Consider the following 202,375-nt stretch of genomic DNA (forward strand, 5'->3'; position numbering starts at 1 on the left):
CGGTCACGTCGGTCGTCATCGTGGCCACCTCCGCTCGAGCGTACGTCGGGACATCAGTATCAGTACGCATCTCAGTCCACGGGCGGCTAAAAGTCCTGCTTTCCGTGCCTGTCTCTGCGAGAGATTCGATACCACCGTTCCGGTCTCACGAGGACGGAACCGATAGCGGCGTCACTCGATCGACCGGTCGGGGTCACGGTCGCGAGTAGCGTCGATCTCATCCTCCCGGGCAGTGTCACCATCGCGTTCGGCCGCAGAATCGAACGGGGGGTTGCCGCGATCGCTTTGTCGGGACTGATCAGCGAGGTACCGAGCGGCATCGGTCTCGGTCTCCGTCTCGACGAGAGTCTCGAGTTTCCGCTCGAACTCGGCGTCCGAGAGGTCGCCGCTTGCGTACCGCGCTCGCAGCGCTTCAAGGGGATCAGCAGCCGTGTCGTTCGGTTTTGCCCCGTCGGCTGAACTCGTCACTTCGTCGGCCAGCGCCGTCGTGATGTGTCCGAGGAGATCGCCGCCGAAAATGAACGCAAAGATGATGACGACGATCGCGAGGCTGACGTCGATCACGGCCAATGCGAGCAGACCCAGGACGAGCACCAGCGCGGCGAGGGTAATCGCGAGCGTGGAAACGCGGATCACCGGCCGATCCGAGGTCATACAGTTGTCTTTTCCTCCAAATAAAAAAGATAGTCGATTCAACATGAGGGCGATTTCTCGTTCCTGTCTCGAAACCGGACGTACTATGACTGCACGTCGCCCTCGCTGCAACATCTATCCACAAACGTGGATTACGTAGCGAAGCCGAAAGCGTTTTTGAGCACGGTTACGGGGTTTCAGGTGATGACCGCCTACACCGCCACGGTGACGGTTCGACTCAAACACGGCGTCCTCGATCCCGAGGCCGAAACCACCAAACAGGCCCTCGAACGCCTCGGTTTCGAACTCGAAGCGCTGCGCTCGGCCGACCGCTTCGAAGTCGACCTCGAAGCCGACTCGATCGCGGCCGCCCGCGAGCGCGCGGAGGACATGGCGGAACGACTGCTCGCGAACCCGACCATCCACGACTACGACGTGGAGGTCGACGACCGGTAGATGTCCGCCCCAATCACGCTGATCGAACCCGTCGGTCGCACCACCGCGGGGTGGCGACTGTGACGGTTTCGATCATCCGATTCGGCGGTTCGAACTGCGACCGCGACGCCGAACGCGCGCTCGCACACCTCGGTATCGACGCCGAGATCGTCTGGCACGAGGACGGTCTCCCTGCGGATACGTCGGGTATCGTCCTCCCCGGCGGCTTCTCCTACGGCGACTACCTCCGCGCCGGTGCGATGGCCGCCCGCTCCCCGATCGTGTCCGCGGTCCGCGAGGCCGCCGCCGACGGCACGCCCGTCCTCGGCGTCTGCAACGGCGCACAGATCGGCTGCGAAACCGGTCTCACCGACGGCGCGTTCACGACCAACGAGAGCGCCCGCTTCCAGTGCGAACACGTCCACCTCCGCGTCGAACGCAACGACACCCCCTGGACCGCCGCCTACGACGAGGGCGAAGTCATCGAGATCCCCATCGCCCACGGCGAGGGCCGCTACGAACTCAGCGAGCGGCGACTCACTGAACTCGAGGTCGACGACCGGATCCTCTTTCGGTACTGTGACGAGGATGGCGAGCCGAGCGCGGCGGCGAATCCGAACGGATCGAAGCACAATGTCGCGGGTATCCTCGGCGACCGCAAGACGGTCGCAGTATTGATGCCACACCCGGAGCGTGCGACGCTGCCGGCTGTCGGTCCGACGGACGGACAGGGTATATTGCGCGGATTCGAGACCGCATAGAAAACGGACGATCGGACGCAGTTCCAGTACCTAGCGCGTCAGCGGCTGGTTGAAACTCCGCTCGCGCTCCATCACGACCTCCCACGTCCGCTCGCACTCGCAGGAGACCTGCTCGAAGACGGCGGGGTCCTGTCGCAGGTCGAAGTCCTTAATCGCCTTCTGTACGAGGTCGTCACACTCCTGGCAGTTATGCGGTCCGCGATCGGAGCCGTGGCCGACGGGGTCCGAGACGACGATGGCGTCTACATCGGCGGTCTCCTCGAGTACGTGTGCGACCGACCAGAGCCACGGCGGGCGGTAGCCGTCGTTGAAGTAGAGTTCATCGACCATCGTGTAGCGCTGGACGTTACAGGGGTTCATCGAAACGGTGTGACAGCCCTCGACGGCGGCGCAGCGTTCGATGGAGGAGATCATATCCGCGGCGGCTTCGGATTCGGTGAGAAACGGCGGCTTCATCAGGAGATAGGCTTTGATGCCGGCGTCTGCCTCGCCGTCTGCGTCCTCGTCGGCGAGAGCGGCTTCCGCGCAGGCGTCCTCGAAGTCCGCGAAGTCGAAGTACTTGTTCACGCAGTCGTGGCGCACGCGATCGGTCGCCGTCTCGAGTCCGATCGCAACGTCGGTGTCGAGTCCGTGCTGGGTGAACTCGCCGATCTTCTCGCGGTCGACGAAATCCGGGAGCGATTCGACGACGATCCGTTCGCGGTCGGCGAAGGTGTCGGCGATGGCGCGGCGCGTCTTTGCACCGACTTCGCGTTCATCGAGGAAGGAGCCGGAGGTGTAGATCTTGATGAGTTGGGCCGGCTCGTCCCCGTTTTCCCGTTCGTGCTCGAGACAGACGTCGATCTGGTTCATCAGGGCCTCGTGGCTGACGCTACCGCCGTCGACGCTCTCGGCGACGTAGCCGCACATGGTACAGCCGCCGGCGCGCGCCCAGCGACAGCCGCCGGTGTTGAGGATGATGGTCAGGCTCTGTTTGACGCCGTCGGGCGTGTTGTCTTCGTCGAGCCAGACGCGGGTCGGCTCGTGGGGATCGTAGCTCGCCTCCTTGCGCGAGCGGATCTCCCGCATTACCTGGTTGTGGGCGTCCATGCCCTTGCCCTGCTCGTAGACTTCGGGCGTGGGTTGACTCATTAGGCGGACAAAGCGGATGGGTGCCTAAAGCGCCTTCGTCTGGGCTGACCGACGTCCCTAATTTCACTCGATCGCAAACCGGCTGGTATCGCATCACCTCAACTGAGCCGCATTTCCCGCGTTTCGACGGCGCTACAGGACGGACAGACGAACTGGTACTGAACACGATCTCCCGATGAACTGACGCGCCACCCGCCGCTCTCGTCGTGATACCCACACTGCCGACACGTAAGTTCAGTTTCGTCGAACTTCGCCCGGAGCCGATCGAACGGGGAGTGGTAGGTAGACATGTGTTAGCATCTATCGTGATCCTTATTAACAGTTTGGCACCCAGTTATTCGGAGTCGAACAACAACCGGAGTTTTCGAATAGATCTCGATTGGTGTTACCATGGGTACCAACGAATCACGACCGTTCGTTCCGATTCTGGCGGAGTAGGGAGTACCCATGAAACGAGAAGGTACCCTTACTGTGCCGTAGCCTGTCGTTAGCGAGACAAACAGTGAGAGACGGTCAACGGCGTTTATGTGGGATGCTGTGGTGACTCGGGCCATGTTCGAGTTCACACCGCCGCTCCAGCTCGCCGGTGACGGCTTTCTGTACTGGGCGATCGTCTTTTTCGTCCTCGCGATCGTCGCGGCTGCAGTCGGTGCTCGGGGTGTCGCCGGCATCTCGATGGAGATCGCACGGATTTTCGTGCTGGTCTTCATCGTGCTCGCGATCGTTGCACTCCTGTTGTGACCGGACGCGACTCTCGAAGATCCATTGAATCGCTCTCACTCGATACTCGATCGTGCAGGCGGGCAGTTTGAGAGGCTGATACCAATGGCCGTAACCGGAACCCGTTACCCAAGGGTGTGAACAACTAACACTCTGGCGGCCCAAATAAACGGTGAGGGATTACCATGACTGAACTCGGTGGTTTCCAGGACCGGCTCGCTCGCATCGATCTGTCGGAGGGAACAGTCGACTACGAGTCGATCGACGAGGAAGATGCGCGGAAGTATATCGGCGCACGCGGGCTGGGTGTAAAGCACGTTTTCGAACAGGGACCGGACGTCGACCCGCTCGGGCCGGACAACCTGCTCGCGTTTATGAACGGGCCGCTATCGGGCACGCAGGTGACGATGAGCGGACGGATCGCCGTCTGCACGAAATCGCCGCTGACCGGTACGGTTACCGACAGCCACCACGGCGGCTGGTCCGGCGCTCGCCTGAAGTGGGCCGGCTTCGACGGACTGCTCGTCGAGGGACAATCCGACGACCCGGTCTACGCCTACGTCGACGACGGCGAGGTCGAACTCCGCGACGCCTCCCACCTCTGGGGGAACGGCGTTCACGAGACCCGCGACCGACTCGAGGAGGAAGTCGACGGCTCCTACGGGAAGAACCTCTCGCTGATGGCGATCGGTCCCGGCGGCGAAAACGAGGTCAAGTACGCGAGCATCGTGAACGAGGACGATCGGGCCTCGGGCCGCGGCGGAACGGGCTGTGTGATGGGGTCGAAGAACCTCAAAGCGATCGTCATCAAGTCGAACACGAAGATGCCCCAGCCGGCGGACCAGGAGACGTTCCGCGAGGGCCACCAGCAGGCCATGCAGGCGATCACGGAATCCGAGGTCACCGCGCCGAACGAGGGCGGCCTCTCGCAGTACGGGACGAACGTCCTGATGAACATCGGCGAGGAGATGGACGGCCTCCCGACGAAGAACGGGCGCTATACGTCGACCGAAAGCATGCGCGAGACCGAGGGCGTCGACATCGATGCCGAGCGTGTCTCCGGCGAGAACGTCCGCGAAAACATTCTCGTCGACGAACCGACCTGTCACTCCTGCCCGGTTGCCTGCAAGAAGGAGGTCGAAGTCCAGGCGATGCACAAGGGCGAGGAGATGAACGTCCGGATGGAATCCTACGAGTACGAGTCCGCCTACTCGCTCGGACCGAACTCGGGACACACCGACCGCGACGCCATCGCGCTCATGATCGACCGCTGTAACGACATGGGCGTCGACACCATCGACACGGGGAACATGATGGCGATGGCCATGGAGATGACCGAGGAAGGCAAACTCGAGGACGAGGGCGGACTCGACTGGGGCGACCACGAGACCATGGTCGACATGATCGAGCGCATCGCCCGCCGCGAGGACGACCTCGCGGACCTGCTGGCCGAAGGCCCGCGCCGCGTCGCGGACCGCAAGGAGGCCCACGACAACTCGCTTGCGGTGAAGGGCCAGACGATCGCCGCCTACGACCCGCGCTGCCTGAAAGGCATGGGGATCGGCTACGCCACCTCGAACCGCGGGGCGTGCCACCTGCGCGGCTACACGCCGGCCGCCGAAATCCTGGGCATCCCCGAGAAGGTCGACCCCTACGAATACGAAGGCAAGGGCGAACTCACCGCCCAGTTCCAAGATCTCCACGCCATCAGCGACTCCTTCGACATCTGCAAGTTCAACGCCTTCGCGGAGGGCATCGAGGAGTACGTCCTCCAGTACAACGGCATGACCGGCCGCGACGTCACCGAGGACGAACTACTGCAAGCCGGCGAACGCGTCTACAACCTGGAGCGCTACTACAACAACCTCCTCGGCTTCGACGGCGACGACGACTCGCTCCCCGAGCGCTTCCTCGAAGACGGCATCCGCGGTCAGGGCGCAAGCGAGGGCGAGTTCTGCGAACTCGACGAAATGAAAGACGAGTACTACGACTACCGCGGCTGGGTCGACGGCGTCGTCCCCGAGGAAAAACTCGCCGAACTCGAAATCGATATCGGGCCGGGAACGGGCGTCTCGACCGACGATTCGGCGGCTCCGGCCGACGACTGAACCGCGGTTCCGACTCTCGCTGTCCGCTTTCGATCCGTTTTGCCTCGTCTTCAGTAGTTCCCGGCTAGAAAATCTCCGTGACCGTCGCTGGAGCCTGAGAGAACGATCCGAAATCCGCCCCACCCCACTCACTCTGGATCCGACTCGCACTCGGACTTCACTCCGATACACACCGCCTCCCGAATCTCGAACGCCGTCTCGAACTCGCCCTCGCGATCCATCCGTCGACCGGCACGGAGTACCTGCTCTTCGTGTGCCCGGCGAACCGCTGCGATCTCTCGCTCGCTCATCCCGAGTTCAGCGCCGAGGTCCGCCCAGTGACCCCACTCGACGAGAAACGCCTCGATGAACTCGTCGGCGTAGAGGCGTTCGAACTCGTGTCGGTAGCGCTCGAGTCGGTTGGCGAGATGCGTCTGTGCGTCGTCGACGAGTTCAGGGAGGCGCGTGGGTGGGACGCTCGCTTTCGCTGCGGTGAGCAGGAGGACCTGCCCGTCGATGGGGTCGGCGCTCACGCTCGTTCAGCCTCCGGCACGCATGGCCTTTTGAGCGAAGGTGTCGACGAGTTCGTCGAGCGGTGTGCTCCCGTCGGCGTCGTCGCTCGCATCACGTTCGAAAACGATCGTCACCTCGGTGAGTGTCAGCGTCGGTCCGACGTCGACCGATTCCGAGGTGATCGTCGCCGTCCAGTCGTCGGCTTCGACCACCGTTTCGTCGCCGTCCTCGACTCGTTCGCCGCCGAGGTGTGAGAGGTACCGAACCGCGAGCCGCTCGGAAATACCGCGAAAGGACCGCTCGATACGCCGTTCCATGGAGACGGTTCGTCGTCCGAACGGATAAATTCGCGTGCCGGGGGGTCCATCGGACTGCACTGTTCGCCCCGATCGCGGTCGACAGCGAGAATGTCACACCACAATCACCTTTTTGTCTTTCCAATGTGGTCATGTTAGTAATGTGTCTTCGTCTGGAGTCTGTCAGCAAACGTTACGGAGAGAAGCTTTGGGGGGTTCGTGATGTCACCCTCGAATTAGAGACGGGGGTCCACGGCTTGCTCGGCCCGAACGGGGCGGGGAAGTCGACGCTGATGCGCATCATCACGACGGTCGCGGAACCGACGACGGGAACTGTCTTCTGGAACGGCACCGACGTCACCGAAGCGCCGGGTGAGGTTCGGGCGGTGCTGGGATATCTCCCGCAGGATTTCGGCGTCTATCCCGATCTGACCGCCGCGGAGTTTCTCGAGTATGTGGCCGCGTTGCGCGGGCTGGATCGAGAGACGGCCGACGCTCGTATCGACGAGTTGCTTACGCTGACTGGCATCGAGTACGCGCGGGATCGGAAACTCCGCGCCTTCTCCGGTGGGATGCGCCAGAGCGTCGGCATCGCACAGGCGCTGCTCAACGATCCCGACCTGCTGGTCGTCGACGAACCCACCGTTGGCCTCGATCCCGAAAAGCGGGTCCAGGTTCGCAACCTGCTCTCGTCGGTCGCAAGCGATCGGGTCGTTCTCCTTTCCACGCACATCGTCCCCGACATCGAGGCGACGGCCAAGCGGGTCGCCCTCCTGAACGACGGCGAACTACTGGCCCACGACGATCCCGAATCGTTCGTCGCGACCACCGACGGGACGGTCTACGAGTTCGTCGCCCCGCGCGAGGACCTCGCGAAACTGCGCGAGCGGTACCGGATTTCGAGCACCGTCCAACAGGCCGACGGCGTCCGGGTGCGGCTCATCGCCGACGAACGTCCGTCACCTGACGCCGAATCGGTGACGCCAACGCTCGAGGACGCCTATCTCGACCATATCGGGTCGCGAGAGGGAGCGTAGATGGTCGCCGGGACAGTGTCGACCGCGGTCGGCGTCGCTCGCGCCGATTTTCTTCAGCGAACCCGCTCGCGCCGGTTTCTGGTCGTGTTAGCGATTATCGCGTACATCGGCTACCAGTTGAACGTCGGAACGTTCGAGTTGCTGTATCAGGATACCGTGGACGGGACCACCGTCGATTATCGAGGGGAGCCGACCGCGCCGTACATCGGGCTGACAACCGGGCTCACTGGAGGGTTATTCCTGCTGTTTTTCGGCTACTACGTGCTCGCGAGTTCGCTCAGACGCGATCGGGAAACGGGATTCGACGAACTCCTCGCGAGTACGCCCGTGAGCGACCGCGCGTACCTCCTGGGCAAGTGGCTCAGCCACGTCGGCGTCGTTGCGGTGATGCTGACCACGCTGGCCGTGGCGGCGCTCGTCAATCACGCCGTCCACGGCGTCGGTCCGACCGATCCGGTCTGGATCGTCGGCGCGGTATTCCTGATCGGCGTTCCGATGGGGTGTTTCGTCGCCGGCGTGACGCTCGTCTTCCAGTCGACCGATCGGCTTCGCGGTACGCTCGGGAACGTGACGTACTTCTTCGGCGCGGTCACGCTATTGTCCCTCGTAGCAGCCGCCTTCGCGGGGGACGATGGGGGAGCGGGATCGATTTCGCTCTGGATTCGGGCCGTCGACTCGATCGGTCTGGTCGCAGCCGGAGAGATGACGTTCGACGCGCTGCTTGAAGTCGCTCCCGGATACGACGGCCCGCCGGTAGCAAATTACGGGACCGGCACGATCGGCGGCGCGATGGCCACGTTCGAGTGGAACGGCGGCTCCTGGCCCGCGTGGTTCTACGCGAATCGCCTCGGGTTCGCGCTGGCGGGCGTTGGACTGGCACTCGTCGCGACCCTGCCGTACGATCGATACGCGCCTCGCGACGAATCGGCGGACATTGGTGTCGCCGGCCGACTCGGTCGGTTCGTCACGTCCGTATTCTCCCGCGATGATACCACTGCCGCCGGATCCGAGACGGGCGAACCCGTGAACATCTCATTGACGCCGGTCACGGACCGTTCGGCCGGCGGGTTCGGCCGACTGTTTATTCAGGAACTCAAGCTCCTGGTCCGAGGGCACGCTCGGTGGTGGTACGCTGGGGTGGCACTCATCGCCGTCGTCGGACTCGTCGGTTCCGCGCCGTCGAACGCGATCGTCTCGATTGCGGCGATCTGGCCGCTGTTCGTCTGGTCGGGGATGGGTTACCGGACGGACCACTACCGGATCACGCCCGTTGTCATCTCCTCGAATCAGCCGTACCGGCAACTACTCGCGGAGTGGGCCGCCGGCGCGGTCGTGACGGCAGCCTTTCTCGGCGTCGCGCTTTGGCCGACCGTCCTCGATGCCGGGCCCGAGGGAGCAGTCGTGTTCGTCGGAGCGGTGCTGTTCGTTCCCTCGGTCGCCCAGGCGCTCGGACTGTGGAGCCGAACACGACGAGCGTTCGAACTCGGCTATCTCGTCCTCTGGTACGCGGGTCCCCTGAACGGTATCGTCCCCCTGGACTTCGCCGGGGCAACGACCAAAACTGTCGGCACCGCGACGCCGATGCTGTTCGGCGCTGTCGGGCTGATCGCCCTCGGTGCTGCGCTGGCACGTCGGACGCTCCAGGCGTAGCCGTCCTCTCGCGTCGAATCTCAGAAGGTCGTCCGAAACGCCACGACGGCGATGACGCCGGTACACAGCGCGAGGAGGATACTCTCGGTCCGCCACATGACGAGCAAGACAGCACCCGCAGCAGCCCACTCCGCCGGGCCGCCGGCTGCGAGTTCGGGCCCGACCACGGCGACGACGATCGCGCCGGGGAGCACGGTGAGGCCCGCTTCGAGGCGGTCGCTCAGTTCGAATCGGCGGACGAGCCAGATGCCGCCGACCTTCGTGAGGAACGTGATGAGCGCCATCGCGAGGACGACGGCGACGACGAGCGGGTCGAGGGAGAGGGTGAGAGCGTTACTCGCCACGGCGAATCACCTCGACGGTGGCGGCGGCGAGACCGCCGAGGAGGATGTACCAGCGGCCGGGAACGAGTTCGGCGGTGACGAGAGCGGTGGCGAGCGAGACGGACCAGGGGAGGAGCGAGGACCGGCCCTCCCAGAGTTCGGCGGCGAGGGCGAGGAAGACGGCGGCGAGGATGAAGTCGAAGCCGTACGCGGTCGGGTCGCCGACGACGCCGCCGGCGACGGTGCCGACGATTGTCGCGCCGACCCAGGCGAGCCAGACGGCGATGCCGCTGCCGAGGAGGAACGCGCCGTGGCCGGCGCCGGATTTCAGCGAGCGCATGGTCAGCGCCCAGTTCTCGTCGGCCATGACGAAGAGGCTGCCGTAGACCTTGGTGGCGGAGAGGCGCTTGAACCACGGCTGAAGGGCGGCACCCATCAGGGAGTACCGAAGGTTGATGGCGAACGTGGTGACGAGCACGGCGGCGATCGGGAGCGGGTCGGCCCAGAGTTCGACGGCGACGATCTGGGAGGCACCGGCGACGACGGTTGCGCTCATGAGTGCAGCCTCGATAACGCTCAGACCGGCCTGATCGGCCAGGATGCCGAACGCGATGCCGTAGCCGCCAACGCCGAGCGCGACCGGGATCGTTTTGAGAAAGCCGGCTCGAAGACCGTCTCGGTCGAACGTGACGGCGGCGTCCGGTTCGGTTGCGCCGGCCGCGGCCTCAGTGGCGGTCGCCTCGTTCTCGGCGGTGGGTGTGGCCGTGGTCGATGCCGTGTTCGGCCCCGCTGTAGCCGGCGTCACGTCGGCCGCCGCATCTTCGCGACCGTCCGTCCGCTTACTCGCGCGTTCGGACCGTCGTGCATCGGTCTCGCTGTCGGCGTACTCGTCAGTTTCCGGGTCGAGTTCCATTCGATCACTCCTTGCAGTAATTCGGTGGGTCGACGCGTAAAGCGTTCTCGAAACGCACGGTCAAAGAGAACTCGATTCTCGAGCGTCGTCCGCTACTGGAGGCCCGTCCCGCGGTTCGGTTCACCGACGGTGGTCGACGCAGCCGCCGGCGACCGGCGGAAAGATGGAGACGACATCGCCGTCTTCGAGTTCAGTATCCGGGCCGGACATGTGGGTGATATCACGGCCGTTCTTGAGGACGCTCAGTTGCTGGCGAACCGCGGTACCGTCCTCGGCGAGGAGGTGGCCATCGAGGCCGTCGTAGGTCGTTTCGAGGTCGGCGAGGACGTCGCCGACGGTGGCGTCGGCATCGACGGTGTGCGTTCGTTCCTTCTCGCCGACGGCGTCCCGGAACGTCGCGAAGAAGCGTAGCGTGAGTTCCATACGAAATAGTTGACCGGCGGCGGTATAAATGTCGACGCCGGAGCCGGTACGGTGCCGTTCCCCGCAGATGTCGGCTCAGTGTTTATTCGTTTCGCCGCCAGAGAGCGAATATGGCGCGTTCGAACGGTCGATCTCGGCGGCGATTGCTCGGAGTAACAGGAACGGCGGTTGCAACGGCGCTCGTTGCCGGCTGTGGCAGTCCCGGGGGCGGTAACGGAGGTGGCACCCCCGAATCGGAGGAGGGCACCGGTAACGGGCAGGACATCGAGGAGGGAGGCGGAAACGGCGGAGACGAAGAAGCCGGCACTGACGTGACGAACGATACCGATTCCGAGAACGGGAACAACACGAGTACCGACACCGAGGGCGGAACCGATACCGAGAACGATACCGGCACCGACAACGAATCGGAATCCGACACGGACTCCGGATAACAGCACCCATACGTCGAATAGCGCGGGTTTCGATTCGACCGGCGGCGACGCTGGGAGTCGAACCAGCGGTCCCGTTTGCAGTCCGAGACCGACCGGATCGACGAATCAGCGAATCCACTAATCGACGAATCAACGGAATCGACTCAACGGACGATACCGCGAGAAAAACACCTGAGACGGTTCGAGCAGTCGCTCGCCAGCAGTGATCAGACGTCGACGTACTGATTAACCCACTCCTGACGACGCTGTAACACTCGTCGTCCCTTCGGTGTCAGTGCGTAGTAGTTCGTCCGGCGGTCGAGTTGCCCTTTCTCGATGAGTTCTTTCTCGACGAGGGTGTCGAGATTCGGATACAGCCGTCCGTGGGTGACCGGCTGGTCGATATAGTGGTTGATATCATCGAGAATCGTCTGGCCGGATGGTCGATCCTTGCCTGCGATCACGTACAGCAAATCACGCTGGAATCCAGTTAGCTGATCCATGGATCATCCTCTGAATCCCAACCTTCATCGATTCGTGGTTTTGTTATAGAGCGAGTACACGCCCACCATCGCGAAGAACGGACTCCATAGCGTCGATACAGGCCACCACTGCCCACGTCGATTCACCGCTCCGATCACCGGCCCGGATGACGTGGCTCTTTTGAGACACAGCGTCGTATCGAGCGATATGCCAGCAGATCCCCTCGCCTGGGAGACCGTCGACCGGCAGGTAGCCTACACCTGTCCCGGCTTCGATATCGTTAACGAGTCCGTTCGCCTCCCCGACGGCACCGACACCGAGTTCGACTACCTCTCCGAACCCGCAAGCGTCTGTCTCCTCCCGTTCACGCCGGACGGCGACGTCGTCTGCATCACCGAGTGGCGACAGGCCGTCTCCCGCGTCAACTACGGCCTCCCCGTCGGCGGCACCGAACCCGAAGACGACGACCTCGAAACCGCCGCTCGCCGCGAACTCGCCGAAGAAACCGGCTACGAAGCCGACCGTCTCGAACCGCTCGTCACCGTCGAACCGGCAAACGGCATCGCCGACTCCGTCCTGCACTTCTTCGTCGCCCGCGACTGTCGCCCGACCGCCGAGCAGGAACTCGACTACAACGAAAGCATCCGCGTCGACCCGACGCCGCTCGACGAACTCGTGGATGCGATCGCTGCGGGTGAGGTCCGGGACGGACGAGCGGTGCTGGCCGTATCGTACTACGAGTTGTTCGGGGCGGGCGAGTCGGCGTAATTGGGCTGCTGGGCGTATCAGCCGAGAGACGACCACCGGTTGGGTCGAAAAAGAAGATTGGTGTGTCTGAACTACCGATTAGTGACGGGCGGAATCGTGTTCTGAGATTCGGTTTCGTCGGAAGTGGTCCCGTTGCCGTTGTCAGTCATCCCGTCATCGGTCGTCTCGTTCCCGTTCCCAGCCGTCTCGTTCCCGTTTCCGGTCATCCCGTCGCCTGTCGCGTCGGCAGTGCCTGACTCGAGGGCTGACGAATCATCGAGTGTAACGGTATCCGCCGCGGCATCGCCGATACTGATCGATGTCGCACTCGCTTCCGAGATAGTTTCACTGCTACCGGTCATGTCGGTTTCAGCGCCAATATCGTTACCCGCGCCCGTTGCGTTATCTTCCCCAGCCGTATTGCCGGCTTCGGTGCCCTCGTCGCTTTCGTTCGTCGCACCCCTATCACCATCGTCTGCTTCCTCCAGGGTCTGGACGGTCATCGAGTCGATAGCGATCTCACCGACGTCGAACTGTTCGATCGTCAGTTCGTCGAGTTCAGCCGTCGAGTCATTGGTTTCGGTCCCGTCGGCGGGAGTACCGTTCTCGTCGGCGGTTGCGTCTCCGCTTTCCTCAGCCATTGTCTCAGTTGTGTCGGTCGTATCGTTGGTAGCTGCACCGTCACTTTCGTTGGCGGTGCCGTTCTCGGCGTCGTCACCGGCAAAGAGTCCGCCGAAGAGGGTCCCGATCCGGTCGAGAACGCCCTCGTTCTCCTCGATCTGGAGATCCGAAATGGACAGCTGATCGACGTTCATGGATACGATCGTGAGGTTCTGAACGGAGAGTTCGTCCGCGTTCTCGCCGATCAGTTGGGCTGCGGCGTCGGTATCCGTTCCAGTGTCGGTTTCGGCGTCAGTGTCCGGACTGTCCGTCTCCTCGGTTGCGTTGTCAGCAGTCTCCCTCTCGCCGTCGCTCGTAGCGTCGTCACCGCCAGTTTCGGTATCGATCGCTCCGACCGCGTTACCGTCGAATTCGAGTTCTGCAGCCGAAACGTTCGCGAGTTCGAGCCGTTCGATTTCGATATTCGAGAGCGTTACGGACTCGGGCTGCGATGTCGTCTCTGATTCGGCCGCGGTCCCAGTCTCGGTCACGTCGTTGCCGCCGGCGTCCGTCTCATTCGTCTCGTTGCTGTCGCCGGTCTCGGTGGTGCCACCGAGTTCATCCTCGAGTTCTTCCGCGTCCGCATCGAGTTGCTCGACGGACAACGCTTCGATGGTCGCGTTCTCGACCGTGACGTTCTCGAGTTCGAGCGTGCCGACCTGGACGTTCGTAAGCGTGGCGCTCATGTCTCCGTCGTCGGCGTCGTCTGGGGGCGTTGCTGCCGCTCCGGCGAGGACAGGACCCCCCGCGAGGACGGCGAGGACGACGAGGACGGCGACGAAGACGACGCCGATGCGGGCCGATCGTAGTCGTGAATCCATGCGGATGGTCCGACGGCGTACCGCTGGCTAAAACGAGCCGACTGTTACGGACTTCGCTCGGCGGAACGTCTCATTAGAACGGGCGAACGGGATACTAATCGGTCGTTCACTCGGTCGGTACCGATGAACGTCGGCAGTGGCATGATACGTCACCTCGGCCGGCAGCGACTCTCGTTTGGGCCTGCGATCCCCACCGGCGTGTCGGAAGCAGCCGGTTACCCCACCGTGAACGGTGCGACGAACACGCCCGTCCAGGACATCCATCGGAACGGTCCGCCGAACGGAACGCCGCGGAACGGAACGTTTACCGGTCCCCTCGCCAACACACGCTCGATGCGCGAGTGCTTCGAAATTCGATCGACCGACGCCGGCGGCCGCCTCGGCGAACTGACCGTTCCACGGGCCGACGTCACCGTCGAAACGCCCGCCCTCCTGCCCGTAATCAACCCGAACCTGGACACGATCAGCCCCCGACGGCTCGCCGACGAGTTCGGTGCCGAGATCCTCATCACGAACTCCTACATCATCCACGGCACCGAGGACGTCCGCGAGGAAGCGCTCGCGAACGGCCTCCACGACGTGCTCGACTTCCCGGGTGCGATCATGACCGACTCCGGCTCGTTCCAACTCGCCGAGTACGGCGAGATCGACGTGACGACCGAGGAAATCCTCGAGTTCCAGCACGCGATCGGCTCGGACATCGGCACGCCCGTCGACATTCCGACCCCGCCGGACGTCTCCCGCGAGCGCGCCGAAGCCGAACTCGAAACGACCCAGGAGCGACTCGAAGCCGCCGAAGCCGTCGACACGGGCGAGATGCTCGTCACCGCGCCCGTCCAGGGCTCGACCTACCCCGACCTGCGCGAGCGGGCCGGCCGCCACGCCGACGCGACCGATCTCGACGTCTTCCCCGTCGGCGCGGTCGTCCCGCTGATGAACGACTACCGCTACGACGACGTGGTCGACGCCGTCACCGCCGCGAAACGCGGGCTGGGAGCCGACGCGCCGGTCCACCTCTTCGGTGCCGGCCACCCCATGATGTTCGCCCTCGCCGCCGCGATGGGCTGTGACCTCTTCGACTCCGCCGCCTACGCCCTCTACGCCCGCGACGACCGCTACCTCACCGTTCGCGGCACTCGCAACCTGGACGATCTCGCGTACTTCCCCTGTTCGTGTCCCGTCTGTGCTTCCTACTCGCCGACCGAAATCCGCGAGCTGCCGGACCGAAAGCGAGAGGAAGCACTCGCCGCCCACAACCTCCACGTCACCTTCGCCGAAATCCGCCGGATCAAACAGGCCATCCGCGCCGGCACCCTGCTCGAACTCGTCGAACAGCGCGCTCGCTCCCACCCCACGATGCTCGACGGCTACCGGACGCTGCTCGATCACGCCGCCGAACTCGAGCGGACGGACCCCGTCTCGAAAGGCGCGTTCTTCTATACGTCCCACGAGAGCGCGCGCCGACCCGAAGTGCTCCGCCACCACCGGCGACTCGACCGGCTCTCGGTCCCCGACTCGCTGCTCCTGACGGAGGGCGACGCCCCCCGCGGCGACGAGTTCGACGCCTCCTGGCGGGTCGAGCCGCCGTTCGGCCCCTTCCCGCGGGCGCTCTCGAAGAGCTATCCGCTCACCGCGGAGGTGCCGGATCGAACCGACCGCGCGGCCATCGCGGCCGCCGCGGACGGCGTGACCCGACTCGTCGAATCCAACCCGGACACCGAGTTCACCCTGGCGCACCGGGGCTGGCCCGCGACGATTCGAGACCGGCTGCCGGCCCGCGTTGAACTCGTGGATCTGACCGGCGAGTGAAACAGTCGAATCAGAACAGCAAAGGTGCGAGCACGATCCAGTATCCGATATGCTCGGTGTAGCGTCGCTGGTGCTCGGACTGCTCGTACTAGTCCTGTTCGCGTCGTGGGTCGTTCGGCGGGTTCGTGGCCCGGGCGGCTCGGCCGCTCAACGGGAATCGTGGGAAAGCCACAGGGAAGCCCAACAGCGCGAGCCGCCGGTCGAGATCGGCGACGAACGCGAGGTCGCGATTCAGGAGTTCTCCGAACACCACACGGGCGAGCGCCAGGCGGTCTGCAAGATCGAGGGCTTCGTCGTCTTCGTCGAGGACGTGCCCGACCGGTGCGAGCCGACGGACGTGATTCGGATTTCGATCCTCTCGTTCAACCGGGGACACACGTCGGCGACGGCGCGGTACGTTGGGAATTCGTAGCACGAGGGGAAGACGCACGGTAGCCGGCGACCGACACCGACAGCCTCTTTCGCGCTCCCCCGCCCAGTTCTGGTATGACCGAGTACTTCGAAATCCACGAGCGCGACGGGGCCGCGCGCGTGGGTGAACTCCGCCTCGATTTCGAGGCTGCGGCTGCCGATTCGGACCCCGATCGCAAGCCACCCCGAACGACCCCCGCGCTCGTCGACGACGTGCTCGAGGACGCGGGGTCGCTCTGGTCAGCCGACCGCGAACTCCCCGCGGGCGACGGCTCGAAACTCACCGTCCTCCCCCACCGAGCGTTTCCCGGCGGCACCGCCGAGGAGGTTCAGGAGTCGTTCGCCGTCGAGTATCCGGATGTCGACTACCCGAGCGTCGCCGTCGTCTCGAGCGAGAGTTCCGCGGACCACGGCACCGACGCCTACGCGGTCTCGGACGTGCAATCGTTCACCGGCCACGGTGCCGGACTCGTCGAGGCCGTCGTCGACGTTCGAAGCGCGATTCCGACCGACACCGCACTGTTCTTCTCCGGCGTGGCCACGCCGCGAAACGTCGCCTTGCTCGCCTACGCCGGCGTCGATCTCCTCGACCGCACCGCCGCCGTCGTGAAGGGCACCGAAGGCCGGTACCTGACGACCGACGACGCCTACTTCCTCGAAGATCTCTATGAACTGCCCTGTTCCTGTCCCGCCTGCCAGCAGCCCCGCGACGAGTTCACTCGCGAGGACTGCGTCGAGCACAACGTCAACGCGCTCGAAGCGGAGATGGGAATCGTCCGCCGGCGCATTCGCGACGGCCGCCTGCGCGACTACGTCGAGGGACAGGCCCGCCAGGACCAGTGGCTCACCGCCGCGATGCGCGAACTCGATTCGCAGTGGGGCTACCTAGAGGAGCGCACGCCGATCCTCCGGGATGCGCGGATCGACGCGGCGACCGAGGACACCCTCCGCCGGGTCGAGATCCAGCGCTACGCCGACCGCGTCACGACGCGGTACCGAAACCGCTTCGACAACCCGCTCGTGTTGGTGCCCTGTTCCGCGGCGAAGCCCTACAGCGAGTCCCAGAGTCACCGCCAGTTCCACGACGCCATCCAGTGGCGCGCCCACCTCGTCTCGATGACCAGCCCCATCGGCGTCGTTCCACAAGAACTCGAGACGACCTATCCGGCCCAGCACTACGACACCGTCGTCACCGGGCGCTGGTCCGAGGATGAAAAGCAGTTCGTCAGCGCGGTGCTCCGGCGCTATCTCGAGCGCAACGAGTACCCGCGGATCATCGCTCACGTTCCCGACGAGGGGTATCGAGACATCGTCGGCCGCGTCGAGGACGAACTCGACCTCGACGTGACCTACACCGTCGCGGAACACCCGACGGACGACGAGTCACTCGCGAATCTCAGCGAGGCGCTCGCGGGCGAACTCAAGTACTCGAAGCGCGAGCGCGAGCACAACACCGTCCGCGCCATCGCGGACTACCTGCTCGGCGACGGAGCCGGCGACGAACTCTTCGACGACATCCAGACTACGAGCCGGTACCCGAAGATCCAGGTCCGCGACCGCGAGGATACCCAGCTCGCGACGATGGTGCCCCAGTACGGTACCCTCTCCTTTACCCTCGCGGGTGCCCGCCGGTGGGTCGACAGCAATGCGCCGGTCAAGCGCGTCGAAATCGACGGCTTCGTTCCCCACGGCAGCGTGCTCGCGCCGGGCGTGGTCGACGCCGACGAAGATATTCGCGTCGGCGACGAGGTTGTCGTCGAAGGTCCCAATGCATTCGCCGTCGGCCGCGCCGAGATGTTTGGCCGCGAGATGGCGGAGAGTTCACGCGGCGTTGCCTGCGAGATTCGCCACGTCGAAGAGAAGTGAGTAGGGTCCTTCATCTGTTGGCCTTTGAGGGCTCAGCCACGAAGTCTGTCCGAGGGAATTAGGGAATTAGAGAGCCGTTTGGAGTTCCTTCACAGTTTAACTGAGCAGGGAGATTCGTGGCTCAGTAGCGAAAACTACGTCTACACGTGACCGAGATGGGAGAAATAGAAGATCGTAAGTGGTCGGTTCATCCGAGAGACCGCCTGATGGCTGTCACAATTGGCGCTGGTCACCCGCTTCTCCGTGGCGTTATCCGCCGACCGAGGCGGATCACTCGCGTAAGGCGACGATGTGATTGTCGGCCGTCGACGCGTACAGCGTCGAGTCCGCAGCGACGAATCGGGCGGTTCCGATCGCGTCTCGCTCCCAGAGACGTTCGCCGGATTCGGCGTCCATCGCGGTCAGCGGATACCCGGCGTACACCGTTCCGTCGGCGACGATCGCGCCGGCAGCCCCGCTCACGCCGGCGGTCCATCGTCGACTCCCGTCGGGCCGCATCGCGAGGAGTTCCCTGTTACTCGTCGCGATCGGCGCGACGATCGGTCCGTTCTCGGCAACGGTGATCGCGAACGACCCGTAATCGAGTTCAATTCTGTGTTGTGTCTCTCCGTCGGCGTCGTAGACAACCACGTCTCCGCCGTCGGCGGGAGGCTGGTACTGTGAAACGTAGATCAGTTCCTCCGCGATCGTTGGATGACGCGATTCGGTGGGGTCCTGACTCTGGACGCGCCAGCGTTCCGCGAGCGTTCGGCCCTCTCCCTCGTAGCTGGCGAGGATCCCGGAAAAGGCTGCGTACAGCATGCCGTTGGCAGCCGCCATGTTTCGGACCCACGTCTCGCGCTCGCGGACGATTTGACCTGTGTCTGCGTGGAGCGTCCAGTACCGATCCCGATCCGCGACGAACACGTAGCCGTTCTGCTCGTGAATACCCGTGATTTGGCTCGGTACGGTGGCTCGCCACTGCTCGTCTCCTGTGGGTGAACGCGCGACCAGCTCCGATTCTTGGAGCCCCCAGTTCAGGTGGTACAGGCGTCCATCGACGTACTTCAGCCCGGAAGCGCCGTCGATATCGTGCTCCCACTGGTGCGTTCCGTCGGCGGCGTCGAGCGCCACCAGCCGGTACCGTGTCGAGACGTACACTGTCCCGTTGGCGACGACGAGCGACCCGTCACCGAGCCGGTCGTCGAGGTCGTACCGCCAGTCGATCTCGGGTTCGGTTCGTGGTGGTGTTGCGTGCGGATTGTACCGGCGCTTCGCAGGGCCGTAGTCGTCTTCGGCCCACGTTCCCGGCCCGGGACGCCAGTCGGGGTCAACGCGGCGCTCCGGGGTACTGCGGCGCACATCTCCGAGGCGTTCCCGAGCCGTAGTACAGCCAGCGAGACCGACGGTCGCGGAGGATGCGGCCACGAGGACCTGGCGACGACGCATGGAAGGCACGGCAGATGCTCACTCCGCCACACTAAATATTTGGTGACTGTGTTGCTAATCGCACCCACCACCCAATCCCATTCCTCCTTTGTGTCCGCGACTGACCGCGACGACTGACGAACCGACCCCGTCTCCGCACGATAACGAGGGCACCCATCCGCCCACTTTCTTCACAGAAATTCCAGTAGTTATATTACTCTCCTTGCGGAACTGTCAGAACGGAAGTCACCTCCAAACGAATACGCGGGGGCATGCGTACGAAATGCCCCGGGTGCTAGAACACCCGAGACGTGGCTTCCACTGCGGCTCGCAATGGTTGCCATGTTTCCATTACTGCTACCGAGACAAAAAGGTCTCGCACGACAGACAGGGATAGCTATCGTTCACAACCAGCGCACGGAGCCGGATGGTTCCACGCACGGGCCTGTTTCGAATTGTCTCCTTGCTGCCCACCACGGGTGGTGTCGGTGACCGCGGAGTCCGACGGGTCGCCACCCCTGGATGCACCCGCCCACGACCCAGCCGATCTCGACGCACAGAACGAGACGGTCTGCTACCGCTGTGACCGCCCCATCGACGCCGACCGTTGGATCCGCCTCACCGCGCGTCCGGGACCCGGCGTGACAGGGACCTACGAAGCCACCGCCCGGCCCTGCTGTCCCGACTGCGTGGCGGCCCTCGGACTGCTCGAGTTCACCGTCGACCCGCGGTCGACCGGCTCGAACTGAACCGATTCGACGGGTCCTTTCACCGTCGGCCGCGCCGAGGTGTTCGTGCGGCGTCGCCTTCGAAAGCCATCACGTCGAAGAAAAGTGACTGTCAGCGACGACCGCGAGCGATCACCGACCGGGGCATTCTTTGAGCAAGTGCTCGCGATAGATCGCCACCTGAACTCGGTCCCCACAGAGATCGCAGTGACAGTAGGAATCGCGTTCGTCCGTGTCCGTATCCTGTTCGACCATCACGAGTTGGTTTGCGGGCCACGGATGTAATCGACCGGGTTCTCGACAAGTTTTAAAGCCGACACGAAGTATCGATACCGCGGACTAACGCGTGTCTCTCGGTCCCGATCCGTCGGTGTATCCAGTTTTCGGACCGGTCCATTCTTTGGAGTTACTATCAAAATATAGAATTGTTTTATCCCCCTACACGCCCTACTCCCTATCGGAGACAGTAATGTCCTCGAACACAGTATCTACAGACGACTCGTACAGCTACTCGCTCAAGCGCGGCTGGCGAACGCTCGCCATCGCCGGGGCCGTCGTCGGCCTCCTCGGTCTCTTCGCCATTGCGTTCCCGCTCGCGACGGGGATCTCGGCGACGCTTGCGCTCGGCGCACTGCTCGCACTTAGTGGCATCGTCCACGGCGCACACGCCGTTACCGCACGCGGGTGGAGCGGCTCGCTCTGGCAACTCGCACTCGGAATCGTCGCCGTCGTTGCCGGGGTCCTCCTACTCGCAAACCCAGTTATCGGCCTCCTGACGCTCACGATCTTGGCCATCGCGTACCTCCTGGCCGACGGCATCGCCGAACTCTGGATGTCGATGCGGATGGCGGACCAGCCCGGACGCATGTCCGTCGCCGCAAGCGGCGTGCTCTCGCTCGCACTGGCGGTCCTGCTCTGGGCCGGCTTCCCGGCGGATGCGGCCTGGGCGATCGGCCTACTTGTCGGCGTGAGCCTCTTCATGACCGGCCTCTCGATGGGCATCGTCGCCATCAGCGGCCGAAACATGGACGACACGAACGCCACCGCGGGTGAGCCGCGGAGCGCATGAGACGCCAGCCGGACGATCGACCCGATCCCGGTTCATTTTGACCTGCTTTTGCTGCTCGCCACTTCGCTCACCAGCGTCACGCTCTGTGTCCCCCCTCACGGTTGGAGAGAAGCGAGCAATTATTCGGCTTCCGCCTCAAATCATCGGTGTGAACCTCTCGATTGTCGATCTTGCACCCGTCCCTGACGGGGCGAGTGCAACTGAGGCCTACGAGAACACCGTCGAACTCGCTCAACTGGCCGAGGAACTCGGGTACTCGCGGTTCTGGGTCGCCGAACACCACAGCATGGCCGACTCGATCGCGAGCACGACGCCCGAGGTGCTGATCGCCCATCTCGCGGCCAAGACCGACACGATCCGCGTCGGCTCCGGAACGGTGTTACTCAACCACTACAGCCCGTTCAAGGTCGCCGAAACGTTCAGTTCACTCGATGCGCTCGCCCCCGGCCGCATCGATCTCGGACTCGGACGCGCCACCGGCAAACCCGCCGCCGACCGCGCGCTCCGAACCGAGCGACGCAAGCAAAACCCCGACGAGGACCACGCCCGGAAGATCGAAGAAACCGCCACCCACCTCTACGACGAGTTCGGTGCGGACCATCCGTACGCCGATCTCCAACTGGCTCGCTCGGCCGAGGACGTCCCGGAAATCTGGGTGCTCGGCTCCAGTCCCTCCAGTGCGAAGATCGCGGGCGAACTCGGGCTCCGCTACTGCTTTGCAGCGTTTATCAGGCCGACCCTCGCCGTGCGCGCCTTCGAGACCTACCGGGAGCACTTCGATCCCGCCGCGTCGGACGCCGGGGTCGACGAACCGAAGGGGATGCTCGCGGTGAACGTCGCCTGTGCCGACACGGACGAGGAGGCCGCACGGCTTCGGGCGAGCGCCGAGGCGTCCTACAAGCGCATGCAACGCGGTGTTACCGGATCGACGCCGACGGTCGACGAAGCGATCGACGAACTCGGTGGCGTCCCCGATCCGACACCGCAGTCGCTGCCGCCCGGCGAGTGGCCTCGCGCGATGTCCGGCAGTCCGGAGACGGTGGGAACGCTGCTCGACGAACTGACCGACCAGGTCGGCGTCGACGACGTGATCGTCCAGAACCTCATCGCGGATCACGACGACGTGCTCCGCTCGCACGAACTGCTCGCCGAGGCTGTCGGATTGGACGCTCACTAAGTGATTACACGCGATTCACGACATCACAACAGCAAGCCGCGGACTACTCCCCGAGGGCCGAATCGAAAAACTTCCGCTCTGCGGTCCGAAGGTGCTGATTAAACGTCGCCGGCGCGATGCCGAGGCGGTCTGCGATCTCCTCGCCAGTACTCTCGCGCGGCCAGTCGAAGTACCCCGCGAAGTACGCCGTCTCGAGGGCCGCTCGCTGTTTCTCCGTGAGATCGTCCTCGAGCACGCCCATCATTCTCCGCCCGGCTCCCGATCCACCCGACCCCGAATCGTCCCGCTCGCTCCGCTCCGTCGTTCGCTGTGCGAGATAGGTCGCATCGGCCCGGTGTTCTTTGATCAGTTCGATCATCTGGCGCGTATCGCGGCCGCGCGGGAGTTCGACGACGAATCTGAACTCGGAATCTGCGATCGTCGCCGACTCGACCCGGCCACCGTGGGTCGCAATCGCCTCGAACAGCGACGCCGCAGCCGGTATCACGAGTTCGAACTCGAACTCATCGCGCTTTACGGAAAGGAATCTGACAGCGGTGACGCCCTCGCTTTGCTCGACGGCCTCTTCGAAGGCTTCCCGTGAGATGTCTTGAGCCGTCCCGTATGCGAGCAGCGCCTCGTCACCCCGGATCAGTTGCTTGATCGAAATCGTCCGCGACTCGGTATCCGTCAGCGCGACCAGTTCCGGAACCATCTCTTCGAGTCTGAACTCGAGTTCGATGACGGCGTCGCTGACCAGCGCGTCGCGGCGTTCGATCGCGGTGATCGCGTGGGCGATCGTGTCGCCGATGCGGGCGAGAATCTGCGTCTCCGGAGCGGTAAACGCGCGTGGAGACGAGGCATACACGTTGAGGACGCCGTAAATGAGGTCCTCGTGGATGATCGGGATCGATGCCGATGACTGGTAGCCGCGTGATTCGGCTTCCTCGCGCCAGGGCTCGAACTCGGGGTCGCTGTCGACGTTGTTTGCGACNGATGACTGGTAGCCGCGTGATTCGGCTTCCTCGCGCCAGGGCTCGAACTCGGGGTCGCTGTCGACGTTGTTTGCGACCTGAACCGTCCCGGTTCGAATTGCGGTTCCCGCCGGCCCCTGACCGGTCGGTTCCCCCTCGTCGGCGCTGATTTCGACCGCTTCGAGATAGCCGTTCTCGACGCCGGCCGCCGCCTTGGGGACGATGTCGTCGCTCCCGGGATTGACCTCGCCGATCCAGGCGAAGCGGTAGCCGTCCGATGCCGTAAGCCGGTCACAGACCCGTTGTTCGAGTTCAGCGCGCGTCTCGGTGGTGATCACCGCGTGGATGATGTCGTGACCGATGTCGTTGAGGCGGTTGATCGCCTCGAGTTGTTCGCGCTGGCGGCGGCGTTCGTGCTCCTGGCGGGCGCGTTCGATCGCGTGGTGAATCGTTCGAACCAGCAACTCGCTCGTCACTTCGTCTTTGACGAGGAAGTCCTGTGCTCCCTGCTGGATCGCCTGAATACCGACTTGCTGGTCCCGCAGACCAGTCAACACGACGATTGGTGTCGTGTCGCTCGCTTCGGAGACGGTTTCGAGCGTCTCGAGTCCCTGGCTGTCGGGCAAATTCAGATCGAGCAGGACGACATCGACGGCACTCTGCTCGAACGTCTCGAGGCCGTCTGCCAGCCGACTTTCACGGATTATCTCCGGTGTTTGCTCGGCGGACTCGGACGAACTGACCCGCTGTGCGAGTTCTTCCGTATCCCGGAGCATTTCCTCGATCAACCGCGCATCGCCGGGATTGTCCTCGATGAGTAACGCTCGAAGCGTCTCGGATTGCTCCGGTGTCGCGGTCGTGGTATCGAGTTTGTCCCGTCCGCCCGATCCGGTCGTCGTTTCGCTTTCGGACTGGTTCCGGCGCTCGTTCTCAGGGTTACTCTCTGTCATTACTGATCACGCTCTGACGGCAACCGAACCACCGAAAACCAGAACTTTTCGAAGGTTCGTACCGTCTCGATAAACTCGTCAGGATCAACCGGCTTCGTCAAGTACGCATTCGCATGCAACTCGTAGGAGGTTGCAATATCCTCCTCCGCTCGTGAACTCGTCAAAACAATCACCGGAATCGAATGCAGTTCTGCGTCGTTCTTGAGTTCTTCGAGCACTTCCGTTCCGTCCGTCCGCGGCAGATTGAGATCGAGTAAAATCAGATCCGGACGCGGTGCGTCCGCATACTCACTGCGCTGATAGAGGTACTCGAGCGCTTCGGCCCCGTCGGAAACGACGTGCAGTTCGTTCTCGATTCGTCCCTGTTTGAACGCTTCCTTGGTGAGCCGAACATCTCCCGGATTATCCTCCACTAACAGGATCTGTACCGGCATCGATTTGGCCGCTCGACTGTCAGTCATCGACCCATCCGTGTCGTCGCCGCTTCTGATACTGGCGGATAGCAGTCAATACGAAGTTGGTCGCGAATTCGCGGCTGTCTCCACCGGCGACGGCCGCAGCGAAGCGACCACTCTTCACGCCGTTCTGTCCGACAGTATGAACTCGCAGTGAACGAGTCGCAGGCGGGCTGGTTGTCCCTGTCGCCTCTGTCGCGGCGTTTGTTGATTCGATACCCAGTCTGGCACCTAACTCATATTTCCGGTATCCACCCATGTAAGCCTCCTGAACGCGTTTCTCAGCCGGTTTGTACTGCAGCTTCTAGTATTGCAAAATCGGCTGGCAGGGATAAATGTAGTGTTCACTCTCCACAGGATGGGACGTTCCGTCGACGCGGACAGTCAGAACGGATCGAGATAGTGGTACGTTCTGGCACTGTCTGCGCTCACGTCCTCCGCCGTCACCGCTTCGTTCCACTGTCCCTCTCGCTTTCGTCGTCTCACTCCTCGGTCGGTGGCTCCGACTCCTCGCCTTCGTCCCCGTCTGCGACGGGCCGATACCGCCTCCCGCGGTGCTCGCCAACCGACTCGATCAGGTCGTAATGTACCATCTTCGTCAGGTAGTTTCGTAGCGTCCGCGCCGTCTTTGGCTCCGCGACCCGTCGTTCGTACGCCTCGTAGAGTTCACCCGGCTCGATCTCACCTGCGTCGGTGATGATTTCATAGAGCACGCGCTGGTGGTCTGGAAGACCCTCGACAGTCTTGCGCCGAATCGCCGTTCGAGCGTCGGGGATCGCCGCCTCGATCGTGGTCTCGGTGACGTACTCGCGCCCGTTTCGTTCCGCTCGGCGCGCTGCTGACCGGAGGATTCCGATCCCGACGCGCGCATCGCCGGAGGCCGCGTCGGCAATCATCCGTAACTGGTCCGTCGTCACCGCATCCGGTTCGAGCCCTTGCGTTGCTCGTTCGCGAAGGATCGAGCAGAGTTCAGCCGTTCTGTATCGGTCGAACTGCACTCGGGTACCGGCGTGCAGTCGTGACCGGACGCGGTCGTCGAAGCTGGCGAAGAGTTCTTCCTCGCGGTTGGCGATCAGTACCAGCGAGACGTGGGGTAGCCGGTGTAGATCGTAGAGCGCGGCGGTTTCTTCGAGTTGATCGACTTCGTCCAGAATGGCGACGATCGGACGGGTATCCCCCTCGGCGAGTCGGTCGAAGAGTTCGTCTTTCGCCGTCGATCGATGGATGTCCGTCGTTCGGCCGGTTGCTTCAAGGAGGCTGTACAGCACGCGAAATCGCGTGTATTCCTGCCAACAGTTGACGTAGGCGACCCGGACATCCGGGTCCTGCTCGTGTAACTGGGCGAGCGTGTAGCGGGCGATGCAGGTTTTGCCAACGCCCGTCGGACCGAACAGGAACGCGGGATCAGGCCGGCGATCGGAGAGCAGTGGCTCCAGGGTCTCCGAAAGGAGATTCACCTCGTCGTGGCGATGGACGACCTCGCTCGGAACGAAGTCCTCGCGGAGCACTCGACCGTCGACGATCACACCGTCACTGTTGCTGACCGATCACAATAAGTGATGGCCCCCACGGAGGCAGAGGCAAAGGCAGAGACGGAGACCGTCGGTGTCGGATCGCACGGTGAACTCGGAGCGTCCACCGGAACGACGAGAGCCGTGTCCTCCCGGCGGGTTCCACGTTCGTTTTGTCTCCCCGGTGCCCTCTGCTAACGTCAGCGTCAGTTGCGCGTGCTAGTGGTGTAGCCCCACGCTGCGATACTGAACAGCACGCCGCCTCCGATCCACCAGGGGTCCCAGAACAGGAGATGCCCCCAGACTGCCGTCGTCGAACCGATTGCGCCGGGAACGCTGTACATTCCGGCCGCCATAAGCGCGTGCTGGAGTAGATTCCCGCCCCCGTACAGAACCAACCCGATACCCCCTGCCCAGGCACAACCGAGTAAGAGCGGACGCGGAACGCGGTGACCCCAGGGCCGAACGAGTGCAAGTGCAACGAGGCCACCGCCGGCCTTCATGATCCCAGTTACCCACAGCATCGCGACAAACGTCGCATCCCGTGACTGCGCAAACGTGCCGATCGTCTTTAGTCCGAGAGTTCCCCCGAGCGCCCAGTAGAAACTCATCGCGGCGAACACCGCCGCCCACAGACAGGCCGCGTAGCCGGCCCAGATCGGCACCCGCGTCCGACCGACTGGGCGCGTCCGCCGAGATTCGCCCATGCTCTCCGTTCACGTTCTTCGACGAAAAAGATGAGGGTCCGGCTACTATACTGGTACCGAAACGGACCTGCTATTCTCGGGGGCAAACGGAACTCGGTTCTCGGAACTCCGTCCGATACGACACATCGAAATCGATGCTGCCGGTGTTCCCCGACGAACAGTGGTTATCAGCCGTTGTACGGCGTGTGAAACCGAGATTCGGCAGCCGACCACCGAGTAGTCTGCACGTTCCCGCCGAGTTTCTTATCCTTCGTTTTCAGTCACGGTCGGTCCCCTCCTCAGTCTTCCTCGAGCGCCATCAAGAGAGGTAGTCGATACCCGGCGAGCGTTCGTGGTCCCCAGACGAGGATGACGGTGATGGCTACGACGGCGATGAGCACGTGTCGATAAGCCCCGTGTCGAACGAACCCCCCGGGAACAGGGTCTTTGTCGTGACGTTGAGGATGGCGTGACACAGAACGATTGCGAAGACGCTCTTTCCCGTGTTGTTGTAGAGCCAGACGAACAGAACTCGTACCCCCACCATGTTGAGACATCCCAAAGCGATCAGTGCCGACGATTGGCCGAGCTGCACCATCACTGGGAGGTGCCACATGGCCCAGACTACCCCCAAGAGAACGCTGGCGTGGAGCGCGCCCCACCGCTCCTGCATCGAGTCGATAACGTATCCCGACCAGCCCAGTTCTTCGCCCAGAGCGAAGACGACGAACGCACCGAACATGACCAGCACCGTCACCACCGAGAATTGCGGGGGTGGATGCGGCAACTCCAATAAGCGCATCAATCCATACCGCACGATCACCACGCCAGGCAGTAGCACAACGATGGGGATGTACCAGATCTTCGCCCTAATGTGCTTGTAATCAACGGATCGCCGCAGTAGCTGGGTCACAGCCGCGATGCCGTTCTCTCTGTACAGAAGAATTGCAGCCGCTATCGCTGGGCAAAAGCCCCCGAGTGCAGTCACCGGGATACCCGGAAACAACTGTATTCCGGTCACTATGCCGACTACCCCGAATGGGATCGAGAGCGCGAAAACCAGCGCGAAGAACGTCAGTGGTGACCGACGCCCTGCCGCGTTGGAGTTCGAGGCATCCTCATCACCTGACCGCGAGAGTGGCGGCAGCTGTGACTCCTGCTGTGCGTCACCACTCATGCCCGTCCCTCGTAGAGATGATATGTCCATTGCTCGGTCGAAGCGGGAGAACGAGTACCTTGGTCAGCGTCGATTTGTCCGGCCTGTTTGCCGAGTAGACCGAACGGCTCGCTCTGCGTGACTGTGAATGAGGGGCCATCGACCGTAGTGGTCTTTCCGAGTCGCTTCGTCATTCCGTCGGTTGCTAGTGCGTTCATCGGTACGTTCTCCTCTGGTACCGGCTGAGAACTGGGGAAACACGATGTATCCCCCTCAGCGCCGTTGGCTGTGTGGGAGTCATTGTACCGGTTCCTGATTCCGTGGTATGTTCGTTCATCGGCAATGAATTTAGAGAGCCAAAGTAGTCCTACTGTGTGCGATTATCCGGACTTCACGCCGTAGACGGCCGTCGCCCCAACTGCGCCAAGGAAGGAGCTCCCAATCGCCGATACCCCTCCCAACGGCACGAAGCTCGCAAAGACAGCGATGACGCTGAGGACGACCACTCGGACGAGTGCGTTTGCAGCGACAGCGACGAGCACTGTCAGGAGACGATATTGTACGAGGTCGATCTCCACCGGTGCGCGTCGGCCGCGTGTCGACCGGAGTTGTCATCCGAGACATACCTGTACTGGGAGGAGAGATTCGAAGGCGTTACTGGCAGATAATGATGAATCTTTAAATCACGCCGATCCACGCACCGCCTCGCCCTCGGATCGAGATAGCAGGGAGGCGTCAGGAGACGATGGCTCACTCCGCCTGTGACGAAGCCGATACTGCAGTCATGAGCCGCGCTTCGCTGTTGCGCAGATGCTCGGAGGCGGTACTGCGGGCGCATCCAACTCGCTCTGCAACGTCGATCGCGGTCGCGGTACGGGGCGTCGCATAGTAGCCAACCGCCACGGCGGCCTCAATTACTTCGCGTTGGCGAGGAGTGAGTAGCGTCTGCATCTCGGGGGCGTCTGGGATGTACGTGCCGACTTGCTCGATCGTCGTCTGAGCGCGGATCTCTTCCGGAAAGGCCTGATATGCGTCGGACAGTCCCCGTTCGTAGCCGACAATGCGGACCGTCACGTCAGACCCGCCGCCGAATCGAATCGGGAGATCGATCAGCAGGGAGTGCGTCCCGAGCAGCTCGTAAAGGCGACAAAGGTGTTCATCCGGGCGGCCGCGAATATACACATAGCCCTGTCGTCCGTCACGCTCACAGACTTCGTACTGTACGTAGTCGGGACCGTCTTCGAGTTCAGCGACGAGTTCGTCAATATCACCGTCGACATAATCGAGTTCGAGGCTTGTTCCATCACGGAAGACTCGCATGTTGAGGACTGCTCCCCGAGTGATGGCTGGACTCGGCGAGAAGACATCTTCATCAAATGTCAGACGGAGATAACGCATGCGTTTGAAGCCATACGTTCCCGGTCTTAATAGAAGATTGGCTACCGAGGTGATTACTGCAGAAACATCGAAATCGGCCGAAACGTGACGGTTGTCGGTCGTTTTACAGTATGGATTTCGAATGAGTCTCTGTATGGCGAATCGGCCTAGCCGACCTCAGACTTCATGGATCTTCTTCGGTCTGAAACGAGAACTGAACTCGACTATGTGGATTAGTTATGTATAATAGCATATAGAATTCATTCTGCCAAGTCGATTTCGACGTTCGTCGCGCATGAAAAATCCGCCTGCTTGACTTCATCACCCAGACGTCGCCCCGGCGAACTCCCAATCAGGCTGAAACGGCCAATTTCAAGCGATTATCCGACCGTCTCGTTGTCTCTTGTCACAGACCGCTAATGGGAGTTCATTACCGAGGCCGTCGAACGCGGCTACTACGAGACACCTCGAAACTGCACGCTCGATGACCTGGCTGAGACGTTCGACAGCCACAACTGGGCAGCGAGCAGGTTGCGTCACCGGGCTGAAAGCCGAATTTCGGGGTAATTCGTCGCTGAGGCGGCACCGTAGCCAGACTACAAGTGAATCGACCGGTACCGACCCCCACCATGGTCGTCCGGCCGTTGAAGACACCGAATTCAAGCGATTATATTTGACCTCGTTGCCTTCAGATCACTCACTTCCATATCGCTGTATATAGTTTATCGGAAGATATCATCAACTGGTGGCCAACACACTGCTTTGAGGGAGAACTCGCCTCTCTACGCGTTTAATCGGTGTTAAATGTAGTGTCTGCGTTCAGTTCGTGAGTGGTGAGCAAACGACCACAAGTCACTGACTGGAAGAGTTCACCGATGGGTACTCTCTCTGCAGTCAAAACGAAACTCGATCGTCGAACACGAGTGGGAACCGACGAACGCACCCGTGAGACGACCACCGACTACGAGGTGACTGTCCACGAGACGATCGACAGCATCGATCGTTCACGGTGGAATCACGTCGTTGCCCACGCGAACCAAGCGAGCGTTTTCCATCGCTACGAGTGGCTCGAGGCGATCGAAACCGGGCTCGGCTACACGCCGAACCACGTCGTCGTGACCAAAGACGGCAATCCGATCGGAATCCTCCCGAACTTCGTCGTCGATCTCCCGAAAGTTCCGTTCCAACGGCTCTGGTCGACGTATCCCGGGTTTGGCGGTCCCGCGATTACGACCGACACCGCCGAGACTCTCGATGCGATCCTCGAGATAGTCCCAACACTCTGTACCGGTCGGACCATCGTTCACGAAATCCGGGCTCACGATACGGAGTATCTCCAGTACAGCGACGTGCTCCGCTCGCACGGGTATCGACCAGCACGGTCGAAGGGGCGATTCGTCCTCTCCCTTACGGACGGGTACGACCGGGTCCGGTCAGGGATGAGCGACTCGAGACGCAAGGGAATCGAGCAGGGCAAAGCCCACCCCTACGAAATCGTTGAAGAAGAACTCACGCGAGCAACGCTCGAACGATTTCACCGCGCGTACGAACGGCACATGGAACAGATCGGCGGCGACGCCTACCCGCTTGCGTTCTTCGAGAACCTCTTGGCGATGGACTCGCGGCTGCTCCTCCTGACCCTCCGGCTCGACGGCGAGTACGCGGGCGGCTTTCTCGAACTGCTCGACGACGAACAGTCCGCCGTTCACGGCTTCTTCGCCGCCGTCCCGGAGGAATACTACGACGACCACGCCTCGGAACTGCTCTACGACGCCGTGATCCGGTGGGCGATCGACAACGGGTACGACGCCTACGACTTCGGCGGGGCGACCGGTGACTTTCGAAGCGGCCTGTTCCGGTTCAAAGCGGGGTTCGGCGGCGAACTCGTCCCGAATCTCTACTGGGAGCGCGGCGACGGACTCCGCTGGAAATTTGTGACCGCTGGCCGTGAACTCTACCTTCGGATGCGACAGTGACCGCTTCACCGAAGAACGAGTTCGGTGCAGATTGCGGACTGGTACTACGAGTCTGATCGTCCCAACTGATGCGAACGTCGTTTCAGCTGATGCAAACGAGAGATGGGCTGAAGTGGGTAGCACGCGTGTGATATACTGTCGGAAACGTGTCCGAGGTGGTCTAACGGTAAGATTCGCTCCGTGTGAGCGAGATACGCGGTTCGAGTCCCGTCCTCGGACTTCCCCAGGTGTGCTGTTCTTGGCGGCGAGTGCGACTCTGGTGTTGGTCTCGGTGGGCGGTCATCGAGAGCAGTGACTGTCGCCTGGTCGATACAGCTCACCCGCTGGCGGGTATCAATACAACTCATATATTGTATATCGCGATATAGAATTGGGTCGAGTACAGTCCACCGCAGATTCTGCGTTTGGATTTCTACAAACCATTCATCTCCACACATGTAGGCGGAGGATAGACTCTATTCATTCAGATGATACTAGGGCGTATTCGCGAGAGGTCACGAAGGTGTGTTCGATGAGCGTGTCCGAGCAGCCTGCACAATCGCATCGCTGCATTCCTGTACGGCATCGCGCAGTTCATCGCTGAAGCGGTGGTGCCACGCCCGCCAGAATGTCGATTGGTTCGGGAGGGTTTCGAAGCCGAGGTCGCGACCGAGCGATGGATTCGCTCGCAGGTGACCGTGGAGCGCGATCTCGTCCCAGCCGTTGACCATCTCGATAATGAACGCTCGCACTAGTCTCACCACCGGATACGGCCTCGAGTACGGCGCTAACGAATCACACGTATCGAACGTGCACTGGTCAATCGGAAGGCGACAGGCCAGCGTTTCGATGTCGCCACAGTCGGTAGCACGCTCGCACCACGATTGCGCGATGGTCGTGACAGCTGAGAAGTCGTCCAGCTCGTTGGCTGACCCTTTGGATTCGAGGGCGAAACAGCGGAAGGCAGTCTGCAGGGCGCCATCTAGTGAATCAGCTAACTCGTGAACTCGCCACGCGTCGCAGCAAGAAGACGGCGATACCACCGAATACGAGATTAAACACACCGAGCACTATCACCGCAGGCACGACGGTATTCCAGATGCCGGAGAACGCCGTTACGTCGATTACAGTAAGGACATCCTGGCCGAGCATCAGCGCACGGACGGCATCGACACCGTACGTGATTGGATTGATCGTTGCCACTAGCTGCATCCACTTCGGGAGAACGCTGATCGGCACGAAGGCACTTGAGGCGAAAAACAGGGGATACTGCACGAGATACGCCCAAATAGCGGCCGATGTGGCGTCCTGCGTCACGAGTGCAGCGATGTTTGAGAAGGCCGTAAACCACAGCGCAAACACGACGACGATGGCGAAGACTCCGAGCACGCCTCCCAGTCCCGTTTGGATGTAAGTCCCGACCGAGCCGCCGGAATCGATCCACAAGAGTACGTATCCGAGCACGAGAATCATCCCCGTTTCAATGATGATCCGGATCATATCTGCGAGGGCTTTCCCGAGGAACATCGCCCCACGGTGGGTCGGTGAGACGAGTATTTTGTCGAACATGCCGCTGTTCATGTCGTCGATCAACCCCATTCCCGAGTGGGTGGCTACCACCATGGCTGAGAGGATGACGATGGATGGCGTGAGGAAGGTAACATAGGTGACGTCCGCTCCGAACAGTTCTTGGATTGGCCCTCCGGCGAGCTGCCCGAACACCTGCGTGAATAATATCAAAAAGACAAAGGGCGTTATCAGTGCCTCAAACACCACAGACGAGTTACGAACGGCTTTCCGGAGCCAGCGTTTGAGCGTGATCCACACATCGACGAGGAAGCTGTTGCCAGCCGCTTGCTGTTCGACTGCCCGCGCAGTTTCGGTCGTACTCATCGACTCACCGCCGTCTGGACGGTGTCGTCCGGCTGGTCTTCGTCGGCCGTCTCTTCGCTCGCTGTTTCGCCGGTGATCGCGAGAAAGACGTCGTCGAGCGTCGGCGATCGAACGTCGAATCCCGTCACCGTGAAGCCCGCTTCCCGTAGAGCGACAAGGAGGTCGGTACCCTCCCGGCGCGCGTGCTCGGACGCGATAGCGACGCCCTCGTCGGTGGGTTCGATCGTGTCCTCCTCGAATAAGCCCGACTCGCGGACGACCCGTTGGGCGTGCGCTCGCTGCTCGGCTGTCGGATCTTCGAGCGTAATACCGAGGATGTCGCCGCCGACCTGCGATTTGAGTGCGTTCGGTGAATCGGTGGCGATAAGTTGCCCGTTTTGAATCACCGAGAGACGGTCACAGAGCTCGTCGGCCTCTTCCAGATATTGGGTCGTGAGAAACATCGTCGTCCCTTGCTCGTTGATTTCACGGAAGTGCTCCCACAGGCAAAGTCTGGCCCTCGGGTCTAACCCAGTCGTGGGTTCGTCGAGGAACACGAGCGGTGGCTCATGAACCAGTGCAGTCGCGACATCGAGGCGCTTTTTCATCCCACCCGAGAATCCACTGGGCTGCTTGTCGGCCACGTCCGCGAGGTCGACGAGGGCTAACAGGTCGTCGATCCGCTCGACGCGCCCGCTTCGGGGGACGCCGTATATCTCACACGCATACTGGATGTTTTCGCGTGCGGTGAGTTCTTCGTCCACGCTCGTCTCTTGGGCCATATAGCCGATGGACGAGCGGACGGCGCGGGGGTCCTCACCGACATCGAAGCCGTTGACGGTCACCGACCCCGCCGTGGGCTGTAGCAACGTCACGAACGTCTTGATCGCGGTCGTCTTGCCCGCCCCGTTCGGTCCTAAAAATCCGAAGAACTCACCCTGAGGGATGTCGAGGTCGATATCGCGCACCGCTCGGGTGCCGTCCGAGTACGTGAGTTCGACGTTCCTCGCCGTGATCGCAGTTGAGGAAGCCTTCCGTCTTTCGGTCGTTTCGGCGGACATGATCACAGTCCCTCCTTCGTTTCTTCCGGAACCGCGTCTTGGATCTCGTTCCCACCGATCGTGAGGAAGTCAGCCGGAGGTGTCTTCCACGACAGGGGAACGGTAGCTCGGTGCGCTTCGCCCTCGCTCACTTCGGCGGGGTCGCCCCCGAACACAACCATATCATCTATATCATCTGTTGGTCGTGGAGTGGTTCCATTCGGAGCATCGGTGCGTTCTGTGTTGATCTCTCGCGTCTGTATCCTCCGTATCACGGAGGAAGAGAGACGCTGTTTCCCCTCGGAGATTACTCCGCCCATGGGCGGGATGTTTATAATTACTCCACCCTCACTCACGTGCATGATACGGTTGGTAGCACCTCATCCAGAGAGAGGCGATTCGAGAGAGAACGAATAGTGCGACCGAGTACGTGAACCTCGACAGTAATGAGATACATAACCGTCGTCTTAGCCCTGACGGAAGACTACATTCGGTCGCAGAGCCACCAACAGATGCAGGAAAGTACCAACGATCCAAGAGAGGTATGGATCGATGGGACGCTCGTCGCGACCCAGGAAGCGATACACTACGTGAATCTTCTCGATGATGGGACCGCCGTTGGAATCGTGCAGTTCCGAGGTGATGCTGATCGTCTCGCAACGATAGAAGACGAAAACCCAGAGATCATCTCGTGTACCGTAACGGGTGGTGAGACGTGGCTGGCGTATCTCAGGTACAAGCCCGAAGCGTTTCAAACAACGCTTTTCGAACTCTTCGATACCGAAGCGATCAGTATCGACTGGCCAATGAGGGAGACTGCTGACGGACTGCAAGTCACCCTCTTCGGTGAGGATGCAGCCCTCCAGCAGATGATCGCTAGCGTCCCTGACGAAATGGACCTCCGTCTCGAACGAGCAGGAGAGTATCAACCGCAGATGGATGACCCAGCAGCGCAACTCACTGACCGACAGAAAGAGATCGTGCGAGCAGCGATCGCAGCGGGATACTACGACATCCCACGGCGTACAACACATCGTGACTTGGCGACCGAACTCGGATTGTCACAACGGACGATCGGAGAACATCTTCAGCGGGCGGAAGCAAAGATCATTCAGTCTGTAATCGTCTAAAATAACATAGATATGGGTTTTAGTATACAGCCTTCTGGGAATGGTGGGCTTTTAAGCTATATTCCGACACTGATCGTGCATTAGAAATCCACCTAGCCGACATCAGAAAACGTAGGATAAAGGACTCGTACAAGTTGATCGGTACGTTCATCAGTACAAGCAAGGAGTGTTTGTTCGGTAAGATTGCCCCGTCGTTCTCTTTGTGATAACGCAGAGAAGATCGCAGTAGACGTGGAACTCCGACACCGCTCCGATTAAGACGAAGCAAGCGCCGAAGAGATCGAAAGAGTCGATTTTAAATTAGATGATCAGGTACAATAGGATATGATTGTATAGAAGTCGGCACCGGTCTAGAGGATTAAGTCTGGGTAGCGTCTTCTACATCCTATGACAGTTACTGCGGAACTCCTCGTTAGTTCACCCTCGCTTCCGTTCGTTAGTTTCGCAGAATCGTTACCGTCCAATCAACTCGAGTGTGTACACGGCCTGTGTCTCGGAGGGGACTCTCAGGTGTTCGTCGTCCATCTCGACCCAGCCGATGGCGTTACCGAAGATGATCTCATTGCTCTTGATGAAGTAGTGGAGACAACCTCCCTTGGACGCGAGAGCGGCAGGGACGTCTATCAGCTCGGCGTCAAACTGGATGATATCGTTTCGGAAGCGTTCGTTCCCGGACAGTTCGCTAAGGCTCAAATAGAACCGACGATTATCGTTCCAGAGGGATGGTACGAAAAGAAGGTTGTTCGGGATTATGATTCGTTCAATAATATGCGGAATCATTGCGATGAGCACGGCATTCGGGTCGATCTTATCTCGATCACGCAGGATTCTCCGTCCCCAGATGAACACTCACAGTACGGGCTAACTGACCGGCAATACGAGGCACTGGCGCTCGCTATCTCTCGCGGATATTACGACAATCCCCGACAGGCCACGGCCGGCGACTTGGCTGAGGAGATGGGTATTTCTCAACCCTCGATGTCGAACCTTCTCCGTCGAGGGGAGCGCCAGTTACTCACGTCGACGATCGGGACACAGCCATCGCTGACTAACCCTTCGACGTGACAGTATCTTTCCGAACTACTGGGTCGGAAATTCACCAGGATCAATTTCTATCTGACTATCGCTGTTTCCCCGCAAGTGTTGTATGTCGATATGTAGTCCCGTGCCTGAACCACTCACTGAGCCTCTGATCAGATGCTGCTATCCAGGACGCTCTATGGAGGGGTGTTCGGGCTAGGCGAAGGGACTTAAATGGGTTTTTAGAATAGCATCGAATCCAAATGTCGTGCGATCTACACTCGAATGTGGAAATGGAAACCGTCAAGCTAAACAACGATGTGGAAATGCCGATCCTCGGATTCGGTACGTATCAGATCGAGGATCTCGAAGTATGTGAACGGAGCGTCTCCGAAGCTCTCCGTACCGGGTATCGTCTCATCGATACTGCGGCCGGGTATGAGAACGAAGAGGCCGTCGGCAGAGCGATCGAGACGAGCGATGTGGCGAGAGAGGACGTGTTCGTCACCACGAAGCTCTGGATACAGGATGCTGGCTACGAAAGCACGAAGCGGGCGTTTGAACGGTCACTCGATCGACTGGGATTGGACTATCTGGATCTGTATCTGATCCATCAGCCCTTCGGTGACGTTCATGGCTCATGGCAGGCAATGGAGGACCTTTACAACGAAGACAAGATTCGAGCTATCGGTGTTAGCAACTTCCACCCGGATCGCTTGATCGACCTGATCGTCCAGAACGAGGTCGTCCCCGCAGTCAATCAGATCGAGACACACCCCTTCTACCAGCGGACCGAAGACGCTGAGTTCCTGAGCAGGCATGAGATTCAGCATGAGTCCTGGGGGCCGTTCGCTGAAGGACGGAACAACCTCTTCGAGAACGACGTGCTGGTTTCGATCGGCGAGCAGTACAGCAAATCGGCTGCACAGGTCGTTCTTCGATGGCTGATACAGCGAGGCATTGTTGCGATCCCCAAGTCAGTCCACAAGGAGCGGATCGTCGAGAACTTCGATATCTTTGATTTCGACCTGACTATCAAAGACATGAATGCAATCTCGGAACTGAATGAATCTGAACCTCTGTTCCCTGACCACCGGGACCCGGAATTCGTCAAACGACTGAGTGAAGTTGAGGCCAATACCTAAGCGCTCACGAGCGCCGACTTCCCTCAGTTCCACCCAGTCCTCGGACGCTTTCCGATCGGATCGACACTGACGCAGCGGCTGAACCGGATGCTGACAGCCGCGACTGACCCGTCGGCTGTCGCTGACTCAATCACTGTCCACGCAGAGACACTCTGTGAGCGTGAAGACCACCTCTGGGGCGTCATTCGCCAGTTATCGATTCACGTCGACAACCTCGAGGATGCCCGCGATCAGAACCGCGTGACCTTTGGAACGAGGATTTTGAGGACGATGATTCGATGACCCGAGATCGATCGGATTCGGGACGCGATTATGACGGCATTCAACGCCGCCACGGAGAACATTATCAATTCGATCCGTGGCGATGGTCCCTTCGACTCGCGAGCGTCACGAACGGGTCGGTCGTCACAACTTGGACGGTCGGGACGCTGATCGACGGAGATCGACGGAGCGGCAGATGGCCAGGTTTCGTCTGCAACCCGCACACTCATACCCCTCCCCGATGGCGCACCCACTATGACCATGCACACCGATGACGACCCGACGAGTTCGTTCGACGACGTTCAGCGGGCGGTCTACGAGTTCGTCGACCGACACGGAACGGCAACGCGGTCGGAGTTGCTCCGGTCGGTGCGGGTTGATGCGGGCCCGGCGCACTCGAAGCCGGCACGATCGGGCAACTACACACAACAGACGGCCCTCGAGCCGTCGACGCTGGAGTCGTGTCTCGAGACGCTGCTTACCGATGGGTACCTGGCCGAATCCGAGGGGACGCTCCGAGTTTCGGTTCCCGGATCGCCAACTGAACTCGAGACCGGATCGGGGGCGGTGACGATTCGGACCGCCCGAGAGTCGGATCGGGAGGGAATTCTCGAGGCCATGCGGACGGTAGCACAGGATGGGAGTTACGTCGTCGCGGCTGATCTGGCGACGCGGCTCGAACGAGCACCGGCGCTGGTTCGGGTTAACGGTACCGAGGACGGCTCACAGTCGCGGATTTGCTTTGCTGCGGTACTCGATTCTAGCAGCGAGTCTGAGACGGCTACTGACGCCGGGTCCGGTGTTGACCCCGATTCTGATTCTGATTCTGACTCTGACTCTAACTCTACCCCAGAGGCCGGTTCCACTTCCGCCGACGAACCCGACGACACTCGGATCGTCGGCTGGCTCCACCTCGACGTTCCGGCGCTCGACTCGCGGTCGCATACGGCCGAGTTGACGGTCGGCGTCGTCCCGGCACATCGTCGTGCGGGAATCGGACGAACGCTCCTTGAGCACGGCCTCGAGTGGGCGAAGGAGGCCGGCTACCGGAAGGTCGTCCAAGGCGTCCCGAGTTCGAGCGAGACGGCGATTTCCTTCCTGGAGTCCAACGGATGGGAGCGCGAGGGCGTCCGAACGGATCACTATCGCCTTGACGACGAGTTCGTCGACGAGGTGCTGTTTGCGACCTGGCCTACAGATTCTTGAGGGTCGCCGACGGACACCATCGTATGGACTCGATTTCACTCGGCGTTCCGGAACCGTTGCTCGAGCGATTGCCGGCGGATGACGACGTCGCCGAGGCCGATATGAAAGAGGCCGTGGCCGGTTGGGAACGGCGACTCAACCAGGTTCTCGAGACCGCTGATGACGACCGCGAGGCAGCGGGCCAGGTGCTCGACGTGCTCGACCGGTTCGAGCAGCGATACGAGACCTACGACGACCTCGTGCCGGAACTGCGGGCGTGGGGGCAGTCGCCGATTTACGCGATCGCGTGGCGGACGCTCTATGCGGACGTAATCGCTCAGATCCACGACCACGATGAACTCGCCGAGTATATCGACCGCGAGCGAAACGCTCGGCTGGTCGAAGACGGGATTCGACTTCGAGATCTGTAGCGTCGCGTCGCTCTATCAGCGGCTGAACTCGTTTTCCCTGGTGGTAGCCGTGGCTACCGACGGGGCGTCTCGCGAACGACCTGCCGGGTGTCAGCACGCTACTCGATAACGACTCGGTGATGTCCCTCGAGATACCGGAGAGTAGTCACTGTCCTGGAATATGGCCAGAACGTTGAAAGTCTCAACAGCAGACGGATAACTATGTGCCGTGACATGAGGCAGAGCGACTGCAATCAGGGGGACGTGACGAACGGGTGTGAGAAACCGTGAGGCGACGGGAGTATCTCGGGGGTATCGCCGGCAGTGCGGTTACAGCGATCGCTGGCTGCCTCGGCGACGGATTGCTCGGGGGGAACACCGCTGACGACCAACTGGCACTGGCCGACCGGACGCTTCAGTACGGCGGTGTGCTCCCGCTTTCGGGCGGGCTCGAGGCGTTCGGTGATCCGCTCCGAAACGGGGCGATGCTGCCGATCGTCGAACTCGAGGGATCCGACCTGGACGTCTCGGTCGATTTCGAAGTCGTCGATTCGGAGACGGCGCCAACGGCTGCGGTCAACAACGTGGCGGAACTGATCGATGCAGGATACCCGGCCATCGTCGGAGCAGCGGCGTCGGACGTGACGCTACAGATGACCCAACAGGCGACGATTCCAGCCGAAGTAGTCACCTGTTCACCGGCAAGCACGTCGCCGACGATGGGCATTCTCAACGATCGCGGATTCTCGTTTCGGACGGCACCGGACGACTCGATACAGGCGGTCATCGCCGCACAGATCGCGGTATCCGAACACGATGCCGAGACGGCGGCGACGCTGTATACGGCCGGTGACTACGGCCGGCAGCTCTCCGGCGCGTTCTCGGCGTCGTTCGACGGAACGATTCAACACCAGGTGTCGTTCACGGAGGGGAGTAATTCCTATACCGAGCCACTGCGCGAGGCGCTGTCCGACGATCCGGACATCCTCTTTCTCGTCAGTTACGCCGAGAGCGGCGTCGACCTGCTGACCGAGTACTACGAGAACCACCAGGGAACGGAAACCGTCCTCGTTAGTGACGGGCTCCAAGACGAGGCGATTCCACGGGGCGTCGACGCATCGCTCTCGAATGTCTACGGAACCGCACCGGTGTCGTCCGGGCCCGGTCGAGACGGATTCACCTCGCTGTATCAAGACGAACACGGCGGCGAGCCGCCGCTGTTCACGGCAAACGCCTACGATGCGGCGGCGACGCTTTTGCTCTCGAACGCCGCGGCGGGCGCGAACGACGGGACGGCTATCCGATCGAATATGATCGACGTAACGACCGACGGGGGAACGGAAATCTTGCCGGGTGAACTCGCCACCGGACTCGAACTCGCCGCGGACGGCGAGCCGGTTCAGTACCGCGGCGCTTCCGGTGAAGTTGCGTTCGACGAGAACGGTGATGGGGGGTCGGTTACGTACGAATACTTCACCTTCGAGGGCGAGGCGATCGTCTCGATCGAGGAGCGAACGCCCGAGGGGGTAGCACAATGACGGAAGACGACTCAGAGCAACCGGCAGAGACGGCTGGTGGCGAGGATCCTGAAACGGGAGAGACGGCTGGAAACGAGGGTTCCGAGAGGCACGACGGGCGCGCGGCGGAGACGATCGGGGATGAGTCGGGACTCGGTTCCACGATGCGGTCGCTGGTCCCATCGGTGATTCGCGGGAGTTATCGGTGGAAGTTCGTGATTTCGGTGCTAGCGATCCTCGTCGTTCTCTCCGGTGTCGGCGCGATCGGCTACGTCAACGCCCAGAACACCGTCGAAACCGACGCCGAACAGCAACTGACGGCGACGGTTGACATGCACGCAGACTCCATCAACGAGTGGACGATTTCGATGGAATCACACACTCGGTCGCTTTCGTCCGCTCCCGCGCTGTCGGGAACCGATACAGAAACGGCCGAGTCACACATCATCGAGGAGCAGGCGAAGTTGCCGGTCGACGTTCGAGCGATCCACGTCGTCGACACGAACTACGATCGGGTGCTGACGAGCACGAACGGGGAGGTCAGCGGCCGGTCACTGTCCAGTATCGACGAACCTTGGACGGGGATCGAGCCCGGCGTCGACCTGACGGCGGCGAACGACGTCTGGTACTCGCCGGCGGCATACCAGTCCGGCACGCTCGACGACCGGGTGATCGCGTTCGCGAGTCCGGTCGAAGGTGACGAGGCCCGAATCGCCGTCGTCGTCGGAACGATCGACTACCGCGTTGACGGGCTTCGACAACTCCACGAAGACCAGGAGACGATGATCCTCAATACCGAGGGTGACACCGTCCTCGCGAGCAACGACCTCAGTGGTGACCCCGACGAGGAAATCGTCGAATCGCTCGGCACCGTTCGCGAGGGCACGGCGTTCGAACGCGACGGCAACCTCGTGATCGGCTACAGCGCGATGGCGGACAACGACTGGGTTGCGATCACGACCGTCCCGACGGACCAGGCGTTCGCCGCGAGTTCAGCCGTCGGGCAGAGCCTCCTCTCGGTCATCGGAGCGGGGCTGCTCACGCTGCTGGTCGGCGGGGTCTTCCTCGCGCGCCAGACCGTGACGCCGCTTGAAACGCTCCGAGACCGTGCCAAGCGGATGGAACAGGGCGATCTCGATATCGACCTCTCGACGAACCGGATCGACGAGGTCGGCCGGCTCTACGAGTCCTTCGACGAGATGAGCACGGCACTCGAGACGCGGATCACCGAAGCGAAGGCGGCTCAAGCCGAGGCCGAGGCGGCCCAGGCCGAGGCGGAGGAAGCCAAAACCGAAGCGGAGGCTGCACAGGCCGAAGCCGAGGCCGAACGCGAACGCATGGCAGAGGTGACCGCGGAACTGCAACGCGCTGCGGACCAGTACAGTCGGACGATGCGCGAGGCTGCAAACGGCGACCTCACCGTCCGCGCCGACGTCGACACCGATAACGAGCAGATGCAGGAGATCGGCACCGAGTTCAACGCGATGCTCGACGAACTCGAGGCGACGGTCGACGAGGTCAAACAGTTCGCGACCGACGTGGCGGCCGCGAGCCAGCAGGTCAGCGCCTCGAGTAAGGAGGTCCAAAGCGCGAGCGAACAGGTCGCCGAATCGGTGCAGGAGATTTCGGATGCCTCCGAGCGCCAGAGCGAACAGCTCCAGACCGTCGACGCGGAGCTGTCGGACCTCTCGGCGTCGACCGAGGAGATCGCGTCGACGGCGAGCGAGGTCGAGACGGTCGCCGAACGGACCGTCGACTCCAGTCGCGAGGGCCGCGAGGCCGCGACCGTCGCGATCGAGGAGATGACCGAAGTCGAAACCGAGGCCGAACGCGCCGTCGAGACCATCCAGTCGCTCGAAACCGAGGTCGAACAGATCACCGAACTCGTCGACGCCATCTCCGACGTGGCGGACCAGACCAACCTGCTCGCGCTGAACGCGAGCATCGAAGCGACGCGCGCCGGCGAAGGCGGCGAGGCCGGCGGTTTCGACATGGTCGCCCAGGAGATCAAAGAACTCTCCGCGGACGCGAAAGACGCCGCTGCGGAGATCGAAGACCGGATCGACGACATCCGGGAAAAGACGGACGAATCCGTCGACGTCGTCGAGCACACGAGCGAGAAGGTCGAGCAGGGCACCGAAGCCGTCCAGCCGGCCGTCGACGCACTCGCGGAGATCGCCGAACTCGCCGAGGATACGAACAACGGCGTCACTGAAATCTCCGCCGCGACCGACGCACAGGCGGCCTCGACTGAGGAAGTCGTCACCGCCGTCGACGAGGTCGCAAGCAGCAGCGAGGAATCCGCCGCCGAGGCAAGCAACGTTTCCGCCGCCGCCGAGGAACAGACGGCCTCGCTCTCGGAAGTCACCCGCAGCGTCGATACCCTCGCGGACCAGGCGGCCGAACTCTCACAGACGCTCGATCGGTTCGAGACTGCCGTCTCGCAGGAGGGTAGTGACGGGTCAGCCGAGGCCGATCAGTCGCCCGTCTCGCCCGTGTAACGTTCAGCGTTGAACTCGTCCGGTTCGCGTTTCGGCACACCTCCCTTATATTCGTCGCCGTCGTAAACTGTCTATGAGTCGCGAGAACGATACACTCGATACAGAGCACGAGGAGGTCGCAGCGGAGGCAGCGACGGATTCCGAGAATTTCCTCTCGCTCGTCCCGCACTATTACCGGGGCGAGGTTTCCCAGGCGACGAGCGCGCAGGATCGGCTCGATCGAACGACCGACTGGGCGATCACGCTGATCGCGGCGCTGCTCTCGCTCGTCTTCTCGAGCGAGGAGATACCGGCGTACCTCCTGCTCGTCGGCCTGTTACTGTTGGTGATGTTTCTATTCTTCGAGGTGCGTCGCTATCGTTTCTATGACGTCTGGCGCGCCCGCGTTCGACTGATGGAGGAGAACGTCTTCGCCAACGCGTTCGACCCGACCGGCGCTGAACACCCCCGTTGGCGGGAGGAAGTCGGGGAAGACCTCAGACAGCCGACGTTCAAAGTGTCGTTCTTCGAGGCACTGTCTCGACGGGTGAGACGGGTCTACGCGCTCCTCTTCGCCGTCGTCGGCGTCGCCTGGGCAAGTAAAATAACGCTCTTTACTCCCGAAGCGCAGTGGACCGAAGCCGCCGAACTCCCGGGCATCCCGGGAATCGTCGTGGTTGCAGGACTGGCCGTCTTCTACGCCGTCATTATCGCGATCGCAGTCTGGCCCGCCGAACGCCGTGCAAAGGGAGAAATCCACGGTGTCGAAACCGGTGACTGGAAAGACACCGACGGCGGTCCCGAGGATTGAAACGGTCCGCTGTACCGATTTCCCAGCGCACCCGCGTCTGTCGCGGGTGTGCCGGAACTGACTTCCAACAGTCCGTCCGCCCGACGCCGCGATGGGTTCTCACTGCTCCCGTTCTGGAACCGCGCTAACAGTTTCGCAAATAGAAACGCTCATTCCATCGATATCGACATTATACTATCGGGGATGGCAAACAGAGACGACGTTTCGAGAGAACTCGCCAAATGCACCGAGTGCGATTCCGTTTACGCGGCCCGACAGTGGCCGAATGGAGACATACAGCTGATCGGGAACGACGGGTGTCCCTGTGGCTCGGCCGAGTTCGTTCTCGTCGATGACGACGACAAACCGGCATCGGATGGAACGACTGCGGAGTAATCATTCCGCTTCGTATCGACGACGCCTTCACTCGATTTTCCGCTCGAATCGGCATCGATCTACGCGCCGTTGATCGGTTTTGCCACTGTTCGAATCACACGAGACTCGTCTCACTTGCTCTCGTTCGCTTCGCTCACGAGAACGCGGTTACAGCACCCGAAGGCACCGCTAGAGGAACGAAAGTGGGGAAAAGTGGGCCGGCGCGAATTCGAATCGCGGTTACGGCCACCCGAAGGCCGAAGGATACCAAGCTACCCCACCGGCCCGCAGATTATACGTGGATGTCCGTTCGTTTAACGCTTCCGAAACCCCGCAAGCGGGACTGTGTCTTCCGTTCGCATCGCCGTCGTAACGCCCAGTGTCCTCAAAACCGGTCGTACCCCGCCGTGTCCAGATAGTGATGCGCAACGGTGATCGCCTGATCCGCATGCAAGCGTTCCGGACCGAGTCGAAGACGCTGCTCAACGTGCGCTTCGAGCAGTTCTACCTCCGCGTCGGTGAAATCTCGGTGGTCCGAGAGGACGAACACCCCCGACTCGAGTTCAGCCGCATCGATGTCGACGACCGGCGCGCCGCCCTCGTGGAGTTGCACGACCGGCCCGTCGTCGGCGAGTTCAGCGAGCGTGTCTGCGAGGCCGCGGCGGTAGAGTTCGATGCCGGGACCGGGCTCGGCCGGCAAGGCACCGATGGCTTCCTCCCGATGCTCCAGCGCGTTGCGGACGAGGGCGGCGGTGCTTCGTTCGTCCGGATTGAGTCGCCGGAGGTCGCTCCCGGTGAAGGTGATCGTGAACTCGTCCTGGACGACGAGATGGGTGCGGACGTCCTCGCGGATGCCGTGGGAAGTGACGAACGAGGCGGTAATCGATCGACAGAGCGCGTCGAGTCGGCCGGCGCCGCCGGCGAGATCGTCGAGCGAAAAGTCGGGTTCGAGCGGCACGTCGTGGGCGATGAGAACGAACTGGCGCATACGCGATGAACGGCGGGTGGTGGGATAGCCGCCACGGTTTCGACCGGCCGGAGCGGGGGGAGGACGGCGCGAGGAGTGGGGAAAGGGGGGTGTGGTGGGGCGGAGAAGAGAAGAACGAGCGGGGGCGGACGAAATGGGTTCCCAGTCAGGATCGAGTCGGCAGATACCGCCGAACCGACGCCCGAACGGTCGCCAGCCCCGGCGCGCCATCGCGATACCAGACGAGAACCGCACCGGCGAACAGGCCGAGCTGGAGCCACTCGTAGGGTCCCATCGTGTAGTAGTTGAGAAACGCATCCAGAATTCCGCCGATCGGGTCCTCGGACGGCTGCTCGACCACCGGCCAGAGCAAGTACGCGGCACCCGTCGGCTCACCGGTGAGCACCGACGGCGGAATATCTGCGAGCAGGTGCGAGAGGTAGCCGATCGAAAAGGCGATGCTCGCCGACCTGAACTCGAGTCGATCCGCAACTGCGTATACCGCCGGAAGGAACAGCGCGACGAACAGCAGCGAGTGGCTGAGCGTCCGTCCGCCGGGAAGGACGTCGAACGTCCAGGCGAACGGCTTATCGATCAGATCGGGAAACTGCGAGCCGATCGCGAGTGCAACCAGTGGCACGAACCGCGGCGAGCGGTCGAATCGACGCGCAGTGTAGCCGGTATAGAGCAGGTACGCGACGGCAAGGTGTCCCCAGGGCCACATCCCGTGGCCCTTCTCGGGATCGACGAATAGATGCTTCGACTCGTCCCGCGCGGTGAGACGGGGCAGCCGAACATTGCATAGACAGGGCCAATCGTTTCCGGTATCTCGGGCTGAAGTACCTATATGGCGAAATCACAATCACAGCAGAACGCGGCGCGGGGACAGTTGCTGTCACTCCTCGAGGGACGGCCCTGTCCGGCCTGTGATGACGGTGAACTCGAACGCGACCGTTACAAGGGAAACAGGGCCGTCGTCTGCGACAGTTGTGGAACGCCACAGGCACAGGTATGGTCCTCGTGACTCGCTCCCGGTCGAAATGCGATCGCTATCGTGAGCGGGACCCGTCGATTTGACGCTCGTCGTACGATCGAGAGCCAGGATAGTCGTGGCCGATAACGAGGGCAATGATGTTGATCACGAGCACACAGAGAAAGATCGAAAATCTGGTTACCGACCCGATGCCCGCCACGAACAGCGGGAGATAGACGACAGGGAGCAGTGTCCCAACCCAGAACCCGATTGTCGTAACTGTACTCCCGAGGTGCATTGGACTAGCGTATCGATTCGAGATCGACGAACGATCCTTGGGTCGCCGCGATCCAGTTCGACATGAGTTCTTCTTCGGGAGCCTCCGCCGGGAAGATCGCACACTCGTCGGGCGAGTCCCCATTGTCGATTCTGACGTGATCGAGTTCGGGTCCGGTGTCGTGTGTCTGTCGCTGTGAGCGTCGCGCGTCTGTAGACTCGAGTTCACCGTCGGGTGCGTTCGCGTCGTCCATCGTGCTCGACGTCGACTGTTCGTCACCGACCGTAGTATCCGACGACCAGCTGTCAGCATCGTGATTCATTGAATGGCAGGCGTCGAGTGTTCGCGCCATCTTCGGGTTCAGCGGTTGAACCTATTGTTATCGGGAGGCTAAACGCCGCAAACGATACCCTGATCCCCATTTCGAGCCGGTTCGAACAGTTCATTCCGCCGAAAAAGAACTCGACAGCGGCTGACCTGTACGAAACTGTTATCGGGATCGGAACGGCTGTAGCGGTAGCGTAACGACGGAAACGGACCGATTCAATCAGTGATTTGCCGCCGGTATTGTGCGGATGACTACCGCTCGCCGAGGACCATTTCCGCGGTCGTCTCCCGACCATCTCGCCAGAGCGTGAGCGAGAGCGTGTCGCCGGGACTGGTTTCGAGGGCGAGATACGTCGAGAACGCGTGTCGATCGGGAACCGGTTCGCCGTTCAGTTCGAGAATGACGTCTCCGCCGACGGGTATCGGTGCGCCGCCGCGCGTGGTCGTCCGCGTCGATTCCTGGAGCGTCCCCGCTGCTGGCTGGCCCGACCGGACGCTATCGACGATGACGCCCGTCGCCTCGGAGAGACCGTTCGCCTCGGCGACGAGGCGGTCGACGGTCATGAACGTAATTCCCATCAGGGAGTGGTTGTACTCCCCGTCAGCGATCAGCGACGGGACGACACGCTGCATCAGTGCTGCAGAGATCGCAAAGCCGATATTTTCGCCGCCGGCAGCGTTGACGATGCCGACGACGTTTCCGTTGCGGTCGACCAGTGGTCCACCGCTGTTGCCGGGATTGACGCCGGCATCGGTCTGGACGACGTTCGGGAACGAGAACTCGCGTCCCGGTGCGTCGAGCGTTCGATCGACGCCGCTGACGATTCCTTCGGACATCGAGCCTTCGAGCCCGTAGGGATTGCCGATCGCGAGGACCTGCTGGCCGACAACCGGTCGCTGGTCGGCAAGCGTCAGCGGCGTTGCGCTATCCGGGACGTGATCCGTCTCGAGGACCGCCAGATCGCTGTGCGTGTCCGTTCCGACGAGTTCAGTCGTCGTCCAGTCGCCGTTGATGTACTGGAGATCGGTTTCTTCGCCGCCGGCGACGACGTGTGCGTTCGTGACGACGTGGCTTTCGTCGACGAGGAACCCGGATCCCCGTCCGCGACCAACGGAGTCGCTGTTCGGGTCCTTCACGCCGAAGACGCGAACCTGCGTGACCGAATCGATAACCGCCTCGTAGATATCGGTAAACGTCGAACCGTCTGCGAGGTTTCCGCGATCTATTTCGTGCGAGGAACCGCCCTCGATAGGCCCCGAGGCCCGGGGTTCCAAACAGCCGGCGGCAACGCCGGCGAGGCCGGCGCTCGTCGCCGCCAGAAACCGTCGTCGCCCCGATCGAAAATCGTCCATAGCCGATGGATGAGAGTCCACCTATTTTGCAGTACCGAGGACCGCTGCGGACACGGCCGAGAGGAAGCCACGAGCGAAACCGGGTGCGAGCGATGATGCCGACGATCTGTCGACGAGACGAGGGCAGCGGAGCGTGACCGAAGAGAGGGTGAGAAAGCCACGCAGAAGCGAATCGGGAAGGGAAAACGTGTTACCCGCGGCTGCCCGACGCATAGGATATGACGACGCTCGAGGACGACGCCCGCGCGCTGCTCGCGACGGGACCACTCTGTGATTCCTGTCTCGGTCGCCCCTTTGCCGACCGGAGTTTCGGCCTGACGAACGCCGAGCGCGGCCGGGCACTTCGGACGACCATCGCACTGGCCGACGACGCGGACTACGATCCCGACGCCCCCGACGCGTGCTGGGTCTGTGAAGGGTACTGCGGCACCTTCGATGCCATCGCCGCCACCATCGTCGCTGAACTCGACGGTATCGACTTCGAGACCTACCAGGTCGGGACGAAGGTCCCGCCGCTAGTCGAAGAGAACGAGCGCCTCCTCCGGGAGGACGCGGCTCTCGAACCCGACAGCGGCGAATCGCTCAAACGCGAGATGAACCGCGAAGTGGGTCGCCGCGTCGGCGCGAAGACGGGTACCGACGTCGACTTCGACCGACCGGACGTACTGGCGGTCATCGATCTCGAGGGGTTCGGTCCCCTCGACGTGCTCGAATCGGGCGCGGCAGCCGAAGTCACGAGCCACGCGGTCGACGTACAGATCAATCCGGCCTTCGTCTACGGGCGCTACCGCAAACTCGAGCGCGACATTCCTCAGACGGAGTGGCCCTGTCGGGAGTGTGGCGGCAGCGGCATCCAGCTCGGCGACGGCGGCGAGGAACCCTGTGACTACTGCGGCGGCTCGGGCTACCTGTACGAGACGAGCGTCGAGCAGACGGTTCGACCCCACGTCGTCGACGCGATGGACGGCGACGAGGGTACCTTCCACGGCGCGGGCCGCGAGGACGTCGACGCCCGCATGCTCGAGGAGGGCCGCCCGTTCGTCCTCGAAGTGAAACGACCCCGGAACCGCGACCCCGATCCGGCGGCGCTCGAACGCGAGATCAACGAGGCCGCTGCGGGTTCCGTCGAAGTCGCGGGACTCCGGCTGGCGACCTACGAGATGGTCGAACGCGTCAAGGAACACGACGCGAGCAAACGCTACCGCGCGGACGTCGAGTTCAGCGAGCCGATCGACGAGACGGCGTTCGAGGATGCGCTCGCCGAACTCCGGGGCACGACGGTCGAACAGGACACGCCACAACGCGTCGACCACCGACGGGCGGCGCTGACCCGCGAGCGGACGGTCTACGACACCGACGGCGACCTGTCCGACCCGACCCGGGCCGAGGTTCGAATCCACGGCGAGGGCGGCCTCTACGTGAAAGAACTCGTCAGCAGCGACGACGGGCGGACGGAGCCGAGTCTGGCTGGCCTGCTCGGTACCGACGCCGAGGTGACGGCGCTCGACGTGATCGGCGTCGAGGGAGAGACCGAGCCGTTCGAACTCGAGGAGTACTTTCGGGACGAACCGGGTGTCGACGAGGAGTAGCGCGTTCGCCCCTGCGAGATAGCAGAGTTACGAATCGTCACGCTCGGTTTCATCGGCGAGTGCTTCGAGCCGACCGCGTTACCTTCTGCGTCCGATGATCGTCGATGCTGCGGAGACATGATCGGCTCCCCGGAGCCCTCGATGCGTTCGTCGGCATCCTCGACGGCGATCCGTTCGCGCAGCCACGCGAGAGCGCCCCGAATCGTGGTTGTTCGAGTACCGTTCACGGCGACGACCAAACGTGTACGCCACGTTCGGGTTCGATTCCCACCGACTCGCTCGTCGTTCTCGACGCGAGCCGGCCGCTGTCACCCGTCGGTCACTCGGTGTAACGGACCGAGAGAACGCAACGGTTTAGCAGTCCGCGACCGACCCTCGGCATATGCCATTCGGCGTCGACGAAGCCGGCAAGGGTCCGGCCCTGGGATCGATGTTCGCCGCCGCCGTCCACGTCGAGACGGACGCGGCGCTCCCCGAGGGCATCGCGGACTCGAAACGACTTACCCCCGCCCGCCGCGACGAACTCGCGGACACGCTGCGAGCCGACGACCGGATCGGTATCGGTCTCGCCGAAATAACGCCCGCGCAGATCGACGACCCCGAGACGGACATGAACTCGCTCACCGTGCGAGCGCACGCGCAGGCGATCGAATCCCTTTCGACGGCGAACGAAACCAAGGACGAGAACAAGAACAAAAACGAAAATGAAAACGAAAACGGAAACGAGTTCGACGCCGATCCGCTGACGGGACTCTGCGACGCCTGCGACACCGACGCCGAACGCTTCGCGCGGCGAGTAACAGACGCCTGCACGCTCGAACTCGAACTCGACGCACGCCACGGCGCGGACGAGGACTCGCCGATCGTCGGAGCGGCGAGTATCGTCGCCAAGGTCGCACGCGACGCCCACGTCGAGACGATCGCCGACGAGTTCGGCTCGGTCGGTAGCGGGTATCCGAGCGATCCGACGACCCGGGAGTTCCTCGAACGCTACGTCGACGAGCACGGCGAGTTACCGCCGGTGGCGCGAACGTCGTGGGCGACGTGCGAAGACGTGCTTGCGGCGGCCGAACAGACGGGGCTCGGCCAGTTCTGAGACGGCTCGTTGCGAGCGGTCGATGACAGTCGTGTTGTTTTATGTGAGTTCTCTTCGCGAGTACACGTAACACGTGCTCGATATTCTGCTCCTGCTCGCGCTCGCGACGGTTGCCACCGGCGTCGTCTGGAAGGGCAGTTCCTGGCTGGAATCCGCTTCGAACAGCCTCGCGGCCGGCTACGGCGTGCCGCCGGTCGTCCAGGGCGCGCTCATCGCCGCCGCCGGTTCGAGTATGCCCGAACTGATGAGCGTGCTCCTGGCGACGCTCGTACACGAGGAGTCCGGACTCGGCGTCGGCGCGATCGTCGGCTCGGCCGTCTTTAACCTGCTCGTTATCCCCGGCCTCGCCGCGCTCGCCGGCCCCGGAGAGATGCAGACGAACCGCAAACTCGTCTACAAGGAGTCGCTCTTTTACATGCTCTCGGTCGCCGTGTTGCTGCTGACGTTCTCGCTCGCGGTGATCTACTATCCGATCGGCGAGAACGGCGTCCGGGGCACCGTTACGGGCCCGCTTGCGCTGTTCCCGATCGCGCTGTACGGGCTGTACGTCTTCACGCAGTACCTCGACACCGCCGAGGACGAACTCGAGGTCGATACGAGCATCGATCTCGCCAAGAACTGGCTCTGGTTCGGGCTGGGGCTGGTCGTCATCATCGTCGGCGTCGAAGGGCTCGTCCGTGCGGCGGTCGGGCTCGGTGACGCCTTTGGAACGCCGTCATTTCTGTGGGGGATGACCGTGGTCGCGGCGGGATCGAGCGTTCCGGACGCGTTCGTCAGCGTCGTCGCGGCGCGGTCCGGCCGCTCGTCGGTCAGTCTCGGCAACGTGCTCGGCAGCAACATCTTCGACCTGCTCGTCGCGGTGCCGATCGGCGTTCTCGCCGCGAGAGGAATGGATATCCAGTTCGCCCACGTCGTTCCGATGATGGCCTTTCTCGTCCTCGCGACGGCGATCTTTTTCACGATCGCGCGGACCGATATGCTCCTCTCCGAACGGGAGGCCTGGTTCCTGATCGGCGTGTACGGCCTGTTCGTGCTCTGGCTCCTCCTTGAGAGCATCGGGCTGCTCTCTATCATACAGACGTCATAGGCGCGTTGCAACGGCAGGCGCGCGATTCTTCTCTCTCGCAGCGATCACTCGACGTGGCGATCGAGCGAAATCGGAGACAACGGAGGTAGTTAACTGATGCCGATCTGTACACGGTGTGAAAACCACGTTTCAATCGACTTCGTCCGCGCACACGGTGACGAAGAGGCTGGTACCGTCGACTGGTGTCCGCGTTGCCGTGAGAACTGATCGGGCGACCCCAGTCGCCGTATTCTGTAGTGAACGGCTCGTAGCGGCCGCGACAGCGCGGTCGTGGTCGGAACGGAACGATCGCGGATCAGGAGGAGGATTAGAACCAGAATCAGAATCAGAGCCAAAATCAAACCGGCGCAGCGTAAAGACGAGTTCGGCTGAACGGTCTCGCTCGTTACTTATCCGTGAGCAGTCGTTCGAGGATCCCCCCGTAGGCGGGCCGCGTGATGAGGACCCCGATCAGCACGCCGAGGATCGTGATGATGGCGAACCCGCGGAGGTCGCCGAGGCTCAACACCGCGAGCGGCGACAGCGCGATAACCGTCGTTGCCGCGGCGGCTCCGATGACCCAGAAGGCCTTGCTAAAGCGAGACTCGAAGACCCGCTGTGAACTCACGTTGCCGTCGCTCATCACCTCGTCGGCGATGATGATGAGGTCGTCCACCCCTGTCCCGACGACGGCGATGAACCCGGCCACGTGCGAGAGGTCGATCGGCATTCGTATCAGCGCGGCGAAGCCGAGCAGGATGACGACTTCCGAAAGCGCCGTCACGACCATCGGTGCCGCGACGCGCGGGTCGCGATACCGGAGGAAGACGACCCCGCTGACGGTGATCACCGAGAGGATCCCGATCATGAGCGAGAACGTCTTGAACTGGTCGGCCAGCGCCGGTTCGGTGGAGTAGGTCTGCTCCTGGCTGAAATCGAGCGGTGCGGTCAGCGCCCCTGACTGCAGGTTCACGGAGAGGTACTGGGCGTCCTGCTGGGTCGGGACGATCATCTGGAATCCGGGATCGTTCGCCCAGGTTCCGGATTCCATATCACCGCCGAGTCCGCTGCTCATACTGTGGGCGTCGATTACCTCGTCGTCGACTACCGTGAGCAGACACCACTGTTGCTGATCCTGATCGAAGTTGAACTCGCCGGCGTCGCGGTCGTGGACCGAACACTGGCCGATTCCCTCCGAGGTAAAGCCGTACTCGTTCATCGAACTTTGGAACTCGGAGGCCGCGCTATTGCCGTCGGAGCCTTCCGTATTATCGACCGTCACCGGCACGTAGTGAGTGCCCTCTCGATCGTTGAATGCAGGCGGGCTGATATCACTGAAGTCGTCGTCGTTGAGAACGGTGTCGTTGGTCTGATTCCCGTTCCCGTCGGGATGGTACGCGACGATCTGGACGTCGCCGCGGTCGCTGAGCAGGCCCCGGAGTTCGTTCGGGCTCATCCCGGGAACCTCGGTGACGATGTAGTAGCCGCCGTCGACGGTCGCCTCCTGGTAGACGTTCCCGCCGGAGAGGCCCGCTTCGTTAACCCGCAACTCGATCGTATTGATCATCTCGTCGCGCGTCTCCTGCGTGACGCCGTTTTCGACGTCGTCTTCGGTCGCGTCGAGGCCGGCGCTCTGGAGTGCGCTTGCGAACTCCGCCGCGGTGACGTTCTCGGTGAAGACCTCGGCGGTGTATCGGTCGTCGTTCTCGTGGTAGCGCACGGTCGCATCCGACCTCTCGATGTCGAGTTCAGCGTAGAGCGTCGTCTCGATATCGCGTTGGTCGTTGTCGTCGATGTCGAGTTCGTCGACCATCATGCCGGTTGCGGGTGCGCTCACTCGCGTGCCGCCGTCGAGACCGATCCCGTACTCGAGGTTCGTAAAGCCCTCGTCGCCGGACTGGTTGGCAGCGGTTTCGTTGTCGCCGAGGTTGTCGGCGAGGGAGTCGTCCGCCATGATGCCGCCCGGGATGAACAGGGCGACCATGGCGAACGCGAGGAAGGCGACGAGCAGGATAACCCGCCAGTATTCCTTGACGAAGGCGATCGGATTCGTCATGATCGCACCCCTTCGAACTTGTACCAACGAAGCAGACTCAGGTTCAACAGGTAGGTGTTCATCAGGTCGGCGGCGAGGCCGACGAAGAGGATGGTCCCGATCGACGCCAGGAGTTCAATGCCGAAGAGCGAGGCGACGATTCCCATGACGAGCATCGCTGCCATGGAAGTGATGGTCATCGTCACGCCGGTCGTCATGGCTCGCGAGGTGCTCTCGTAGAAGTCGCCGCTCCGGCGGAGCACGTGATTGTTCAACAGGATGTCCGAGTCGACGGAGTAGCCGATCAACATCAGGAGTGCGGCGACGGTCCCGAGCGAGAGCGAGATGCCCGCGATCGACATGAACGCGAGCGGGATCACGAGGTCCGAAAACGCCGAGAGGACGATCGCGATGGAGGGGACGAACGTCCGAAAGAGCAAGAACGTGAGCGCGCTCATGCCGACGAACGCGACGGCGAGACCGAGCAGCGCGGTCTGTTGGGTCTGGGCCGCGAAACTCGGTGACGCCGTCGATTCCTGCTGAACGATTTCGGCGTTCCCGTCTTGCTCGAGTTCAGCGGTGGCTTGCTCACTTAACGTTTGAATCGCCTCGTCGTCTTCGACGCCAGCGAACTGGACGGTATACTGATTGTCGACGCCGGGAGCCTGGATGCGCTGGATGGAATCCGGTTCGACGCTGAACGCCGTCTGGATCTGGGCTTCCGAGGACGTCGTCTGAATCGTCAACTCTGCACCGCCCGTAAAGTCCATGCCGAGTGGCACTGGCGCGCCGGTGAGCAGAAACGAGCCGCTCAACACGAGCAGTGCAACGGCGAGGAGTCCGAGCGGTACCGCCGCGAGCTGGCGGTTAGTGTACCGGGGATACTGTATGTCCGGTACGTCGAAATACCCCATATATCGGACCACTGGGTGTCGCCCGAGGTAAGCCTTCTCAATTTTAGTCGTCTGTTCCAGAACGAATTGGCGTGAAACGACACCACGCTCAAGCCGGCCGAGACCCTATCGGGGAGTATGACAACCAGCTCGCGCACCCGATCCGATCGGCAGCACCGTGGCGATTCTCGAGGCGAGGCGGCAGGTCGAGTCGTCGTTTCGTATCCGGCCGACCTTTCGGAGTGGGGTCGGTTTCAGATCGAAAAGCCATCGTTCCGCGCCTTCCTTCGCAAGACGCGCGAAAACGCGCGCGAAGGCGATCAGTGGGACGAGTTCGTCGGCGTCGGGTGCTGCGGGAACTCGCTCGACGTCCCGCTTCGCGTCGAGGCGGTTGAAGGCGGCGCACTGATCGACGCGGATACGGAGATCAGCTACGAGATCCGCGAGGCCTGCGGTATCGAGGGCAGTTGGCGCGTGCAGAGCGAGGACGGGCCGAGTCGGGCCTAGCGGGGGGTTCTCGTTTCGTCGTGGTGGCGCACTGCCGGATAGTGTACTGCCCTGATGGGACGTGTGACTAGTCAGGAAGGTAGCGAACGCTCAGCACGCCGGTGTCGTCCTGGGAATCGGCCGACGCCTCGGTCGTGGCCCGACGAACCTCCACCCGAACCGCATCGAGGCGGGCCGCACGCGCGATCGTCTCCTCGTCCTCGAGTACGTCCCGAGCCGCCGCCTCGAGTTCAGCCGCCGGCACGCAGAAGACGTGAATCTCGCCGGTGCCGGCGCGTTCCTCCTGGATGAACTCGCCGGGATCGGCGTCGGCGGCGAGCGCTTTGGCGTGCTGGGTGGGGTCGAGATCGCTGTCGACGAGGTCGACGGAGCGCCGCTCGGCCACGTCGATCACTTGCCAGGTGACCTCGAGCGGGGGATCGGGGGCGACGGTGGCTTCGAGCACGTCGTTCGTTTCGAGGCCGGGATTCGACGCGAGCGTGTGGACCTGCGTCGTCTCGACGTCGCGGACGACGGCGGAGTCGTCCTCGGCGTGGGTGACGACGAAGGTGCCGGTTTTCTCGGTCATGTGCCGGCGTAGGCATCCGGGCGGTTTCGGGGTTTCGGGTCGCTCCGAGGGAACGACCGCCGGATGACGGAACGTCTTTACCGCAGGCGGTTGCCCTCTCGCACATGAACGTCGACATCGGAAACGCGCTTTCGGCGGTTGCCGCTCCGGGTATCTCGCGGGCGGCGCTCGAGCGCCTCGACGAGCAGGTCGCCGACGCACACGAGCGAATCGACGCCGGAATGGAGGCCGGCGAGCACGGCTACGCCGCGTTGAACCTGCCGAACCGGACGGACACCGACGAGATACGGGTTGCCGTCGATCGGGTAACCGGTCCCGACACGAGCGCCATCCTTACCGTCGGTATCGGTGGCAGCGCACTCGGTGCGGCGACGATCACCGACGCGCTGAACGACGCGGACGATCCCGAGGCGATCTACCTCGACAACGTCGACCCCGACTGGCTCTCGGCGACGCTCGATCGGCTCGACCTCGAGACCACCGTGCTCAACGTCGTCTCGCGCTCGGGCACGACCGCAGAAACCCTCGCGAATTTCCTCGTCGTCCGCGAGACCTTCGAGGAAGCCGGCGTCGACTGGACCGAACGAACCATCGTCACGACCGGCGACGACGGGCCACTCCGTGAACTCGCGGAGCGCCACAATCTGCCCTCGCTCGCAGTTCCCGACGGCGTTCCGGGTCGCTTCTCCGCGCTCTCCGCGGTCGGGCTGGTCGCCGCCGCCGTCTGCGGGCACGATCTCGATGCCCTGCTCCGCGGGGCGGCCGCCGAGGCCGAGACGCTCACCGGCTCGCTGTTCGAGTGTCCCGCCTACGCCTACGGCGCGACCACCTACGCGCTCGACGCACGCGGCGCACGCACGAACGCGATGATGCCCTACGCGGAATCGCTGGAAACCTACGCCGAATGGTTCGCCCAGCTCTGGGCCGAAAGCCTCGGCAAAGACGACCTCGGCCAGACGCCGGTCCGCGCGCTCGGCGTGACCGACCAACACTCTCAGTTGCAACTCTATCGGGCCGGCCCGCGGGATAAACTCGTCACCTTCGTTACGGTGCAGGAAACCGCGGCTCGGCCGATCCCTGACACCGACGTCGACGACCTCGCCTATCTCGGTGACGCCTCGCTCGGCGACCTGCTCGACGCCGAGTTCGAAGCGACCGAAGCGAGCCTCGCCGCCGCCGGCCGTCCCAACGTCCGCATCGAAATCGACCGCGTCGACGAGTTCGAACTCGGCGGACTGCTCTACGGTATGGAAGCCGCCTGCGTGCTCGCCGGTGAACTCTACGGCGTGAATACGTTCGAGCAGCCGGCCGTGGAGTGGGCGAAGAAGGCGACTCGCGGTCTGTTGGGCGGCGGCGAGTTCGCGGAGGCCGAGGCGGTCGCAGAGAAGACGGAGTTGCGGGTCGAGCGGTAACGGGACGGGGCGCTCCAGGAGTCGAGCAGATCGGCTTGCGGGGGTGTCGTTTCCGGAGGAGTACCCGGTGTTTGGGCCGGTTGCGGAGCCCATATGTGGACGCGTACGAAACGTGACGTATGAACCAAGCCACAGGGGCCGATGAGGCCGCTGCCGTGACGTCTGCTGCCGTTCCCGGTCTCGGGGCGGTCTTTGCTGCCGTGATGCTCGCGGCGACGCTGCTTCCCGTTACGCGCGGGATCGAGAGCCCTGCGATCTGGGCGGCGGCCGCGTTCGCGGTCGTGACTGTCGTCGCCTTTCTCGCCAGTCGCCACGGGAGCCTCGACCGGCGACTGGCCGCGGCTGTCGCGGGCGCGTCGAGTATCGCCGTCGTCGTGCTCTCCGGCTACACGCTGAATCAGGGAATCCCCGTCTCGGTCGAGGTTCCCGTCGTCCAATCGTCGTTTTCGCTGGTCTTTGCAGCCTTCGTGACGAGCGGACTTGCCGTGGGTGTGGCCGTTGCGGATTACTTCGGGATCGGGCTGGTCGGACTCAAGGAGCGAACGCAACGAACGACGATACTGTCTGCGCTCGGCTTTGGTGGATTGCTCGCCCCACAGGTGGGCGCGCTCGTGATCGCACTGCCCGTGATGGCGGCGATCGGCGAACTGTCGCGGATCCAGTCGGTCGTCGTGAGCCAACTCGGGATGGCGCTTGGAACGGCGATCCTGGTCTGGTGGTACCTCTCGGTGACCGGACGTGACCTGTCGTACATCGATCTGCGACGGCCGACGGGGCGAGATCTCCTGCTGATCGCGGGGGGCGTCTTCGTCATCTTCGGGACGCTCGGAGCGATCTCACTGCTCTTTCAGGCGACCGGCGTCGAGAGTTCGGATCACGGGACGACCCAGCAGGCGGCGGAGAACCCCGAAATCCTGCTGGTGCTGGTACCGGCCTCGATTCTCGTCATCGGTCCCTTCGAAGAGTTGCTTTATCGAAATATCGTCCAGAAATCGCTGTACGAGTCGTTCTCCCGAGTCGGTGCCATCCTGATCGGCGGCATCATCTTCGCGATTATTCACACCCAGGCGTACTGGACTGCCGGCCCGGGACAGGTCGTCGCGAGCCTCGCCGTTATCTTCGGTCTGGCGCTCGTTCTGGGAACGCTGTACGAACGAACGGAGAATCTACTCGTGCCGGCGCTCGTTCACGGCGTCTACAACGCCGTCCTCTTCGCGAACCTCTACTTCACGTACAGCGCGTAACCCGGCACACGCTGTCGGAAGCCCGCTGACGTTATGACGGGTTCTTCCGCGCGAGTTCAGAGCCGCAGATCGGACACCGTTCTTTTTCCTCGTCGAACTCGCGGCCACAGCCCTGACACTGGTAGTGCCAGTGGCGCTGTTCCTCGATGCCGTCGCGGGCGATCACGTCGACGGCGACGTTTAATTTCTCGGAGACGTTTTGCATCGCGTAGTCGTCGGTCACGAGCGTGGCGTCGAGTTCGAAGCTCGCGGCGACGAGGCGGATGTCGGTATCGGAGAGGACGCTCAGGTCGCCGGACTCTTTGGCGGCGCGGCGGACCTTCTCGGTGGTGTCTTCGTTCGGGATGTGGATGTGCATGCCCGAACCCTCCATCGCGTCGAAGCGATAGGCGCTCTCGTCTTCGAGTTCCTCGCGGACGAGGGGGATGGTTGCGGTCTGTTCTGTTGTGTGAAAGTCGTGGATAAAAGCCGAGGAGTCGAGAACGTACATACCCTTAGCGCTGGACGACGATGTAGTCTTTGACCGCCTGAACGCGGCTAACGGAGACGAGGAATCGACCGGCGTCGTCGACGCTGAAGTCGACGGCCCGCTCCGGAAGTTCCTCGTCCGGTTCGATAACGAGGTTGTGAAGTTGACCCGATTTGAGGTCCATGGTGATGTTGTACAGCAGCCCCAGTTCGGTGCCGTCCGACCCCATGACGGACTTGCCCGAGAGGTTCTCGGCGAGTATCTCACTCATGCATACTCGTATTTACTAATCGGTATTAAAAACCTCGGGCTCAACGCTGGTTGCGACGGCGGGCGAAGTCGTCACACAGCGCCAGTGGGAATCTCCGCTCCTGCTCGCGGGTGCCCGACAAAAGCGTTCGGAAACCCTGCTGTGCCGTCGTGAGGACCACACTTCTGCACTCGGCTGCGGGGCGTGACGATGGGTTTAACTACCGCCCTCCGGATTCTCTAGGCAAGAGCTTCTCTGGTGGTTCATCATGTCGGATACCGATACGGACACGGACACAGACGCAGACGCGGGCGCACGCAACTCCACATCTCTCAGAACGCCGATCGTCGCCGTCCTCGGACACGTCGATCACGGGAAGACGAGTCTCCTCGATAAGATCCGCGGCTCGGCGGTCATCGAGGGTGAAGCAGGGGCGATCACCCAGCACATCGGCGCGACGGCCGTTCCGCTCGACGTGATCTCCTCGATCGCGGGCGACCTCGTCGACCCCGATGACTTCGATCTCCCCGGCCTCCTGTTCATCGACACGCCGGGACATCACTCCTTTACGACGCTTCGTTCTCGCGGCGGCGCGCTGGCTGACATCGCCATCCTCGTCGTCGACGTCAACGACGGCTTCCAGCCCCAGACGCTCGAGGCGCTCGACATCCTCAAGCGTTCGGAGACGCCGTTTATCGTCGCGGCGAACAAGATCGACACCGTTCCCGGCTGGAACGCAACCGAGGACTCGCCGATCAACGCGACCTACGAGGCCCAGACCGACCGCGTCAGTTCGCGCCTCGACGAAAGCCTCTACGAGATCATCGGCAACCTCTCGGACGAGGGCTTCTCCGCCGACCTCTACTGGCGGGTGCAGAACTTCCAGCGCAACGTCGGCGTCGTCCCCGTCTCGGCGATGACCGGTGAGGGCGTTCCCGACCTCCTCACCGTTATGATGGGGCTCTCGCAGCGCTATATGAAAGAGGAGATGGAGATCGACGTCACCGGCCCCGGCGTCGGTACCGTTCTCGAAGTCAAAGAAGAGAAAGGCTTCGGGACGACCATCGACACCGTCCTCTACGACGGCACGATCAGGGCCGACGATCAGCTCGTCGTCGGTGGCATGAACGAACCCATCGTCACCGACGTACGCGCCCTGCTCCAGCCGCGCCCGCTCGCCGAAATCCGCACCGAAAGCCGGTTCGAAAAAGTCGACGAAATCTCGGCCGCCTCGGGGATCAAGATCGCGGCCCCCGAACTCGAAGACGCGATGGCCGGCGCACCCGTCCGCGTCGTCCGCGACCGCGAACTCGACGAGGTTATCCAAGAGGTTGAAGCCGAACTCGCAGACATCGCCGTCGACACCGCCGAAGAGGGCGTCGTCGTCAAAGCCGACACCCTCGGCAGTCTCGAGGCGATGGCCGACGCGCTTGACGAGGCCGAAGTACCGATCGTTCGCGCCGAAGTCGGCGACGTTGCCCCCCGAGACGTGTCAGTCGCTTCGACCGCCGACGACCCGAAACAGCAGGCCATCCTCGGATTCAACGTCGAGACGCTCTCCGACGCCGATCAGCGCGCCGAAACCGAAGACGTGACGATCTTTACGGACGAAGTCATCTATCAACTCATCGACGAGTACGAGGAGCACGTCGACGAACTCGAACGCGCCCAGCAAGACACCATCCTCGACAACATCGTCCGCCCCGCCCGCTTTCGCATCCTTCCCGACCACACCTTCCGCCAGAACGATCCCGCCGTCGTCGGCGTCGAGGTGAACTCCGGAACCGTCCAAAACAACACTAATATCGTGAAATTCGACGGCTCCGAACCCGAGCGCGTCGGGCAAGTCAAGGGGATTCAAGAGCAAGGCGAAGACGTCGACGAAGCCCGCGCCGGCAACCGCGTCTCCGTCGCCATCGACGGCCCTACCGTCGGCCGCCAGATCGAGGAAGACGACGAACTCTGGGCAGAAATCCCCGAAAAACACGCCAAAATCTTAGAACAGGAACTTGCGAGCGAAATCCCCGGCGACGAACTCGAGGCGCTGAACATGTACCTCGACAAACAGCGCAGCCGAGATCCGTTCTGGGGCAAGTAAGCGACGGCTAGCGCGATAGTTCTTCGCACCGAACGCCGGCGGTGTGGCGTCGCTGACGGCGATCCGATCCTCCTAAAATAACACTTGAGTAGCGGTCACTCGGGCGTCTCGAGTTCAGCTGCCGCGTCGGGATCTGCCGTCGTCTCGGTCGCGGTCGAACGCTCGGGAACCGACGCGCCGCCATCGGCGGCTCGCCCGTCGCGCAGCTGGTTCGTTTCGGGCCGTCGAACGCGATCGAGTGCATCCCGAAGCGATTCGGCATCGGGCTCGATCGCCTCCCGATCGCAGCGAACGTCGAGCCACCGGGAGGTGAATCGGCCGAACCACCGTCGTTCGAGGACGAGTTCGTCGTCGGTCAGCCGAACGTCGGTGATGGCGTTCCAGGGGATGAACTTCCGCGCGAACGGGCGTTTGTGGACGAGGCCGGCCTCGTGGGCGCGCAGTTCGGGCGGGTTCCACCGGTCGCCGGGATCGAGTTCGTTCCAACTTCCCGGGCCGCGGTGGGAGGTGAGGAAGATCAGGATGCCGTAGAACGCCCAGATCAGCCCCTGTCCGTTGCCCGCCGCCGCGCTGATCAGTCCGAAGACGACCACCAGACCCATGATTGCGACGAAGATGCACTCGCCGGGGCTGATGCCGGCCGGATGATACTCCCAGTTCGCGGCCGACTCCTCGGGCGTGAGCGCCGCGACGTAGCGATTGCGGCTCATCCGATCGAGGCCGTACGCCGAGACGGCGGTCAGCAGCGCGAAAACGCCCACGACGAGCTGGAATCGAGCGGAGAGATCGACTGCGACGACGGCCGGAGCGGCGACGAGCGCTGTGAGCGCGACTGCCGGAAGATAGCAGGCAAGTCGTCGCCACCGGCTGCGGCCGATCCGCTCGGGAAGGCCGTAGGCTCGTTTCGCGAGGATGTGCCCGAGAATCGCCACGCAGGTGACCACGCTGGGCAGGATACCGAGCAGCGTCGCCGTCGCTGCCCCGGCCGCGGTTCCCACGGCCGCCGCGATTCCCGTGACGGCGACCCCGAGGTAGAACCCGAAGCCGGCCTGAAAGCTGATATCTGGGTCGCTAATCTCGAGGGTCGCCCGTCGTTCGTGAGCTGTCACTAATAGGTACTCCACGCATCCCTATCGTAAAATACGCTTTGGATGCTCTCGCTGCGACGTTTCTCTGATCCCGTCGATCCCCGCAAGTGCTATAGTAACACGGTCGGGTTGCGAGTTCCACTAGAATCATTATATGGATACTGCGGGTAGTGTTATCCATGCTCGTCCACTGTCGCCAGTACAAACACGAGGAGGTTCAGTTCGATGATAATCGGACGACAGGCGAGTCCCAGACCGAGGACACGGTCAATCCGGATTCGGAGGACTACTTCGGGGCGGATATCGACGATTTCGAGCTTGAAACCTGGGATACCATCGAGTTCAGGGGCGACCCGATCCAGCGCCGCTCCGTTACGATCGACGGCGTTACCGCCGTCTCCGTGCCGGACGATCCGACTGAGGAGGACGATAGTACCCTTCCCGGGGGAACGGTTCAACTTCGTCTGGACAGCGGCATCGAAACGCTCGAACACGCTGCGATCGTCGAAGTGCAAGACGAAAACCCCTAGTCGGGCCGCAAGCAGACGGGCGTGCAGGCAGTCGATCAATCGCGGGAAGGTAAACGGGCGGTCATCGTCGAATCCGATCGGGGACGCTATCGGCGTATGGTAGCTACTGTCGTTTCCGATCCCCTCCGAAATCGTTTTCAACCGCTCACGCGGACACTCGGTATGCCGACGGAACCGGACACTCATTATGACCCCTCCCTGGGGAACAAGTTCATCTTCGTCACCGGCGGTGTGATGTCGGGACTCGGAAAGGGAATTACGGCCGCGAGCACCGGCCGACTTCTCAAAAACGCCGGGTTCGACGTTACCGCCGTCAAGATCGACCCGTACCTGAACGTCGATGCGGGGACGATGAACCCCTACCAGCACGGAGAGGTGTACGTCTTGGAGGATGGCGGCGAGGTCGACCTCGACCTGGGGAACTACGAGCGATTCCTCGATGTCGACATGACCTCGGACCACAACATCACCACCGGGAAGACCTACAAACACGTCATCGAAAAGGAACGCGCCGGCGACTACCTCGGGAAGACGGTCCAGATCATCCCGCACATCACCGACGACATCAAACGCCGCATTCGCGAGGCCGCCGCGGGACACGACGTCTGTATCGTCGAGGTCGGCGGGACGGTCGGAGACATCGAGGGCATGCCCTATCTCGAGGCCCTGCGCCAGTTCGCCCACGAGGAAGACGAGGAAGACATCCTCTTTACACACGTTACCCTCGTCCCCTACTCGAAAAACGGCGAACAGAAGACCAAGCCGACCCAGCACTCGGTCAAAGAGGTCCGCTCGATCGGCCTCCAGCCCGACGTGATCGTCGGCCGCTGCGAGGACAAGCTCGATCCCGAGACCAAGGAGAAAATCGCGCTGTTCTGCGACATTCCGACCGACGCCGTGTTCTCGAATCCCGACGTCGAGGACGTCTACCACGTCCCGCTGATGGTCGAAGACGAGGGACTCGACCAGTACGTCCTCGAGCGATTCGGCCTCGCCGACGAGGCGCTGCCGGAGGGCGAACGAGCCAACGAGTGGCGCGATATCGTCACGACCGAGAAATCGGGCACCGTCGACATCGCGCTGGTCGGCAAGTACGACCTTGAAGACGCCTACATGTCGATCCACGAATCGCTGAAACACGCCGGCTTCGAACTCGGCGTCGACGTGAACGTCCACTGGGTCCACGCCGACGGAATGGCCGACGGCTACGACGACCAACTCGAGGACGTCGACGGCGTCATCGTCCCCGGCGGCTTCGGGATGCGCGGGACGGAAGGCAAGATCGAGGCGGTTCGATACGCCCGCGAGAACGACGTCCCCTTCCTCGGACTCTGTCTCGGCTTCCAGATGGCCGTCGTCGAGTACGCCCGCAACGTCTTGGGACTCGAGGACGCTCACTCCGCCGAGATGGACGAGGACACGCCCAACCCCGTCATCGACATCCTCCCCGAGCAGTACGAAGTCGAGGACATGGGCGGAACGATGCGACTCGGCGAACACACGACCGTCATCGAACCCGAAACGCTCGCCTACGACCTCTACGGTGACACGTCCTGTTCCGAGCGCCACCGCCACCGCTACGAGGTCAACCCCGAATACTTCGAGCAGTTTGCGGCCGAACCGCTGACCTTCTCCGGGACCGCGGGCAACCGGATGGAGATCCTCGAACTCGAGGGCCATCCGTACTTCCTCGGAACGCAGTTCCATCCCGAGTACACGTCCCGTCCGGGCCAGCCGAGTCCACCGTTCCTCGGATTGGTCGAGGCGGTCACCGACGGCAGTACAACCAGCGCCACGGACGCCGCCACCGAAACGGACGGCGAAACCGACACCGAAACAGAGGTAACCCACTGATGGTAGACACTGAAACGTTCGTTCCAGACGCGATCGACGAAATCCGGGCCGAAATCGGCAACGCAAATGCCGTCATCGCCCTCTCCGGCGGCGTCGACTCCTCCGTCGCTGCGGCCCTGGCTTACGAGGCTATCGGCGACCAACTCACACCCGTCTACGTCGACACCGGCCTGATGCGCAAGGGCGAAACCGCCGGCATCCGCGACACGTTCGACTACATGGACTCCCTGCGGATCGTCGACGCGAAAGACCGCTTTCTCGACGCGCTCGCCGGCGTGACGGATCCCGAAGCAAAGCGCGAAATCATCGGCGAGCAGTTCATCCGCGAGTTCGAACGCGAGGCAACGGAGTCCGATGCCGACTACCTCGTCCAGGGGACGATCTACCCCGACCGCATCGAAAGCGAGGGCGGCATCAAATCCCACCACAACGTCGGCGGGCTCCCCGACGTCGTCGACTTCGACGGCATCGTCGAACCCGTTCGGGACCTCTACAAAGACGAGGTTCGCGACGTTGCCCGCCACCTCGACCTGGAGGAGGTCGTCGCCGAACGGATGCCGTTCCCCGGCCCCGGCCTCGCAGTGCGGGTCATCGGCGAAGTCACCGACGAAAAACTCGAGGTCGCACGCCACGCCTGTCACGTCGTCGAAGACGAACTCGAGGAATACGATCCGTGGCAAGCGCTGGCCGCCGTGATCGGCAAAGCCACGGGTGTCAAGGGCGACAACCGCGTTCACGGCTGGGTCGTCTCCGTCCGTTCGGTCGAATCACGTGACGGAATGACCGCCCGCGCACAGGAGATCGACTGGGAGACCCTCCAGCGCATCCAGTCCCGGATCACCGGCCAGAACGACAACGTGGCGCGCGTCGTCTACGACGTAACCCACAAGCCACCGGCAACGATCGAGTACGAATGAGCGACACAAACACAGACAGCGATACAGAGACAGAGACAGACCTGCACGCAATCGTCGCCGGTCCCGATGAGGACGGTCTCGCCGACGCGCTCGAAGCCGAAGGCGTCACCGTCACCCGACTCGGCGGCGTCATCTCGCGCCCGCAATTGGAGGACGCCGGTATCGTCGAAACCGATCTCTACGTCCTGACCGACATCGATCAGGCGACGACGATTCCGATCGTCTACGATCTTACCGACGACCTGCGGACCGTTACTTACGCCCGTCGGACCGTCCCCGAGTTCGTCAAGGGACAACTCGACCTCGCGATCGACCCCCGCCTCATGTCGCCCGACGTCGTCGCGGATGAACTCGCCGAATAGGTGGGGCACCCTGCGGCCCTGCAGCGGTTATTCCGGCAATTTCTGCCACCCACGAGTACGCTGCCGCCAAACTGACCACCGAGAACGGATACACTCCCTCTAAACGGTTCTACTGGTCGTATTAGTCGATTAAATCCGGGTTAAACTCGGGAAATCCGGGACAAGAGCAGTGGACCATCACCCCGGTTCAAGTAGATCCCTCCAATAGGCACAGGTGGAGGTCGACGGGTACACCTCACCCGAGGCACCCACGACTCCCGTGACTTCCAGCAATCCCACCACAGCACCCTTCCCCCACCATTGCCACACCGCAATCGCTGTCCCGTGGGAACTGCACCAGCCCGCGGGCAACTGCGGCTCTGGCACCTGTACTCGGGGCGTCTTTCGTCCCGAGTCCTTCAGGATTCGTTCTCGGCTAAACTGTCGACCAGTCCCAATAGACCGCGAGTGAACGCCGAGTACCGCCCTTAGCGCTGTTCTGACAGTCGATCGAGGACCGGCATCGCTTCGCGCCGCTCGGCGGAGAGCAAACTCCAATCGATACCGTACGGCCTTTCAGCACGAGTTCCGTTTTCGGCTTCGTTCTCGCCTTCCTGCCCTGCTGGTCGTCTCACTCGCTCCGGCGTAACGACCAGATCCATCGGCACGTCGTGTTCGTCGAAGCTGATCGCTGCAGCGTCGTCACCGGCGAGGAGTTGGCGTTCGTGAACCGTCGTCGCGACGGGCGTCTCCTCGTCGACGAGTTCGAGTTCGGCGAGAATTGCGAACTCGAGATCGCTGTAGCCTTCACCCTTTCCGATTCGACCGCCGTCTACGCTGCCGGAATCCTCGTTGGAGACGGGCGCGGGGTCGATGCAGACGGCGACGCTTCCGGAGACGATCAGGTCGATTTCGTCGACGGCCGCTGGACCGACCTGTTCACCGTGGTCGGCAGAGCCGGAGACGGTGGTGGCCGCGTCGTAGTCCTCGAGTTCGTCGGGATCGAGTTTCAGGAAGCACTGTTCGTCGCGAAGTCGGGGGACGGCCATGTAGACCGTTTTACCGTCCCGGAGGGCTCGGCGACGGACCGGCAACTGCGGCGCGTCGGGGTTTGCCTTGATCGTCGTCGCTGCCTGCCACTCGGGCTGGGCGGCCAGGCGCGTGGCAGCGTCCGTCGCGTTTTCGAAGTTGGGAATGCGACCGTGCGGCGGAAACGGGAACCGGGCGACGCCGCTGTCTTCCAGGTCGTCCCAGACGCGCTCGCGGACGGCTTCTTTCGAGAGCGTGTCCCGGTCCGTCATTGAATATCACCGTCGATCTCCTCGGCGCTTTCGTCCTCGCCCGTTCTCTCTCCGTCTCCCGTGCTTTCGTCCGTGCCCCCGTCCACGTCTTCGTTCTCGTTCTCGACTTCGTTTCCGTTTCCGTTTCCGACCTCGGCGTCGGTCGACTCGCCCGCCGACTCCTCCGAGCGAGCGAGTTCGACGAGATGGCGACACTCGGGAACGATGAGTTCCGTGGCTGCAAGCCGCGCCGCGTTGGCGTTTCCAGGCAGGCAGAAAACCGGTCGGCCGTCGGTTACGCCGGCGGTGGTTCGGGCTGCGAGCGCGCGAGTACCGTTTGCCTCGTAGAGGATCGTCGTCAGCAGTTCGGGAAACGTCTCCAGTCGCTTCTCGAGAAGCGGCGTCACCGCCTCGATCGTCCGATCGCTGGGCTCGACACTCGTTCCGCCCGCGGTCACCACGACATCGACGTCGTCGCGGTCGATCACGCGCGAGACGATCGATTGGACGCTGTCGTGATCATGGGTCACGTGCTCACGCATCGAAATCTCGTGACCCGCCTGGGTGAACTCGTCGCTGAGAACCTCACCGGCGGGATCGGATTCGAGCGTTCGATCGTCGGCAATCGTGACCATCCCCACGCCGAGTGGTTCGGCGTGTTCTCGAGAACTCGGTTCAGCGGCTGTTTCAGCGCCGCCGGCTGCTGTGTCCGGGTCCGGTTCGGTCGACTCGTTCATACGCCGACTTGACCGCCGGTGGGTAAAACGCTAGTCGCTCGGCTATCGGGGCGATCCAGACAGTCGTCGGTAGTGGCTATCGCTTGCGTCACCGACTGGTTCGACAGTCCGCTGGCACAACTCGAAGCAGTCGACGAGTTCTGTGTCCTCGCCGTGATACCGGCGCTACTGAACGTAGTCACAACTGTTATGCTGGTGTTTGGGCCAACCTGTGTGTATGCAGGCAGTCAAAATCACGGCACACGGCGGGACGGACGTCATCGAGTACGGCGAGTATCCCGACCCCGAAATCGGCCGCGACGAGGTGCTCGTCGACGTGAAAGCCGGGGCGCTCAACCACCTCGACGTGTGGGTTCGCCGCGGGCTGCCGACGCTCGACCTCGAACTGCCACACGTCCCCGGTAGTGACGCCGCAGGCGTCGTCGAAGCCACCGGGAAAGACGTTACGCGATTCGACCCGGGCGACCGCGTCGCGGTCACGGCGGGCGTCAACTGCGGCGACTGTGAATTCTGTCGCAGCGGCGACCCGACGCTGTGTGTCAACTTCCACCTGCTGGGCGAACACGTCACCGGCGTCCACTCGGAGTACGCCGCGGTTCCCGCGGACAACCTGATCCCGGTTCCGGAACACGTCGACTGGATCACCGCCGGCGCGTCGTCGCTCGTCTTCCAGACCGCCTGGCGGCTGCTGATCGACCGCGCGGATATCGAGGCCGGCGAGAAAGTGCTCGTCCTCGGAGCCAGCGGCGGCGTCGGTCACGCCGCCCTTCAGATTGCGGACTACGCGGGCGCGGAGGTGTACGCCACCGGCAGCACCGAGGACAAACTCGACTACGCCCGCGAACACGGCGCTGATCACGTGGTCAACTACGAGCAACAGAACTTCGCGGAGTGGGTCCGCAGCGAGACCGGCAACCGCGGCGTCGACGTCGTCGTCGACTACATCGGGGCCGGCACCTGGCGCGATTCGATCAAGAGCCTCGCGAAGAACGGCCGCCTCGTCACCTGCGGAGGCACCGCCGGCGGCAATCCCGAAACCGACATTCCGCGCATCTTCTGGAATCAACTCCAGATCATCGGCTCGACGATGGGAACCCCCGGCCAGGTCGACGACGTGATGGAACTCGTCTGGGACGGCACCTTCACCCCCGCGGTTCGAGAAGTGCTGCCGATGAGCGAAACCGCCCGCGCACACGAGATCATCGAAGGCCGCGAAGGGTTCGGCAAGGTCGTCGTCCGGCCGGATAGTGAACTCTGAGGCCGTCTCCGGTACCGATTTCGCGGTGCAACTCCAGGTAAGGGCGCGGTTGCGCCAAAAACGACTGACAGCAATCCGCATGAGCCGGTACCCAACACAGCGACACGAACAGCACCGAGCAGAACAATTCGGTGTGAACTCGAGGCTGCGAAATCACGAACCGGGAGTGCTTTCATCACGGAGTCGAAACCGACACTCGTGACCTCGAGCGACGACGACGGCTACGTTCACGACCCTACGGCGTTCAACGGGCCGGACGACCGTGGGGCAGAGACTGAAACCGCCGAGGCTGACTCCGACGGGGAGTGGACCGACGCGCCGCGTCATCCGGCGACGGCCGAGCGCGAGTTCGACTGGCGCGGGTGGATTCTCGTGGGGGCGATCGTGCTCGCGTTCGTCGTCGCGCCGCTGTCGATTTTGCTGTGGCCGCCGCATCTGAACTACTTCGTGGCGCTGTTGATCCTGCCGCTACTACCGGCGGCGTTGCTCGCGCTGACGGCAGTGTGGGCGACGACGCGCCCCTGACGTGGCCGCTTGGACTGGTTTCAGATGCGTCGATGAAAAACGGCGATCAGCACCGGCGACCGGCGCTACTCCTGTGTCTCGAGTACCCCGTCGAGTTCATCGATCACCGAGCGGCCGAACTCGACATCCCGGGACGGCGTTTCCTCACGGTCGAGATAGTCGGTCAGGAGTGTACTGAGTCGTTGGAGCTGTGACTGGGTGAACCGACCGGTGTTGTCGTTGGATTCGACCAGTTCGACCAGCGTGAGGATCTGCGATGGTGGTGACGCGTCCTCATCGAGGGCCTCATCGACGCGTGCCACCAGTGAATGGTGGACGACCCATTCTTCCTCTCTGGAGAGCGTGACCTCGTGGCGTTCGGTTTCCGATGGTGGGGTACTCATTGCGATACTGGATCGATTTCGTCGATCCTCACCCGACACTACGATAGATGCGCTCATAAAGTTTGTCACATGATATCATATATCAGTTAGTGTAGCCGGTGGCACTGACGGTGACAGAGCGAACGGATACCGAAACCACCCCAGTGAAACGGCACGACGAGCTCCGAGCGCAGCGTGCGTGCAAAACGACCGGTCCAGTGAGAGTTCTTGAAGGTTAATGGATCCTGACACCGGAGTCCGGATCGAACAACTGCGTCGCCGATTCATCGAGGACCAGCCCGTAGTCGGTCTCGGCGTCGCCGTCGAAGTCCGCGTGCGTGACGACGGTCACGTCGCCGAACTCGGTCTCGAAGATGCTGTGCGTTTCGTCTCCCAGCGGTTCGTCGAGAACGTGCTCGGCCTCGATTCCCTCGGCTGGATCTCCGATACCGATCTGCTGGGGCCGAACGCCGACGCGAACCGGACCGTCGACGTACCCCTCGAGTTCGGCGGCGGTCGCGGGGAGCGAGACGGTGTGTTCGCCGAGGGAGACGGCTGCGGTGCCGTTTGCCGATTCGACGCGGGCGTCGAAGAACTCCATCGCCGGCTGGCCGATGAACTCGCCGACGAAGTCGTTAGTGGGTTCGGAGTAGACGTTCTTCGGCGAGCCGGCTTGCTGGAGCTCACCGTCGTCCATAATGGCGATCCGGTCGGACATCGTCATCGCCTCCTCCTGGTCGTGGGTGACGTAGAGAACGGGACAGCCGATTTCGTCGGTGATCCGCTGGACGACCGGTCGGAGTTCGCGCTTGAGTTTGGCGTCCAGATCGCTCATCGGTTCGTCGAAGAGGAACACGGAAGGGTCCCGAACGAGTGACCGGCCGAGTGCAACACGCTGTTGCTGGCCGCCCGAGAGCGAGGCGGGCATCTTGTCGAGTTGGTCGCCGATCTGGAGGAGGGCCGCGGCCTCCGCGACGTGTTCGCGGCGTTCGTCTTCGGGAACGCCGGCGATTTTGAGGCCGTATTCCATGTTCTTACGGACGCTCATGTGCGGGTAGAGCGCGATGTCTTGAAAGAGTAAGGCGACATCGCGTTGCTGCGGTGGGAGTTCGGTTACGTCGCGGTCGTCGACGCGGATGGTGCCGGCGGTCGGCGTGTCGAGGCCGGCGACGCAGCGAAGCGTCGTGGTCTTGCCACAGCCGGAGGGGCCGACGAGCGTGAGGAACTCGCCGTCTTCGATGGTCAGCGAGAGTTCGTCGACGGCGACGATGCGATCGGCGTTCGGAGAGTCGAACACCCGGGTCATGTTGTCGATGTGGACGGTCATTGTATCGGTGGTGGATGGTGTGTTGCGTGTTGCGCGTGGCGGTGTGATCTGTTGTGTGTGCGTTTTGCGTCGTGTATCGTGTGAATTCGATCTCGAACGGGCGACGGTCGTTACCGCGTGCGAACTTCGAAGCCCTTCAGCAGGTACTCCTGCAGGAAGTACGCGAACAGTAGCGGCGGGACGGTCATCAGGAGCGACACGGCCATGATGTCACCCCAGGAGGTGTAGCCGCCCTGATCGATGAGTCGCATGATGCCCGGCGCGAACGTGGTCGATTCCTGGCTCGGCAGCAGGATCTGGGCGAACGTGAAGTCGTTCCACGCGATCGCGAACGCGAACAGCGCACAGGCGACGATCGCGGGTTTCGTCTGCGGGACGACCACGTCCCAGAACGTTCGCCAGCGCGAGGCCCCGGCGATCCAGGCGCTTTCCTCCATCGACTCCGGAATGGTCTGGATGTACTTCCACATGAGCCAGACCGCGAAGGGCATCGAGATGGACGAGAGCGCGATAACGAGGCCGATCTGGGCGTTCAACAGTCCGATCTCGGACCAGATGAGATACAGTGGCAGGCCGAGCACGATCGGACTGAACATGTAGCCGAGCAACAGGAACTGCGCGAACGACTCCTTGTACCGGAATCGGAACCGCGCCATGCCGTACCCTGCGACGAGCGAAATCCCGACGACCACGGCGATCGTCCCGGCGGTGACGACGATCGTATTGATGACGTACCTCGGCACTGCACCGGCGGCCAGCACGCCGAAGTTATCGAGCGTTACCGTCTCGGGCGAGGGCAGCCAGCTGAACTCGGTAATGACGGTCTGACTGTCGGTGAAGGCGTTCTGGATCATCCAGTAGATCGGGAACAGGATGACGGCCGAGAACAACGCGGCGCTGCCGTACAGCGCGAGGTGGTAGAGGCGGTCGCGCGTCTCGTAGGAGAGTTGCGTCCCGCCCTCTGTCTCTGTTTCTGACGGTGTCTCCGTCTCCGTCGGTGTGCTCATGTGTTCACCTCCGCGGTCGGGTCGAACGCCCGGAAGTAGCAGTAGGCCCCGATCGCGAGGAAGACGAACATGACCACCGCCATCGCGTTCGCGACGCCGTAGTCGTTGTGCAGGAAGGCGGTTCGGTAGGCGAGGATCGGCAACGTCGTCGTCGCGCCGGCCGGGCCGCCCTCCGTTAGCATCCAGATGATGTCGAACTTGTTGAACATGAAGACCGCGCGCAAGAGCACGGCGATCAGGAGGACGCCGGTGATCCGCGGAAGCGTGATGTCGCGGAACATCTCCCAGCGGGACGCGCCACAGATCTTGGCGGCCTCGTAGAATCGATCGGGAATCGCACGCAACTGCGCGAGCGTGAAGATCGTGACGAAGATCGAAAACTTCCACGAACCGACGAGGACGACCAGCGGCATCGCCCACGTCTGGTCGCCAAGCGCGAAGGTGCGTTCACCCCACAGCCCGAGAGTCGAGCCGGCGATGTGGAGCACGCCGACCTCGACGTCGAACATGAACAGCGCGACGAGGACGACGATCACAGTTGGGACGAGATACGCGGTGAACGCGACGGCGGTCAGAAACCGCTGGCCGCGATCGAGCTGGTTCAGGACGAGCGCAATCCAGAGTCCGACGAGCAACTGGACGACGGTACTGCCGATCATAAACAGCGCGCCGAGCCACAGTGACGACCAGAACGAGTTCATCGTCAGCACCTCGACGTAGTTCGAGAGCCCCGTAAACGTCCAGTTCGGGTTCAAGAGCGGAACCTCGAACAGCGACGCGTAGATCGCGAACGCGACCGGCGTGACGGCCACGAACAGGTACAACAGAATCACCGGAGCGACCGTTGCCCAGCCCCGGAGCGCTTCCCCATCGAGGCCAAGCCGCCCCCGCACGGATCGGCGGTCGGTAGTGGCTGTCGACTCGACCGTTTCACTTGCCATGTGTTACCACCCATCTCCCCATCTGCTATTAAACGCTTCGACGGGTTGCTCACAGTTTCCTAATTCGTCCCAATTTGTGGTAGTGAATTAAAGTAGAAAGGGAACCACTGGTAACAATCTTATAGTCAACGGAAAGACTGGTAAGTAGCGATTCGCACACCGATTTCGTGGTACTGCCTATCGGTTCCGATTCGAACTCTACCACCGGTTCCTAGAACCACGTTCATTCTAACCGTCGTTTTAGCAATTCTCTCTAAATAACTTGCTCGTTAGCGGTACGGCCCGTTATTCATTACTCTGCTAACCCAAAGAGTAATGTATTGTAACTTGGTATCACACCACGTGAGTAGAGAACACCGTTACTCGCGGCGACGACTACTGGGAGCAACAGGAGCGAGCACCGCAGCAGCACTCGCGGGCTGTCTCGGGGGGAGCGGCAACGACGACGGGATTCACTTCTACACCGACTACAGCACGGAAACTTGGCAGAATCGGTGGGAAGACGATCTCATTCCGGCGTTCGAGGACGAAACGGACCACACCGTCAACCCGGAGTACGCAGGATTTCAGGGCGACAGCGAAGAGCGCCTGATGAACCTGATCCAGGCCAACGACCCGCCCGATATCCACGTCGAAACGTTCTACACCGCCGCCGACATCTGGGCCCAGGGAATGCTCCAGCCCATGACTGACACCCTCGAAGCCGTCGAGGACGTAAACGGCGACATCAACGTCGAGACCTTCGAGGACGAGGAAGGCGTCGTCAGCCAGGGCGACACCTTCCACGTCTCCCACGGCGGCTACACCAACGTCCTCGTCTACCGCGAGGACATCTACGACGCCCTCGGACTCGACGTCCCCGAAACCTGGGACGAACTCGTCGACAACGCCGAAACCATCGACGATTCCGACGAGTTCGATACCGCCCGCGGCTTCGCGACCCCGGCGGGCGTCGTCGGCCAGAGTCGCGAACTGTTCTGGATGTTCCTCTACCAGAACGGCGTCGACACCCACCGGACGGCGGACGGCGACGTCGAGGTCTGGGTACCCGAAGACGAAGCCATCGAAGCGCTCGACTATCTCACTGAACTCGCGCAGTACTCGCCGGATCCGTCGGGCCTGAACTGGGGGACATCCCTCGAACAGTGGGTGCAGGGTCGAGTCGGTCAGATGTACCACGTCAACGGCTGGGCGGCGGGTGTCGCCGCGGCCGAGGGCATCGATCACATCGCGGAGAATACGGCGGTTGCGCCGCTGCCGCGAAACGACATTCCGCTGGAGGAGTCGTACATGACGCTGCCGACGGGCAACGGCTACATGGTGTTCGAGGGCGGCAACAATCCCGCGGGCGCGGTCGAGTTCATCGAGTGGCTGTACGCGGACTCGATCGAGCGGACGGCGTCGCTGTTCGAGCAGGAGCCGATGCGGCTGTTGCCGGCCTACGACGACGTGGTCGCGTCGGATGCCTACGCGAACCTCGAGTACTTCCAGGCGTGGCCGGAGCATCTCGAACTCAATCGGCAGATCCAGGAGGAGATCGTCCCGATGTACGGCCAGAACACGGAGGAGAGTCCGACGACGGGGGCGGAGCAGTACGGGCTGAGTGGCTACCACTACGCGGACATGATGAATCAGATTATCGTCGGGGATGCAGCCATCGAGGACGCCCTCGCGACGGCGAAGGGGCAGGCCGAGGAGCGACTCGCGGAGGGCAAGGAGCTGACCGGCGGCTGGTGATTCCCGTGATCGGCAAGTGTCAGTCCCGGGTAGGGTAAGCGATGCGGGTTCCCGATCTCTGGCCGAGTACCCAGCCGCCACGGGCGAACCCGGAGACCGCAGGGCGACAGCTCCTGGTGGATCGAGCGCTGGCGGCGGGAATCGATCTCGGGCTCTGTTACGTGCTGCTCGTCGCGCCGATCAGCTACGTCGTCCTCTCCGTGTTGCCGGTGTTGGAGGCGCAAGGACCAGTCGCGGTCGCGATTTCGCTCGGAATACTCGTCCCGGTCAACCTCACCTACGCGTTCGTCTTCGAGTGGCGGTACAGTCGTACGCCCGGCAAGGTCGCCCGCTCGCTGATGGTCACCACGGCCGAGGGGGAGCCGTGTACGCTCAGAGCCAGCGCCGTTCGGAACCTGCTGCGGTACGTCGACGGTCTCGGGGTGCCACCCCTACTATACGCCGTGGGCGTCCTTGCGTCGGCCGTCTCTCCGTCCGGCCAGCGCGTCGGTGATCGGCTGGCCGACACCGTCGTCGTCCGTTCGGGACGGCTCCGCCGGCCCGCGGGTGACAGAACAGGTGAGGCGGCTCGCGACGATACCCCTCGTCGTACCGCTGAGACTGGTGAGACTGCTGAGGGGAACCACGAACGCGAGAACGAGACATCCCAGGCGTGCCAGGCTACGTGTCGCGAACTGCACTCGGATCTCAGCGCACGTCCCGACGCATCGCGATTTCGAACCACGGACAGAGGCGGAGCTGGCGGTACCACTCTGGGTTCGAGTGAAGCCGCTCGTAGGGGACCCACAGCAGGCCGGCGACCTCGTCCTCGTTCGGCTCGAGTTCGCGATCGGAAAGGGTGAGTTTGAGGACGGCACAGACCTCGTGCTCGACGCCGGCGTTTTCGAAGTAGCGTTTGTACTCGAAGCGGTCGGTCAGGCGCAGGTTGTCGTACTGGTCGGGGGTAATGCCGAGTTCTTCTTCGAGTCGCTGGCGCGTGGCGTCGGTCTGGCTCTGGCCGTCGACGGGATGGGAGGCGACGGTGCCGTCCCAGTAGGTGCCCCAGAGGCGTTTGTCGGGGGCGCGCTGGGCCAGCAGGACGTTGTCTTCGTCGTCGAAGACGAGGGCGGTAAACGCCCGGTGGCGAATGCCGTCACCGGTGTGGGCCTCGAGTCGGTTGACGAGTTCGAGTTCGGTATCGTCGGCGTCGACGGCGATGACGTCCTGGCCGGCGTTTTCGTGCTGCAAGTCGTCGTCCCGCGGCGTAGTCATGTCTGCATCATTGCAGAGGGTCGTGAAACCAGTATCGGCTTTTGGTCGTTCGGTAGCGGCATCGATGAACTCGAGTCGGAATTACACCGTCGGGATACGATCGGTGGCTCGTAGCGCGGAAAATTCACGACTGAGTCTTCGAGAGACGCTAGTGATAGCGAACGATAGAGCGGGCCGAGTGAGGAGCGAGCGATTCAGGAGAACGGCGTGTGTACGCACAAAAGAGCAGCGTCTGCTCGGGACGAGCGCCGGTAATTCACTCGACGAGTTCAGCCAGGTTCCGTAAGGACGATCGGTTCCCGGCTTCGTTGTCTTCGGGGCGGATACCTTGCGGGATGTTCTCACAGCGATACGTGACTGTCGTTTTCCCGTCCGTCTCTTCTAGAGAGACGATGATTCGCATCTCGCCTGCAAATCGCTGGTCCGTCGTTTCGAACTCGATGGTCTCCACGATTTTCTCGTGGGGCACCAGCGCGACGAACCGCCCGCGGTGCGTATCCGCATCGTCGGCGGTCTTCCCACCCTCTCCCCCCGGCGAATCGTTCCGGGGATCCCGGTACGTGAGCGAAATCCTGAACTCGCCGCCCTCCCGCGGATCGAAGGAATGGACGTGACCGTCCATACCGTCTGGTGGCAGCCACATAGCCACCGCGTCGGGGTCAAGGAACGCTCGGTAAACCTCCTCTCGCGGGGCGTCGATAACTACTGTCACCTGCGTACTTGGTCCCTCATCACCCGGAGTCGTCATGCCCACTGACCTCGTCCAGAAACCGGCGGGATTTCGGCAGCGTTGTCAACGCGAAGAGCGCCGTCAGTTTGGTTTCGTCGGCCGATTCTTCTTGCGTTCCCGTCCCTCACCGGTCGGCCGTAGTGACGACCAATCGCTCCGTACTGCCGGTTGTCGGTCGGCATGGAATCGTTCACGACCCGTACTACGGGGGCCAACCGCATAGAGATAGCCCGTGAGAATCGTTACGGTCCGAGAATCTGTACGGTCTGACCGGGCGTGCGACGAGTTCACCGTTGGAGTCGGTGTCGCGGGTACGGGCCGAGTTGGATGGTGGTGTGGTTTCGATGGTGGTGGTGGTGGTAGACGGATCGCGGTGATCCGCTCGCACACCCCCGCCAACTCGGCTGGCCGCCGCGACCCGAGTGCAGGTGAACTGAACTCGGCGTGCGGTGGCCGCGGCTTACTCGGCTTTACTCGACTTTACTCGGCGTTCGAGTCCGATTGTGAGCGCGTGCCGACGCGGGGGGCGACGCGACAGCCGCAGGGACCGGCGATGGCTTCGCCCGGCCCGATCATGGTCCGCTGGACGATGGGCGTGTTACAGCGGGGACAGCGCGGGAGGGACAGGGTTTCCGGACTGTCCGTCGTGTCGCCGGGATTCGCATCGTCGGGGTCCGTATTGTCGGGTTCCGTCGTGGAGGCTTCCGTCCCGACGGATTCCGCGTCGTCACCATCCGTCTCGCCGGTATCGGTGCCGGCGGTGTCCGTCTCGCCCGTTTCGCCGGTGCCGTCGCTAGCCGCGTTGCGTGCGGCGTCGTCGTCGGTCACGCAGTCGAACACCTCGGCGCGTTCCCGAGACCGCCTGTAAGAGCCGCTGCTCGCTTGATATACCGATCCGTCAGTCGTGCGGGATGTTTATATCCCGTGAGAATGTACGCAATCATGGCTTTGACCCTTGCGGGGTGGAAGCCACGTCTCGGATGCTGGTACATCCGGGACACTTTCGTGTCCGATGTGGCTTCCGTCCTAATTGTTGACTGGTAGCGACTTATATCTACCGCTGAACGACGGGAAGGAGCGCCTGCTGCTGGCCTCGTGGGACCCGAACCACGGTGAACTCGACCGGTAGTGGTGAACTCGGATCGCGCCTACTGAGTAGGTTCGAGCGGCCACCTTTGCTCCGCGTCGGGGTTCTCCTGATAACTCTTCCCGACGGCCACTTCGAGGGGGTGGGGGTGTAGTTCGAGGTGTAGCGTCTCCGTTTCGAGCATTTCGCCATCGAGGCTGTATTCGATGGAGTCTTCGAGGCTTTCGACGGTGAGCGACGGCGTTCGTCGGCGGATGATGTGTGCGCTCTCGCGGTCGAACAGTCCTTCGAGGGCGGCGTCGCCGACCAGTCGACCCGGCGAGGCGTCTTCGACGATCGTGACCTCGAAGAGGCCGTCTTCGACGTGTGCCTGTGCGGTGCGCGTGCCGGTGAATCGGCGGCAGTTGCCGATGAGAACGAACATCGCGTCGCCGGTCCAGGACTGGGCGGCCTCGCCGTTCGGTCCCTCGGCCGTCTCGACTCGCAGCGAGAGCGAGTCGAAGTCCGCGACGGTCGCGACGGTGTTTTTCACGTATGCGAGGACGCCGAGCGCTCGTTTGCTGTCCGGCGTCGTCTCGCTGCTGGCTTCGGCGGTCACGCCGCCGACGCAGGAGTTGACGAACGAGCGGTCGTTCGCGACGCCGAGGTCGATCCGTCGCCGTCGGCCGGTTTCGAGCACCTCGAAACTGTGCTCGAGGCCGGTGATGCCGATGTTCGTCGCGAAGTTGTTGCCGGTGCCGGCGGGAACGACGGCGAGCGTCGTCGTCTCGAGTTCGTCCGCGGCCGCGATCCCGTTGATGACTTCGTTGACGGTTCCGTCGCCGCCGGCGGCGGCGATCAGGTCCGCCTCGGGTGCGGCGTCGCGGGCGAACCGCATCGCGTCCCCTGCTCCTTCGGTCTGTCGGACCGTCAACCCGTAGTCGGCCGCCAGTTCGACGGTGTCATCGACGTGGTCCTGGCTGCCGCTGACGGGATTGAGAACGAGAACGCGGCGGGGATCGGCGTCGCTGTCTCTACCCTCCGAGTGCATACCCCACCGTATGCCGGCCGAGCGCAAAAGGGTCTGGCTGGCGTTTGCCTCGGTGTGTATCTCGTCGATCTTCACGCGCACACGCGATTCTTTCACGGCCACCGGTCTCTCGGTGACCGATTCGATCCGCTTGGTGCACGAGTGCTCACCGAGATGGCAGCGAGGCGCGGCCTCGACGGCGTCGCGACGACGAACCACGACTACTACACCCACCTGAACACTGCCGCAGACGCGGTCACCCTGCCCGGAATCGAGATTACGACCGATCGGGGTCACGTCCTCGTCATCGGACCCGATCCGCCGGCGGAGACGAAACCGGGGGCGTTGTCTCCGGCGGAGGCGGTCGCGCTGGCTCACGATCGCGACTGTGCCGCTATCGTCGCACACCCGTTTCGAAACAGCACCGTTCGCGAGCTCACGGCCGTTCCCTTCGACGCCATCGAGGTTAACGGCAAACATCCGCGGTCGCGTCCGCTGGTCGAGAAGTTGGCGTCGGAACGAAACCTGCCGCTCGTCGGCGGCAGCGACGCGCACTATCCGTTCGAGGTCGGGCGAGCGTACACGATCGTCGAGTGCGATCGGCTCACGCCCGAGGCGGTCGTCGAAGCGATTCGAGACGGTCGCGTCGAGGCCCAGGTCTCCCGGTCGACATTGGACGAGGTGGTGCGACGCGGGTACCGGGCCGTCCACCGCCGCAAGCGCGTCATCGACGCGATCGAGCGGCCGACGCCGGGGGTCGGAACGCCACCGGGTGAGGAGTCGACGGAGTAAGCCGCCTCCACGCGCCGCTCGAACGCCGCTCGAATTCTGCTCGAACGCCGACCGACCGCCGACCGAACGCCGACCGAACGCCGATCAGCCGAGCTGTTCGTCGAGAATCAACCGCGTCTTCGTGCTGACGACCTCCTCCTGGTTGCGCGCTTTCGTAATGAGATCGTTCACGCCGCGCGTGTCCGCGGCGTCGACGCCGAGGACGACGTCCTGCTCGCCCGAAACCATCCAGACGAAATCGACCTCCTCCCACTCCGCCATGCGCTCCGAGATGCCTTCCGTATCCACGTCGACCGCGACGCTGATTTCGATCATCGCCTTGACGTTGCCCGTCCGGGTCGCGATCGTAAACCGTTCGATCACCTCGTCGTCCATCATCCGCTCGACGCGATTGCGAACCGTCCCCTCGCTCGTCCCGACTTCGTCCGCGATTTCCGTGTACGGCGTTCGGGAGTCTCGTCGCAGCACGTCGAGGATCGCTCGATCGAGTTCGTCCATTGAGATCCGTGACTACGGACGAGTGGCACTTACCGATTACGAAATTCGTAACTGAGTTTCGAAGACAACACTTATGATGGTGTGTCCAATACGTAGTTCGTAATGACAGCAGCCTACGTTGCGCTGGAGGGCGGACACGTACTCGAGGGACGTGGTCGCGCTTCGGGCACGGCTCGCGGCGAGCTGGTTTTCACGACAGCCTACACCGGCTACGAAGAGAGCCTGACCGATCCGTCCTACGAGGAACAGATTCTTACCTTCTCCTACCCGCTGATCGGCAACTACGGCGTCCGAACGGAACGGTTCGAAGACGACCGCGTCCACCCTCGCGCCGTGCTCGCAAAGGAACTCACCGACGACGTCGCCGACTGGCTCGAGGGCGAAGGCGTTCCCGCGGTCGATCACCTCGACACGCGAGACGTCGTCACCGACATCCGCGACGGCGGCGCGATGAAATGCGGCATCGCCGTCGGCGAGGACGCCACCGAGGAAGACGCCCTGGCCGAACTCGAGGCCTGCAAGGCCATGAGCGAACACACCGACATCGGCGCGCAGGTCAGCGTCGACGATCACACCGTCCACGGCGCGGACAACGACGGCGAGACCGTCGCCCTCGTCGACTGCGGCGCGAAGGGCTCGATCGTCGATTCGCTGCTCGACCGCAACGCGACGGTTCACGTCCTCCCCTACGACGCAAGCACAGCCGATGTCGAGGCCGTCGATCCCGATATCCTGTTCATCTCGAACGGCCCCGGCGACCCCGCGAACTACGAACAGGCGATTGAACTCGTCGAGGCGTTCGTCGAGGACACGCCCGTTGCCGGTATCTGCCTCGGCCAGCAGATCGTCGCCGAGGCGCTGGGTGGCACGACGGCGAAGATGGACTTCGGCCACCGCGGGGTCAACCAGCCCGTCCTCGACCTCGAGTCGGGACAGGTCGTCATGACGACCCAGAACCACGGTTACACCGTGGACGAGCCCGGCGATTATCTCGAAGTCACGCAGATCAACGTCAACGACGACACCCCGGAGGGGCTCGACGGCGTCGAACACGATATCATCACCCGCCAGTACCACCCCGAAGCCAATCCCGGGCCGGAAGACACCCTCGAGTTCTTCGACAGCGTCGTCGGTATGGCCGGGAAATCGGAGCAGCGAGCGGTTCCGGCGGACGACTGAGTCGAATTCGTTTTGCGTGGTCTCCGGAAGCGATCGTGACTCCAACGGGAACGGACAACCGACGCCGATCGAGGGCCGTTCACTCCGTCGTCTCCTCGTAGGTGCCCTCGTACGCGGTGAGCAGATTCTCGGTGCGGAGGGTGACCATGAACCACTCCGTATCGATTGGATCGCCCGCATCGGGGTCCGCGTCGACACCCGCCCGTAGTCGGCCGTCCCGGACGGAGAGGGACAGCGTCTCCCCGGGTTCGAACGCCTCGTCCAGGCTCGCCCCGCGATAGTTCTCGCCGATCGCAGACAGCGAGACCGTCGACCCTTCGGGTATCGGATCGCCGGCTTCCATCGCGAGTTCGATGACTTCTCCGCCGTCAGTCGAAATCGACACCTCGGGGGCTTTCTCGAATCCCTCGTCGACCCACTCCGGTCTCTCGAGTTCGGTCTCACCGACGCTCGAGAACGATGTTTCCACCGCAATCGTTTCGGTAGCGCCGGCCGATGTCCCCTCCAACTCGTACGCGTAGCGCTCGATGCCGTCGTCGGAGACGGAGACCGTTGCGACGAACTCGTCGTACTCGTCCGCCGGATTCATCCGCTCGAGAGCGTCGCTCATCTCCGTCCCTTCGTAAGTGACGACCGTCGTCCCGTCGGACTCCTCGACGTCGATCAAGTCGTACTCCGAAACGCGCAGTACGGCTTCCAATTCCCGGCGAATGCTCCGTTCGTTCGTCGAGGGAGCCGCCGGTCCGTTCTCGATCCGGTACCGGTCGCCTCCGTCGAAGGTCTGGCGGACGAGCGTTTCGTTCGCCGATTCCGTGAAGAGCCAGGTTTCCTCCGTCGACGATTCGTGTCGGAGCCTCGTTTTCTGTACCTTTCGCTCGCCGTCGACGGCGAGCGCGATCGACTCTTCGAACGTTCTGGCGTCGATGCTGATCGTCTCGGACGTGTCGACCGTGTACGAACCGTCTTCGAGAATCGCCGCCTGTCGAGACGCGAGTTCGTCGGCATCGAATCCGGTTTCGCCGGTTCCGTCAGGGTAGTCGATGGTCCCGTCCGTTTCGTTTGCGGCCGTCTCTCCCTCTGCTGCCGCTCCGTCGGCGCCGTCGCCGGTGTCGGTGCTGCCGCCGTCGAGGACGCCCGCACACCCCGCGGTCGTTGCCAGTATCGCAACGGCGAGTACGATAACTAGTGACTTTTTCACGGCGTAATTATTCGATCCCCCGGTTATGACACTACCGGATAGGGGGCGACACGAGGACGATCACGCCGTACTCGGAACGGCACTCCGTATCAGAACTCGTCGGTCTCGATCTCCACGGCCCGCTCGCGGATCACTTCGCCGTCGAGTGCGGCGGCGAGGCGTCGATATCGAACGCGGGGTCGCCCATTAGAACTCCCCGCGGATGATCGCCGCGACGCGCTCGCGGTCGAACAGCCGCTCGTCCTCGGGAATATCCGGGTACGGTGTCCCAGGCTCGTAGCCGGGCCAGGTACCGAACTCGTCGGGATAGAGCTGCTTGGCCGTCATCTCGAGTTGGAAGAGGTTCATGAGCGGCCCCTGGTATCGCATGCCGCCGGCGACGACGCGGTCGTTTTGAACTGCCGTCAGCTTGCTTCCGACGGGATGGCTCTCGAGTTCGTCGCGGATGTCGTCGATGCTGTACTGGGAGGTGATTCCCCAGAGGTGCAAGATAACGTCGGGATCGACATCGAGCATCGTCTCGTAGTCGACGGTGCCCCAGTCGCCCGACCAGGAGCGGTCGGCGAGCGCGTCGGCGGCGGCGAGTGGACGCGTATCCGCCTGCCAGTAGCCGGGCGCGTTGAGGTGGTACGTGAAGAACTGGCCGTCGCCGAGCGTGACGCGGGCGGCGGTCGGGCGCTCGTCTTCGGGCGGTAAATTCGACGCGATCCGCCCGTGCAGGTCGTCGTACACCGCTTCGAGTGCCGCGTAGCGCTCGCGCTCCTGAAACACGTCCGTAACGCGGTCGAACAGTTCCCAGAGCGTGTAGAACTCGTACTGGTCGGCGTAGGCGTCCGCGGGGTCGCTGTGGACGCCGCTGTGGAAGTTGCCGACCCACGGCCCGACGGTCGAGGCGATGTCGTCGATGTCGTCCTCGGTCCAGTCGTCGTGTTTCAGGACGTAGGACGGGTCCAGAAAGTGAACGTCGCTGTCGAGTTCGTAGAGTTGCTCCTTGCGGAGGCCGCCCTCGAGCGGGTTCGGGAGGCCGTCCCAGTCGAAGGAGACGCCGGGGAGACGGTCGTAGAACTTGTTCATCGTCGTCCCCGACATCTCGGTGGAAAACAGCGTGGTGACGGCATCGCCGTGGCCGAGCGCGACGGCCATGTCGGCGTACTGCGGAAAGGCGACGAAAACGCGTTCGGGGACGGCATCGAACGAAACGTCGCCCATCGGCTGCAGCGTTGCGGTGTGGCCGTCGCCGTTCGAGTGGCCGTTCCCGGTCGGATCGTCTCTTCCGGAAATGCAACCGGCGAGCATCGCACTGCCGAGCGCCGTACTCGCGGCGACGAACCGGCGGCGGCTCCGGTCGATCCCTCCCTGTCCGATAGCGCTTCGAGCGTCCATACGTTTTAGGCTCGCCTAATCATCTAAAAGGGATTCGATTTAGGCCAGCCGAAACCGTTCGGTTGACGACAGCGTTCAGTCCGCGAAGGAGTACACGACGGTCGCGTTCGCCGTCACGGTCACGGGATCGGCGTCGATCTCGGTCGGCGGCGCACTCCCGTCGTCCGCCGACGTTGCGAACTCGACGTCGTGTCGCACCGAGTTCACCCGAACGTCGTTCGTCGTCACCGCCGTCGTTCCGGTAAGTTCGACCTCCCGATTCGATGCGATGTGGGCCGCCTCCTCGTCTGCGGTCGCCAGCGCATCGTCGATCGCATCCTTGCGAAGCGCCGCCCGCGTCTCCTCCTGTAGCGTGAAGTTCACCCGGCCGATGTCGTCGGCCCCGGCGGAGACGGCGGCGTCGATGACCTCGCCGACCCGGTCGACGTCGTCGATCGTCACCTGGTACGAGTGCGTTCCGGCGAACTCGTCGACGCCCTCCTCCCGTCTCGCCGCCGCCGACGGTCGGATTCGATACCGGCCCTCTTCGACGTTTTCGTCCGGGATTCCGAGCTCGTCGATGGCGTCACGGAGCCGTTCGGACTGCGTGGCCAACTCGTCGCTGACCGCCTCGGCGGACTCGTCGGTCGCCTCGACGCCGAGACTCACCGTCGCCGTATCCGGCTCGGCTTCGACCTCGCCCTCGGCGCTGACGGTAATCTCGTTGTCCGTCGCGCTCGACTCCGTTTCGTCGCCCGACTGGGCCGGATCGCCGGTCGAGAGCGCACTGCCAACACAGCCTGCCATCGCCGCTGCAACACCGACGCTCGATACCGCGAGGAACTGTCGTCGATCCATACGCTCTCGACACGTGCACACCAAATAATGATTCGCCAGGGTCAAACCGCTCTTTCACCCTTCCGGGGCGTCGAGTTCAAGAACTCGAACGCGTAGTCCGGCCGGTTCGTGACGAACACGTCGGGTTCGGTGGTCAGCGCGTCGCGGACGCTGCCCTTGGTGTCGACGAGTTTCCAGACGCCGGCGGTGAGTCCCGCCTCGCGCGCCGTCTCGAGGAATCTCGGGATGGCGCGTGGAACGTAGTGACTGAAGACGCTCCCGGCGCCGCAGTCGGTCGCCTCATCCGCCAGCCCCGATGTCGGCACCGAGCCGACCAGACCGGTTGGAACGTCGGATACCTGCGCCTGCTCGAGGGGCGCAGTCTCGAATGAGAGTACCGAGACCCGGTCGAGAACGTCGTAGTCGCGCGCCATCTCGAGGATGGCATCGGTGTAGCCCGCCTCTTTCAGCTCGAGGTAGATCGACACGTCGGTGTCGGCGAGGAGTTCGAGCGCGCGAGCGAGCGTAATGAGCGGTTCGCCGTCGATACGAGCGCCGCTGATCTCCGCCCAGGTGGTGTTTCGAATCCACCCGTGGCCCGTCGAATCCCAGTCCAGAACGGGGTCGTGAAACAACATCAGCGTTCCATCGCGAGTTCGTCGTACGTCGAGTTCGACGCCGTCGACACCGAGCTCGATGGCGCGTCGAATCGCGGCTGCCGTGTTCGGCGGTTCCAGTCCGGATGCGCCGCGGTGGCCGACGATACGCGGGCGCGTCGATGGCACTGACCCGCTCGTAATAAGCGGCGACAGCCCCCAGACGGCAAGTGCGGAGACTCCCGTCCCCACCCCCGCCAGGAGTCGGCGTCGGGAGGGACGACAACGTGACCAATCAGGCATACCTGACACGTTCTTCTCAAAGATAGTAACGTTTTCTTAGTTGAGACGTTCTCGCGAGTTCTCCGCTGTCGTTCCAAAATGACTATACTGTCAACCGACCAATTCGACCACGTGTCCCGCCTCGAACCCCTCCTAGAGCGGGCGGCTGACCGGCCCGTCACGACCGTCTTCGTCCTCCTCATTACCGGGCCGCTCATCGTCGCCGGCCTCTCCTTTCGCCAACCGATCGCGCTTCCGGACGCCCTGCTCACCGAACTCGAATGGGTGTTCTGGCTGCTCGTCTACATGCCGGTCAGCGCGATCAGGAGGCTGTTGTTCGACCCGCTCGGCCTCGAACGACTGTTTGGGGTTCCCGTTCTCGGACAGGGGCTCATCGTTCTCACGCTGGGTGGGCTCTACTACCTCGTGAGCTACTTCCTGGTCTACGCCGGTAGCGCCCTGCTCGGAACGGCCGAGACCGACGCCGGTGGAGACGGCCGGTAGTCCTGTCCTATTCTGTCGTTAGTCGTGGCGGAAACTACGGCTGCCCGTAAACGCCATGGCCATCCCGTGCTCGTCTGCGGCTTCGATCACGTCGTCGTCGTTGACGGAGCCGCCGGGCTGGATAACGGCCTCGATACCCGCCTCGGCGGCCTCCCGGATACCGTCCGGGAACGGGAAGAACGCGTCCGACGCCATCACGGCTCCCTCGGCGTCCTTGCCCTCGGCGTGTTCGTCCGCCTTCATCGCGGCGAGTCGAACCGCGTCGACGCGGGAAACCTGTCCCATCCCGACGCCGACGGTCTCGGTCCCGTCCGCGAAGAGGATACCGTTGGATTTGACGTGTTTGAGCGTCTGCCAGGCGAAGACCATCGACTCGAGTTCAGCGTCGGTCGGCTCACGGTCAGTAACGATTTCGAGATCGTCGGCGGAGATTTCCTGTAGATCGCGTTCCTGGACGAGTCGGCCGCCGACGAGGGGTTTTTCGGTGAACCGCTCCGTCCGCTCGCCGAGGTCGTCAACGTCGAGCACCCGCAAGTTGTCCTTCTCGAAGAGGATTTCGAGCGCGTCGTCGGTGTAACCGGGCGCGACGACGACCTCCTTGAACGAGTCGATAATCTGCTCGGCGGTGTCGGCGTCGCACTCGCGGTTCAGGGCGACGATGCCGCCGAAGGCGCTCATGGGATCCGTCGAGAGCGCCCTCTCGTACGCGTCAGCGACGGAGTCAGCGGTTGCACAGCCGGCCGGGTTCGTGTGCTTGATGACCGCAGCCGCGGGCTCGTCGAACTCCTTGATGAGGTTGAGCGCGCCGTCAGCGTCGTTGTAATTGTTGTACGAGAGCCCCTTCGCACCCTCGTTTAGCTGTTCGGCGTGGACGACGCTCGCCTCGTCGCAGGTGGCGTCCGCGTACACGGCGGCGTCCTGGTGTGGATTCTCCCCGTACCGGAGCGTATCGACTCGGTCGTTCGAGACGAGTCGGCGTGCGGGGAGGCCGCTGTGATCATCGGCATCGGTACTCGCCACGTCGGCGGCAACGGATGCCGTCCCCGCTTCGCGGTCGACGGTCACGACGCCCTCGGCGACCCACTTCACCGCACGCGGGTAGGCGCGGAACTCGCCCTCGTAGAGGACGCGCTCTTTCAGGCTCTCGGCGTCGTCGCCCTCGTAGATCGGAACCGGCTCCTGCGTGACGATCGGTCCGCCGTCAACCTCGCTCTCGACCACGTCGCCCTCGTCGTCGGTCGCGTCGGTGACGACGTGGACCGTACAGCCCGCGACCGAGACGCCGGCCTCGAGCGCGTCTCCCCAGGCGTCCGTGCCGGGGAACGACGGCAGCAGCGAGGGATGGACGTTCAGCGTCATCGGTGCCTCATCGAGGAACGCGTCCGAAAGGATGCGCATGTAGCCGTCCAGACAGACCAGCTCGAACTCGTAGTCCGCGAGCGCTTCGAGCACTGCCTCCTCGTGCTCCCGGCGGGTCATATCGTCCGCGAGCGGGACGACTTCGGTCGGAATCCCGCGCTCGGCGGCGGCTTCGAGCACCGGCGCGTCCTCGCCGGTCGTAAGTACGACCCCGAGTTCAGCGCCGCCCGGTCGTCGGTCGGCGATGTTCAACAGGTTACGCCCTCGGTTGCCGGCCATCCCGGCGATTCGCGTCATAGGTGTAGGCCCGCCCGCGAGAGCCAAAGTGGTTGCGGTCTCTCCACGCAGAATATCCACATATATGTATACATTCTACAGTATATTCACCAGTATCCGGAGAGGTATGCACACCCGTGGGCGAACCCGACGACCGTTTCGATACGCTTTTGGACAGGGATAGAAACTCTCGCACGATGAGCGACACCGACGCACTGTATGCGGTCTCGCCGCTCGACGGGCGCTACGGCAACCGAACGGAGCGGCTCTCGCCGTACGCCAGCGAGGCCGCCCTCATGCGCGCCCGCGTCCGCGTCGAAGTCGAGTATCTGGTTACGCTCGCCGAACTCGAGGCGACGCCGCTCGAACTCGACCTCGACGAGCGCGAGGAGCTTCGGGGACTGTACAAACACTTCGCCGAGGAGGATGCCCGCCTGATCAAGAAACTCGAGACCGAGGGCCACGACGAGTTCGAGGCGACGAATCACGACGTCAAGGCCGTCGAGTACTTCATCCGCTACCGTCTGGGCGACGACAGCGACGCGTCGGCGTGGATCCACTTCGGGCTGACCAGCGAGGACGTGAACAACCTCGCCCACCGGCTGCTCGTCCGCGGGGCCGTCGACGAAGTCCTGCTACCGGCGCTGTACGACGTGCAGGACACGCTCGCCGACATGGCTCGCGAGCACCGGGACGTGCCGATGCTCGCCCGCACTCACGGCCAGCCCGCGACCCCGACGACCTTCGGCAAGGAACTGGCCGTCTACGCGGCCCGTCTCGGTCGCGCGACGGGGCAGATCCGCGAGACGACTGACGGATTGTGCGGGAAACTCGCCGGTGCGTCGGGGACCTACGCGGCCCACGTCGCCGCCTACCCCGACGTCGACTGGCGGGCCGTCGCCGCCGAGTTCATCGAGCGACTCGGCCTCGACGTTGCCCGACTGACGACGCAGGTCAATCCCTGCGACGACCTCGCGGCGCTATTCGACGCGATCAAGCGTGCGAACACCGTGCTCCTCGATCTCGATCTGGACGTGTGGCTGTACGTCTCCGACCGCTATCTCGGCCAGGAGACCGTCGACGGCGAAACCGGCTCTTCGACGATGCCCCACAAGGTCAATCCGATCGACTTCGAGAACAGCGAGGGGAACCTCTCGAAGGCGAATTCCGACCTCTCGTTCCTCGGCGACTACATCACGACCTCGCGGCTCCAGCGAGACCTCTCGGACTCGACCGTCAAGCGAAACATCGGGGCTGCGTTTGCCCACTGCCTGATCGGTTACTCGAAAACGGCCGCCGGCCTCTCGAAAATCGTCCCGAACGAACAGGTCATGCGCGAGGAGCTCGAATCGACGCCCGAAATCATCGGTGAAGCCGTTCAGACGATCCTCCGCCGCGAGGGCCAAGCGGATGCCTACGAGCAGGTCAAAGCCCTGACCCGCGGAAAAACCGTCACGCTCGAGGACTTCCAGGAACTGTTCGACGACCTCGACGTCGACGCGGACGTGCGCGCTGAACTCGGGGCGCTAACGCCGACCGGATACACCGGTATCGCGAGCGACCTGGTCGACGACATCGACGCCGACGCGGAGTCGCCGTCGCCAAACTAACCGTTTCGGTGTACCGTTTACGGGTTTCCTGCCGACTGAAAATCAACGGGAGAACGACCAGCGAGGACGGCGTCGCAGGTGGCGTCCGAGTTCCGTTTCACGACCGTTCACCGCCTACCATCGGTAATGAACGGTTCGAACGAAAGATCGTCTTTTTAGGACGGTCCGAGTGAGCCAACGTGAATACGATGAGTGCCACCCGGATCGTCGGTCTCGCCCTCCTGGCGGTCGTCGGACTCGCGATCGCACCGGTCGCAGGGAGTGCCCTCACAACGCCGGTCGCCCACCAGTCGGCTGCCGGCGCGAACGGACCGAGTGGGGGGCTACAGCCACAAACGCAAGCACAGACGAACACGGCCACAAACGCGAACACGGACGCTGCGAATACGACCACAAACACGACCGTCGCAACCTTCCTCCAGGCCACGAGCGCAGACGCCCAATCGAGCGTCGATTCCGGCCTCTTCGACGCCACGTACCACGCCACAGACACCGAGCGTCGCGCCGCACTCGTCACCGACCGCGCCGACGAGTTCGAACAGCGCCTCGCCGAACTCGAGGCCGAACGAGAGGAACTCCGTGAACGGGAGGACTCGCTCTCATCGGCCGCATACGAGGCCCGCCTGACGAGACTCACAGTCACCATCGCGTCGCTGAACCGCTCGATCGAACGGACGAAGTCGCGGGGCGTCGCCGCCGGTCTCGACGAGGAGCGCTTCGAAACGCTCCAGCAAACCGCGAGCGATCTCGCCGGGCCAGACATCGCGGCGACGGCACAGAAGGTAGTCGGCGTCGACCGGCATCCGGGCGGCGGCATCGGCGTCACCAACGGCCCGCCCGCAGACCGCGGCCCGCCGAACTCGTCGACTTCGGCAGGAGCGGCGGAGTCGCCCGGACGGCAGCCTCCGGCGGCTGTCCCGGGTAGCAGTCCAGAGAGCGACGGACGTGGAGATAGTCAGGATCGCAGCCAGGGTCACGGGCGAAATCAGAGCCAAACTCACGGGCAAAATCCGACTCCGACTCCGACTTCGACTCCGACACCCGCACAGAACGCAGACCCCGACAACAGAACCGGACAGGGGAGCCAGTCTAATCGGGGCTCGGCCCACGAACAGAACTCGCGAAATTCGGGTGAAAACTCCGACCGATCGGGCAATGGCTCGCCGGCACGGACCGGCCCACCGACCGACGCCGCGGAACCATCGACACCGGAGACAGACGCAGACTCATCTGACGGCTCGGTCACCGACGGCACGAGTTCATCGAACGCTGATACCGACGCCGATAGCGGGACGGACACAACAACCACCGAGACGCCGACGGACGACTGATACTGCCGAATACTACGGCAGACGCCGCGAGCGAACTGCCATCGCTGTCGGCGATCGGCCTCGAGATGCGATCGAGCGTTGACGGACCGGCGTCTGACCGGACGACCGCGCGCGGTCGGGACTTTCCCGAGCAGACACGCTTTTCAGCGGCGACGCCATACGGCCCCACGATGGATTCCGCCGCCTTGTTGGATCTGCTGGGAAACGAGAACCGAAGGCGGATTCTCCGCCTTCTCGCTCGCAAACCCTGTTACGTAACCGAAATCTCCGAATACCTCGGCGTGAGCCCCAAGGCGGTCATCGAACACCTCCGAAAACTCGAGTCGGCCGGACTGGTCGAAAGCCGTGTCGACGACCAACGTCGCAAGTACTTTCACATCGCTCGCAACGTTCGCCTCGAAGTCACCGTCTCTCCCTACGGCTTCGCGAGCAAGAGCGCCTATCCGACCAACAACGGCTTCGACATCACCACCTGCCGACACCTCTCGCTCGACATCGCCTGTGATGAACTCGACGAACTCGGTGACCTCCTGCAGGCGCTCGAAGAACTCGAGCAGCTCGAAAACGAACTCTCGCTCGCCCAGCGATGGGTCCAGAGCCAACTCTACGACGTCCTCGATCAGATCTCCGAAACCGTCGGCGACGGCCCGGAAAGCCGCATCTACGCCGATCTGCTGGCGACCATCCGGTCGGAGCCGAAATCCGTCGGCGAACTGCGTTCCGAACTGGATGTTCCCCGCGAGATCATCGCCGAACTGCTGGAGTCGATGGCCGACGACGGGCTGGTTCGCCGAACCGAACGCGGCTGGGAGCTAACGACCACCTGACGGCCGGTCCGAACGGACATCGTTTCTGCCTCGGAGAACCGAGTGCCACGGGCACGGGAACAGGCACGGAAAATGAGGGTATTGCGGCCTAACGGTCGGTTGAACGGCCGCTATGTCACGTCTCGCGAGAGGCCGTCGCGGAGGTCTCGACCGAAATAGTAGCCGGCGACCGACGCGACCAGGCCGATCGCGAGGCCGATCGCGATGAGCGTCCGGCCGGCCCCGAGCGCCACGTAGACCGGGTCGGCCAACGGCGTGATCGCGCCGGCCAAGGCCCCCGCGGCGGTCAGCTCCAGATACCGCCGCTTCGACGTGATGAGTCCGACCAGGAAGGCCGTCGCGAAGATGCCGATCATCTGGCCGGCGATCGGGAGCACCGCGTCGCCGACGAACAGACCCGCACCGATCGTCAACGCCAGGGCGAGAAACGCCTTCGGCGAGAAGTACTTGCGAGGCGACAGTCGATCCGTGAGTCCGGCGAGGCGAGAGCCGTCCGATCGGCCAGCTGCCGGCTCGGCCGACTTGGCCGGCTGGGAGAACTCGTCGGCCGGCTCGGACCCGACAGCGGATCCCGCATCGATCGCACCCTGCTCGCGTCCCTGTCGGTCTCCTGAACTCGTGTCCGGTCCGGTGCCAGAACCGGTGTCTGAGAGCAACTGCTCCGTCTCTGAGAGGAGGTCGTCCGTCGAGGGGGACTCTCGACGCTCGGTCACCTCGTCCGAGCGATCGTTCATATTCGAAGACTGGGTGGCCGGCACCATGGTCTTTTCGCCACGCTGTCAGCTATCCCGCCGAGCGGAACGAGAGGAATCCCAGTTGCTCCTCCGATCCGGTTTCGGGGCGAGACCGTCCGCTTTGGCACGAACGACGTTTATCATGACTCGGCTGCTAGAGAACGGTGTGAACGTCGATCTGGTTGCTTTCGGGATCGTTGCGATCGCGATCGGGTTGGGAGTGCTCTCCGCAGCCCGTCACTTCTATCCCCGGCTCGATCTCACCGACGATGCGCTTGCGACGGTGCGGCTACTGACGGCGCTGATCGCCGCCGTACTCTTACTGACCGGCATCGGCCTCGTCGTCGTCGGAATCGCCTGACTCGCTAGCCTACCCGGTTTCGGGCCAAATGCCGGAATCGAAAGCGTGCCTTCAAGTCCGCCGACGCGCAACGCTTTCGCATGAATCCAGGCGATCGCGTTCGCGTCGACCGCGCGGATCGCACGTACGAAGGCGTGTTGCTCCCCTCCAGCACGGACGACAATCTCGTCGTGAAACTCGACGGCGGCTACAACGTCGGCGTCGATCGGGACGACGCCGACATCGAGATCCTCGACGAAGACGTCTACGAAATCGACGGGGCCGATACCGAAGACGAGAACGCCGGTACGGACTCCGAAATCGAGTTCAACGACGACCTGCCGACCATCTCGCTGATCTCGACCGGCGGGACCATCGCCTCGACGGTCGACTACCGTACCGGGGCGGTGACCGCCCAGTTCGACGCCGAAGACGTGTTGCGTGCCGTTCCCGACCTCGCCGGCCGCGCGAACTACCGCGGGCGCGTCGTCGCGAATATCCTCTCGGAGAACATGGAGCCGCCGATCTGGCAAGAACTCGCTCAGGCGGTGTTCGAGGAAATCGAGGCCGGCGCGGACGGCGTCGTCGTCATGCACGGCACCGACACGATGCAGTACTCTGCCGCAGCGCTCGCGTTCATGCTCGAGACGCCCGTCCCCGTCGTCTTCACGGGCAGCCAGCGCTCCGCCGACCGACCGTCCTCGGACAACGTGATGAACGCCGTCTCTGCCGTCGAAGCCGCAAAGAGCGACTGCGCGGAGGTCCTCGTCTGTATGCACGGCTCCGAATCCGACGACGCCTGCGCGCTCCACCGCGGCACCCGCGTCCGGAAAAACCACACCTCTCGCCGCGATGCCTTCGAGACGGTCGGCGCGAACCCGCTCGGCACCGTCGACTACGACGGCGAGGAAGTGACCTTCCGCCGAGACCGCCGTGAACGCGGCGATGTGGAACTCGAACTCACAGCTGAACTCGAGAGCAATGTGGACCTGCTCAAGTTCACGCCGGGGATGGACCCCGCCTTCCTCGATGCCGCCGAGGGCGCAGCGGGATTGGTCATCGAGGGAACCGGCCTCGGGCACGTTCACACCGATCTCATCCCGCGGATCGCGGAACTCATCGACGACGGGACGACGGTCGTCATGACCAGTCAGTGTCTCGAGGGACGGGTTTGCGATCGGGTCTACGATACCGGCCGCGACCTCCTCGACGCCGGCGTGATCGAAGCCGGCGATACCCTCCCCGGCACGGCGACGGTCAAACTGATGTGGGCGCTTGCGAACGAAGAATCCGCCGAAGAGGCGATGCAGACCTCGCTGGCCGGTGAACTACAGGAGCGGTCGGTTCCCTGGGAGTGATCTCGATGGCCGTCGGAATCGAGATACGGCGAGCGACGCACGACGACTACGAGGGCGTCGCGGCCTTCACCGAGACGCTCTGGGAGGATCGCGGCGGCGACTACATTCCGGAGATCTACCACGACTGGCTCGAGGACGAGGACGAGAGCCACAAGAAGACGTTCGTCGCCGACGCCGGCGACGCCATCGCCGGAATCGTCCAGGCCGTCCTGGTGTCGCCCGACGAAGCCTGGTTTCAGGGCATGCGCGTCAACCCCGACTACCAGCGGCAGGGGCTGAGCGGCCGGCTCAACGACGCCTGCTTCGAGTGGGCCCGCGAGCAGGGCGCGACCGTCGGCCGGATCATGATCTTCTCGTGGAACGCCGCCTCGCTCGGCGCGGCGCGAACGAGCGGGTTCGAGCCGACGACCGAGTTCAGGATGGCACATCCGGAACCAGACCCGGACGCGTCGGGACCGAACCCAGTCTCGAACGATCCCGCCGCAGCGTGGCGCTACTGGACGCACAGCGACGCCCGCGAGCACTTGCAGGGACTGGGACTTGCGCCGGAGGAGACGTGGGCCGTGCGCGAACTCACGCGCGAGGATTTCCTGGCGTTCGGGGACGATCGTGACGATGACACTGCCGTCTTCTCGGTCGAACGCGACGGAAACGGGGTGGGAGCGGCCTATCGGGTCCGAAGCTACGAACGGGAAAACGACGACGGCGAGACCGAAACGTGGGCCGAATACGGCGTCAGTGCCTGGGACGACATCGACGCGGCCCGCTCACTGCTCGCCGCACTCTCCCGCGACGCCGCCGCCCTCGACGCGGATCGAACCCGAGTGCTGATCCCCGAGACGACGGCCGTGGTTAGCGACGCCTCGTACGCCGGTGTCAGCATCGCCGAGGAACCGGACTTCGTCCTCGCTGCTGCACTCGGCGGCGGCGAATAGGTATCGCAGGGTAGAGGACTACCCGCCGCTGACCGGCGGAAACAGCGCCAACTCGTCGTCGGCTTCGAGTTCGGTTGCGAGTCCGTTTTCTTCGACGAGGACGTTGGTGCCGTTTCGCAAGACGTTGATCTGGGATCGGAGATCGCCGTCGTCGGTGAGGACGCGCTCGCCGACGGCGGGACGGTCGGCGACGAGTTCGTCGAGGGCGTCACCGACGGTGTCGCCGGCGGCGGTTTCGACGGTGACGTGTTTGTCGCCGGCGCGTTCGGCGAGGTCCGCGAACAGTTTCCACTCCGTTGGCATAGGTGGCGGTATCGGTGCCGGAGGCAAGTAGCTACCGCTCCGACGGTGGCGGGTGCCGGCGTCCGGGATATCGTGGCGCTTGCGATACGAGTCTGGATCGACGGAGACGCTTAACTACGCCCGGACTGGAGACGGTACGTATGGTCGGCGAGCGTGTAACGGAACGGGTACCGGAGAACTGGCGCTGGTCTGTGACGACGCGCGCAGTCGTCGGCCTCGCGCTGGTTGTTGCGCTGCTCTCGGTCGCCACCGGCATTCTCAGAATCGACCAGGAGGCGGCCGATTTCGGTCCTATCGCGCCGCACGTACCGCTCGCCGTCCAGGAAGCCGTCGGATTCACCGGCGCACTCACCGGGTTTCTCATGGTCGCCAGCGCGCTCGCGCTCAGGCGCGGCTTGCGCGTCGGCTGGTGGGCGACGCTGCTGTTGTTGCCGCTGACGGCAATCCAGGGGCTGCTCCAGGGGAGTCAGTACTCGCTTCCGCTCGTCGTGCTGTCGCTGGTCTCGATGCCGACGCTCCTCCTCACCCACAAGCGCTTCGACCGATCGCTCTCGCTGACGACGACGCAACTCGCCGCGGCCGGCGCGCTCGTCGGCGTCCAGGCCTACGGTACCTTCGGCGCGTACGCGCTCCGGGATGACTTCGACGGCATCGAGCACCTGCTCGACGCGTTCTACTTCACGCTGATCACCTCGAGCACCGTCGGCTACGGCGATATCGGTCCCGAGACCGAGGAGGCACAGCTGTTTACCATGTCCGTCGTGGTCCTCGGCGTCGCCAGTTTCGGTATCGCCATCGGGGCGCTCGTCGGTCCCGCGATTCAGGACCGCATCTCGAAGACACTCGGAATGATGACCGATTCAGAACTCGAACTCCTAGACGACCACGTCCTCGTCCTCGGCTACGGGGATCTGACCGAACCGATCGTGAGCGAACTCGACGCGACGGGCGAACAGTTTCTCGTCGTCACCGAGAACGAATCGGCGACGAGTTCGCTCACGGACCGCGACATTCGCGTTCTCGATGCGAACCCGAGCGACGAAGAACCGCTCGGGCGGGCGAAAATAGAAGATGCGCGCGCGGTTGTCGTCGCGACGAACGACGACGCCAGGGACGCTCTTGCGGTTCTCACCGCACGCGAACTCCGACCGGACATTCGTATCGTCGCCGCCGCTACCGACCGCGAGAACACGCCGAAACTCGAACGCGCCGGCGCTGACGATGTCATCAGCCTGGCTGAACTCGGCGGGCACTTGCTGGTCCGCTCGGCGCTCGGGTCGGACGAGTCGCCGGTGGTGTCGCGGCTGCTCGAGACGGACTAGCAGTCTCGAACTCGCCCGTCTCCCGGTCACGCCGTATCTCGTGATGTTCGGGCTAACGATCCTCTACGCCGTCGTCTACGTCGCGATCGCCATCGGCATCTCCGCCTCGGTGACCAGTAAAGCGCACGCGGCGGCATCCGGGTTCGGGATCCATACGGGTCGCTTCGTTCGGCAGTCGAATCGTGAACAGGTGAACTCTCCAACGGGTCTCACGTTCAAGTTATAAGTCGGCAATTATGTCACAGGGACGGCCAATATGAAACGAAGTGGTTCGAACGTGTACGAGGAAAATCGACAGGCATCGGGAACGTTATGGACGTTATCGAACCGCTTACCCACCACGAACTGTTGCTCGTCATCGTCCAGCTTACCGTATTGCTCTTCGTCGCACGCCTGCTCGGCGAACTGTGCAGTTCCGTCGGGCAACCGGCGGTCGTCGGTGAACTCCTCGCTGGAGTTCTTCTCGGTCCCTCGTTGCTCGGCTTCGTTGCGCCGGGCGTGTACGGGTCTCTCTTCGCGGTGTCTGCGAGCCAGTTTCACCTGCTCGAGATCATCTCGTGGCTCGGGCTGATCATGCTGCTGGTCGTTACCGGTCTCGAGACGGATATCGATCTCATTATCGCGAACGGGCGAACGGCGGTCATCCTCTCGGCTGGCGGGATCATCGTCCCGTTTACGACCGGATTTGCGTTAGGGTGGGTCCTGCCGGCCGAGTTCATCGCCGCGCCTGGGCAGCGACTCGTGTTCAGTCTGTTTATCGCCACTGCGATGAGCATCTCGGCGATTCCGGTTATCGCGAAGGTACTCATCGAACTGGACGTCGTTCGGCGCGATGTGGGCCAGTTGATCCTCGCGGCAGGGATGGTCGACGACACCATCGGCTGGATTTTGCTGGCGACCGTCGCGGGGCTCGCCCGGACGGGCGTCGTCGACTTCGGGTCGGCCGCGACGACCGTCCTCTCGGTGCTCGCGTTCCTCGGGGTCGCGTTTACGATCGGCCGTCGAATCGTCGCGGAGACGGTCAGGTGGGTGGACAATGCCGTCGGCAGTGACGCCGCGTTGCTGTCTACGGTGATGCTCTTCGCGCTCGCCGCGGGGGCGATCACGCAGTACATGGGTCTGGAAGCGATTCTCGGCGCGTTCGTCGTCGGCGTGCTGGTCGGGCAGGTGAACCGATTCGACTACCGGGTTCGACACAGTTTCGAGACGGTGACGCTGTCCATCTTCGCGCCGCTGTTCTTCGCGATCGCCGGGTTGCGGATGGACGTCGCAGCGCTGGCCGATCCGACCGTGTTCACCGTCGGCCTCGTCGTCTTCGCTGTCGCCTGCATCGGGAAGTTCGGCGGAATCGTCGGCGTTTCCGGCCTGGCCGGGCTCTCGAAGTGGGAGGGGATTACGATCGGCGGCGGAATGAACGCTCGCGGGGCGATGGAGATCATCGTGGCCACGATCGGGCTCGGGTTGGGGATCCTGACGACGAGCACGTACAGCATCATCGTCGCGGTCGCCATCGGAACGTCGCTGATGGCCCCCGCGATCATGCGCTGGTCGATTCCGAAGATCGAAATGAGCGAACGGGAGCGAACTCGTATCGAGCGCGAGCAGTACCTGCGGGGGAGCTTTCTCAACGACCTCACTCGAGTACTGCTGCCGACGCGGGGCTCCGTCGACACCCAGTACGCCGCCCGACTGGTCGGTTCCCTGTTCCGGGATCGCCAGACCGATCTGGATCTCCTCCGTATCGACGAGTCTCCTCGATCGAGCCGACGCCCGAGCAAGTTCCGCAGCCGACTCGAACGATTCCGTCTCGTCCGAGACGGAACCGGTTCGAGGGAGACGAGTGCGACTCGGCGAGCCGAATCCGAGCGAACCGACCGCCTCTTTACCCAGGTCGAACAGCGATTGGGGGACCGGGCGGGCTCGACGCGACGACTCGTCCGAGAACTCGACGGGAGCGCGTCGGAAACGATTCTCGAGAGCGCGAGTTCGGGATACAATCTGGTCGTGCTCGGGGAGCGAACTCTCGGCGGCGATCCCGGTGCGCCGCTGTTCAGCAGGACGATCGACCGCGTTATTCAACGGACGCCGTGTCCGGCCATGATCGTCAGCACGTCCGAATCCGTGAAACGGACGCCGGCGCTGATGGACGATCCGATCCGGCGCATCCTCCTGCCGACCGTCGGGACGCAGTCCAGTCGACACGCCGCCGAGGTTGCGTTCGCCATCGCGACCGCCGAGAACGCCCTGGTCGAAATCGCACACGTGGTCACGAGACCCCAGTCGAGCGACCGATTCGCCGGCGGACCCGATCTCTCGGACGAGTTGGACATCGGCAGTCAGATCGTCGACCGGGAGGCGGAACTGGGGAGACAACTCGGTGCGCAGGTCGTAACCACGGTTACGGCGGCGGACAATCCCGGTGCAGCGCTCGTCTCGCTCGCCGATCGGAACGACGCCGATCTGATCGTGATGGGGTCGAACACGCGGCCGATCTCCCGACGGGCGTTCTTCGGTCCGAACGTCGAGTTCGTCGTTACTAACGCCCCCTGTCCCGTCGCAGTGCTGAACTCGGTGTGAACGGTCCACCCGGCCGTATTCGGACGACAGGGGCGCGTTTTCGGACGATCACTGCTCACGCGGCGAGACCACGTCACGGAGGAGATTACCGGCGGGTCGACGGTCGGGTATCAGACAGCAGCGGCTTCCCCGAACGGGATGCGGATGACGTTGACGGCAAAACACATACGGGCGGTATCGGTGTACCGAGGATATGACCGAACGAGGGGTCCGGCCGCTCTTTCCCGTTTTCGTTGCGCTATCGCTCACGGCTCCGTGGCTCGCCGTCTCAGCAACCGGACTGACACCGGGTCCGGTAGCATCGGTTGCCCTCTCGGGAACCTCGATCCTCGGTGCGGCGTTCTTGCTCGCCTGGGCCGCGGAAACCGCCGAAAAAGACGTTTCTCGCTCGTTCGCTATCGCGGTGCTGGCGGTGTTGGCGGTCGCCCCGGAGTACGCGGTCGATGCGCTTTACGCGTGGGAAGCGGGTATCGCGCCGGCGACGACCGCCTCGCGGGAAGCGGCCGACCTCGCGGTCGCGAACATGACCGGAGCCAACCGCATCCTCATCGGCATCGGCTGGTCGGGGATCGTGCTGTTTACCATCGCCCGGACCAGGCGGGTCCGCGATAGAAACGTCGAACACGTCGACGGCTTTCTCGCCGACCGCGTTCACCTCGATCGCGAACTCTCGCTCGAGATCGTCTTCCTGTTCGTCGCGACGGTCTACGCGTTCTTCATTCCGGCTACGGGTTCGATCGCGCTGCACGACATGGTCGTTCTCGTCGGCCTCTACGCGCTGTACATCCTCGCCGCGATCCGGACGCCGCCCACCGAGGAGGCGTCCGTCGGCGTTCCGGCCTACCTGCAGTCGTTTCGAAAACCGTACCGGATTTCAACCGTCATCGCGCTGTTCGTCTTTTCCGGCGCAACGATCCTCCTGGCAGTCGAGCCGTTCGCCCACGGACTGGAAGAACTCGGGCTCCAGTACGGCATCCAGCCGTTTCTGATGATCCAGTGGGTCGCCCCGCTCGCGAGCGAAACCCCCGAGTTCATCATCGTCGTCTTGCTCGTGACGAAGGCTCGCTCGAACGCCGCGTTCAACGCGTTGATCTCCTCGAAGCTCAACCAGTGGACGCTGCTAATCGGGACGCTCGTGCTCGTCTACAGCGTCTCGCTCGGAAACTACGGTGCATTGCCGCTAGGGACGCGACAGGCCGGCGAGATCTGGCTCACCGCTGCCCAAAGTTACTTCGCGATTTCGCTGCTCATCGATCTGCGAATCAGCGCCCGCGAAGCGCTCGTCTTGCTCTCGCTCTTTCTCGTGCAACTGCACCCGACGTTTCACCGGCACGAGTGGCTCCTCGCGTTCACCGCGCTGTATCTCGTGCTCGGGACGGCGCTGCTCGTCCGTCGGTTCGAAGACGTTCGCAGGGTGATGGAACTCGCCCGCAAGCGGGTACACGGAGCGTCCGTAAAGCGGGAGCGGGACTAGCACCGCGGTGAGCACGATTCGAGCCACCGACCGCGATACGGACGACGCTGACGAACCGCCGACGCTCGAACGGTGGGCCGCTACTCCGACTCGGGTGCTCCCTCTAAAATAGCCACCCCGCTCGACGCTCCGATCCGTTCCGCGCCGGCCTCGATCATCGCCGTCGCCTCGTCGTAGCTGCCGATGCCGCCGCTGGCCTTGACGGGGAGGTACTCGCTCATCAACTCGACGTCCTCGACGGTCGCGCCGCCGTCCGCGAAGCCGGTGGAGGTCTTGACCATCTCCGCGTCCGCCGCGACGGCGGCCTCGCAGGCTCGCCGCTTCTCTTCGTCGGTGAGCAGCGCCGTCTCGATGATCACCTTGACCGGTATCGGCACCGCGGCGACGAGTTCAGCCAGTTCGGCGCGAACGGCGTCGTCCTCGCCGGCCTTCAGGCGGCCGACGTTGATGACGACGTCGAGTTCGTCCGCGCCGGCCTGCCAGGCCGTCACGCCCTCGCGGCGTTTGACCTCGTGGTCGTGCTGGCCGTGGGGAAAGCCGACGACCGTTGCGACGGTCACGTCGGGGGCGTACTCGAACTCGACGGCGTCGGCGACCGCGTAGGGCGGGATACAGGCGTTCATACCGTGGTCGCCGGCCGCCGCGAGGACGGTTTCGACGTCGGCGGGCGTCGTTTCGGGGCCGAGCACCGTGTGATCGATCAGCGGCGCGAGTTCGCTGCGAGTGAGTTCCGTGGCCATAGCGAACCGACTCGGCGGACGGGCAAAAATCCGCCCGATTACTTTTGGCCTGTGACGTGTAACCGGCTGGCATGGATTCGGACCAGTCCGTCGTCGATCCAGCCGTCACGGCGACCGCCGACGACATCGCAGCCATGCGGATTCGGGGGGCGGCGACGATCGCGGACGCGGCCGCAGCGGCGCTTGCGACGCAGGCGGAACGCTCCGACGCGGCGACCCCGGCGGCGTTCGAACGCGATCTGCGGGCCGGTGCACGCGAACTCTACGAGACGCGCCCGACGGCGGTCAGTCTGCCGAACGCACTCCGCTATGTGCTCCGCGGAATGGAGGGCGAAACCGTCTCGGCACTGCGATCGTCGACCATCGACGCCGCCGAGACGTTCCGCGCCGAACTCGAGCAGGCCCAGTCCAAACTGGGGGAGATCGGTGCGAATCGGTTGCGCGATGGCGATGTCGTGATGACTCACTGCCATTCGACCGACGCGCTCGCGTGCATTGAGGCGGCGCTCGAGTCGGGGACGGCCGTCGAGGCGATCATCAAGGAAACGCGTCCCAGAAAGCAAGGTCACATCACGGCCCAACGGTTGCGGGAGTTGGGCGTGCCGGTAACGCTGATCGTCGACAACGCTGCACGACGGTATCTGGACGAGACGGACCACGTTCTCGTCGGAGCGGACAGCATCGCTGCGGACGGGAGCGTTATCAACAAGATCGGCACCAGCGGACTGGCGGTCAACGCGCGCGAACGAGGCGTTCCCGTGATGGTTGCGGCCCAGACGATCAAACTGCACCCGGATACGATGACGGGACAGACGGTCGCAATCGAGATGCGGGCGGAGACGGAAGTGCTCTCGGCGGACGAGCGGACGGCGATCGGTGGGGACGCCGACGAGATGCCGCCCTTGCGCGTTGAAAATCCCGCATTCGACGTTACCCCGCCGCGCTACGTCGATGCGATCGTCACTGAACGCGGCCAGTTCCCGCCCGAGAGCATCGTCACGCTCATGCGCGAACTATTCGGTGAAACGACCGCCGAACCCTGGGACGGCTAACACAGCGACACGGTGTTCCGCCCGCTGTCTGCTCCGCGCGCTTTCATTTCTGCTCTCGAATCTCGCTTCGTGTTTTTCGCGTTGCAGATCTCGCGTCTCGCGTGCCCCGTGTCCGCGTTCGAGACCATCTTCCGCCCCGAAGTATCACCGCTGATCGGAAAGTGTTAGTTACTGGTGTCGACAGTAGGGGGTATGGTATTGCCTGAGGGATTCGTGCTGCCACCGTGGTACCTGTTGGTACCGCTGCTTGCCGTGCTGGGGGGTGTCGTCGCACTGCTGTGGGCGCTCGATCCGCCGGTCACCGACCGGACCGTCCTCGCGTTGACTCCGTGGATGATGTTCGGGGCGACGCTACACGTCCTCCATCGGTTCGGGGCCTATCCGGATTCGATCGAGGTCCTGTTTGCCACGCCGACGGTCTACCTCATCACGGCGACCGGGGCCGGACTCGTCTGGGTTCTCTCGATTTTCATCTATACGGGCGGGCTCCAGCCCACGATCGAACGCGTTCTCGGGACCGTCGGCACCGGCTTCTTCGTCGTCTTTACGATGTTCGCAATCCTCCAGAGCCTCGAGTCCGGAACGTTCGAACCGTTCTGGTCCGTCATCGCCGTCGTCGCCGCGGGTATCGCGACTGCCATCGCCTGGCTCGTCCTCGGACTCTGGTTTACCGATGTCGCCGCAGTCACGGCCACGACCGGCGTTCTCGTCATTTTCGGCCACGCACTCGACGCCGTCTCGACGGCCATCGGCTACGACGTTCTCAACGCCGGCGAGGAAGTTCCCCTCTCGGCGCTCATCCTCAACGCCGGCTCCGCGCTGCCGACCGCCGAGTTCATCGGCGCGGGCTGGCTGTTCGTCGTCGTCAAGGTTGCCCTCGTGATGGGCATCCTCGGCCTGTTCCGCGAGTTCGTCGAGGATGCGCCGCGGCAGGCTCGGCTACTGCTTGCGTTCATCGCTGCCGTCGGTTTCGGACCGGGAATTCACAACGTCATCCTATTCGCAGTTGCCTAGACTTTTCTCGTCGGCGGTCGTCGGTTCGGTGCATGGTCAGGGTGCTCACTGCCGGTCACGTCAACTGGGACGTGACGCTACGCGTCGACAGGCTCCCCGAGGCCGACTGCGAGGCTGCGATCCGCTCCCAGCACCAGTCCGGCGGCGGGAGCGCCGGAAACGTCGCGGCCGCACTCGCAACGCTCGCCGTCGACACCGGCCTTATCGGCAGCGTCGGTGACGACGACAACGGACTGCTCGCCAGCCGCGAACTCGAGGCTGCCGGGGTCTCCCTCGATGGGCTCCGCGTTGTCGACGGTGCCGAAACGGCCGTCAAGTACCTGCTCGTCGACGACGACGGCGAGGTTGCCGTCCTCGGCAACGACGGCATCAACGAGGCGGTGACGCCGGCCGATCTCGATCGGGAACGGATTCGAACCGCCGATCACGTCCACCTGACGAGTCAGCGCCCGGATACCGCCGCGGCTATCGCCCGCACGGCGACCGAGGCCGGCCTCTCCGTCAGTTTCGACCCTGGCCGCCGACTCGGTGACCGCGACTACACCGACGCGCTCGGTGCTGCCGATATCGTCTTCGCAAACGACCGCGAAATCGCAGCCCTCCTCGAAGACGAGTACGTCGGCTCCGATTTCGACGACCGCATCGTCGCCGTCAAATACGGCGGCGACGGCGCGGAAGTTCACACCCCCGCCGGCTCGTACGTCCACTCGGGATTCGACGTCGAAACCGTCGATACGGCCGGTGCCGGTGATGCCTTCGCTGCCGGCTTCATCGCGACACTCCTCGACCGAGTCGACACGCTGGCAACACTCACAGCCGATCCGGTGGCTGAACTCGAGGCCGAGACGGATATCANGGATATCGAACCGGCTCTCGAGTTCGCAAACGCTTGCGGGGCCCTGACGGCGAGCCAGGAGGGGGCTCGAAGCGCGCCGACGAGACCGGCAGTCGAAGGGTTTCTCAGCACGCGATTTTAACCGAAAAATACGTCATACGCTCGAGTGGGTCGATGTCGACGCCGTCCGGCGTTCTCACCCCATGTTGTCTGACGGTAGCTATATGGGCGATCCCGTTGGCAATTAGCATAGAAAGTCACGGAGACGTGACGGAGAGACATGACAGATCAAAGGCCACGCAAGTCCTACGGATGCGAACTCAGTCGGCGCGTCCGGTACGATCGAACAGCATCGGAACCGCCGAGTATCGCCGCCGCGACAGCACTGGCACGCTTCCGGGACGAAGACGTGACAGCAGCTAGCACCCGTCTGTACGATTACGTCGACCCCGAGGCCCTCGATGCCCTCTTCGAGGAAACGAACACGGGGATGCCACGGTCGGTCGAAGAGGTGACGTTCCGCGTCGACGACGCCGCAGTCACCGTCTATCCGGAGGAGGTCGTCGTCTCGGCTGACTGACGGCCGACTCCGTCGCTCTCGAATCTTTTTTCTCGCCACCCGCGGAAGGCGACGGTATGGGTACACAACCACATCTACTGGTTGAGGAGGGTGACCTGACCGATATCGCACTCGTCCCCGGGGACCCCGGTCGCGTCGACCGGATCGCAGACCACTGCGACGAGTCCGAGACGGTCGCTCAGAACCGCGAATACAAGGTCGTCAACGCCACCTACGAGGGTCGCGAGCTGACGATCTGTTCGACCGGGATCGGCTGCCCCTCGGCCGCCATCGCCGTCGAAGAACTCGCGAACGTCGGGGTCGAGACCTTCGTTCGCGTCGGAACGACCGGCGCGCTCCAGTCGGGCATCGAGATCGGCGACATGATCGTCGCCAACGGGGCGGCGAAGAACGAGGGCACATCGAAGCGTTACGAGGACGTATCCTACCCGGCCGTTCCGTCCTACGACGTGCTCTCGTCGCTCGTCGACTCGGCGGAAGCGAACGACGAAGAGGTCCACGTCGGCCCGATCGCCTCGGACGACGCGTACTACGCCGAGACCGACGCGTACATCACCGACTGGGAGGACGCGGGGCTGCTCGCCGTCGAGATGGAAGCCGCATCGATCTTCACGCTCGCTCGCCGGAAGGGGCTGCGCGCCGGCGCGATCTGTACCGTCGACGGCAACCTCGTCGAGGGAACCCAGAAGGGAACCGATACCGAGGACGACGAACTCCCCGAAAAGGCAAAGAACAACGTCGGCCGTGCGATCGATATCACACTCGAAGCGGCGACCGGCCTGTAGACACGCGACGCCGACCGACGACGACCGACCGTTTTCGCGCTATTTTTCGACGAGTTCAGTTGCGAGTGCCGTCGTTCGCTCGGTGAGCGTTTCGGTCGTGGCCGCGGCGTCGCGGAGGGTCTCGTTCGTCGCCGAAAAGAGGCGTTCGAAGTCGACGGCGTTCGAGTCGGCGTGGTGCCACGCCTCGGTATCGCGGGGGGACTGGGCGCAGGTCGGGCAGGGCCGTGACGGAGCCGGTCCGTCGGGAGTAGCAGCGACGGCCAGCGGCTCGAAGCAGTTGTGGCACCGACCGATCGATGCGGCCACGAGTTCAGCCAGCGAGACGAGGTCGTGGAGTTCCGACTGCAGTTTCGTTGCCGTGTCGACGAAGTCGAGTAGCAGCGGCGCTGCTGCCGACTCGGTTGCGTCGCTCTCGAACTGGTCGAGTCGGGCGAGTCGGCGGTCGACGACAGAGAGCGCGAGCAAGAGTGTCCGCCGAGCGGTGACGAACTCGCGCGAGAGTTCGTCGACGCTCGCTTCGGATCCTGTGTCTCCGGTTTCGTCTCCAGTTGCAGGAGCAGTGCTCTGGGGACTCTCGGGGCTCTCGGCGCGATCACCGCTACCAGTACTCTCGTCGCCGTCACCGTCGGGGCCCGCAAGCGCGGACGGGAGTGTCGTCGCGAACGAGGCGAACGCGGCGGCATCGGAGACCGCCGTTCCCTGCTTGCGGGTCGTCTCGTGGACGAGCGCGAACAGTTCGTCGGGTGCGATAGCCGCCAGCGTCGCCGAACCGTCCGCGTCGTTCGAAGCGGCCGAGTCGGCGGCGCTAGCAGGTCGGGCGTCGTCCCGGAGGACGGCCGCACACGTCGAACAGACCGTCACGAGTGAACTCTCGTGGACCGGGCCGCCGGTCGGGACGGTACCGACTGGATACAGCCGAAGCGTCTCCTCGTCACCCGCACTCTCGCAGTGCTGGCAGGTGTACTCGTCTCGGTCGAATACGACGCGCCGGTCGATGTCCCACTCGCGGGAAGTCACGAGCGAGCGAAGACAGCGCGCCGACAAAAACACTCCGGCCTTGCCGTTCGCCGGCGCTCACGCGATTGAATCTGTGGACCGCCGCACGAGCGGGGCACACGACAACACCGCCGTGCCGCTGTGCGTCGTTGCCGTTGAACCCAGCAACACCTGCGATTCATCAGCAACCATTACGCGTCCACGACTCGTACGCCCGCTATGGACGACTCCCCCACGGATGCGGCGTTCGAACACGAACACGAGACCACCGTCGACCGAGGCGAACTCGGAGCGCTGTTTCGAGACCTCGCCGTCGCTATCGAGGACGAACGACCGATCCACCTGCTCGGTGACGACCGAACCGTCTCCGTGACGATTCCATCACAGGTCGACCTCGAACTCGAAGCCGAACGCGAGCCGACTGACGCGGACGAGGGCGACGAAGACGACGAGGACGAAGCCACGGACACAGCAGACGTCGACCGCCCCGCCACCGTCGAGTTCGAAATCGAACTCGAGTGGGACGAGGAAGACGAAACCGCTCGGATCGTCGACGACACCGATGTCGACGCGTCGGGATCCGATCCCGTGATGCTTTCACCGGGAGTCGACGCCGGAACTGACGCGGTGGACGATGCGGCGGAAATGGACGGTTCCGCCGGAGAGAGCGCGGAGGGAGCGGGCGAAACGGACGCCCAATTCGGCCGCACCAGCCGCTTCGAAGTCTACCAGGACCGTGCCGACGAGTGGCGCTGGCGGCTGGTCCACTGGAACGGCAACATCCTCGCCGACAGCGGCGAGGGCTACACCAGTCGGGCCAACGCCAAGCGCGCCGTCCACGGCGTCCGGCAGGCCGTCCCCGCTGCAACGGTCGCCGACCAGGACGGCGGTCCGGATTAGCGGCGAGGTGAACTCGACGAAGCGATCTCCGGTAGCCCGACGGACCGGTATCTACAGGCGAGATACGCAACGGAGACGACCCAGAGCGCAACGATGAATCCGTAGGCGGCCTCGGCGGCGGGGTTCGTCGACCCTCGATCGACGGCCGTGGCGTACGCGAGGTCGGCCGCTCCAAGGGAGACGGCGACGTGTATCCGCCAGTCGGCCGCTCTTTCCGCAGGTGAGGGGGCGGACGGCCGGTTGAACGGCGTAGATTGATTGATGCCGGTAGCAATTTTATCCCGGCGAGCGTGGTCGGTTCACTCGTGAACATCAGCAAGGGGTATCTCCTCACGCTCGTCGCGATCTTCGGGTACCTCTCCTGGCAGCTCGTCGTGCCGTTTCTCCAGTACATTCTGATGGCGGTTTTGCTCGCCTTCGTCCTGTATCCGCTCCAGCGCCGTCTCGAGCGGCGGTTTTCGCCGACGGTTTCGGCGTTTGCCCTCCTGGCGTTTGCGATCACCGTGTTTATCGTTCCGTTCGTTATCGTCCTCGCGGCGGTCGCCGACGACGCGGCGCGGATGCTCCAGAATCTCGATTCGGAAACGCTCCAGATCGCAGAGATCGAGCGCTACATCGCGGCCCAAACCGGGTACGAGGTCGACCTGGCGGCCACGCTTTCGGATTCAGCACAGCAGATCGGCTCCGTTCTCGTCGAACAGACGACGGCCTGGATCGGCGTTCTCACGCACGCCCTGGTCGGGTTCGGCGTCGCCCTGTTTCTGCTCTACTACCTCCTCCGGGACGGGGACAAGCTCATGGCCTGGATTCGAGACGTGACGCCGCTTCCGTCGGATGTGCAGGACGAGTTCTACACCGAACTCGACGAGGTCATGTGGGCCGTCCTCGCGGGTCACGTCCTGATCGCGCTCATCCAGGGGATTATCGCCGGACTCGGCCTCTTCGCGACCGGCATCCCGAACGCCGGCTTCTGGACGGTCATCATGATCGTGCTCGCGCTCATCCCGCTGGTCGGGGCGTTTCTGGTCTGGGGGCCCGCGGTCGTCTATCTCCTGGTGATGAACCAGCCGATCTTGGCCGTCGCATTGTTCGTCTACAGCGCAGTCATCGTGGGCATCTCCGACGATTACCTGCGGCCGATCGTCGTCGATCGGTACGCCCAGCTCAATCCCGCCGTCATCATCCTCGGCGTCCTCGGCGGCGTGTACGCGTTCGGCGTGATGGGGTTGTTCTTCGGTCCGGTCGTCCTCGGCGCGCTGATCGCGACGATCAACGTCCTCGATGACAACTACGAGCGACTCGCGGAGGAGTACGGCATGACGTGAGCGGACGAGTTCGAGAGTCCCGATCCGTCGGGCTTTTGCCTCCCCGACCCTGAACCGAATAGCAACGGATGGCCCGCTATCACATCGAAACGTACGGTTGCACGTCGAATCGCGGCGAGAGCCGCGAGATCGAGCGACGGCTCCGCGATGCCGGCCACCACCAAGTCGACGGCCCCGACGAGGCCGACGTCGCCATCCTCAACACCTGTACCGTCGTCGAGAAGACCGAGCGCAACATGCTCCGGCGGGCCGAAGAACTCTCCGAGGAGACGGCCGACCTCTTTATCACCGGTTGTATGGCCCTCGCACAGGGCGAAGAGTTCGCTCAGGCCGATGTCGACGGTCAGGTGCTTCACTGGGATGCGGTCCCCGAAGCCGTAACGAACGGCGAGTGTCCGACGACGACGCCCGACGCCGAACCGATTCTGGACGGCGTCGTCGGCATCCTCCCGATCGCTCGGGGGTGTATGTCGAACTGCTCGTACTGCATCACCAAGCACGCGACGGGCAAGATCGACTCCCCGTCGATCGAGGAGAACGTCGAGAAGGCTCGCGCCCTGATCCACGCCGGCGCGAAGGAACTCCGGATCACCGGGCAGGACACCGGCGTCTACGGCTGGGACGAGGGCGAGCGCAAACTCCACCGCCTGCTCGCCGAAATCTGCGAACTCGAGGGCGACTTCCGGGTTCGCGTCGGGATGGCCAACCCGAAGGGGGTCCACGGCATCCGCGAGGAACTGGCCGACGCGTTCGCCGAGTACGACGAACTCTACGATTTCCTGCACGCGCCCGTCCAGTCGGGCAGCGACGACGTACTCGGCGATATGCGCCGCCAGCACCAGGTCGAGGAGTACGTCGAGGTCGTCGAGACGTTCGGCGAGGCGCTCGAGTACTGGACGCTCTCGACGGACTTCATCGTGGGTTTCCCGACGGAAACGGACCACGATCACGAGCAGTCGATGGCGCTGCTCCGCGAAACTCGCCCCGAAAAGATCAACGTTACCCGCTTCTCCAAACGGCCGGGAACCGACGCCGCCGACATGAAAGGACTGGGCGGCACCATCAAGAAGGAGCGCTCGAAGGAGATGAGCGCCGCCAAGCGCGAGATCGTCGCCGACGCCTACGCGGACATGGTCGGCGAGCGTCGCGAGGACGTGCTCGTCGTCGAGGAGGGGACCGCCGACTCCGTGAAGTGCCGGGACTCCGCGTACAGACAGATCATCGTTCAGAACGCGAGCGAGCACGGGATCGAACCCGGCGACTTCATCGACGTCGACGTGACGGCCCACGAGACGATGTACGCGTTCGGCGAGCCGGTGTAACGCCTCGCGTCGATCGAGCGAACGCGACTGCTCCGTCGCTGCTCCGCCGAACTCGCCAGCGGTCGTAACGGACTCGGTACGAGCGTACGGAACAGACGGGAAGGGGGACGATCGGCGACTGGCAACTGACGACCGGTGTTTGATGACTGATAACTGACTAGTTCGGGGCACCGACTGACTTATGCTATCACGCCCCCTAACCGGTGGTGAACCTGGCGGCAGCACGGCGGTGTGAGGCCCCGGGAGACAAATGAGTACGCCAACTACGTTCGAACAACTGTACCGTGAAACGATTCCGTCGGTCGTCTCGGTGTACGTCGATCCGGAGCACCGTCGACCGGGCGGAACGGGATCCGGGTTCGTCTACGACGCCGAACACGTGATCACGAACCGGCACGTCGTCGGCGACGTCGAGGCGGTCGATCTCCGGTTCAGCGACGCGTCCTGGGAGACCGGGCACGTGATCGGAACCGACGCCCACACGGACCTCGCGGTGATCCGTACCGACGCGCTGCCGCCGAACGCGGACCCCTTGCCGATCGGAGACCGGCCGCCGACGCCCGGCGAACCGGTCGCGGCGCTCGGCAACCCGATGGGTCTGGACGGAACGATCACGACGGGGATCGTCAGCGGCGTGAACCGCTCGTCGCCGACGGGAAGCGGATTCACCATCCCGGACACCGTCCAGACGGACGCGCCGATCAATCCGGGCAACAGCGGCGGCCCGCTCGTCACGCTCGACGGAACCGTCGTCGGCGTCAACCGGGCGAAGACCGGCGAGAACATCGGGTTCGCCATCTCCGCGGCCGTCGTCGCCCGGATCGTTCCGGACCTCGTCGAACGCGGCCGATTCCGCCATCCGTACCTGCGAGTTCGGACGGTGGACGTCTCGCCCACCGTCGCCGAGGCCAACGACCTGGCGACTCCGGAAGGTGTGCTCGTCGTGGACGCGCCGCTCGGCCCCGCGAGTGCCGCACTGCGCGGCTGTCGAAGCGTCCGCCGGGTACGCGGTCGCGACGTTCCCGTCGGCGGCGACGTGATCGTCGGCATCGACGGACACGAGATCGACTCCCACGAGGAACTCCAGCGCTACCTGTTGACCGAAACGCGGCCGGGACAGACCATCGAGATCGAGGTGCGACGGCAGGGACAGCGGACGACCGAGGAGGTCGTACTCGCCGAACGTCCCGGTCGCGCCACCGACCCGGCCGAGACCCGAGCCCACGTCCCGATCGAGTGAGCCTCGAGTTCACCGCGTCCCGACCGCCGTCGATTTCGCTCCGCGTCGACCGTCACGTACGCTTTTACCGCCGCAGCGCGAACGCCCGCCATGGGTACGATTACGCTCTACCAGCTCGAGGGCTGTCCGTACTGCGAACGCGTCGCCGACCGACTCGACGAACTCGATGTCGACTACGAGAGCAATTGGGTCGAGAGCTTCCATTCCGAACGCGACGAGGTCAAGCGCGTCTCCGGCCAGCGTCAGGTCCCCGTTATCGTCGACGAAGACGCCGGCGTGACGATGGCCGAGTCCGAGCGGATCGTCGACTTCCTCGACGCGAGTTACGCCTGACGAGCGATTCGACGCCGAGTTCTCGCGCGATTAGTCGAAGCTGACGGCAGTCTTCGCATCGACAACGCGCGCGCCGTCCTGGGCTGCAAACGCTTCGTGGAGCTGATCGTACGTTTCTTCGAGCGCCTGCACGATCACGTTCGTATCGCTGATAACGGGCATGAAGTTGGTATCGCCCTGCCAGCGCGGCACGATGTGTGTATGGAGATGATCGTCGATCGAACCGCCAGCGCCGTCGCCGAGGTTCAGCCCCGCGTTGAAGCCGTCGGGTCCGAGTCCCGTCTCCAGCGCATCGAACGTTCGCTGCTTGAGTCGCGCGTGATCGAGCAGTTCCGCTTCGGTCAGGTCGCCGTACTCTCCCGTATGAGCGTATGGAATTACCATCACGTGTCCCGGACTGTACGGGTAGTTGTTCAACAGGACGAACGCGTGCTCGCTCCGCGCGACGATCCGATTTTCCCGGTCGGCATCCATCTCGGGGAACTCGCAGAAGACGCACTCCTCGACAGCGGGGTTTTGCTCGTCGCGTTTGATCCACTCGATCCGCCACGGGGCAAACACCTGGTCCATACACGGTATCACTTGCGGCGACCCTATACTGATTGCGTCTCCGGACAGGCGACCCCGCGATCGACCACGGTGTTCGTTTCCGCTCTATGTGATATTACTAAAAATTGTATATTATGTCTGTCACTTCCGAAACCGCCCCTCTCGCTCCGAGCGCAGCTGTGCTCCTCATTACCGTGATATTGAATACCTTAGCTATGGAGACAATCGATCTCGTCGTTCGAGAGCACTTATTGAAAGATCTAGTGGGATCCCAGAACATATCAGATTCCATGACTCAGCGTTCGAAATGAGACGCGTCTTTAAGAGTTCACTATCGCAACTACTCCGGTAATGGCAACGACTGATGACTCCGTAAACGGCCTTACTGAATACTGCGATGACTGCGACTTGCAAACGCTCCACGAAGTGTCGGTCCAGATTCGAACCGAGAGTGTCAAACAGGAAAACGCTCAGTTTTCCCGTGAACCCTACCGCGTAAGCGAGTGCCAGCGCTGCGGGAATCGGTCGAGTCAGCGGATGAATAACGCCTGATCTGTCGTATCGCTGCCGCTTTATCTGTTGTTTCCGCGCGTTAATTGCTTCCTTGAGTATCTGCCCGTCACTGTCACCCCTCAACGCGGATAGTGCGCTCTACTGTCCGTCCTGACCGAGCGGGGCTGTGGGCCGTGAACGGAAACTGATCGCGGAAAAGACAGCCGAAAACCGACGGCGGCGAACGCCCTACTGCGTCGTCACTTCACACCCGTCTTCGGTCACGATCACGGTATGCTCCTTCTGGCTGACGAGGAAGCCGTCGTCCTCCTGTAACACTGGATAGCCGTGGACGATATCGTTTCGCTTGAGCCGACGCAGGGCCATCTCCGCCCGATCCGTCTCGAGCCATCGCGTCGCGAACGGCAACGTCTTGAACTCGTCGGTGATCTGTGCGAGCGCCTCGCGGGCCTGTCGGTTTCGGACGGACCCCTCGCGTTCGAGTCCGAAAATCTCCTCGGTCGCGCCCTCCGTGACCTTGCCGCCGCCGTCGGTCGCGAAGGGTTCGATTGCAACGACATCGCCGACCTCGAGCGTCGTTCCCTGGGAAACGGCGCGGTTCGGAATGTTGGGACTGGTGTGTTGCTCCCAGTGGTCCAGCCCGTGCCCGGTGAGATTAACGACCGGGTTGTAGCCGTAGCCGTCGATCACGTCTTCGATCTCCGCTCCGATCTCGCCCGTCTCGACGCCGGGTTCGACGATCTCGAGAGCGGCTTCGAGCGCCTGCTCGGAGGCCTCCGCGAGTTCAGGAGTGCCCGAGAGGTCGACGGTGATGGCGGTGTCCGCGAGCCAGCCGTCGACGTGGACGCCGATGTCCAGGTTGACCATTTCTTCACCGAATGTCGAGTCGTCGTCGATCGACGGGGTTGCGTGGGCAGCCTCTTCGTCGATCGAAATGTTGACGGGGAACGCCGGTTTACCGCCGAGTTCGCGGATTCGGTCCTCGGCGTATTCCGCGATCTCGAGGTGGCTGACGCCGACCTCGACGCGTTCGGCAGTCTCCTCGCGCACCTGTGCGAGGATATCGCCCGCTTCGCGGTGCTTCTCGTACTTCTCAGACTGGAGGTCCACCTGCTCCTCGGAGTCGGCCATGCACTGGAGTTGTACCGGTCGGCAAAAAGAGGTTGCGTCTCCGATCGCTGCGGGATGGCCTCAGCGATCCGTCGCCCGCGCCGTCTGCATCGCGGCGCTGTTGTACGCCGAGCCGAGCGTCCCGGCTGCATCGACGGCGATCACGCCGGCGGTCGAGCCGGTGAGTTCGGCGAACTCGTCGATCGCGAGTTCGGCTGCCGCGTCGGCGTCGCGGCCCTGTTCGATGTGTCGGGCGACGCGTCGCGAGAGCGTGACGCGGGCGATGTCCTCCCCGGCACCGGTTGCGCTGACGGCGGCGGCGGGTGCACAGTAAAAGCCGGAGCCGACCTGCGGGACGTCGCCGACGCGGCCGGCGAGTGCGAGCCAGCGGCCGCCCGTGGAGGTCGCGGCAGCGAGGCGGCCGCTGTCGTCATCGAGGGCGACGGCACCGACGGTGTCGTGATCCGTCGGATCGCGATTCGGCGGGCCCTGTCCGGCGGCGTCGTGATCGAGGGTGCTACCGTGCGGGTCGGTCGCCGTCCGTGCTGGCTGGTCTATTCCGCCGTTATTCTCGCCGTCGCGTCCGCCCGGGTCCGTTCGGCCGTACTGGCCTTCGATCCACGCGAGTTCACTTTGCACACCGTCCGTCGGTCGATCGAGTTCGGCCCACCGCTCGCGCGTTCGCTCCGACCAGAGGTCGACGCCGGTTTCGATGCCGAACGCGTCGGCGAGCGAGACGGCGTGATCGCCGGAGACGAAGCCGTGTGGTGTCGCTTCCATGACGACGCGGGCGACGCTGACCGCGTGTTCGACGCCCGGCATCGAGCAGGCGGCACCGACCGCCCTGGAATCGGTCATGATTCCCGCATCCGTGCGGATCTCGCCGTCGCTCTGAACGGCGCTGCCGACCCCGGCGTTGAACCGCGGCGAGGATTCGAGGACGTGCAGCGCCGCTTCGACTGCACCGACTGGATCGGTCGTCGTTGCACCGGTTGCGGCAGCCTCGTCGAGGACTGCCCGTCGCGGGGACGGGTCGTCGGGGTCGCTACCGGCACCACCGTGGACGAGTACCTGCATACCCTGACTGACGGGGACCGGTCATAACGAGTTTCGGATTCGACCGACGGTCGGCGGCGGGTGAGGACGCACCGAAACGGACATACTTACCACGGCAGCACGAGAAGCGCCACCGACGATGACGACGCCAGCCGCGTTGCTCGGAGTCTTCTGTACGGCGATGGCGCTGCTCGCGGTCGTGCGGCTGGGAATCGAGGCGGACTGGGATCGGGTCGACCTCGGCTCGACGGCCCTGGTCGTCGGGATCGCGCTGCTTTCGATACTGTGGACAGTTCGTATCCACTCGCGACTTTCGGGCGGCGCACAGCTCCTGCTCGCGCTGGCTGGCGGGTCCAGTTGCTGTGTCGGCGGCTGGTTGCTCGTACGCCACTGGGACGAAACGGGGAGTGACGATGTCGGTCCGAAGGGACCCCGTTCCTGAAACCGGGGGCGACGCGCCGGGAAGAAAAACGCGATCCGGACGCCGGAATGGTACACCGGTGAGGACGCTGTCAGCCGTCTCCCGGAGACCAGCAATACTAAACGGGACTCCGGATTCAAAGAACGGTCGTTGCCCGACAGTCACGACCGAGAGCGCATCTGTCACAGAGCACGCCCGTGAAAGACAACGCTCCGCCAGGTCGCGTTCTCATCGGAGTCTCTCCACAGACGGGAGTTTACGGGCAGCGCTCGGCGTCTCGCCGACGGTTCCGATCACCGAACTCGGTTCGGCTCTCGTCTCGGACTGCTCCCCCTCGGTGAAATTCCCTCGTCGGGCCCGCGTGCAATATTCGCCGGTCGCAATAGAAATGGTAGCCCTTTTACCACAGTCGGAGAACCCTCTAGACGAGATGAGCTACGACAAGATCGAGGTCCCCGAGGACGGGGAAAAGATTACGCTGAAAGAGGGAACCGAGGACGAACTCGAGGTCCCCGATAACCCGATCATCCCGATCATCCACGGCGACGGCGTCGGCAGCGACGTCGGCCCGGCCGCACAGAAAGTGCTCGAGGCCGCAGCGGATGCGACCGGCCGCGAGATCAACTGGATGCGCGTCTACGCCGGCGAATCCGCCCGCGAGAAGTACGACGAGAACCTGCCTGACGAGACCGTCGAGGCGATCAAGGAACACCGCGTTGCGATCAAGGGCCCGCTCACGACGCCGGTCGGCGCCGGCTTCCGCTCGCTGAACGTCGGGCTGCGAAAGCTGTTGGATCTCTACGCGAACGTCCGTCCGACCTATCATCTGGACGGCGTTCCGTCTCCCGTCTCCGAACCGGAACAGATGGACATGATCACCTTCCGCGAGAATACGGAAGACGTCTACGCCGGCATCGAGTGGGAAGCCGGCACCGACGAAGTCGAGCAGGTCAAGGAGTTCGTCGAGGACGAGATGGGCGAGGACGACGTCATCCACGACGGCCCCGTCGGCATCGGCGTCAAGCCGATCACGGAGTTCGGGACCAAACGGCTGGTTCGGCGCGCGATCGACTACGCCCTCGAACACGACCGCGACTCGGTCACGCTGGTTCACAAGGGCAACATCATGAAGTTCACCGAGGGTCAGTTCCGCGACTGGGGCTACGAGGTCGCCGAAGCGGAGTACGGTGACGAGGTCATCACCGAGGACACCCTCTGGGAGGAGAACGACGGAGAGGCGCCCGAAGACGCTGTCGTCGTCAACGACCGCATCGCGGACAACATGCTCCAGCAGCTGTTGACCCGCACCGACCAGTACGACGTCATCGCGACGATGAACCTGAACGGCGACTACATGTCCGACGCCGCCGGTGCGCAGATCGGTGGCCTCGGCATCGCCCCCGGTGCCAACTTCGGCGACGGTCGCCTGCTCGCCGAACCCGTCCACGGCTCCGCACCGAAGTACGAGGGCCAGGACAAGGTCAACCCGACCGCCATGATCCTCTCGGGCCGCATGATGCTCGAGTACCTCGGCTGGACCGACGCTGCAGACCTCGTCCGCGACGCCGTCGAAGAGACCATCTCGGAGGGCTTGGTCACCTACGACCTCGAACGCCAGCTCGACGACGCCGAGAAACTCGCCACCAGCGAGTTCGCCGACGAAGTCGTCAGCAATATCGAGGAACTCGCGTAAGCGCGAGCGCGGCCGACGCGGTTTTTCTATCCGCAGTTCTTGGTTCGTCTCTCAAACATCGGTAGTTGACGACTGTGACCGATCGGAGTCCGGTTTTGGCCGGTTGTCCGGAGTCGTAACGTACTCGAGAGCCGAGACTGAACGAACACACGATGGTCGACGTACGTGTCGCCGACGCGGACGACGCGCGCGAGGACGCCTTCGATGTTCGCCACGAGGTGTTCGTCGACGAACAGGGCGTCGACGAAGCGCTCGAGTACGACGAATACGACGAACCCGAGTCCGACGCCGTGCACTTCGTCGCGTACAGCGACGACACCGACGCCTGCGACGCCCCCGACGCCTCCGACGCGGATCCGATCGGCGCTGCACGGCTCCGAACGGCGGACGCCAGCGACATCGGGAAGATCGAACGCGTCGCCGTTCGCGAACCCTGGCGCAAGACCGGCGTCGGTCGCGCGCTCATGCTCGCCATTGAAGCGCGGGCCGACGAGCAGGGACTCACCGCGCTCACGCTTCACTCTCAGACGCACGCGGCCGGCTTCTACCGTGAACTCGACTACGAATCCATCGGCGACGAGTTCACCGAGGCGGGTATCCCGCACGTCAAAATGCGAAAACGGCTGGACGGGGACGAACACTGAGGACTCGCCGGAGTCGACTCGGTGCGATGGGACCGGAGTTACCGGTCACCAGTCACCGGTCACCGGTCACCGGGATCGGTACCGCGGAGCACCCTGTAGAGGACGTACGCCCCGATCGCAGCAGCGCCGGCACCGAGCGTCGTCGGAAGCGAACGCCGCTGGAGGAGCCTGGTGTACGAACTCGTCTCGGCGACGTGGCCCTCGTAGTCGCCCCGTTCGTCGAGCGTCCCGGACGGGGTGTCGAGATCCCGCTCCGGCTCCGGGCCGGAGGGGCGGTCCGTTTGCTGGCGATCGACGAACACCGCCTCCATAATCCGATCTAGCAGTCCCGGTGCGTAGCGGTCGAGCACCGTGAGACTCTTGCCGCCCCCGCCGACGGTTACCTCCCGCTGTGGGTGCGCTGCTGCGTGGAGAATCGCCCGCGCGACCGTCTCCGGTGCGTACACGGGCGGCGGGAGCGTCGGGTCGTCGTCCATGTAGTTTTTCGCGTGATCCGGGTACGGGGTATCGATCGAACTCGGTTTGACGAGCGTCACGGAAACGGGAGCGTCCTCCTCCTCGAGTTCCATTCGCAGGGCATCCGTGAATCCTTTGACCGCGTGTTTGGACGCCGAGTAGCTGCCTTGCAGTAAGATGGCGCGCTCGGAGGCGATGCTTCCGATATTGATGAGTGCGCCGCCGTAATCCCGGTCTTGCTCCTGCGCTCGCTCGCGGAACTGCTCGGTGGCTTCGAACGATCCGTACAGGAGCCCCCAGACGTTGACGTCGAACTGTTCGTGGAGGTCCTCGATCGGAATCTCTCTGAGTTTGCCGTAGATCGGGACGGCGGCACCGTTTACCCACGTATCGAATCCGCCGTAGGTCTCCCGTGCGACCCGAGATATCTCGCGGATGTCGTCGGGCTCCGATACGTCGGCGACGACGTATTCCGCATCGCCACCCTCGCGTCTGATCTCTTCGGTCAACTCCGCGAGGGCCGCCTCGCTCCGGGCCACGAGAACTAGTCGCGCCCCGCGGTCGGCTGCCATCCGCGCGGTGGTCAACCCGATGCCGGAGGATGCGCCGGTGATGACGATCACCTGCTCGTCGAGCGGCTTGAGTGCTACAGTCATGGCACAGTAGCGTCGACGTCGAGACGGTGAGTCGAGTTCAGAAACGGAACCGAACGCTGGCCGACCAGCAGGGAACGTGAACTCGTAAGTTCGAGACGACAACGCGAGTGATCGTCCTGTCTCGCTATCTTGGGTATCTGCATTCGACGCTCCTACGGCAATGATACCCTTGCGACCGCCGCCTGTATTCGCATGGTCGACGGTTCGGAGACCCAGCGCGAACCTGAACGGGGCCGTCCGCGGCCGAGTTCGGACGACGCTACGCCGGATCGTACCCGGGGGACTCTCCCTGGTTCCCGAGCAACGCGACCGCCAACGTTTCCGTAATTTCGGCGATCCAGTTAGCGAGGTGTAAGGTGACGAGTCCGAGGACGACGCCCAGGGGAACCGCGACGACGGATTCCGCGACCGTGTCGATCTCCCAGTCGAACACGACCGTCGACGAAGAAACCGGCGCAAGGACGAGCGCGAGCGAGCCGATGCCACCGAGGAGGAGGAGAAACGTCACGATGAAACTGAAGACCGATTTCAGGACGAGAAAGCCCACGCCCTTCCAGGTCGTCTGCGAGCGGACGAGTTCAACGAGCGTCGAGACGAGACCGTCGTCCGCGACCGTTCGCCGGTCGGCCGGCCGCCGGATGTCGGTCGTCAGCAGTCGGTTGGCGAGTCGCCGCTCGAACGCGGCGAAGTAGCGAGCGCCGACGATGGTACACAGTAGGATCGGGATCCCGACGAGGACAACCGCGAAAATAGCGCCCAGGAAGCCGAGCGTGAGTCCGAACTGGTAGACGATTCCGATCGGGATCGCCAGGAGCAGGTAACAGAGGTTCCGGTAGGTTTGGCGCTCGGCGGCGACGCCGACGAACGACCGGACCGAGCCGGGAACGCTCCGGAAGGGGGTGCGCTCGCTCATACCGGACGATTCGACCGCGGCCCCTAAAATATCCTCGATCGAACACGTTCCGGCGAAACGGGTTACGGCTCCGTCACCAGTAGCGCTCGCGAACGTATCGCCCCGCGAGTCCGCAAATCGCAAGCACCATCGCGGCCGCGAAGGCGACGACGAACACCGACACCGGGTCGCCCGCCGTCGCTCCCGTTAGTTCGTCCAGCACGAACTCGCCGGCGAGGACGGTCGCGACGGCGAATAGCGCGAGCCCGCCCAGGTTTTCGAGCGCCGAGTTCGGCTCCGAAACGACGGCGGGATCGTTGAGCAGGTAGAGGATCACCGCGAGCGCAAAGGGCGTGCCGACCAGCCCGAACGCGAGGACGAGCACCAGCAGTTGGACGAACGCCCCCTCGAGGAAGACCCCGAGCGCGGAGCCGAGCGCGACGACGACGAGCGCCGTCCGGTAGCGCGGGTCGGCGACCGACTGCTCCCAGCCGAGTTTGTCGGCGACGAGATAGGGCGGCACGATCGTGTTGCCGCCGAGCGTCGAGACCGCGGCCCCGAGGAGCCCGATCAGGAACACCCACATCGCGTGCTCGCCCGCGATCGGCCCGAGCGCCTCCGCGGCCTGAATCTCCGTGATCGTCGCCGGGTCGAGCCCGGTCCCCGGCAACACGCTCGCCGCCACGAGGAAGACGGCGAGGCTAAAGCCCCCGAAGGCGACGAGCAGTGAACTCGCGACGTCGAAGGTCGCGATGTCCCGGTCCCGTTCGGTCCAGCCGCGGGCGCGCATCGTGTAGCTCTGCATCGTCAGCAGCGTGATGTGGACCGCGCCGCCGAGGACGCCCGCGGCGACGATCGCGCCGCCGGCCGGCAGTTCGGGAACGAGCCCGGTCGTCGCCGCGGCGGGGTCGATCGGAACGACGACCAGCGAGGCGACGAACGCGAGAACGACCAGCGAGACGAGTACCTTGGCACCGATCTCGGCGGTCCGGTAGCCGCCGCCGGCGAGGCCCAGCGCGAGCAACACCGCCCAGGTGAGCCCCCAGAGCCGCGGATCTGCAAGCGCGGTGAGTCCGGCGTTGCCGACGATCGTCGCGCTGACGTCCGCGAGCGTCTTCATGATCGCCAGTTGTGCGAGCCCGGCGGCGAGGACGGCGTCGACGACGAGGACCCAGGCCCAGAACGAGCCGAGGTGACCCTCGACGACGGCGACGATACCGGCTTCGGTGAGCAAGCCCAGCCGCATCGCGAGGTACTGGCCGACGGTACCGAGGACGGCCGAGAGGACGACGACCCACAGCAGCGAGTAGCCGAAACTCGCTCCCGCGACCAGCAGGCTGACCATCGTCGCCGGGCCGGCCGCGATCGCGCCGGCGAGCCACGTCGGCCCCAATCGTCTCACAAACGTCCCGATTCGTCCGAGCGACCGTTCGGTCGAGCGCGTCTCGGCTGCCATTGGGCACCCTTGCCAAGCCCATTATATAACTCCGTGGTATTCAACCGTGGTATCGGGGCCGACTACTCCGATTTCCAGGTCGGGTCCTCGCGGGGCGGACTGAAGATATCGACGCCACGAACCGTCACCTCGCCCCTGTTCTCGGCGGCGTGTGGCTGGTCGCCGGGCAACGCGTAGGAGTCGCCCGAGCCGCAGACGAGTTCGTCGCCGTCGGTGCGGAAGGTGAGTTCGCCCTCGTAGATGAATCCCGTCTGTTCGTGGGGGTGGCTGTGCTCCTCGACGGTCGCGCCGGGTTCGATCTCGAAGTGCTGAACGTTCATCGAGTCGGACCCGGCCATGAGCGCCAGGTGAACTCCGTCAGCGGCTTCCGTGCTCTCAACGCCGGCCAGTGAACGCCGTTGCATACGAGCGGGGACGGGGGGAACCCCCAATAATGTACGGGCTGGCCCCTGCTTCCGACAGGTATCAGAGCCGGGATGTGCGTTCCGGCGTGACTGTCACGGGAGGGTGAACGAGGGTTGAACTTATATCCCCGCACCCGACGACAGCGGACCGTATGGACGCGATGGTCATCACCGAGTTCGGCGAGACCGATGTCTTCGAACGGCGTGATATGGACCGCCCGGAACCCGGGCCGACCGAACTGCTCGTCCGCGTACACGCGTCGTCGGTCAATCCCGTCGACTGCAAGATCCGGCAGGCCGGCTCGTGGGCCGGCATCGCTCCGCCGACGATCATCGGCTACGACGTGTCGGGCGTCGTCGAGGATATCGGCGGGGCCGTCGCGGACTTCGAAGTCGGCGACGAAGTCTTCTACACTCCCGAAATCTTCGGCGAACAGGGGAGCTACGCCGAGTTCCAGACGGCGGACGAGTCGATCGTCGCGCCCAAGCCCGAGTCACTGTCCCACGAGGAGGCCGCGGCGCTGCCCCTCGCCGCGGCGACCGCCTGGGAGGCGATCGTCGCGCGGGGCGACGTGACGGCCGGCGAGACGGCCCTGATCCACGGTGCCGGCGGCGTCGGGGCGCACGCGGTCCAGATCGCCGACGAGAGCGGCGCGACGGTGGTCGCCGTGACCAGCCCCGAGACGGTCGATCAGACCGACGAACTCGGTGCCGTGCGAGCCATCGATTACGAGTCCGAGGACTTCACGGACGTGATCGACTCGGAGTTCGACGAGGGCGTCGACCTCGTCTTCGACACCGTCGGCGGCGAGACGCTGGTCGACAGCACCGCGGTCACGAATCCGCACGGCCGACTCGTCACGATCCTCGAACCCGAAGGGGAGTGGGGGAGCGCGTACCAGCAAAACTACACGCTCGAGATGTGCTTCTTGGAGCGCGACCGCCGGCCGCTCGACGCGCTTCGCCGACTCGTCGAGGCGGGGCGGCTCGAATCCGTCATCGACTCGGTGCTTCCGGTCACGGAGGTCGCGCAGGCCCACGAAATGGTCGAGGGAAGCGGGCTGACGGGCAAGGTCGTCCTCGACGTCGACGGCGCGTGGTAAACGGCGCGCCGTCATCGGGCGCTATTCACTTTCGCCCCGGTTGCCCAACCTTCAACTACGACGCTCTCCCACGAACCAGCATGTACGCCGTCGTCGGCTGTAGCGAGTGTTCGAACCTCTGGATCATCGAGGGGCGCTCCGAAACGACCCAGTGCCCCCGCTGTGGCACCCGCCGCGCCTACGAAAAGCGCAAGAAGTTCGTCGAAACCGACGACGCGAACCACGCCCGCGAGGTCCGCGCCTCGATGCTCGCCAACCGCCAGGACCAGGGCGAAGCCTTCGCCGAACTCGACTCCTTCGACGCGCTCGAGGACGACGTTGCAGGCGGCGTCGTCGACGACGCCGAGTACATCGAACAAGCGGGCCTCGACGCCGCTGAAGTCGAGGCGGCCGGCGACCGCGACCCGCGCGGCTCCTCCCGAAGCGGAAGCAAGAAAGAGATCGTCGAACGGGCGCTCGCCGAACTCGAGCGGCCGACCGAGGACGATATTATCGCGTTCGCCAGCGAACACGGCGTTTCCCCCGAGTTCACTCGAGATGCACTCAAAAAACTCGCCAGGCGGGGGACGGTGAGCGAGAGTCGAGGGCAGTATCGGCTGCTCTGAGCCGGCATTCGCGCTCGTTTCGCGGCCGGCGGAACGGCACGGCTTTACATCCGCTCTCGAAATGACGGCTATGGTCGAAACGGTGGATGTGCAGCGAGAGGTGATCGGGATCGGGTCGGCAATTGCGGTGCTTCTCGTCGGTTACGGGACGGCCATCAACGAGACGATCGGCGGCGTTCGAACGACGATCCTCGCGACCTGGGTCTTCGCTGCCACGTTCGCCCTTCTGGCCCTCTTACACGGTTCCTACGGTCGGCGAGACTTCGCCGCGGCTCATGGCGGCGCAGCCGTTGGACTGCTGGCCTTTTTGCTCGCGACGGCCGGCCCGCAGGCGCTCGTGGGACTCCTCGTGTTCGTCGGCAGCGGTGCGTACATCGCGATCGCGACGCTGCGCGCTCGGCCGACGACCGCGTCGTGAGCTGAACTCGATGGGAAATCAGACCGCTCCGGAGGTACTGCTGGCTGCCCGTTATCGACCGAGATCCTCGTGAGCGCTCGCCAGGTGGCGCGAGGAAAGCGCCGCGAGCAGGGAGAGTTCACCCGCGAGTGCGCCGACGGCGATGATCTCGGCGAGGGCGTCGGCGTTCGAGCCGGCGGGATCGCCGCCGCCGCGGAGGCCGAGAACGTCGAGGGCTTCGGCCTGCGTCGGGAGTTTCGTCCCGCCGCCGACGGTGCCGACTTCGAGGGAGGCGAGCGAGACGGCGGCGTAGAGGTCGGTGGTGCCGTCCTCGTGCTCGCGCTCACGGCTTCGCCGTTCGTCGGACCGAGGCGACGCCGTCGCCTCGCGGGCCTCCATCGTCGTGATCGCGTTCGCGGCCTCGACGACCTGGGCCTCGTCCTGGCCGGTCGCGAGGAAGGCGGCGGCGACGACGTTGGCCGCGTGGGCGTTGAAGCCGAGGCTGCCGGCCTTGGCGCTGCCGGTCAGGTTCTTACGCGTGTTGGCTTCGGCGATGGCCTCGGCGGTCGTGTGCAGGCGCTCCTCGACGAGTTCACCCGGAATGACGACGTCGGCGGTGACGGAGCGGCCGCGGCCCTCGACGGCGTTGATGGCGGCGGGCTTTTTGTCGGAACAGAGGTTTCCCGAGAGGGCGACGAGCGAGGCGGGCGTTTCGGCCTCGACGAGTTCGCAGGCCTCGCCGGTGGCGATGGTGACCATGTTCATTCCCATGGCGTCTTTGGTGTCGTAGGCGAACCGGAGGTAGACGGAGTCGCCGACGACGTAGGTGTCGACGGCGAGGAGTTCGCCGTGACTGGTGGTCGACTCGGCGGCCTCCCGGAGTGCGTCGACGTTGTCGTCGACCCACTCGATCGTCTCGGCGGCCTCGGCGACGCCGTCGACGCGGAACACGGGGGCGCGAGTCATGCCGTTCTTCGTCACGCGGGCGTCCGCGCCGTCGGCGTCGCGGATCACCGAGAGGCCGCGGTTGACCGACGCCAGGAGCGCGCCCTCGGTCGTCGCCAGGGGGAGGTAGTGCTCGCCGTCGGCCGCGCCGCCGGAGACCGAGACGGGACCGACGACGCCCATCGGAATCTGAGCCGCGCCGATCATGTTCTCGACGGTCGACTCGGCCTGCTCGGCGGCGAAGGCGTAGTCGGCGGTGGCGTCGAGTTCGGTATCGGTTTCGCGTTCGACGAACGTGCGGCGAGCCTCGGCCGCGGTGTCGGGGTCGGCGTGGTCCTCGAGTTCGTGGATGCGGAGGTCGCCGTCCTGCACGCGGTCGGCGAGGGCGTCCGGATCGGTTGCGGTCATGCGTTGGTGGAGACGGCGATGCGCCCTAAGGGTTGCTGATTGTTTGCGCACCGGTCCAGGGAACGAGCAGGGGTCAGAGAACGGGAAGCGGCACTGGTCACCGGCGACCGACGGACACCTCGTCGGGCCGACAACCACCGAGTTCTTTGTCGGCGTGGCTCCTCAGGACGACCATGACCGAAGCCGCCGATCTCCTGCTCACCAACGCGGCAGTCCACAGCCTGGCGGAGCCCGATACCGTCACGGAGGCTGTCGCGATCCGCGACGGCAAAATCGTCCGTCTCGGCGACGCGTACGAAATCGAGTTCCTCGAGGGCGTCGAAACCGAGGTGATCGACTGCCAGGGACGGACCGTTCTGCCCGGGTTTATCGACGCGCACACGCATCTCGACCACCTGGGCGAACGGTTGGTCCACGCCGATCTCTCGGCCGTCGAGAGCCGAGCGGCGGCCCTGGATGCGCTCGCCGCGCAGGCGGATTCCCCGGGGGGTGACGACGAGACCGTGGGCGAACGCAAGCGCGGGGACGAGCCCGACGACTGGCTCCTCGGCTTCGGGTACGACGAGAGCACGTGGGCGGACGCGACGGACTACCTCACGCGCGAGGATCTGGATCGGGTGAGCGACCGGCGACCCGTCGCCGCGTTCCGGGTCGACGTGCACACGGCCTCGCTGAACTCGGTCGCCCTCGCTCGGCTCCGAGACGACCTCCCCGAGGACGACGTTCGGTTCGCGGACGGCGAGGCGACCGGCGTCGTCGTCGAAGATGCGGTTGGCGTTCTCAGGGACGCGGTCGCCGCCGGCCCCGCAGCGATGAGAGAGATCATCGCGGCCGCCGCCGAGCATGCCGTCTCCCGCGGCGTCACCGGCGTCCACGACATGGTCCAACGCTCGACGGCCGCCCGCGCCTACCGCGAGCTGGCGGCCGCGGGCGACCTCCCGCTACGCGTTCGGATCAACTACTGGAGCGACTACCTCGACGATCTCGCTGCCGTCGGCCTTCCGACGAACGCGGGCGACGAGTTCGTCCGCGTGGGTGCGATCAAGTCCTTCTCCGACGGGAGTTTCGGCGGGGAGACGGCGAAGGTGTTCGAGCCGTACGTCGGCGCGGATGAGGACGCGGCAGCCGTTGATGTCGACGAGAGTGAGGACGGCGCGAGCGACAACGCCAATCGCGGCCGGTGGGTCGTCGACCCCGACGACCTCGCGGCCATCGTCGAACGCGCCGACGCCGCGGACCGCCAGTTGTCGATCCACGCCATCGGCGACGAAGCCATCGAGGAAACCCTCTCGCTGCTCGAAACGACGTCCGACCCGGCCGGGGCGCGCCACCGCATCGAACACGCCGAACTCGCGACCGACGACCAACTCGATCGCATGGCCGACGCGGGCATCGTCGCCTCGATGCAGCCGAACTTCCACCGCTGGGCTGACGAGGGCGGCCTCTACGAGCGGCGACTCGGCGAGGAGCGCCGGACGCGGACCAACCGGTTCCGCCGAGTTCTCGAGGCGGGCGTCCCGCTCGCGTTCGGGTCGGACTGCATGCCGCTCGACCCGCTGCTGGGGATTCACCACGCCGTCACCGCGCCGACGGAGCCACAGCGGCTCTCGGTCACCGAGGCGATTCGGGCCTACACTCGCGGCGGTGCCGACGCCGGCTTCGACGAGGATCGCCTCGGCACCGTCGCGGTCGGCAAGCGGGCCGATCTCGTCGCGCTCGAGCGGTCACCGTGGAAGCACCCGGATCGGATCGACGAGATCGACGTCGCGATGACGGTCGTCGACGGTGAACTCGTCTTCGACGGCCGCGAAGAGGCGACCGAGCGCTACTAGTACACTCGCGAGACAGACGCCGTCGGCAACCGGTTGAAACCACTAACTGGCTCGTGGCCGTAGCGAGGCGGGATGCGCTCACGCAAGCGCCGATCCGGACGATGAATCTCCGCGAGAGCCTGCGGATTAGCTGGCGGTCGATCACGTCTCACAAACTCCGGTCGACGCTGACGACGCTCGGCGTAATCATCGGCATCGCGGCGGTGATCACGTTCGTGGTCCTCGGCTCCGGCTTCTCCGAGAGTATCGTCGGGGACATCGAGGCCGATCAGGAACCGGTGATGATCGTCCAGACCCAATCCGAGCCGGAGAACGGGTTCGGCATCCTGACGGTACAGACCCCGATATACACCGAGAGCGACATCGAGGCGCTCGAGGGGATCGACGGCGTCGAGTCCGTCGCGCCGCAGGGACCGCTCGACGTGATCCAGACGGGGACCGACGACGAGCAGGTGACCGGCGTCGTCGACGTGCAAGCGACCACGGCCGACGCGTTCGAGTTCTCGACGTTCGTCGACGGCGAGGCCTTCGACGGTGCGGCCGCAAACGAGGCGGTCATCAACCAGCAGGCGAGTCAGGCGTTCGAGGAGAACGTCTCGGCCGGCGACGAGCTGACGCTCACGTTCGAGGACGGCGAGACGACGACGGTCACGGTGACGGGCGTCACCGAAAGCGAACTCGGCGGCCAGACGCCGCCGCAACTCTACCTTCCCGCGGAGGAACATTACACGACGACGATAGAGACGCCCGACGGGGAGACCGAACGCGCGTATCCGTCGCTGCAGGTGGGTGCGGAGAGTCTCGAACAACTCGATCCGACGCAAGAAGCCGTAACCGACTACCTCCGAGACGACTCCCACGCGGCCGAGCTGAAGCAGGACGACGAGGACGTCGCGGTCCAGACGATAGAGGATACGATCGACCAGTTCATGGACCTCGTCAATCAGCTGACCGGCTTCGTCGCCGCCGTCGCCGCGATCGCGCTCGTCGTCGGCTCGATCGGCATCGCGAACATCATGATCGTCAGCGTCACCGAACGAACGCGCGAGATCGGCGTCATGAAATCCGTCGGCGCGACGAGGCGCGACATCATGCAGTTGTTCCTCGTCGAGGCGGTCGTGCTCGGGTTAATCGGTGCCGTCTTCGGGATCGCCCTCGGACTCGGCGTCGGCTACCTCGGCGTCCAACTGGTCGACTGGCCGATGGTCTACCCGGTCGACTGGATCGCCATCGCCGCCGCCGTCGGTATCGGCGTCGGCGTCGTCTCCGGCCTCTATCCGGCCTGGCGAGCCGCCAGGGTCGACCCGATCGAGGCGCTTCGGCGCGAATAGAACCGAGAATTCGGGCGCGAGACTCGAACCCGGCACACGCCCGGAACCGCCACCGTTATTGTGTCAAGTTGAGAGACGCAACTGAAACAGATGCTCGGACCCGCCCTTTTCCTCGTCGGCGTCGTCGCCCTGCTGTACACCGGTTCGCAGTTACGACCCGCCTACCACGTCTACCGCGGCGATACCAACGACGTGATTGCCGTCGAACGCGCCGAAGAACCGGTCGAAATCGAGGGCACCGCAACCGAACTCGACGGAACCGTAACCGCCCCGCTGAGCGAGACGCCGTGTCTCGCCTACGAGTTCGAGGTCGAAGAACTCCAGTCCAGCGGGAAGAACTCGTCGTGGAACACCGTCGACGAGGGGGCCGCCGCCGTCCCGTTCAGACTCGAAGACCGCACGGCGAGCGTCCGCGTCGATTCCGCCGGTGCCGACCTGGCGCTCTCGACCGCGGTCACCGTCGACGTCGACGGCGGCGATCCCGAACCGGAGCCGATCCGCCGGTTCCTCGAAACCGAATCCGACCTCGAATCCGAGAACACCTCCCTCGACCTCGGCGTCGTCGAACTCGCGACCGGCAACGACCGGAAGTACCACGAGCGGCGGCTCGAACCGGGCGATGACGCCTACGTCTTCGGTCGGTCCCGCTACGACGTCGAGGCGCGAGAGACGATGCGCGATATCAGCGCCGTCATCGAGGATCGTCCGGAGTCGCCGGCGTTCGTCGTCTCCGATTCGTCGCAGGACGGGGCGGCCCGCCTGCTCGCGAAACGGTACCTCTCCTGGCTCGCCATTAGCGCCATCTTGCTCCTCATCGGCGGGTGGATGACCGTCGCGATGGTTGTCTGAACGCCGGCGGTGGCTCACGTTCCGTTCTACCGTCACCCAGCATCGGAAACGGGAGTATACATCCCACCTCCCCGAACTTCTGTCGCAGTGAGTTGCTTCGTTGCACCACTACGTCTGACGGGAGGACGCGGGCGACTCGTGCGACCGGAGACTCTTTTATCGATCGCGTGTATCCACCGGCCATGGAAATCGGTCTCATGATAACGTCGTTCGGGGACGTCGATCAGGCGGACGTCGCCGCCCGCGCCGAAGAACGCGAGTACGACGCCGTCTGGGTCGGCGAACTCTGGGGTGCAAGCGGCGTCGTCCAACTCACCGAGATGGCCTGCCGGACCGAGGAGATCGAACTCGGCAGCGCGATTTTGAACGTCTACTCCCGGACGCCGGCCGTCCTCGCGATGACCGCCGCCTCGCTCTCGCGCGCGTCGAACGGCCGATTCACGCTCGGGCTGGGGACGAGCACGCCGAAGGCCGTCGAGGACCTACACGGCCGCTCGTTCGACCGGCCCGTTCGGCGCGCCCACGAGACGATCGAGCTGCTCCGGCGGTTTACCGCCGGCGACGGCGACCCCGTCTCCTACGAGGGCGAACTCCTTTCGGCCGCGGACTTTCCCTCGCTCGACGCGCCGGTGCCGATCTACCACGCCGGCCTCGGCCCGGCGAACCGCCGCGTCGTCGGCCGCCTCTGCGACGGCTGGATTCCGCACAACATTCCGTTTTCGCACCTCGACGAAGCGTTCGAGGCGGTCGCCGACGCCGCGCGCGAGCGAGATCGAAACCCGGACGAGATCACGATCGCACCGTACGTCCCGTCCGCCGTCAGCGAGGACTCCCGAGAGGCACGTGACACCCTCCGCCAGCATATCGCCTACTACGTCGGCAGCGGAGACGGGTATCGGCGCGCGGTCTCGATGACGTTCCCCGATCAGGCGGAGCGAATCGCCGAAGCGTGGCGACGGGGCGACACCGGCGAGGCGACGGCGGCGGTGACCGACGAGATGCTCGCCGACCTCGGCGTCGCCGGAACCCCCGAGCAAGCCCGCGGCCAACTCCGGACGCTCCTCGCGGAGACCGGCATCGACCGTCCGATCATCGTCGTGCCGGAGCCGGCGTCGAGTTCAGTGGCCGAGACGACGATCGATGAACTCGCGCCGGCGCGGTTGTAGCGGGGGGCTCGAGAAGGGGCGCTATCCGGCATCACTTTCCGCTCTCCCGTCTACCGAAGCGGCACGGAGCGACCGTGTCGGATCCGCCTGGCCGCGCCGGCCGATGCGGCGGCGGTCCGCGAGATCTACGCCCCGTTCGTCGAGACGACGACGGTCTCGTTCGAAGTCGAGCCGCTGTACGCTTCGTTGCTCTCGGTGCTGTCGGTCCAGGGGTATCGGAACGCCTACGCGGTCACGACGCTGCCCAATCCGGCGAGTGTGGCCCTTCACGAGCGGTTCGGATTCGAACCGGTGGGAACCTTTCCGGCGGTGGGATACAAGCACGGGCGGTGGCACGACATTCGGTGGTGGTATCGGCGATTGGACCCGGAGTCGGCCGCGAAACCGGACCCGAATCGAGAGTCGGCGGCTTCCGAATCGGAATCGACCGACCCGTCGCATCCCGCCGATCCGGCGCTGCCGATGCCCCTTCCCGACCTTCGAGCGCGCGACGGCGACGAACTCGGGGCGGCGCTCCGAGTCGGCGAATCGTCCCTGTCCTGATGGAATCTGTCGGCTCCACCTCCTCACTCGAGGTCGACGCGACAGCCGGTCGACGCCGATTCGTAAGCCGCTTCGATCACGCGGGTGTCGATGAGCCCGTCCGCACCGTCGGGTTCGGGCGTCGCGCCCGTGAGCACGCAGTAGCCGAAGTAATCGAACTCTTCGCGGACCTCGTCGACCGGCGGTCCGGTGTGTTCCACGCGAACTTCGCCGCTCTCGACGACCATCTCCTGGGGGACGACCCCGCCGAACGGGGACCTAACCGAGAGCAGGCCGTCGCTCCCGGTCAACTCGAGCCAACTGTTCGCGTGGGCGCCGAAACTCGCCGTACAGGAGGCGGTCGCGTCGGTCGGGAACTCGAGTTGGAAGGTGACGTGTTCGTCGACGCCGATCGAGACGGAATCAGTACTCGAGGCCGTCGTCGCGTACACGCCCGTCGGATCGCGGCCGAGGACGAACCGCGTCGTGTTCAACGGATAGATGCCGAGGTCGACGAGTGCGCCGCCGCCGGCGAGTTCGGGGTCGAACCGCCAGGTATCGGGGCCGGTCGCGGCCACCAGTGGGTGCGAGAATCCGGCGTGAACCTGGACGATGTCGCCGATAACGCCCGCGGAGACGAGTTCGCGCGTGCGGCGGACGGCGGGTTCGATCTGGAGGCGATAGGCCGTCATCAGCGTCACGCCGGCGTCGTCACAGGCGTCGATTATCGTCTGGACGCGGTCGGGCGTCGTTTCGAGCGGCTTCTCGCAGATGACGTGCTTGCCGGTGCCGAGATCGGCTGCAGCGGCCGCGTAGCGCCCGTGTAGCGCGTTCGGCGTTGCGACGTAGACCGCATCGTACGCCTCGGTGTGGGCACCCGCGAGGAAGGCGTCGTAGGTGATGACGCGACCGATATCGAACGTCTGGGCCAATAACCGTCGCTGGTCGGGCGAGCCGGTGACCAGCAGCGTCGGCTCGCAGTACTCGCTCTCGGCGATCGCCGGAATCGCCCGGTTTCGCGCGAAGCCGCCGACGCCGACGATCGCGAGCCGAACCGTTCCCTCGACCGGCTCGCGCTCCCAGTCGCGCCGGGTGAACTCGTCGAAGATCGACTCGAGTTCGAGTGCCATTGTCCGGTCGACCTACGACGGATGGTGCCGAAAAGAACCGTGCCGTCGGACGGGAGAGTCTGCGTATCGAATATGTTATCGTCCGTGATAGACGACGAAGCGGTTCGCAATCGGCGCATCAAACTCCTATTGAGTGTCAATATCGGGTATTGAAGGAAAAACTTATTCAATAGTCCCGTATGTGGCTAGAGTACTCACGAGTAGACACGATGGTAACGATGGAAACGACGGAGCTGGAAACCGATTTGAGTCTGTTCAAATACGACTCGCTCGAACAGCTTCCACCACGGTATCGGGATCTCGAAGAGAACGAACGAACGGAGCGCATCGACGCCGCGCTCGCTGAACTCGGCGACGATGTCGTAATCCTCGGGCACAACTACCAGCGACGCGAGATCGTTGAACACGCGGATTTCGTCGGGGACTCCTACCAGCTTTCGAAGGAAGCCGCCAACGCTGACGCCGAGTACGTGATCTTCGGCGGCGTGACGTTCATGGCCGAGAGCGCGGACATCATCACCGACGACGACCAGACGGTGATCCTCCCGAGCATGGAGGCGTCCTGTCCGATGGCCGGGATGGCCGAGGCGCTGCAGGTCGACGCCGCCTGGGCGGAAATCACGGCGGCCGCGCCGGACGACGACATCATCCCGATCACGTACATGAACTCCTACGCCGATCTGAAGGCCTTCTGTGCGAGTCAGGGCGGCCTCGTCTGCACCTCCTCGAACGCCCACCGCGCCTTCGAGTGGGCGTTCGAACGCGGCGACAAAGTGCTGTTCCTACCCGACAAGCACCTCGGGGAGAACACCGCCCACCGGCTGGGCATGGAAGACGACATCGCGGAGTGGGACCCCTGGGATCCCGAGGGCAAGGACGCCGAGGAAGTCGCAGACAGCGACATCATCCTCTGGGACGGCTACTGTCAGGTCCACGAGCGGTTCCGCACGGATCACATCGACCGGGTTCGCGACGAGCATCCGAACGCGCGGGTCGTCGTCCACCCCGAGTGCCGCCGCGAAGTCGTCGCGGCCGCCGACCGCGTCGGTTCGACGGCGACCATCTGCGACACCGTCGCCACCGCCGACCCCGGCGAGACGTGGGCCATCGGCACCGAAATCCACCTGACGAACCACCTCCAGCGCTGGCATCCCGAGGTGAACGTCCTGCCGCTGTGCGGCGACGCCTGCATGGACTGCAACGCCATGCGGCAGATCGACCCCAACTACCTCACCTGGGTGCTCGAAGAACTCGTCGCCGGCCGCGAGCGAAACGTGATCGCGGTCGCGCCCGACGAAAAAGAACTCGCGATGGTCGCACTCGACCGAATGCTCGACATCTAACGACCGGAATGATGACAGCTACCGATACCCCCGAAACCGCGGACGTGCTCGTCGTCGGCAGCGGCATCGCCGGCTGTTCGGCCGCCCTCGCAGCGGCCCGCGCGGGTGCCGCGGTCCTGCTCCTGACCAAAGCCGAGCGACCGGACGACGCCAGCACCGACTGGGCGCAAGGCGGCATCTCGACCACCCGCGGCGACCCCGCCGCGCTCACGGACGACATCATCGCAGCCAGCGACGACACCGCCGACCCCGACGCCGTCGGCACCCTCGTCGAAGCCGCCGACGAGGCGGTCGAGGACGTGCTCATCGACACCCTCGGCATCGAGTTCGACGAGACGGCCGCCGGTGAACTCGACTACACCCGCGAGGCGGCCCACTCCGAGCGGCGCATCCTCCACGTCGACGCGGCGACGGGCACCCACATCCTGCGCCCGTTCCTGAACCACGTCGACGATCGCGAGCGCATCGAGGTGCGACAGGACACGGCCGCGCTCGAACTCATCACCCACGAAGGCCGCGTTCACGGCGTCGTCAGCGACGAAGACGCGACTGGAACGCCGATCTACGCCGGAACGACGATCCTCGCGACCGGCGGCATCGGCGCGCTCTACGGTCGGTCGACCAACCCCGACGACGCCACCGGCGACGGCGTCGCCATGGCCGCACTGGCCGGCGCGGACGTGGCCGACCTCGAGTTCGTCCAGTTCCATCCGACCGCGTACGCGGGCGAATCCCCGTTCCTGCTCTCCGAAGCGCTGCGCGGCGAGGGCGCACTCCTCCGGAACGCCCGTGGCGAGCGGTTCATGCCCGACTACCACCCCGACGCCGAACTCGGGCCGCGGGACGTCGTCGCCCGCGCGGTCGAAACGGAACGCGAGGCGACCGGTAACGTCGTCCTCGACGTGAGCCCGCTCGAGTTCGGCGACGAGTTCCCGGGCATCGCCGAGAAGTGTCGCGATCGCGGGATCGGCGGCGACGAGATTCCCGTCGCGCCCTGCGAGCACTTCCTCTGTGGCGGCGTTGCGGTCGACGACCGCGGGCGCACGTCGCTCGAGCGGCTCTACGCCGTCGGCGAGTGCGCGCGGACGGGCGTCCACGGCGCGAACCGACTGGCGAGTACGAGCCTGCTGGAGGGGCTGGTCTGGGGGCTGCGGGCCGGCGAGGATGCGGCCACCGCCGGAGCCGAACCCGAGGTCGTCGAAGCGCCCGAGCTGCTGAATCGCGATCCCGATCTCCCCGAGCGCTTCGCCGCCGAAAAGTTCACGCGCCTTCAGCGGACGATGGACGAGTTCCTCGGGCTGGAACGCGACCCCGACGAAATCGCTCGCGCGGGTGCCGTCCTCCGGCGGCTCAAGGGCGAGGTGGACGCCTACATCCGCACCCGGACGGCGCGAGACCTGTACGAACTCCGGAACGCGAGCGTCGTCGCGCTGCTGATCGCGCGCGCCGCGGGCGAGAATCCGGAGTCGGTGGGGTGTCACTACGTCGTCGAGGACGAGTCAGTACCGGAGCAAACGGCAACCGATTGAGCACCGATGATCACCGACGCACAGATCGAGCGCTGGCTCCGCGAGGACGTCGGCCACCACGACGTGACGAACCACGTCCCCGGCGAGACGACCGGTGAACTCGTCGCCAAAGAGGCCGGCGTCGTCGCCGGTCTTGAGGCTGCGGCGGCGGTCTTCGAATACCTCGGCGTCACCGTGACGGACCGACTCGAGACGGGCACACGGGTCGACGAGGGCGACGAACTCCTCGCCGTCGAGGGCGAGGCGCGCGACGTGCTCCGCGGCGAGCGCGTCGCCGTCAACCTCGCCGGCCACGCCTCGGGCATCGCGACGCGAACGAACCGAGTCGTCGCGGAAGCGCGGACCGAATCCGACGACGTGCGGATCGCCGCGACCAGGAAGACCACGCCCGGCCTGCGCGGCCTCGAAAAACGCGCCGTGGTGGCCGGCGGCGGGGACACCCATCGACTCGACCTCTCGCACATGATCATGGTAAAGGACAACCACATTGCGGAGATGGGCCTCGAGGGCGCCGTCGAGCACTTCCGCGAGCGGGCCTCGTTCGCGACGAAACTCGACGTGGAGGTCGAGACCGCCGCCGACGCGCCGCGGGCCGCCGAGGCCGGTGCGGATATCGTCCTGCTCGACAACATGTCTCCCGCGGAAACCCGCGAAGCGCTCTCGCTGCTCACGGACTACGAGGGCGCTCTCGCGGAGGCGAGCGGCGGGATCACGCTCGAAACCGTTGCCGACTACGCCGCCGCGGGCGTCGACGTGATCTCCATGGGCTCGCTGACCCACTCCGCGCCGGCGCTCGACCTGTCGTTTCAGACGGCGAGTGACTGAACTCGAGCGGTCGGGAACCGTCACCGATCGGCGATTCGAGGGGAGAGTGAAAGTGAGTGGATAGGGCTTGTACTCCCCGAACGTGGCGGATTACAGCGCTTCGTTTTATCACTTTCACTCCGCCTGGCGCAGGTTCATACGTGTGTGAGCTGTACTCATATTGAGGAGTGCGTATGAATCGTTCTACCCATCCCAAAACGACGACAGCGAAGTGCTTCGCCCGAAATCGGCCCTGGCTCGTGGAAATGGAGGCGGTCGGATGACCGAACGCGCGTCGCCGACGAACGCCGCCGATCGCGAACGTAACTCGAGTGCCGGCGCGACCTCGACGGTGTCAACTCACAACGGAGCCGCGTCGGTAACCGGCGATCGGCAACGGGATCGGAGTGCTCGCGGCACGACCGATGGAACCGATCCGACCGATACCGCGACGACGGCGCAGACCGCGACCGAAACGGAACGCGAGCGCCCCCTCGCTATCGAAACGACGGGACTCGTCAAACACTTCGGCGAGACGAAAGCCGTCGACGGAATCGACCTGGCCATCCCGGCCGGCGGTATCTACGGGCTTCTCGGCCCCAACGGAGCCGGCAAGACGACCGTGATTCGCATGCTCGCGACGCTGTTACAACCCGATGCGGGCACGGCGCGGGTGTTCGGCCACGACGTTGCGACCGACGGCGACGCAGTCCGTCGTCGCGTGAGCATGACCGGTCAGTTCGCCTCGGTAGACGAGGATCTCACCGGCCGCGAGAACCTCGTCCTCCTGGCTCGCCTGCTCGGCTACTCCCGAGCGCAGGCCGCCGAGCGCACGAGTGAACTCATCGACGCCTTCGGACTGACCGAGGCGTCGACCCGACAGGTGAAGACCTACTCCGGCGGGATGCGCCGGCGCCTCGACATCGCGGCGAGCATCGTCGTCACGCCGGATCTCCTGTTTCTCGACGAACCGACAACCGGGCTCGACCCGCGGAACCGAAACCAGGTCTGGGACATCATCCGCGCGCTGGTCGCCAACGGAACCACCGTGTTGCTGACCACCCAGTACCTGGACGAAGCCGACCAGCTAGCCGACCGGATCGCCGTCATCGACGAGGGACGGATCATCGCCGAGGGCACGCCCGGCGAGCTCAAGGCCTCCGTCGGCTCCGGCGTCCTATCAGTTCGGTTGCACGATGCCGAGCGTCGCGACGCAGCCAGGGACGTGCTCGCCTCCGTCCTCGACGCGCCGGTTGAACTCGAGTCCGATCCGGCGGCCCTCTCCGCTCGGATCGAAGATCCCGATCGCGTCACCCAGGCGCTCGACGCGCTCGCAGAATCGCGCATCGAAGTCAGCGAGTTCACGCTCGGCCAGCCGAGTCTGGACGAGTTCTTCCTCGAAGTGACCGATCGATCCACGCGCAGCGATGCGGATCGGGACACACCGACGGGCGATGGAACGCGTCAGGAGGGGGCGAAATGACCGCCGAACGATCACCGGCTGCCGCGGAACTGAACTCGGACCCAGCTACCGAGCCGGATCCCGACGTCGACACCCTTCACGCGGCGGTGTCGGACAGCCCGCGTCCGCCGCGGCCGAGTGCGGTGTCGGCCTCGCTCACGTTCGGCTGGCGGGCGCTCCTGAAGATCAAGCACGTCCCCGAGCAACTGTTCGACGTGACCGTCTTCCCGATCATGTTCCTCCTACTGTTCACCTACCTGTTCGGCGGCGCGCTCGCCGGCTCGACGAGCGCGTATCTCCAGGAACTCTTGCCGGGTATCCTGGCCATGACGGTCGTGTTCATCACGATCTACACCGGCGTCACGCTAAACGACGACATCGACGAGGGCGTCTTCGATCGCTTCCGAACGATGCCGGTCTGGCAGCCGTCGGTCATCGTCGGTGCCCTGCTCGGGGACGCCGTTCGGTACACGATCGCCTCGACGATGGTCATCGGACTCGGCCTGCTGCTCGGGTTCCGCCCGGACGGCGGCGCAATCGGCGTGGTTTCGGCTGTCGCACTCTTGCTGGTGTTCTCGTTTAGCCTGTCGTGGATCTGGACGGCGCTCGGATTCATCATGCGGACGCCGGAGTCGCTCATGGGCGTGAGCATGCTGATCCTGTTCCCGCTTACGTTCATCAGCAACGTTTTCGTCGATCCGCGGACGATGCCCGGATGGCTCGAGACGTTCGTCTCGATCAACCCCGTCAGTCACCTGGTCACGGCGATGCGCGGACTGATGCACGGTACTGCCACGGCTGGAGACGTCGTCATCGTTCTCGGGCTCTCTGCGGTGTTCGTCGTCATCTTCGGTCCCGCGACGATGTACCTCTTTCACGCTCAGCAGTAGCGTTCCCGGGCTCTCCCTCTATATTCCCTCACCGGGAGATCGCATCGAAACCGTGTGGAACTCACACATCTCGATCACGCATGAGCGACAGACACGAACCGAACGCTGCCCCGTTCGAGGATGGTCCGGTGACGCCCGAACGGCTTGGAACGGTGATTTCACTCGTCGGTATCGGCGTATTCACGTCGGTCGACCACACGTCGTTGAACTCGCCCGCGATCGGCGCATTTGGTGGCTGCTACGTCGGGAGTGCTATCGTCCTCTTTCTGCCGCTGCTCCTGCGGGCCGGTTCAAACGGCGGCTTCGAAGCGATGGCTCCCACGGGTTAAACGCACCCGTTCCGATCGTTTCACCGGGTTACAGCCCGGTTTCCGCTCGCTCTCGGCGGCATCGCGTTCGTGTTGTGGCAACTCGTCGCCGACGAACTGGTGACCGCACTCGCCGTTTCGCTCGTGGCCGTCGGCATCCGCCATGGCCTGCTCGCATGGCAGCTACCGAACGCGAGATCGTAGCGCACCCCTCCCTCGTTCTCCAGGATATACGGACCGAACAGCCGGGACCACGGTCGCCGACGGGTCACGGTTGCACCTGCTGGTTACTCCCTTTTCGGGCCTGACAACGAGTTGTCTCGTATGACGACTCTGCCATTGTCTCCCGACTCCGAGTTCGGCTGGAACGCGCTGTATCTCGCCGGCGAGTGGACCGACCCAGGCGACCGCGATTCGATCGCCGTCGAAGACCCCTATACGCGCGAGGAACTCGCGACCGTTCCCGCTGGAACGCCGGATGACGTTGACCGGGCCTACGAGGCCGCCGCCGAGGCCCAGGAGTCGTGGGCCGAACAGCCGCCACAGGGGCGTGCACAGGTCGTAACCGCAGCCCTCGAGTTCGTCCGCGAGAACCGCGAGGAGATGCTGGCGTTGCTCGCCCGCGAGTCCGGGAGCACCCGGGTCAAGGGCAACGCCGAACTCCAGACGGCGCGCGGGATGATGCAGGAGGCGGCGAGTTACCCGTTCCGGATGGAGGGACAGCATTCGGAGTCGATCGTGCCCGGCAAGGAGAACACCGCCGTTCGCGTGCCGGTCGGCGTCGTCGGCGTCATCTCGCCGTGGAACTTCCCGCTGCATCTCTCGATGCGCGCCGTCGCACCCGCCATCGCAGCCGGGAACGCCGTCGTCCTCAAACCCGCCTCGAACACGCCGATCACGGGCGGCCTGCTGCTCGCGCGCATCTTCGAAGCCGCCGGGCTTCCCGAGGGCGTGCTCAGCGTGATTCCCGGGGCCGGCTCCGACATCGGCGACGCGGTCGCCGGCCACGAAATCCCCCGCGTGCTCGCGTTCACGGGCTCGACTGAGATCGGCCAGCGCGTCGCCAGCCAGGCCGCCGAAACCTGTGCGCTGCCCGCCCTCGAACTCGGCGGCAACAACGTCCACGTCGTCACCGAGCACGCCGACCTGGACCGAGCCGTCGACGGCGGCGTCTTCGGTTCGTTCCTCCACCAGGGCCAGGCCTGCATCTCGATCAACCGCCATCTCGTCCACGAAGAGCAGTACGACGAGTACGTCGAGCGCCTGGCCGACCGCGCGGCGAGTCTCCCCACCGGCGATCCGTCCGACGACGACACCACCATCGGCCCGATTATCGACGAAAGCCAGCGCGACCAGATCGTCGAGTACATCGACGACTCGATCGAGGCGGGAGCCACGCTCGAAACCGGCGGCGATCACGACGAACTCGTCCTCGAGCCGACGGTGCTTTCTGCCGCCGACAACGACATGGCTGCGGCGGAAAACGAGCACTTCGGTCCCGTCGCTCCCGTGATTCCCTACTCGAGCGACGAGGAGGCGATCGAACTGGCAAACGACACGATCCACGGCCTCTCGGGTTCGGTCCACAGCGAAGACCTCGAGCAGGCCCGCACGATTGCGGACGGGATCGAGACCGGCATGGTCCACATCAACGACCAGCCGATCAACGACGAGCCCCACGTCCCCTTCGGCGGGATGAAACAGTCGGGCGTCGGCCGCTACAACGGCGAATCGATCCTCGACGAACTCACGACGACGAAGTGGATCTCGGTCCAGCGCGAGCCGCGGGAGTACCCGTTCTAGCGGCGCTCCCGCGGCGCGCGCTATGCCCGAGTGCTCGAGCACAGTTTGGTACTTCCAAACTGGGAACTGATCTGTGACTCGTGAACTCACAGCTAGTCGCGAACTCGTAGCCACTCGTGAACTCGCGGACAGCGGCGAGTGCGTGCGAGGGAAGGGATTCGAACCACGGTCGTTCCGTGCCGCTTCCCTCCCCGAATCAAATCCCTCCGTTTCGCATACACGACCCTCACCGGCGTTCGAGTCGGCATGCGAGGGAAGGGATTTGAACCCTCGGACCCCTACGGGAGCGGGTCTTAAGCCCACCGCCGTTGGCCTGCTTGGCTACCCTCGCACAAAAGCGCACTCGGGGATATCCGCCCCGCTACAATGTGCGTTTCGGTGTGCGTCGACCGAATTGCCCGACCGAATCCGGTCCTCGGCTACCAGTCGACGCTCAACGTCCCGTCTCCGTGCGGGTCCGGCGCGATCTCCTCGTCGGTCCGGCGGTCGATGACGTGAATGCAACCCTCGTCTTTCTTCGCCGGGCAGATCTCGGCAGCGCGGACGTTGTGGTCCAGGTCCGCCTCGTCGATGAAGTAGGTGTTCGGTTTGGCGATACCCGAGGCGAGCGACATTTCCCAGTTGCCGCTGACTTCGGCGCACTTGCCGGCTCCGAAGCACTTGTTGGCCTCGAAGATGATCTTGTAGGGCTTCTCCTCGATCGGTGGCGCATCGGCCGAGCCGACATCGCTCGCGCGCTGGATCTCGCCGCCGTTCTCGTCGCCGTCGGTCATTGTACGAATGTTCGACTGCGTCACCTTTCGCGTTACGGTTGGGTGCCGGACTTCCGGAACGAGTTCTCGAGCCGCGGCCGGGTTCGATCCTGAACTCGTCGCGAGCCGTCCGGTGCGGTTCACCGAAATCGGGACGCGCGATGCCCGGCGGCCGATTCGCTCGCGAGGTACGCGACCACCGCGAGAGCGATCGCTGCGAGTCCGACGGTTCGGAGTTCGAGATCGCTCGGTCCGATGGTACTCTCACCAGCGTAACGGATCGCCGCGCCCGCGGCGAGCGTGACGGAGAGCACGGCCACGTACCGCCATCTCGCTTCGACCGGAATCAGGCCGTCCTCGCCGCGGATAGCGAGAACCAAGTGCGCGCCGCCGAGAACGAGTCCGTAGAACAGCAGGAATACCGCGACCGATCCCGGGCCGGCTTCGAGCCCGATAGCGAGATAGTCGGCCAGCACCAGGACGAAAAGGCCCGACAGTACCGCCCCGATGTGAACGGTTGTGTCTCGGGAGAGCATACGAATGATTACCGCGAACCGGTCAAAACGGTTATGAAATTACGAGGCGCTCAGGGAGAGGCGCGCTCGGCCGCGGGCCGCGGGAGGTCGTACGTCACACCGGTCAACTCCCGGGAGACATCCCAGAGACGGCGGGCCATTTCGCGATCGTAAGATCGGTCCGAAGAGGCCTGCCGTTCGGGCGTGCCGCGCATGTTCGCGAGCCCGCCGGGACCGTAGTACGCGCCGCCCTCGGCGTCCGGCGCAGTCCCGGCGTACAACAGCGGGAGCGCGCCCCGTTCGGCCGACTGCGCCACCAGCGTATTCGCGAGTCGCATCGCGAGCTTTCGGAGCCGGTCCCCGCTCTGCTCGGGGCCGCGAATCTGGAGTTGCGTGGCCGCGTAGCCCGGATGGACGGCGATGCTCTTCGCGTTCAGATCCGCGGTGAGCAGCCGGCGCTCGAGTTCGTACGCGAACAGCACGTTCGCCAGTTTCGCCTGGCCGTAGGCCTCCCAACGGTCGTAGGACTCCTCGTGGTGTAGGTCGTCGAAGTCGATGTCGCCGCTCTCGTGAACGCCGCTGGAGACGGTGACGATGCGCGAATCCGCCTCGTCGTCGAGGTGGAGATTGTCCAGCAGCAAACCGGTGAGTGCGAAGTGCCCGAGGTGATCGACGCCGAACTGCGTCTCGAAGCCGTCCTCGGTCTCCGAGCGCGGAATCGCCATGACGCCGGCGTTATTAACGAGCACGTCGAGTCGTTCGTCGCCGAGTCGAGTCGTGAACTCGCGGATGGAGTCGAGGCTCGTGAGGTCGCACTGTTCGACGCGGAGGTCGCCCTCGACGCGCTCGAGGTCGTTGCGAACGTCGTCGGCCGCCTCCTCGCCGCGCTCGACGCTTCGACAGGCCATGATCACGGTTGCACCCTTGCGGGCGAGTTCACGCGTGGTCTCGAGACCGAGGCCGCTGTTTGCGCCGGTGACGACGAACGTTCGGCCGTACTGGTCGGGGATATCGGCGGCTGTCCAGCCCATACTGTCGGTACGGGTCGAACCAACCTAAAACCGTCTCCGCCCCGAGGGGGCGGGAGGGGGTGGCGGGGGTCGAGCGGCGGATGCGGTATTCAAGTTCGATTTCGAACGCGATCCTCGCCGAAATATCGGCTCCGAGCGCGCTGTCAAGCGGCGATCTGTAGAACGAAAGCTCGTATTTCGAGTGCAGCGCAGGTTACTCGTAGTCGATCGACACCGACTCGAGTACGACGTCTTCCTGGGGCTGATCGTTCCGATCCGTGTCGACGTTGCCGATCTCCCGGACGACGTCCATCCCGTCGGTGACCTTGCCGAAGACGGAGTGGCGGTCGTCGAGGTGAGGCTGGGCGTCGAGCGTGATGAAGAACTGCGAGCCGTTCGTGTCCGGGCCAGAGTTCGCCATGCTCAAAATCCCCTCGTCGTCGTGACGGAGTTCGTCGTGGAACTCGTCGTCGAACTGGTAGCCGGGGCCGCCGCGGCCGGTTTCGGTCGGGTCGCCGCCCTGAATCATGAAGTCCTCGATGACGCGGTGGAAGGCCACGTCGTCGTACAGCGGTTCGTCCTCGATCTCCTCGCCCGTCTCGGGATCGGCCCAGGTCTTGCCGCCGGTCGCGAGGCCGACGAAATTGTCCACGGTGCGTGGTGCACGGTCGTCGTAGAGTTCGGCCTCGATGTCGCCGCGGTTCGTGTACAGGGTCGCAGTAACGTTGCCCATACGTCGGCGACGATGGGGCGCGTGAAAACGGTAGTGGTCTTCGCCAGCGTGATCCGTGATATTTCGGGAAGCGGTCGGTCATCTCTAGTAGCCACTACAAGCCGACAGCCGCTCGGTACCGCGGTGTGTTTCTATAAATTCCACATAAGGGAAGAATTTATTCGGTTTCGACCCGATACTGGGAGCTAGCAAAGATGGATTCGGACAGCGACAAACCCAATATTCTACTCGTTATCTTAGATACGGTCCGGGCAAAGAATACGAGTCTCCACGGCCATTACAACCGTACAACTCCTGCGCTAGAACAGTTCTCTGCGCAGGCGACGGTCTACCGACAGGCGCGTGCGCCGAGTATTCATAGCGTCGCAAGTCACGCGAGTATCTGGACTGGGCTCCACGTTCCGGAGCACGACATCACAGAACATGAGGGACGGCTCTCCCCTGAAGCAACAATTTGGACCAGGCTGCAACGGGAGTATGAGTATCAAACGGGGTTATTCACCCCGAATTACGTTATCGCAAACGCGTCTAACTTATCCGAGCCGTTCGAAACCGTTGAGACTCCCGATTTTGGGAATATAGAAAACGCTCGCTTGTTCGATGCCTTCGATCCGACTGACGTGAAAGAATTGGAGGGTGTTTCTGGAAATCTAAAGCGCGCGATCACATCCGGGAAGCCGGTGCGTGCGTTGGCGAATACGTTCTGGCGTGGGTACCGAGAGTTCAATCCCAAATGGCACGACTATCAGAAAGCCGACGGCGCTGCATTTGCGGACAAGTTCCTCGAGTGGGAAGCCGAACGGGACGGACCGTGGGCCGCGTGTGTCAATGTGCTCGATGCGCACTATCCGTATATTCCGACGGCGGAGTACGATAATTGGTCCGGGGAGAAGATCCGAGATCTCCACGAGTCACTAGCTGGGCGGACATTGAGTGACCAGTATTATGGCTCGAACGGCCGACCGTGGGGCGAACTCAAAGCGCTCGAATCGCTCTACGACGGAGGTATCCGGCAGGCAGATGCAGTGGTCAAACAGCTTGTAACGGCACTCCGAGAGCGCGGTGAGTTAGACGAGACGCTTCTCGTCATTACGAGCGACCACGGCGAAGGATTCGGGGAGCGGTCGTTCGTGGCCCCGGACTGCCGTGCGGTGACGCACAGTTGGGGCGTCCACGAGGAGATAACGCACGTGCCGCTGGTGGTAAAGTGGCCGGAGCAACACGCGTCCCGGATCGAGACGGCTCCTGCATCGTTGACCAATATTCCCGCAGCGATGGTGCGGGCTATAGACAGACCGGCTAGCATACCCGATCCATCGGACGACCCGCTTCTCGACGGTCCGGTCCTCACGATGACCGAACGACTCCGGAAAGAAGATCGACCCGACCGGCCCGAACCGTATTTCGGTCCGTGGAAAGCGGTTTACGAGCCGATTGGAGACGACGGTGCCGTTCGGAAGCACGTGGTACGCGGGGAGACGGATCCGGACGTTGCTACCGTCGACTGCATCAGTGCCCAGGCCGCCGTGGAATCGCACTCGAGCGATTCGAAAACGATCGTTACAGATGCGTTCGATTCGCTGTCCCCAACGGCGGTCGCTGATGGGACAAATGAGGTCGGTGATGAAGTAGAGAATCGACTGGCTGATCTTGGCTATCTCCGATAGCCGCGCCAGGCAAGACGACCGGATCGGTTTTCACGAGTAAGAGTCTCGCCGCCGACCGTACTACAGACTATCGTAGCCACTGCGAGTCACTGCACACCCGATCGCACGACGGCTCTGCGATCGGTGTGTGAATAGTTGCAGGTGTTACTATACCTGCCACAGTCCTCGGGTGATTTCGGCTCCTCGGTACGGTAGATAGCAGTACCCCGCTCTGCAACCGGCGGCCGCAACTACATACCGCCAGCCGTCGAACGACAGTACAAGCGTACTATGAGCCCCGAAACGCACACCGACGAGGAGGTGACGCTCGCACGATTACCCTCCGGCGTCGCGCTCACGACGACAGTGCACACCTACAGCGGCTCTGCGGACGGCCCGACACTGTACGTCCAGGCCGCACAGCACGGCCGCGAAATAAACGGTACCGAAACCCTCCGGCGCTTTCACGACCGGCTGCCCCTCGAGTCGCTGTCCGGAACGATCGTCGCCGTTCCCGTCGCAAACCCGCTCACCTTCGACCGCGTCTCCTACACCGCGCCGGAACAGTTCGACAGCGTCAATCCCAACATGAACCGCGTCTGGCCGGGCGACGCCGACGGCAGTCTCCACCAGCGGATGGCCGCCCGCCTCTGGGAGTTCGCCGCCCGGGCCGACGCCATCGTCGACCTCCACACCGGGAGTCCCGACTTGCTTCCACACGTCGTCTACCGCGAAGGGGACGACCGCGCTCGAGACCTCGCCAGGGCGTTCGGAACCGACATTCTGCTCTCGGAGGAAGCGGGCGAGGACGCCCCCGAAGAATGGCACCGCCGCGATTTCGCGGGCAAACTCCGCGTCGCCGCCGCCGAAGCGGGAGTTCCCGCAATCACACCCGAACTCGCTCACAGCAAACAGATCGTCGAAGGCGCCGTCGAGACCGGCGTCGACGGACTACTTAACGTCTGCCGCTCGCTCGGACTGCTTCCAGGAAACGCGCCCCGTCGCGAACAAACCGTCGCCCGAAACCACCTCGGACAGGTCACTGCCGATAACTCCGGGCTGTTCCGTCCCGCTCCCACCCTCGAGTTCGGCAGGCTCGTCTCGGCCGGTACTGAACTCGGGACGGTGTACGATCCGACGACGTACGAGGTGCTGCAGACGGCGACGGCGGATCGGGAGGGGCTGTTGTACTCGCTGACACAGGAGGCGACGGTGACGGCGGGCGACAAACTCGCCAGTGTGGCGCTGGTGCGCGAGCAATAGCGGCGGGCTGAGACACGGAGGGCCAGAAAGATTACGAAAGGCCGAGCAGCGAGAAGCCGTACGCGGAGGCGGAGACGAGAACGATCGTCCACGCGCCGAGTCCGACTGTTAGCCAGCCGGCGGTGACGCGAGGGCGATCGTCGACGAGTAGCGCGAACAGGGCCGTGAGGTGTATTCCGACGAGGATCGGTCCGACGAGAGCGAGCCCGGGGAGCCCGTACCGATCCCACGCTCGGCGGGCGCGACGGTAGCGGGTGCTCGAGTTCATCGGCACCGAGTCCTCGCCGCGGGTCCGAGCGCGTCGGCGGTGCCACCAGCCGAGAACGCGCTGTTGAAAGATGGCGATCGCGGCCATTGCGGTGGCGCTGCCGGCGAACGCGGCGACGCCGGTTCCGACGGGGTCGAGACCGAGGCCGATCGCGACGGGGATGACGACGAAGGGCTCGATCGCGGGAATCATCGCGAGGACGAAGACGAGGAGGTATCGACCGAAACCGGTCGTCTCTTCGAGGAGTGTGCCGGCGTCGACGATAGCTGGGACGAGCGACGAGGGCATTGTGCGGTCCAGAAGCGCGGTGAAAGCAAAGCGGTTTTGGTCCGTCGACTCCTGTCGCGTGTTGTCTCAAGCCGCTCGTCGGTTTCATGCCGTCCTGCCGAAGTCGGTATCGAGTTCGGACGAGAAACGGAGTGAGTCGGCCGTATTATGCGGAAAAACCGCCGTCGACGACGAGGCCGTGACCGGTGATAAACGACGCCTCGTCGCTCGCCAGGAACAGAATTGCGTCCGCGACTTCCTCGGGTTCGGCGAGGCGCTTGAGCGGGTACTGTTCGACCATCTGCTTGCGGGCTCGTTCGGGATCGTCCTGTTGGGACAGGTACTGATCGAGGAGTTGCGTCTCCGTAAAGCCGGGACAGACGGTGTTCGCGCGGACGCCGTACGGGCCCGCTTCGGCAGCGACCGCACGGGTCATATTGAGGACGGCTCCCTTCGTCATCGAGTACGCAGCCTGTTTTGGCAACCCGAGGATGCTTGCCAGCGAACCGACGTTGACGATCGAGCCGTATCCCTGTGCTTTCATGTGCGGGAGCGCGGCGTGGCAGCCGTTCCAGGCCCCGTTGATGTTCACGTCGATGACGAAGTCCCGAACCGAGTCATCGAGTTCTTCGAGGCTCCCGCCCGGGTGGCCGGTACCGGCGTTGTTGACGAGCACGTCGAGCCCGTGCGTCTCGACGATGTCGTCGATCACGTCGTGAAACTGGTCGCTGTCGGTCACGTCGAGTTCGCGGAACGAAGCGGTGCCGTTCGAGCCCGCGTTCTCGAGTTCGTCGGCGACGGCCCGTCCGCCGTCGTTGTCGACATCCGTGACGATGACGTGTGCGCCTTCCGCCGCACACCGTTCGGCGGTTGCCTTGCCGATCCCTGCCGCTGCGCCCGTGATGACGACGGTCTTCTCGGAGAGTCGCATGAATCCAGTATCGGTCGGGCGATACATAAATTCGTTCATCGTTTAGCGGTTATTCGTTGTCACTGTTTGCTGTCGTGGCGATACGAAGAACAGTGGTAACTATACTGGCTTACGGCCAGTCACGTGCAGCGTCCGAGCGAGTCCCGGCGCTCGAGCGCAAGGCGGTCTCCGGATCGGCGTCCTCGCCGGGCGCTTCGGACTCGCGACACGGGCGCTCGGGGAGGATGCGGTAGTCGATGAGCTCGTCGTCCGCAACGATGACGACCAGAATATCGCTCTCTGCGACGGTGTCGAACGCCGATCTGGAAACGACGAGTTGGTCGACGATCCGTCCGTCCTCCTCGAGCAGGAGAACGACGTGCTCGCCATCGACGATTCGATCGACAACGGCGACGTAGCGCTCGGTATCGGCTGGCGTCTCGGTCGCAGCGAGCGGGCGGGCACCGCCGACAGTACCGGTTCCGAGTCCAGCGAGCGCCGTCCCGGCGAGGACGGCGAATCCGCGTAAAGCAGTGCGTCGCGACAGGCTGTGGGAACGCTCCGAAACCATGGGCTCGCTGGCTGCGGTATCCTATATAAACCCACGCCGGCAGGGAACCGGTGATGGTCACAACGTGTGAGACGATACCGTTGATATCGACACTACAAAGTAATAGACACAATAAAAACATATACTGGAACGTGACGGATAGTGTATGATATTGAACGGGAGTATTCTGATGATGGAAAAGCGAGTTCTTCGGATATAATGGCCCATACACGGCCATTACGGTCAAATATAAGCTACTGACGGAGACAGCAGGCCAACAAGAACCGGACTGATCCGGATGAATTACATATAAAAATAATTTCTATTATGTTCTCAATATCTGTACCGACGACGTTCACGATCGGCCAGGAAGTCGACCGATTACCCGACGCACCTCCGGCCCACGAGCCGAGATTCCTCCAAAGCTTTATCAACTGGCTAGGAAGTAATTCGAATGATGGCTACACAGGAGTCCGTCGCCCACGAGGCGCGATTACGGGCGCAAAACATCGGTGGGATCGACGAGACGACAGTCGAACTCGAATCGGGGATTACCGTCCTTGCAGGACGAAACGCGACAAACAGAACGTCGCTTCTCCAGGCGTTTATGGCCGCTCTCGGGGGCTCATCAGCCTCCCTCAAGGCCGACGCCGAGGAGGGGTACGCCGAACTCGAACTCGACGACCAGACCTACACCCGGACGCTCCGACGAGCGGGGAACTCCGTCGTCACCGACGGTGAGCCGTATCTCGACGACCCCGAACTCGCCGACCTCTATGCGTTCCTGCTGGAATCGAATCCGGCCCGCCGCGCCGTCACGACCGAAGACGACCTGCGAGAGATCATCCTTCGACCGGTCGATACCGACGAGATCGAGCGCGAAATTTCGCGACTGACCGACGAGAAAAACGAAATCTCGAACGAACTCGACCGTCTCGACTCCCTGAAGAACGACCTCCCCTCGCTCGAACAGCAACGTACCGATCTCGAGGGGAAAATCGAGGACAAACGAGACGAACTCGAGGCCGTCAAAGCGGCGATCGAAGAGGCCGAAGCGAACGCAGACACCCAACAGGAGGGCCAGGACGAACTCGAGGAGAAACTCAGCGAACTCCGAGAGCGACGCTCTACGCTCGAAGACGTCCGATTCGACCTCGAAACCGAACGCGAGAGCCTCTCCGCCCTGCGCGAGGAACGCGACGACCTCGAAGCCGAACAGGAAGACCTCCCCCCACTCGACTCGCTCGACCGCGAGGAAGTCGACGCCGAAATCGACCGACTCCAGCGCCAGTCCCAGTCGATCGACGGGGTTATCAGCCAACTCCAGAGCATCGTCCAGTTCAACGAGGAGATGCTCGAGGGCTCTCACCCGGAGATCCGACAGCTGCTGGCCGACGACGACACCGAGTCGACCGACCAGGCGATCACCGACCAGCTAGTCGACGAGGGAGCGGAAACCGTCCGCTGTTGGACCTGCGGCAGCCAGGTCCAGCGCAGCGAGATCGAAGCGACGATCGATCGCCTTCGCGAACACCAAGAGACCAAACTCAGCGAGCGCGACGACCTCGAATCCCAGATCGAATCCCTGCGCAGCGAACGGCGCGAGATCGACCAGACGCGACAGCGCCACGAGCGCGTCGACAGACGACTCGACTCCGTCACCGACGAAATCGAACAGCGCGAGACCCGACTCGACGACCTCACCGATCGTCGCGAAGAACTCGAGAGCGAGATCGACGACCTCGAAACCGAGGCCGCCGAACTCGAAGCCGAAACCGACGACGACACCGAAGACGGCGACGAAGAGAGCCTCCTCGAACTCAACCGCCGCGCGAACGAACTCGAGTTCTCCCTCGGCAGACTCGAACGCGACCTCGAAACGACGACCGACGACATCGAGGACATCGAATCCACACTCGAGGACGAAGACCAGCTCGAGCAGCGCCGCGACGAGATTCGCGACGAACTCGAGGAACTCCGCACTCGGATCGACCGGATCGAGCGCGAGGCCGTCGAGTCGTTCAACGAACACATGGACGCCGTACTCGAGGTGCTCGAGTACGAGAACATCGACCGGATCTGGATCGAACGCGTCGGCAAGACGGTCCGCGAAGGTCGACGGAAGGTCGAGCAGACGGCGTTCGACCTCCACATCGTCCGCAGTACGGCAGACGGCAGCACGTACGAGGACACGATCGATCACCTGAGCGAGAGCGAACGGGAGGTCACCGGCCTGATCTTCGGGCTCGCCGGCTATCTGGTCCACGAAGTCTACGAGGAAGTACCGTTCATGCTACTCGACTCGCTCGAAGCGCTCGACTCGAACCGTATCGCGGCACTGGTCGAGTACTTCGAATCCCACACCGACTTCCTCGTCGTGGCACTGCTGCCCGAGGACGCGACAGCGCTCGACGACGAGTACGATCGCGTGACCGAAATCTAGCGCTCACGTCCGGTACCCGTTCTGAACGCAGCGGTCCGATTTTCGAGATCAGTACTCCCCCGAGCGTTCCGCAGACTGCCGCGAGTGGCGGCCAGTATTCCGCAACTTGAAATCCGATCACGGTTCCCGATCGAAGCCCGATCCCATAACAATAGTACGCCTGTTATGGGTTGTTCGAGAAGAAAGGTAGTCTGCGGCTCAAACGGCACCCGGACACCGACGGTCTCCGCGCCACCGACTCCCGCTACGACTCATAACAGTCACACGCACCCGATTCCAGCAAGTCCGCTACGTCGTACTGTTTTCCACACCGTTCACACAGTACCTGCACGTCCGCGAAAACCCGGCGCGGACCGACCCGCAATTGATCCGTCTCCTGCAGTCGATCGAGTTTACTCTCCGTGACCGAGACCGTTCGCTGGCGCAATTCCTCGATCGTTCGGGCCGTCGCCGCTGCGCTCGGGCCGTCAGTGCCCGACGGCGCAGTGACGTTTCGATACCCCGTCAAGTACGATCTGATCGCCCCGTACGAGACGAACTCGTCGGTTACTGTCTCGACAGCGACGCCATCCCGTTCGAGTCGCCGTTCGAGCTGCGTTCGTTCGCCGCGGCTCCCGGTTTCTCCGGAGAGCACCGCATAGAGATGCGAGACGTCTTCCGTGATCGTTTCGATCCCTGCCGCCGTGAGGACCGCCCGCAGCAGTTGCTCGTTGAACCAGTCCGCAAGCGATCGAAGACTCGCATCGGTTTCGGGATTCGTCCAGCGGACCTCGAGTTCATCGCCGACACCTGCAAGTTCGCGGTCGTACTCGGAGATAAGTCGGGCGACCTTCGGTTCGGGACCGGGTTTCGAACGCGATGCGGTGGCGTTCGATGCCGGCGTGGGCGCATCGGATTCAGTCGGTGCGGGAGGGTCTTTCTGGGGTTCCTGTCCCGGGTTATCGTGAGTGCTCCGGTCGGGGCTCTCATCCTGATCGTCCATCGAGGGTCGTTCGAAGAGTTCGTGTTCGCGAGGAAAGCCGTTTCGGTGCTCGGCGTGGGACTCGCGACCGAGTGTTTCGGCGTGGCAGGTGAAAGCGTCCGCATACTGGAACGCGACGGGCAGAGACGACAGCGTGCACACCGCGCGGCAAGAACGCATATGTATGGGGAGTGAACTGGCAAGGTGAAAGAGAGATTGGTTCCGCATCGTGGACGGTGACGGATATTCGACGGGACAAACGGGTGTATTCAACGGCGTATTCCAGCGCCCGAATCGCGGGGCGTTATCCGTAGGCGAGTGTGACCCTGATCTCCCCGGCTTTGTCCCGGAGGCGATTCGGGAGGGCGTCGTGGACGTACTCGTCCGTAAAGCGACTCGTCGGGCCGAACACGCTCAGCGCGCCGAGGAGGTCGTCGTCGGGCGTATAGACGGGGACGGCGACGCTCCGGAGGCCGTCCATGTGTTCTTCGTTGTTTACGGCATACCCACGATCGCGGATCCGCTCGAGTTCGGCGGCGAGGGCGTCGGGATCGGTGATGGTGTTGTCCGTAATCGCGTCGAGGCCGGCCGTCGCGACGAAATCGGCGACGGTGTCGTCGTCCCATTCCGAGAGGATCACCTTGCCGGAGGCGAGCGAGTGAAGCGGTCTGCGTTTGCCGATCATGGTATCGGAGAGGCTGCCGTACCGGTGGACGTAGACCCCCTCGTACTCCTCTTCGACGATGAAAACGGCGCGTTCGTCCGTCTCCTTGCCGAGCTCGAACACCGAGCGCTTGGCGGCGGTGTAGCCGCGCCGTCGGGTTCGCGCCTGCTCGCTGATCTCGAGGAAGCGAAAGCCGACGTCGTAGGCGCCGTCGCGTTCGACCACGTAGCCGAGATCGACCAGCGTGGTGAGGTGGCGATAGACGGTGCTCTTGGTGAACTCGGTTCGACGCGTGAGTTCGGTGATCGTCACGCCGTCTGCGTCCGCGAGCGTCTCGAGGATTGCGAACGTCTTGCGGGTCGTCGAGACACCCGCGTCGTCCCGTTCCCCTCGGCCGCGGTCCCTGCTCATATCGAGAGTATTCCGCGGCATCTCAATGAATGTTCCGAATAATAAAACAGAATCTGCGGAGTGTGAAACGCGAGGGAGAACGCGGTGAACCGGGCGACCGACCGGGAACGAGGAGAAGAAAAGAACGGCCGCACACGGACGGGTTACTGGTACGCCGGGATGCCGGTCAGATCCTCGCCGAGAATCAGCGTGTGGATATCGTGGGTGCCCTCGTAGGTGTAGACCGTCTCCATGTTCGCCATGTGACGCATCGGCGAGTAGTCGGTCGTGATGCCGTTGCCGCCGAGCATCTCGCGGGCGACGCGGGCTTGATCGCGGGCCATGCGGACGTTGTTCCGCTTCGCCATCGAGACGTGCTGGGGCCGCAAGTCGCCGCGCTCTTTGAGGTCCGCGAGTCGGTAGGCGAGCAACTGGCTCAGCGTAATCTGGGTCGCCATCTCCGCGAGTTTGCGCTGCTGAAGCTGGAACTGAGCGATCGGCCCGCCGAACTGCTCGCGGTCGGTCGCGTACTGGCGGGCCTCTTCGAAGGCGTCGCGAGCCGCGCCGATCGCGCCCCACGCGATGCCGTAGCGAGCCTGCGTGAGACAGGACAGCGGCCCCTTCATCCCGGAGACGCCGGGAAGCACGTTCGCTTCGGGGACGTAAACGTCGTTCAGCCCGATCTCGCCGGTGATCGACGCGCGCAGCGAGAGCTTCTCGGTGATCTTGTTCGTCGTGATCCCGTCGCGGTCGGTCTCGACGAGGAAACCGCGAACGGGGTCGTCCTCGGCCGAGCGGTCGCGCGCCCAGACGATCGCAACGTCCGAAATCGGCGAGTTCGTGATCCACGTCTTCGAGCCGTTGATGACGTAGCCGTCGCCGTCGGCCTCGGCGTCGGTCTCCATCGACGACGGGTTCGAGCCGTGTTCGGGCTCCGTGAGGCCGAAACAGCCGACCGCCTCGCCCTGCCCGAGCTTCGGCAGCCACTCCTCCTTTTGCGCCTCGCTGCCGTAGGCGTGGATGGGGTACATGACGAGTGCCCCCTGCACGGACGCCATCGAGCGCAGCCCCGAGTCGCCGGCCTCGAGTTCTTGCATCAGGAGTCCGTAGGCGGTTTCGGAGACGTTCGGCGAGCCGTATCCCTCGAGGTTCGGCGCGTAGAAGCCGAGCTCACCCATCGTCGGGATCAGCTCCTTCGGGAACGTACCCGCCTCGAAGTGCTCGCCGATATCGGGCTTGACGTGTTCCTCGACGAACTCGCGGGCGGTGTCCCGGATCAACCGTTCTTCCTGGTCTAAATCCGCTTCGAGCTGAACGAAATCCAGCATGTATCATACTTCGCCAACGGTGCAATAGGCGTTGCGATACGTGTTACCAGTACAACACCTCAGTGACACGCCCGCGCCGGTTACCAGTTTCTTCCTCACCCCGTCTTCTGTATATTTCTCTTGTCTGAGGCTCTGATAGACAGGTTTGCTCAAATGATAACGGAAGAATTATACGATGGAAATATGTAACGGCTTGTCATGGAGGATCGACCGATTTCCACGAACAGGGGGACGACTCGACGATCGCTGCTTGCAGCAACCGGAATCGGAACGGCTACGGCACTGGCTGGGTGCCTCGGCGGTAATGAGGGGGATGTCGAAGCAGGAACCGTTCGAATGCGAACGTCTCAGTCGACGACGACGGCCTACTCTGCCAACGAGGGGATTGCAAAGGTCATCAGCGATAACAACGACGACCTCACCGTCGAAGCGCGGACGAGCGAAGGGACCGAAGCGAATCTCGGTGCTCTCAACAGTCAGGATGCGGAAATGGTCTACATCCAGAACTGGTCGGCCCAGGAAGTCCAGGAGGGTGCCGGTGACTTCGACCAACTCGAGTTCGAGATGGCGCAGGTGTTTCACTTTTATGACCTGCCGTGGTTCTTCCTGTCGCCGGGTCTCGAATCGCTCTCGGGCATCGAGTCGGGGACGACGGTTTCGCCGACGCCGCGGGGGTCGGGGACAGCCCCTGCGCTCGAACGGGCACTCGACTATGCGACGGACGACTACAATCGGACGAGCGTCGGGTACGGCGACCAAAGCGGGTCGCTTAACGAAGGCAGCCTCGATGTCGGTGTCGGGACGTACATGAACTTCAGTATCGTGCCCGGGTGGGTACAGGAGATGCTGAACTCCGCCGACCTAAACATTCTCGACGTGGACGACTCGACGCTCGAGGAGTGGGAGAACGACGACCGCCTGCTCGTTCAGTCGTTCAGTGGCGACGAGATCGACGGCACTCAAAACGCTCCCGAGGAAGTTTATTGTCCGACCTTCGCGTACAACTTCGTCTCGCGAGCGGACCTCGACTACGATACCGTTTACGACTTCCTCGAGACGATGCACGAGAATCGCAGCGCGCTCGAGGAATACAGCGCCGTCCTCGCTCGACTCGACGACGAGACGTTCTGGGTCGAGAATATGTACAGCGATGTTCCGTTCCACGCTGCCGCAGCGGACTTCTACGAGGAGATCGGCGTCTGGAAAGACGAGTTCGAACGGGCTGACGAACCGTAACTCACGATGACTACTAGTAGCCGCCTCTCCCGCCGTGCCCGACAGTCGCTCAGTGGAATCGGTCCGCTGGATGCCCTCACCGGGATCGTTTACTTGCTGGGCTTGGCGTTAACGTTGTTGACTATCGGATACGCGATGAAAATCGCGTTCGCGATCCAAACCGACCTGTTCGCGGAGACCGACGAGTACGTGAACGTCTTCCTCGGACTCGGGCTGGCGCTGTACTATTTCGAGTATGCTCGCACGCAGTACAGTGATTCTGCCACAGGCGACGATGTCGCGACCGACCCTTCTGGGGGGGACACGGCCCAGACGGCCGATACCGCCGGTACGGGGCGAACTCTTCGGTCGCTCAAAGCAGCGTACGCACGGGTTGATCCAATTATCGCCCTCTTACTGGGTGTGGCGGCGATCGGTGCAGTGCTGTACGTCCACACCAACTACGTTCGGTTGACCGAGTCGGCACACCTCCTCGGATATAATACGACCGACCATCTGGTCGGTCTACTCTTGATCACGCTGGCGATCGACGCGACGCGACGGGCGTTCGGGAACGTCATCGCGGCCGTCGCCGTCCTCTCTATCGCCTACGCCCACACGGCGGTCGGGCCGAGCTTGCCGGGCCTGTTCTACCACACCGGAATGACCTGGGAAACGATCGCGGAAAACGGTGCGATCAGCGTCAGCGGCGTCTACGACGAGACCCTCATGCGGATCGGTTCGACGTGGGTCGCGATCTTCATCATGTTCGCCGGTATCGCCAAGGCGTACGGCCTGATGGATTTCGTCCTCGATGTCGGTCGTGAACTCGGGACGAGTCTGCGGACGGGCGTCGTGCAAATCGCCGTCATCGCGAGCATGGTCATGGGATCGATCACCGGAAGCGCCGCGGCAAATACGGCAACGACTGGAAGTTTCACGATTCCGATGATGAAAGATCAGGGCGTTCACGACGAGTTCGCCGCCTCGATCGAGGCGGTCGCCTCCGCCGGTGGACAGATGTTGCCACCCGTGATGGGGGTTGCGGCGTTCCTCATGGCTGACTTCACCGGCGTCAGCTACGTCGAAATCGTTCAGGCCGGAGTCGTCCCCGCAGCGCTGTTCTATCTCAGCGTCTGCATCGCGGTCCACTTCACGATCCTCAAGTTCGGCTGGGTCTCACGGGACTTGTCAACGTTCGACTGGCGGGCACTAGTCGGTGGACTTCACTTTACGATCCCGATCGGCGTGCTCCTCATAACACTCGTCTACCTGCAGTACACGCCGCTTTCGGCCGGACTGTATACCATCATCACGCTCGTCGGCGTGATGTACGTCCGAAATATCCTCGTCGGCGTCTTCGACGTGGGCGAGGAAGATATCACGCTCGAGATCGGAGAGACGAGCATTGCGGGAGACACGATCGGCTGGAACGTGCTCGCGACGACGAAGCAGACCCTGGACGGCCTCAAACAGGGCGGCACCGAGATGGCACCGTTAGTCGGCGTCCTCGCCGCGATGGGGCTCATTATCGAACTGCTCGAGGGAACCGGCCTCACCCAGGGGATTGCGACGACGATTATCGGACTGGGCGACGGAGTCTCCCTCTTTGGACTGGGAAGCGGGCTCTTCATCGTCCTCTTCCTCGCGATGATCGCGAGCATCATGTTCGGTCTCGGAATGCCCACGCCGGCGGCGTACGTCCTCGTGGTCGTTCTGGTCACGCCCGGGATCATCGGTATGGGCGTGCCCCAGATCACGGCACACATGTTCGTGTTCTACTTCGCGATGCTATCGGCGATCACACCACCGGTCGCAATTTCGGTCGCGATCGGCTCTCGGATCGCGGATTCGAGTTTCCTGCAGTCCTGTCTGCAAGCGCTCAAACTCGGTGCACCCGGGTTCGTGATTCCCTACGCGTTCATCACGAATAACAGCCTTATCGACTGGTCCGGCGAAACGCTGATCGCGTTCCCAGTCGTGCTGGCGGGGACCATCGGGCTGATCGTCGCGACCGTCGGCTTCGACGGGGCTCGGGACCTCTCGGTTCCGGCTCGCGGGCTCTACGTCGTCGCGGCGCTCTCTGCGATGTTCGGATCGGTCGTCCACGTCGCAGCCCAGATCGTCGCCGCGGCCGCCATCGTCGGCGTGTTGCTCCACGCCCGGCTCGTCGTCGGGTACGAAATGCCGGCCGAAACCGACACTGACGCCGACGCCGAACCCGCCATCGACACGCCGACCGGCGACTGATCGCGGCTCCGCTCGCTGACACCGGGCTACTCGGACCCCGTTCTCGCGAACAACCGAAATAAATGGAATCGACAAGTAATAACCCTTTTGTGGCCCTCAAACGACCCTACACAAAGTATGACAAATCTCGTGAGGGACGTCGGCGAGACAGTCGAATCGACCCCCGATGCTCCCGCGATCGCCTACGACGGCCGGACGCTAACCTACGAGCAGTTCTGGACGCGCGCCGGCCAGTTCGCGAAAGCGCTCGAAAACAACGGCATCGGCGAGAACGACCGCGTCGGCATCTATCTCCCGAATCTCCCCCAGTTCGTAACGGCGTTCTACGGGACGCTGCGCGCCGGCGGGATCATCGTCCCGATGAACCCGCAGTACAAGGCCCGCGAGATCAGCCACATGCTCGGCAACAGCGGTGCGAAGGCCGTCGTCACGCTGGCCGAACTCGTCCCCAACGTCCGCGAGGTGCAGGACGAAACCGACGTCGAACAGGTGATCAGTGTGGGTGCCGGTGTCGAGGGTGCCACCGCGTTCGACGAGTTCATCGCGGACGAAACCAACGCGGTCGTCGACCGAGCCGACGACGACGTGGCGGTCCAGCCCTACACCTCCGGGACGACCGGCACGCCGAAGGGCGTCCTGCTCACGCACCACAATCTCGCCTTTACGACGCGAGCCAACGCCAGCGTCCCGCCAGGCGGATTCCAGGCCACCGACCGACTCATCGGCACGCTGCCGCTGTTTCACATCTACGGCATGTCCGTCGTGATGAACGGCGCGATGTACAGCGGCGGCACCTACTACCCCGTCCCCGAATGGGACGCCGCGGCGGTGATGGACCAACTGGAGGACGACGATATCACGATCATGTTCGCCGTCCCCGCGATGTTCAACGACATGATCAACCACCCCGACGCCGACGAGTACGGGTTCGAGGCGCTGCGCTTTGCCAACTCCGGTGGCTCGAGCCTTCCCCTCGAGGTCCTCGAACGGTTCGAAGAGCGGTGGGGTGTCCAACTCAACGAAGGCTACGGGCTGACCGAGACGAGTCCGGTCACCCACGCCAACACGAACGACGCCCGCCGGAAGGGCAGTATCGGCCAGCCGCTCGACGGCGTCGAGGCGAAGATCGTCGATAGCGCGGCCCGACAGTCCGACGCCCCGGGCGACGAACCGCCCGAAGACGAGGGCCTCGAGACGGTCCCGCGCGTCGAAGAAGGGCCCATCGACGAGGCCGACGCTGATCTGCACGAAATCACCGGTGAACTCGTCATCTCCGGACCGAACGTGATGAAGGGCTACTACGAACTGCCCGAGGCGAACGACGAGGCCTTCACCGAGGCGGACGGCAAGCGCTGGTTCCACACCGGCGACATCGGCTACTGGGACGAGGACGAGTTCTTCTTCGTCGTCGACCGCGAGAAGCACATGATCGTCACCGGGGGCTACAACGTCTATCCGCGAGAGGTCGAAGAACTGCTCTTCGAACACGAGGACATCGCCGACGCCGCCGTGGTCGGCGTGCCGGACGAGCGCCGGGGGGAGACCGTCAAGGCACTCGTCGTGCCGACGCCCGACGCCGACGCGACGCCCGAGGACATCAAAGCGTACTGTCTCGAAAGCCTCGCGGAGTACAAGCATCCCCGCGAAGTCGAGTTCGTCGAGACCCTCCCGCGGACGACGACGGGAAAAGTCCAGAAGTTCAAGATCCGCGACGAAGACTAGCCTCCTCGCGATCACCCGCCTCGCGACTACCCGGCTGAACTCGGGTTGCCGGCCGTTCGCCTGTGGCACCGCCAGTCACGAGTATCTGACACCAAAATTACTTTACAACGGTTAACTATCGACACCAATCTTTTGCAGCGTTTGAGATCATCGAAGCTATTTTGTGACTCGCCGATGAGCATCAGATATGGCTTTCAGTCTATCCGACGAGCACGAGGCGATTCGTGGGGCCGTTCGCGAGTTCGGCGAGAACGAGATGAAGCCGGTCGCGGAAGAGTACGACCGCGAGGGGACGTACCCGCTCGAACTACGCGAGAAGGCCGCCGAGTACGACTTCGTCGCGCCGGGCATCCCGATCGAGTACGGCGGGGCCGGCATGGACAAGATCTCGAGTACGATCGTCACGGAAGAACTCTGGCGCGCCGACCCGGGTATCGGCTCGGCCGTCGGCTCCGCCGGCTTCGGGACGAACATGATCGTCGAGTTCGGCGACGAGTGGATGAAAGAGGAGTGGCTCCCGAAGATCGCGGGCGGCGAGACGGCCTCCTGTTCGATGATCTCCGAACCCGCACATGGGTCGAACGTCGCGGGTATCGAGACGGTGGCCGAGAAGGATGGCGACGAGTTCGTCCTGAACGGGAACAAGATGTGGATCACGAACGGGACGGTCGCCGATATCGGCGTTCTGATGGCCAAAACGAGTCCTGACGAGGGCCACCGCGGGATCACCGCGTTCCTCGTACCGATGGATTCAGACGGTATCTCGACGGAAAAGATCGACAACAAACTCGGCATCCGCGCCTCCGATCTCGCGGAGGTCATCGTCGACGACGTCCGCGTTCCCGAGGAGAACGTTATCGGCGAGGTCGACGAGGGCTTCTACCAGCTCATGGAGTTCTTCGCCGCCGGTCGAACGAGCGTCGCCTCCCAGGCGGTCGGTGCTGCACAGGGCGCGCTCGACGCCGCGATCGAGTACGCCGGCGAGCGCGAGCAGTTCGGCCAGAAGATCAAGGACTTCCAGGCCATCGAGCACAAACTCGCCGAGATGGCGACCCGCGTCGAAGCGGCGCGCTCGCTGACCTACCGCGCCGCGACGGAAGTCGAGCAGAACAACCAGGATATCGCCGCGCAGTTCTCGAGCATGGCGAAGCTGTTCGCCAGCGAGATCGCGGTCGAGGTCGCCGACGAGGGCATCCAGGTCCACGGCGGCTCGGGCTACGTCACGGACTACCCCGCGGAGCGCTACTACCGCGACGCCCGCATCACGAAGATCTACGAGGGAACCTCGGAGATCCAGAAGAACATCATCGCCGATCAGTTGCTGTAGACGGTTTTTCTCCAGTTTTCTCCGATTCTCCGTTTTCGTCAGGGCGCAGGAACGCTGAACTCGACCGCAGCCCCCTGTCCGTAGCCGACGCACATCGTCGTCAGGCCGAGGCCGCCGCCGCGCTTTCCGAGTTCGTGGATGAGCGTCACCGGCAGCCGCGCACCCGACGCGCCGAGGGGATGGCCGAGCGCAATTGCGCCGCCGTTGACGTTGAACACGTCGTCGTCGAAACCCAACTCCTCCTGGCAGTAACGCGTCTGGCTGGCGAAGGCCTCGTTGAGTTCGACGAGGTCGTAGTCGTCGGCAGAGCGGCCGTTTCGCTCCCAGATGCCCCGGACCGCCGGAACCGGACCGATGCCCATCACTTCGGGGTCGACGCCCGCGACCTCGTGGTCGCCGACTTCGGCCGCGATCTCGAGGTCGTGGTCCTCGGCGAACGCGCGGCTCGTGAGCATGACGGCCGCCGCGCCGTCGGAGATCTGGGAGGCGTTGGCGGCGGTGACGGTGCCGCCTTCCTCGAAGGCGGGCGGCAGCCCCGAAATCTTCTCACGGGTCGTGCCGGGACGGAGACCCTCGTCTTCCTCGACGACCTGCTCGCCCGTGTCGATGGGTACTATTTCGTCGTCGAAGCGACCCGCTTCGCTCGCCTCGCAGGCGCGTTGCTGGCTGCGAGCGCCGTAGGCGTCTTGCTCCTCGCGGCTGATGTCGTATCGGCGAGCGACGGTTTCTGCGGTCTGGCCCATCTGGAGATCCGCGGCGTCGTACTGTGCTGCAATGGCGTCGTAGGACCCGATTCCCTTCCGGCGCTCGTTGCGGGTCATGTTCTCGACGCCGCCGGCGACGATGACCTCGCGCTGGCCGGCCCGGATGGCGTCGCTCGCGCTCATGATCGCCTCGGCCGAGGAGGCACAGAGGCGGTCGATGGTGGTTCCCGGCACGCTTTCGCCCAGGTCCGAAGCGAGGGCGATCACGCGGGCGAGATTGTTGCTCTGCTCGTCGACCTGCTTCGCACAGCCCCACCGGATGTCGTCGACGTCGTCACCCGCGAGCCCGGTGCGATCGAGCATCGTATCGACCAGCGGTACCGAGAGTTCAGCGCTACCGGTGTCGGCGAAGACACCGCCGTGTTTACCCTGTGGCGTTCTGACTGCTTGTACGACTACTGGTTGGGTGTCGCTCATCGGTTGTCACAGGGTTTCAGGGGAAGGGATAAAATCGCTCGGTTCTCGGTGAGATCCTCTCGCCCGGGCGCTGTCTGCACCCCTTCGGTGTGTGAACAGGAACGCTTTTGATCGATTCCTGTGTGGGGTTGACCATGCAAGTCACAGTGCTCGGAGCCGGGAGCATGGGCCACGGAATCGCACAGGTCTCGGCGATGGCGGGCTACGATGTCGTCCTTCGAGACATCGAGTCCGAACTCGTCGACGACGGACTCGAGGGCATCCGAAAGAACCTCCAGGGTGGCGTCGACCGGGACAAGGTCACCGAAGGCGAAATGGAAGCGACGCTCGGACGCATCGAGGGCACGACCGACCTCGCCGCGGCCGTCGCCGACGCCGAACTCGTCGTCGAAGCCGTCCCCGAGGATCTGGACTTAAAGCAGGACGTGCTCTCGGCGGCGGAAGCCGAAACCGGCGAGGAGACGGTGATCGCCTCGAACACCTCCTCGCTCTCGGTGACCGAGATGGCGAGCGCGCTCGACCGGCCCGAGCGCGTCGTCGGCCTGCACTTTTTCAACCCGCCGCACCTGATGGACCTGGTCGAGATCGTGATCGCCGAACAGACCGACGACCGGACCGAAGCGTTCGCCGTCGACTACGTCCGCGAGATCGACAAGGAGGACGTGGTCGTCCGCGACAGCGCCGGCTTCGCGACCTCGCGCCTCGGTCTCGTAACGGGACTCGAGGCCATCCGGATGGTCGAGGAGGGCGTCGCTAGCCCCGCCGACGTCGACGAAGCGATGAAACTCGGCTACGGCTACCCCATGGGCCCGATCGAACTCGGCGACCACGTCGGACTGGACGTGCGCCTGCACATCGCCGAACACCTCCGCGAGGAACTCGGCGAGCGGTTCAAGCCGCCGCAGGCGCTGCGCCGGAAGGTCCGCGCGGGCAACCTCGGCAAGAAATCCGGCGAAGGCTTCTACGTCTGGGAGGACGGCGAACGCGCCGGCATGAGCGGCGACTGGGGTGAGGACGATGCGTGAGGACGACCTCGCCGCACTCGATACCGAACTCGAACTGGTCTCCGTCTCGGTCGGCGAGCACGCCGAGAAGGTCGGAACGATCGCCATCGAACGTCCCGACGCCCGGAACGCGCTCAACGGCCAGGTCCGAACCGAACTGAAGGAGGCCGTCGCCGCCGCGGAAGCGGACGACGCGGTGCGCGTGCTCGTCCTCACTGGCGGCGAGGGCTCCGGCGCGTTCGTCGCCGGCGCGGACGTCACCGAGTTCAAAGATCGCGGCCTCGTCGAGCAGCGCGAAGCCAGCGAGCGCCCGCGGGTCTACGAGAGCGTCGACGACGCGTCGATCCCCGTCATCGCGCGGATCAACGGCCACGCCCTCGGCGGCGGTTGTGAACTCGCACAGGCCTGCGACGTTCGCATTGCGGCGACGGGGTCGAAGCTCGGCCAGCCCGAGATCAACCTCGGCCTCATTCCCGGCGGCGGCGGGACCCAGCGCCTCGCCCGCCTCGTCGGCGAGGGCCAGGCGATGCGGCTGATCCTCTCCGGCGAACTCATCGACGCCGCGGAGGCGAAGGAAATCGGCCTCGTGGACCAACTCTACGACGAGGAGGAACTGGACGACGGCGTCTACGAACTCGCGAGTTCAATGGCCGCGAAGAGTCCGATTGCACTCGAGTTCGCCAAGAACGCGGTGAAGGCGAGTTCGCGAATGGGACTCGAGGAGGGGATCGAGTACGAATCGGAGCTGTTCGTCCAGTTGTTTGCGACCGAAGACAAGGATGAAGGAATCGGGGCGTTCCTCGAGAATCGGGAGCCGGAGTTTACGGGCGAGTAGTAAATCAACGTAAATAGTTCGATAAGTGAGTGGACCGTAATCCAATCGGGAATGTGATTTTTTATCACATCCATTTGATTGCGACTGGAAGTGGGAAACTGATGCGCTGGTGGTTCTGGGAGGACGCTATCGAAAACCACAGAACCGGCGGTAAACCGACGAGCGGGCATAATTGAACACAGTGTAAATTCCGCTTGAGCTTGCCAGTGGTGGTACAGCGGTCGTTTCACTGAGTTCCAGTATCGGGAATCCACGAGAAATCATAGAGAGCGGATATATGAGTCGATATGGTATATCTGCGGACGACTTCGAGTATAGGTGTGATCCGTTCGGCCGCTCGCTTCGCGCGGCGATGCTGCACGACCGATTCGTGGTACCGAGGGCCTCGCCGCGCCCGAAACCGCTTCGGGCACAGACCGACGCGACAGGGGCGCTTCCGGGGACTATCCCCGTTCCTCGGCGGAGCAGAGACTCGGGATATTTCGAATCGCTCGGCGCCATAGCGGCTTATTCGCTGTATAATAATCCCAGAACAGCCACGATGAACGATCGATGAATCTGCTCTGTCGGTCATCACTCTCTCCACTTCGGCAGTCGAACGCGCGGACGGGTTCTCCGACAGAACAGCGCGATCACGGGTCTCTTTTCGCCGCCATCGACGACGGGCGCTCGATCGCCGCTGCGTGCCTTCGGGACGCCGACAACGCAGTGGCATCGGCGTTGGCGTCGCCGTCGAAAGTCGCGTGCGGCGAGTGCACGCTGGGGCTCGGTACGCCGGATGGGGCGGTCGCCGTCAAGTCGGACGGCACCGAATCGCGACGATTGCACCAGAACGCATGAAACGGAGCATCACGAGCGGATTTCTCTCGATCGTCAGTATCAAATTTCTCCTGATCAGCCTCGACTTTCTCTCTTCACCGCTTTTGACCCGGTTTCTGGGCGAGGGATACGGTGACTACGCATTTCTGATGTCGATATTTGCGATCTACATGATCTTCGTCAGTTCGGGCGTCGGTGACGGCGTGCGAAAGTACGTCGCAGAGGAACGCGACAGGGACCACTGGGACGAACACGTCGTCGGGTTCTACCTCCGCCTGGCGATCCTACTCGCAGCGGTCGGGTGTTTCGGACTCGCTCTCGCGGTTCAGACCGGGTTCGTGACCGCCCAACTCGGGACGTCGTATCGGACGTATTTCTACCTCCTCTCACTGCTCGTCTTCACCTCCCAGTTTCGCGAGTACACGCGGCGGACCCTCATGGGATTCGGACTCGAGCGCTACTCCGAGCCGCTGCTCTTCCTCGATAAAATCCTGTTTATCACCGTCGGCGTCGGTCTCGCATCCCTCGGCCACGGCGTCCCGGGCGTGCTGATTGGTCACATGGTCGGCGCGGTCACGACATCGATCATCGGGATCGCGCTGATAAACCGGACGGTATCGCTGCGGACCGCGCTCACCCGATTGCCGCCCAAGGACTTTCCGCGCCGTGAACTGTTTACCTTCAATGCACTCAGTATCGTTCTCATCCTCTGTTTGACGTCACTCTACGAACTCGACGTCATGATGCTCGGAGTGCTCGGAACGACGCAGGAAACCGCCTACTACAAGATTTCACTCACGATCGCGGAGTTCCTCTGGATCGTCCCGCTGGCGCTGCAGAACGTGCTCTTGCACTCGACCTCGAACATCTGGTCGAACCACGACCGCGAACGGATCGACTCGATCGCCGCTCGCGTCACCCGATACACGCTGTTGTTTACGTTACTGCTCGCGATCGGCATCGGCTCGCTCGCCCCGGTCGCGCTACCGATCGTGTATCCCGCCGAGTACATCGCGAGCTACGTCCCCATCCTCCTGTTGCTCCCCGGCTGCGTCGGGTTCGCGCTGGCGCGACCGATCCTCGCGATCGGACAGGGCAAAGGCGACCTTCGCGTCCTCATCGCCTCGACCGGCGCAGCGGCAGTCGGCAACATCGTACTCAACGGGCTGTTGATCCCCCGATACGGAATGTACGGTGCGGGCGTCGCAACGAGCCTTAGCTACGGATTCATGTTCGTGTTTCACGTCTGGAGCGCCAGAGAAATCGGATTCGACCCGGTCACCGGCGCGCGAATTCCGCAGGTCGTTTTCGCGGGCGGGCTCGCTGCAATTCCGATCGGCCTGCTGGCACGAGTTCTCGGCGATTCGCTCCTCTCGCTGGCCGTCGTCCCGCCCGTCGGCGCGGCGGTCTTCCTCGCGGCCGCGCTCCTCGTCGGCGCACTCGACATGGACGAGATCATCGCCGTCCTCGAGGCCGCTCCGGACCCGATCGGTGCAATCGGTTCGACCCTCCGCGCTGAACTCGATGTCGCTGAGACCGACCGCGAAGCGGGCGGCAAGACGAGGATGGCCGTCGGTGACGACGGTGTGGCACCCGAAACGACCACTTCCGCTGACGACGACCGACGCGAGGCTGAGACGAGTTCCGCCGAGACAGGAGGGCAGTCACGAACGGCTGTGCAAGCCACCGACGAGTTCAGTGGCAGTGGGGGTGAGAGCGACGGCGGCGGTGGCGCGGAACGGCAGACGCTGACGAACCGGAACTGGAACCAGCTCGGTGACGCGACGACGACGATCCACTCACAGACTCTATCTGATAGCCGTACGGACGCATCGGCTGCTGGGGAGAGACAGCGACTGGAGGAACGAGAACGAGAGCAGGAACAGGGACGAGAACGGAACGCAGCGACGGCGGACGGTTCAGCGTCGGACACCGACGTGCACGAGCGACTGGAGACGCTCGAAACGGGGATCGAACGGCAGAACGACCGGCTCGAGAGTCAGCGACGGACGATCGAGCAGTTGATCGATGAACTCCGGCGAGGCCGGTAACGGGTCCGCGTCGCCGCGACCGAACGGGACAGGAGAGTACCGCGTTCAGTCAGCCGCTATCGGCTTCGCAGAACGCGAGTCGCCAGTTCGAGTCGTCCGTGAGCCGGCGCCCGGACCGGGTCCAGTCCAGCGGCGGCTCACCGGCCGGTCGGGCAACGTGTGTCGACGGCGAGGTGACCCACTTCAGCGGCGCTCGCTGGTCGCCGTGGAATCCCCGTGCTTGCAGCACCGACCGAGGGATCACCGATCCGGGCGCGGCGATAACGTCCGCGTCCCGGTTTTCTCGAAGCACCGCGTCGAGAAGCGCGGCCAGTGCAGTCCGCCGAGATGAACTCGTCCCCTCGGCGAGCGGGAGAACATCGGCGATTCGGACGGTCGTCGGGCCGTTCGTTCGGTTCCGGCGGCCGTAAACGACCGCCGCAGCGGGCGCTTCGTTCCGGGTTGTGACGACCGTTCGGTACGTCCAATGGGGATTCGCGAACCGCCACTCGTAGAACGTCTCGTCGCGGACGACGTGAAACTCCGGAATCGTCTCGGACGACGCCAGCGTCGCGAGCAGCGAGGCCGGCACGTGATCGTACCGCGAGAGTTCGATCGCGTCGCTCGAATCGGCGAGCCGATCCCGAATCGAGACGTACCCGCTCGCCAGCGAGCGGACGACCGACTCGACGGGCGCGAGTCGCGACAGCCACGCGGTCGGGTTCTGGAGGCGGTAGAACGTCTCCCGGTCGCTGACGACTTGCCAGCCGAGTTTGAGGTTCCCCGGAAGCGACCGGTGGTTCGGGAAATTGAAGAATACGTCCGCGTCATCGTACCGGTCGATCGCCCGCTCGGTCAGCCGCGTGAACAGCCCCTGTCGCTGGTGCTCGGGACGGACCATCGAATCGCACGGCTGAAAGGCGCTGAATTCGTCGTCGCCCGCAGCGAGACGGAGCGGGAAGAACGCTCGTGCACCGACGAGTTCGTCGCCTCGCCGTGCGATCATGATCGGGACGGAGTCGACGTACGGATTCCGTTCGTACTTCCACGCGAACCAGTCCTCGCCCATCCGTCCGCCCAGCACGTCGGCGAACAGGTCGAGAAACGCGTCCCTGTCGGCCGGTTCGTACTGTCGAATCTCGTACGGGTTCGGATCAGTCATCGGCAGCCATTCCGTTATGGGAGGGTCGTGGATTTGTGTCGAGGGCGACCCTCGTGTCGCACCCTGTCGGCGACCGTGGCCATCGTTTCGACGCGCACGTCGTCCGTCCGCCGACGGCGGTCGATGTACCGGATGATCGACCGCAGCCGCTGGTAGTGAGCCGGCGTTTGGAGGTTGTGGGGGTGAAGCCACAGGTGCAACACGCCGTCGGTTCCCGCAACGCGATCGATCCCGAATTTCACCTGTCTGACTACGGGATCTTCTCCGAACGCAGAAAACGGTTTCTTGTACTCCGCATCGAAGTTGAACAGGTAGATCGATGCCGGAACGTTGACCAGACCGTATTCGTCGACGTACGGGTTGACGATCGGGGGTGTCGGTTTGCCGACCACGGCGCTCGAGACTTTCGTCAACTGTCGGACCAACGTGCTCTGTGAATCTCGCAACTGATTCGTACCGCGATAGCAGTCGAATCCGCGCGCTTCGAGGGTGTCCCGGTGTTGGATTCGGTTGACGGGAAAGACGAACGACGTCAGGTCGTGACCGCGTCGTTCCGCGGCCTGAACGCAGTTTTCGATCTCTCGCGTCGCGAACTCCTCGTCCATCCGTTCGTGATCGAAATGAACGTGCGTGAATCCGTGACCGGCGATTTCGTGGTCGACGGCGGCGGTCTCGATCTCGCGGACGAGTTCGGCACCACACCAGATATCGTTCGCGGCAAGCCCCTCGACCGACTCCTGGCAGCAGCGTTCGCCGGCGGGGTGGTTCCGATGGGCGGTAGAACACGAGTTCAAGAACAGATGCCCGGTCACTGCCCACGTAGCCGGGATTTCGTACGTGTCGAAGAGTTCACAGAGGCGACGCCAATTCTGCCGCGTCTCGTGCAGAAACGACTCCGTGACGGCTTCATCGTGGAATCCCCAGCCGAGTTCCGCGTCGAGAGAGAGAACGATCGTCCCCATCTGATCACGTGAGCGGGCCCGGCGTGGTCGCTGCTCGGAACTGAACTCGCATCGTCTGGCAGGACAACGAGAGAGACTGGGGTCGGGTCGTCCTCGTCGCGTAACGTTGGCGGCTCATTCTGGTGGAAACGTTGATACCGCCGCCTATAGTACCCCAGACGTTAAATTGAGTTGGTTATTGTCCTACAAATATTGGCCATCTGAACCCGACTAGAGTGGCCGAAAGTCGTCCAAACTACTCAGGTTTCGTATGTTAGTTTGAACTCGAAGCCGAGAGTCGAAACTACCGTTTCGAACGCGTTGTTCCCGTCCGCGTTCGGCGGGCGCGACCGGTTGAGATACCTATTGCTACTAGTTATGGCTGTTGTCATCGGTGTCCGTTGTTCGTCGTAAATCCGTTCAACGCGGCGGCTGAGGCGGCGCGAGCCGATGTTTCACTTTCGAAACGGTTGGATCACTACGAATAGCGCCGTTCTGTTCGTGGAGACGCCGACCGGACCGCCCGGACGGTCTCCGTTCGCAAAGGACGACGATTTAAGCCGCCACCGGGCAAGGGTCAAACATGTCCCTGGAGCCGAGTGCCGACCCGGCCGCCGACCGGCGCGCGACTTACGACTACCGGAGTTCGGACGTCGATCGGCCGGCGCTGGTCGAGGACCTCACGCGACTCGTCACGTGTGAGATACGGGCGGATACGTACTCTCGACAGCTCTATGCGACCGACGCGAGCGCCTACGAACTGACGCCGATCGCCGTCGCGTTTCCGGAGTCGACCGCCGATGTCGCCGGCATCCTCGAGTACTGCGCCGAACGCGAGATTCCGGTCTTGCCCCGCGGTGGCGGGACGAGCCTCGCTGGGCAGACGGTCAATCGCGCCGTCGTGCTCGATTTCACGCGACACATGAACGAGATTCGAGAGATCGACTCTACCGGCCGAACGGCGACCGTCCAGCCTGGAACGATTCTCGGCACCCTGAACGAAGCACTCGCACCCCAGGACCTCAAGTTCGCCCCCGATCCCGCCTGGGGAGACAAAAGCGCCATCGGCGGTGCGATCGGGAACAATTCGACCGGCGCCCACTCGCTCACCTACGGCAAGACCGACGCCTACATCGAGTCCGTCGAAGCCGTCCTCGCCGACGGCACCGTCACCGAGTTCGGCGCGGTTACGCGGGACGAAATCGACGACCGCGCCGACCCGGACGGCGACCTAGAGGGACGGATCTACGCCGAAGTACAGCGGATCCTCGACGATCGAACCGAACTCGTCGACGAGACGTATCCGGACCTGAAGCGAAACGTCTCGGGGTACAACCTCGATCGACTGGTCGCCGAGTACAGGGGAGCAACGCTTCCCGGCGGCGAGGAGACGGGTGAACCGGGGACCGTCAACCTCGCGCGCCTGCTCGCCGGCAGCGAAGGCACGCTTGCGGTCGTCACCGAGGCGACCGTCTCGCTCGAGCCGGTCCCCGAGACGAAGGCGGTCTCGCTGCTTTGCTACGCCGACCTCCACCAGGCGATGGCGGAGGTCGAACCGATCCTCGAGCACGGCCCCGCGGCCGTCGAGGTGTTAGACGACGTACTGCTCGATCTCGCGCGAGAGACGGCCGAGTTCGGCCCCGTCACCGAGATCCTGCCCGAGGGAACGAACGCCGTCCTCCTCGTCGAGTTCTACGCGGACGACGCGGCCCGCGGCCGCGAGCAGGTCGCCGGCCTGCTCGCCGATCGCTGTCCGGACGCGACGGCCGAGGGTGAGCCGGCAGCCGATGCACCACGGACCGACGCCGAGCGCCGCGCGATCGACGCGCTCGAAGCCTACGACGACGCGGAGCGCACGAAGCTCTGGAAACTGCGCAAATCCGGCCTCCCGATCCTCCTCTCGCGAACGACGGACGAAAAGCACATCTCGTTCATCGAGGACACCGCGATTCCGCCCGCACAACTCCCGTCGTTCGTCGAGCGGTTCGAGGAAATCCTCGAGGAGCACGACACCTACGCAACGTTTTACGCCCACGCCGGTCCCGGCGTGTTGCACGTGCGCCCGCTCATCAACACGAAGACCGATGTAGGGCTCGACCAACTCCACGGCATCGCGGACGACGTGACCGATCTCGTGGTCGAACTCGGCGGCTCCGTCTCGGGCGAGCACGGCGACGGCCGCGCGCGCACCCAGTGGAACCGCAAGCTCTACGGCGAGGAACTGTGGGAGACGTTCCGGGATCTGAAGACCGCGTTCGACCCCGACTGGATCCTCAACCCCGGCCAGGTCGTCTTCCGCGAGGACGATCCCACCGACCTCCGAGAGCACCTGCGGTTCGACCCCGACTACGAGTTCGACGCCGGCTTCGATCCCGAACTCGAGTGGGATAACGACAACGGGATGCAGGGGATGGTCGAACTCTGTCACGGCTGCGGCGGCTGTCGCGGCGAGCAGGAGACGACCGGCGGGGTGATGTGTCCGACCTACCGGGCGAGTCGAGAGGAGATCACGGCGACCCGCGGGCGGGCGAACGCGCTTCGCCAGGCGATGAGCGGCGACATGGACCGGGGCGAGGCCGCCTCGGACGAGTTCGTCGAGGAGGTGATGGACCTCTGTATCGGCTGCAAGGGGTGCGCCGTCGACTGCCCGAGCGAGGTCGACATGGCGAAGCTCAAGGCGGAAGTGACACACGAGTACCACGGGCGTAACGGCGCGTCGCTGCGCGACCGGCTCTTTGCGAACGTCGCGACGCTCTCGAAGTGGGGCTCGCGGCTCGCGCCGCTGTCGAACGCCGCGGCGTCGCTGCCGGGGGCGCGCACGCTGCTCGAGGCGACGGTCGGCATCGATTCGAACCGGTCGCTCCCGACGTTCGAGGCGGTGACGTTCCGGGAGTGGTTCGCGGATCGCGGCGGCGCTCGCATCGCCGAGCGAGAGGCCGAGCGCAAGGCGGTCGTCTACCCCGATACGTACACCAACTACAGCAACCCCGCCGCCGGGAAGGCCGCGGTTCGCGTGCTCGAAGCTGCGGGCGTTCACGTGACGGTTCCGGACGAACTCGACGACACGGGCCGGCCGGCGTTCTCGAAGGGGTTCCTCGAGAAGGCCCGAACGACCGCCCGCGAGAACGTGGCGGCGCTCTCGCCGCTCGTCGCGGACGGCTGGGACGTCGTCGTCATCGAGCCTTCCGACGCGGTCATGTTCCAGTCGGACTATCTCGATCTGCTCTCGAGCGACTCCGCGGAGCGACTCGCCGGGGCGACCTACGGCGTCTGCGAGTACCTCGATGCCTTCCGCCTGGACGAGACGATCGAGTTCGGCGGCAGTTCGACCGACCGGTCGCTGACGTATCACGGCCACTGCCACCAGAAGGCGACGAAGAAGGACCACCACGCCGTCGGCGTCCTCCGCCGGGCGGGCTACGCCGTCGACCCGCTGGACTCCGGCTGTTGCGGGATGGCCGGCAGTTTCGGCTACGAGGCCGAACACGGCTCGATGAGCGACGCTATCGCGTCGATCCTGTACGAACAGGTCGCCGACAGCGACGGCGAGCGCGTCGTCGCCCCCGGCGCGTCCTGTCGCACCCAACTCGAGAACCGACCGACGGCGACCGGGAAGCCGCCGACGCCGATCGAACTGGTTGCAGCGGCGCTCGCGTAATAGGCCAATCCGGGCCGACTCGAGCGGAACTGGATCGCTGTTGTCGACGCGGTCGGCATGTACGGGTGCTTCGCCGCCGTTCTCCGTGGGCGAGCACTACGTCACGGTCGCCGAAATTACGCGTTACTCGCCGTCAGGATCTGCGTTGGAGGCGATAACGATGTCGTCGTACCGCGCGCCGGTCTGTTTCAGCGTCTCCGTCGAATAGAGTCGGTCGTGATCGACGGGCAGGTACTCCGCCGCGAGTTCGTCGATCTTCTCCTCGACGGCTGCGGCATCGCGGCCGTGAATCATGGTAAACAGGTTGTACGGCCAGTCCTGTGCCGGTCTGCGGGGTCGGTGATAACAGAGCGTGACGTAGGGTAACCCGCCGGCGCGCTCGCCCCAGGCGTCGAGTTCATCGTCGGGCACGTCCCAGACGACCATGCAGTTGGCGTCGAAGCCGGTGACGACGTGGTTGATGATACAGCCGATGCGTTTGATGCAGCCGTTCGCCCGGAGTCGCTCGATGGCGTCGAGAACGTCCTGCGTGGGATAGCCGAGTCGCTCGGCCACGTCGCGGTACGGCGTCGGCGAGAGCGGAAAGCCGTCCTGGATGGCGAGCAACAGGTCGGCCTCGAGTTCGGAGAGCGAGCCGGTGGCCTCCTCGCTGATGCGGGTGGCCGAGGTGTCCGTTCGGGTCGCGAGCGACTCGCGGGCGAAGCGGTCGGNGGTGGCCTCCTCGCTGATGCGGGTGGCCGAGGTGTCCGTTCGGGTCGCGAGCGACTCGCGGGCGAAGCGGTCGGCGTTGACGACGGGGAACTCGAGGTCGATGTAGTAGTCCGTGAGCATCGGGAGGTTGAGCACCGAACAGCCCGTTCGCTCCTCGATTTCCGTCAGGATGGCGTCGCGCCGGGCGCGAGAGCCGGCGGTGACGACGAACCAGATGTTCCACTCGTGGTCGCGGGCGTAGTTGTGATTGACCTGGCGGAACTCGTTGATGGTCGCCGCGATTTCGTCGAAGCGGTCCTCGGGTGCCCGCACCGCGGCGAGCGTCGAGGAGCCGATGACGGGCGGGTTGAGCACGGCACCGAAGCGGCGGACGATACCGGCGTCCATGAGCGCGCGGACGCGGTCGACGGCGGCCGTTTCGTCGATACCGAGTTCTGCACTCACCCGCTGGAAAGGACGCTCCTCGACCGGGAAGCCGCTCTGGTAGCCGTCGATCAGCGCCGCGTCGATATCGTCGATGGCGTCGCGCCAGTCCCCCGCCGGAGTGGTCATTGACGGCTCTAGGGAAACGGGACCCGTATCGCTTTCGGGTCGGCCTCGATGGCGCGGCATCCGTCTCCGGAGCGGAGAGTCATCGAGACCGGTGATACCGGCACACATGAAATACGTTTAACAGCTCTCTGAGCATGGAACAGTGCGGATGATGATGATTCGAACCGGACAGGTGTTCGAGACCGGAACCGCCGCACAGCGCGTCCGTACGGACGCCGATCAGTTTCGACTGGCAGCCGCGGTCGCGGGGTGACAGCGATGTGTACTCGCCTGGTCTACCTCGGACCCGACGGCCGCGTTCTCACGGCCCGCTCGATGGACTGGAAACGGGATATCGGAACCAACATCTGGGCCCTCCCCCGCGGCATCGAGCGGACCGGCGAGGCCGGGCCGAACTCGCTTTTCTGGACGGCCGAGTACGGGAGTGTCGTCGCAACCGCCTACGATGTCGCCACCACCGACGGCATGAACGAATCCGGCCTGGCGGCCAACCTCCTCTGGCTGCCCGAATCCGAGTATCCGGACCCCGATGACGAGACACCGACGCTCTCGATCTCGCTCTGGGCACAGTATATGCTCGACAACTTCGCTACCGTGGCCGAGGCCGTCGAGCACGTCCGCGAGGACGAGTTCGCCGTGGTGACCGACCAAGTGCCGGGCGAGGATCGCCTGGCCGCGCTGCATCTGTCCCTCTCGGATGCGACCGGCGACAGCGCGATCATGGAATACGTCGACGGCGAACTCGTCGTCCACCACGACCGCGACTACCAGACGATGACCAACTCGCCGACCTTCGACAAGCAGCGGGCGCTCGCCGAGTACTGGGAGCAGATCGGCGGCACCGTCATGCTCCCCGGTACGAACAGACCGGCCGACCGATTCGTTCGGGCACGATTCTACACGAACGCGATTCCACAGGTCGAGGATCGCCGCACCGCGACGGCGAGCGTGTTCAGCGTGATCCGCAACGTCTCCGTGCCACACGGCATTAGCACGCCGGATGCGCCGCATATCTCCTCGACGCGCTGGCGAACGGTCGCGGACCACAAGGACGGCATCTACTACTTCGAATCGGCGCTCACGCCGAACGTCTTCTGGGTCGAACTCGATGAACTCGACTTCTCGCCCGACGCCGCGGTCAGAACCCTCCAGTTGGGACCGGATCAGTCCGCCGTCTTCGCCGGCGACGTGTCCGATCAGCTAGCCGCAAGCGATCCCTTCCAGTTCCTCGGCGTTTCCGCCGAGTAGTGGCTCCCGTTTTGCCTCACTGACCATCGTGGCGATGAACTCGATGCTCGGCGTGTGACGGATGACCGAAGCCGATACTGTCTAGTTGATTCGGATCGCCGTCGCCGATCGACTTCGGGATTCTGCAACGGTAGGTGCCGGTCAGTAGCGGTGACGAACTTCCCGGGGTCATTCTTCGGTTAGTCGACGGCCATACTCGGATTGCATTACGTGGAGGGTGAGAAGCACCGGGAAGAGAAGAAGTGGCCACAACCACGAAACCATCAGAACAAGCAGGGTGAACTGCACGGCAAAGAGCATCAATAGAATATCTCTCTGCCTCTCGGTATCCATAGACATCGTATTATCATGCTGTGAGGGTTGCGATACATGTTCCGATTCTAACCAGTCACTTCGCACGGTGACTGAGGAGTTCTGTCACCGAATTCTCCCTCCTACTGATCGAATTGCAACGGCGTCCTCATGCCAGAAACGTCTCTTTGTGCCAACCGAGCGGTAGATATAAGTCACTACCGTTCAACAATTAGAACGGAAGCCATTAAACGGACACGAAAGTGTCCCGGATGTTGGGACCATCCGAGACGTGGCTTCCAAACCCACGAGGGTTTGCAGCCATGATTGCATACATACTCACGGGATATAAACATCCCGCACGACTGATGCATCATCCAATTCGATCAGCAGCAAGCATTTCCTGCCGACTTACGAGCGCAACGAGGTGTCAGTTGGAATGAGCGACGACGCCGACGACAGCGCCCATGGTGGCGATGGCGGGGACGATACCGACCACCCCGAACGACTCGACCAGTGTAAGCTACCGCGCTGTCCCCGCTGCGGAACGCCGATCGCACAGCGAACCATGATCGGCCCCGGCGAGGCCGTCGCCGGCCCCTGCGGCTGTCGCGTCGCTCCCAACGTCGGCACGCGATCCGACTCGGACCCCGACTGAGCCACAGCCACCGCAGGCCGAGTTCACACTCTGAACTCGGGTCGCGGCGGCCAGCCGAGTTGCCGGTTGGTGTTCGAGGGCACCATCGGGATCACCACTCCCGTTATCACTATCACCATCGACCCACCATCGATCCATCACCGCCCTCGTGCCCGTCGGTGAACTCGGCCCGGAATCGCGACAGTCCTACAGGAGAAGACCGCGGACAATTCGGAAAGCGAAGAAAACGGAATCGGAAGGCGAGCGTTCCGATCCGTTGGTCAGCGATCTCGTTTTCCTTTGCCTAACCTGAGGTCTTACTCAGATTGGTCGTTCGCGCTGGTCGAGTCGTCGACGCCGGCCTTCCGGCGCAGCCACTCAAGGCCGAACGCTCCGCCGAGAAGGCCGGCACCGGTCGTGAAACCGGGCACGGTGTCGTCAGTGTCGTTCCCGGTGTCCGTCTCGTTTTCAGCGTTCGACTCGTTTCCAGTGTCCTCCATGCCGCCGTTTCCGGTTCCGGCATCGCTATCATTGCCGTCGGCAGACGCTCCGTCGTCGCCGTCGTCCCCCACCGTGTCGCTGTCGTCATCGCCGTCTTGTTGATCGTTTCCTCCGTCGGATCCGTCTCCCTCGCCGTTTCCTCCGTCCGTGTCGTTGTTTCCGCCACTCTCGTCGGATCCATTCTGCTCGCCGTTTCCTCCGTCCGTGTCGTCGTTCTCGCCACTGTCATCGGATCCGTCTCCTTCGTCGTTTTCGCCGTCCGTGTCGTCGTTCTCGTCACCCTCGTCAGGCTGGTCGTCCCCGCTGCTTTCGTCGCGAAGCGCCACGAGTTCGCCGTCGTGGTCGACGTAGATCGTCTCGCCGCTGATCGCACGAATCCGCCCAACCGGCGTATCATCCTTCGAGAGCGTCCACTTCTCGGACCCGTCGTACTTGTTCAGGGCGACGAGTTCCTCGTCGTAGTCCCGCCACTCGGGATCTGGGGGGCCCCCGTCCCGAGTGAAATACACGAACACGGTTTCGCCGCTGATAACGGCTTGCCCGTAGGTGTACATAACGTCGAGACCCCAACTGTATTCGTCACCGCGGATCGAATCACCGCCGTACCCGTTGTCGCCACCGCCGACGTGGATCTCCTCGCCGAATGCTATTTCTCCGTACCCGATGTCTACGGACTCGCCCGTTTGCGCATCGTGCAACGGCACCTCCGGAGAGCCACTGACGTCGTAACCGACTGCTGCCGACGTTGCGTAGATGGCATTGGTATAGTCACTGGAGCTAATGTAGGTTCCCTCCTGCCAGACTTCGGTACCCGTCTCGGGTTCGAGAGCGATCGGACCGGCACCCGTGACACTGTATATCACGCCGTTTGCCGCGGCGGTCGCTGCAACGAACTCGTACTCGTCCTCCTCGTTACCGTACGACGCAGCGGTGATCGACTCCTTCTTCCACCGAACCGAGCCGTCGTCAGCCTCCAGTGCGTACAGCGTGCCGTCGGCGACGGCGTACACGCCGCCGTAGGCGACCGTCTGCCAGACGATTTCCTCCTCGGGATCGAACTCGGTTTCCCAGCGAACGCTCCCGTCGGACCGGTCGAGCGCGACGACCTCGGTCCCGCTGAGATAGACGCTCTCACCGGCGACCGACGGATCGCTCGCATCCACCTCCGTGTTCTCCCAGACGACGGTGCCGTCCGTCGCATCGAGGGCGACGACGCCGTCGTCGGTCGGCGTGTAGACGGTCTCGTCGGCGACGGCGACGGTACCTGCGCCCGCACCCTCGAGGGACCACGCGGCCTCGAGTTCACCGCCGCTGAACTCGTGGCCGTCCGCGATGTATCTGGCGTGACCGGGGTCGCCTCGGTGTGACGGCCAGTCCTCGTTCGGNGGACCACGCGGCCTCGAGTTCACCGCCGCTGAACTCGTGGCCGTCCGCGATGTATCTGGCGTGACCGGGGTCGCCTCGGTGTGACGGCCAGTCCTCGTTCGGCCCCGGCTCGCGATCCGGATCCGGGAGTTCGTCGGTATCAGCCTCGGTGGCTCCGGCCTCCACCGAAGCGAGTCCGGTCCCGATCGACAGCGCTGCACCAGTCGCCAGTACGGATCGACGTTCCCACATAACAACACGTCCGTAGAAATACCAGTTATAATCCTATCTAGCAGTTAACGTTACTTTGTAGCGATGCAACTGTTTCAGACGATACTAGTCCTAGCCCCCTATCTGGTAGTTAACACGAGTTGTTAGCTGTCCAAGTGTTTCGAACGTTCTTTCTCCTGGAGGGACTTTCCGCAGGGTTTCGGTACGATAATGACCGTCCGATTACGTTTCAACCGTAGTTCTGAATGAAGGGGCCGCGTCACCAACTACTGGTAGATCCAACCCACCTACAGGTAGAAAATTATACAGGTCTCGACTGACTAGGCGGAAGCGATGCCCTCTACACGCCGGTCGTTTCTCGCAACGTGTACTATCGGCTGCAGCGCCCTCGCAGGCTGTTTTTCGACCGCCGACCCTGCCGCCGAGGGTTCGTGGTCGCGTCGAACCCTCGGGAACGCTCACACCGGGCGGTCGACCACCAACGGTCCGACGACGGACCTCTACACGGCCTGGAACCGAGAGCGCCCCGACAGCGGCGTGGTGAACTCCTCGCCGGTCGTCGAAGACGGCACCCTCTACCACGCCTACTCGCAGGAAGCGATGTCCGACGAACCCGGGGGCGCGTGGGTCGAGGCGTTCGACGCGGCGACCGGCGATTCCGAGTGGACGACCGAACTCTTCCGAACCAACGAGTCCTATTACTTCTATCACTCGGACTCGATGGTCGTCGACGGGGACCGGCTGTTCGTCCAGACCAAACCGGGGCTGGCGATGCTTACCACCGACGGCGAGCACCGGTGGACCGTCGAGAACCTCTATGAGAACCAACAAACCCCCGACGTAGTCACACCCGTCGTGACCGATGACATTGTCGTGTGCGGCACGTACGGTTCGGGGATCGACGAGCAGAACCCGATCGTCTACGGTGTCGATCCCGAAACGGGAGCGGAGCGCTGGCGAACGACCCTCCCCGAGTGGGGAGGAATGTGGCAACTGTCCGCGAGCGAGGAGGTCGTCTACGTCCCGTCCGTTCGACAGGGTCTCATCGGTCTCGATCTGGCCACGGGAGAAGAACAGTGGCGCTGGGAGGGACCTATTAGTGGGACGCCCACGGTCGTCGACGACCTGTTGGTCTTTGCCCTCCGAAATGAAGACGAAAATCAAAACGAAGACGAGAACGAGTTTACCCTCGCCGCGATGGATCGACACGATCGTTCGCTTCGCTGGCAGGTGCCGATCGGTTCTCGGTGGGCGGATGCGGGGCTGAGCGTCGCCGACGGCTGCATCTATCTCGAAACTAACTTCGGCGTCGAAGCGCGGCGCCTCGAGACGGGCGAACGCGTTTGGCGATTTGGCGGTGATCAAGACGACTACGGCAAGAGTTCGTCGGACGAACCGCTGTTTAGCCTCGCCGCGACACCCGTCGTCTCCGGGGACGCCGTCTACGCTCCGGGATACGTCCAACGCGAGACGACGTTCGGTCACTTGTTCGTCATCGACGCTGATACGGGAGAGGAACTCGATCGAATAGAGATGGGACGAAATGAAAAAGCCCGGGCGGCGACGCCGGCGGTCACGTCCGACCTCGTCTTTCTCACCGCAAATCACGGAACCCTCTACGCGTTCGGCGAGTGCGAGTCCAGCGTGGCCGGGCGGTGCCTGCGCGGTTGAGACCTCGACCGGCGGTTGACCGTGTCGTCGGTCAACCCGGGCCATGACGAATCAGTGAACTCGTTTCGTTCTCGGAATCGAAGACGGCCGTTTTATTACATGTTATTTTGACGTGTTTTGTATGCTCTCCACGCTCGCCAAACCCGCCGTTGTGCTCGTCGTCGGAATCGGGTTGCTGCTGAATCCAGTCTACTTCGCATCGGACGATCTAACCGGGAGCGGGACTGAAATCACCTACGCTGTCGAACCGATCGAAAACGAAAGCGACGCGGAACGTGTCGTCGAGTTCTCCGAACAAACGCTTCGCTGTGGAACCGAGCGGGCCTGTGCGCTCGAACGGCAAATCGCTTCGGAGGGAGCGGTCGAATACAACGGGTCGGTTCAAACCCTGTACGGGAGCGAGTTGGATCGGTGGAATCCGTACACCGACGCGTGGAAGCGGTACAAACTCGTTACCATCGGCGGCGAGTTCTACATCCCGACGACGGAGTACCGGGACAACGTGACGGTGTTGGGACACGAGAACGCGACGACGATGGAGGCGCTCGATCACATAGCGGTTCCGAGTAACGAGACGACTTCGAACGTCCGCAGGGCGATCGAAACCGGATCGATTACCCTCACCGACCAGCGGATCCCCGAGTTCGAACGGGGCGATCCGATCGCACACGATGGAGACGTGTATTACGGGACCACGAGCACCTCCAACTGGGGGTTATCGGAGGGCGTCCTACTGGGGCGGCTTACCCTCTTCATCACCGGCGGATCACTGATCGTTTCCGCCTGGTCTCGGCAGGGTCGCTGATTCAGCGGCCGGCATCGTAAACGGCGTTCACGCTACTTCGCTCCGAAGAGAGCAGCGAGCGGAGACGGTGGGTGACCGCAACAGCGTTCATCGGGTAACGCGTACAACGGCGAACGTGTCGGTAAACGGGCCCAGAAGCGGGAGGCTTTTGCGCCGTCCGTCCGAACAACGGATCATGGCGCAGGCAACCCAGGAGTTCGGCGAGTGGCCGCTCAAACGGCTGATGACGGAGGTCGTCGGATCGGGACACAAGTCCGCCGACGACATGACCCGCGAACAGGCGCGCGAGGCGTTCCAGCGCATCCTCGCGGGCGAACCAGACGAGACGACCCTCGGCGCGTTCTGGCTCGCAAACCGCTGGAAGCGAAACAACCCCGAGGAACTGGCGGCCTACACCGATGTCATGCGCGAACAGTCGGTGGTTACCGCCGAACCGGACGCCGACCCGGTCGACTGCGGCGCGAACTACGACGGCAAGCACACCTCCGCCATCCTCGGCGTCGGTGCCGGCGCCGTCGCCGCCGCCGCGGGCACGCCCGTCGTCGTCCACTCCGGCGACCGCGTCCCGACGCAGAAGGAACCCGCCTACAAACACGTCCTCGACGAACTCGGCGTCCGAACCGAACTCGTGCCCGACGAGAGCGCCGACATGGTCGACGAAACCGGCTTCGGCTTCTACTACCAGCCCGAGTTCAATCCGGGCATCCACGACCTGCACGGTCGGCGCGACCAGATGGGCGTTCGCACGTTCGTCAACACCATCGAGACCGTCGCGAATCCGTCGAACGCCGACGTCCACCTCGGCTCGTTCTACCACCTCGCGTTCGCGAAGAAGATGAGCGATCTGATCGCCGAAAGCGCCGAACTCGGCTACTCGCGGGCCATCTTCTTCCAGGGGATGGAGGGCTACGACGACATCCGGCCCGGCTACACGAAGGTGGCCGAATGGGACGAGGGCGAGGAGTTAGCGGACGACGAAATCGAGACCGCCGAGTACGGCATGGCGATGGAAGCCGATGACCTCGCCGTCGACGACGTTGCAGGAGACTCGGCTGCGATTACCGAAGCAGTCCTCGCTGGCGACCGCAACGACGAGTTCGCCGACGCGATCGCGCTCAACGGTGCGGTCCGGATGTACGCTCGTCGGGACGTTGACAGCCTCGATGCGGGACTCGACCGCGCTCGCGAGGTCATCGACGACGGCAGCGCCGAAGCGGTGCTCGAGGAGCTGCGAGCGTTTTAGGACAGCCGCGGCCACACATCACAGTAGTTACGTATTCGGTGAGATGTTGTAGATCCGATACAACTGTGGCCGGTTGTGCCACTATCGGTCGATTACTCGTCCTCGCGCGTTAAGGGCTGCTATCGTCCAGTGATCGGGGTTCAGTCGTGGAATTATCGGGGCGAGTTGACTCACTCGGGCAGTTTCAAACCGGCCGCCTGTGTTGGAGTACGTTCAAGAAACCAGGGGTTCACTGCCGCTTAGCCGGTGTTTCGACGCGCTATCCGGTAGCAAAACCCGGGCGAGGTATCGCGGACGCAGTTCGGTATCTACTGCGCTCGCGCTACCTATCCGATTGAAAACATAGTTGTGAAACTGGTACTCGTCGATCAGAAAGTGGGTTTTCCGTATACCCATTGCGATGTTCGATCGTCAAATCCGGTTGGCCGGTTGGCCGGTTCGCTCATCAGTTCGTTCGATCGGAACCGTCGTCGGAATCGTTCGTCGTCCTCGACGACTGCGGTCGGTCGTTGCGACCGCTGTTACTGCCGCGCGTCTTGCTCTCGGTGTCCGTGGCGTTCGGTGGTGACTGTGCTGACTGCCGGTCGTCTCCCCCTCCGTTTCCGTCCCGCTCACTCGCCTCGCCTTCGGTTCCGGATTCGCCGTCGTCCTGCTCGCCGCCGTTCTCCTGTGACCGTCGGATTTTGGCCATCGAACGACCGAAGATCGATCGGCCGTCGCCGAACAGACTCGGCTTTCCGTCGTGAGAGTTGGACTGGTTCGCCCGCTGGCGTTCGAGAAACGCCGGTTTACGAAGCGTCTCGGTGCTGTCCGCCGGGGGCGTATCGATATCGACACCGCGGATCGCATCCGGCAGCGTGTCCTCGGGATCGTCCGTCTCCTCGGCCTCGATGATCGTCTGGCCCTCGACGAGTTCTTCCCAGACCGCGCCCGGCGGTTCGCTCGCCCGGCCGGCCGCCTCGTCGCGGCCCTTCTGGTAGGCGAGGTCGACGAAGCTCTGGTCGTAGGTCGTCCCCACCTGTTCGGTCAGACGGTCGCGTTCGTCCGGATACGTTTCGCCCAGCCGCGTCGCGACGCCGAGTGCGTACGCGCGTTCGACGACCTCCTCGCGGCCGTCGATCGACTCCCAGTCGGTGCCGAATGTGTCGTCGTACATCGGGGTCAAGTCTGGATTTTCGTGTTCGGATCGACCCGTAGGCCGCGGTTTGTGAACTCGGCCTGTCGAATGTCACAATCGATCCGGGTGCCGCGCATTTTGATGATCTGGACGCCGCGAGTCATCCCGCCGGCTTCGAGATAGTTGTGCATGAAGACGACGCCGTGGGCCAGGTAGTGGCCGTCCGAGTACGAGGAGGGATCGGTCATCTCCGAGATGAGGACGACCGTCGCGTCGGCGCGCTTTAACTTCGTCAGGAACTTGATCAGCGCGTTGAGGTCGTCCGAGAAGTAGTACTCGAGCAACATCGTCGAGTCGATCACCAGCCGATCGACGTCGCGCGATTCGACGAACGCGACGAGCTGGTTCGAGAGGTTCTCGACGTTTGAAGGGAACTCGCCCGATCCTCGAGACGACGAAGAGAAGAGTCGTTGCGCTTCCTTGTCGAAGACGTTGAGCACTTTCACGTGGCCGGAACTGACCGCCTTGTCGAAGCCGAACTCGTAGTTCGCCATGTCGTCGACGAGTTCGGTTTGGGATTCGTGAAGCGTCAGAAACAGCGTGGTTTCGCCGTCGATCGCTCCTTTCGTCACGAACTGCGAGCAGAACGTCGTCTTGCCGCTGCCGGGCGGACCGCTGATGACGTACAGGCGGTCCTTCAAGATGCCGCCGTTGACCAGTTCGTCGAATCCCAGTACACCCGATGAAATTCGCATTGTCGGGAATCAGGAACGTGTCCGGTAAATAAATTCTGGCGGCCGACCAGTCCCGCGGTGCGGTTCGTCACAGTCGTCGGACGACGCCGTCGCCGCTCGTCACCGTCAGCGTTCCCGTCGAGGGATCGAACGCGAGCGAGCGGCCGTGGTAGCCGCCGAAATCCGTCTCGCGAATGCGAACGTTCGCGGCTTCGAGTTCACGCCTGACGGCCGCGACGTTGCGTTCGCCGATGGGTGGTACCTGATCGAACTCGAGCATCGTTGCGCCGCCGGCGACTTTGGCCCACGAGCGCGCCGGGTGGCCCCCGTGGGTGCGGAACGCATCGAGCATCGATTCGATGCCCGTGTCGGCGAACTTCGCATCGGGGTGGGTCCCGTTCGCGTCGGCGGCGGCCGGGAGCATGAAGTGCAAGAGCCCGCTCACGCCGGCGGTTTCGTCGTGGATCGCGACGCCGATACAGGAGCCGAGCCCGCTCGTCTTCAGCGTCGCGCCGTCGGTCGCGAGTGCGAACTCGGCGAGTCCGACGGGGATGACACCGGTTTCGTCCGACTCGCGCGGCCCCGACGGTCGATCGATCCGCGGGTTGTCAGGCATTCCCTGTGTCCTCTGTGGCGGTAGTGGTAAGGTGGTGCTTGGACGATGCAACTTCGGGTGCAGGGACGGTCACAGCGTGTCTACGTCGAGGATCATCACGACTTCGCCCTCGCCGAGGACGGATGCCCCGCTGATCCCGGGTGCGCCGCTCAGGACGCCCTCGAAGGGCTTGATGACGACCTCCTCCTGGCCGATAACGTCCGAGCAGCGGACGCAAACCTGTCTGACGCCCTCCTTGATGCGGACGACCATGTCGTCCCCGTCGGGTTCGGTGTCCGGAACGTCGAGGCGATCGCCGAGCGAGAGCAGCGGATAGACCTTGTTGTCGTGAGTGACGGTCCGTCGGCCCTCGACCGACTCGAGCGTCACGTCCTCGAACTCGGAGATTTCGTCGATGTTCTTGATCGGGATACCGTAGGTCTCGTCGCCGGCCGTCACGAACAGGACGCGGACGATGGCGACGCTGACCGGCAGCATGAGCGTGATGGACGTTCCCTCGTCGGGTTCGCTCTCGACGTTGATCGAGCCGTCGACGCCGCGGACGACCTGGTTGACCACGTCCATCCCGACGCCGCGGCCGCTGACTTCCGTGACCTCGTCGGTCGTCGAGAAGCCGGGGTGGAAGATGAGGTCGTAGACCTCGGAGTCGTCGAGGAGCGCGACCTCGTCCTCGCTCATGATGCCCTGTTCGACCGCCTTGGAGCGGATTTTCTCCACGTCGAGGCCGCCGCCGTCGTCTTCGACCGTCACGGAGACGCGATCGCGTTCGCGTTCGCCCGAGAGCGTGATCGTCCCCTCGCGGGGCTTGCCCTTGCGTTCGCGTTCCTCGGGCGATTCGATCCCGTGGTCGACGGCGTTCCGGATGAGGTGCATCAGCGGATCGCTCAGTTCGTTCAGGATCGAGCGGTCCATCTCGATATCGACGCCCTCCATCCGGAAGTCGATCTCCTTGTTCTGCTCGCGCGCGAGGTCGCGAACGACCCGCGGGAAGTTGCCGACGATCTTCTTCAGCGGCACCAGCCGAATTTCGAGGACGGTATCCTGCAGGCTCGCCGTGATCTTGCCGTGCTCCTCGAGTTCGTCTTCGGCCTCGACGAGGTCGCTGCCTTCGATGATCTTGCGGAGCTTGATCCGACTCGTGACCATCTCCTCGACCTGGTTGTAGAGCTGATCGACCTGTTCGACGTCGACCCGAATGGATTCGACTTCCTTGCTGCTGTGGGTGACGCTCGATTCGCTCGTCGAGTCCGAATCGCCGTCGGTCGACTCGTCGGCGTCGGCGTCGGCATCGGTGATCTCGTCGGTCGCATCATCCTCGACCCCGTCGTCGCCGTCGCTGTTGCCGTCGTCTCGCTCGTCGGCGACGATTTCGTCAGTCACTTCGGCGACGGAGACGCCCTCGACGTACCGGTCGTCCTCGAAGAACGACGCGACACTGTCGCGGTCCGCGTCCGAATCGGTCGTCGCGACGTAGGCGTCGAAGGCGGCGTCGAACTCGCCGTCCTCGATCGCCGCGTTCGAGGGGACCGTCCGGAGCAGCTCGAACTCGTCGCTCGCCGAGTCGATGACGAACATCGCGTCGACCTGGGGCGAGCCGGTGTCGGCGACCTCGAGTGCGGCCCGGTAGACGCTCGTCTCGGCCTCGAGTTCGGCGAGGTCGACGTCGCCGGCGAGGTCGGCGAGCGGGACGTCGCGGTCGCTGTCGACGGCGTCTGCGTTTGCCGCCGATCCATCAGTCGCCTCGGTCTCGTCGCCGGCTTCAGCGGCCGCCTCCTCGTCGATCGACGCTCGAATCGCCTCGATCGTCTCCGCCGGATCGGTGTTCGTCTCGCCCGTGTCAGAGATTTCCTCGACCATCCGAGCCAGGTGGTCGACGCCGCTGAAGATGAGGTCCATGCGCTCGGCCGTGACCGCGAGTTCGCCGTCGCGGATGCAGTCGAGCAAGTCCTCGATCGCGTGGGCGAGGTTGCTCGCCGTCGTATAGCCCATCACGCCGAAGTTGCCCTTGAGGTTGTGGGCGACCCGGAACACGGTCTCGATGGCGTCCGAACTCTCGGGGTCGTCCTCCAGATCGAGCAGGGCGTTGTTTAACTTCTGGATGTCTTCCTGGCTCTCCTGAACGAAGGTGCTGGTCGCGTCGCTCACGCGGACCACCCCCGAAAGGCGTTCGTGATTCCTTCGGCGATCCGGTCCTTCGGAAGGACCATATCGACATCGACCTGTTCGGCGGCGACCTTCGGCATGCCGTAGACGCGGGACGTGTCCTCGTCCTGGACGATCGCCTTCCCGCCGGCGTCCGTGATCGTCCCGAGTCCGGCTGCGCCGTCGGCACCCATCCCGGTGAGAACGACACCGGCGAGATTGCCGGTGACCGTTTCGGCTGCGGTTTCCATCGTTACGTCGATCGCCGGCCTGACGTTATGTCGTTTGGGGCCGTCGCCGTGGGAGACGGTCAGTTCCCCACCGGTTGCGTCGGTCACCCGAAGGTGTGAGCCCCCCTTCGCCAGGACGCCCTCACCGGGGCCGACCGTATCGCCGTCTCGCGCCTCTCGAAAGTCGTACGCCGTTCTGTCGTTGAGCCGTTTTGCGAACCGCTCTGTGTAATGATCTGCCATGTGTTGGACCACCAGTACCCGCAACCCTGCCCGCGGTGGCAGCTCGGACAGCACTCGTTCGACGACCCGCGGGCCGCCGGTCGACGCACCGATGACGAGCGTCGGATCGCAGGGAAACTCGGCGTTGACGGCGATGGGCTGGGGGTCGGACCGCTCGCGGCTGGACCGTTCCGTCTCCATCCCCGCCACGTCCGCCCGCGCGACCGCCCGGACCCGATCGACGATCGTCTCCTGCCGGGACCAGATATTGACCGAGCCGTCCCCTGACGGCTTCGCCAGGAAATCGACCGCACCGGCCTCCAGCGCGTCGAACGTCGCATCCGCGTTGCGCGTCGTCTGGGAACTGATGACAAGCATCGGAATCGGATGCTCGGCCATCACCCGTTCGATGACCTCGTGACCCGTCAATCCCGGCATCTGGATGTCGATCGTCGCCACGTCGGGATCGTGACGCTCGATGAACTCGACCGCCTCGTTCCCGTCTTTGGCCCGGGCGACCACGTCGATGCCGCCGTCTTCGAGGATCTTTCCGAGCGTCTCGCGCATCACCGCCGAATCGTCCGCGATAACTGCTCGAACCATTAGCTGCGTCTCCCGTCTCCGTGACGGGCAGGGAGTGGTTCTTGCGCGCAGCGGTGTGTTCCGCCGCGATCCCGTCCCGATCGGGTCGCCGTCCGCGCCACGCCGTCCCGTCTCTCCGGTTCCCGAGTCGGACCGCCGAGGTGCCTCTCCCGGTGCTCGGTCCATCCGACCCCATCGCCCGACACGCCAGCACTGGCCGTCCGACGGACGGGAAAACCAGCCGCCGCGGCCGCCGCAACCGCCGTCTCGACGGTGTCGACGCTCGATCCGTTCACTGCCATGGCACTGGTTTGTGATGACCTCCGCATAAAGCGTTCGGCCGCTGTGACCCGTTGTGAGCGTGACACCACCGCCGCCACTACTGCTGCCGCCACGAACTCCCTGGCCGTGTGAGTTATGTAGGCAGAGTTGAAACGACTCACTCGAATGGCGGGAGCTGCTCGGCTGTGTGTGACAAATCAGAAAGGAGGCGTCGGAAAGACGACCGTCGCGATCAACCTCGCCGGTGCGTTGAACGAACTCGGACGGGACGTGCTCTTCGTCGATCTCGATCCGCAGGGCAACGCGACCGAGGGGCTCGGACTGCTCGAGGCCTACGACGACGACCCGCCGTCGCTGCTCGACGGTCTCGTCGATCCGGCCGGCGTCGAACTCGACGCCCTGCGCCGCGAACACGCGGAGATGGACGTCGTCACGAGTAACGTCGATATGAACGCGGCCGAATCGACGCTCGTCCAGGAACCGGACGGCGAGACGCGGCTGGATACGCTGCTGGACCGGTTCGAAACCGACGGCGACTACGACGTCACGATCGTGGACTGTTCGCCACACCTCGGGCTGTTGACGGACAACGCGTTGTACGCGACGGCAAACCTCGTGATCCCGGCGCTCGCCGAACCGACGAGCAAGCGCTCGCTCGAGTTGTTATTCGACTACGTCGGGGCGCTCGAGATGGATCACGACGTGACGATCGAACCGCGGGCGCTGGTCGCAAACCGGATCGAGAACACGCGGGCGGCGACGGAGATGCTCGAGTGGTTCGACGAGGCGTTACCGAGCGTGCCGTTGTTCCGGGTTCGAAAGCGGGTCGCTCTCCAGCGGGCGTTCGCCGCCGGCAACTCCGTCTTTGCAGTCGACGAGGAGACGGACATGACCGAGGTGTTCCTCGACGTGGCCGAGACGGTCGACGAGCAGTGCGGCCCACGGGAGGTACCGGCATGACCGACGACAGAGCACGACGCATTCGAGAGATGCGCAATCGCGCGACCAATGGTACCAAAAGCGACGACGACGCTGAGACGGCGTCCGAATCTGAATCTGAATCTGAATCCGAGGCCGAGGCGGAGACTGAATCGACGGCTACGACCGAAACCGAACTCACTCCGTCGGGCGCAGCGGAGACGGAGCGGGAAACGGCGACCGCTGCCGACGCGGAACCGAACCCAGATCCGTCCGAAAATTCGGACACGGACGGCGAGGTGAACTCGAGTCGGGATACGGACGCGGCCGACGCAGCAGACACGTCGACAGCCGAACCAACACCTCCCGAAGAGACGCACGAGGGCGAGGTGGCCGTCACCGATGGTGATGGCAACAGTACCGGAACTGGTACCGGTGGAGCCGCTACCGAAACTGAGAGCGCACCCGCCGACGCTGCCGCCACCAACGATACCGACACCGGAACCGATACCGACACCAGCGACGTCACAGTCAACTACGACGAAACCGAGACGACCGCCGACGCGACCGCCACCGCCGACGCCAGTGCCAACGCTAACGCAACCACCACCGAACTCGGCGGCGCAATCGCCGGTCAGTCCGCCGTCGCAAACCTCGCGGACGTCGGCTCCGAACCGACCGTCGACGCCTCGGCCATGATGGAGGATACGGACGGCTACGGCGAGGGCACCGCCGGTCGCAAGGATGAGATGTTCGAGCAGGGCAACACGCTGATCCACTCCGCCCACGACGACGAGTCGACCATCCAGATGCTCGAGTTCTATCTCAACGAGAACCGATACGCCATCGAAATCGACCGGATCAGCGCCATCGTCGAGATGAAAGACATCACGCGCTTTCCGCGCGGCCCAACGGCGATCGACGGCGTGACGGACCTGCGCGGCGAGATCACGGGCGTTCTCGATCCGACGACGATGCTCGACGTCGAGCGCAACGAACTCTCGGACGACCAGTACATCGTGGTGCTCGAACGCGACGACGACAAGCAGAAACTCGGCGTCCGCGTGACCGACGTCTCTCAGGCGGTCACCTACCGCGACTCCCAGATCGACGAAACGGGCAGCGTGATGGACGCCGCGGGCGACCACCAGCACGACTGCGTCCGCGGCATCATCAAGAAACAGGACGGCGACGACCGGACGACGCTCGTCGCCTGGCTCGACATCGACGAACTCATCGAAACGATCGACTAGGTGAGACGCTGTTTTCCGTCGCGACTCGAGGCTCGATCACCGGTCGAGTGACCACCGTATATGACTGTTATGGCCGTCCAGCGCCCGCCTCACCCGAATCTGCAAAAACACTTATTTAGCTGACTATCACTGTCACGACTATGCCCAGAACGGACGGCGGAGCCTCCCGTCTCGAGACCGCGGCCGACACCGACCGCGCCACCGAGCGCAACGGCCCGGCCTCGAACGCGGACAGAGACGCCATCGCGAACGTCACCGTCGACCCCGCAAGCGTCGACCGCGCGACCGAACTCGTGTCACTGGACGCCGAGGACGAGGCCCGACTCGACTCGCTATCACGCATCTTCGAGAGTGCTCGATCGGATCTCCCCGAAGCCGCCACCGAGGCCGCCTGTCGCCATCCCGCGGTCTCGAGCGCCCTCGACCAACAGCCCGACGCGAGCACGCGCGACCTCGAAGCCGCGCAGTCGGCGCTGCTAGACGGTCTCGAAGGGGGCCGAACCGACGCTACGTTCTTCGACGACCGGCTGGCGAGTCCAGCCATCGCGACCCTTCTCGCGGCCGGCCCCGACGCCTACATCGGCTCGTTCGGTGCCGTCTACGAGACGCTCCTCGCAGAACTCGGTGCCGATGTGAAAGCCGAGTTCGGGAGCGCGGGTGGAGACGGTGTGCCGAGTGGCGATCGTGATCGTGATCGTGACGACGACACCAACTCCGTCGACGCTGCCAGCGGCAACGCCGTCGACGACGCCGTCGACGCGGTCGTCGACCGAACGCTCTCGCTGCTGCGCCTGACCCTGGTCGACCAGCAACTCGCGATGCAATCCTACGCGAGCGCCCACGAATCGCGGGTCGAGTCGTACGAACGGCAACTCGCGGAGGACGACGCCCGACTCGCGGAGTACGAGTCCCGACTCGAGGAACGGGCCCGAACTCGCGACGACCGCGAGAACACCCACGCGCGCATTCAGGACACGCTCAGCGACGCCGCGAACTCGACCGACGCCGTCACCGACCGGACGACCGAGATTTCCGATCTTGCGAGCGAGCAGTCGAACGCGATGAACGAGATCGCAAGCGAGGTTTCGGGGCTCTCGGCGACGGTCGAGGAGATCGCCTCGAACGCCGAGGAGGTCAGTGCGACGAGCGAACGCGCCGAAGAAATCGCGAACGATACCACGGACACGGCCGAGGAGGCCATCGACCAGATGGAAGGTGTCGAGGAAGCCACGGACGAGGTGACGGCGGACGTCGAAGACCTGCGCGAGAGCGTCCAGAAGATCGACGAGATCGTCGACGTGATCAACGACNGGCTGGCGAGGCCGGTGACGGCTTCGCCGTCGTCGCCAACGAGGTCAAGTCCCTCGCCGAGGAGTCCCAGGAGGAAGCGAAGAACATCGAGCGGATGATCGGGCAGATCCAGAACGATACCGAGGAAACCGTCGAAAGCCTCGACACGGCAAACGAGCGCGTCTCGACCGGTGTCGATCTAGTCGAGGAGACGGTCGACAATCTAGAACGGATCGAAGACTCGGTGCAGGAGGCAAGTACCGGCATCCAGGAGGTCGCAACGGCAACCGACGACCAGGCCGCGAGCACCGAAGAGGTCGCGAGCATGACCGACACCGCGATGGAACAGTCCCAGCAGGTCGTCGACGGTCTCGGAACGATCGACGAGCACGCGACGACGGTCGAGGACCTGCTCGAGGAGATCGAAACCGACGTCCGCCGCCTCTCGACGGACGCGAACTGACCACTACCGCCATGAGCACGACGAACACGGACGACGGCACGCAACAACCCGACGAGAGCCAGACGAACACGACCGCGAGCGAAAGCGCACACATCCTCGAGTTCGATCTCGGCGAGAACAGGTACTGCGTCGATATCGGATACGTCGCGGAGATCGTCAACACCGACGAGTTGACACCGATCCCGAACACGCCGGCCCACGTCGAGGGCGTGATGGATCTGCGCGGCGAGACCACGAAAATCGTGAATTTGCGGACGATTTTCGGCGAGGACGACGGCGATGAACTCGGGAGTCGGATCATCGTCTTCAAGCGAAAGCGCGGGTCGACGGATCGGATCGGGTGGCTCGCGGACGAGGTCCACCAGGTTCGACAGCTAGAGACGGACGCCGCGGATACGTCGGTCGAGGGGGACGGGATTGCGGGGATCGTTCGCCAGGACGACGAGTTCGTCCTGTGGATCGATCCGACGGCGGTTCGCGTGTGAGTTCCCGACGCGTCGATCGGCCGCCCGAGAGCAGGGCTCGATTCGGGGGGTGCCGACTCCGACCGGGCGTCAGCACTCGGCTGCTGCCATCAAGTATATGATCGGATCGGCGAAAGAAGAGACTAATGCGTACGCAACGCGACGAGCAACGGGACCGGAACCGAGAGTCGGGCCGGAATGCAGATTCGGATTCGAAGGGCGGAGCCGAGTTCGCGATCGACGCGACGAATCGGCGGCAGGTCGACGGGGAAGCACTCGCCGACGAAATCGGCCTCGATCGCCGCGAGATCGAGCGGCGAAAGGCGTTCACCGGCTTCGGGCCCGAAGACGTCGACCGGCTCGAGTCGATGGAATCGCTCTTCGACGACATCGCCGACGAACTCGTCGCGGAGTTTTACGACCACCTGCAGTCGGACGCGGCGGCGACGGCGATTATCGATCGTTCCTCGAAGTCAGTCGAGGCGCTCAAACGAACTCAGTCCGAGTATCTCAGGGACCTCGGCCGCGGCGAGTACGGCAAACAGTACGTCGAGCGCCGGGCCAGGATCGGCAAGATTCACGACATGCTCGATCTGGGACCGAAGTTCTATCTCGGCGGCTATACCATCTACTACGAGGGCATTCTCGATGCACTCGCCGACGAGGCGAAAGCGGATATGGAAGCAGCGGCTGTTCCCGCCGGTGCGGCCGAAAGCGGCGTCGAAAGCGGACGTGAAAGCGGGAGCGAGACTGGGGCCGAGATCGCGGGGACGATCGACGCGAGCGACAGCGACGACACGCTCGTTCCGCTCTCACAAGCCCGTGCGATGGTCGATGATGTCGTCGAGCACTCGCTGTCCGCGCTCAAACTGCTGAACGTCGACCAGCAGATCGCGATGGATACCTACATCACCGCCTACGCGGACGTCGAGGCTGAACTCGAGCACCGAACGCACGTCTCGCAGAACGTCCAACAGTCCGTCACTGAACTCCGGGAGCGGTCGGCGGAGGTTTCGGATCGCTCCGGTGAGATCAGCGAGTTGGCGGCCAGCCAGTCCGACGCGATGGGCGAGATTTCGAGCGAGGTCGCGGGGCTCTCGGCGACGGTCGAGGAGATCGCCTCGAACGCCGAGGAGGTCAGTGCGACGAGCGAGCGCGCCGAAGAAATCGCGAACGATACCGCGGACACGGCCGAGGAAGCGATCGATAAGATGGGCGTTGTCGACGAGGCGGCGAATGAGGTGACGGCGGACGTCGAAGACCTGCGCGAGAGCGTCCAGAAGATCGACGAGATCGTCGACGTGATCAACGACATCGCCGACCAGACGAATCTGTTAGCGCTCAATGCGTCGATCGAGGCGGCGACGGCTGGCGAGGCCGGTGACGGCTTCGCCGTCGTCGCCAACGAGGTCAAGTCCCTCGCCGAGGAGTCCCAGGAGGAAGCGAAGAACATCGAGCGGATGATCGNGCTTCGCCGTCGTCGCCAACGAGGTCAAGTCCCTCGCCGAGGAGTCCCAGGAGGAAGCGAAGAACATCGAGCGGATGATCGACCAGATTCAGGAGGATACCGACGAGACCGTCGAAAGTCTCGAAACCGCAAACGACGAAATCGAGAGCGGTGTCGAACTGGTCGAGGAGACGGTCGACAATCTCGAACGGATCGAAGACTCGGTACAGGAGGCAAGTACCGGCATCCAGGAGGTCGCGACGGCAACCGACGACCAGGCTGCAAGCACCGAAGAGGTCGCGAGCATGACCGATACTGCGATGGACCAATCGCACGAAGTCGCCGACGAAATCGAGGCGATCGTCGAGCAAAACGATCAGGTCGACGAGCTGGTAGACGAAATCGAATCGGAAGTCGACCGACTCGCGCAGGACGAACTGTCGAACTCTCGTCGCCACTGAAAGCCACTGACAGACAGTGTACACCTAATCGCACGACTACTGTGTGAGTAGTGTGTGAACAGTTTCAGTTGGTACTACGGGTGGCCTCTCGAGTTCAGTTGCAGTCGTTGGTGGCGGCTCACGGGTATCGAACGAAGTAACGCACGGCGAACGAGCGGAGAGCGTCGAGCGAAGACGGGGAGAGCGGGAGGTCGGTGGAGAAACGAGCGGCCGAACCGCGCGGCTCAATCTGCGGCGTGAACTGTCTCGGGAACGTCGGCGTCTCCGTCGCTATCCGGCACGATATCGTCCGTAGGTGGCGAGTTCATCGCAGCGGTCGGTGCGGTATCGCCGAGTGCAGCCGTACTCTCGAGAACCAGGCCGCCGAAGCCGGCGAGCCAGACGATATCGAGGTACGTCGCGAGCGTTTGGCCGACGAACGCGTCGGTAAACGCGAGGTTTTGCTCGGACAGCAGCCCCGTCACGAGGAGGCCGACGAACGCGAGGACGGTCAGTTTTTTGAGTCGGGTGTACAGCAGTAGTCGTTCACTGCCGGTTCGTTTCCCACCGGGTGCGAGCGGCCCGTACAGCACGCCGGTCAGTGCGATCACGCCGGCCGCGATGACGAGCGAGACGAGCGTTCCGGCGCGGCCACCGAGAATCCAACTCGCTACCGTCGCCCAGAGACTGATCAGAATCGCGCCGAACGCCGCCAGCGTATACCGGCGGTCTGCACCCGAAACGGCACCGAGGACGTAACAAACCGTTCCCCAGGCGATCGAGTACCCCAAAAACCGTGCGATGGACTCTTCCCGACCGGTCGTCGTCACGGTCAGCAGCTCCGCAGCCATAAGCAGATACGCCACGCACATCGCGGCGCACGCACCGACGACCGCGTAGCCGTACCGTCGCGAGTTCACCGCGAGCCGGCGCGTCCGGACGAGGAAGCCGACGGTCATCGCCGCGAGGATCGCACTCGTTAGCGTGAAGGTGGTGGTGTGTTCGATCATCGGCACTCGTTAGTCGTCACCCGCGCCGGGGACGCCAGCCGCGGCCGGCGTCGCATCAGTCCGTCTCTCGATCGTGAACGTCGCAAGCAGTTCGTTCAGCCGCTGTGCTTGCTCGTCGAGGTCGCCCGCCATCGACGAGACGTTCTCGGTCGTCGCCGTCGTCTCCTCGGCTGCAGCCGCGACCTGTTCGGACTGGCTACTCGTCTCCGCCGAGACGCTTGTCACGTCGTCGACGATCGTCGCGAGTTCCTGGGCTGAACTCGCCTGGTCGTCTGCGGTCTGGGCGATTTCCTGAATGCTCGCGTCCATCTGATCAGCTTCCGTGGTGATCGTTTCGAGCTGAGATTGGAGCTCCTCGACGCGCGTTGCAGTCATCTTGATGTTCGAGTCGACCGTCGTAATCTCGTCCGCGGTCGTCTCGGTACGGTCGCGGATCGATTCGAGCGTGCCCTCGATTTCGTCGACGGCGTCCATCGTCTCCTCGGCGAGGGCCTTGATCTCGTTGGCGACGACGGCGAAGCCGTTACCGCTCTCGTTCGCGCGGGCCGCTTCGACGTTCGCGTTCAGCGCGAGGAGGTTCGTCTGGTCGGCGATGTCGTCGATGAGCGAGATGACTTCGCCGATCTGGTCCGCCTCGCGGTTGAGTTCGTCGACGGTCCCGACGACGCGTTCGGTCGTCGCGACCAGTTCGTCGATATTGTCCGCCGCGTCGGCGGCAGCGTGCTGGCCGTCGTCCGCCAGCGTCGACATCTCCTCGGACTGGGTCGCGATTTCGGAGGTCGTCGCGGCGACTTCTTCGGTGGCCGCAGAGAGGTCGCTGACCTCGCTTGCCGCAACTTCGAGGTCGTCGGTTTGTCCCGTCGCTCCGTCCGCGATCTCCTGGACCGACTCGGCGACTTCCTGGCTGGCTGCGCGGATCTGCTGGCTCGAGCCCTGGAGATCCGCAGACATCTCATCGACCGTCTCGCTCGTCTCCTGAACCTCGATGACGACATCGCCGATCTGGTCGAGCATCCGATTGAACGAGTCGGCGATCGCCTGCATAGCCTCGTCGTCGACCTGCGGGTCGAGGCGCTGGCTGAGATCGCCGTCGGCACACTCGTCCATCACGGCCGAAAAGCGCTGTGCCTCCTCGACGAGGAGGTAATTCTGGCGCTCAGCCTGGTGCTGGAGATCTTGAATCCGCTCTCGCTCCGCCTCCAACTGTTCGGCCTGCTGTTCGGCCTCTTGCTGGGCCGTCTGCGCCCGCTCCCGTTCGCTTTCCATGTCCTTGAGCGTCGTCTCGAGGGAGTCACGCATCGTCCCCACCGACCCGTACAGGCGGCCGATCTCGTCGACGCGGTCGGTTTCCAAGTCCACGTCGAACTCGCCATCACCGATCCGCTCGGCGCTGTCACCGAGTTGGCGAAGTGCGAGCGCGACGTTGCCGCCGAGGACGATCCCGACGAGCCCGAGATTGACCGAGAAAACGACCAGTAATCCGGTCAGCGCGGCGATGGCTCGATCCTGGATCCCGTCCGCCGGCCCGTTGACGATGTGGAGTCCGAACAGCACTCCGAATCCGATCGTCACGGCGGCAACACAGCCCAGTGCGACGGCTATTTTAACACTATACTGGCGTCGAATCGTCGTCGGTATCAGTGAATCGAGTTGCATCCCGTAGTCTCCTCGCAGCGTGGTATAGGGTCAGTTCAACCGGCTGGCTGAACCGACTCTCGATAGTACCGTATCCCTCACACTCGGCGTACATAACCGTTGTTGCCGGCGACTCGTACGACGAGACACGGTATCGCTGACCAGTCGCTGCCGCTCCAATCACGGCGCCTGCTGCCGTGAGCAGAGATACCACTCCCACCACAGGTAAGACCCACAGCGTAACCGCGCCCGGATTCGTGGTTTCAGCCAGTTGTAACGCGCGTACGGCGCGTGGATAGAGCGGTGGTGTTCGTCCGAGTGCAAAGTTCAAGGCTGGCACGGGGCCACTCGATCGTTCCGCGGCTTTCGAGAGGGTCCTCTCGAGTATCTCTCTGTCGAGGACGCCGTGAGAAGTACTGTCGAGGACGTTCATGGCAGTACTATGATGGTAAAGGCAAACGATCGGTGCTGGACTTACACGCGACTGGTGTTTGTGGGCCGCGACGCAACGAACGACGGTCGCTATCTCGGGGCTTGCCAGCGGTTTTCCGCATTCACGGCGATAACATATCTTCGAATATACATATGCGAATCAACGATTAGGGACACGTAAGACGGCCACACAGTGTCGGAAGATTATTATTGCACGAAATCTGAAAGTTAAGTAGAACCGTGACTGCCGACGACTCGTTCACCGCGCTTCTCGATTATATGGAAACCGAACTGGGATTTTCGACCAGCCATTACAACGATAGCTACCTCGACCGACGAGTCACGGCTCGACTCCGACGAACGGAGTGTGACGACTACGACGAGTACTTCGAGTACCTCCGGGCGAATGCCGACGAACAGGCAGCACTGCTCGATTCGATGAGTATCAACGTCACGGGCTTCTTCCGCAACCCCGCGGTCTGGGACGGTCTCCGAGACGTTCTCCGAACGCTTTCGGCGAGCGAACGGCGACTCACCATCTGGAGTGCCGCCTGTGCGGACGGGCGCGAACCCTACTCCCTCTCGATGCTCGTCCACGACGACCCCCGGATCGACGAGAACGCCGTCGAAATCCTGGCGACCGACATCAGCGAGGACGCGCTCGAAGTCGCCCGCCGGGGCGTCTACGAGGACTCCCGAACGACCGACCTCGGCGGTGAACTCGGGTTCCTCTCGAACTACGAGCAGTACGTCGACCACGATCCCGACGCCGACACGTATCGCGTCCGCGAGTCGGTCAAACGATCCGTTACCTTCGAACGACACGACCTCATCAGCGGCGCGTCGAAATCCGGATTCAACCTCGTGACCTGCCGGAACCTGTTTATCTACATCGACACCGAGTACAAGCGCTCGATGCTCGAGACGATCGCCCGGTCACTTCGCCGGGACGGCTATCTCGTCATCGGCAAAAGCGAGACGATTCCGCCGGCCCTCAAGTCCACGTTCGAGGCGACTGACAATCGCCATCGGATCTACCGTCGAACGTAGGACCGAAACGCGTTTGTTTTCCCCGCCGACCGGATGTACTAACCCGTATCCTCGCTTCTATTATCAGATATAAAACCGGTTTATGCCCATACGGTTGTAAAGCTTATGGCCGTCCGGCAGTGCAGTCGACCTGAACCGTCCCTACTCGAGCGACGCACAGGCGGTGTCAACGCCGCTATCTCTGATTATCTCGAACACCGATCTTTTGACCCTCTGATTCTCGTTATACGTTCGATGGACACGCACCACCATCACTATCCCCTTTCCCTCACGATCAGTATTACCATCATCACGACTCTCACCGGTGCTCACAGCCGTGTTTATCACAGCCCCCAGTGTCATTATCTTGGTCAATATCATTAAGTAATCTGAGTGTATTGACTCGTCCATGGATGTGCTGATCACGGACGATTCCGGCTTCATGCGGGATCTCCTCCGTGAAATTTTGGAGGAGGACCACACCATCGTCGGCGAGGCCGAAAACGGGGTCGAAGCCGTCGAACTCTATCAGGAAGAACAGCCGGACATCGTCTTTATGGACATCGTGATGCCGATCAAAGACGGAATCGAGGCGACCGACGAGATCACCGATATGGACTCCGCCGCAAAGGTCGTCATGTGCACCAGCGTCGAGCAGGCCGAGCAGATGAAAGACTCGATCAAAGCCGGTGCCGAAGGGTACATCACGAAACCGTTCCAGAAGGAGAGCGTCCTGGAAGAACTCAACAGCATCGCCGCCGAGTAATTCTCCATGCAAATCGACATCCGCGAGCTCGAGACTTACCAGGAGCTCGCTCACGACGGTGCCCAATCGGCCGCCGAGTCGCTCTCCCAGCTCACCGGCATCAGTACGACCGTCCAGGTGACGAACGTCTCCCTGATGGCCTCGTCGGATCTCCAGTACGAGTTCATCGGCAACGAGTACGCCGGCGTCAACATCGACCTCTCCGGCGAGATCGCGGGCGAGGTCGTCCTGGCGTTCGACGAGCAGGGCCGAACGGCCATCACGGACGAACTCGTCCCGGCCGACGATCCGGCGAAGAAAAAGAGCAGCATCAAGGAAGTGGGCAACATCATGTCCAGCGGCTTCGTCGACGGCTGGGCGAACTACCTGAACGCGAAGATCAAGAGTTCGCCGCCGGCGTACATCGAGGGGACCGGTACCGACGTGCTCCCGAAGTCCGCGACGAACGAGGAGAATTACCTGTTCGTCTTCCGGAGTCGCGTCGAGGCGTCCCACGACGGGGTCAACGAACCGATCGACTTTCGAATCCTTCTCGTTCCCGACTCGAGTTCGCTCGAGCGCGCGTTCGAGCCGAAGACCGACGACATCGTCTCGGTGGAGAAGCTCAAGGTCTTCAACGACATGACCAAGGAGGGTGCGGAGAAGGCCGCGACGAACATCACGTCGATGACCGGCATCGATACGACCGTCGAGATCAGCCGACTGACGCTGGTGCCGATTGCGGACATTCCGATGGAGGTCGGCAACAAGCGCTACGTCGGCACGGTCATGCCGTTCGACGGGAAATTCAGCGGGAATCTCGTGATTCTCTTCGACCAGCCCTCCGGTCGCGCCGTCGTCGATTCGCTCGTGCCGATGGAGACAGACGAACAGTGGGGGTCCGTCGAGCAGGGGGCGCTGAAAGAACTCGGCAACATCATGACCAGCGGGTTCGTCGACGGCTGGGCGAACGTGTTGAACGCCGAGATCAAGCACGAACCGCCCCAGTTCGTCGCCGACACCGGCTCCTCGATCATGACGCCGATCACGGCCCAGATGGCCGAAACCGACGACCACGCGTTCATGCTCGATTCGAATATCCAGACCAACAGCGACCAGGTGTTTACCTGTCAGATGCTCGCGCTCCCGCGCCGCGCCGAACTCAAGCAGGCGCTCGACGACTTGCTGATCGAGAACTCGGAGAATACGCGCGTCGATCCGGACGAGCTGTTCGACCGATAACGGTACCGTCGTTTCGTTCGTCGCCGTCTGCCGGTCGCCTCAGGCGTTGACGTCTTCGATCCGTTCGCTCACGATAATCCGTCCCTTCGCAGTCAGCGACAGCCCGTTGCCGTTCTCGAGCACGAGGTCTTTGTTCTGGACCGAGTTCAACACGTTCGTCACGTAGGCCGGGTCGCCGTCGAGCATGTTCGTAAAGTCGATGTCGCCGCCCGTCGCGTGAATGCCGACCAGCACGCGCTTTTCGGGGTTCGTCAGATCGATATCCGCCACTTCCTCGCGCAGGTCGTCGAACTCGAGGCGGAGGAATCGGCCGAGCAGGTTGACGTACTGGCTCTTTGACGGCGAGATTAGCGACGTTTTGGTCAGCCCGGCGTCGGTGTCGGTGTCGATGTACTTGACGACCAGCGTGACGCGGTCGTCGCGGTCGCCGAGCTTGTTCGAGCGCTCGATTCGCATGACGGTTTCGACGTCGAAGCTGAACGTGTCGCGCTTGGTCGTGACCTCGATTTGCCGGTTCTTGATGCGGATCTTTCCCGGGACGACGGGCGTGTCTTTCACGCGCCCGCCGACGCGTGACGGGTGTTTGACCGCCGCCTTTCGGCCGTTGAGCAGACAGCGGAAGAGGATCGCAACGAAGGTGTCGACGGTTTCGCCCGTGCTTTCGATGACCGCGCTTCGCGTCGTTCCGTCCACGTCGTACCCGATCGTGACCGTATCGTCGAAAAACTGCTTGACGTGGCTCGGAACGTTGCCGACGTTAATATCGATCATCGTCGAGAGCGGAATCGTCGTCTTGTCGTCGTTCGTCGCGAGGACGAGCCGCCGTCTGGTCATGATGATCCGTCCCGACGTTGGCGTGGCCGGCGAATCACCGTGGTTACGGAAAAACCTGCCAGTAAAGTCGGCGACGACGTCTTCAGTCATACTCCGTTCTTCTGGGCGAAATCTCTTAGCTCTTTACACGACGGTCGCTGACGAACTCGTCGCCACCGTCACAGTCGGCGGTCGGCGGCTCGTCAGTCCGGCCGCGTCACGTGGAACGGCAGCCCCTCGACGCCGTCGCGTTGGAAGGAGTCGATCGCCGAGTTCACCTCGTGATACTCCAGGATGTTCTCCTGGATCATCCGCTCGATGATGTCGGCGCGAAACTGGAGGTCGTCATAGATGTCGCGGGTGTCGGCGTAGCCGAGCAGGGTCGCGATCTGTTCTTCCAGGACGTAGGAGTTGTTCATCCCCTGGAAGACGATTTCGTCCTCGACGGGGTCCCAGTAGAACACCTGTCGGGTGACGACCCCGTCCATCTCCTCGGAGTAGCCTTCGATTTCCTGCACGCTCGTGACGCGACGGAGCACGTCGTCGCCCTGTTTCACGCGGTTCTGGAACAGCGCGACGTCGGCGTTGTCCATGAACGTCTCGGGCACGTTGATCGGGTCCCCGGTAAAGCGCTGGATCATCGAGACGATATCGCTCGCGTGGAAGGTCAGCATGACCGGGTGGCCGGTCTGGGCCGCCTGGAACGCCATGCGACCCTCCTCGCCACGAACCTCGCCCACGACGATGTACTCCGGGCGGGACCGCAGTGCGGCCTCGACCAGGTTGAACATGTCGACGTCCGCGCTGTCCTCGCTGCGACTTTCCCGCGTCAGGAGCTGCTGCCAGGTGTCGTGTGGCGGCAGCACCTCGGCGGTGTCCTCCGCGGTGTAGATCTTCGAGTCGCGGGGGATGAACGTCATGATGGAGTTCAGCGTCGTCGTCTTCCCCGACGCCGTCTCGCCGACGACGAAGACGGTGCGTTCGTTCTCGAGGCACAGCCAGAGGTACGCGGCTAACTCGGGCGAGAGCGTCCCCCAGTTCGTAATCTGCGTGACCGAGAGGGGGACCTCGTCGCCCTGACGGATGGTGAGGCTCGGCCCTTTCACGCTCACGTCGTCGCTGTAGATCACGTTCAGACGCGAGCCGTCGGGTAGCGTGGAGTCGACGATCGGCTCGGCGTCGGTCATCGGG

193 protein-coding genes, 2 tRNA genes and 7 pseudogenes (1 of these 202 running past the window's edge) are annotated in these 202,375 nt (G+C 63.6%); 110 read left to right on the top strand and 92 right to left on the bottom strand.

Annotated features, from left to right (window positions below; translation table 11 throughout):
* Positions 1–19, bottom strand: partial view of a formyltetrahydrofolate deformylase gene (locus tag C481_RS14980; protein WP_006110122.1) — the beginning only. 950 nt of this gene lie to the left of the window's left edge; only the first 19 of its 969 coding nucleotides appear in the window; the start codon lies at positions 17–19; the stop codon falls past the left edge of the window.
* A 152-nt stretch (positions 20–171) separates the two neighbouring features.
* Positions 172–654, bottom strand: coding sequence for an SHOCT domain-containing protein (locus C481_RS14985; RefSeq protein ID WP_006110123.1), 483 nt, complete (start codon positions 652–654; stop codon positions 172–174).
* A gap of 183 nt (positions 655–837) precedes the next feature.
* Here C481_RS14985 and purS point away from each other — a divergent pair, with 183 nt between their 5' ends.
* On the top strand, positions 838–1,089 hold the full coding sequence (purS, locus tag C481_RS14990) for a phosphoribosylformylglycinamidine synthase subunit PurS (RefSeq protein ID WP_006110124.1): 252 nt from the start codon (positions 838–840) through the stop codon (positions 1,087–1,089).
* 59 nt (positions 1,090–1,148) lie between these two features.
* Positions 1,149–1,829, top strand: a complete 681-nt coding sequence (purQ, locus tag C481_RS14995) for a phosphoribosylformylglycinamidine synthase I (protein WP_006110125.1) — start codon at positions 1,149–1,151, stop codon at positions 1,827–1,829.
* 30 nt (positions 1,830–1,859) lie between these two features.
* Here the strand turns inward: purQ and C481_RS15000 are convergent, their stop codons facing one another.
* Entirely contained in the window at positions 1,860–2,960 is a 1,101-nt protein-coding gene (locus C481_RS15000; RefSeq protein WP_006110126.1) for an archaeosine biosynthesis radical SAM protein RaSEA, read from the bottom strand.
* 98 nt (positions 2,961–3,058) lie between these two features.
* Entirely contained in the window at positions 3,059–3,250 is a 192-nt protein-coding gene (locus C481_RS15005; RefSeq protein WP_006110127.1) for an HVO_0649 family zinc finger protein, read from the bottom strand.
* A 262-nt stretch (positions 3,251–3,512) separates the two neighbouring features.
* Here C481_RS15005 and C481_RS15010 point away from each other — a divergent pair, with 262 nt between their 5' ends.
* Together C481_RS15010 and C481_RS15015 are read left to right on the top strand one after the other, a co-directional pair.
* Positions 3,513–3,701, top strand: a complete 189-nt coding sequence (locus C481_RS15010; protein ID WP_006110128.1) for a DUF1328 family protein — start codon at positions 3,513–3,515, stop codon at positions 3,699–3,701.
* 164 nt (positions 3,702–3,865) lie between these two features.
* Positions 3,866–5,788, top strand: a complete 1,923-nt coding sequence (locus C481_RS15015; protein WP_006110129.1) for an aldehyde ferredoxin oxidoreductase family protein — start codon at positions 3,866–3,868, stop codon at positions 5,786–5,788.
* 128 nt (positions 5,789–5,916) lie between these two features.
* Here the strand turns inward: C481_RS15015 and C481_RS15020 are convergent, their stop codons facing one another.
* On the bottom strand, positions 5,917–6,300 hold the full coding sequence (locus C481_RS15020) for a hypothetical protein (protein WP_006110130.1): 384 nt from the start codon (positions 6,298–6,300) through the stop codon (positions 5,917–5,919).
* Between the two features lie 6 nt (positions 6,301–6,306).
* Positions 6,307–6,597, bottom strand: coding sequence for a hypothetical protein (locus tag C481_RS15025; protein WP_006110131.1), 291 nt, complete (start codon positions 6,595–6,597; stop codon positions 6,307–6,309).
* Between the two features lie 140 nt (positions 6,598–6,737).
* Between C481_RS15025 and C481_RS15030 the strand changes: the two genes are divergently transcribed.
* Positions 6,738–7,613 (top strand): ABC transporter ATP-binding protein, encoded by an 876-nt coding sequence (locus C481_RS15030; protein WP_049904687.1) that lies wholly within the window; start codon positions 6,738–6,740, stop codon positions 7,611–7,613.
* Positions 7,614–9,263, top strand: coding sequence for an ABC transporter permease (locus C481_RS15035; RefSeq protein ID WP_006110133.1), 1,650 nt, complete (start codon positions 7,614–7,616; stop codon positions 9,261–9,263).
* 20 nt (positions 9,264–9,283) lie between these two features.
* On the opposite strand, the gene C481_RS15040 is transcribed toward C481_RS15035, so the two are convergent.
* From C481_RS15040 to C481_RS15050, 3 genes are all read right to left on the bottom strand, one after another.
* On the bottom strand, positions 9,284–9,607 hold the full coding sequence (locus C481_RS15040; RefSeq protein WP_006110134.1) for an AzlD family protein: 324 nt from the start codon (positions 9,605–9,607) through the stop codon (positions 9,284–9,286).
* Positions 9,597–10,499 (bottom strand): AzlC family ABC transporter permease, encoded by a 903-nt coding sequence (locus tag C481_RS15045; protein WP_006110135.1) that lies wholly within the window; start codon positions 10,497–10,499, stop codon positions 9,597–9,599. Before C481_RS15045 ends, C481_RS15040 begins: the two co-directional genes overlap by 11 nt.
* A 120-nt stretch (positions 10,500–10,619) precedes the next feature.
* Positions 10,620–10,922 (bottom strand): ubiquitin-like small modifier protein 1, encoded by a 303-nt coding sequence (locus tag C481_RS15050; protein WP_006110136.1) that lies wholly within the window; start codon positions 10,920–10,922, stop codon positions 10,620–10,622.
* Between the two features lie 110 nt (positions 10,923–11,032).
* Here C481_RS15050 and C481_RS15055 point away from each other — a divergent pair, with 110 nt between their 5' ends.
* Positions 11,033–11,356, top strand: coding sequence for a hypothetical protein (locus tag C481_RS15055; RefSeq protein WP_006110137.1), 324 nt, complete (start codon positions 11,033–11,035; stop codon positions 11,354–11,356).
* A gap of 206 nt (positions 11,357–11,562) precedes the next feature.
* Here C481_RS15055 and C481_RS15060 read toward each other — a convergent pair whose 3' ends face one another.
* Positions 11,563–11,838: a PadR family transcriptional regulator gene (locus C481_RS15060; protein ID WP_006110138.1), complete on the bottom strand. Its 276-nt coding sequence runs from the start codon at positions 11,836–11,838 to the stop codon at positions 11,563–11,565.
* 187 nt (positions 11,839–12,025) lie between these two features.
* Here C481_RS15060 and C481_RS15065 point away from each other — a divergent pair, with 187 nt between their 5' ends.
* On the top strand, positions 12,026–12,586 hold the full coding sequence (locus tag C481_RS15065; RefSeq protein WP_006110139.1) for an NUDIX hydrolase: 561 nt from the start codon (positions 12,026–12,028) through the stop codon (positions 12,584–12,586).
* Positions 12,587–12,657: 71 nt separating this feature from the next.
* Here C481_RS15065 and C481_RS15070 read toward each other — a convergent pair whose 3' ends face one another.
* Positions 12,658–14,046, bottom strand: a complete 1,389-nt coding sequence (locus C481_RS15070; RefSeq protein ID WP_006110140.1) for a midas domain-containing protein — start codon at positions 14,044–14,046, stop codon at positions 12,658–12,660.
* A gap of 333 nt (positions 14,047–14,379) precedes the next feature.
* Between C481_RS15070 and tgtA the strand changes: the two genes are divergently transcribed.
* The 3 genes from tgtA (at position 14,380) to arcS (ending at position 18,132) form a co-directional block, all read left to right on the top strand.
* A complete protein-coding gene (tgtA, locus tag C481_RS15075) occupies positions 14,380–15,855 on the top strand; it encodes a tRNA guanosine(15) transglycosylase TgtA (protein WP_049904704.1) in 1,476 nt (491 codons plus the stop codon).
* Between the two features lie 49 nt (positions 15,856–15,904).
* Entirely contained in the window at positions 15,905–16,267 is a 363-nt protein-coding gene (locus tag C481_RS15080; RefSeq protein ID WP_006110142.1) for a TRAM domain-containing protein, read from the top strand.
* A gap of 74 nt (positions 16,268–16,341) precedes the next feature.
* A complete protein-coding gene (gene arcS, locus C481_RS15085) occupies positions 16,342–18,132 on the top strand; it encodes an archaeosine synthase subunit alpha (protein ID WP_006110143.1) in 1,791 nt (596 codons plus the stop codon).
* A 270-nt stretch (positions 18,133–18,402) separates the two neighbouring features.
* Here the strand turns inward: arcS and C481_RS15090 are convergent, their stop codons facing one another.
* Positions 18,403–19,560, bottom strand: coding sequence for an outer membrane protein assembly factor BamB family protein (locus C481_RS15090; RefSeq protein WP_006110144.1), 1,158 nt, complete (start codon positions 19,558–19,560; stop codon positions 18,403–18,405).
* Between the two features lie 461 nt (positions 19,561–20,021).
* Here C481_RS15090 and C481_RS15095 point away from each other — a divergent pair, with 461 nt between their 5' ends.
* The gene (locus C481_RS15095) at positions 20,022–20,288 is read left to right on the top strand and encodes a hypothetical protein (protein ID WP_006110145.1); all 267 of its coding nucleotides are present in this window, start codon (positions 20,022–20,024) and stop codon (positions 20,286–20,288) included.
* Positions 20,289–20,399: 111 nt separating this feature from the next.
* Here C481_RS15095 and C481_RS22985 read toward each other — a convergent pair whose 3' ends face one another.
* Positions 20,400–20,522, bottom strand: a complete 123-nt coding sequence (locus C481_RS22985; RefSeq protein ID WP_275040069.1) for a hypothetical protein — start codon at positions 20,520–20,522, stop codon at positions 20,400–20,402.
* Between the two features lie 214 nt (positions 20,523–20,736).
* Between C481_RS22985 and C481_RS15100 the strand changes: the two genes are divergently transcribed.
* Positions 20,737–21,336, top strand: coding sequence for an HdeD family acid-resistance protein (locus C481_RS15100; RefSeq protein WP_006110146.1), 600 nt, complete (start codon positions 20,737–20,739; stop codon positions 21,334–21,336).
* Between the two features lie 148 nt (positions 21,337–21,484).
* Positions 21,485–22,513, top strand: coding sequence for an LLM class flavin-dependent oxidoreductase (locus C481_RS15105; RefSeq protein ID WP_006110147.1), 1,029 nt, complete (start codon positions 21,485–21,487; stop codon positions 22,511–22,513).
* 43 nt (positions 22,514–22,556) lie between these two features.
* Here the strand turns inward: C481_RS15105 and C481_RS15110 are convergent, their stop codons facing one another.
* The 7 genes from C481_RS15110 to C481_RS15140 form a co-directional block, all read right to left on the bottom strand.
* The gene (locus C481_RS15110; RefSeq protein WP_006110148.1) at positions 22,557–24,416 is read right to left on the bottom strand and encodes a bacterio-opsin activator domain-containing protein; all 1,860 of its coding nucleotides are present in this window, start codon (positions 24,414–24,416) and stop codon (positions 22,557–22,559) included.
* The gene (locus C481_RS15115; protein ID WP_006110149.1) at positions 24,416–24,877 is read right to left on the bottom strand and encodes a response regulator; all 462 of its coding nucleotides are present in this window, start codon (positions 24,875–24,877) and stop codon (positions 24,416–24,418) included. Before C481_RS15115 ends, C481_RS15110 begins: the two co-directional genes overlap by 1 nt.
* A gap of 476 nt (positions 24,878–25,353) precedes the next feature.
* Positions 25,354–26,397 carry a Cdc6/Cdc18 family protein gene (locus C481_RS15120; RefSeq protein ID WP_006110150.1) on the bottom strand — a complete coding sequence of 348 codons (1,044 nt, stop codon included), beginning with the start codon at positions 26,395–26,397 and terminating at the stop codon, positions 25,354–25,356.
* A 191-nt stretch (positions 26,398–26,588) separates the two neighbouring features.
* On the bottom strand, positions 26,589–27,089 hold the full coding sequence (locus C481_RS15125; RefSeq protein ID WP_006110151.1) for a DUF3995 domain-containing protein: 501 nt from the start codon (positions 27,087–27,089) through the stop codon (positions 26,589–26,591).
* Between the two features lie 361 nt (positions 27,090–27,450).
* The gene (locus C481_RS15130) at positions 27,451–28,245 is read right to left on the bottom strand and encodes a CPBP family intramembrane glutamic endopeptidase (protein ID WP_006110152.1); all 795 of its coding nucleotides are present in this window, start codon (positions 28,243–28,245) and stop codon (positions 27,451–27,453) included.
* A gap of 359 nt (positions 28,246–28,604) precedes the next feature.
* The gene (locus C481_RS15135) at positions 28,605–28,802 is read right to left on the bottom strand and encodes a hypothetical protein (protein WP_006110153.1); all 198 of its coding nucleotides are present in this window, start codon (positions 28,800–28,802) and stop codon (positions 28,605–28,607) included.
* A gap of 172 nt (positions 28,803–28,974) precedes the next feature.
* A complete protein-coding gene (locus tag C481_RS15140; protein ID WP_449406459.1) occupies positions 28,975–29,622 on the bottom strand; it encodes a helix-turn-helix domain-containing protein in 648 nt (215 codons plus the stop codon).
* Between the two features lie 399 nt (positions 29,623–30,021).
* On the opposite strand from C481_RS15140, the pseudogene C481_RS22730 reads away from it, so the two are divergent.
* Together C481_RS22730 and C481_RS15145 are read left to right on the top strand one after the other, a co-directional pair.
* Positions 30,022–30,168 (top strand): annotated as a pseudogene (locus tag C481_RS22730) (helix-turn-helix domain-containing protein); the annotation flags it as partial.
* A gap of 308 nt (positions 30,169–30,476) precedes the next feature.
* Entirely contained in the window at positions 30,477–31,577 is a 1,101-nt protein-coding gene (locus C481_RS15145) for a GNAT family N-acetyltransferase (protein ID WP_049904689.1), read from the top strand.
* A gap of 500 nt (positions 31,578–32,077) precedes the next feature.
* Here C481_RS15145 and C481_RS23070 read toward each other — a convergent pair.
* The 4 genes and pseudogenes from C481_RS23070 to C481_RS21980 all read right to left on the bottom strand — a co-directional run.
* Positions 32,078–32,530 (bottom strand): annotated as a pseudogene (locus C481_RS23070) (transposase); the annotation flags it as partial.
* Between the two features lie 16 nt (positions 32,531–32,546).
* Complete coding sequence (locus C481_RS15155) at positions 32,547–33,449, bottom strand: ABC transporter permease (RefSeq protein WP_006110157.1); 903 nt, start codon at positions 33,447–33,449, stop codon at positions 32,547–32,549.
* The gene (locus C481_RS15160; protein WP_006110158.1) at positions 33,446–34,489 is read right to left on the bottom strand and encodes an ABC transporter ATP-binding protein; all 1,044 of its coding nucleotides are present in this window, start codon (positions 34,487–34,489) and stop codon (positions 33,446–33,448) included. Before C481_RS15160 ends, C481_RS15155 begins: the two co-directional genes overlap by 4 nt.
* A gap of 2 nt (positions 34,490–34,491) precedes the next feature.
* Entirely contained in the window at positions 34,492–34,650 is a 159-nt protein-coding gene (locus tag C481_RS21980; RefSeq protein WP_161605635.1) for a hypothetical protein, read from the bottom strand.
* A gap of 264 nt (positions 34,651–34,914) precedes the next feature.
* Here C481_RS21980 and C481_RS15165 point away from each other — a divergent pair, with 264 nt between their 5' ends.
* The 10 genes and pseudogenes from C481_RS15165 (at position 34,915) to C481_RS15210 (ending at position 44,802) form a co-directional block, all read left to right on the top strand.
* A complete protein-coding gene (locus tag C481_RS15165) occupies positions 34,915–35,598 on the top strand; it encodes a helix-turn-helix domain-containing protein (RefSeq protein WP_006110159.1) in 684 nt (227 codons plus the stop codon).
* A 387-nt stretch (positions 35,599–35,985) separates the two neighbouring features.
* A complete protein-coding gene (locus C481_RS21300) occupies positions 35,986–36,663 on the top strand; it encodes a helix-turn-helix domain-containing protein (RefSeq protein ID WP_006110160.1) in 678 nt (225 codons plus the stop codon).
* A gap of 248 nt (positions 36,664–36,911) precedes the next feature.
* On the top strand, positions 36,912–37,763 hold the full coding sequence (locus C481_RS15175) for an aldo/keto reductase (protein ID WP_006110161.1): 852 nt from the start codon (positions 36,912–36,914) through the stop codon (positions 37,761–37,763).
* An 87-nt stretch (positions 37,764–37,850) separates the two neighbouring features.
* A pseudogene (locus tag C481_RS15180) lies at positions 37,851–38,039 on the top strand (ISNCY family transposase); the annotation flags it as partial.
* Between the two features lie 240 nt (positions 38,040–38,279).
* Positions 38,280–39,230: a GNAT family N-acetyltransferase gene (locus C481_RS15185; protein ID WP_006110162.1), complete on the top strand. Its 951-nt coding sequence runs from the start codon at positions 38,280–38,282 to the stop codon at positions 39,228–39,230.
* 23 nt (positions 39,231–39,253) lie between these two features.
* Positions 39,254–39,640 carry a hypothetical protein gene (locus tag C481_RS15190; protein ID WP_006110163.1) on the top strand — a complete coding sequence of 129 codons (387 nt, stop codon included), beginning with the start codon at positions 39,254–39,256 and terminating at the stop codon, positions 39,638–39,640.
* Positions 39,641–39,906: 266 nt separating this feature from the next.
* Positions 39,907–41,157, top strand: a complete 1,251-nt coding sequence (locus C481_RS15195; RefSeq protein ID WP_006110164.1) for an ABC transporter substrate-binding protein — start codon at positions 39,907–39,909, stop codon at positions 41,155–41,157.
* On the top strand, positions 41,154–43,637 hold the full coding sequence (locus C481_RS15200) for a methyl-accepting chemotaxis protein (protein ID WP_006110165.1): 2,484 nt from the start codon (positions 41,154–41,156) through the stop codon (positions 43,635–43,637). Before C481_RS15195 ends, C481_RS15200 begins: the two co-directional genes overlap by 4 nt.
* A 73-nt stretch (positions 43,638–43,710) precedes the next feature.
* Positions 43,711–44,427 carry a DUF2270 domain-containing protein gene (locus tag C481_RS15205; RefSeq protein ID WP_006110166.1) on the top strand — a complete coding sequence of 239 codons (717 nt, stop codon included), beginning with the start codon at positions 43,711–43,713 and terminating at the stop codon, positions 44,425–44,427.
* Positions 44,428–44,610: 183 nt separating this feature from the next.
* Entirely contained in the window at positions 44,611–44,802 is a 192-nt protein-coding gene (locus C481_RS15210) for a hypothetical protein (RefSeq protein WP_006110167.1), read from the top strand.
* Positions 44,803–44,995: 193 nt separating this feature from the next.
* On the opposite strand, the gene C481_RS15215 is transcribed toward C481_RS15210, so the two are convergent.
* From C481_RS15215 to C481_RS15225, 3 genes are all read right to left on the bottom strand, one after another.
* A tRNA-Pro gene (locus tag C481_RS15215) sits at positions 44,996–45,068 on the bottom strand.
* A 98-nt stretch (positions 45,069–45,166) separates the two neighbouring features.
* Positions 45,167–45,769: a tRNA (pseudouridine(54)-N(1))-methyltransferase TrmY gene (gene trmY / locus C481_RS15220; protein ID WP_006110168.1), complete on the bottom strand. Its 603-nt coding sequence runs from the start codon at positions 45,767–45,769 to the stop codon at positions 45,167–45,169.
* A 145-nt stretch (positions 45,770–45,914) separates the two neighbouring features.
* The gene (locus C481_RS15225; RefSeq protein ID WP_006110169.1) at positions 45,915–46,472 is read right to left on the bottom strand and encodes a metal-dependent hydrolase; all 558 of its coding nucleotides are present in this window, start codon (positions 46,470–46,472) and stop codon (positions 45,915–45,917) included.
* Between the two features lie 123 nt (positions 46,473–46,595).
* Between C481_RS15225 and C481_RS22275 the strand changes: the two genes are divergently transcribed.
* Positions 46,596–46,772 carry an HVO_A0556 family zinc finger protein gene (locus C481_RS22275; RefSeq protein WP_169331460.1) on the top strand — a complete coding sequence of 59 codons (177 nt, stop codon included), beginning with the start codon at positions 46,596–46,598 and terminating at the stop codon, positions 46,770–46,772.
* 25 nt (positions 46,773–46,797) lie between these two features.
* On the opposite strand, the gene C481_RS22740 is transcribed toward C481_RS22275, so the two are convergent.
* From C481_RS22740 to C481_RS15240, 3 genes are all read right to left on the bottom strand, one after another.
* On the bottom strand, positions 46,798–47,019 hold the full coding sequence (locus C481_RS22740; protein WP_006110170.1) for a hypothetical protein: 222 nt from the start codon (positions 47,017–47,019) through the stop codon (positions 46,798–46,800).
* A 4-nt stretch (positions 47,020–47,023) separates the two neighbouring features.
* Entirely contained in the window at positions 47,024–47,251 is a 228-nt protein-coding gene (locus C481_RS15235; RefSeq protein ID WP_241434692.1) for a DUF7511 domain-containing protein, read from the bottom strand.
* Positions 47,252–47,577: 326 nt separating this feature from the next.
* A complete protein-coding gene (locus C481_RS15240; RefSeq protein WP_006110172.1) occupies positions 47,578–48,678 on the bottom strand; it encodes a S1C family serine protease in 1,101 nt (366 codons plus the stop codon).
* Positions 48,679–48,896: 218 nt separating this feature from the next.
* Here C481_RS15240 and C481_RS15245 point away from each other — a divergent pair, with 218 nt between their 5' ends.
* The 5 genes from C481_RS15245 (at position 48,897) to C481_RS23330 (ending at position 52,657) form a co-directional block, all read left to right on the top strand.
* Positions 48,897–50,267, top strand: a complete 1,371-nt coding sequence (locus C481_RS15245; protein ID WP_006110173.1) for a tRNA pseudouridine(54/55) synthase Pus10 — start codon at positions 48,897–48,899, stop codon at positions 50,265–50,267.
* A 104-nt stretch (positions 50,268–50,371) separates the two neighbouring features.
* On the top strand, positions 50,372–50,599 hold the full coding sequence (locus C481_RS22280; protein WP_006110174.1) for a hypothetical protein: 228 nt from the start codon (positions 50,372–50,374) through the stop codon (positions 50,597–50,599).
* A gap of 50 nt (positions 50,600–50,649) precedes the next feature.
* Positions 50,650–51,363, top strand: coding sequence for a ribonuclease HII (rnhB, locus tag C481_RS15255; protein WP_006110175.1), 714 nt, complete (start codon positions 50,650–50,652; stop codon positions 51,361–51,363).
* A gap of 73 nt (positions 51,364–51,436) precedes the next feature.
* Entirely contained in the window at positions 51,437–52,450 is a 1,014-nt protein-coding gene (locus C481_RS15260) for a sodium:calcium antiporter (RefSeq protein WP_006110176.1), read from the top strand.
* Between the two features lie 96 nt (positions 52,451–52,546).
* Positions 52,547–52,657 carry a DUF7563 family protein gene (locus C481_RS23330; protein ID WP_449406460.1) on the top strand — a complete coding sequence of 37 codons (111 nt, stop codon included), beginning with the start codon at positions 52,547–52,549 and terminating at the stop codon, positions 52,655–52,657.
* Positions 52,658–52,835: 178 nt separating this feature from the next.
* Here C481_RS23330 and C481_RS15265 read toward each other — a convergent pair whose 3' ends face one another.
* Positions 52,836–54,485 carry a preprotein translocase subunit SecD gene (locus C481_RS15265; RefSeq protein WP_006110177.1) on the bottom strand — a complete coding sequence of 550 codons (1,650 nt, stop codon included), beginning with the start codon at positions 54,483–54,485 and terminating at the stop codon, positions 52,836–52,838.
* Positions 54,482–55,378: a protein translocase subunit SecF gene (secF, locus tag C481_RS15270; protein ID WP_006110178.1), complete on the bottom strand. Its 897-nt coding sequence runs from the start codon at positions 55,376–55,378 to the stop codon at positions 54,482–54,484. The genes C481_RS15265 and secF overlap by 4 nt, the downstream gene beginning before the upstream one ends.
* A 117-nt stretch (positions 55,379–55,495) precedes the next feature.
* Between secF and C481_RS15275 the strand changes: the two genes are divergently transcribed.
* A complete protein-coding gene (locus tag C481_RS15275) occupies positions 55,496–55,864 on the top strand; it encodes a hypothetical protein (RefSeq protein WP_006110179.1) in 369 nt (122 codons plus the stop codon).
* Between the two features lie 67 nt (positions 55,865–55,931).
* Here the strand turns inward: C481_RS15275 and C481_RS15280 are convergent, their stop codons facing one another.
* Positions 55,932–56,432 carry a DUF5812 family protein gene (locus tag C481_RS15280; protein ID WP_006110180.1) on the bottom strand — a complete coding sequence of 167 codons (501 nt, stop codon included), beginning with the start codon at positions 56,430–56,432 and terminating at the stop codon, positions 55,932–55,934.
* A 104-nt stretch (positions 56,433–56,536) separates the two neighbouring features.
* Here C481_RS15280 and C481_RS15285 point away from each other — a divergent pair, with 104 nt between their 5' ends.
* Together C481_RS15285 and C481_RS15290 are read left to right on the top strand one after the other, a co-directional pair.
* Positions 56,537–57,844, top strand: a complete 1,308-nt coding sequence (locus C481_RS15285) for a hypothetical protein (protein ID WP_006110181.1) — start codon at positions 56,537–56,539, stop codon at positions 57,842–57,844.
* 119 nt (positions 57,845–57,963) lie between these two features.
* Complete coding sequence (locus tag C481_RS15290) at positions 57,964–59,088, top strand: CPBP family intramembrane glutamic endopeptidase (protein WP_006110182.1); 1,125 nt, start codon at positions 57,964–57,966, stop codon at positions 59,086–59,088.
* Positions 59,089–59,119: 31 nt separating this feature from the next.
* Here the strand turns inward: C481_RS15290 and C481_RS15295 are convergent, their stop codons facing one another.
* Entirely contained in the window at positions 59,120–59,578 is a 459-nt protein-coding gene (locus C481_RS15295; RefSeq protein WP_006110183.1) for an NOB1 family endonuclease, read from the bottom strand.
* A 4-nt stretch (positions 59,579–59,582) separates the two neighbouring features.
* Positions 59,583–59,828 (bottom strand): PRC-barrel domain-containing protein, encoded by a 246-nt coding sequence (locus tag C481_RS15300; RefSeq protein ID WP_006110184.1) that lies wholly within the window; start codon positions 59,826–59,828, stop codon positions 59,583–59,585.
* Between the two features lie 247 nt (positions 59,829–60,075).
* Here C481_RS15300 and infB point away from each other — a divergent pair, with 247 nt between their 5' ends.
* Complete coding sequence (infB, locus tag C481_RS15305) at positions 60,076–61,905, top strand: translation initiation factor IF-2 (protein ID WP_006110185.1); 1,830 nt, start codon at positions 60,076–60,078, stop codon at positions 61,903–61,905.
* Between the two features lie 95 nt (positions 61,906–62,000).
* Here infB and C481_RS15310 read toward each other — a convergent pair whose 3' ends face one another.
* Positions 62,001–63,014 carry a PH domain-containing protein gene (locus C481_RS15310; protein WP_049904693.1) on the bottom strand — a complete coding sequence of 338 codons (1,014 nt, stop codon included), beginning with the start codon at positions 63,012–63,014 and terminating at the stop codon, positions 62,001–62,003.
* A 158-nt stretch (positions 63,015–63,172) separates the two neighbouring features.
* On the opposite strand from C481_RS15310, the gene C481_RS15315 reads away from it, so the two are divergent.
* From C481_RS15315 to C481_RS15330, 4 genes are all read left to right on the top strand, one after another.
* Positions 63,173–63,523 (top strand): hypothetical protein, encoded by a 351-nt coding sequence (locus C481_RS15315; RefSeq protein WP_006110187.1) that lies wholly within the window; start codon positions 63,173–63,175, stop codon positions 63,521–63,523.
* Between the two features lie 162 nt (positions 63,524–63,685).
* On the top strand, positions 63,686–65,377 hold the full coding sequence (pyrG, locus tag C481_RS15320; protein ID WP_049904694.1) for a glutamine hydrolyzing CTP synthase: 1,692 nt from the start codon (positions 63,686–63,688) through the stop codon (positions 65,375–65,377).
* On the top strand, positions 65,377–66,294 hold the full coding sequence (gene guaA, locus C481_RS15325) for a glutamine-hydrolyzing GMP synthase (protein WP_006110189.1): 918 nt from the start codon (positions 65,377–65,379) through the stop codon (positions 66,292–66,294). The genes pyrG and guaA overlap by 1 nt, the downstream gene beginning before the upstream one ends.
* On the top strand, positions 66,291–66,656 hold the full coding sequence (locus tag C481_RS15330) for a DUF7126 family protein (protein WP_006110190.1): 366 nt from the start codon (positions 66,291–66,293) through the stop codon (positions 66,654–66,656). Before guaA ends, C481_RS15330 begins: the two co-directional genes overlap by 4 nt.
* A gap of 467 nt (positions 66,657–67,123) precedes the next feature.
* On the opposite strand, the gene C481_RS15335 is transcribed toward C481_RS15330, so the two are convergent.
* The gene (locus tag C481_RS15335; RefSeq protein WP_006110191.1) at positions 67,124–67,936 is read right to left on the bottom strand and encodes a 5-formyltetrahydrofolate cyclo-ligase; all 813 of its coding nucleotides are present in this window, start codon (positions 67,934–67,936) and stop codon (positions 67,124–67,126) included.
* Positions 67,933–68,652, bottom strand: coding sequence for a MogA/MoaB family molybdenum cofactor biosynthesis protein (locus C481_RS15340; RefSeq protein ID WP_006110192.1), 720 nt, complete (start codon positions 68,650–68,652; stop codon positions 67,933–67,935). Before C481_RS15340 ends, C481_RS15335 begins: the two co-directional genes overlap by 4 nt.
* Positions 68,653–68,869: 217 nt before the next feature.
* Here C481_RS15340 and C481_RS15345 point away from each other — a divergent pair, with 217 nt between their 5' ends.
* Together C481_RS15345 and C481_RS15350 are read left to right on the top strand one after the other, a co-directional pair.
* A complete protein-coding gene (locus tag C481_RS15345) occupies positions 68,870–69,910 on the top strand; it encodes a zinc-binding dehydrogenase (protein ID WP_006110193.1) in 1,041 nt (346 codons plus the stop codon).
* Between the two features lie 198 nt (positions 69,911–70,108).
* Complete coding sequence (locus C481_RS15350) at positions 70,109–70,435, top strand: hypothetical protein (protein WP_006110194.1); 327 nt, start codon at positions 70,109–70,111, stop codon at positions 70,433–70,435.
* A 65-nt stretch (positions 70,436–70,500) separates the two neighbouring features.
* Here C481_RS15350 and C481_RS15355 read toward each other — a convergent pair whose 3' ends face one another.
* The 4 genes from C481_RS15355 to C481_RS15370 form a co-directional block, all read right to left on the bottom strand.
* A complete protein-coding gene (locus C481_RS15355; RefSeq protein ID WP_006110195.1) occupies positions 70,501–70,818 on the bottom strand; it encodes a DUF7853 family protein in 318 nt (105 codons plus the stop codon).
* Between the two features lie 214 nt (positions 70,819–71,032).
* Positions 71,033–72,124 carry an ABC transporter ATP-binding protein gene (locus tag C481_RS15360; protein ID WP_006110196.1) on the bottom strand — a complete coding sequence of 364 codons (1,092 nt, stop codon included), beginning with the start codon at positions 72,122–72,124 and terminating at the stop codon, positions 71,033–71,035.
* Positions 72,125–72,234: 110 nt separating this feature from the next.
* Positions 72,235–73,131 (bottom strand): carbohydrate ABC transporter permease, encoded by an 897-nt coding sequence (locus C481_RS15365; protein ID WP_006110197.1) that lies wholly within the window; start codon positions 73,129–73,131, stop codon positions 72,235–72,237.
* Positions 73,128–74,072, bottom strand: coding sequence for a carbohydrate ABC transporter permease (locus C481_RS15370; RefSeq protein WP_006110198.1), 945 nt, complete (start codon positions 74,070–74,072; stop codon positions 73,128–73,130). Before C481_RS15370 ends, C481_RS15365 begins: the two co-directional genes overlap by 4 nt.
* A gap of 342 nt (positions 74,073–74,414) precedes the next feature.
* Here C481_RS15370 and C481_RS15375 point away from each other — a divergent pair, with 342 nt between their 5' ends.
* Both C481_RS15375 and C481_RS21305 read left to right on the top strand, forming a co-directional pair.
* Positions 74,415–75,809 carry an ABC transporter substrate-binding protein gene (locus C481_RS15375; RefSeq protein WP_006110199.1) on the top strand — a complete coding sequence of 465 codons (1,395 nt, stop codon included), beginning with the start codon at positions 74,415–74,417 and terminating at the stop codon, positions 75,807–75,809.
* A gap of 41 nt (positions 75,810–75,850) precedes the next feature.
* Positions 75,851–76,252 (top strand): annotated as a pseudogene (locus C481_RS21305) (RDD family protein); the annotation flags it as partial.
* Here C481_RS21305 and C481_RS22285 read toward each other — a convergent pair.
* From C481_RS22285 to C481_RS15400, 5 genes are all read right to left on the bottom strand, one after another.
* Positions 76,244–76,489: a hypothetical protein gene (locus C481_RS22285; RefSeq protein WP_049904695.1), complete on the bottom strand. Its 246-nt coding sequence runs from the start codon at positions 76,487–76,489 to the stop codon at positions 76,244–76,246. The pseudogene C481_RS21305 and the gene C481_RS22285 overlap by 9 nt on opposite strands.
* 7 nt (positions 76,490–76,496) lie before the next feature.
* A complete protein-coding gene (locus C481_RS15385) occupies positions 76,497–77,060 on the bottom strand; it encodes an NUDIX hydrolase (protein ID WP_006110201.1) in 564 nt (187 codons plus the stop codon).
* Positions 77,061–77,316: 256 nt separating this feature from the next.
* Positions 77,317–77,808: an SRPBCC domain-containing protein gene (locus tag C481_RS15390; protein ID WP_049904696.1), complete on the bottom strand. Its 492-nt coding sequence runs from the start codon at positions 77,806–77,808 to the stop codon at positions 77,317–77,319.
* Between the two features lie 462 nt (positions 77,809–78,270).
* Positions 78,271–78,618, bottom strand: coding sequence for a hypothetical protein (locus tag C481_RS15395; RefSeq protein ID WP_241434693.1), 348 nt, complete (start codon positions 78,616–78,618; stop codon positions 78,271–78,273).
* Between the two features lie 320 nt (positions 78,619–78,938).
* Entirely contained in the window at positions 78,939–79,907 is a 969-nt protein-coding gene (locus C481_RS15400; protein ID WP_006110204.1) for a diacylglycerol/lipid kinase family protein, read from the bottom strand.
* Between the two features lie 54 nt (positions 79,908–79,961).
* On the opposite strand from C481_RS15400, the gene C481_RS15405 reads away from it, so the two are divergent.
* Complete coding sequence (locus C481_RS15405; protein WP_006110205.1) at positions 79,962–80,678, top strand: PHP domain-containing protein; 717 nt, start codon at positions 79,962–79,964, stop codon at positions 80,676–80,678.
* An 84-nt stretch (positions 80,679–80,762) separates the two neighbouring features.
* Here the strand turns inward: C481_RS15405 and C481_RS15410 are convergent, their stop codons facing one another.
* Positions 80,763–81,176 carry an Lrp/AsnC family transcriptional regulator gene (locus C481_RS15410; RefSeq protein WP_006110206.1) on the bottom strand — a complete coding sequence of 138 codons (414 nt, stop codon included), beginning with the start codon at positions 81,174–81,176 and terminating at the stop codon, positions 80,763–80,765.
* Between the two features lie 102 nt (positions 81,177–81,278).
* On the opposite strand from C481_RS15410, the gene carA reads away from it, so the two are divergent.
* A complete protein-coding gene (carA, locus tag C481_RS15415) occupies positions 81,279–82,355 on the top strand; it encodes a glutamine-hydrolyzing carbamoyl-phosphate synthase small subunit (RefSeq protein WP_006110207.1) in 1,077 nt (358 codons plus the stop codon).
* A 79-nt stretch (positions 82,356–82,434) separates the two neighbouring features.
* Here the strand turns inward: carA and C481_RS15420 are convergent, their stop codons facing one another.
* From C481_RS15420 to C481_RS15435, 4 genes are all read right to left on the bottom strand, one after another.
* Complete coding sequence (locus tag C481_RS15420) at positions 82,435–83,553, bottom strand: DUF7537 family lipoprotein (protein WP_006110208.1); 1,119 nt, start codon at positions 83,551–83,553, stop codon at positions 82,435–82,437.
* A 186-nt stretch (positions 83,554–83,739) separates the two neighbouring features.
* Entirely contained in the window at positions 83,740–84,936 is a 1,197-nt protein-coding gene (locus C481_RS15425) for an ABC transporter substrate-binding protein (protein WP_006110209.1), read from the bottom strand.
* Positions 84,937–85,011: 75 nt separating this feature from the next.
* A complete protein-coding gene (locus tag C481_RS15430; RefSeq protein WP_006110210.1) occupies positions 85,012–85,773 on the bottom strand; it encodes an SIMPL domain-containing protein in 762 nt (253 codons plus the stop codon).
* A 41-nt stretch (positions 85,774–85,814) separates the two neighbouring features.
* Complete coding sequence (locus C481_RS15435; RefSeq protein ID WP_241434694.1) at positions 85,815–86,651, bottom strand: glycerophosphodiester phosphodiesterase; 837 nt, start codon at positions 86,649–86,651, stop codon at positions 85,815–85,817.
* Between the two features lie 111 nt (positions 86,652–86,762).
* Between C481_RS15435 and C481_RS15440 the strand changes: the two genes are divergently transcribed.
* Positions 86,763–87,134, top strand: coding sequence for a hypothetical protein (locus tag C481_RS15440; protein WP_152422194.1), 372 nt, complete (start codon positions 86,763–86,765; stop codon positions 87,132–87,134).
* A gap of 18 nt (positions 87,135–87,152) precedes the next feature.
* On the opposite strand, the gene purH is transcribed toward C481_RS15440, so the two are convergent.
* Entirely contained in the window at positions 87,153–88,790 is a 1,638-nt protein-coding gene (gene purH, locus C481_RS15445) for a bifunctional phosphoribosylaminoimidazolecarboxamide formyltransferase/IMP cyclohydrolase (RefSeq protein ID WP_006110213.1), read from the bottom strand.
* A gap of 176 nt (positions 88,791–88,966) precedes the next feature.
* On the opposite strand from purH, the gene purB reads away from it, so the two are divergent.
* The 3 genes from purB (at position 88,967) to C481_RS15460 (ending at position 92,537) form a co-directional block, all read left to right on the top strand.
* Entirely contained in the window at positions 88,967–90,379 is a 1,413-nt protein-coding gene (gene purB, locus C481_RS15450; RefSeq protein WP_006110214.1) for an adenylosuccinate lyase, read from the top strand.
* Positions 90,380–90,567: 188 nt separating this feature from the next.
* Positions 90,568–91,710, top strand: coding sequence for a hypothetical protein (locus C481_RS15455; RefSeq protein ID WP_006110215.1), 1,143 nt, complete (start codon positions 90,568–90,570; stop codon positions 91,708–91,710).
* Positions 91,711–91,880: 170 nt separating this feature from the next.
* Positions 91,881–92,537, top strand: coding sequence for an ArsR/SmtB family transcription factor (locus C481_RS15460; protein WP_006110216.1), 657 nt, complete (start codon positions 91,881–91,883; stop codon positions 92,535–92,537).
* A 110-nt stretch (positions 92,538–92,647) separates the two neighbouring features.
* On the opposite strand, the gene C481_RS15465 is transcribed toward C481_RS15460, so the two are convergent.
* Positions 92,648–93,271, bottom strand: coding sequence for a hypothetical protein (locus C481_RS15465; protein WP_006110217.1), 624 nt, complete (start codon positions 93,269–93,271; stop codon positions 92,648–92,650).
* A gap of 142 nt (positions 93,272–93,413) precedes the next feature.
* On the opposite strand from C481_RS15465, the gene C481_RS15470 reads away from it, so the two are divergent.
* From C481_RS15470 to C481_RS15480, 3 genes are all read left to right on the top strand, one after another.
* A complete protein-coding gene (locus C481_RS15470) occupies positions 93,414–93,632 on the top strand; it encodes a hypothetical protein (RefSeq protein WP_006110218.1) in 219 nt (72 codons plus the stop codon).
* Between the two features lie 80 nt (positions 93,633–93,712).
* Positions 93,713–94,969, top strand: coding sequence for a Glu-tRNA(Gln) amidotransferase subunit GatD (gatD, locus tag C481_RS15475; RefSeq protein WP_006110219.1), 1,257 nt, complete (start codon positions 93,713–93,715; stop codon positions 94,967–94,969).
* A 5-nt stretch (positions 94,970–94,974) separates the two neighbouring features.
* Positions 94,975–95,904 (top strand): GNAT family N-acetyltransferase, encoded by a 930-nt coding sequence (locus C481_RS15480; RefSeq protein ID WP_049904705.1) that lies wholly within the window; start codon positions 94,975–94,977, stop codon positions 95,902–95,904.
* An 18-nt stretch (positions 95,905–95,922) separates the two neighbouring features.
* Here C481_RS15480 and C481_RS15485 read toward each other — a convergent pair whose 3' ends face one another.
* Positions 95,923–96,207, bottom strand: a complete 285-nt coding sequence (locus tag C481_RS15485) for a ubiquitin-like small modifier protein 1 (RefSeq protein ID WP_006110221.1) — start codon at positions 96,205–96,207, stop codon at positions 95,923–95,925.
* Positions 96,208–96,347: 140 nt separating this feature from the next.
* On the opposite strand from C481_RS15485, the gene C481_RS15490 reads away from it, so the two are divergent.
* The 4 genes from C481_RS15490 to C481_RS15505 all read left to right on the top strand — a co-directional run bounded on the left by C481_RS15490 (position 96,348) and on the right by C481_RS15505 (position 101,580).
* Positions 96,348–97,529 carry an NAD-binding protein gene (locus C481_RS15490; RefSeq protein WP_006110222.1) on the top strand — a complete coding sequence of 394 codons (1,182 nt, stop codon included), beginning with the start codon at positions 96,348–96,350 and terminating at the stop codon, positions 97,527–97,529.
* Between the two features lie 43 nt (positions 97,530–97,572).
* The gene (locus C481_RS22745) at positions 97,573–97,755 is read left to right on the top strand and encodes a hypothetical protein (RefSeq protein ID WP_006110223.1); all 183 of its coding nucleotides are present in this window, start codon (positions 97,573–97,575) and stop codon (positions 97,753–97,755) included.
* 86 nt (positions 97,756–97,841) lie between these two features.
* Positions 97,842–100,106, top strand: coding sequence for a cation:proton antiporter domain-containing protein (locus tag C481_RS15500; RefSeq protein ID WP_006110224.1), 2,265 nt, complete (start codon positions 97,842–97,844; stop codon positions 100,104–100,106).
* A 193-nt stretch (positions 100,107–100,299) separates the two neighbouring features.
* Complete coding sequence (locus C481_RS15505) at positions 100,300–101,580, top strand: Na+/Ca2+-exchanging protein (protein WP_006110225.1); 1,281 nt, start codon at positions 100,300–100,302, stop codon at positions 101,578–101,580.
* Between the two features lie 80 nt (positions 101,581–101,660).
* Here C481_RS15505 and deoC read toward each other — a convergent pair whose 3' ends face one another.
* Entirely contained in the window at positions 101,661–102,320 is a 660-nt protein-coding gene (gene deoC / locus C481_RS15510) for a deoxyribose-phosphate aldolase (protein WP_006110226.1), read from the bottom strand.
* 71 nt (positions 102,321–102,391) lie between these two features.
* On the opposite strand from deoC, the gene C481_RS15515 reads away from it, so the two are divergent.
* The 5 genes from C481_RS15515 (at position 102,392) to C481_RS15535 (ending at position 106,586) form a co-directional block, all read left to right on the top strand.
* A complete protein-coding gene (locus tag C481_RS15515) occupies positions 102,392–103,372 on the top strand; it encodes a ribose 1,5-bisphosphate isomerase (RefSeq protein ID WP_006110227.1) in 981 nt (326 codons plus the stop codon).
* Between the two features lie 192 nt (positions 103,373–103,564).
* Positions 103,565–104,386, top strand: coding sequence for a DUF63 family protein (locus C481_RS15520; RefSeq protein WP_006110228.1), 822 nt, complete (start codon positions 103,565–103,567; stop codon positions 104,384–104,386).
* Between the two features lie 32 nt (positions 104,387–104,418).
* Complete coding sequence (locus tag C481_RS15525; protein ID WP_006110229.1) at positions 104,419–105,363, top strand: carbohydrate kinase family protein; 945 nt, start codon at positions 104,419–104,421, stop codon at positions 105,361–105,363.
* Positions 105,364–105,501: 138 nt separating this feature from the next.
* Positions 105,502–105,801, top strand: a complete 300-nt coding sequence (locus C481_RS15530) for a HalOD1 output domain-containing protein (protein ID WP_006110230.1) — start codon at positions 105,502–105,504, stop codon at positions 105,799–105,801.
* 56 nt (positions 105,802–105,857) lie between these two features.
* Positions 105,858–106,586, top strand: coding sequence for a nucleoside phosphorylase (locus C481_RS15535; RefSeq protein WP_006110231.1), 729 nt, complete (start codon positions 105,858–105,860; stop codon positions 106,584–106,586).
* Positions 106,587–106,625: 39 nt separating this feature from the next.
* On the opposite strand, the gene C481_RS15540 is transcribed toward C481_RS15535, so the two are convergent.
* On the bottom strand, positions 106,626–107,603 hold the full coding sequence (locus tag C481_RS15540) for an HNH endonuclease (protein ID WP_241434695.1): 978 nt from the start codon (positions 107,601–107,603) through the stop codon (positions 106,626–106,628).
* Between the two features lie 198 nt (positions 107,604–107,801).
* On the opposite strand from C481_RS15540, the gene C481_RS15545 reads away from it, so the two are divergent.
* The 5 genes from C481_RS15545 (at position 107,802) to C481_RS15565 (ending at position 112,702) form a co-directional block, all read left to right on the top strand.
* Positions 107,802–108,482: an amphi-Trp domain-containing protein gene (locus C481_RS15545; RefSeq protein ID WP_006110233.1), complete on the top strand. Its 681-nt coding sequence runs from the start codon at positions 107,802–107,804 to the stop codon at positions 108,480–108,482.
* A gap of 305 nt (positions 108,483–108,787) precedes the next feature.
* Positions 108,788–109,807 carry an AI-2E family transporter gene (locus C481_RS15550; RefSeq protein ID WP_049904706.1) on the top strand — a complete coding sequence of 340 codons (1,020 nt, stop codon included), beginning with the start codon at positions 108,788–108,790 and terminating at the stop codon, positions 109,805–109,807.
* A 68-nt stretch (positions 109,808–109,875) separates the two neighbouring features.
* Positions 109,876–111,129, top strand: coding sequence for a tRNA (N(6)-L-threonylcarbamoyladenosine(37)-C(2))-methylthiotransferase (locus C481_RS15555; RefSeq protein WP_006110235.1), 1,254 nt, complete (start codon positions 109,876–109,878; stop codon positions 111,127–111,129).
* 250 nt (positions 111,130–111,379) lie between these two features.
* A complete protein-coding gene (locus tag C481_RS15560; RefSeq protein ID WP_006110236.1) occupies positions 111,380–112,369 on the top strand; it encodes a S1C family serine protease in 990 nt (329 codons plus the stop codon).
* Positions 112,370–112,459: 90 nt separating this feature from the next.
* Positions 112,460–112,702, top strand: coding sequence for a glutathione S-transferase N-terminal domain-containing protein (locus C481_RS15565; protein ID WP_006110237.1), 243 nt, complete (start codon positions 112,460–112,462; stop codon positions 112,700–112,702).
* A 30-nt stretch (positions 112,703–112,732) separates the two neighbouring features.
* Here C481_RS15565 and C481_RS15570 read toward each other — a convergent pair whose 3' ends face one another.
* Entirely contained in the window at positions 112,733–113,272 is a 540-nt protein-coding gene (locus C481_RS15570) for an HIT family protein (RefSeq protein WP_006110238.1), read from the bottom strand.
* Positions 113,273–113,602: 330 nt separating this feature from the next.
* Between C481_RS15570 and C481_RS21315 the strand changes: the two genes are divergently transcribed.
* On the top strand, positions 113,603–113,803 hold the full coding sequence (locus C481_RS21315) for a DUF7835 family putative zinc beta-ribbon protein (protein ID WP_083860922.1): 201 nt from the start codon (positions 113,603–113,605) through the stop codon (positions 113,801–113,803).
* A gap of 189 nt (positions 113,804–113,992) precedes the next feature.
* Here C481_RS21315 and map read toward each other — a convergent pair whose 3' ends face one another.
* On the bottom strand, positions 113,993–114,895 hold the full coding sequence (gene map, locus C481_RS15575; protein WP_006110239.1) for a type II methionyl aminopeptidase: 903 nt from the start codon (positions 114,893–114,895) through the stop codon (positions 113,993–113,995).
* Positions 114,896–114,955: 60 nt separating this feature from the next.
* Positions 114,956–115,951: an isoaspartyl peptidase/L-asparaginase gene (locus C481_RS15580; protein ID WP_006110240.1), complete on the bottom strand. Its 996-nt coding sequence runs from the start codon at positions 115,949–115,951 to the stop codon at positions 114,956–114,958.
* A gap of 118 nt (positions 115,952–116,069) precedes the next feature.
* Between C481_RS15580 and C481_RS15585 the strand changes: the two genes are divergently transcribed.
* From C481_RS15585 to C481_RS15595, 3 genes are all read left to right on the top strand, one after another.
* Entirely contained in the window at positions 116,070–116,372 is a 303-nt protein-coding gene (locus C481_RS15585) for a hypothetical protein (RefSeq protein WP_006110241.1), read from the top strand.
* Between the two features lie 409 nt (positions 116,373–116,781).
* Positions 116,782–118,044: an isocitrate dehydrogenase (NADP(+)) gene (gene icd / locus C481_RS15590; protein WP_006110242.1), complete on the top strand. Its 1,263-nt coding sequence runs from the start codon at positions 116,782–116,784 to the stop codon at positions 118,042–118,044.
* Positions 118,045–118,196: 152 nt separating this feature from the next.
* Positions 118,197–118,688, top strand: a complete 492-nt coding sequence (locus tag C481_RS15595) for a GNAT family N-acetyltransferase (RefSeq protein WP_006110243.1) — start codon at positions 118,197–118,199, stop codon at positions 118,686–118,688.
* 59 nt (positions 118,689–118,747) lie between these two features.
* Here the strand turns inward: C481_RS15595 and C481_RS15600 are convergent, their stop codons facing one another.
* The 4 genes from C481_RS15600 to C481_RS15615 form a co-directional block, all read right to left on the bottom strand.
* Positions 118,748–119,800 (bottom strand): SDR family oxidoreductase, encoded by a 1,053-nt coding sequence (locus C481_RS15600; RefSeq protein WP_006110244.1) that lies wholly within the window; start codon positions 119,798–119,800, stop codon positions 118,748–118,750.
* Between the two features lie 259 nt (positions 119,801–120,059).
* A complete protein-coding gene (locus C481_RS15605; protein ID WP_006110245.1) occupies positions 120,060–120,713 on the bottom strand; it encodes a sensor domain-containing protein in 654 nt (217 codons plus the stop codon).
* A 73-nt stretch (positions 120,714–120,786) separates the two neighbouring features.
* Positions 120,787–122,148 (bottom strand): NRAMP family divalent metal transporter, encoded by a 1,362-nt coding sequence (locus C481_RS15610; protein WP_006110246.1) that lies wholly within the window; start codon positions 122,146–122,148, stop codon positions 120,787–120,789.
* A gap of 62 nt (positions 122,149–122,210) precedes the next feature.
* Entirely contained in the window at positions 122,211–122,552 is a 342-nt protein-coding gene (locus C481_RS15615; protein WP_006110247.1) for a cupin domain-containing protein, read from the bottom strand.
* Positions 122,553–122,704: 152 nt separating this feature from the next.
* On the opposite strand from C481_RS15615, the gene C481_RS15620 reads away from it, so the two are divergent.
* The 3 genes from C481_RS15620 to C481_RS15630 all read left to right on the top strand — a co-directional run bounded on the left by C481_RS15620 (position 122,705) and on the right by C481_RS15630 (position 124,678).
* On the top strand, positions 122,705–123,655 hold the full coding sequence (locus tag C481_RS15620; RefSeq protein ID WP_006110248.1) for a zinc-binding dehydrogenase: 951 nt from the start codon (positions 122,705–122,707) through the stop codon (positions 123,653–123,655).
* Between the two features lie 80 nt (positions 123,656–123,735).
* A complete protein-coding gene (locus C481_RS15625; RefSeq protein WP_006110249.1) occupies positions 123,736–124,260 on the top strand; it encodes a DUF5817 domain-containing protein in 525 nt (174 codons plus the stop codon).
* A 70-nt stretch (positions 124,261–124,330) separates the two neighbouring features.
* Complete coding sequence (locus C481_RS15630) at positions 124,331–124,678, top strand: hypothetical protein (protein WP_006110250.1); 348 nt, start codon at positions 124,331–124,333, stop codon at positions 124,676–124,678.
* Positions 124,679–124,729: 51 nt separating this feature from the next.
* Here the strand turns inward: C481_RS15630 and C481_RS15635 are convergent, their stop codons facing one another.
* Positions 124,730–126,010, bottom strand: coding sequence for a hydroxymethylglutaryl-CoA reductase (locus tag C481_RS15635; RefSeq protein WP_006110251.1), 1,281 nt, complete (start codon positions 126,008–126,010; stop codon positions 124,730–124,732).
* Between the two features lie 173 nt (positions 126,011–126,183).
* Here C481_RS15635 and C481_RS15640 point away from each other — a divergent pair, with 173 nt between their 5' ends.
* The 5 genes from C481_RS15640 to C481_RS21320 all read left to right on the top strand — a co-directional run bounded on the left by C481_RS15640 (position 126,184) and on the right by C481_RS21320 (position 131,731).
* Positions 126,184–127,842, top strand: a complete 1,659-nt coding sequence (locus C481_RS15640; RefSeq protein ID WP_006110252.1) for an amidohydrolase — start codon at positions 126,184–126,186, stop codon at positions 127,840–127,842.
* A gap of 101 nt (positions 127,843–127,943) precedes the next feature.
* Positions 127,944–129,173, top strand: a complete 1,230-nt coding sequence (locus C481_RS15645; RefSeq protein WP_006110253.1) for an ABC transporter permease — start codon at positions 127,944–127,946, stop codon at positions 129,171–129,173.
* Positions 129,174–129,263: 90 nt separating this feature from the next.
* Complete coding sequence (locus tag C481_RS15650) at positions 129,264–130,022, top strand: GIDE domain-containing protein (protein ID WP_006110254.1); 759 nt, start codon at positions 129,264–129,266, stop codon at positions 130,020–130,022.
* 182 nt (positions 130,023–130,204) lie between these two features.
* Positions 130,205–131,188 carry an LLM class flavin-dependent oxidoreductase gene (locus tag C481_RS15655; protein WP_006110255.1) on the top strand — a complete coding sequence of 328 codons (984 nt, stop codon included), beginning with the start codon at positions 130,205–130,207 and terminating at the stop codon, positions 131,186–131,188.
* Between the two features lie 30 nt (positions 131,189–131,218).
* Positions 131,219–131,731 (top strand): GNAT family N-acetyltransferase, encoded by a 513-nt coding sequence (locus C481_RS21320; RefSeq protein ID WP_083860924.1) that lies wholly within the window; start codon positions 131,219–131,221, stop codon positions 131,729–131,731.
* A 23-nt stretch (positions 131,732–131,754) separates the two neighbouring features.
* Here the strand turns inward: C481_RS21320 and gfo6 are convergent, their stop codons facing one another.
* Positions 131,755–132,840: a D-xylose 1-dehydrogenase Gfo6 gene (gene gfo6 / locus C481_RS15665; protein ID WP_006110257.1), complete on the bottom strand. Its 1,086-nt coding sequence runs from the start codon at positions 132,838–132,840 to the stop codon at positions 131,755–131,757.
* A 209-nt stretch (positions 132,841–133,049) separates the two neighbouring features.
* Here gfo6 and nadA point away from each other — a divergent pair, with 209 nt between their 5' ends.
* The 7 genes from nadA to C481_RS15705 all read left to right on the top strand — a co-directional run bounded on the left by nadA (position 133,050) and on the right by C481_RS15705 (position 140,979).
* Entirely contained in the window at positions 133,050–134,183 is a 1,134-nt protein-coding gene (gene nadA, locus C481_RS15670) for a quinolinate synthase NadA (RefSeq protein WP_006110258.1), read from the top strand.
* 11 nt (positions 134,184–134,194) lie between these two features.
* The gene (locus C481_RS15675; RefSeq protein ID WP_049904707.1) at positions 134,195–135,712 is read left to right on the top strand and encodes an L-aspartate oxidase; all 1,518 of its coding nucleotides are present in this window, start codon (positions 134,195–134,197) and stop codon (positions 135,710–135,712) included.
* A gap of 6 nt (positions 135,713–135,718) precedes the next feature.
* Complete coding sequence (nadC, locus tag C481_RS15680) at positions 135,719–136,537, top strand: carboxylating nicotinate-nucleotide diphosphorylase (RefSeq protein ID WP_006110260.1); 819 nt, start codon at positions 135,719–135,721, stop codon at positions 136,535–136,537.
* Between the two features lie 259 nt (positions 136,538–136,796).
* Positions 136,797–137,999, top strand: coding sequence for an ATP-binding cassette domain-containing protein (locus C481_RS15685; protein WP_006110261.1), 1,203 nt, complete (start codon positions 136,797–136,799; stop codon positions 137,997–137,999).
* Positions 137,996–138,868 (top strand): ABC transporter permease, encoded by an 873-nt coding sequence (locus C481_RS15690; protein ID WP_006110262.1) that lies wholly within the window; start codon positions 137,996–137,998, stop codon positions 138,866–138,868. Before C481_RS15685 ends, C481_RS15690 begins: the two co-directional genes overlap by 4 nt.
* A gap of 80 nt (positions 138,869–138,948) precedes the next feature.
* On the top strand, positions 138,949–139,197 hold the full coding sequence (locus C481_RS15695; RefSeq protein ID WP_006110263.1) for a hypothetical protein: 249 nt from the start codon (positions 138,949–138,951) through the stop codon (positions 139,195–139,197).
* 303 nt (positions 139,198–139,500) lie between these two features.
* Positions 139,501–140,979, top strand: a complete 1,479-nt coding sequence (locus C481_RS15705; protein WP_006110264.1) for an aldehyde dehydrogenase family protein — start codon at positions 139,501–139,503, stop codon at positions 140,977–140,979.
* A gap of 247 nt (positions 140,980–141,226) precedes the next feature.
* Here the strand turns inward: C481_RS15705 and C481_RS15710 are convergent.
* From C481_RS15710 to C481_RS15730, 5 genes are all read right to left on the bottom strand, one after another.
* Positions 141,227–141,310, bottom strand: a tRNA-Leu gene (locus C481_RS15710).
* 88 nt (positions 141,311–141,398) lie between these two features.
* Positions 141,399–141,752 carry a hypothetical protein gene (locus tag C481_RS15715; RefSeq protein ID WP_049904708.1) on the bottom strand — a complete coding sequence of 118 codons (354 nt, stop codon included), beginning with the start codon at positions 141,750–141,752 and terminating at the stop codon, positions 141,399–141,401.
* Between the two features lie 119 nt (positions 141,753–141,871).
* The gene (locus C481_RS15720; protein WP_006110266.1) at positions 141,872–142,267 is read right to left on the bottom strand and encodes a hypothetical protein; all 396 of its coding nucleotides are present in this window, start codon (positions 142,265–142,267) and stop codon (positions 141,872–141,874) included.
* 50 nt (positions 142,268–142,317) lie between these two features.
* Positions 142,318–143,277, bottom strand: a complete 960-nt coding sequence (locus tag C481_RS15725; protein ID WP_006110267.1) for an oxidoreductase — start codon at positions 143,275–143,277, stop codon at positions 142,318–142,320.
* A gap of 193 nt (positions 143,278–143,470) precedes the next feature.
* The gene (locus C481_RS15730) at positions 143,471–143,989 is read right to left on the bottom strand and encodes a peptidylprolyl isomerase (protein ID WP_006110268.1); all 519 of its coding nucleotides are present in this window, start codon (positions 143,987–143,989) and stop codon (positions 143,471–143,473) included.
* Between the two features lie 194 nt (positions 143,990–144,183).
* On the opposite strand from C481_RS15730, the gene C481_RS15735 reads away from it, so the two are divergent.
* A complete protein-coding gene (locus C481_RS15735) occupies positions 144,184–145,656 on the top strand; it encodes a sulfatase-like hydrolase/transferase (RefSeq protein ID WP_049904698.1) in 1,473 nt (490 codons plus the stop codon).
* 270 nt (positions 145,657–145,926) lie between these two features.
* Positions 145,927–146,898: a succinylglutamate desuccinylase/aspartoacylase family protein gene (locus tag C481_RS15740; protein ID WP_006110270.1), complete on the top strand. Its 972-nt coding sequence runs from the start codon at positions 145,927–145,929 to the stop codon at positions 146,896–146,898.
* Positions 146,899–146,929: 31 nt separating this feature from the next.
* Here C481_RS15740 and C481_RS15745 read toward each other — a convergent pair whose 3' ends face one another.
* From C481_RS15745 to C481_RS15755, 3 genes are all read right to left on the bottom strand, one after another.
* On the bottom strand, positions 146,930–147,454 hold the full coding sequence (locus tag C481_RS15745) for a small multi-drug export protein (protein ID WP_006110271.1): 525 nt from the start codon (positions 147,452–147,454) through the stop codon (positions 146,930–146,932).
* Between the two features lie 145 nt (positions 147,455–147,599).
* Entirely contained in the window at positions 147,600–148,364 is a 765-nt protein-coding gene (locus C481_RS15750) for an SDR family NAD(P)-dependent oxidoreductase (protein ID WP_049904709.1), read from the bottom strand.
* A 109-nt stretch (positions 148,365–148,473) separates the two neighbouring features.
* Positions 148,474–148,914, bottom strand: coding sequence for a hypothetical protein (locus C481_RS15755; protein WP_006110273.1), 441 nt, complete (start codon positions 148,912–148,914; stop codon positions 148,474–148,476).
* Between the two features lie 436 nt (positions 148,915–149,350).
* Between C481_RS15755 and C481_RS15760 the strand changes: the two genes are divergently transcribed.
* On the top strand, positions 149,351–151,336 hold the full coding sequence (locus tag C481_RS15760; protein ID WP_006110274.1) for an archaea-specific SMC-related protein: 1,986 nt from the start codon (positions 149,351–149,353) through the stop codon (positions 151,334–151,336).
* A gap of 244 nt (positions 151,337–151,580) precedes the next feature.
* Here C481_RS15760 and rdfA read toward each other — a convergent pair whose 3' ends face one another.
* The 3 genes from rdfA to C481_RS15775 all read right to left on the bottom strand — a co-directional run bounded on the left by rdfA (position 151,581) and on the right by C481_RS15775 (position 154,679).
* Positions 151,581–152,477, bottom strand: coding sequence for a rod-determining factor RdfA (rdfA, locus tag C481_RS22750; RefSeq protein ID WP_241434696.1), 897 nt, complete (start codon positions 152,475–152,477; stop codon positions 151,581–151,583).
* Between the two features lie 124 nt (positions 152,478–152,601).
* Positions 152,602–153,393, bottom strand: a complete 792-nt coding sequence (locus C481_RS15770; protein WP_086009701.1) for an IclR family transcriptional regulator — start codon at positions 153,391–153,393, stop codon at positions 152,602–152,604.
* 122 nt (positions 153,394–153,515) lie between these two features.
* The gene (locus tag C481_RS15775) at positions 153,516–154,679 is read right to left on the bottom strand and encodes an acyl-CoA dehydrogenase family protein (RefSeq protein WP_006110277.1); all 1,164 of its coding nucleotides are present in this window, start codon (positions 154,677–154,679) and stop codon (positions 153,516–153,518) included.
* A gap of 198 nt (positions 154,680–154,877) precedes the next feature.
* On the opposite strand from C481_RS15775, the gene C481_RS15780 reads away from it, so the two are divergent.
* From C481_RS15780 to C481_RS15795, 4 genes are all read left to right on the top strand, one after another.
* The gene (locus tag C481_RS15780; RefSeq protein WP_049904699.1) at positions 154,878–155,915 is read left to right on the top strand and encodes a TAXI family TRAP transporter solute-binding subunit; all 1,038 of its coding nucleotides are present in this window, start codon (positions 154,878–154,880) and stop codon (positions 155,913–155,915) included.
* Between the two features lie 135 nt (positions 155,916–156,050).
* Positions 156,051–158,144: a TRAP transporter permease gene (locus C481_RS15785; RefSeq protein ID WP_006110279.1), complete on the top strand. Its 2,094-nt coding sequence runs from the start codon at positions 156,051–156,053 to the stop codon at positions 158,142–158,144.
* Between the two features lie 117 nt (positions 158,145–158,261).
* A complete protein-coding gene (locus tag C481_RS15790) occupies positions 158,262–159,866 on the top strand; it encodes a long-chain-fatty-acid--CoA ligase (RefSeq protein WP_006110280.1) in 1,605 nt (534 codons plus the stop codon).
* A gap of 187 nt (positions 159,867–160,053) precedes the next feature.
* The gene (locus C481_RS15795; RefSeq protein ID WP_006110281.1) at positions 160,054–161,193 is read left to right on the top strand and encodes an acyl-CoA dehydrogenase family protein; all 1,140 of its coding nucleotides are present in this window, start codon (positions 160,054–160,056) and stop codon (positions 161,191–161,193) included.
* A gap of 38 nt (positions 161,194–161,231) precedes the next feature.
* On the opposite strand, the gene C481_RS15800 is transcribed toward C481_RS15795, so the two are convergent.
* Entirely contained in the window at positions 161,232–162,374 is a 1,143-nt protein-coding gene (locus C481_RS15800; RefSeq protein WP_006110282.1) for a thiolase family protein, read from the bottom strand.
* Positions 162,375–162,508: 134 nt separating this feature from the next.
* On the opposite strand from C481_RS15800, the gene C481_RS15805 reads away from it, so the two are divergent.
* The 3 genes from C481_RS15805 to C481_RS15820 all read left to right on the top strand — a co-directional run bounded on the left by C481_RS15805 (position 162,509) and on the right by C481_RS15820 (position 167,083).
* The gene (locus C481_RS15805) at positions 162,509–163,399 is read left to right on the top strand and encodes a 3-hydroxyacyl-CoA dehydrogenase family protein (RefSeq protein ID WP_006110283.1); all 891 of its coding nucleotides are present in this window, start codon (positions 162,509–162,511) and stop codon (positions 163,397–163,399) included.
* Complete coding sequence (locus tag C481_RS15810) at positions 163,392–164,213, top strand: enoyl-CoA hydratase/isomerase family protein (protein ID WP_006110284.1); 822 nt, start codon at positions 163,392–163,394, stop codon at positions 164,211–164,213. The genes C481_RS15805 and C481_RS15810 overlap by 8 nt, the downstream gene beginning before the upstream one ends.
* A gap of 836 nt (positions 164,214–165,049) precedes the next feature.
* Positions 165,050–167,083 carry a lipopolysaccharide biosynthesis protein gene (locus C481_RS15820; RefSeq protein WP_006110286.1) on the top strand — a complete coding sequence of 678 codons (2,034 nt, stop codon included), beginning with the start codon at positions 165,050–165,052 and terminating at the stop codon, positions 167,081–167,083.
* A gap of 49 nt (positions 167,084–167,132) precedes the next feature.
* Here the strand turns inward: C481_RS15820 and C481_RS15825 are convergent, their stop codons facing one another.
* Positions 167,133–168,224, bottom strand: a complete 1,092-nt coding sequence (locus C481_RS15825; protein WP_006110288.1) for a GNAT family N-acetyltransferase — start codon at positions 168,222–168,224, stop codon at positions 167,133–167,135.
* Positions 168,225–168,238: 14 nt separating this feature from the next.
* Positions 168,239–169,186 carry a polysaccharide deacetylase family protein gene (locus C481_RS15830; protein WP_006110289.1) on the bottom strand — a complete coding sequence of 316 codons (948 nt, stop codon included), beginning with the start codon at positions 169,184–169,186 and terminating at the stop codon, positions 168,239–168,241.
* 562 nt (positions 169,187–169,748) lie between these two features.
* Here C481_RS15830 and C481_RS15835 point away from each other — a divergent pair.
* Positions 169,749–172,823: an FAD-binding and (Fe-S)-binding domain-containing protein gene (locus C481_RS15835; RefSeq protein WP_006110290.1), complete on the top strand. Its 3,075-nt coding sequence runs from the start codon at positions 169,749–169,751 to the stop codon at positions 172,821–172,823.
* A 123-nt stretch (positions 172,824–172,946) separates the two neighbouring features.
* Here the strand turns inward: C481_RS15835 and ahbB are convergent, their stop codons facing one another.
* Positions 172,947–174,086 carry a siroheme decarboxylase subunit beta gene (gene ahbB / locus C481_RS15840; RefSeq protein ID WP_006110292.1) on the bottom strand — a complete coding sequence of 380 codons (1,140 nt, stop codon included), beginning with the start codon at positions 174,084–174,086 and terminating at the stop codon, positions 172,947–172,949.
* A 258-nt stretch (positions 174,087–174,344) separates the two neighbouring features.
* Here ahbB and C481_RS15845 point away from each other — a divergent pair, with 258 nt between their 5' ends.
* Positions 174,345–175,334, top strand: a complete 990-nt coding sequence (locus tag C481_RS15845) for a linear amide C-N hydrolase (protein ID WP_049904701.1) — start codon at positions 174,345–174,347, stop codon at positions 175,332–175,334.
* Between the two features lie 730 nt (positions 175,335–176,064).
* The gene (locus C481_RS15850) at positions 176,065–176,283 is read left to right on the top strand and encodes a hypothetical protein (protein WP_006110295.1); all 219 of its coding nucleotides are present in this window, start codon (positions 176,065–176,067) and stop codon (positions 176,281–176,283) included.
* 296 nt (positions 176,284–176,579) lie between these two features.
* On the opposite strand, the pseudogene C481_RS15855 reads toward C481_RS15850, so the two are convergent.
* Positions 176,580–178,380 (bottom strand): annotated as a pseudogene (locus C481_RS15855) (outer membrane protein assembly factor BamB family protein).
* 312 nt (positions 178,381–178,692) lie between these two features.
* On the opposite strand from C481_RS15855, the gene C481_RS15860 reads away from it, so the two are divergent.
* The 3 genes from C481_RS15860 to C481_RS15870 all read left to right on the top strand — a co-directional run bounded on the left by C481_RS15860 (position 178,693) and on the right by C481_RS15870 (position 182,078).
* Positions 178,693–180,030, top strand: coding sequence for an outer membrane protein assembly factor BamB family protein (locus C481_RS15860; RefSeq protein WP_006110298.1), 1,338 nt, complete (start codon positions 178,693–178,695; stop codon positions 180,028–180,030).
* Between the two features lie 121 nt (positions 180,031–180,151).
* A complete protein-coding gene (locus C481_RS15865; RefSeq protein ID WP_006110299.1) occupies positions 180,152–180,835 on the top strand; it encodes a hypothetical protein in 684 nt (227 codons plus the stop codon).
* Between the two features lie 175 nt (positions 180,836–181,010).
* Entirely contained in the window at positions 181,011–182,078 is a 1,068-nt protein-coding gene (locus tag C481_RS15870; protein ID WP_006110300.1) for an anthranilate phosphoribosyltransferase, read from the top strand.
* Positions 182,079–182,523: 445 nt separating this feature from the next.
* On the opposite strand, the gene C481_RS15875 is transcribed toward C481_RS15870, so the two are convergent.
* From C481_RS15875 to cheB, 5 genes are all read right to left on the bottom strand, one after another.
* Complete coding sequence (locus C481_RS15875) at positions 182,524–183,234, bottom strand: hypothetical protein (protein WP_006110301.1); 711 nt, start codon at positions 183,232–183,234, stop codon at positions 182,524–182,526.
* A gap of 5 nt (positions 183,235–183,239) precedes the next feature.
* Entirely contained in the window at positions 183,240–183,950 is a 711-nt protein-coding gene (locus C481_RS15880) for an RAD55 family ATPase (protein WP_006110302.1), read from the bottom strand.
* Positions 183,951–184,017: 67 nt separating this feature from the next.
* Positions 184,018–184,545: a chemotaxis protein CheD gene (locus C481_RS15885; protein ID WP_006110303.1), complete on the bottom strand. Its 528-nt coding sequence runs from the start codon at positions 184,543–184,545 to the stop codon at positions 184,018–184,020.
* A gap of 69 nt (positions 184,546–184,614) precedes the next feature.
* Positions 184,615–186,699, bottom strand: coding sequence for a chemotaxis protein CheA (gene cheA, locus C481_RS15890; RefSeq protein ID WP_006110304.1), 2,085 nt, complete (start codon positions 186,697–186,699; stop codon positions 184,615–184,617).
* Positions 186,687–187,742: a chemotaxis-specific protein-glutamate methyltransferase CheB gene (gene cheB, locus C481_RS15895; protein WP_006110305.1), complete on the bottom strand. Its 1,056-nt coding sequence runs from the start codon at positions 187,740–187,742 to the stop codon at positions 186,687–186,689. The genes cheA and cheB overlap by 13 nt, the downstream gene beginning before the upstream one ends.
* 426 nt (positions 187,743–188,168) lie before the next feature.
* Here cheB and C481_RS15905 point away from each other — a divergent pair, with 426 nt between their 5' ends.
* From C481_RS15905 to C481_RS15925, 5 genes and pseudogenes are all read left to right on the top strand, one after another.
* Positions 188,169–188,963 carry a ParA family protein gene (locus tag C481_RS15905; RefSeq protein WP_006110308.1) on the top strand — a complete coding sequence of 265 codons (795 nt, stop codon included), beginning with the start codon at positions 188,169–188,171 and terminating at the stop codon, positions 188,961–188,963.
* Entirely contained in the window at positions 188,960–190,174 is a 1,215-nt protein-coding gene (locus C481_RS15910) for a chemotaxis protein CheW (RefSeq protein ID WP_049904702.1), read from the top strand. Before C481_RS15905 ends, C481_RS15910 begins: the two co-directional genes overlap by 4 nt.
* A 140-nt stretch (positions 190,175–190,314) precedes the next feature.
* Positions 190,315–191,927 (top strand): annotated as a pseudogene (locus C481_RS23205) (methyl-accepting chemotaxis protein).
* 11 nt (positions 191,928–191,938) lie between these two features.
* Positions 191,939–192,412 carry a chemotaxis protein CheW gene (locus tag C481_RS15920; protein WP_006110310.1) on the top strand — a complete coding sequence of 158 codons (474 nt, stop codon included), beginning with the start codon at positions 191,939–191,941 and terminating at the stop codon, positions 192,410–192,412.
* 125 nt (positions 192,413–192,537) lie between these two features.
* A pseudogene (locus C481_RS15925) lies at positions 192,538–194,299 on the top strand (globin-coupled sensor protein).
* Positions 194,300–194,523: 224 nt separating this feature from the next.
* Here the strand turns inward: C481_RS15925 and C481_RS15930 are convergent.
* The 3 genes from C481_RS15930 to C481_RS21985 are packed head-to-tail and all read right to left on the bottom strand — an operon-like array spanning position 194,524 to position 197,356.
* Positions 194,524–195,288, bottom strand: a complete 765-nt coding sequence (locus tag C481_RS15930) for a bacteriorhodopsin (RefSeq protein ID WP_006110312.1) — start codon at positions 195,286–195,288, stop codon at positions 194,524–194,526.
* A 9-nt stretch (positions 195,289–195,297) separates the two neighbouring features.
* Complete coding sequence (locus tag C481_RS15935; protein ID WP_006110314.1) at positions 195,298–196,944, bottom strand: methyl-accepting chemotaxis protein; 1,647 nt, start codon at positions 196,942–196,944, stop codon at positions 195,298–195,300.
* Positions 196,898–197,356, bottom strand: a complete 459-nt coding sequence (locus tag C481_RS21985) for a hypothetical protein (protein ID WP_161605636.1) — start codon at positions 197,354–197,356, stop codon at positions 196,898–196,900. The genes C481_RS15935 and C481_RS21985 overlap by 47 nt, the downstream gene beginning before the upstream one ends.
* A 239-nt stretch (positions 197,357–197,595) precedes the next feature.
* Here C481_RS21985 and C481_RS15940 point away from each other — a divergent pair, with 239 nt between their 5' ends.
* The 3 genes from C481_RS15940 (at position 197,596) to C481_RS15955 (ending at position 200,371) form a co-directional block, all read left to right on the top strand.
* On the top strand, positions 197,596–198,405 hold the full coding sequence (locus tag C481_RS15940; RefSeq protein ID WP_006110315.1) for a CheR family methyltransferase: 810 nt from the start codon (positions 197,596–197,598) through the stop codon (positions 198,403–198,405).
* A gap of 388 nt (positions 198,406–198,793) precedes the next feature.
* Positions 198,794–199,150 carry a chemotaxis protein CheY gene (cheY, locus tag C481_RS15950; RefSeq protein ID WP_006110317.1) on the top strand — a complete coding sequence of 119 codons (357 nt, stop codon included), beginning with the start codon at positions 198,794–198,796 and terminating at the stop codon, positions 199,148–199,150.
* Positions 199,151–199,156: 6 nt separating this feature from the next.
* On the top strand, positions 199,157–200,371 hold the full coding sequence (locus tag C481_RS15955; protein WP_006110319.1) for a chemotaxis protein CheC: 1,215 nt from the start codon (positions 199,157–199,159) through the stop codon (positions 200,369–200,371).
* 39 nt (positions 200,372–200,410) lie between these two features.
* Here the strand turns inward: C481_RS15955 and C481_RS15960 are convergent, their stop codons facing one another.
* Together C481_RS15960 and C481_RS15965 are read right to left on the bottom strand one after the other, a co-directional pair.
* Positions 200,411–201,295, bottom strand: a complete 885-nt coding sequence (locus C481_RS15960) for a CheF family chemotaxis protein (RefSeq protein ID WP_006110320.1) — start codon at positions 201,293–201,295, stop codon at positions 200,411–200,413.
* Positions 201,296–201,387: 92 nt separating this feature from the next.
* The coding region (locus C481_RS15965; RefSeq protein ID WP_006110322.1) for a type II/IV secretion system ATPase subunit at positions 201,388–202,375 on the bottom strand (988 nt) is incomplete at its 5' end.

The organism is Natrialba asiatica DSM 12278, assembly GCF_000337555.1.
In the GTDB taxonomy this organism is placed as follows: domain Archaea; phylum Halobacteriota; class Halobacteria; order Halobacteriales; family Natrialbaceae; genus Natrialba; species Natrialba asiatica.

Coding starts and splice junctions, on each gene's coding strand:
- C481_RS15520 (WP_006110228.1), top strand. CDS start 103,565: ATGGTATTGCCTGAGGGATTCGTGCTGCCACCGTGGTACCTGTTGGTA.
- C481_RS15865 (WP_006110299.1), top strand. CDS start 180,152: ATGCTCTCCACGCTCGCCAAACCCGCCGTTGTGCTCGTCGTCGGAATC.
- C481_RS15720 (WP_006110266.1), bottom strand. CDS start 142,267: ATGCTCTCCCGAGACACAACCGTTCACATCGGGGCGGTACTGTCGGGC.
- C481_RS15160 (WP_006110158.1), bottom strand. CDS start 34,489: ATGTCCGCCGAAACGACCGAAAGACGGAAGGCTTCCTCAACTGCGATC.
- C481_RS15390 (WP_049904696.1), bottom strand. CDS start 77,808: ATGACGACTCCGGGTGATGAGGGACCAAGTACGCAGGTGACAGTAGTT.
- C481_RS15490 (WP_006110222.1), top strand. CDS start 96,348: ATGGTCGGCGAGCGTGTAACGGAACGGGTACCGGAGAACTGGCGCTGG.
- icd (WP_006110242.1), top strand. CDS start 116,782: ATGAGCTACGACAAGATCGAGGTCCCCGAGGACGGGGAAAAGATTACG.
- C481_RS15125 (WP_006110151.1), bottom strand. CDS start 27,089: ATGGGCGAATCTCGGCGGACGCGCCCAGTCGGTCGGACGCGGGTGCCG.
- C481_RS15725 (WP_006110267.1), bottom strand. CDS start 143,277: ATGGGCTGGACAGCCGCCGATATCCCCGACCAGTACGGCCGAACGTTC.
- C481_RS15635 (WP_006110251.1), bottom strand. CDS start 126,010: ATGACCGCAACCGATCCGGACGCCCTCGCCGACCGCGTGCAGGACGGC.
- C481_RS15225 (WP_006110169.1), bottom strand. CDS start 46,472: ATGTGGCCCTGGGGACACCTTGCCGTCGCGTACCTGCTCTATACCGGC.
- C481_RS15360 (WP_006110196.1), bottom strand. CDS start 72,124: ATGACCGTCCACATCGACAACATGACCCGGGTGTTCGACTCTCCGAAC.
- C481_RS15455 (WP_006110215.1), top strand. CDS start 90,568: ATGAGTGCCACCCGGATCGTCGGTCTCGCCCTCCTGGCGGTCGTCGGA.
- C481_RS15190 (WP_006110163.1), top strand. CDS start 39,254: ATGGACTCGATTTCACTCGGCGTTCCGGAACCGTTGCTCGAGCGATTG.
- C481_RS15300 (WP_006110184.1), bottom strand. CDS start 59,828: ATGAGTGAGATACTCGCCGAGAACCTCTCGGGCAAGTCCGTCATGGGG.
- C481_RS15780 (WP_049904699.1), top strand. CDS start 154,878: ATGGAGGATCGACCGATTTCCACGAACAGGGGGACGACTCGACGATCG.
- trmY (WP_006110168.1), bottom strand. CDS start 45,769: ATGCGCCAGTTCGTTCTCATCGCCCACGACGTGCCGCTCGAACCCGAC.
- C481_RS15740 (WP_006110270.1), top strand. CDS start 145,927: ATGAGCCCCGAAACGCACACCGACGAGGAGGTGACGCTCGCACGATTA.
- C481_RS15005 (WP_006110127.1), bottom strand. CDS start 3,250: ATGTCTACCTACCACTCCCCGTTCGATCGGCTCCGGGCGAAGTTCGAC.
- C481_RS15690 (WP_006110262.1), top strand. CDS start 137,996: ATGACCGCCGAACGATCACCGGCTGCCGCGGAACTGAACTCGGACCCA.
- C481_RS15730 (WP_006110268.1), bottom strand. CDS start 143,989: ATGGGCAACGTTACTGCGACCCTGTACACGAACCGCGGCGACATCGAG.
- C481_RS15565 (WP_006110237.1), top strand. CDS start 112,460: ATGGGTACGATTACGCTCTACCAGCTCGAGGGCTGTCCGTACTGCGAA.
- C481_RS15025 (WP_006110131.1), bottom strand. CDS start 6,597: ATGGAACGGCGTATCGAGCGGTCCTTTCGCGGTATTTCCGAGCGGCTC.
- C481_RS21980 (WP_161605635.1), bottom strand. CDS start 34,650: ATGGTTGTGTTCGGGGGCGACCCCGCCGAAGTGAGCGAGGGCGAAGCG.
- C481_RS15805 (WP_006110283.1), top strand. CDS start 162,509: ATGCAAGTCACAGTGCTCGGAGCCGGGAGCATGGGCCACGGAATCGCA.
- C481_RS15315 (WP_006110187.1), top strand. CDS start 63,173: ATGCTCGTCCACTGTCGCCAGTACAAACACGAGGAGGTTCAGTTCGAT.
- C481_RS15695 (WP_006110263.1), top strand. CDS start 138,949: ATGAGCGACAGACACGAACCGAACGCTGCCCCGTTCGAGGATGGTCCG.
- cheB (WP_006110305.1), bottom strand. CDS start 187,742: ATGGTTCGAGCAGTTATCGCGGACGATTCGGCGGTGATGCGCGAGACG.
- C481_RS15735 (WP_049904698.1), top strand. CDS start 144,184: ATGGATTCGGACAGCGACAAACCCAATATTCTACTCGTTATCTTAGAT.
- C481_RS15620 (WP_006110248.1), top strand. CDS start 122,705: ATGGACGCGATGGTCATCACCGAGTTCGGCGAGACCGATGTCTTCGAA.
- tgtA (WP_049904704.1), top strand. CDS start 14,380: ATGCGCGAGTGCTTCGAAATTCGATCGACCGACGCCGGCGGCCGCCTC.
- rdfA (WP_241434696.1), bottom strand. CDS start 152,477: ATGCGTTCTTGCCGCGCGGTGTGCACGCTGTCGTCTCTGCCCGTCGCG.
- C481_RS15090 (WP_006110144.1), bottom strand. CDS start 19,560: ATGCGTCGTCGCCAGGTCCTCGTGGCCGCATCCTCCGCGACCGTCGGT.
- C481_RS15850 (WP_006110295.1), top strand. CDS start 176,065: ATGAGCGACGACGCCGACGACAGCGCCCATGGTGGCGATGGCGGGGAC.
- C481_RS15045 (WP_006110135.1), bottom strand. CDS start 10,499: ATGGAACTCGACCCGGAAACTGACGAGTACGCCGACAGCGAGACCGAT.
- C481_RS15505 (WP_006110225.1), top strand. CDS start 100,300: ATGACCGAACGAGGGGTCCGGCCGCTCTTTCCCGTTTTCGTTGCGCTA.
- C481_RS15370 (WP_006110198.1), bottom strand. CDS start 74,072: ATGGCAAGTGAAACGGTCGAGTCGACAGCCACTACCGACCGCCGATCC.
- C481_RS15410 (WP_006110206.1), bottom strand. CDS start 81,176: ATGGACGAACTCGATCGAGCGATCCTCGACGTGCTGCGACGAGACTCC.
- C481_RS15650 (WP_006110254.1), top strand. CDS start 129,264: ATGCTCGGACCCGCCCTTTTCCTCGTCGGCGTCGTCGCCCTGCTGTAC.
- C481_RS15750 (WP_049904709.1), bottom strand. CDS start 148,364: ATGCGACTCTCCGAGAAGACCGTCGTCATCACGGGCGCAGCGGCAGGG.
- C481_RS15745 (WP_006110271.1), bottom strand. CDS start 147,454: ATGCCCTCGTCGCTCGTCCCAGCTATCGTCGACGCCGGCACACTCCTC.
- C481_RS15015 (WP_006110129.1), top strand. CDS start 3,866: ATGACTGAACTCGGTGGTTTCCAGGACCGGCTCGCTCGCATCGATCTG.
- guaA (WP_006110189.1), top strand. CDS start 65,377: ATGGTAGACACTGAAACGTTCGTTCCAGACGCGATCGACGAAATCCGG.
- C481_RS15050 (WP_006110136.1), bottom strand. CDS start 10,922: ATGGAACTCACGCTACGCTTCTTCGCGACGTTCCGGGACGCCGTCGGC.
- C481_RS15365 (WP_006110197.1), bottom strand. CDS start 73,131: ATGAGCACACCGACGGAGACGGAGACACCGTCAGAAACAGAGACAGAG.
- C481_RS22275 (WP_169331460.1), top strand. CDS start 46,596: ATGGCGAAATCACAATCACAGCAGAACGCGGCGCGGGGACAGTTGCTG.
- C481_RS15880 (WP_006110302.1), bottom strand. CDS start 183,950: ATGCGAATTTCATCGGGTGTACTGGGATTCGACGAACTGGTCAACGGC.
- nadA (WP_006110258.1), top strand. CDS start 133,050: ATGGTAACGATGGAAACGACGGAGCTGGAAACCGATTTGAGTCTGTTC.
- C481_RS15920 (WP_006110310.1), top strand. CDS start 191,939: ATGAGCACGACGAACACGGACGACGGCACGCAACAACCCGACGAGAGC.
- C481_RS15275 (WP_006110179.1), top strand. CDS start 55,496: ATGACAACCAGCTCGCGCACCCGATCCGATCGGCAGCACCGTGGCGAT.
- C481_RS15330 (WP_006110190.1), top strand. CDS start 66,291: ATGAGCGACACAAACACAGACAGCGATACAGAGACAGAGACAGACCTG.
- secF (WP_006110178.1), bottom strand. CDS start 55,378: ATGGGGTATTTCGACGTACCGGACATACAGTATCCCCGGTACACTAAC.
- C481_RS15585 (WP_006110241.1), top strand. CDS start 116,070: ATGACGACGCCAGCCGCGTTGCTCGGAGTCTTCTGTACGGCGATGGCG.
- C481_RS15630 (WP_006110250.1), top strand. CDS start 124,331: ATGGTCGAAACGGTGGATGTGCAGCGAGAGGTGATCGGGATCGGGTCG.
- C481_RS14985 (WP_006110123.1), bottom strand. CDS start 654: ATGACCTCGGATCGGCCGGTGATCCGCGTTTCCACGCTCGCGATTACC.
- C481_RS15755 (WP_006110273.1), bottom strand. CDS start 148,914: ATGGTTTCGGAGCGTTCCCACAGCCTGTCGCGACGCACTGCTTTACGC.
- C481_RS15280 (WP_006110180.1), bottom strand. CDS start 56,432: ATGACCGAGAAAACCGGCACCTTCGTCGTCACCCACGCCGAGGACGAC.
- C481_RS15185 (WP_006110162.1), top strand. CDS start 38,280: ATGACCATGCACACCGATGACGACCCGACGAGTTCGTTCGACGACGTT.
- C481_RS15810 (WP_006110284.1), top strand. CDS start 163,392: ATGCGTGAGGACGACCTCGCCGCACTCGATACCGAACTCGAACTGGTC.
- C481_RS15790 (WP_006110280.1), top strand. CDS start 158,262: ATGACAAATCTCGTGAGGGACGTCGGCGAGACAGTCGAATCGACCCCC.
- pyrG (WP_049904694.1), top strand. CDS start 63,686: ATGCCGACGGAACCGGACACTCATTATGACCCCTCCCTGGGGAACAAG.
- purB (WP_006110214.1), top strand. CDS start 88,967: ATGAGCGACACCGACGCACTGTATGCGGTCTCGCCGCTCGACGGGCGC.
- C481_RS15675 (WP_049904707.1), top strand. CDS start 134,195: ATGACAGCTACCGATACCCCCGAAACCGCGGACGTGCTCGTCGTCGGC.
- C481_RS15645 (WP_006110253.1), top strand. CDS start 127,944: ATGAATCTCCGCGAGAGCCTGCGGATTAGCTGGCGGTCGATCACGTCT.
- C481_RS15930 (WP_006110312.1), bottom strand. CDS start 195,288: ATGATCGAACACACCACCACCTTCACGCTAACGAGTGCGATCCTCGCG.
- C481_RS22280 (WP_006110174.1), top strand. CDS start 50,372: ATGCTGCGGAGACATGATCGGCTCCCCGGAGCCCTCGATGCGTTCGTC.
- C481_RS15030 (WP_049904687.1), top strand. CDS start 6,738: ATGTGTCTTCGTCTGGAGTCTGTCAGCAAACGTTACGGAGAGAAGCTT.
- C481_RS15460 (WP_006110216.1), top strand. CDS start 91,881: ATGGATTCCGCCGCCTTGTTGGATCTGCTGGGAAACGAGAACCGAAGG.
- C481_RS15205 (WP_006110166.1), top strand. CDS start 43,711: ATGAGTCGCGAGAACGATACACTCGATACAGAGCACGAGGAGGTCGCA.
- C481_RS15625 (WP_006110249.1), top strand. CDS start 123,736: ATGTACGCCGTCGTCGGCTGTAGCGAGTGTTCGAACCTCTGGATCATC.
- C481_RS15500 (WP_006110224.1), top strand. CDS start 97,842: ATGGACGTTATCGAACCGCTTACCCACCACGAACTGTTGCTCGTCATC.
- infB (WP_006110185.1), top strand. CDS start 60,076: ATGTCGGATACCGATACGGACACGGACACAGACGCAGACGCGGGCGCA.
- C481_RS15290 (WP_006110182.1), top strand. CDS start 57,964: ATGAACCAAGCCACAGGGGCCGATGAGGCCGCTGCCGTGACGTCTGCT.
- C481_RS15770 (WP_086009701.1), bottom strand. CDS start 153,393: ATGCCGCGGAATACTCTCGATATGAGCAGGGACCGCGGCCGAGGGGAA.
- C481_RS15385 (WP_006110201.1), bottom strand. CDS start 77,060: ATGACTACGCCGCGGGACGACGACTTGCAGCACGAAAACGCCGGCCAG.
- rnhB (WP_006110175.1), top strand. CDS start 50,650: ATGCCATTCGGCGTCGACGAAGCCGGCAAGGGTCCGGCCCTGGGATCG.
- C481_RS15785 (WP_006110279.1), top strand. CDS start 156,051: ATGAAAATCGCGTTCGCGATCCAAACCGACCTGTTCGCGGAGACCGAC.
- C481_RS15775 (WP_006110277.1), bottom strand. CDS start 154,679: ATGCTGGATTTCGTTCAGCTCGAAGCGGATTTAGACCAGGAAGAACGG.
- C481_RS15515 (WP_006110227.1), top strand. CDS start 102,392: ATGGATTCGGACCAGTCCGTCGTCGATCCAGCCGTCACGGCGACCGCC.
- C481_RS15345 (WP_006110193.1), top strand. CDS start 68,870: ATGCAGGCAGTCAAAATCACGGCACACGGCGGGACGGACGTCATCGAG.
- C481_RS15480 (WP_049904705.1), top strand. CDS start 94,975: ATGGCCGTCGGAATCGAGATACGGCGAGCGACGCACGACGACTACGAG.
- C481_RS22740 (WP_006110170.1), bottom strand. CDS start 47,019: ATGCACCTCGGGAGTACAGTTACGACAATCGGGTTCTGGGTTGGGACA.
- C481_RS15705 (WP_006110264.1), top strand. CDS start 139,501: ATGACGACTCTGCCATTGTCTCCCGACTCCGAGTTCGGCTGGAACGCG.
- C481_RS15165 (WP_006110159.1), top strand. CDS start 34,915: ATGAGATACATAACCGTCGTCTTAGCCCTGACGGAAGACTACATTCGG.
- C481_RS15065 (WP_006110139.1), top strand. CDS start 12,026: ATGCCAGCAGATCCCCTCGCCTGGGAGACCGTCGACCGGCAGGTAGCC.
- C481_RS15560 (WP_006110236.1), top strand. CDS start 111,380: ATGAGTACGCCAACTACGTTCGAACAACTGTACCGTGAAACGATTCCG.
- C481_RS15545 (WP_006110233.1), top strand. CDS start 107,802: ATGGACGACTCCCCCACGGATGCGGCGTTCGAACACGAACACGAGACC.
- cheY (WP_006110317.1), top strand. CDS start 198,794: ATGGATGTGCTGATCACGGACGATTCCGGCTTCATGCGGGATCTCCTC.
- arcS (WP_006110143.1), top strand. CDS start 16,342: ATGACCGAGTACTTCGAAATCCACGAGCGCGACGGGGCCGCGCGCGTG.
- purS (WP_006110124.1), top strand. CDS start 838: ATGACCGCCTACACCGCCACGGTGACGGTTCGACTCAAACACGGCGTC.
- C481_RS15835 (WP_006110290.1), top strand. CDS start 169,749: ATGTCCCTGGAGCCGAGTGCCGACCCGGCCGCCGACCGGCGCGCGACT.
- nadC (WP_006110260.1), top strand. CDS start 135,719: ATGATCACCGACGCACAGATCGAGCGCTGGCTCCGCGAGGACGTCGGC.
- C481_RS15820 (WP_006110286.1), top strand. CDS start 165,050: ATGAAACGGAGCATCACGAGCGGATTTCTCTCGATCGTCAGTATCAAA.
- C481_RS15605 (WP_006110245.1), bottom strand. CDS start 120,713: ATGAGCGAGCGCACCCCCTTCCGGAGCGTTCCCGGCTCGGTCCGGTCG.
- C481_RS15935 (WP_006110314.1), bottom strand. CDS start 196,944: ATGCAACTCGATTCACTGATACCGACGACGATTCGACGCCAGTATAGT.
- C481_RS15145 (WP_049904689.1), top strand. CDS start 30,477: ATGGGTACTCTCTCTGCAGTCAAAACGAAACTCGATCGTCGAACACGA.
- C481_RS15800 (WP_006110282.1), bottom strand. CDS start 162,374: ATGAGCGACACCCAACCAGTAGTCGTACAAGCAGTCAGAACGCCACAG.
- C481_RS15830 (WP_006110289.1), bottom strand. CDS start 169,186: ATGGGGACGATCGTTCTCTCTCTCGACGCGGAACTCGGCTGGGGATTC.
- C481_RS15435 (WP_241434694.1), bottom strand. CDS start 86,651: ATGCCTGATTGGTCACGTTGTCGTCCCTCCCGACGCCGACTCCTGGCG.
- C481_RS15400 (WP_006110204.1), bottom strand. CDS start 79,907: ATGCACTCGGAGGGTAGAGACAGCGACGCCGATCCCCGCCGCGTTCTC.
- C481_RS15055 (WP_006110137.1), top strand. CDS start 11,033: ATGGCGCGTTCGAACGGTCGATCTCGGCGGCGATTGCTCGGAGTAACA.
- C481_RS15825 (WP_006110288.1), bottom strand. CDS start 168,224: ATGACTGATCCGAACCCGTACGAGATTCGACAGTACGAACCGGCCGAC.
- C481_RS21985 (WP_161605636.1), bottom strand. CDS start 197,356: ATGAACGTCCTCGACAGTACTTCTCACGGCGTCCTCGACAGAGAGATA.
- carA (WP_006110207.1), top strand. CDS start 81,279: ATGACAGCAGCCTACGTTGCGCTGGAGGGCGGACACGTACTCGAGGGA.
- C481_RS15035 (WP_006110133.1), top strand. CDS start 7,614: ATGGTCGCCGGGACAGTGTCGACCGCGGTCGGCGTCGCTCGCGCCGAT.
- C481_RS15060 (WP_006110138.1), bottom strand. CDS start 11,838: ATGGATCAGCTAACTGGATTCCAGCGTGATTTGCTGTACGTGATCGCA.
- C481_RS15875 (WP_006110301.1), bottom strand. CDS start 183,234: ATGTACGACGACACATTCGGCACCGACTGGGAGTCGATCGACGGCCGC.
- C481_RS15530 (WP_006110230.1), top strand. CDS start 105,502: ATGACAGATCAAAGGCCACGCAAGTCCTACGGATGCGAACTCAGTCGG.
- C481_RS15610 (WP_006110246.1), bottom strand. CDS start 122,148: ATGGCAGCCGAGACGCGCTCGACCGAACGGTCGCTCGGACGAATCGGG.
- C481_RS15070 (WP_006110140.1), bottom strand. CDS start 14,046: ATGGATTCACGACTACGATCGGCCCGCATCGGCGTCGTCTTCGTCGCC.
- C481_RS15010 (WP_006110128.1), top strand. CDS start 3,513: ATGTTCGAGTTCACACCGCCGCTCCAGCTCGCCGGTGACGGCTTTCTG.
- C481_RS15155 (WP_006110157.1), bottom strand. CDS start 33,449: ATGAGTACGACCGAAACTGCGCGGGCAGTCGAACAGCAAGCGGCTGGC.
- C481_RS15080 (WP_006110142.1), top strand. CDS start 15,905: ATGCTCGGTGTAGCGTCGCTGGTGCTCGGACTGCTCGTACTAGTCCTG.
- C481_RS15885 (WP_006110303.1), bottom strand. CDS start 184,545: ATGCCTGACAACCCGCGGATCGATCGACCGTCGGGGCCGCGCGAGTCG.
- C481_RS15580 (WP_006110240.1), bottom strand. CDS start 115,951: ATGCAGGTACTCGTCCACGGTGGTGCCGGTAGCGACCCCGACGACCCG.
- deoC (WP_006110226.1), bottom strand. CDS start 102,320: ATGGCCACGGAACTCACTCGCAGCGAACTCGCGCCGCTGATCGATCAC.
- C481_RS15430 (WP_006110210.1), bottom strand. CDS start 85,773: ATGGATCGACGACAGTTCCTCGCGGTATCGAGCGTCGGTGTTGCAGCG.
- C481_RS15845 (WP_049904701.1), top strand. CDS start 174,345: ATGTGTACTCGCCTGGTCTACCTCGGACCCGACGGCCGCGTTCTCACG.
- C481_RS15175 (WP_006110161.1), top strand. CDS start 36,912: ATGGAAACCGTCAAGCTAAACAACGATGTGGAAATGCCGATCCTCGGA.
- C481_RS15130 (WP_006110152.1), bottom strand. CDS start 28,245: ATGAGTGGTGACGCACAGCAGGAGTCACAGCTGCCGCCACTCTCGCGG.
- C481_RS15140 (WP_449406459.1), bottom strand. CDS start 29,622: ATGCGTTATCTCCGTCTGACATTTGATGAAGATGTCTTCTCGCCGAGT.
- C481_RS15355 (WP_006110195.1), bottom strand. CDS start 70,818: ATGAGTACCCCACCATCGGAAACCGAACGCCACGAGGTCACGCTCTCC.
- C481_RS15685 (WP_006110261.1), top strand. CDS start 136,797: ATGACCGAACGCGCGTCGCCGACGAACGCCGCCGATCGCGAACGTAAC.
- C481_RS15245 (WP_006110173.1), top strand. CDS start 48,897: ATGACGACGCTCGAGGACGACGCCCGCGCGCTGCTCGCGACGGGACCA.
- C481_RS15905 (WP_006110308.1), top strand. CDS start 188,169: ATGGCGGGAGCTGCTCGGCTGTGTGTGACAAATCAGAAAGGAGGCGTC.
- C481_RS15285 (WP_006110181.1), top strand. CDS start 56,537: ATGAACGTCGACATCGGAAACGCGCTTTCGGCGGTTGCCGCTCCGGGT.
- C481_RS15555 (WP_006110235.1), top strand. CDS start 109,876: ATGGCCCGCTATCACATCGAAACGTACGGTTGCACGTCGAATCGCGGC.
- C481_RS21315 (WP_083860922.1), top strand. CDS start 113,603: ATGGCAACGACTGATGACTCCGTAAACGGCCTTACTGAATACTGCGAT.
- C481_RS21300 (WP_006110160.1), top strand. CDS start 35,986: ATGACAGTTACTGCGGAACTCCTCGTTAGTTCACCCTCGCTTCCGTTC.
- C481_RS22745 (WP_006110223.1), top strand. CDS start 97,573: ATGTTCGGGCTAACGATCCTCTACGCCGTCGTCTACGTCGCGATCGCC.
- C481_RS23330 (WP_449406460.1), top strand. CDS start 52,547: ATGCCGATCTGTACACGGTGTGAAAACCACGTTTCAATCGACTTCGTC.
- C481_RS15960 (WP_006110320.1), bottom strand. CDS start 201,295: ATGACTGAAGACGTCGTCGCCGACTTTACTGGCAGGTTTTTCCGTAAC.
- C481_RS15200 (WP_006110165.1), top strand. CDS start 41,154: ATGACGGAAGACGACTCAGAGCAACCGGCAGAGACGGCTGGTGGCGAG.
- C481_RS15860 (WP_006110298.1), top strand. CDS start 178,693: ATGCCCTCTACACGCCGGTCGTTTCTCGCAACGTGTACTATCGGCTGC.
- gatD (WP_006110219.1), top strand. CDS start 93,713: ATGAATCCAGGCGATCGCGTTCGCGTCGACCGCGCGGATCGCACGTAC.
- purH (WP_006110213.1), bottom strand. CDS start 88,790: ATGACGCGAATCGCCGGGATGGCCGGCAACCGAGGGCGTAACCTGTTG.
- C481_RS15655 (WP_006110255.1), top strand. CDS start 130,205: ATGGAAATCGGTCTCATGATAACGTCGTTCGGGGACGTCGATCAGGCG.
- C481_RS15115 (WP_006110149.1), bottom strand. CDS start 24,877: ATGACTGACAGTCGAGCGGCCAAATCGATGCCGGTACAGATCCTGTTA.
- C481_RS15465 (WP_006110217.1), bottom strand. CDS start 93,271: ATGAACGATCGCTCGGACGAGGTGACCGAGCGTCGAGAGTCCCCCTCG.
- C481_RS15240 (WP_006110172.1), bottom strand. CDS start 48,678: ATGGACGATTTTCGATCGGGGCGACGACGGTTTCTGGCGGCGACGAGC.
- C481_RS15570 (WP_006110238.1), bottom strand. CDS start 113,272: ATGGACCAGGTGTTTGCCCCGTGGCGGATCGAGTGGATCAAACGCGAC.
- C481_RS15595 (WP_006110243.1), top strand. CDS start 118,197: ATGGTCGACGTACGTGTCGCCGACGCGGACGACGCGCGCGAGGACGCC.
- map (WP_006110239.1), bottom strand. CDS start 114,895: ATGGCCGACTCCGAGGAGCAGGTGGACCTCCAGTCTGAGAAGTACGAG.
- C481_RS15600 (WP_006110244.1), bottom strand. CDS start 119,800: ATGACTGTAGCACTCAAGCCGCTCGACGAGCAGGTGATCGTCATCACC.
- C481_RS22985 (WP_275040069.1), bottom strand. CDS start 20,522: ATGGTCGAACAGGATACGGACACGGACGAACGCGATTCCTACTGTCAC.
- C481_RS15535 (WP_006110231.1), top strand. CDS start 105,858: ATGGGTACACAACCACATCTACTGGTTGAGGAGGGTGACCTGACCGAT.
- gfo6 (WP_006110257.1), bottom strand. CDS start 132,840: ATGGCACTCGAACTCGAGTCGATCTTCGACGAGTTCACCCGGCGCGAC.
- C481_RS15715 (WP_049904708.1), bottom strand. CDS start 141,752: ATGACCGACGGCGACGAGAACGGCGGCGAGATCCAGCGCGCGAGCGAT.
- C481_RS15265 (WP_006110177.1), bottom strand. CDS start 54,485: ATGACGAATCCGATCGCCTTCGTCAAGGAATACTGGCGGGTTATCCTG.
- C481_RS15760 (WP_006110274.1), top strand. CDS start 149,351: ATGGCTACACAGGAGTCCGTCGCCCACGAGGCGCGATTACGGGCGCAA.
- C481_RS15340 (WP_006110192.1), bottom strand. CDS start 68,652: ATGAACGAGTCGACCGAACCGGACCCGGACACAGCAGCCGGCGGCGCT.
- C481_RS15100 (WP_006110146.1), top strand. CDS start 20,737: ATGTCCTCGAACACAGTATCTACAGACGACTCGTACAGCTACTCGCTC.
- C481_RS15910 (WP_049904702.1), top strand. CDS start 188,960: ATGACCGACGACAGAGCACGACGCATTCGAGAGATGCGCAATCGCGCG.
- C481_RS15000 (WP_006110126.1), bottom strand. CDS start 2,960: ATGAGTCAACCCACGCCCGAAGTCTACGAGCAGGGCAAGGGCATGGAC.
- C481_RS15335 (WP_006110191.1), bottom strand. CDS start 67,936: ATGACGGACCGGGACACGCTCTCGAAAGAAGCCGTCCGCGAGCGCGTC.
- C481_RS15795 (WP_006110281.1), top strand. CDS start 160,054: ATGGCTTTCAGTCTATCCGACGAGCACGAGGCGATTCGTGGGGCCGTT.
- C481_RS15295 (WP_006110183.1), bottom strand. CDS start 59,578: ATGTACGTTCTCGACTCCTCGGCTTTTATCCACGACTTTCACACAACA.
- C481_RS15955 (WP_006110319.1), top strand. CDS start 199,157: ATGCAAATCGACATCCGCGAGCTCGAGACTTACCAGGAGCTCGCTCAC.
- C481_RS15485 (WP_006110221.1), bottom strand. CDS start 96,207: ATGCCAACGGAGTGGAAACTGTTCGCGGACCTCGCCGAACGCGCCGGC.
- C481_RS15870 (WP_006110300.1), top strand. CDS start 181,011: ATGGCGCAGGCAACCCAGGAGTTCGGCGAGTGGCCGCTCAAACGGCTG.
- C481_RS15425 (WP_006110209.1), bottom strand. CDS start 84,936: ATGGACGCTCGAAGCGCTATCGGACAGGGAGGGATCGACCGGAGCCGC.
- C481_RS15235 (WP_241434692.1), bottom strand. CDS start 47,251: ATGGACGACGCGAACGCACCCGACGGTGAACTCGAGTCTACAGACGCG.
- C481_RS15615 (WP_006110247.1), bottom strand. CDS start 122,552: ATGCAACGGCGTTCACTGGCCGGCGTTGAGAGCACGGAAGCCGCTGAC.
- C481_RS15210 (WP_006110167.1), top strand. CDS start 44,611: ATGGCAAACAGAGACGACGTTTCGAGAGAACTCGCCAAATGCACCGAG.
- C481_RS15470 (WP_006110218.1), top strand. CDS start 93,414: ATGACTCGGCTGCTAGAGAACGGTGTGAACGTCGATCTGGTTGCTTTC.
- C481_RS15640 (WP_006110252.1), top strand. CDS start 126,184: ATGACCGAAGCCGCCGATCTCCTGCTCACCAACGCGGCAGTCCACAGC.